Below are 187,175 nucleotides of genomic sequence, written 5' to 3'. Positions count from 1 at the left end.
TATAGTTATCCACAGTTGGCTCCTACCGGAACCAGCTCCAGCCCCTGGTCAATGTTCGACTGGCACCGCTGATCTCGATTGCACTGGCGCTAACAGTCAAGGCACTCTGGCAGCAGCGTGGTCTGGCTTCGATCCCCTGGCTCGATGAATCGCTTCATGTGGCAACCCAGTTCGTGGCGTTGTCTCAATCTAGGCGACGGTATTCATGGATTCAATGCGTTCTCACACAGCCTCGACTGACAGCGGCCATCCCGACCGGCGCGATCCAGCATTGCTGCCAGAATCTGTGCACAGACTGCGGCCCAACTGCGGCATCGCGATCTCATGAGAGAGAAAACGAGGACATGTCGTGGCACTCATCTAGCTGGCTTGGCAGGAGCGCGCGGACTTGGCGCTATGTCATCTGGCGCGGCTTCAAGGGAATCACGTCGGCACCGATGCGCAGCTTGTCTAGGTAGTCCGCCCAGCGCTGCATCATTTCCCGACGCGCGGGGAGATGTGCGGTGCGGTTGTACGCACGACCGTTGGCATCCTTGACCGTGTGGGCGAGCTGATGCTCGATGAAGTCCACGCGCTCGCCAAGCACCTCGTCCATGATGGTCCGCGCGGTGGCTCTGAAGCCATGGGCCGTGTGGACTTCGGCGCTGTACCCCATCCCGCGCAGAGCGGCATTGATCGTGTTCTCACTCATGGGGCGTTCACCCGTCCGTATGCTGGGAAAGACGTAGCGTCCGTGGCCTGTGATCGGGTGGAGGTTCCGCAGGATCTCTACCGCTTGGGCTGCGAGCGGCACGACGTGATCGACCTTCATTTTCATCTTCGGGCCGGCGATGCGCCACTCGGCCGCGTCCAGGTCGATCTCAGCCCATTCCGCGGTGCGCAACTCGCCAGGCCGAACAAACAGCAGAGGGGAAAGCTTCAGCGCGGCAACGGTAGTGGGGTGGCCGTTATAGACATGGATCGAGCGCATCAGGTCTCCGACTCGCTTGGGCTCGGTGATGGCGGCGAAGTGCTTGGTCGCTTTCGAGGCCAGAGCTTCGCTCAGATCGGCGGTTACGTCCCTCTCTGCCAGTCCTGACACCACTGCGAAGCGAAACACCTGCCCGCAAAGCTGCTTGACGCGATGGGCGGTATCGATAGCGCCGCGTGCTTCCAGCTTGCGGACAACTCGCTCCAGAATGTCGCGCGGACCGATGGTGGACATGGGCATCTTGCCGATGAAGGGGAACACATCCTTCTCGAGCCATGTCTTGACCTTGAGCTGCGTTCCACTCGCTCGTTTGGCCGCAGTCTTTCCCAGCCACTCGCGCGCAACCGCCTCGAACGTATTCGCCGCTGCGTCGGCTCGGGCTCTCTTTTCTTCGCGCTTGGCCGCGCTCGGGTCAGTCCCGTCTGCCAGCAGCTCGCGGGCGGCGGCGCGGCGATCCCGAGCTTTGGCCAGCGAGACCTCGGGGTAGGTTCCCAGCGCCAGCGTTTTCCGCTTGCCGGCGAAGGTGTAATCCATTCGCCAGTATTTCCCGGCAGTCTTCACCAACAGGTACATGCCGGCGCCGTCGGCATATTTGTCGCCGATAGCCTTCCCGGTGGGCTTCACCTGCCTAACAAACGTGTCCGTCAGTGCCATCTCTACTCCTTAACGGTATCTCGTCAGGGGGATTTCCGGGATACCGGCAAAAGTAACGGTATTTCTGGGAGATCGGATGCTACGCGGTGCATCGTCGCGAGGCAAAGAAAAACCCGCAACACCTTGAAGCGTGCGGGTTTCTGATGTTGGATGAGACGCCGTGATTCGGGTCCTTGGTGCCTTCGACAGGAATCGAACCTGTATCTGAGTCTTAGGAGGACCCCGTTCTATCCATTGAACTACGAAGACGGATTGAGGCGAGAGGAGAGGAGACCCCGCTGCGCGCCGCGATTTTATAGGCTTGGCGATGACAGGACGCGCAGGGCCCGCCAGCGCGGGCTAACCCGAATACGAAATCTGCGAAAAGTTGACCGCGATCAAGCAGGCGTGAATCAGTGGCGCGCACCATCGTGCCGGTCCGTATCTCTGCTCAGATCCAAGAACAAAAAAGAGCGAAACACTACACAGGAGACAACCTGATGAAGAAGATCGCTTCGCTCGTTCTGGGCCGTACGAAGGTCGTTGCCGCGGCCGTTCTGGCGCTGGCAGCCGCCACGCCCGCCCTCGCATGGGAACCCACCAAGCCGGTGGAGTTCGTGATTCCCGCCGGCACCGGCGGAGGCGCCGACCAGATGGGGCGCCTGCTGCAGGGCATCGTCATCAAATACAAGCTGATGAAAGAGCCTCTGATCGTCGTCAACAAGTCGGGCGGCGCGGGCGCCGAGGGCTTTCTGGCGGTGAAGGAGGCCAAGGGCGATCCGCACAAGATCGTCATCTCGCTGTCGAACCTGTTCACCACGCCGATGGCTACGGGCGTGCCTTTCAACTGGAAAGACATGACACCGGTCGCCATGCTGGCCCTCGACCAGTTCGTGCTGTGGACCAACGCGACCGAGCCCTACAAGAACGCCGGCGAGTACATCACCGCGGTGAAGACCGCGGGGCCGAGCAAGTTCAAGATGGCCGGCACGGGCTCGAAGCAGGAAGACCAGATCATCACGGTCGCGCTCGAGAAAGCGACCGGCACCAAGTTCATCTACGTGCCGTTCAAGGGTGGCGGCGAGGTGGCGGTGCAGCTGGTGGGCGGCCATGTGAATTCGACGGTGAACAACCCGATCGAGGCGGTGGCGCAGTGGCGTGCGGGCAAGCTGCGCGCGCTGTGCGTGTTCGACGACGAGCGCATGCCGTTCAAGGCCAAGGTCACGGACACGCAGTCGTGGAACGACATTCCCACCTGCAAGGAAGCGGGCGTGCCCACCAAGTACACGATGCTGCGCGGCATCTTCATGCCGCCCGGCGTGACGCCCGACCAGCTCGCGTTCTACAAGGACCTGCTGGTCAAGGTCGCCGCCACGCCGGAGTGGAAGGAGTACATGGAGAAGGGGGCCTTCAACCCGACCTTCATGACCGGCGACGCCTTTGCGAAATGGCTCACCGAGGCCGAGGCCACGCACCGCACGCTGATGGCTGACGCGGGCTTCCTCGCAAGCAACAAGTAGCCGACAGGTCGCGACGGCGGCACGCGCCGCGCGGCACCCACAGAGTGCCGGCGGCCCGACGGACGGCGTGCGCGCCGCATCCGTCCCTTCCTTCTTTCTCACACACAACCACGATGGGGGCTCCATGGAGCACGACGAAACATCCGAGGGCCCGGCGCGTTCGGGCATCTCCACCCACCTGGTCGAAGCGGTGGTGGCATTGGCGCTGCTGGTGATCGGCCTGGTGGTGGTCTTCGAGGCGCGCAAGCTGGGCGCGGGCTGGACCAGCGACGGCCCCGGCGCGGGCTACTTTCCGTTCTTCATCGGCGTGATCATCACGATCTCGGGCGCCGGCATCCTCTACCAGGCACTGCTCGGCAAGAGCCGCAACACCGCGGTCTTCGTCGATTCGGTGCAGCTCAAGCGCGTGCTGTCGGTGCTGGTGCCGGCCACGGTCTACGTGCTGGCGATCACCTTCCTCGGCATCTACCTGGCATCGGCGATCTACATCGCGCTGTTCATGGTGGTGCTGGGCAAGTACGCGTGGTTCAAGAGCGTGCTTGCCGCGCTGGCGGTCAACACGCTGTTTTTCTTCATGTTCGAGGTCTGGTTCAAGGTGCCGCTGTTCAAGGGCACTCTCGATCCGCTTCGATTCCTCGGCTACTGAACCTACTCACGGAGCACAAGCGAAATGGAAGAAATCAGTGCCCTGATGCAGGGCTTTTCAGTGATCCTCACGCCGATGAACATCGGCCTGATGTTCGTCGGCATCATTCTCGGCGTGTTGATCGGCGTGCTGCCCGGCCTTGGCGGCGCCAACGGCGTGGCGATCCTGCTGCCGCTCACCTTCACGATGTCGCCGACCTCGGCCATCATCATGCTGTCGTGCATCTACTGGGGGGCGCTGTTCGGCGGGGCCATCACCTCGATCCTGTTCAACATACCGGGCGAGCCGTGGTCGGTGGCCACCACCTTCGACGGCTATCCGATGGCGCAGAACGGGCAGGCTGGCGCGGCACTCACGACAGCCTTCACATCGTCGTTCGTGGGCGCCTTTCTCGCGGTGGTGATGATCACCTTCCTCGCGCCGCTGGTCGCCAAGTTCGCGCTCAAGTTCGGCTCGCCCGAATTCTTCGCGGTGTACTTGCTGACCTTCTGCAGCTTCGTCGGCATGGGCAAGGGCTCGCCCTTCAAGATCCTGGCGTCGATGGCGCTGGGCTTCGCACTCGCGAGCGTGGGCATGGACACCGTCACCGGCCAGCTGCGCCTGACCTTCGGCCAGCCCGAGCTGATGCGCGGCTTCGACTTCCTGATTGCGGTGATCGGCCTGTTCGGCATCGGCGAAATTCTGCTGTCGATGGAAGAGGGCCTGAAGTTCTCGGGCAAGAGCGCGAAGATCGATCCCAAGGTGGTGTGGCAAACGTGGAAGCAGCTGCCCAAATACTGGGTGACCTCCATCCGCAGCTCGCTCATCGGCATCTGGATGGGCATCACGCCCGGCGGCGCGACGCCGGCCTCGTTCATGAGCTATGGCCTTGCCAAGAAGATGTCGAAGAAGGGCGCCAAGTTCGGCACCGGCGAAATGGAAGGCGTGGTCGCACCCGAGACCGCCGCGCACGCCGCCGGCACCAGCGCACTGCTGCCCATGCTGGCGCTGGGCATTCCCGGCTCGCCAACCGCAGCGGTGCTGCTGGGCGGCCTGCTGATCTGGGGCCTGCAACCCGGGCCGCTGCTGTTCGTCGAGCAGAAAGACTTCGTCTGGGGCCTGATCGCCAGCATGTACCTCGGCAACATCGTCGGCCTGATCGTGGTGCTCAGCACCGTGCCGCTGTTCGCGTCGATCCTGCGTATTCCGTTCTCGATCATCGCGCCGGTGATCATCGTGATCTGCGCGATCGGCGCCTACACCGTGCACAACGCGATGCTCGACATCTGGTTCATGCTCGGCTTCGGCGTTATGGGCTATCTCTTCAAGAAGCTCGACTTTCCGCTCGCGCCGCTGGTGCTTGCGCTGGTGCTCGGCGACAAGGCCGAAGACTCCTTCCGCCAGGCCATGCTGGTGTCGCAGGGCGACGTGATGGTGATGTTCTCGAACCCGCTGGTCGGCGGCATCACCACGCTGGCGCTGGTGCTGCTGTTCTGGCCGCTGATCTCGAAGGCGCTGGCGCTGCTCAACAGAAAGCCGAAGAAGCCCGACGAGTTCGCGGTCGAACGGCCGGTGGACTGAAACACAACGAGGAGCCAAAGACATGCCTGTGATCGCACTGACCCAGGAGATGGGTTCCCTCGCGAAAGACGTTTCGCTGAAGCTCGCCGAAACGCTCGGCCTCGCCGTGATGCGACATGAAGTCATCGAGCACGTGGCAGACCGCATGCAGGTCTCCACGAGCCTGATCGGCCGGCTGCGCGGCGGCAAGGCCGGCCTGGTGGAGCGCCTGACCACCGACTCGCGCAGCGTGGCGCTCTACACGGCCGAGGAACTGTTCGCGTTGGCCGACCGTGGCAATGTGGTGCTGCGCGGCTGGGGTGCCACCTGCCTGCTGCGGCCGGTGCCGCACGTGGTGTGCGTGCGCATCACGCGCTCGCTGAAGAAGCGCGTCGAGTGGCTGATGGGCGACCTCGAAACCGACGACGCCGAATTTGCCGAAGCCGAGATCCGCCGCAGCGACCAGGCCCATGCCGCGCGCATGCACGCGCAGTTCGGCGTGACCTGGGGCGACCCGGTGCTCTACGACCTGGTGCTCAACACCGACCGCTTGTCGGTCGAGAGCTGCGTCGAGCAGATCCGCCTGATGGTGAACCGCCCCGAGTTCGCAGAAACGCCGGCGTCGCGTGCGCTGCTTGCCAACATGGCGCTGGAAGCGCGTGTGCGCGCCGCGCTGAAGGAGCATGAGGCCACGCGCGACATCAACGTGACGATCACTGCGAACCAGGGCGAGGTGATGCTGCGCGGCATCGTGCTCAACAGCGATGAGCGGGCGCAGGCCGAGGCGGTTGCTGCGGAGGTGTCAGGCGTCAGTGGTGTCCACAACCAGCTCAGGTTGATGGCCAGTACGAGGCGCTTTGCTTCGGCGAAGCAGACGTAGGTTTCTTTCGGGGGCGCGATCACGCCGACGGGGGACATTCGCGGAGGGGAGTACCCGGTGTCATTCGCACGCACCCCGAACAAACCCGAACGAACGAAAGAAGCTAAATCTTCCCGCGCTTCCTCAACCGACTAAGGGTTTCTGCTGAGAGATTCAGATACGAAGCCAGCTCCTTGCTCGGAATCCGGTCCTCGAGCTCCGGATGCTTTCGGATGAACCGATGCACGCGCCCCGCCGCATCGAGCAAATGCAGCGTGATCGTGTGCGCCATGATCTCGCTCATGCCCCGCATCACCAGGAACTCGAACAGTTCCTTCGTCTCCGCATGCCGGTTCAGAAAGGCGATCCATTCCTTCAGCGGAAGGCTCGCCACCCGCGCCTTCGTCACGCAGACGATGCCGTAAGGCGTGGGCGTGCCCAGCCGCAGCGCGGCATAGCTCGTTTCCATGTCGTTCTCGTCGGCGAAGCGAAGGATCATTTCCTTGCCCTCCGGGTTGCTCACCACCCGCTTGAGGATGCCGTCGAGGATGAAGTATTGCTCCATCTCCCGCACGCCCTGATGCAACAGGAATTCGCCCTTGTTGCCGTCCACGATGACGAGATGGGTTTCCAGTTCGGCGCGGTCGGCTTCGCTCAGGTCCTTGAGAAGGATGTTCTGCCGGAGCTGGGCACGAATGATGTTTTTCTCCGGGTGGTTTTCCAACAACGTCATGGTCACCGTCTTGCTCGATTTTTTCGCTGCCGGCGCCATTCATCGGGGCGCGCCGTTTTCGGGAAAGTTGACCGAGGTCAACGGCCGAAAGCTTGAGCCCGAATCATAGTCTTGGCTCGGGCCTTGGCCATTCACCCATGCAGAAGGAGAGACATGTCTTCAGTCAGAACAGAGAAAGAGGCAACCACCACGCTGGACGATGCCCTCAAGCCCGTGAAAACCCGCGATGCCGATGGCGAACAAGTGGTTCGCGCCATCAAGAGCTTGACGGAAGACGCGCCGGCCGCCGAGACCATCGACGGCTTCCATCTTGTCATCGATGCGCTCAAGCTCAACGACATCGACACCATCTTCGGCCTGCCCGGCATCCCGATCACCGACCTCACGCGCATGGCCCAGGCCGAAGGCCTGCGCGTCATCTCGTTCCGCCACGAGCAGCACGCCGGCAACGCCGCAGCAGCCGCAGGCTTCCTCACGCAGAAGCCCGGCATCTGCCTGACCGTGTCGGCCCCCGGTTTTCTCAACGGCCTCACCGCGCTGGCCAACGCCACCACCAACTGCTTTCCGATGATCCTCATCAGCGGCTCCAGCGAGCGCGAGATCGTCGACCTGCAGCAGGGCGACTACGAGGAAATGGACCAGCTCGCCATCGCCAAGCCGCTGTGCAAGGCCGCCTTCCGCGTGCTGCATGCTGAAGACATCGGCGTGGGCATTGCACGCGCCATCCGCGCTGCGCTGTCGGGCCGCCCGGGCGGTGTGTACCTCGACCTGCCCGCCAAGCTGTTCGCCCAGACCATGGACGCTGCTGCCGGCAAGAAGTCGCTCATCAAGGTGGTCGACCCCGCGCCGCGCCAGATCCCCGCGCCCGACGCCGTCAAGCGCGCGCTCGACCTGCTCAAGGGCGCAAAGCGCCCGCTGATCCTGCTCGGCAAAGGCGCCGCCTATGCACAGGCCGATGCCGACATCCGTGCATTCGTCGAGAAGACCGGCATTCCCTACCTGCCGATGTCGATGGCCAAGGGCCTGCTGCCCGACACCCATGTGCAGTCGGCCGCTGCCGCGCGCTCCTACGTGCTGCAGGAAGCCGACGTCGTGCTGCTGGTCGGCGCGCGCCTGAACTGGCTGCTCTCGCACGGCAAGGGCAAGACCTGGGCGCAGGAAAAGGGCGCCAAGCAATTCATCCAGATCGACATCGCGCCGACCGAGATCGACAGCAACGTCGCCATCGAAGCACCCGTGATCGGCGACATCGGCTCCTGCGTTGCCGCGCTGCTGGCCGGCATCGATGCCAAGTGGGCCAAGCCGCCGGCCGAGTGGACCGGCGCGATTGCCGAGCGCAAGGACAAGAACCTGTCGAAGATGGCCGTCACGCTGGCCGCGCGGCCCTCGCCGATGAACTTCCACGGCGCGCTCAGCGTGATCCGCGACCAGGTGAAGGCGCGGCCCGATGCCATCGTCGTCAACGAAGGCGCCAACACGCTCGACTTCGCGCGCAGCATCGTCGACATGTACGAGCCGCGCAAGCGCCTCGACGTGGGCACCTGGGGGATCATGGGCATCGGCATGGGCTTCTCGGTGGCCGCGGCCGTGGTCACCGGCAAGCCGGTGATCGCCATCGAGGGCGACAGCGCCTTCGGCTTCAGCGGCATGGAAGTGGAAACCATCTGCCGCTACAACCTGCCCATCTGCGTCATCGTCTTCAACAACAACGGCGTCTACCGCGGCACCGACGTGAACGCCAGCGGCACACCCGACGTGGCGCCCACCGTGTTCGTCAAGAACGCGCGCTACGACAAGCTGATGGAAGCCTTCGGCGGCGTCGGCGTGCATGCCACCACTGCCGATGAACTCCAGAAGGCCCTGGCCGAGGCCGTTGCCTCGGGCCGGCCGACCCTGATCAATGCCGTCATCGACGAGACCGCGGGCACTGAAAGCGGCCGCATCACGAGCCTGAACCCCAGCACGGCGAAGAAGAAGTAACCCGAGTTCCATCATTCAAGGAGATATCCAAATGAGCAGCAACAACAAACCACTCAGCGGCATCAAGATCATCGACTTCACGCACGTGCAAGCCGGTCCCGCCTGCACGCAGATGCTGGCCTGGTTCGGCGCCGACGTCATCAAGGTCGAGCGCCCCGGCGCCGGCGACGTCACGCGTTCGCAGCTGCGCGACATTCCCGATGTCGATGCGCTGTACTTCACCATGCTCAACAGCAACAAGCGCTCGCTGACGCTGGACACCAAGCAGCCCGAAGGCAAGGTCGTGCTGGAGAAGCTGATCCGCGAATCCGACGTGCTGGTCGAGAACTTCGGCCCAGGTGCGCTCGACCGCATGGGCTTCACCTGGGAACGCATCCAGGAACTCAACCCGAAGATGATCGTCGCCTCGGTCAAGGGCTTCAGCGACGGCCACCACTACGACGACCTGAAGGTGTACGAGAACGTCGCGCAGTGCGCAGGCGGTGCCGCATCGACCACCGGCTTCTGGGACGGCCCGCCCACCGTGAGCGCTGCCGCCCTTGGCGACAGCAACACCGGCATGCACCTGGCCATCGGCATCCTCACGGCCATCATCGGCCGCCAGCAGACCGGCAAGGGCCAGCGCGTGGCCTGCGCGATGCAGGACGCGGTGCTCAACCTGTGCCGCGTGAAGATGCGCGACCAGCTGCGCCTCGACAAACTTGGCTACCTGGAGGAATACCCGCAGTACCCGCACGGCACCTTCAGCGACGTGGTGCCGCGCGGCGGCAATGCCGGCGGCGGCGGCCAGCCGGGCTGGGTGCTCAAGTGCAAGGGCTGGGAGACCGACCCGAACGCCTACATCTACTTCACGGTGCAGGGCCATGCCTGGGCTCCGATCTGCGACGCCATCGGCAAGCCCGAGTGGAAGACCGACCCCGACTACACGACCCCGAAGGCACGCCAGCCGCACATCACCGACATCTTCGCGACCATCGAAGGCTGGCTGGCCGACAAGACCAAGTTCGAGGCGGTCGACATCCTGCGCAAGTTCGACATTCCCTGCGCGCCGGTGCTGACGATGAAGGAGCTGCTGCACGACCCGTCGCTGCGCGCCAGCGGCTCCATCGTCGAAGTGCCGCACAAGGAGCGCGGCAGCTACTTCACCGTGGGCAGCCCCATCAAGTTCTCGGACCTCAAGCCCGAGATCACCGGCTCGCCGCTCCTGGGCGAGCACACCGACGAAGTGCTGGCGGAGCTGGGCTACAGCAAGGACCAGATCTCCAACCTGCGCGAAGCCAAGGCTGTGTAGGCCGGGTTCGCTGCGGGGGGCTTCACCCCCTGCAGTGAACGACGACATGTAGACAGGTAGCGCCGGGAGGCACGTATGCAAACGAACCTGGATTTCAAGCAGCTCGTCGAAGGCGCCGGCGACGCGATCATGGTGTGCGATGCGGCAGGCGCGATCACGCTGTGGAACCGCGCCTCCGAGCGCATCTTCGGCTTCACCGAAGCCGAGGCGCTCGGCAAGTCGCTCGACCTGATCATTCCCCAGCGCCAACGCCAGCGGCACTGGGACGGCTACAACAAGACGATGGAAACCGGCGTCACCAAGTACGGCGCCGACCTGCTGCGCGTACCGGCGCTGCACAAGGACGGGCACACGCTGTCGATCGCCTTCACGGTGTCGATGCTGTTCTCCGCCGATCACGAGGTCACGGGCATCGTTGCCATCGTTCGCGACGAGACCGCCCGCTTTGCCGAGGAGCGCAAATTGCGCGCCCGTCTGGTAGAAGTCGAAGCCACGATGATCAAAGAAGGAGACAGTCAATGAGCAAAGCACTCGAGGGCGTTCGAATCCTCGATTTCACCCATGTGCAGTCCGGCCCCACCTGCACCCAACTGCTGGCCTGGTTCGGCGCCGACGTGATCAAGGTCGAGCGTGCAGGCGAAGGCGACGCAACGCGCGGCCAGCTGCGCGACATTCCCGGTGCGGACAGCCTCTACTTCACGATGCTGAACCACAACAAGCGCTCGATCACGCTGGACACCAAGAAGCCCAAGGGCAAGGAAGTTCTCGACAGCCTGATCAAGACCTGCGACGTGCTGGTCGAGAACTTCGCGCCTGGCGCACTCGACCGCATGGGCATTACCTGGGCTCACATCCAGAAGCTCAACCCGCGCATGATCGTGGCCTCGGTCAAGGGCTTTGGCCCCGGCAAGTACGAGCACTGCAAGGTTTATGAGAACGTGGCCCAGTGCGCCGGCGGCGCGGCATCGACCACCGGTTTCGAGGACGGCCCGCCGCTCGTGACCGGCGCGCAGATCGGCGACAGCGGCACCGGCCTGCACCTGGCGCTCGGCATCCTCGCCGCGCTGTTCCAGCGCAACAGCACCGGGCGTGGCCAGCAGGTGCTCGCGCCCATGCAGGACGCCGTGCTCAACCTGTGCCGCGTGAAGATGCGCGACCAGCAGCGCCTGGAGCGCACCGGCACCATGCACGAGTACCCGCAGTACCCCGACGGCAAGTTCGGCGATGCGGTGCCGCGCGCCGGCAATGCATCGGGCGGCGGCCAGCCCGGTTCCATTCTCAAGTGCAAGGGCTGGGAGACCGACCCCAACGCATACATCTACTTCATCACGCAGGCGGCCGTGTGGCCGGCGGTGTGCAAGGTCATCGGCGAAGAGGGCTGGATCAACGACGAGGCCTACGCCACGCCGGCCGCGCGCCTGCTGCACCTGAAGCCGATCTTCGCGCGCATCGAGCAATGGACCATGACCAAGACCAAGTTCGAGGCCATGGACATCCTCAACGAGTACGACATTCCCTGCGGGCCGATCCTCTCGATGAAGGAGATCGCCGCGGACGAATCGCTGCGCGAGACCGGCACCATCGTCGAGGTCGACCACCCGGTGCGCGGCAAGTACCTGACGGTGGGCAACCCCATCAAGATGTCCGACAGCCCGACGGTGGTGACGCGTTCGCCGCTGCTCGGCGAACACACCGAGGAAGTGCTGCGGCAGCTCGGCTACGGCGCGGACGAGCTGGAGACATTGCGGGCCGAACGCGTGATCTGAGGCACGGCGGGCGCAGACCCGCCCGCCTGCCATCGTGAGTTGAAAGAAAAAGCGCTGCCTGCGGGTGGCGCGGAAGGCCCTTGGGCGCGTGGATTCGGCGCCTTCCATGCATAACTCATGGCGAATGGTTTTTATAAATTCATTTAATTTTTATTTATTGTCCATCGACCCTACATTTTGAACTCGCCGGGATTTTTCATCCGATTCATCAATTCGGCATTCATTCAAGGAGAAGGTCATGGAAAACCATTCACCCATTCAGTACTGGCGCGACGAAATCGAGCGCAATGCCTATAACGCAGCATTCTTCGAATTGGGGCTGCGCTGGCATTGGGACGGCGAAACCTACGACCGCCTGATGGGCCTGAGCCAGAGCGCCAACGAGCGGATCGGCCACTACCTGAAGACCCATCAGCCGCATCTGCTGAAGGCTTACGACGCCGAATTCCTGGCCGAGGCAATCGAGCAGAAGAAGGAATTGCACAGAAAGCGGGAAATGGCTTCGTCGAGCTATTTCAATTGGGCGGAAAGCCACGGCGTCGAGCTCGGCGCCTGAAATTCCTTGCAAATAAACAGCCTGCTGCGACCATGAACATCCACGAATACCAGGGCAAGGACGTGTTGCGCCAATACGGCGTGGCGACACCCCGTGGATTCGTCTGCCGTTCGCCCGACGAGGCGGCAGACGCCGCCACCCGTCTCGGTGGCCGGGCCTGGGTGGTCAAGGCACAGATCCATGCGGGCGGCCGCGGCAAGGGCGGCGGCGTGAAGCCTGCATGGTCCGTCGCCGAAGTGCGGCGGCACGCGGACCAGATGCTCGGCATGACGCTGAAGACGCCGCAGACCGGCCCCGAAGGCCGCGTGGTGAAGCGGCTGCTGGTCGAGGAAAGCGTCGAGATCGACAAGGAGCTGTACCTCGGCTTCGTGGTCGACCGCAATTCACAGCGCGTGGCGCTGATGGCGTCGAGCGAAGGCGGCATGGACATCGAGGAGGTGGCCGCACGCACGCCCGAGAAGATCCACAAGCTTTTCATCGATCCGGACACCGGCCTGCGGATTGCCGATGCAGACGGCATCGCGCGCCGCATCGGCATTGCCGAGCGCTCGGTGGTGCAGGCGCGCGTGTTCATGCAGAACCTCTACCAGGCCTTCGATGGCAGCGACGCTTCGCTGGCCGAGATCAATCCGCTGGTGCTCACACGCGACGGCCGAGTGATTGCGCTTGACGCGAAGTTCGACTTCGACGCCAACGCGCTGTTCCGCCAGCCGGAGATTGCCGCGATGCGCGACTTCGACGAAGAAGATCCGGTGGAGGTCGAGGCCTCGAAGTTCGATCTTTCATACATCGCGCTCGACGGCGACATCGGCTGCCTGGTCAACGGCGCCGGCCTTGCGATGGCGACGATGGACGCAATCAAGCTCTACGGCGGCTCGCCCGCCAACTTCCTCGACGTGGGCGGCGGCGCAACGGCCGAGAAGGTGACCGAGGCCTTCAAGCTGATGCTGCGCAATCCGAAGCTCAAGGCAGTGCTCGTCAACATCTTCGGCGGCATCATGAAGTGCGACGTGATCGCGCACGGTGTGGTCACTGCAGCGCGCGAGACCGGCCTCACCGTGCCGCTGATCGTGCGCATGAAGGGCACCAACGAGGACCTGGGAAGGACCATCCTCGCGCAGTCCGGACTGTCGATCATCAACACAGACGACATGGCCGAGGCTGCACAGCGGGCCATTGGTGCGGCTCGGAACTGGGTGCGCTAGGTATGAAAGCCTGCTCCCTCATTCGCTGCGTCGTTTCGGGGCACGCTCACGCCGACGGGGTACCTTGCTCCGCGAATGTCCCCCGGCCTTCGGCCTCCTCCTTTATTTCGCTGCGCAAGGCACCCCATCGACGTGATCGTTCAGGGCACTGGTTGATCGGCCAGCACAACAGCCGCGTTCATGTGCGAATGGCACCGGGTGCTCCCCGCAGCGAAATAAAGGAGGAGCCGAAGGCGGGGGACATTCGCGGAGGGGAGTACCCGGTGTCATTCGCACCCACCCCGAACAAACGCACGCAGCACAAAACACGATGGAGCAAATGAAATGTCCATCCTGATCAACAAGCACACTCGCGTCATCACGCAGGGCATCACCGGCAAGACCGGCAGCTTCCACACGCAGGCCTGCCTCGAATACGGCAACGGCAAACACTGCTTCGTCGCAGGTGTGAATCCGCTGAAAGCAGGCGGCTCGCTGGCCGGCATCCCGATCTTCGGCACCGTGAAAGAGGCAAAGGCCGAGACAGGCGCCACCGTCTCCGTGATCTACGTGCCACCAGCCTTCGCAGCAGCGGCAATCGACGAGGCGGTCGATGCCGAACTCGACCTCGTCATCTGCATCACCGAAGGCATCCCGGTGCGCGACATGATCCGCACCCGCCACTGCATGCAGGGCCGCAAGACGTTGCTGCTCGGACCCAACTGCCCAGGGCTCATCACGCCCGGCGAAATCAAGATCGGCATCATGCCGGGCCACATCCATCAGCGCGGTCGCATCGGTGTCGTCTCGCGCTCGGGCACGCTGACCTACGAGGCCGCGAGCCAGCTCGCGAGCTTCGGCATCGGGCAGTCGACCGTGGTCGGCATCGGCGGCGACCCGGTCGGCGGACTGCGGCACATCGACGTGCTGAAGATGTTCAACGACGACCCGCGCACCGACGCCGTGATCATGGTCGGCGAGATCGGCGGCAATGCCGAAGAGGAGTGCGCGCGCTGGATTCGCGACCACATGCGCAAGCCCGTGGTCGGCTTCATCGCAGGCGCCAGCGCACCGCCCGGCAAGCGCATGGGCCATGCGGGCGCCATCATTTCCGGCGGCCGCGGCACCGCCGAGGAAAAGCTCGCGGTGATGAAGGAATGCGGCATCCACGTGACGCGCAATCCGGCCGAGATGGGAAAGCTGCTCGCCTCGCTCGTCATCCCCGACTACCTCCCGTTCGACTGACTGACGGTAGGCCGCTCCGAATTTCATCAATCCAGAAAGCAGATAACAACATGGAACAGCAGCAGAAGAAATGGGTCCGCTTCGAGTATGCCGGTGGCATCGGCTTCGGCACACTGGAAGGCGATGCCGTGCACGAGCGCCAGGGCGACATGTTCGGCAGCTCGGAGCTCACAGGCCGCGTGTTCGCACTGGCCGGGCTGCAACTGCTCACGCCGACCGAGCCGACCAAGGTCATTGCGCTGTGGAACAATTTCCACGCATTGGGCGCGAAGCTGAGCCTGCCGGTGCCGGCCGAGCCGCTGTACCTGCTGAAGACGCCCAATTCATATCTCGCCCCCGGCGCTCCCATCCGCAAGCCGCTGTGCGACGGCAAGGTGGTGTTCGAAGGCGAGCTCGGCATCGTGATCGGCAAGACCGCCACCGCCGTCTCCGAAGCCGATGCGCTCGACCACGTGTTTGGGTACACCTGCGCCAACGACGTGACGGTGGCCGACATCCTCAATCGCGACGCATCGTTCGCGCAATGGGTGCGCGCCAAGGGCTTCGACACCTTCTGCCCCATGGGCCCGGTCGTCGCCACCGGCCTCGACCCCGCAACACTCACCGTCACCACGCTGCTCAACGGCGAAGTGCGACAGAACTACCCGATCAGCGACATGCGCTTCTCGGTGCAGCAACTTGTGAGCCTCATCTCGCAGGACATGACGCTGCACCGCGGCGACGTGATCCTCTGCGGCACCTCGGTCGGCGTCGGCTCCATGAAGCCCGGCAGCCTCGTGGAGATCGAGATCGACGGCATCGGCAAGCTCAGCAACCGCTTCGGCTGACACATCGCCGAAGGGTCGCGCAACGAATTCAACTCTTGGGGATCGACATGAAGATTGCAATCATCGGCGCGGGCGCCATCGGCGGACTGGTCGGCGCGAAGCTCGCGCTGGCCGGCGAAGACGTGACGTTCATCGTGCGCGGCGCCAATCTCGATGCCATTGGCAAGAACGGCATCAAGCTGATCTCGGCCGAAGGCGAGGAGCAGGTGGCGCGCAACGTCAAGGCCACCGACCGCTATGACGAAGCCGGCCCGCAGGACATCGTCGTCCTCGCGATGAAGGCCCACCAGGTCGAGGCGGTGGCCAACGACGTGCCAAAGCTGTTCGGGCCCGAAACGGTGGTCGTGACGATGCAGAACGGCATTCCGTACTGGTACTTCCACCAGCACGGCGGCGCGCTCGCGGGTACGCCGGTGCGCAGCGTCGATCCCTCGGGGCTCGTTGCCACGAAGATCCCCGCGCAGCGCGTGATCGGCTGCGTGGTGTATCCGGCATCGGAGCTGATCGCGCCTGGCGTGGTCAAACACATCGAAGGCGACCGCTTCCCGGTCGGCGAGCTCGATGGCTCGACGAGCGAGCGCGTGAACCGTGTCTCTGCCTGCTTCACCGGCGCAGGCTTCAAGGCGCCCGTGCTCGACAACATCCGCGCCGAGATCTGGCTCAAGCTGTGGGGCAACCTGACCTTCAACCCGATCAGCAGCCTCTCGCATTCGACCCTGGTCGACATCTGCCAGTACCCGCCTTCGCGCGAACTTGCCGCCGCGATGATGCGCGAGGCCCAGGCCGTTGCGCACAAGCTCGGCATCGAGTTTCGCGTGACGCTCGAAAAGCGCATTGCGGGCGCGGAGAAGGTCGGCAAGCACAAGACCTCGATGCTGCAGGACGTGGAAGCAGGGCGCGCACCGGAGATCGACGCGCTGGTGGGCGCGGTGGTCGAGCTGGCCCGGCTCACCGAGACCCCGACGCCGCACATCGACACCGTCTACAGCCTGGTCAAGCTGCTCGCGCGCACCATGGAAGACCAGCGTGGCCGCGTCAAGCTCCATGAAATGACGACAGCATGAGACGCACACGCAGCGCAAAGATCGTCGCCACGCTCGGCCCGGCCACCACCGACGAGCCGGCCATCCGCGCGCTGTTCGAGCGTGGCGTGGACGTGTTCCGGCTCAACTTCAGCCACGGCACGCAGCACGACCACGCGCGGCGTCTGGAAACCATCCGCCGCCTCGAGAAGGAATTCAACCGGCCCATCGGCATCCTGCTCGACCTGCAGGGGCCGAAGCTGCGGCTGGGCACTTTCGAAGGCGGTCGCGCGCAGCTCGACGCGGGCGCGCGCTTCCGGCTCGACATGGACAAGACCAGCGGCAGTGCACGCCGCGCGCCGCTGCCGCATCCGGAAATCTTCGCCGCGCTGCAGGACGACACCGAGCTGCTGCTCGACGATGGCAAGCTGCGGCTGCGCGTGGACAGCCACGGCGCCGACTTCGCCGAGACAACGGTGCTGGTCGGAGGGCCGATCTCCGACCGCAAGGGCGTGAACGTGCCGAGCGTGCTGCTGCCGATCTCGCCGCTGACGCCGAAGGACCGCGACGACCTCGACTTCGGCCTGTCGATGGGCGTCGACTGGGTTGCGCTTTCTTTCGTGCAGCGGCCCGAGGACATCGAGGAGGCGCGCGCCATCATCGGCACGCGCGCCTGGATCATGGCCAAGCTGGAGAAGCCCGCAGCCATCGAGCATCTGGATGCGATCGTCGCGCTGTGCGATGGCCTGATGGTGGCGCGCGGCGACCTCGGCGTGGAACTGCCGCCCGAGCAGGTGCCCGAGCTGCAGCGCCTGATCGTGCGCGCCTGCCGAAAGGGCGGCAAGCCGGTGGTGGTGGCGACGCAGATGCTCGAATCGATGATTGCCTCGCCGGTGCCCACGCGCGCCGAGGTGTCAGACGTTGCAACCGCCATCTACGACGGCGTCGATGCGGTGATGCTCTCGGCCGAATCGGCCTCGGGCAAGTACCCGCTCGAAGCGGTCGCGATGATGGACCGCATCATCGTGCGCGTGGAGGCCGATCCTTCATACCGCGCGGGCATCGACGCCACGCACGATGCGGCGCTGTCGACCACGGCAGATGCTGTCTGCGCCTCGCTGCGCCAGGTGGCCGCGCTGCTCGCGCCGGCCGCCACCGTGACGTACACCTCCTCGGGCTTCACCAGCCTGCGCGCGGCGCGAGAGCGCCCGGCGGTACCGATATTGAGCCTCACGCCCGACACCGTCGCGGCGCGCCGCATGGCGATGGTCTGGGGCGTGCATGCGGTGCTGGTCGACGACGTGCACGACGTGGGCGAGATGATCGAATGCGCCTGCCGCACGGCACGTGCCGAGGGCTTCGCGAAGGCGGGCGACGACGTGGTGGTGGTCGCGGGCCTGCCCTTCGGGCAATCGGGCACGACGAACCTGTTGCACGTCGCGCGAATACCGGACTGAAGCGGACTGAGCGCGCGGCGCCAGCGCAGGTGTTGTCGCGCTGTACGATGCCGCTCGACTGCAGCCACCCTCTTTCCCGATGAAGCATGCGACCCTGCGCCAGTTGAAAGTCTTCGAGGCAGTGGCGCGGCTGCTGAGTTTTTCGCGCGCGGCCGAGGAGCTTCACCTCACGCAGCCCGCCGTCTCCACGCAGGTGCGCAAGCTCGAGGAGCACGCGGGCAATGCGTTGTTCGAGCAGTTCGGCAAGAAGATCTACCTCACGCCCGCGGGCACCGAGCTGCTGCAGATCAGCCGCGCGATCATCCAGCAGTTCGAAGCGGCCGAGAACGCGATGATGCAGTTCAAGGGCGTCTCGGGCGGCAAGCTCAACGTGGGCGTGATCAGCGCGGGCGACTACTTCTTTCCACGCCTGCTGGTCGAGTTCGCGAGCCGGCACCAGGGCGTGACGTTGAACTTCACGGTGCACAACCGGGCAGGGCTGCTGACCCACATCGCCGAGAACCTCACGGACCTCGCGATCATGGTGCGGCCGCCGACCGACCTGGACACCGTCAACCAGCCCTTCGCGCCGCACCCTTACGTGATCGTCGCGGCACCGAGCCATCCGCTGGTGGGTGTGAAGAAGATCCTGATGGCACGGCTGATGCGCGAGCCCTTCGTGGTGCGCGAGAAAGCATCGGACACCTGGCATTCGATGGAAGACGGCTTTGGCGGCGATCTGAGCGGCATCAACATCGCAATGGAGATCCGCAGCACCGAAACCATCAAGCAGGCGGTGATCGCGGGCATGGGCGTGAGCTTCGTGTCGGCCCACACGGTGAGCCAGGAGATGCGCGCGGGCAGTCTCTGCGTGCTCGACGTCGAAGGCTTTCCGCTGATGCTCAACTGGTACGTGGTGCACCGCCGAAGCAAGCGCCTGCCGCCGGTGGCGCAGGCCTTCAAGGACTTTCTGCTGAGCGACGGGCCGTCGCTGATATCGCAGATCGTGCCGTTCGGGAACCACAAAGAAAAAGAGCGCGGCGAGTAACTCGCGCGCGCCCTTTGTGGGGGGAGGGGTCCGGTGCGGCGGCTCAACGCTGCACGGCCGCCCTGCGGCGTTGCATCAGCGCGGCACGTGCGGCCTTGTAGAAGATCACGATGGGCATTGCGGCGAACAGTTCGCGCATTGCGTCGTTGGCGGTGGACGACGAGGCCGGGGTACGGAGGCTGCTGGAATTCAGTGTGGTGTGGCTCATTGAGGGCTCCAAAGGATTGAATCTAAAAGACCGAAGGGATTACCCTGAATTTTAGGGTTTACCCTAGACGAGAGCAAACGCCATTTTCGCGTTTCTTGACCTAGGTCAATTTTTTCGGAGGCAGACAGGTTCTTGCGTAGGCCTGCAACCCGTCTGCAGGAGCGCTTCCGGAGCACATGAGCGAGCGCGCAACGCGCATCGCAAATTCACGAAGCCCATCGCACTGGCCATCGAAAGTTCGCGCGAAGACTTCCGCGATTTTTTCTTCATCGCACCATGCCGCCGCAATGTCGCTGCAATGCCGTCGCATCGCGCGATGCACATCGCATGCAGCGCGATGCACGCACGCATCGCGGTGTGTTTCGAGCGGCATCGACACGCGCAAAGCGCGCGTGCAACGAGGCCTCGTGCTAGGGATATCACGGGGGTCCCACGAGGGCGCGATTCGTGTGAACTTGACTGAGGTCAAGAGTTTTTGAGTCGCTCAGTCCGACAGTCATTCACGCGCAGAAAACTGGTGATCCCAATGCCGTGTAGCGATGCCAAGGAAACCTTGTCGCCTTTCGATGCGCATCGATCGCTCGACTGATTGCTCTGTATTCGCAGCCTGTCGGATTTAAACGAAAACACCAAGGACAACTCCATGACTCGGCCCACCTCCACGACCGCGGGTTCCAACCCCGCGATGTATTCCCCGTCCGAAACCTATGGCGCGACCGCGACGCGATCCGAGGCTTACCGATGGGGGCAGTTGCTGATCGGTATCGTCTGCATGGCGATGATCGCCAACCTGCAGTACGGATGGACGCTCTTCGTCAATCCGATCGCAGACAAGCACGGCTGGAGCCGCGCCGCGATCCAGGTCGCGTTCACCATCTTCGTGCTCACCGAGACATGGCTCGTGCCCATCGAAGGCTACCTGGTCGACCGCTTCGGCCCGCGTCCCGTGGTGCTGGTGGGCGGCGTGCTGTGCGGCCTGGGCTGGGTGCTCAACTCGGTGGCCGACTCGCTGCCGCTGCTGTACATCGCGGCGGCCGTTGGCGGCATTGGCGCCGGTGCTGTCTACGGCACCTGCGTGGGCAATGCGCTCAAGTGGTTCCCCGATCGCCGGGGGCTTGCCGCGGGCATGACCGCAGCGGGCTTCGGTGCTGGCTCGGCCCTCACGATCATTCCGATCTCCGCGATGATCAAGTCGAGCGGCTACGAATCTGCGTTTCTGTATTTTGGGATCGGGCAGGGACTCATCGTGTTCCTGCTCGCATGGATGCTGACCCGCGCGCCAAGCCACTCCAAGGCGTCGAACAGCCGCAACGTGCAGCAGGCTGGCCGCGATTACGCGCCGTCCGAGGTGCTGCGCTCGCCCGTGTTCTGGGTGATGTACGCGATGTTCGTGATGGTGGCCGCCGGCGGCCTGATGGCCACGGCGCAGCTTGCGCCCATCGCCAAGGACTTCAAGATCATGGACGTGCCGGTCAACATCATGGGCCTGGTGCTGCCCGCGCTGACCTTCGCGCTCGCCATCGACCGCGTGCTCAACGGCCTCACGCGGCCCTTCTTCGGCTGGGTGTCCGACAAGATCGGCCGCGAGCAGACCATGTTCATCGCCTTCGCGATGGAGTCGGTCGGCATCCTGATGCTCTATCACTACGGCCAGAACCCGATCCTCTTCGTGATCCTGACCGGCATCGTGTTCTTCGCCTGGGGCGAGATCTACAGCCTGTTCCCGTCGACCTGCGCCGACACCTTCGGATCGAAGTACGCGGCGTCGAACGCAGGCATGCTCTACACCGCGAAGGGCACGGCCTCGCTGCTGGTGCCGCTGTCGAGCGTGCTCGCGGCCGCCACCGGCAGCTGGCAGGCGGTCTTCATCGTGGCCAGCGCGGTCAATGCGCTCGCGGCGCTGATGGCGTGGTTCGTGTTGCGGCCGATGCGCCGCAAGCACATCGAGGCGAGCCGCGTCGTCGAATAAATAGACCACCATCGGCTTTCCGTCAGCCGGTACCATCCGGCTTTCTTCCGCCCACGCAGCCCTGCCATGAAGATGGCAGGGCTTTTCGCCGATGCACAGGAGCCCGCAGTGACCATCTACCGACTTGACGCGCATGAACCGGTCATCGACGCCAGCGCCCGCGTGGCCGAGAGCGCCAGCGTGATCGGACAGGTCGTGCTCGCAGCCGGCAGCCGCGTCGGCGCGAATGCGGTGCTGCGCGGCGACAACGAGCCCATCACCATCGGCCGCGGCAGCCATGTGCAGGCGGGCGTGATGCTGCATGCCGACCCGGGCTATCCACTGACCATCGGCGACGACGTGACGGTGGAGCCGCACGTGATGCTCCATGGCTGCACCGTCGGCGACGGTGCCGTGGTCGGCGAGCACACCATCGCGCTCAACGGCTCGGTGGTTGGCCGTGCGTGCATCGTCGAATCCGGCTCGCTGCTGACCGAAGGCAAGGTCTTTCCCGACCGCTCGCGCATCGCGGGCAGGCCCGCGAAGGTCACGGGCGAGGTCGACGACGCCGAGGCCGAGGCGCTTCTGCTCAGGGTGCGCGGCAGCGCCGGTCCCTTCGCTCGCTAGGGCCTTTCCGCGCCCTCCCGAAACCCTGCCCGCCCGCAGGGTTTGTGCGCATTGGCACCGTGCTTGTTTCGGCGGAAATTGACTTGCGTCAAGGCCCCCGGCGCCCGATTCATCGACATTGATCCTCAAGCGGATGGCCGCGGGATTCACGTCGAATTTCATGACGTTGGTCCCGCGACAGAACCACGATGAAAACAGCTCCGCTTGCAAGCAGACAGCAATGCAGCAGCGGCGCCGGAAACGGACCAGATCGGACGGGATCATGAAACTACAACAAGCGCAGCAGGGGCACGAGGTACCGCATCCGGCCTCCGGCCCCACCGACAAGGAAGACGAACTCGTCGCCGTGCATCGCAGCCTGCTGCAGCATGCGGACGAACCAGGCGCGCTGCTGCCGATCCTGCACGACGTGCAGGACGCGCTGGGCTACATCCCCGCGCACACGGTGCCGGTGATTGCCGACGCGCTGAACCTCTCGCGTGCGGAGGTGCACGGTGTCGTCACCTACTACCACCACTTCCGTGCCGAGCCGGCTGGCCGGCACGTGATCCAGATCTGCCGCGCCGAGGCCTGCCAGGCCATGGGCGCCGACGCCTTGCTTGCCCACGCCGAGCTGCGCCTGGGATGCAATGCGCACGGCACCTCGAAGGATGGCGCCTTCACGCTGGAGCCCGCGTTCTGCCTCGGCCTGTGCGCCTCGTCGCCCGCGATGACGCTCGACGACCAGCCGCATGCGCGCATGACGGCCAAGAGCTTCGATGCATTGGTCGCGCAGACCAGCGGAGGCCGAGCATGAGCACCATCACCGTCTACGTGCCGCGAGATTCGGCCGCGCTCGCGGCAGGCGCGGATCGCGTGGCCCGATGCATCGCGAAGGAAGCTGCGGCGCGCGGCCTCATGCTCGAACTCGTGCGCAACGGTTCGCGCGGCATGTTCTGGCTCGAACCGCTGGTCGAAGTGAACACACCGAGCGGCCGCATCGCTTACGGACCGGTGACGCCCGACGACGTGGCCGGCCTGTTCGATGCCGGCTTCCTCACCGGCGGCAAGCACCTGCTGGCTCTAGGCCTGACCGAAGACATTCCCTACCTGAAGAAGCAGGAGCGCCTGACCTTCGCGCGCATGGGCATCACCGACCCGGTGTCGCTGACCGACTACCAGGCCTACGAAGGCTTCGCTGGCCTGCGCCGCGCGCTGGCCCTCGCACCCGAGGAAATCGTGCAGCAGGTGCTCGACTCGGGCCTGCGCGGTCGCGGCGGCGCGGCCTTTCCGGCCGGCATCAAGTGGAAGACGGTGCTGGGCACGGCGGCGGCGCAGAAGTACATCGTCTGCAATGCCGACGAGGGCGACTCGGGCACCTACTCCGACCGCATGACGATGGAGGGCGACCCCTTCATGCTGATCGAGGGCATGACCATCGCCGGCCTTGCCACCGGCGCGACGCAGGGCTACATCTACGTGCGCTCTGAATACCCGCACGCGATAGCGACGCTGAACGAGGCCATCCGCATTGCCGAAGCGGCGGGCTTTCTCGGCGACAACATCCTGCGTTCGGGCAAGCGCTTCTCGCTCGCGGTGCGCAAGGGCGCGGGCTCGTACGTGTGCGGCGAGGAAACGGCGCTGCTCGAAAGCCTCGAAGGCAAGCGCGGCATCGTGCGCGCCAAGCCGCCGCTGCCGGCCATCGAGGGGCTGTTCGGGCAGCCCACGCTGATCAACAACGTCATCACGCTGGCAAGCGTGCCGCTGATCCTGGCGCGCGGCGCGGCCTTCTACCGCGACTACGGCGTGGGCCGTTCGCGCGGCACGCTGCCGATGCAGCTGGCCGGCAACATCAAGTACGGCGGCCTGGTGGAGAAGGCCTTCGGCGTCACGCTGCGCGAGCTGCTGTACGACTACGGCGGCGGCTCCGCCTCGGGCCGGCCGATCAAGGCGGTGCAGGTGGGCGGGCCGCTGGGTGCCTACCTGCCCGAATCGCAATGGGACCTGCCGCTCGACTACGAGGCCTACGCGGCCGTCGGCGGCACGGTGGGCCATGGCGGCATCGTGGTGCACGACGACACGGCCGACCTGTCGAAGCTCGCGCGCTATGCCATGGAGTTCTGCGCGCTCGAGTCGTGCGGCAAGTGCACACCATGCCGCATCGGATCGACGCGCGGCGTCGAGGTCATCGACAAGATCCGCAACAACCAGAACCGTCCGCAGCAGGTGATCTTGCTGCGCGACCTGTGCAACACGATGGTCCACGGCTCGCTGTGCGCCATGGGCGGCATGACGCCGTTTCCGGTGCTCTCGGCACTCGACCACTTCCCGCAGGACTTCGGTCTCGTGGTTCCCGATCGCGAAGCTGCCTAGGCGGTTGCGGCGCAGCAGCAGGAGTAAGAAAGACATGTTGGACCATCTCAAGGAAACCGATTACGGCACCCCCAAGCGCGAATCCACGCGCGAGGTGACGCTGGAGATCGACGGCAACGAAGTGACGGTGCCCGCGGGCACTTCGCTGATGCGCGCGGCGGTGGATGCGGGCATCCAGGTGCCCAAGCTCTGCGCCACCGACAGCCTGGAGCCCTTCGGCTCCTGCCGGCTGTGCCTGGTCGAGATCGAGGGCCGCAAGGGCTTTCCAGCCTCTTGCACCACGCCCGCCGAAGCCGGCATGAAGGTGCGCACCCAGACGCCCAAGCTGCAGGACCTGCGCAAGGGGGTGATGGAGCTCTACATCTCCGACCATCCGCTGGACTGCCTCACCTGCTCGGCCAACGGCAATTGCGAGCTGCAGGACATGGCGGGCGTCACAGGCCTGCGCAACGTGCGCTACGGCTTCGACGGCGCCAACCACCTGAAGAGCGAGAAGGACGAGTCGAACCCGTACTTCAGCTACGACCCGTCGAAGTGCATCGTGTGCAATCGCTGCGTGCGTGCTTGCGAGGAAACGCAGGGCACCTTCGCGCTGACCATCAGCGGCCGCGGCTTCGAGTCGCGCGTGTCGCCGGGCCAGGACGAGGCCTTCATGGATTCGGAGTGCGTGAGCTGCGGTGCCTGCGTCGAAGCCTGCCCCACCGCCACCCTGCAGGAAAAGTCGGTGATCTGGCTCGGCCAGCCCGAGCACAGCGTGATCACCACCTGCGCCTACTGCGGCGTGGGCTGCGCCTTCAAGGCCGAGATGAAGGGCAATGAGGTCGTGCGCATGGTGCCGTGGAAAGACGGCAAGGCCAACGAGGGCCACTCCTGCGTCAAGGGCCGCTTCGCCTGGGGCTATGCGACGCACCAGGACCGCATGCTCAAGCCGATGATCCGCAAGAACATCACCGACCCGTGGCAGGAAGTGAGCTGGGACACCGCGCTCAACTACGCCGCGGGCGAGTTCAAGCGCCTGCAGGCCAAGTACGGCAAGGACTCGATCGGCGGCATCACCTCGTCGCGCTGCACCAACGAGGAAACCTACCTGGTCCAGAAGCTGGTGCGTGCCGCCTTCGGCAACAACAACGTCGACACCTGTGCACGCGTGTGCCACTCGCCCACGGGCTACGGCCTGAAGCAGACGCTGGGCGAATCGGCGGGTACGCAGACCTTTGCCTCGGTCGACAAGGCCGACGTCATCATGGTGATCGGCGCCAACCCGACCGATGGCCATCCGGTGTTCGCCTCGCGCATGAAGAAGCGGCTGCGCCAGGGCGCGAAGCTGATCGTGGTTGATCCGCGTCGCATCGACATCGTGAAGTCGCCGCACGTCAAGGCTTCGCACCACCTGCAGCTCAAGCCCGGCACCAACGTGGCCGTGGTGACGGCGCTGGCGCACGTCATCGTCACCGAAGGGCTTATGGCCGACGACTTCGTGGCCGAGCGCTGCGATACGGCTTCGTTCAAGGAGTGGAAGTCGTACGTCGAGCAGCCCGAGCAATCGCCCGAAGCCACCGAAAAGGCGACCGGCGTGCCGGCGGCCGAGCTGCGCGCCGCTGCGCGTCTGTTCGCCACGGCCGGCAACGGCGCCATCTACTACGGCCTGGGCGTGACCGAACACAGCCAGGGCTCGACGACGGTGATGGGCATCGCCAACCTCGCGATGGTCACCGGCAACGTCGGACGCGAAGGCGTGGGCGTCAACCCGCTGCGCGGCCAGAACAACGTGCAGGGTGCCTGCGACATGGGCTCGTTCCCGCACGAACTGCCGGGCTACCGCCATGTGTCGGACAGCACCACGCGCGCCTCGTTCGAGGCCGCCTGGGGCGTGCAGATCAACCCCGAGCCGGGCCTGCGCATTCCCAACATGTTCGACGCCGCCATCGGCGGCAGCTTCAAGGGCCTGTACTGCGAAGGCGAGGACATCGTGCAGTCCGACCCGAACACGCAGCACGTGGCGGCCGCGATGATGGGCATGGAGTGCGTGGTGGTGCAGGACATGTTCCTCAACGAAACCGCCAAGTACGCGCACGTGTTCCTGCCGGGCTCCTCGTTCCTCGAGAAGGACGGCACCTTCACCAATGCCGAGCGCCGCATCTCGCGCGTTCGCAAGGTGATGCCGCCCAAGGCCGGCTATGCCGACTGGGAAGTGACCGTGAAGCTCGCGCAGGCCCTCGGCTATCCGATGGACTACAAGAGCCCCGAAGAGATCATGGACGAGATCGCCGCGCTGACGCCGACCTTCCACGGCGTGAGCTACAAGCGCATCGACGAGCTCGGCAGCATCCAGTGGCCCTGCAACGACGAGGCGCCCGACGGCACGCCCACGATGCACATCGACCACTTCGTGCGCGGCAAGGGCAAGTTCATCGTCACGCAGTACGTGGCGACGGATGAGAAGGTCACGCGCAAGTTCCCGCTGCTGCTGACCACCGGGCGCATCCTCTCGCAGTACAACGTGGGCGCGCAGACGCGCCGCACCGACAACAACCAGTGGCACAGCGAAGACCGGCTGGAGATCCATCCGCACGATGCCGAGGAACGCGGCGTGAGCGACGGCGACTGGGTGGGCATCCAGAGCCGCGCGGGCGAGACGGTGCTGCGCGCCACGGTGTCCGAGCGCATGCAGCCGGGCGTGGTGTACACCACCTTCCACTTTCCCGAGTCGGGCGCCAACGTCATCACCACCGACAACTCCGACTGGGCCACCAACTGCCCCGAATACAAGGTCACAGCCGTGCAGGTGATGCCGGTGATGCAGCCTTCGGCCTGGCAGCAGGAGTACAGCCGCTTCAACCAGACGCAGCAGGACCTGCTTGCCGCCGCATCGGCGCAGCAAAGCGGCGAGACGGTACCGGCCAAGTGAGGCTGCTCGCCGCATGAACCTGGTCACCGACGCCGTTCAGTTCTGCGAAGGCGCGCAGCTGCTGCCCGTGCGCGGAGTGCGCGGCGGCCGGCCGTTCGACGTGCAGGACTGGGTGGCCGAGGAAGTGCCCGTGGCGCTCGAATACAACGGCATCTCGCACGCGGTGATGCTCGCGACGCCGCTCGACCTGGAAGACTTCGCGCTCGGCTTTTCGCTCAGCGAGGGCATCCTCGAAGCGGCGCACGAGCTTTATTCGGCGGAAGCCGAGCCGTCGGCGCTCGGCGTCACGGTGCATCTGCAGGTGTCGAGCGCGGCCTTTGCGCGCCTCAAGCAGCGCCGCCGCTCGATGGCCGGACGCACCGGCTGCGGCCTGTGCGGCACCGAAAGCCTGACGCAGGTTTCGCGCGAACTGCCGGTACTGAGCAGCGAGGGCGCCGCGCAGTTCGACCGCGAGGCCATTGGCCGTGCGATGTCGCAGCTGCCATCGCAGCAGACGCTGCAAGAGGCTACCGGTGCCGTGCACGCGGCCGCCTGGTGCTCGGCGGAAGGCGAAGTGATGTGGCTGCGCGAGGACGTGGGCCGCCACAACGCGCTCGACAAGCTGGTGGGCGCGCTCGCGGCCAACGACGTCGATGCTTCCACCGGCTTCATCGCAGTGACCAGCCGCGCGAGTTTCGAGATGGTGCAGAAGGCCGCGATGGCCGGCGCGCCGCTGCTCGCCGCGGTGTCGGCGCCGACCTCGTTCGCGGTGGCCACGGCGCAGCGCGCGGGCCTCACGCTGGTGGGCTTCGTGCGGCAGCAGGACCTGGGCGTCTACAGCCATCCGCAGCGGCTGCGCACGGCGGAACCGCACCGCGTGCGCTGACGCTTCATCAACAAACAAATCAATTTTTCGAAGGCCCCATGGAGCACGATCATTCGGCACAGCTGGTCAAGATGGCCAATCAGATCGGCACCTTCTTCCAGGCGCAATCGCCGAGCGATGCCGGCGCCGCCACGCAGGCGATTGCCGGGCACCTGAAGTCGTTCTGGGCGCCGAGCATGCGCATCCAGCTGATACGCGATTTCGACGCCGGCAAGACGCCGCTGCTGATGCCTATCGTGGCATCAGCGATTCGCGGCCATCGGGCGACGCTGCTGCCTGCTGCGCCATGAGCAGCGACTCGTAGTAGAGGCACAGCGGCATCGCGACGAACACCATGCCCGCGACGTAGATCACGAGGCTGGTGACCGGGAACTGCATCTCGTCCCAGTACGGTATGGAAGCCACCGCCGCGATGACGGCGATCAGCGTGATCACGCCGCGCAGCGTGCCGCGCATGAACGCGATGCGCGAGAGCCCCGGTGGGGCGTATATCCGAGGGCCTTGCGCAAAGCTCTGAAGGCCCTCGCCCTTGTCTCCATCTTTTTTCATCGTCGTCGCTCCTCGGTGAAGGCGAAGACGGTTCTTATCACGCGCGCAAGACGCGGGTCAAGACCGAAGTCCGGCTACCGCGGGACAACCCGCGCTCAGTCGTACTTCACGGTGTAGATCAGGTCGAGCCCGCTCGTCTGCCCCGCCTGCCCGCGCAGCGTGAGCCGCGTCGTCAGGTCGTAGAAGATGAAGATCGTGCCGAAGGTGCCGCCCAGGCTGCGTTCGTAGGTGAGGTAGAAATCTTTCGACAGCCGCTTGCCCAGCGTGACCGCCGACTCGCGCAGGTCGCCGCCGCTGCCCGGCCCCTTGAAGCCGAGTTCGTCCAGCCCGAAACGGCTGGCCAGGCTGCCGCCGCTGCCACTGCCGCCGATCTTGCCGAGCAGCGACAGCGCGGCCTGCTGCAGCAGCGCGGATTCGCCGCCGCTGGTGGCCGAAGCGCGGCCCAGGATCACCCATGACAGCGTTTCGGCATCGGACAGCGCGGGCTCCGAATACAGCTTTACGCGCGGCGATTGCGCGGTGCCGGTGATCTGCACGCCCGCGCGCTGCGACAGGTTCGGGCGAATCGCCAGGACGTCCAGCGCCGGGTTGTCGAACGGCCCGTTGAAGCGCGCCACACCGGTTTCCACGTCGAGCTGCTGGCCGTAGGCGCGGTACTGGCCTTTCACGGTCTTCACCTCGCCGGTGATGCGCGGCGGGGCATTCAGCCTCGTGCTGCGGATCTCCAGATCGCCTTCGAGCCGCGTGGTGATGCCGCGGCCCTGCACCGCGAAGTCGTCGCCAAGGTCGAAGTTGATGACGATATCCGGCGGCTTGGCGGTCTGCGGCTTGGCGGCCTGCGCGTCGGCCTGGGCGGATTCGCGCTGCGCCGTCTCGGTGGCCTCGCGGTCCTTGGCGGCGGAGCGCACGACGACGTCGCTGCCCAGGCTGGGCGCGGTCTCGTCGGGCAGGATGATGACGGCGCGGTCGGTCTTGAGCTTGCCGCGCACATTGAACTGGCCGTTGTCGAGCCGGGCCTGCACATCGCCCGAGAGCGTGACCTGCCGGTCGGTGCGCACCAGCACGCGCAACGCGCGCAACTGGCCCTGCAGGGCCATGCGGATGCCCGAGGCCGTTCCGCTGGCGGGGCCCCAGCTGAGGTCGCCGTTGGCCGAGAGCGTGCCGCCGTCGCTGCGGGCCTCGCTGGCCGAGGTGCTGCGGTTGCCGCTCTGGCCGGCGATGCGCGTGGAGCTGCCGGTGCCGCCCTTGAGCGTGAATTCGGTGATCTCGATGCGCTCGCCGCTGAGCGTGGCGCGCAGGCGGCCATCGCGCAGGTCCAGCCCTTCGACCGGTGCGCGCAGCGCGAGCTTGTCGGCGCCCAGCGTGCCGTTCCAGCGCGGCACGGCGCGGTTGCCCGACAGCGTGGCCCCGGCGTCGAGCGTGCCGGCAATGCGCCAGCCCGGCGGCGCGAGCATCGACCACACGCCGAGGTTCGGCAGCGCGGCCTTGATGGTGCCGCCCAGCGGTGCGTCGGGCGCCCACTGCCAGCCGCCGGCGCGCTGCTGCACGCGGGTGTTGATGTCGGCGTCGATCTTGCCGGCGCGTTCGCTGTCCCACGCGAGAACGGCGTGCACCGCGTCGCCTTCGGCATCGAGCCGCAGTTCGGCCTGGCGCAGGCCGGCCGGCGTGCTGGGCGCGTCGCCGTTCCCGGAGGAGGAGTTCATCGTGCGTTCGCTCGCAGTGCCCGTTCCGGTGCTGGTGATGCGCGTGACGAGCGCGGCCTCGCCGGCCTGCACGCGGATGTCGCCGCTCTGGCGCCCGATGCGGGCCTTGGCGCGCAGCGTGTCGCCGGCGTCGATGTCCCAGTCGCCGTTGAACATCAGGTCGCCGCTGATGCCGTATTCGCCCAGCGTGGTATTGGCGCCGAACGCGCCGGCCCAGGCCATCGGCAGGCCCTGCAGCTGGCCCTTCGACTGCACGCGGAACACGCGGTTGGGCGCCGCGCCGCTCTGGCTGAAGCGCAGCGGCTGCCAGTCGATGCGCACGGTGCCGGGCACCGGGCCGCGCAAGGTGGCCGCGGCGGCGGATGCTTCGACGTCGAGGCGGGGTGCGTTGCCGCTGGTGGTGCGGATGGTTGCGGTGACTTCGCGGCTCAGCTCCAGCACCCACGGGTCGCCGGGGCGGGCGCTGTCCTGTGCCTGCAGCTTCAGGCTGGCCAGCGCCGCGCGCCATTGGCCCGTGCCGGCGATGCCGCCGCTGGCGCGGGTGTCGATGTTGAACTTCTGCGTGCCGGTGGCGGCTTCGCCCTTCAGCGTGAGCGAGGCCTGCGCGAGGCTGCCTTCGAGATCGGCGCGCAGGTCGCGCAGTTGCACGGCGGTTGCCGTACCGCCAGGTGTGGCCGAGGGCAGGCTCAGGTCGAGCCGCGGCACGCCGAGCACGGCCTTGAGGCTGGGCTCGGCGCCGCGCTGCGCGGGCGCGTTGGCGTTCTGCAGCCGGCGCTGGATGGTCTGCCAGCCGCCTTGCCAGCTGGCGTCGAGCTTCGCCGAGCCCTTTGCGCTGGCGTTTGCGAACACGCCGGACAGTCCCGGCAGGCTTTGCACCCAGCGCTGCACGGTGTCGGCATCGTCGATGCTGACCTTGATGTCGCCACCACCCGCAGACGGCGCAATGCGGCCATCGACCTGCGCGCTGCCGCCCGGCAGCACGAGGTTGAGCTTGCCGCTTGCCGCCTGCTCGGCCACGCGCACCTGCAGCCGGCCGTCGACGCTGGCGCGCTGGGCTTCGATGCGCAGTGTGCGCAGGTCGAGCACCTGGTCTTTCCACTGTCCCTGGGCCAGCGCGCGGTCGAGCGCGAAGCCGGGCAGGGCCTTGCTGCCGGCGCCGCCCTCTGCGCGCAGCGCAGCGTCGAAGGTGACGGTGCTTTCCTTCTGTTCGGCCTTGATCTGGCCGCTGACGGGCGCACCCGAGAGTTCGGTGTACAGCGCGCCGGGCCGCACGCCGCGCACCGTGGCCTGCGCCTGCCACGGCGACGGCGCGGGGCTCCACTTGCCGGCCGCGTCGATGCGTCCGCCGCCCGCGCGCACGGTGGCTTCGGGAACGCTCCAGCTCGTGCCATCGAAGCCGACCTTGGCCTGCACCTGTTCGAGCGGCAGTTTCTCTTTGTCCCACGGGCCGGGCACGGCATTGCGGATGTCGGCCGAGGCCTTCCATGCGGCGGGGCCGGTGTCGGCGTCGGGCTGCAGTTCGACCGTGCCGGTGAGCTGCGTCTGGGGCGCGCCGGGCCACAGGCTCGACGCATCGACGTTGCGCAGGTCGGCCTTCGCGTCGATCACCGGCTGGGGCAGCCAGGGCGCGATCTGTGCCTGCAGGCTGGCTTCCATCGGCGCATCGGCGTTTTCTTCGGCCGGCTTCAGCTCGGCCGCTACCTGCAGCCGCGCGGCGGTGCCGGCGAGCGTGCCCTTCACGGTGGCGGTGGCGAGCACGTCAATGTTGTGGTCCTCGGCCAGCGGCGCCTTCACGCGGCCGTCGAGCGATGCATCAATCGCCATGGGCGCGGGGCCTTGCAGCTTCACGCGGGTGCTGTAGTGGCCGTCGGCGATGTCCACGCCCTTGACTTCCAGCACGTGCTCGGCGGCCTTGTAGCTGTAGCTGCCCGAGAGGTTGAGCGCCTGCAGCGCGGGCGGGCCGGCCCAGCGCACTTCGTCGATGCGGAAGGGCAGCTCGACCTCGATCGGCAGCGCGAGCTGTTCGAGCGGCTCGGTGGGCTTGTCGCTGGGCGGGCCGCGCTTTTCGATGAGCACCTGCTTCGCGTGCACCTCGCCCAGCTGCACCTTGCGTTGCAGCAGCGGCGCGAGCTGCCAGCCGATGGTGGCCTCGTTCACTTCGACGGCGATGCTCTCGCTCTGGTACTTGAGCCAGCCGATGTGGCCGCCGGTGCGCAGCGAGCCGCTCACGTCGCGGCTTTCGAGCGTCTGCCCGACCGGCAGCCGCTGCGCCGCCTGCGCGATCGCGAAGGCGAGCGAGGTGTTCGAGCCCAGCCACCACCACGCGCCCGCGACCAGCAGCACCACGGCGAGCAGCAGGCCGGCCACGGTCCAGGCCAGGGCGCGCATTGCCCGGCGCGCGCGCGAGCGGCGGGGGGCGAGGGGCGTTGGCGTGGGGTCTGCGTCGGTCTGCATCGAAAAAAATCAGAAGGTGAAGCCGAGGCGGAAGTGCAGGCGGAATTTCTTCGAGTCCACGCCGTAGGCCAGGTCGGCCTGCACCGGCCCCACGGGGCTGCGCCAGCGCGCGCCCACGCCCACGCCCACCTTGGGCTTGAGCTCGCCGGGTTTGTCGGCCACGGCGCCGGCATCGGCGAACACCACGCTCTCCCATTCGGTGAGCTTGCCGTTGTAGACGAAGGGGCGCTGCCACTCCACGCTGGCCACGCCGAGGTAGCGGCCCGCAACGGTCTGGCCGTCGGCGCGCACGGTGCCGATCTGCTTGTAGCTGTAGCCGCGCACGGTGGTGTCGCCGCCGGTCAGGAACATCAGCGTGGACGGGATCTGCGCGCTGTCTTTTGCCGAGACCGCGCCGGCCTCCACGCGCAGCTGCAGGCGGCTGCGGCGCGCGCGTGCTTCCTTGTCGTCAGCCGAGCCCAGCGGCAGCACGCCGAGCCAGCGCGCGTAGGTGCGCGTGAAGGGCGTCTGCTCGCCGGTGAGCGTGTAGCCCGCGGCCACCTCGAGCGCGAGGCCGAAGCCGCGCGAGGGCGACGCGTTGTCGTCGAAATAGCGGCCGGTCCAGCCCCAGTTGGCCGTCACGGCAGAGGCCGAGGGCGGTGCGTTGATGCCGCGGTTCTGCGCATAGTCGTACTGCAGGAAGTAGCTGCGGTCGATGTGGTCGCCCGACTTGCTGCGCCCGCCTCGCAGGCGTCCGCTGTCGACCACGTAGCTGCCCGATTGCTCGCTCTTCAGTTCGGCGCCCGAGAACCATTGCCAGCCCCGGTCGTCGGGAATCGCTTTCCACTCGGTGCCGAGCGACTTGATGTCGTTGTCGACCGACAGCCGCGAGACGGAGCGCCAGCCCAGCAGCGGAATCTGGTTGTGGATGTGGTCGATCGACAGGCGCGGCCCGTTGTCGGTGGTGAAGCCCACGCCCATCACCACCTTCTGCAGCGGTGCCTCGCGCAGCTGCGCGATCACGGGCGCGGCCAGCGGGTTGCCGCTCTCGGTATCGAGCGTGAGGAACACCGAGTCGTAGTAGCCGCTGCTGGCCAGGCGCTGCTGGGCATCGAGCAGCTTCTGCTGGTCGTAGTCGGTGCCGCTGGGCAGGCGCGCGATGCGGCGCGCGCCGTCGGGGTCGTAGCGCTGGATGCCGTGCAGCATGAGCGGACCGAACTTGTAGGCCGGGCCTGACTGGTAGGTGACGCTGAGGCGGACCTCGCTGCGGTCGGCGTCCACTTCGGCGCGGCTGATCTCGATGCTGCCGGTGGGAAAGCGCTTGGCCGTGAGGCTGCGCAGCGCGGTGGTCTTGGCATCGTCCCAGGCCTGCTGAGTGAAGGGCTGGCCGGCGCGCAGGGCCCAGTTGGTGCGGATCGAATCGCGCTGCGCCTCGGCGGTTGCGTCGTTTGCGATGGGGCCGCCGTAGCTGATCTGCACGTTGCTCACCTTGGTGCTCTCGCCGGGCGAGACGGTGATGACGATTTCGCGCGGGGCCTTGGTGCTTTCGGGTGTCTCGTTGAGTTCGAGCGTCAGCGTGGGCGAGAAGTAGCCCATGGTGCCGAGCAGCTCGCGTGCATTGGCTTCGGCGGCCACCATGAGGCGGGAGATTTCGGTGGCGCCGAGGTCGTCGAGCTCGCGGTAGCGCTGGATCTCGAGGTGCAGCTTGAGGTAGTCGCGCACGGCCTCGGGGCCGCGCACGTCGACGGTGAAGGCGTCGCGCTTGTCGGTTTTTTTCTTGTCGTCGTCCTTGCCGTTGTCAGTGGCGGCAGTGCTGTCGGCGGCACCGCTGCGCACGAGGCCGGCCGCGGGCTTGTTGTCTTCGGGCGCATCTTTCTTCGGCAGCAGGCTGCAGCCTTGCAAGAGCAGGACGCCGGAAAAAAGCAAAGCCGGCCACCATGCCGGCGAAGAAACTGAAACCACCCTGACCATGGGCGGATTCTGACAGCAAGATTCGCCGGTTCCTGAAGCGTCCGGATACAGATGGCTTCGTCCTACTTGGACAGCATGCGCATCGCGTCTTCGAGGCCTCGCAGGGTCAGGGGGTACATGCGGTTCGACATGAGCTGCTGCATCACCGCGATGCTCTGGCGGTACTGCCATACGCCTTGCGGCTCGGGGTTGATCCACGCGAACTTCGGAAAGGTGTGCGTCAGGCGCTGGATCCACTCGGCGCCGGCCTCTTCGTTGTTGTATTCGACGCTGCCGCCGGGCTGCAATATCTCATAGGGGCTCATCGTGGCGTCGCCGACGAAGATGAGCTTGTAGTCCTTGTTGTACTTGCGCAGGATGTCCCAGGTCGCGAACTTCTCGGAGAAGCGGCGCTTGTTGTTCTTCCACATGAAGTCGTACACGCAGTTGTGGAAGTAGAAGAATTCGAGGTGCTTGAACTCGGTCTTCACGGCCGAGAACAGCTCTTCCACGCGCTGGATGTGCTCGTCCATCGTGCCGCCCACGTCCATCAGCAGCAGCACCTTGACGTTGTTGTGGCGCTCGGGCCGCATCTTGATGTCGAGGTAGCCGGCATTGGCCGCGGTCGAGTGGATGGTGTCGTCGAGGTCCAGCTCTTCGTCGTGGCCTTCGCGCGCGAACTTGCGTAGCCGGCGCAGCGCGACCTTGATGTTGCGCGTGCCAAGCTCCTGCGTGTCGTCGTAGTCCTTGTAGGCGCGCTGGTCCCACACCTTCACTGCGCTCTTGTTCTTGCCCGCGCCGCCGATGCGGATGCCCTGCGGGTTGTAGCCGCCGTTGCCGAAGGGCGAGGTGCCGCCGGTGCCGATCCACTTGCTGCCGCCCTCGTGGCGCTCCTTCTGCTCCTCGAAGCGCTTCTTGAGCGTTTCCATGAGCTCGTCCCAGCCCATCTTCTCGATCTTGGCTTTTTCCTCGGCGGTGAACTCACGTTCGAGCGTCTTCTTGAGCCAGTCGAGCGGCACTTCCTTCGTGAAGTCGGTCAGCATCTCCACGCCCTTGAAGTAGGCGGCGAAGGCACGATCGAACTTGTCGTAGTGCTTCTCGTCCTTCACGAGCGCGGTGCGCGAGAGGTAGTAGAAGTCGTCGATGCCGTAGGCGCCGTCGGAGTTGGGCCCCACCACGTCGGCCTGCAGGGCTTCGAGCAGCGTGAGGTATTCCTTGACCGACACCGGCAGCTTGGCCGATCGCAGGGTGTAGAAGAAGTCGATGAGCATGGGCGCTCCTTGTGTTTCAGCCGCGCGGCTTGTCGAGCAGGTACAGCAGCTGGGCCTTCACTTCGGGCCATTCGCCCGCGCGCAGGCTGTACATGACGGTGTCTCGGATGGTGCCGTCACGGCGCATCACGTGGCCGCGGATCACGCCGTCTTTCTTCGCGCCCAGGCGCTCGATGGCGCGCTGCGAGGCGAAGTTGAAGTTGTCGGTGCGCCAGCCCACGGTGTTGCAGCCGAGTGCGTCGAAGGCATGCGTGAGCATCAGCAGCTTGCAGGTGGTGTTGACGTGCGTGCGCTGGCAGCGCGCGGCGTACCACGTGTAGCCGATCTCCACGCGCTTTACGCCCGGCAGGATGTCGTGGAAGCTGGTGCTGCCGAGCACGGTGCCGGTGGCCTCGTCGGTCACTGCGAAGGCGAAGCGGTCGGCGGTCTTCAGCGCGGTCTCGATGTAGGCGCGCGTGTCCTGCGGCTCGGGCACCGAGGTGACGCGCAGCTTCCACAGTTCGCCGTCGGCGGCTGCGGCGCGCAGGCCTTCTTCATGAGCCAGCGACAGCGGCACCAGCGCGATGCCGCGGGCCTTCAGCGTGACGGGTTCGACGAACGCCATTTCAGACTCTCTTGTGTTTTCAGCCTTTGGGATCGCCATACTTGCGCACGTACCAGGCGCGCGCCAGTTGCACCCCGCCACCGCCGCCCAGGCCGATCAGCAGGATCCCGAAGATTTCCTTGTTGCCGTAGCCGGCGGCGCCGAAGGCATCGAGGCCCAGCAGCAGCCCCAACCCGCGGCCGAGCAGCGCACCCAGCACGAACAGCACTGCCTGGGCAATGCCCAGCTTCATCAGCTGCCCCGTGGGATGCGGCGTCTGGCTCATGGACTCAGCGGTTGTTGCGTTGCATGAAGACGAGCTTCTCGAACAGCGTCACGTCCTGTTCGTTCTTGAGCAGCGCGCCCACCAGCGGCGGCACGGCGACCTTGTCGTCCTTGCTCTGCAGCGCTTCGAGCGGAATGTCTTCGGCCACCAGCAGCTTGAGCCAGTCGAGCAGCTCGGAGGTCGAGGGCTTCTTCTTCAGGCCGGGCAGGTTGCGCACGTCGTAGAAGGTCTTCATCGCGGCCGTGAGCAGCTCTTGCTTCAGGCCAGGGAAGTGCACGGCGACGATGTGCTTCATCGTCTCGGCATCGGGGAACTTGATGTAGTGGAAGAAGCAGCGGCGCAGGAAGGCGTCGGGCAGTTCCTTCTCGTTGTTCGAGGTGATGAACACCACGGGGCGGTGCTTGGCGCGGATGAGTTCGCGCGTCTCGTAGCAGTAGAACTCCATGCGGTCGATTTCGCGCAGCAGGTCGTTCGGGAATTCGATGTCGGCCTTGTCGATCTCGTCGATGAGCAATGCCACCGGCTGGTCGGCCGTGAAGGCCTGCCAGAGCACGCCCTTGATGATGTAGTTCTGGATGTCCTTGACGCGCTCGCCGCCGTCGACGTCTTTGAGCTGCGAGTCGCGCAGGCGGCTCACGGCGTCGTATTCATACAGGCCCTGCTGCGCCTTGGTGGTCGACTTGATGTGCCACTGCAGCAGCGGCAGGCCGAGCGACTGGGCCACTTCCTCGGCCAGCATGGTCTTGCCCGTGCCGGGCTCGCCCTTGACGAGCAGCGGGCGCTTGAGAGTGATGGCCGCATTGACCGCGAGCATCAGGTCCTGTGTGGCGACGTAATTGTCTGAGCCCTGGAATTTCATGAGTGAGATGAGTGAGACGGAGGCTGGGGTGGAGAAAAGAACACACTCGACACGCGTTGTGCAGCCTCAGGGTTGGCCTGCACAGGGTTCCAGGGGACCCCTGCATATAATCGAATGTTGATTCGAAAAACTGTACTCTCCACGAGATTGTGCGCGCAAAATGAACAAGTTGTTGACCACGATGTTTGCCCTTGCTGTCGCTTGCGTGACGGTCTCGGCTGAAGCCCAGCAAGTCACTGGCAAGGCCCAGGACGGAGCAAAGAAGGTTGCGATGTGCGTGGGCTGCCACGGCATCATTGGCTATCAGGCCAGCTTCCCGGAGATCCACAAGGTGCCGATGATCGCCGGCCAGAGCGCCACGTACATCACGGCCGCGCTCACCGCATACAAGGGCGGCGACCGCAAGCATCCCACCATGCGTGCCATTGCCGACACGCTCACCGACCAGGACATCGCCGACCTCGCTGCCTATTACAGCCAGTTGGGTCTGAAGGACGGCAGTGCACCGCCGGCCACGCTGGCCAAGGCCACGCCCTCGAACGTCGAGGCGCTCATCACCCGCAACGCCGACAACAACTGCACCAAGTGCCACGGCGCCAACTTCAACACGCCGAACGACGGCACCGTGCCCAAGCTGGCCGGCCAGCATGCCGACTACCTGTTCGTCGCGCTCAAGTCGTACCGCGTGAAGAACAACCCGCACCTCGGCCGCTCGAATGCGGTGATGGGCCAGCAGGTCGAAGACAAGAAGTTCACCAACGCCGAGCTCAAGACGCTGGCCAGCTACATCAGCTCGTTGCCCGGCGAACTGAAGACGGTGCCCGAATCGCGCATTCACCACGGCGCCGAATAAGCGCTTCGCTCATAACAAAAAAGCCCGCTGCGAGCGGGCTTTTTTGCGTCCGGGATTTCCCTGAGATCAGACGTCGAAGAAGGCAGTCTCGTCAGTGCCCTGCATGCGGATGTCGAAGCGATACGTCACTGCGCCGCCTTGCTCCACGCGCTCGGCGATCAGCGTGTGGCGGCGATCGGCTGGCACGCTCTGCAGCACTGCGTCTTTCGCGTTGGCTTCGGCTTCGTCGCTGAAGTACACGCGCGTGAACGCATGCAGCAGCAGGCCGCGCATCAGCACGATCACGTTGATGTGCGGCGCTTCGCCGGGCGATTCGGCGCCGGGCTTCACGGTGTGGAACACGAAGCGGTTGCCTTCGGCGGTGCCCGTGCCGACGCGGCCGAAGGCGCGAAAGCCCATGGCGCGCGCCTCGTCGGGCGTCTGCGGGTAGCGGCCTTCGCCGTCGGGCTGGCTGATCTCGACCAGCGCGTCGTTGATCGGGTTGCCGTCGCCGTCGATCACCCGGCCTTCGAGGCGGATGCGCTGGCCTGTGGCCTTGTCGAGCGCCAGCACGGCGTCGAAGGGCTGGTCGAAGTCGTAGCCGTACTGCGTGGCGGTGAGGCCGTAGGCGAAGTAGGGGCCCACGGTTTGCGAGGGGGTCTGGCCGAAGTCGGCTTCCTGTGCGGTCATCAACATGGTGTGTGTCTCCTGGCTCAGCGGTTCTCGAAAGGCGTTTCGTCTGCGCCGCGCAGCACGATGTCGAACTGGTAGCCCAGTGCGTAGCCCTCTTCGGTGATGTCGAGGCTGAAATCGGCGATGAGACGGTTGCGGTAGCGCTCGGGCGTGCCGGTGATCATCGGGTCGTACTGCATCAGTGGGTCGCCGGGGAAGTACATCTGCGTGACCAGGCGGCTCGCGAAGCTCTGGCCGAACAGCGACAGGTGGATGTGCTGCGGGCGCCATGCGTTCGGGTGATTGCCCCAGGGGTAGGCGCCGGGCTTGATGGTGAGAAAGCGGTAGCGGCCTTCGCTGTCGGTCAGGCAGCGGCCCGCGCCCAGGAAGTTCGGATCCAGCGGCGCGTCGTGCTGGTCGACCTTGTGCACGTAGCGGCCGGCGGCGTTGGCCTGCCACAGTTCGACCAGCGTGTTGGCCACCGGGCGGCGGCGCTCGTCGAGCACCTGGCCGGTGAGGATCATGCGTTCGCCCAGCGGTTCGCCGTTGCGGCGCGCGTTGCGCGTGAGGTCGTTGTCGAACTCGCCGATGCTGTCGTGGCCGTACACCGGCTGCTGCAGTTCGCCGAGCGAGGCCTTCAGCGGAATCAGCGGCTTCTGCGGGCCACGCTTCACGGTGGACTTGTAGCCGGGGTAGACATAACTGGGGTGGGCTTCCCAGTCGCGCGGGGTGAGGATGGGCGAGGGGCCCTTGGTCTTGGTCAACATGTACGTTGTCTCCTGTCGTGGGACGAATCCGGAAGCCGCCACTTTAGAAGCGGCATCCGATGATGTAAATTGAAGATTGCTCCGTTCTCAATAACCAGAAGGCATTGAAAGACTCCGCCGATCTTCGCCAGGACTTCGTGCGCAATGTGCAGTTGCGGCACCTGCGCTGCCTCGTTGCCGTAGCGCAGGAGCGCCACCTCGCGCGCGCGGCCGAACGGCTGGCGCTGAGCCAGCCGGCCGTGTCGAAGACGCTCTCCGAGCTGGAGGCGATTGTCGGCACGCGGTTGGTCGAGCGCAGCAAGGCCGGCCGGCGCGGCGTGCAGGGCCTCACGGCCGCCGGCGAGCAACTGCTCGCGCATGCGCTGCGCGTGCTCGAAGCGCTCGATGCCAGCGCGCAGGCCGTGGCGCCGGCGGCTGGCGGGCGCGTCGAGCGCTTGCGCATCGGCGCGCTGCCGAGCGTGGCGCCGGCCCTGCTGCCGATTGCGCTCGCACGGCTGCGCGACAGCCGGCCTTCGGTGCAGATCGTGGTGAAGAGCGCCGCCAACCCCACGCTGCTCGACGAGCTGCGCGCCGGCGAGCTCGACCTGGTGGTCGGCCGCATGAGCGATCCGCGCCTGATGGGCGGCCTGAGCTTCGAGCTGCTGTACACCGAGCCGCTGGTGTTCGCCGTGCGCGCGGGCCATCCGCTGGCGCTGAAGGCGGCGTCGGTGCAGGCGGTGCTGGCTTATCCGCTGGTGGTGTACGGCGAGGGCACGATCCCGCGCCACAACACCGAGAGCTTCCTGTCGGCGCGCGGCCTCGTGTTGCCGGCCAACGCATTGCAGACGCTCGACGTGGCGGTGGCGCGCGCGCTGGTGGCGGTGTCCGATGCGGTATGGATCACGCCGCTGGGCGCCGCGCGCGGCGAGCTGGCGGACGGTCGCCTCGTGCGGTTGCGCATCGAGACAGCTGGCACCGAAGAGCCGGTCGGGCTGCTGCAGCGCAGCGATGCCGAGCCTTCGGCGCTGCGCGGCGCCATGGCAGCGCTGCTGCGCGAGGCTGCGAAGCAGCAGGGCGCGGTGCCGCAGCGGCCCCGGAAAACCTCTCGCGGCTAACTGGCTAGTCTTTCGTGGCCCTGCGCTGTACGCAGGCCACGTAGCCCTCGCCATCCGGCGGCCGGCCCGCGCGCTGGCTCTCCCACATCATCTGGCCCAGGCAGTCCATCGCCTCGTGATGCGCATGCAGCAGCGAGCCGCGGCGCGCTGCCAGCAGCTCGACGGCCTGGCGGATGCCGCGCGGCTGGTCGATGGAGCACTGCTCGCTGATCGACAGATGCATCGACAGATGAAGGAACGGGTTCTCGCGCCCGTTCGATCCGTCGTACACCCGCGCCACCGCCGCGTCGGCATCGACAAGGTCCTCGTGGTACTCGGGGTGCTCGTCGATCCAGCCGGCCGCGATGGTCTCTAGCGCTTCCATCGGCAGGCCCTGCCGGTGCTTGGCGTACACGTCGCAGAAGAAGCGGCGCACGTCTTCCTGGGAGGGATTGAACATATATAGATAGAGCAGAAGAAAAAGAGGGATGGGAGCCGTGTGTGGGGGCCGTGTTTGCGAGCCGTTTCGCAGGCGGCTTCGGGAGCTTGGGATGTGTCGGATGTTCCGGGTACAGGGCGTTACATCGTTACGTAACGAATCGCCAAATGACCTTCTTACGAGCTGTTTCCATACCCCGGTGGAAACCCCCGCTTAAAGAAAAATCTCCATACAAATCAACAGGTTGCATTGCCATGGACCGCTTTGGCATGGGGCGCGAAAAAAGCGGCACGCTAGTTGCCCCTTAGTAGGCATCTTTTGTCACAGAGGCTGCCATGACCGCTCAACAAGCATCGACCAATTCGACCGAAGGACTTGCCGCCGCTGGCGTCGCTCCTGTGGTCATTGCCCAGGCCACCGTCACTCCGCTGGGCGCTCCTGCCTCGCTGAGCTCGGCGGCGCCCGCCGCAGCTGCTGGCCCGTCCAGCATCGGCACATTATCGAATGCCACGCCGGGTGTCGCAGTGATGCGCGACGGTGTCAGCATTCCCGTCGATGGCAATCAGACTCTGATGGCCGGCGACCGCGTGATCGTTCCGCAAGACGGCCACGCCAATGTTCTCTTCCCCGGATCGGCCACCAACAAGGCCCCGCTGGCCGGTGTGTTCACCGGCGGCACCGACGCCACCATCGGCTCGACCAAGCTGCCGGGCGGCCTCGAACAAGTGAATGTGGATGTCGCCTCGGGCGACCTGCAAGTGACCCCGCCGGACAGCGACGCAGATGCCGCTGCCCTGGCCGTGACCAAGAAGCTCGCTGCCGGCAGCGGCATCGGGCTGGGTGAATTCGCTCTCGGCGCCCTGGGCGCCGCAGCGCTTGGCGCCGCCCTCAGCGGCGGTGGCGGCGGCAGCGACAGCGTTGTTCCGCTGCTCGTCGGCTCGGGCAATCCGACCACGCCCACCACGCCGGGCGACTCCGACGCGGATGCCGACTCGGATGCAGATGCTGACGCCGACGCGGATGCGGACGGTGATGCAGATGCAGATGCCGATGCCGACGCCGATGCCGACGCCGACGCCGACGCCGATGCCGATGCCGATGCCGACGCCGACGCCGATGCCGATGCCGATGCTGACGCCGATGCCGATGCCGATGCCGATGCTGACGCCGATGCCGATGCCGATGCCGATGCCGATGCCGATGCCGATGCCGATGCTGACGCTGATGCCGATGCCGATGCCGATGCCGATGCTGACGCCGACGCCGACGCCGACGCCGACGCCGACGCCGACGCCGACGCCGACGCCGATGCGGACGCCGACGCTGATGCCGATGCCGACGCAGACGCAGACGCAGACGCAGACGCAGACGCAGACGCAGACCACCTCCTCGATCCAGGCGACGGCGCCGTCGGTCACGTCACCGACAGCCTCGGCAATGCGCTCGGCCTTGGCGACTCGCTCACGCCGGTCAACAACGTGGTCGACGGCCTGACCGACACGCTCGACGACGTGCTCGCTCCGGTGCTCGGTAGCGAGTTCACGCCGAACGATCCCAACCAGTTCGACCCTATCGACAACACTGTCGGCAGCGTGACCGGCCTGCTGGGCGACTCCCTGAGCCCCACGCTCGACAACCTGCTGGGCGAGGGCGCCACGACCGCCATCCTCGGCACGGTGCTGGGCCAGGTCGACTACCTGACCGACGCGCTGGACAACGGCCTGACCAACCTGATCGGTGACCACGGCATCATCAGCGGCCTGACCGACGCCCTCGGCCTCGGCGGCCTCACCGACCAGCTGGTGGGCGACGACGGCCTCCTGGGCGGCGTGCTCGGCAACGTGCTCGGCGACGGCAGCCTGGTGTCAGGCCTGCTGGCTGACGATGGCCTTGTCGGTGGCCTGCTCGGCGAAGACGGCCTTGTCGGCGGCTTGCTGGGCGAAGACGGCGCCGTGGGCGGCCTGCTCGGCAATGTGCTGGGCAGCGACGGCCTCGTGGGCGGCCTGCTCGGCGACGGCGCGGTGGGCAGCCTGACCGGCGGCCTGCTGGGTGACGAGGGCCTGCTGGGTGGCCTGCTCGGCGACGGCAGCGCACTGGGCGGTGTTCTGGGCGACGACGGCCTCGTGGGCGGTCTGCTCGGCGGCGACGGCGCCCTCTCGGGTCTGCTGGGCAGCAGCGGCCTCACCGGCGAGCTGCTGGGCCACGGTGGCCTGGTCGACAGCCTGCTCGGCCAGGACGGCGCGATCTCCGGCCTCATCTCCGACAGCCCGCTGGGCGGCCTGCTCGGTGGCGAAGGCGGTCTCCTGGGCGGCGCGCTCGACGGCCTGCTCGCTGACGACGGTCTGGTCGGCGGCTTGCTGGGTGACGATGGCCTCGTCGGCGGTCTGCTCGGCGGCGATGGACTCCTGGGCGGCGTGCTGGGCGGCGACGGCCTGCTGGGCGGTGTGCTCGGCGACGACGGCCTGCTCGGCGGCGTGCTGGGCGACGATGGTCTGGTGGGTGGCCTGCTCGGTGGCGATGGCCTTCTGGGTGGCGTGCTGGGCGATGACGGTCTGGTCGGCGGCCTGCTGGGCGGCGACGGCATCGTGGGCGGCCTGCTCGGTGACGACGGTCTGGTGGGTGGTCTACTGGGCGACGATGGCCTGCTGGGCGGCGTGCTCGGCGGCGACGGCCTCGCTGGCGGCCTGCTCGGGCCGGATGGCCTGGTTGGCGGCCTGCTTGGCGAAGACGGTCCGGTCGGTGGCCTGCTGGGTGATGACGGCCTGCTTGGCGGTCTGCTCGGCGATGTGCTGGGTGGCATCGGCGGTGGCGGCACCCCGGGCACCGGCGCGGCGCTGCTCGACCCGGCCGACGGCGTGCTCGGCAACCTGGCCGACGGCCTGAACACCGGCCTGCTGGGCGGGCTCGGCCTGGGCAACGTACTCGGGCCGGTTGTCGGCGTCGCGGACGGCCTGACCGACACGGTCGACGGCCTGCTGGGCCCGGTGCTCGGCACCAGCTTCACGGAGAACGACCCCAACGTGCTCGACCCGGTCGACGGCCTCGTTGGCCAGGTTGCGGGCGGTGCCTCCGGCCTGCTGAGCCCGCTGACAGATCAACTGCTCGGCGCGAACACGACGGCCGCGTTGCTGAACGGTGTCACGGCTCAAGTCGACTACCTGACGGACGGTGTGGCCAACCTGCTGGGGGGCGATGGCCTGCTCGGCGGGGTGCTGGGTGACGACGGCCTGCTTGGCGGCGTCCTCGGCGGCGACGGCGGCCTCCTTGGCGGCGTCCTCGGCGGCGACGGCGGCCTCCTTGGCGGCGTCCTCGGCGGCGACGGCGGCCTCCTTGGCGGCGTCCTGGGTGATGACGGCCTGCTGGGCGGTGTGCTCGGCGGCGACGGTGGTCTCCTCGGCGGTGTCCTGGGTGACGACGGCCTGCTGGGCGGTGTGCTCGGCGGCGATGGCGGCCTCCTTGGCGGTGTCCTGGGTGACGACGGTCTGCTGGGCGGTGTGCTCGGCGGCGACGGCGGCCTGCTCGGTGGCGTCCTGGGTGACGACGGCTTGCTGGGCGGCGTACTCGGCGGCGACGGCGGCCTCCTTGGCGGTGTCCTGGGTGACGATGGCCTGCTGGGCGGTGTGCTCGGCGGCGACGGTGGCCTCCTTGGCGGTGTCCTGGGTGACGACGGCCTGCTGGGCGGTGTGCTCGGCGGCGACGGTGGCCTCCTTGGCGGTGTCCTGGGTGACGACGGCCTGCTGGGCGGCGTACTCGGCGGCGACGGCGGCCTCCTTGGCGGTGTCCTGGGTGACGACGGTCTGCTGGGCGGCGTGCTCGGCGGCGACGGTGGTCTCCTCGGTGGTGTCCTGGGCGATGACGGTCTGCTGGGTGGTGTGCTCGGCGGCGACGGCGGTCTCCTCGGTGGCGTCTTGGGCGACGACGGCCTGCTGGGTGGCGTACTCGGCGGCGTGACCGGTGGCGACGGCGGCCTGCTCGGCGGCATCCTCGGTGACGACGGTCTGCTGGGTGGCGTACTCGGCGGCGTGACCGGTGGCGACGGCGGCCTGCTCGGCGGCATCCTCGGTGACGACGGTCTGCTGGGCGGCGTACTCGGCGGTGTGACCGGTGGCGACGGTGGCCTGCTCGGCGGCATCCTCGGTGACGACGGCTTGCTGGGTGGCGTACTCGGCGGTGTGACCGGTGGCGACGGTGGCCTGCTCGGCGGCATCCTCGGTGACGACGGCTTGCTGGGTGGCGTACTCGGCGGTGTGACCGGTGGCGACGGCGGCGTGCTCGGCGGCATCCTCGGTGACGACGGCCTGCTGGGCGGCGTACTCGGCGGTGTGACCGGTGGCGACACCGGTGGCCTGCTCGGCGGCATCCTCGGCGACGACGGCCTGGTGGGTGGCCTGCTTGGCGGCGTGACCGGTGGCGACGCCGGTGGCCTGCTCGGCGGTGTGCTCGGCAACGACGGCCTGGTAGGCGGTCTGCTCGGCAACGACGGCCTCGTCGGCAGCCTCCTGGGTCAGGACGGTCTGGTGGGTGGCCTGCTCGGCGGCCTGACCGGCACCGACAGCCCGGTGGCCAACATCCTGCAGCCGGTGACCTCGGTCGCCAGCGGCCTGACCGACACCGTGGCCCCGATCGTCTCGAACGCGACGAGCGCGGTGCACGACGTGACGGCTCCGGTGACCGACATCCTGGCCGGTGCCACGACGGCCACCGCTCCGGTGGCAGACGCCGTCAGCAGCGTGGTGAACGGTGTCGAACATGCAGTCACCCCGCTGGTGACCGATGTCGTGACCCCGATCACCAGCCTGGTCGAGCACGCCGCGTCGCCCGTGACGAACATCCTTCATGGTCTGCTGGGCTGATCACTAAAAGACAAAGAAGGAAGAGGGGCGAGGGAGCTAGTAGCTGCTGCAGCACCAGGGACAGGCCACCACCGGCCTGTCCCTCGAAAGGACCGATATGAAAAAGAATTTCCGCACACTGACCATCGTCGCCCTCGGCGCAGCCCTCGTGGGTTGCGCGGCCCCGAAAGCGGGCCGCGACGATGCAACGTACTACTACTCGAACAAGGCCGCCACCGCGGTGCCGAAGGTGGAGCCGGCACCGCCGCCGCCGCCGCAGAACGGACCGGTCGGCGTGCCGAAGATCGTCTACTTCGACTTCGACAAATACAACATCAGGCCGGGCGATCGCAACATCGTCGAGGCGCATGCGAGCTTCCTGCGCAACCGGCCGGCGAGCCGGGTCGTGATCGAAGGCCACACCGACCAGCGCGGCGGCCGCGAGTACAACCTCGCGCTGGGCCAGCGCCGTGCCGATTCGGTACAGCGCACGCTCACGCAGCTCGGCGTACCCGCCGAGCGCATCGAAGCCATCAGCTGGGGCCTGGAAAAACCAGCGTCGCTCGAAACCACCGAGGAGGGCTATCAGCTCAATCGCCGAGCCGAATTCAGCTACCGCTGAACCGGATCACCGCGATGACTTCGACGACGGCGGTTTCCGGCCCACGCACACGTCATCAAAGCGAGAGCAGATGACGGGCGCGGCCGGTCTCCCGCATTCGTCCGGAGCCGAATGATGTCCTTCCCAGACCAGCTCCACGCCTGCCACGAACGCCTGGTGTCGGTGTGCGCGGCGCTGCCTGCCCCGTACCCGGCGTTCACGCTGTTCTTCTCCGTGAGCGATGGCTCGCAGCGCGCACACGTCGTGCACGCGCGGGCCGCCGATTTCGAGACCGCCTGGCGCGAAGGCGCCGAGCATGCCGAGCGCTGGGTGCGCGAGCGCGGCATCGTGTCGCCGTGGCTGCGCATCGACTGGGTCGAGGGCGCGAGCCCGATGGACTGGGCCCAGTTCAAGACACAGCTCACCGCCGTCAAGCGCAACTACTTCCGCCTCGGCCTGGCCTTCGACAAAGACTTCGCGCTGGCCTTCACCGAGCAGGAGCTCAACGCCAACGCCATGCTGTGCGGCGATTCGACCATTCCGCATTCGGTGGTGAACGCGCGCAACTTCGAGGTCTACGGCCAGGCGCGTTTCCAGAGTTCGCCGCCGCTGGACATGCCCTCGGACCAGCCGGTCTACCTGCTCGCCACGGTGGGCGTGTTCTGCCAGCCCGACGGGGTGGTGCACAAGCTGGTGGGCACGGGGCTCGACGCGGGCCGCCGCCAGCTGCCGGCACTCAACCCGCAGTCGGTGCTCGACCTCGTGCGCAGCGGCTCGTCGTACCTGGCGCGCCAGGTGCAGAGCGACGGCCTCTTCGTGTACGGCTACTTTCCGTGCTTCGACCGCCGCATTCCGACCTACGACGCGATGCGCCATGCAAGCGCGCTCTACGCAATGATCGAAGCGTGGGAGCTCACGCGCGACGAAACGCTGCGCGCGGCCATCGACCGCTCGCTCGACCATCTCACGAGCTCGCTGATCCGCGACTACACGCTGGTGGACGGGCGCGCGGTGGCGTTCCTGGTAGACACCGGCGGCGAGATCAAGCTCGGCGGCAACGCGGCTTGCGTGCTCGCGCTGGTGAAGTACTGCGAGCTGACGGACACGCGCCGCTGGCTGCCGCTGCTGGAAAAGCTCGCGCTCGGCATCGCCTCGCTGCAAGACCCGTCCACCGGCCGCTTCAACCACGTGCTGCATGCGGCCGACCTCACGGTCAAGCAGGCCTCGCGCATCATTTACTACGACGGCGAAGCGGCCTACGGCCTCATGCGCCTGTATGCCCTCACGCGCGACCCGCAATGGCTGGCCGTGGTCGAGAAGGCGTTCGATCATTTCATCTCCAGCCAGCACTGGCAGGCGCACGACCACTGGCTCAGCTGCTGCGTGTACGAGCTCACGCACTGGAGCCCGCAGGAGAAGTACTTTCGCTTCGGCCTGCAGAACGTGGCGGGGTATCTGGACTTCGTGCTCGACCGGAAGACCACCTTCCCGACGCTGCTCGAACTCATGCTGGCCGCGCAGCAGATGCTCCAGCGGCTCGAGGGCATGCCCGCGATGCGGCACCTGCTCGACGAGCTCGACGTCGAGAAGTTCTACCGTGCGCTCGACTACCGCGCGCACTACCTGCTCAACGGCTTCTTCTGGCCCGAGATGGCGATGTACTTCCGCCGGCCTTCCACCGTCGTCGGCTCGTTCTTCATCCGCCATCACTCGTTCCGCGTGCGCATCGACGACGTCGAGCAGTACGTGTCGGGCTTCGTCGCCTATCACCGTTACCTGGTGGAGCGGCGCGCCTCGCCCGGAGCGGCCGGCACTGGCGGCGGCGGCAGCACCGGCGTGGGCGGCGCGCGCGACGACGGCGCCGTCTGGACCGCGAGCGAGATGGCACGCGTCACCGGCGGCGAATGGGTCGTCAAGCCCGAAGACGGCTGGCGCGCCACCGGCGTGGCGCAGCGCTCTTTCATGCGCAAGGGCCGCGTGGTGTTCGACCACCAGACGCGGCCGTCGAAGACACCACTGGCGGCCGTCACGCTCAAGGGCGTGCTGCAACCGGCCGCGGCCGTGCTGTGCACCGACCCCAAGCCGCACCTCGACAAGCGCGTGCCCGTGCTCAAGGTGTCGAACGTGCTGCAGGCCGTACTGGAGCTGGGCGACCATGCGCGCGCCGAGTTCACCGGCCGCGTGTGCGGCGTGCTCGGCAGCGGCGCGACGAACGGCGCGGCAAGCGGCACCGTTGCCGCCATGCTGGCCGGCGCGCTCACCGTGTGGGGCGAGGTCGGCCAGCCCGAGGGCAACGTCAGCCTGCCATCGGGCATCGCCTGGAACATGACCTGCATGCCGCGGCACGCGGCCTACTGGGTGCTGGAGATGGGCACCTCGCACATGCCGGCGTCGGCGCAGCTGGTGCGGCCTTCGCTGGTGGTGGTGACGGGGCTGTCGGCTGCGTCGCAGAAACACCGCGGCCCGTCGGAGGCCGCAGCGCGGCTCGACAGCCGGATCTTCCAGGCCATGGCCCCGGGCGACAGCGTGGTGCTCAACCGCGACATGCCCGAGTTCGCGACCTTTGCCGAAGCGGCGATGGCGCAGCAATTGCAGATCGTGACCTGCGGCGAGCACAAGGACGCCGATGTGCGCCTGCTCGCCTTCGACCACGGCGAAGTGCAGGCGATGGTGGCGGGCGAGCCCTTTCAGCTGCGGCTCAATGCGCCGGGGCGCCACATGGGCGCGAGCGCCATCGCCGCGCTCGCGGCCCTGCAGGCCATGCGCCTGCCGCTGGCGGCCGCGGTCGAGCCCTTCGCGCACTTCGAGCCGCCGGGCGGCCGTGGCGCACTGCACACCATTCACATCGGCGGCGGCAGCTTCAAGCTGATCGACGAGACCTACGACGCCAACCCGAGCTCGATGCGCGCGGCGCTGGAGCTGCTGTCGCAGGCGCCCTGCGAGCCGTCGCGCCGCGTGGCGATCCTCGGCGACATGCAGGAGCTCGGCCCCGCCGCGCAACGCCACCACCTCGACCTCGAAGCCGAGCTGCTGGCCTCCCAGCCCGACCGCGTGCTGCTGTGCGGCCCGCTGATGCGGGCACTGCACACGCGCATTCGCACCAAGGTGCGCTCGCACTGGTTCGTCGACGTGTCCGATCTGTCGACCGCGCTCGGCAGCCTGCTGCAGCCCGGCGACTGGGTGCTGGCGAAGAGTTCGGCGGGCGTCGGCCTGTCCCGGTTGGCCCGGGTTTTGAAAGCACTGCCATGAGATGGAACGTACTTGCGAATTCGCCCTTCGAACATGAGGCGCCGCTGCGTCGGCAGCCGTTGCGCCGCTGGTGGCTGGGCTGGCTGCAACTGCTGTGCGCATGGGTGCTTTGCATGCTGCTGTGCGCCAACATCGCATTGGTGTTCGCAGAGGGTTTGCCCCAATCAAACAGGGAGGCCAAAGCAGGGAGTCCGGCCGGTTGCGCGGTCAAGGGAAGCGCCGCGCAACCGGAGCCGGTTCATGGGAGGCGAAAGCTGTCGTGTTGATGTGCACGGCGAGTGAATTTTTGCCTTGTAACAGCCGGGTAACAGTTGATAATGACGCAGGCGTCATTGCACGACGGATCGGCTCTTTCCCATGATCAAGTTCCTCTTGCCCAGTCAATTGGTTGCCGACACGCCAGACGAACCTGGCGCCAGTCCCTATGCGGGCGCCTTGAACGCCGCATTCCGAGCGGCCTATCCGCTGGTGAAGAGCGCGGCATGGCGCTCGCTACCCATCAGCCTGTTCGGGCTGCTGCCTTCGATCTTCCTGCTGCAGGTGTATGACCGCGTGCTCTCGCGCAGCGGCACCTCGACGCTTGCCGCGCTGGTCAGCGGCATTCTGTTTTTCCTGTGCATCGAGTTCTGGCTGCGCACGCGCCGCTCGCGGCTGCTGCGCAATGCGGGCGCCATCATCGACCACGGTGTGTCGGGCGCGCTGCTGAACTCGATGCTGGGCCGCCCGCTGCGCGCGCTCGAAGCACGGCCTGCTTCTGTGTGGCACCTGTACTTTCGCGACGTGGCTTCGGTGCGCGGCACCGTCACCGGCGGGCTCGCGCAATCGATCTTCGACCTGCCGATGGCCATCTTCGCGCTCATCGTCATCGGCATCGTCGCGCTGCCGGTGTTGCCGGTGGTGGCGCTGTTCCTGGCCATCATGTCTTTCCTCGCGTGGTGGTGGGCCGACGAAGTGCGCTCCGGCCGCGTCGAGGAAGTGCAGCGCGGCCGTGGCCTTGAGCGCGTCACGGCCGAGATCTGCAACGCGCGCGAAACCCTCAAGGCCCAGGCCAACGACGCGCCGACCATCGAGATGTGGCGCAAGACCTACAACTCATGGCTCACCGAGAGCTTCAGCAAGAACGGCCAGATCGAAACCGCGCGCGACGGCACCACCGTGCTGCTCACCGTGTTCTCGGTGGTCGTGGTGACCGTGGGCGCGGTCTCGGTGATGGAGCAGTGGATGACGGTGGGCGGCCTCGTCGCATCGAACATGCTGGCGCTGAAGGCGCTGCAGCCGGTGGCGGGGCTGGTGTCGAACTGGCGCTCGCTGGCCACCGCGAAGGAAGCCGCCAAGCGGCTCGAAACCGTTCTGCGCGAACCGGTCGAGAAGCCGCCCACGGGCATGACGCTGCCGCAGCCGCTGGGCCGCATCACCCTGAAAGACGTGAGCTTCAGCTTCACCGAAACGGCGCAGCAGCCGGTGCTGGAAAACGTCGACCTCGACATCGGCCCGGGCGGGCTGCACGTGATCGTCGGGCGCAACGGCGCGGGCAAGTCCACGCTGGTGAAGCTGCTGTCGGGCCTGTACACGCCCACGCGCGGCATCGTCAGCATTGGCGAGTACGACCTCTCGCAGTTCGGCCGCGAAGAGCTGTCGCACTGGATCAGCTATCTCTCGCAGGAGGTCTACTGGTTCGGCGGCTCGCTCATCGACGTGATGCGCCGCACGGCCCCGGGCCAGAGCGACGAGCAGATCGTTGCGGCCTGCAAGCTCTCGGGCGCGCACGACTTCATCTCGCGGCTGCCCGACGGCTACCGCACCATGGTCGGCGAAGGCGGCACCGGCGTGTCGGTGGGCGAGCGGCGCAAGCTGGCGCTGGCCATGAGCTTTCTGCGCAAGCCCTCGGTGCTGGTGCTTGACGAGCCCAGCAACGACCTCGACTTCCAGAGCGAGCGCAACCTGCTCGCCACGCTGCTCGCGGTGGCCAAGGTGCGCACCGTGGTGGTGGTCACGCATTCGCTGCGCATCGTCTCCGCCGCCAGCGTGGTCTACCACGTCACGGGGCTGGGCAATGTGGAGCAGGGCACGGCTGCGCTGATGGTGCCTAAGCTGTTCGGCGTGAAGAAACCGCTGGTCGCGCTGGGCGATGCGGAAGACGGTGCAGCGGGGGCCACGGCCTCCCGCTCGATGGCGTGATGCGCGAATGACGAGTGACCGGGGACGCGACTTGAAATCAGATTTGCCGCAGATTCTTCAGGACGAGAACGACAAGCGCGCGGCCCAGACCTCGCCGCAGGGGCGGCGGCGCCAGTGGATCATCGGCGGCGCGATCGGCGTGCTGGCCCTGGTGGGCCTTGGCTTCCCGATGGAGACCGTGGTGGTCGCGCCCGGCCGCGTGATCCCTTCTGACCGCGTCAAGTCGATCCAGCATTTGGAAGGCGGCATCGTCAGCAACGTGCTGGTGAAGGAAGGCGACAAGGTCAAGCAGGGGCAGTCGCTGGTCGAGATCGACCTGGGCGGCAGCGGCCTCAACCTCGAAGAACTCACTGCCCGCTATGCCGCCACGCAGGCCACCCGCGTGCGCCTCATCGCCGAGAGCCGCGGCCAGCCGCTCAAGCGCGAATCTTTTGCCACCGACATCGATGAGGCCGTGTTCGAAGGCGAGACCGGCGCCTACCAGGCGCGCGCGCTCGAACAGCGCGGCGTGATGGCCGGCGCCGTGTCGGGCCTGGAGCAGGCGCGCAGCAAGCAGCTGGAGCAGCAGGCCAAGGTCAAGGGCTTGAGCGACCGGTTGGTGCTGGCGCAAAAGGAACTCGAAATTTCCGAACAACTGCTCAGCGAGAAGCTGGTCGGCCAGGTCGAGGTGCTGGAGAAGCGGCGCCAGGCCGAGAGCGCGCGCAGCGAACTCGCGGTGGCGCGCCAGGGCGTGATTTCAGCCAACGCGTCCATCACCGAGGCGCAGGCCAAGATGGCCGAGGCCGAAGGGCGCTTTCGCCGCCGCGCATCGGATGAACTGGCCACGGTCGAGCGCCAGTTCGCCAGCCTGAGTGAAGACCTGGCGCGTGCCCGCACCCAGCGTTCGCGCACGGTGGTGAAGGCGCCGTCGGACGGCATCGTCAAGGGCCTGCGCAACTCCAGCCCGGGCTGGGTGGTGAAGCCCGGCGAGTCGATTCTCGAAGTGGTGCCCGACGAGGACGAGATCATGGTCGAGGCGCGGCTCAATCCCAACGACCGCGGCTTCATCGAAGTGGGCCAGCAGGCGCGCGTGAAGATCACCGCCTACGACTACCTGCGCTACGGCGCGGTCGACGGCAAGGTCAAGCTGGTGGCGGCCGATGCCGACCGCGACCCGGCCATTTCCAGCGGTGCGCCGTACTACCGGCTGCTCATCAGCATGTCTCAGTCCCACGTGGGGCGCGACGAGAACCGCATTACCGCCGGCATGGAGTCCGAAGTGGACTTGCGTGTGGGCACCGACCCGTTCATCTGGTACATCCTGCGACCTGTGCTCAAGCTGCGGCGCGAAGCCTTCCGCGAACCATGAAGTACCGCAAACCGGTCGACCTGCGCCGCATGGGCTCCGGCGCTGTCTGCGCAGCGTTGTGCGCGAGCTTCGCGCTGCCGCCCGCTGCCTTTGCGCAGGAGCAACAACAACAGCAGCAGGAGGCAGGTGCCACGCTCATGCTCGCGCGCCGCCTGTCCCCGCCGTCGCTCGGCGCCGCGAGCTACACCCAGCAGGTGAAGCAGGCCCTGATAACGCTGTCGCAGGAATACCCGGAAGTGCAGACCGCGCAGGCGGCAGCCAACACCAGCAGCTACAGCGTGGATGCGGCCAAGCAGGCGCGCTACCCGCGCTTCAAGCTCGGCACTTCGTCCGGCAACTACAACAGCGGCGCGGAAAACGCCAAGACCCAAAGCTACACCGTGCTCACCGCCGAGGCGCGCATGAGCCTGATCGACGGCGGCGCCATGAGCGCCGCGCAGCGCGCCGCCGAAGCGGGCAACCAGGCGGACGACGAAGCCGTCATCACCACCTCGCAGAAGGTGGTGCTGGACGCGCTCACCGCCTACCTGCAGGTGCAGCGCTTCGACCTCAAGAAGCAGATCGCGCACAAGGCCACCGAAGTGGTGGCCGAAATCTCCAAGGCCGAGGCCCGCCGCGTGGCGCTGGGCGTGAGCGGTGACAACGACCTGAACATGGCGGCCTCGCGACGCGCGCTGGTGGCCGCGCGTGAGTCCGACTTCGAGGCGCAGCGCGACGAGGCGCTCGCCAAGTTCCGCAACTACTTCAAGTTCTCGCCCAATCCCGAGTCGCTGCCCGTGCTTGCAGCACCGACTCAATGGCGCATCGGCTCGCAGGAAGAGGCGCTGCGCCGTGCAGAGTCGCGCAGCACTGAAATTGCAGAGGCGCAGGGCCGCATCGACCGCGCCAAGGCGCTGGCCGACCAGCAGGACGCGAGCCTCTACCCGTCGCTCGACGCCGTGCTCGTGAAGAGCAAAGACCCGCGCGGCGTGTCGCCGCAAGACCCGACGCGCGCGGCCGTCGAACTCAACTGGAACTTCGGCAACGGCTTCGACCGGCAGCTGCGCCTGAAGTCGGCGCTGGCCGAAGTCGCCAACCAGGAGGCCAAGCTCGAAGGCGTGAAGCTCAACCTGTTCGAGCTCACGTCGGCATCGTGGTCGCGCACCGTCTCCGGCCGCGAGCGCGAGAAGCAACTGATGGAAGCCGTCAGCACCGCCGGCCAGGCCTTCCGTGGTCGCCGCCGCCTGATGGAGTTCGGCCGCGAGACCCTGCCCAAGGTGCTCGACGCGCAGCTCGACTACTACACGCTGCTGTTCGACTACGTCGATGGCGTGTTCGACCTGCGCATCTCCGAACTGCGCCTGGCGCGCACCACCGGCGAACTGCGCATCGACCCGGTGGGCACCAACGGCTGGATCGACCGCCTCTTCGGCGCGCCCAGCCGCCAGGTGCTGACGGAAGACGGCCTGCTGGCAAAGCTCTGTATCTCGAGCAACACGGCCTGCGCGAGCGAGCCTGTGGCCGAGCGCAGCGTGGACGCGGCTGGAGCGAACCCGCCGCTGCGCAGGACCCCGCGCCTTTCGACGCCCTGAGGCCGCTGTCGCCGGTCAGGCGTCTTCGGGGATGCCCGGCTCGCCGTCGAGGATCTGGTACTTGCGCATCTTCTCCCACAGCACCTTGCGGCTGATGCCCAGGTGCTGCGCGGTGTCCTGGCGCTTCCAGTCGTTGATCTCCAGCGCCGCGATGATGCGGTTGCGCTCGCTGCTGTTCCAGCCCTTGCGGTCGGCGCTGCCATCGAGCGAGCTGCCATTGCCGTTGCTGCTGCCGCCGCCCATGCCATTGCGGTCGGCGAAGATCGCCGGCGCGGGCGTGCCGCGCGTGAGCGCGATGGCGCGCTGGATCAGGTTCTGGTCCCAGGCGTGCAGTTGTCGCGCGATCACGCCCACGCGCTCCGCGAGATTGCGCAGCTGCCGCACGTTGCCCGGAAAGTAAGTCTCGGCCACCGCGTCGCTGAGCCAGTGCGGCGTTTCGCCGAGCGTTTCGAGCTCGTCGCCCAGCACGTTGGTCAGCAGCGCCTTGAAGATCGCGATCTTGTCGACCTCGCCGCGCTCTTCGAGACTGGGCACGTGCAGCTCGATCACAGCGAGCCGGTAGAACAGGTCGGCGCGAAACTCGCCGCTCGCCACCATCTCGCGCAGGTTGCGGTTGGTGGCGGCCACCAGCCGGAAGTCGACGCGCACCGGCGCCGTCGCGCCCAGCCGCGTGACCGCACTGTCTTCCAGCACGCGCAGCAGCTTCACTTGTTGGTAGCGCGGCAGGTCGCCGATTTCATCGAGGAACAGCGTGCCGCCCGTGGCCTGCTCGAAGTAGCCGCGATGCGCATGCACCGCGCCCGTGAAAGACCCCTTGGTGTGGCCGAAGAACAGCGACTCGAAAAGCCCGTCGGGAATCGCGCCGCAGTTCACCGCCACGAACGCGCCCTTGCTGTAGTGCTGGTGCCCCAGGTGCAGCTGCTGCGCGATGCGCTCCTTGCCCACGCCCGTTTCGCCGCGCACCAGCACGCTGTGGTCGCAGTCGGCAAAGGCGCCCACCTCGGCCAGCAGCGCCTTCATCGCTTCGGAGTGCGCCACCAGCACATCGGGCGGCTGCGGCGCAACCTCGCGCGCGCGCAACTGCCGCACCAGCTTCGCGACCATCGTGCGCAGCTCCGCGCAGGTGAAGTCGTACGGCAGCACGTGCAGATATTCGGGCGGATAAGTGCGCGAATCGCGCTCGCGCGAACCCGCCGCAACCCAGATCACCGGCATGCCCTGCAGCAGCTCGGTGGCATGCGCCAGCCCGCCGCTGTCGATGACCGTGACGCTGATGATCGCCACCGAGGGACGCAGCGCGGCACCGCGATCCTGCGGCGGAGGCGGCAGGCCATCGGCCCGGATCACCTCCACGTCGAAGCTCGCCATGCACCGCGCGATGCGGTCGAGGATGTCGGCTTTGCCTTCCCAGACAAAGAGGTCGAGTTCGTCGAAGTTGGAGGCGGGGGAATTCATCGGAGGGGGAGCGTCAATACACAAGCATGGGCAGGCCCTTGCAGTCGAGCGACTTCAGGTTCACGTCGATCTGGCCGAGGTTGATGCCTAGTACGTTTGTCAGGAGGGGGGTGAGGACCGAAGCGCCGATGGTGTCGAGCAGGGGTTTGAGCAGGCCGGTCAGGACGGAAAGCGCATTGGAGACGGCGACGCCGGCGCTATTGGTGGTGCTCGACAGGGTGGCTCTGATCATGTTTTTGCAGCCCGTTTCGCTGCCGCCCAGTCCGAGCAGGCCAGTGCATTGATTCAGCACGCCCGTCAGAAGATCCGTCACGCCGTTCAAGACGCCGGTCAGCAAGCCGCTCTGTCCCGCGTTCTGGCGAATGGTGTTGATGACGCTCGCGTACCGTTGACCCCAGCAGCCTGAGTTGCTCTGCGTGCATATGCTGGAGGTGTTGTCCCAGAGCTGACTCGTCAGGCTGTCCAGCTGCGCGCTGGTGGGCGTTCCAGCGGGCGGAGTCTGAGTGCCGAGGAGCACCTGCGTCAGCGCAGCCACAAGATCTGACACTAGCGTTCCCAGCTGCAGTTCGTTGACCGATGTCGTTCCGGTCTCTCCTTCGGCGAGGGTCAGTTGAGATAGAGGACCGGCCAGTGCATCAAGCTTCACGAAGTTATTCACCTTCAGCAAACCCAGCACGTTGACCAACTCCATCGAACTCAAACTTGTTTGGCAAACCTCCGACTTCGAGAAAAGATCCGTCGTTGCAATCTGCCCTACGCACACATTCGCGATGCTGCTGGTCACCTGGAACTTCGCGCGGTCCTTGCCGCTCACCGGATCCTGGAGCGCGGGCGTGCACATGTCGATCAGCGTGCCGATGCCCCTCACCGCGTCGACCACGATTGGCAAGTCGATCTTGATCAATGCACCGAGCAGGCCGCCCGTCGTCAGGTGGATGAAACTGCGGACCTGTGCGTTGTAAGCCTTGGCACCGATGCCGCCGATGGCCACGGACGGCGGTTCGATCACCGCCACCTTCGCCGTTGCCGTGACCAGCCCCAACAGATTGATGTTGAGCCCCGTATCGACGGCATGCTGCGAGGTCGCCACGCCGATCGAGGAGTAGAGCAGGTCCAGCGCGCCCACACCCACGTTCAACGCTCCGCTTCCGCTGCCGCCCGGCGAGACGATCTCCGCGAACAGGCCGCGGGGACCACCGGCGACGGAGCCTAGCTGCACCATGAGGTTGGTGATCCCGAGCTTGGCCTGGATGGCCTGGAGCAATGCGATGTTGCTGCTCAGCAGGCTGTTCTGGCCCGCCAGTGTCACGATGGCATTGAGCAGGTCGCCCAGCGCCACGGAGCGGCCCGCGAGCAGCGTGTTCAGTTCGCCGACGCCGATGTCGGCGGAGACCGGGATGCCCAATGCGGCCAGCAGCCCGCCCGGCGTGATCTTGGCCTGGGCGAGACCGTCGTAAGTCACCAGGGACGTGCCCGACAGGTCGAGCCCGATGCCCTTGAGCAGCCGCCCCAGCGTCGAGTCGCCGCTGACGGTGATGAGCTTGCTGCCCACGGAGAACTCGGCGAGCGGCGCGCTGAGTGCTGCCACGGCGCTGACGCTGATGAGCCGGTTGCCCGTGAAGAACGACAGCAGCGTGGGTGAAGCCTTCTGGAAGGCCACGCGCACTGCATTGGCCGGGCCCGTGACGGCGGGCGTCTGGAAGCTCGTGTCCTTGTCCCAGTAGCCGCACTGGACCTCGCCCGCGGCCAGCGTGAGGCCGGCGGGCATGTTGGCGGGCGCGCCGCCCGAGGCGCCGTTTGCGTTCAGCTGCGCTGCCGCGATCGCAACGGCGCAGCCGCCGCGGATCTGCTGTGCTCCAGCCAGGGCGGCAAGGTCCGCCGTCTTCTGGAACTCCCGCTTCATGAAGTACATGAAGCCGATCTCGGTGCCGATCAGCGTGATGACGATCAGGCTCAACGCGATGGCCGTGTTGATCAGGATCGACCCGCGGGATCGCGTGCGGCGAGAGGGGCTCCGGATTGCAGCGTTCATGTTGGCGGCGCGCCCTCAGGACGACCGAAGCGCGGCGGTCGTCCGGCTTCGCAGTTGGTCGGGCATCCACTGGCTGGTGTCAAGCAGTGGCATCGTGGGCAACAGCCGGTTCGCGCTGTATGGATAGCTCACGGTGACGACGTAGCGGATGTAGGCCCCGGGGCTGCTCGGGTCGCTGCGGCTCACGTCCACAGTGACGTTGGAGACGATCCAGCTGCGCCGGGTCGTCACGCTGGTGTTGGCCGACACCGGCACCACGAGCGAGTTGGCCAGCGAGTCGTACACGGCGTCCTTGACCCGCTGGTCGGCCGCCGTCGGCGCCGGCGTCAGCAGGCCAACGGCCCGTGCGCCTTCCTCGGATGCCCGCGTGACCGATTGCTGCGTGTAGAGCACCGCCCCGAAGGTCGCGAGCGCGTACAGCACGCTGAACAGCACAACGAAGATCAGCGCGAACTCGATGGCGGCCACGCCGCGCTGCCGGCCGCGCGTGGCTGCGCTCCTGTTGCCATCCGCGCGTCGGATGCTCATGGCGCTCTCCCATCGAGGAGCATGCTGGCCTTGCCGACGATCTGGTCGGGCATGGCGAAGCTCGGGAACGGCGGCAGCAGGAGTTGCAGGTTGCTGGCCGTGACGGTCACGACCATCTGGCAACGGGTGTCCCAGGTGGCGCCGCAGGTGGGGGCGGTGCAGTTGTTGGAGACCACCCCGCACACGGTGGCGCTGACGCTGCGCGTCACGACGGCCGGCATCCAGTTGCTGCTCAGCGTTGCTGTGGTCTGGGCCTGGGTGGCGCGTGCCGGCAGGGTGGGCTGATAGCGCAGCGCTGCGCGCGCGCCGTCCTCCGCCGCGTTCTGCAGCCCAAGGCGAAAGGCGAACAGCATGCCGTAGCTGATGATTCCGTAGAGCAGCGCGAAGAAAATCAGGAACACCATGGCGAACTCGACCGCGTACGCGCCACGCTGGGCGTGCGCTCGGGTGCGGGGATGTGGTGTTTTCATGGCGATGCGCGGGCTCTGCTGGAGGCGTGCTTATTTCGGCATGCCGCCGCCGCTACCGCCGCCGCCGCCCGAACCCGTTGTCGACTTGACGGTCGAGCCCATGCGCTCCGGGATCGGGAATTCGAAACTCTTCAGGTAGCGTTCGTAGCTGCGGTTCGCGACGTTGCCCGCAATGGGGCGCGGTGTGGTGGAGGCGATGTCGCCGCTGCGCTGCCATGCGAGCAGGCCCTGCGTGGCGTCGCCCACCTGCAGAGGCTCGTACACGAACTCTTCGGCCCCGGCCATTTCTTCCTGGGCCTGCAGCGCGGGCGTTGGCGTGGACGCCTGCTCCGGCGCTTTGGGCGGCACCGCCTGCTGCGCGAGTGCCATGGGAGCGGTGCTCATCAACGCGGCCGCGAGGCCGAATGCGGACAGTGCGGCGAGACGGTGGGCATGTGCTTTTCTCATGGAGTGCCTTGTGAGGTCGGATTCGGCGAAAGGGAGACTGCTGCATCCGCGGTGGACGGATTGCGCTGGCTGGCCGTGCGGATGCCGCCCGTGCCGGACCAGCGCGAGGCCTTGAGCATCAGAGGAGGCGGTTGCGTCAGGTCTTCGCGCGCGAGCTCGTTGGTGTTGGGAATCGGGCGCAGGGCGACGGGAGGCGGTGCGGAGATTGCCGCCGCGAGGGGCACCGTACCGCCAGCGCGCAGTTGCTGCGCCGCGTCTCGCACTGCCGCGCGGGCTGCGGCGGGCATGCGATTGGCCTCCATCAGCTTGTTCGCCTGCTCGCCCTGGTCGGTGACTTCGAGATAGAGCGCCAGGTTGGACTGGGCCTGGGTGCTGTCGGGGCGCAGTTGCAGGGCTTGCATCAGCGGCAGGCGGGCGTCGGCGATCTGTCCCGCGCGCAGGTTTGCGTAGCCCAGGTCGCTGAGCAGCAGGGCGTCGGTCGGCGTCAGGCGCTGGGCCTGCTTCAGCAGCTGCACGGCTTCCGCGTAGCTGCCGCGCGCGCCTGCCAGCAGGCCGAGGCCGCGGTAGCCGGCGCTTTCGAGCGGCGTGCCCAGCAGGCGCTTGTAGGCCTGCTCGCTCAATGCGGCCTGGCCGGTCTGGCGCAGGGCATCGGCGCGCATGCGCGTGGATTCGGGCGACACACCCCAACGCTGTTCGAGCGCGTCGATGTGCGCCAGCGACGCGAACCACAGGCCTTCCTTCTGCATCTGCTCGACGAGCTTGAGGTAGGTGGCCTTGGTGTCGACGGCGGCGCCGGCCTTGGTGTCGGCGGCAGCCTCGGCGGATGCGCGTTGTTGTGCGTCGGCGCTGGCGGCGTACTGGTCCTTGAGCGCGCCGCATCCGGTGACGGCCATGAGCGCGGCGGCCGCGGCAGTGCAGGCCAGCAGGCGACCGGCACGGCTCGCGTGCTTGGGAAGATCGAGTGTTCTCATTTGACGATGGCTCCCAGTGAACGGAATATCGCGATGAAGCCCGGCCCAGCAGTGACGATGACCAGCGCCGGCAGCAGCGTGGTCACCATGACGCCGGTCATCTTCACGGTGATCTTTCCGATGCGTTCCTTCATCTCCGAGCGGCGGCTTTCGCGCAGCCGGTCGCTGAACACGCGCAGCGGCTCCTGCACCGCGCCGCCGTGCCGGTCGACCTGCACCAGCAGCGAGACGAGGCCGCGCATGTTCTCGTTCTTGTGCAGCGTGGCAAGGCGATGCAGCGAATGCTCGCGGGTGCGGCCCTGGCTGTATTGCGCATTGGCAATGCCCAGCTCGTAGCCCAGCACGTGCAGCACATGCAGGAAATCGGTGGCCATGATCTGCAGGCTCTGGTCCAGGCTCAGGCCCACGCCCTGCAGCAGCCGCAGCAGGTCGATGAACAGTGGGAGCTCCTGGGCCGCGCGTTCGCGCCGGCCGGCGGCAATGCGGCCGAGCACCCACTTGGGCGCCATGAAGCCGATGGCGGCTGCCGCTGCGAGGACGATGGTGACGGTGCTCTGCGAGTGCCCGCTGCTCCAGAAGACGGATGCCAACAGTGGCAGCATGAAGGCGAGCGAGATCCGGCTGACCAGGAAGACCAGCTGAGCCCGCTTCGACTGAAAGCCGCACTGGTCGATGAGGTTGCGATCTTCGTCCGCCACCAGGGCCCGTCCGAGCCGCGAATTCAGCCAGTGGAACGGCAGCTCGATTTCGGCCTTGGGCGGCGCGTCCGGGTCCGTGTCGCTTTCGAGAGGGGACTTCGTATCGGGCGCGACGGCCGCCTGCCGGATCGCCCGGCCGATGACGTGGCCGCTGCGCGTGCGGCGCAGTTCGGCCGCAATGAGCGCGCCGGCGCCGATCATCAGGCCCAGTGCCAGCAGCGCGAGGCTGAGGATGGCCAGTTGATTGGATGTCAATGTCATGCCAGCCTCGCCAGCCGGTAGAGCAGCGCTGCACCCGTCAGCTGCAGGCCCAGCGCCGAGAAGATCAGGATGCGGCCCGTGCCGTCGTTCCACATCCCCATGAAATAGCTGGGATTGGTGAGGATCAGGAAGGCTCCCACGCCCACGGGCAGCAAGCCGAGGATCCAGGCCGACAGGCGCGTTTCAGAGGACATGGCGCTGAGCTCCTGCTCCGCCTGCTCGCGGTCGCGCATGAAGTTGCCCACGCGCTCCAGAAGCAGGTCGGCACGGCCGCCGTAGCGCACGCCCAGGCCCAGGATGGAGGCGAGCAGGTACATCTCCTCGATGCGCACGTTGGCTGCCGTCTGGTGCAGTGCGCGGTCGAGGTCCATGCCCGCGCGCACCAGGGCCGCTGAGCGCTCCAGATGACCGCGCAGTGGCGCCTGCGTGGTGGAAATTGCGAGCTGGAAAGCAGCCTGCGTGGAGTTGCCGATGGTGATCAGGCGCACCATCGCGTCGATGTAGCCGGGGAGCTGGTGGATCAGCTTGCGGCGGAACTTCTGCAGCTGCAGCCACAGCGCAAAGCTCGCTATCAGCAGCAGGAGAAACAGCACGCCCAGTGCACCGAGCCATCCGGCCAGGATGCCGACCAGCAGGCAGATGCCGGCGATGATGGCCAGGGCGAAAACGATGGTTCGCGGCTCGATCACGCCCACCATCCACCCCGGGATCGCGCGCTCGAGCAGGCTGGTGCGTATGGGGGTGTTGGATGCCGCCCCGCCGTCGAACCACGGGTCCGTGGTCAGGGTTGACGCGGAGCCTTCGCCGGGAAGGTCCCGCAGGGGCATCGGCACGACCGTGGTCGATGCCGCGGAGGCCGTGCTGGTGGCGAGGATCTGCTGGTTCAGATGCCGCTCGGTCGCCTGCCGCGCCTGCCGGCCTTTCGCCCATTGCCACAGCAGCAGCCCCGCAGCCGCCATCAGCAGCGCGATGCAGGCGACCGTGAGCAGGATCTCATGCACGGTTGTCTCCCCCATGCTGCGATGCACGCTGCAGCGACTGGCGGAAGCGCGTGATCTTCGGCGAGTGCGGCGCGATGCCCAGCGACACCCAGCGGTCGCGCTCCTCGCCGTCGGGCGAGGCGACCGGCTCGTAGCGGTACAGCTCCTGCATCGCCACCACGTTGTCGTTGACGCCCGTGACCTCGCTCAGCGAGATGATGCGACGCTGGCCGCTGGACAGCCGCCCGATCTGCACGATGAAGTCGATGGCGTTGGCGATCTGCCGGCGCAGGCTCACTTCGCTGCCCTGGTAGCCGGCGAAGCCCGCGAGCATCTCCAGGCGGTAAAGGCATTCACGCGGAGAGCTCGCGTGGATGGTGCCCATCGAACCTTCGTGGCCGGTGTTCATGGCCTGCATCATCTCGATCACTTCGGCGCCGCGCACTTCGCCCACGATGATCCGGTCGGGCCGCATGCGCAGGCTGTTGCGCAGCAGGTCGCGGATAGACACCACGCCCGTGCCGTCGAAGCCGCCGGGGCGGCTCTCGAGCCGCACCACGTGGCTGGTGCCGAGCGAGAGTTCGGCCGTGTCCTCGATGGTGATCACGCGCTCGCGCGCTGGTATGAAGCTGGCAAGCGCGTTCAGCAGCGAGGTCTTGCCAGAGCTGGTGCCGCCGCTCACGAGGATGTTGCAGCGCGCGCGCACCGCGATCTCCAGCAGCTGCGCCATGCCCGCGTCGAAGGTGCCGAGCTTGACCAGGTCGGCCGGCGTGAGCGGCTCCTTGCGGAACTTGCGGATCGACACCGACAGGCCGTCGATGGCCAGCGGCTCGATGATCACGTTGATGCGGCCGCCATCGGGCAGGCGCGCGTCGACCATCGGGTTCGACTCGTCGAGCCGTCGGCCCAGCGGCGCGAGGATGCGGCGCACGATGCGCATCACGTGCTCCGCATCGGCGAAGCGCACGGTCTCGCGCTCCAGCATGCCGTGGCGCGACACGTACACGTTCTGGTAGCCGTTGATCAGGATGTCTTCGACCGCCGGGTCGTTCAGCAGGTCTTCCAGCGGGCCGAAGCCCGCGAGCTCCTTCGTCAGCGCGTCGGAGATGAGCTGCATCTCGCGGTCGTTGATCGGCACGCGGCGCAGGCGCACGAAGCTGTCGACTTCCAGTTCGACGAACTGCTGGATCGAGGCGCGCGACCAGCGGCCGAACTCCGCGCCCAGCTCCTCGATGCGACTGAGCAGGTGGTCATGCGTCCAGCTCTTGATGTCCTGGAACTGCTGGGAGTTGATGAACGCCTGGTCGTCGTCGGCAAATTCGATATCGGTGGACATGGGCTCAACCTTCGTGTGAACTCTTCCAGAGGCCGGTAACTTGCGACATGAGCGCAACCCAGCGTGGATCCTTGGCCGGGGGTTGGCCCGTGGCAGACATGTATTCCTGGTGCAGGCTGCGGGCGAGTCCCGTCACGGCCTGCGCATAGGGGTCGCTGCGCGCGGTGCGCACCAGCATCTCGCCGCGGCTGGCTGCCGCGAGCAGTTGCGCGCTGCGCGCCGGCAGCACATGCCGCAGCGGAAGTTCGAGGCGCTCGGCGATGTCCTTGGCCGACAGGCCCACGTGGCCGTCGAACTTGTTGACCACCAGCGACAGGCGTTCGATCTCGACGCCGCGCGCGCGCAGCTCCTTGAGCATGTTGGCTGTGGACACGATGCCGCCGATGCTCTGGTCGCACACGACCCACGCCTGCTGCGCTTCGCGCACGGTCTGCGCCATGAAGTCGATGGTCGAGAAGCCGCCGAGGTCGGCGATCTGGAAATCGAAGAAGTCGGCCAGTCGCTTGATGAGTGCGACCGAGTCGGCATGCGAGATCTCGCGCACCTGCGCCAGGCTGGCGGGCAGCGGCAGCACGGCCACGCCGCTGGTGTGATGCGCGAGCGCGGTGTGCAGCAGCGTCTGGTCGAGCCGGCGCAGGTTGCGCACGCCGTCGACAAAGCTGAAGCCGCTTTGCGTGTCGAGGTAGAGCAGGCCGTCGCGCGCTGGCAGGCCCAAGTCGAGCAGTGCCACGCCATGCCGCGTGCTGCGGCCCGGCGGGCGCGCGGGTGCCTGCGTGAGTTGGTCGTTCAGCGTCAGTGCAAGGCTGGTGGCCAGCGTGGTCACGCCGAGGCCGGCGCGCGCGCCGAGCAGTGCCAGCGTGCTGCCGCGCGTGCCGCCCTGCAGGGTGCTGCGCCGCTCCAGCAGTGTGCGCAGCGTGGTCACTGCATCGGAGGGAGGCGCGGCAATGTCGATGAAGTCGTCCACGCCCGCGCGCAGGGCCGAAAGCATGGCGGCGGGCTCGGCCGACACGCCGGTGGCCAGCACGGGCAGCGTCGGCCAGTCGCGCTTGAGGCGCTGATGGAGCTGGTTGGCGGCCGCGGCCTGGTCGGGCGAGAAGTCGATGAAGACCGCCACCGGCCCCAGCAGGGCGATGCGCTCGTCGATCGACTTCGTTTCCGGGGGCAGGACCACCACGGAGCCGAGGGTGCCGAGCGCATCGGTCAGCCAGGTGATGTGGCTGCCGTTGCTCGACGCAAACAGGTAGGTCTCGGTGCCTGTTTCGGGGATGCTGTCGCGTGGTGCGTTCATGGTGCCAGCTTGCGATGCACTGTCCGGGTCATCGTGGTCGTCAGCGGGAGAAGCCGGGCACTGCCGTGTCGGCCGCCCCGCCGAGGAAATACGAGCGCCATACTGCGCCGTCGCGCTGTTCGGCGGTGCCTGGCAGATACGGCGTGAGGTCGGTGCCCCGCGCAATGGGCTTGACCAGATGCGGGGTGACCAGGATTACCAGTTCCTTCTCCTTCATCTGGTAGTTGTTCTTGCTGAAGAAGGTGCCAATGATCGGCAGGTCGCCCAGCAGCGGCACCTTGTCGGCGTTCGAGGTGGTGGTGCGGCTCACGAGGCCGCCGATGACGAAGCTCTCGCCGTCGCCCAGTTCCACCGTGGTGTCGGCGCGGCGCGTGGTGATCGCCGGCACGGCGACGCCGTTGATGCTCAGTGAGTTTGTGTAGTCGAGGTCGCTGGCTTCGGGAGCGACTTTCAGCACGATGCGTTCGTTCGACAGCACAGTGGGTGTCAGTGTGAGGCCGATGCCGAAGGGCTTGTATTCGATGCTGGTGGTGCCCAGGCCTTGCGGCACTGGAATCGGCAACTCGCCGCCAGCCAGGAAGCTCGCGCTCTGGCCCGACAGCGCCACCAACGTGGGCTCGGCGAGCACGCGGGCCATGCCGTTGCCTTCGAGGAAGCCCACGTTCAGGCCGATGCCGGCCTTGCTGAAGTTGAAAAGAAGATCGAAGGCCTGTGTCACCGGATTGCTGTATTCGCCGCTGATGCTCCCGTCGCTGGAGAAGGTTGCCTTTCCGAGAGACGAGGGCGTGAACACGCCGAAGCTGAAACCGTGCGAGTTTGCGCGAGTGCTGAAGATGTTCAGGCCGGCCTGCTTGAGCACACTGCGGTTGAATTCCACCACTTTCACTTCGACCTGCACGGTGCTGCTGCGCACGTTTACGACGGAACGATCGATCAGCTCGGCCTTGTCGCCGGTGCTGGCCAGCGCCGTGTCGCGCGCCTGCTGGTGAGTGGCCATGCTGTCCATGGCGCCGGTGAGTGTGGACGCGCGGCGGCGCACTTCGAGTGCGTAGGTCGTCGCGGCGGCATTGCCTTTTTCCCAGACCATCAGCGTGGTGCGCCCCGCGGCCTTGCCAGTCACGATCAGCCTTGCGGCCGGCGAGTTCGGCGTCTTGCGGGTGATGGTGACCGCGGCGACGGCCTCGTCGCCGATGGCCATCCGGTCGATGCCTTTGTCGATCAGCAGTTCCTGCTGCATGCCTGCGCCAACCACCAGCGAGCGCTGCTGCTGGAGTTGCGGCCGCGTTCCCTGCGCATCGGCGGCGGTCGATGCCAGCGGCCAGACGGCTTGCGCCATTGCGCACGCGGCGATGAGGGACGGGCGCAGCTGCTGCTGCAGCCAAACCTCCTTGGAACTGCGAGTGGCACGGGTCGACGGCTCGCGAGGCGTGTAATGCATTTGATTTTCCTGGGTGACCTGTGTCGGGTGGCGGCCGGCGTCGGGCTCAGTAGTTCACGGTTTCGCTGCGTTCGCCGCGAATGACTTCGACCTGGAGCCCGCCTCGCGCGGGTCCCGCGGTACGCGGGCTGCCTGGAACTGCGCGGACCTCCGTGGCTAGCGGCCGCACGGCGGGGCCTTTGCCGCCTGTGACGAGGTCGGCTGCGGTCAACCCGGCCTGTGCCCGATCCAGGCCTTCCAGCGGGCCACGGCGCGGCTCGCCGGTCCTGGCTTGTATAGGCTGCAGGGCCGTGGGCAATTCGGCGAAAAGCTTGGGATCGGGTTCCGACTTGTCCGCCGGGTTGCGCAGCGCCAGCATCAGGCGACCACTGGCGTCGCCGATGGTCAGCCGGTTCACGTCGTCGACGGGCACTGCAAGCACGGCCGTACGGGCCTGCTCGTTGCGCTGGGGTTGCTGCGCCTTGTCCGGCGACTTGGACGGCAGGCCGTCGACGGAGGCGTTGCCGAAGGCCAGCACACGCTTGCGCGCGAGCAGCAGGCGCGCCTGGCTGCGGTCCACGTCCTTGCCATCCGACTTGAGCGTGATGAAGACGTCGACGAAATCGCCGGGCTGGATCTTGTTGCCCACGCCCATGATCTCGTCTGCCTTGATCGCGACGGCGCGTTCGCCTTCGCCGATGCGAAGCGCCAGACCCGATACCAGCTGGTTTTCCATCACGGGCGTGCCTTCGGCGAGGTCCAGCACCGGTACACGGCCGGCGGCCACCGCGACGTCCTGGAACGCGCCGGCCGGGTTGATCGTGAGGCGCTCCACGCGCAGCGCGTCGGCGGGAATCGCCTCGCCCGCGGGCAGCGGCTTGGCCGCCACCACGACCGGATAGACCAGCACTTCTCTGGCCTTGGTGGGCGCGGCTGCCGGGCCCGTTGTCGCCGCGGCCGGGGCGGGAGCCTGCCGGCTCAGCATCCATGCGTAGCCTCCCAGCGCGATGGCCAGGAGCACGAGGACTGCGGCGAGGATTTTGGTGAGGTTGATCATTGGCGGCGGATGAAAGAGTGGGGGCGAGCGATCATGGGAATGGAGAGATGAATGGCCCTTAGTGACAGAGGCGGCGAACTGCTAACTCTGTCGCCCCCAGATCATCCAGACCGCTGTGGCCATGGCGAGGTAGGCCGCGTAGGGGACGATGCGCTTGCGCTTCAGGGACGCACCGCCATCGATATCGATCACCGCAGAGGAGCGGCCTTGCAGCATCAGCGCGAGCCGGGGAAACACGGGCCAGCGCTGCAGCGCGAGCCAGAGCGCGCTGTGGAGGCCGGCCAACAAGCTGGCGCCGACCCAGATCGGCAGCAGCGCGGGCAGGCCGACCCAGAGTCCGAGTGCGCCTGCGAATTTCACGTCGCCGGCTCCCATGAAGCCGATGGCGTAGATAAGCAGCAGGCAGCCGAAGCCGACGGCTGCGCCCGTGAGTGCGGTGAAAGCGTCGATCCCGAAAGGCTGCATACCCAGGGCGAGTGCGGCCAGGGCCACAGCGGCTCCGGCGAGCACGAGCCAGTTGGGTACGCGGCGTTGTCGGAAGTCATAGACAGCGACGAATAGCAGCCAGAGCAGACACGCCAATCGCATCACGGGTTCGAATGCTCAGGACGTCGGGACGGTGAGCTTGCCGGTGATGTAGGTGAAGACGCTCGCGAGCTTGGTGCCCAGGCCGCCGGAGCCCGAGAGCACGCCGACGATGGCGATGGAGATCAGCCCCGCGATGATTCCGTACTCGATGGCGGTTGCGCCTTCTTCGTCGCGCAGGAAACGGGTGATGGAGTTAAACATGATGTGACCTTTCAAGGATGACAACTAAAGACTGACGATTTTTGAAACGGGATTTCGAGAATCGAGAGGGGAAACCATGAAAAATGGGCCTGGCGACTAGCTCGTCACCAGAGCAGCCAGCTTGTCGGTGATGTATGAAAAGACGCCCGAAAGCTTGGTGCCAAGGCCACCGGTTCCGGAAAGAACACCGACGATTGCAATTGAAATAAGGCCCGCAATAATTCCGTATTCAATTGCGGTTGCGCCTTCTTCATCGTGCAGAAAGCGATTAATTGAGCTATGCATGATTTACCCTTTCAGGAAGTGTTAACAAAGGCTTGCAAGGTGGATGTTATACAGCGTAACTCCGTGTATCAACAAGGCAAACCCGCAAGACTTTCGCCCAGGTGTGCTAGCCAAAAGGAGTAAAGCAGGATGGCTGCAAGCCTCCTGCCAGCCCGAGCCAGGAAGAGACCTGGTCAGCTGGTGGACAGTTTGGAAGTGAATTTTTCCCTCTGTAGGGCGCGCGGCGCCTCCCATGAAGAGGGGATGCGACGTTACGTCGCCGGGAACGCGCGAAACGGGGGTGTTACGGGAACAAGTGCGTTACGTGTTACGTAGCACGAAGCCCCAAAGGGCCAGATGTAACAGTGAAAAAAGGCTAAACCCGTGAGCAAAAAGTCACGGGTTTGAGGGGGTGACCCCGTCGCCGAGAGGGATTCGACCGGGCCTCAGCCCAGGATTTCTTCGTGAAAGAGCTTCCAGTCGGTACCCTGGCGTAACCAGTACTGGCGCCGGGAACGTCCGCTCTTCTCGCCTTCGAACACTTCGCCGAAGGTAACAATCATGGTGTCGTCACCGTCCCGCCAGTGGAGGTACGACATGTCCTTGAATTGCACGCGCTTGCCCTGCGCGTATTTCACTTCTTCGTCGACAGCCGAAATTCCTTCAGTGGATTTCTTGCTGCTGCGCTGGAAATCGGGCAAATAGAATTTCTTCAATTGCGCTTCATTTCCATTGGCTCGCGCATCTTTCCAGCCATTGATCGCGCTTGTAATTGACTGGGTTTCTTTTTCGGCCTGCGGTTGTGAAATCCATTGCAGGCTGCGCGCGGTCACCACCGGGGTGGCGCCAATTTGCACTTTTCGCAAAAGCTGCTTCAGGTCAGGGTTTGCCATGACCACGCAGCCGTCGCTGGCCAGCGGCGCCCGGGCGAACTGCTGGGGCGGGGTGCCGTGCAGCCAGATGCCGCCGCCGGTCTTGCCGCGCCGCACGTCGTACGGGTTGGGGTAGTTGATGGGCAGGGCGCCCGCGCCGTAGAAGTCTTTCAGCGACTTCGGATCGAGGCTGCTGGTGATGTAGTACACGCCCAGCGGGGTGCGCGCGTCGCCCTCGGTGACCTTGTCGGTGCCCGACTTGCCGACCGAGATGTAGTAGTCGGCCGTGAGCTTCAGCCCCTTGTCCGAGTTCTCGAACAGGTACAGCCGCGAGCGCGAGGCGTCGACGGCAATGGCGTAGCGGCTGCGGGTCGAGAGCGTCAGGAACTGCGACGGCACGGTGTTGGCCGGCGGACGCTCGCGCAGGGCCTGCAGGCGGCGCTTCGATTCCTCGTGCAGCTCGGCCATGGCGGGGTTGCCGCGCATCTTCGCGATGCTGGCGGTGTCGGGCAGGGCATTCGACGGGGGCACTTGCGCCGCGAGCAGGTCGCCGTAGACGAGCTGCGCAAGCTGGAAGTTCGGATAGTCGCGCACCAGGTCGCGGGCCTTGGCCAGCGCAGGGCGGGCCTGGCCACGGCCGAACATTTCATAGACCGCGATCAGGCGGGCTTCGGCGTTGCTGGCTTCCTGGATGGAGGAGGCGGATGCCGACCTGCGTGTGGGCCTTGTTGCCGTCGCGGCAGCTGTTCGGGCCTCTGCAGCGGCCACGCCCTTCTTGCCCTTGGCGGAGGCAGACCGGCCGTTCGCACCGCGCGTGGCGGAACGGCTGCTGCTCGCAGCCTTGGCCTTGGTGCTGCCGCTGGCGGCTTTGGCGCTGCCCGCCTTGTGGGTGCTGTTCGACGCCAGCGCCGCACCGGGCGCCGCCAGCATCAGCGCCGATGCGGTCATCAGCGCTGCGAGCAGTTGTCCGCTGCGCAGACGAAACGGGGGATTCTGAAGCCGGCCGAGCCGGACGATGTCTGCCACTAGCCGCCGACGCTTTCCTTGCGAATGTGCCATTGATTGCCGGAGCGCTGCAGGTCCAGCGTCTTGCGGCTCGAAACGTTGAGGTTGTCCGCGCGATAGATCTGGCGGAACTTGGCCGTCGCGTTCTGTCCGTCGACCTTGATCGCGAGGTTCTCGATGTTCACGCTGATGCTCGACTTGCCGACGATGCGGGCGCGGCGGTCTTCTTCCCAGCTCTTGCGGCTCTGGCCGCCGGTGGGCGTGAAGTCGGGGCCGTAGGCCGCGAGGTAGCGGTCCATGTCCTGGCTGGCCCAGGCCGAAGCCCAGGCGCGCACGGCGGATTCGACTTCGGCATTGGAAGCGGTGCTGGCCGCGGGGGCCGGTGCAGGTGCTGGAGCCGGCGCCGCTTCGGGCGCCTTTGCCTCGGGCGCCTTGGGCGCGGCGGCCACCGGTGCGGGAGCGGCTGCAACCTTGACTGGCGGCGGCGGCGCAGCGGGGGCTGGCGCGGGAGCCGGCGCTTTTGCCGCCGGGACAGGTGCTGCCGAGGCCACCAGGGCTGTCGACTTGGCGCCCGGCGGTGTCGGCGTGAAGAGCGTGCGGATCACCGCCAGCTTGGGTTGCACGGCCGTGTTGTTCTGGTCGAGCTGCAGGGCCTTGCTGTAGGCCTGGCTGGCCAGCCGTGCATACACGTCGCCGAGGTTTTCCTGGGCGGTGGCGTAGCTGGGGTTGGTGCGAATGGCGCTTTCGAGCGCGCTGCGTGCCTTGTCGAACTGGTTCTGGCTCGCGTAGATCACCGCGAGGTTGTTGTACGGCTCGGGCAACTCGGGCGCGTCCAGCGTGAGTTGGGTGAAGGCGGCGATGGCCTCGTTGCGCTTGCCGGTGTCGAGCTGGATCACGCCCTTGAGAAAGCGCATCTGCGGGTCGCGCGGCTTGTCTTTGAGGAAGGCGTCGGCCTTCGTCAGGGCCTCGTCGAGCTTGCCGGCCTGCATGAGCTTGTCGACCTCCTCATGCTCGATGGCGGCCAGCGCCGGGAGCACGGCGCCGCAGGTTGCCGCGGCCAGGAACAGGGCGCGCACGGTGGGGGAGAAGCTGAAACGGGCGCGTGGCCGGGGGCTCTTGGGCATTGCGGACAAGACCTCGTAGGGGTGGGTGATGCGGCAGGGATTGTAAGTGGGGCACGTAACTCCCCGACACAGGGATAACGGTCTTTCGAGGCCTTTAGGCTTGCCCGCAACGTCCCGTGGCGCCCCGCGCCGACCGGCCCCGCAGTACAGTGCCGCCGTGGACCGCCTCCAAAGCATTGAAACTTTCGTTCGCGTCGCGCAGACCCAGAGCTTTGCGGAAGCGGCGCGGCAGCTGCGCGTGGCCAACTCGGTCGTCACCACGCGGGTCAAGCAGCTCGAAGAGTTCCTGGGCGCGCCGCTGTTCCACCGCAGCACGCGCGTGGTGCGGCTCAGCGACATGGGCCAGGCCTTTCTGCGCGACTGCACCGAGCTGGTGGGCCGCGCCAACGACATCGTCGACCAGATGCGCGATGCGCGCGGCACGCCCTCGGGCATCCTGCGCGTACATGCACTCACCGGCATGGTGCTGGGCCGCTTCGCCACGCTGCTGCGCGAGTTCCAGACGACCTACCCTGACATCCACCTCGAGCTGATCGTGAGCGACGCGGTGGCCGACCCCGTGAAGGCCGGCGTCGACTGCGCGCTGCAGATCTTTCCCGCGGCCTCGCAGGAGCTGGTGTCGCGGCCGCTCTTTCCGGTGCGGCGAGTGCTGTGCGCCACGCCGGCGTACCTCGAAGCGCACGGCACGCCCGCTGCGCCGCGCGACCTGCACCGGCACAAGCTGGGCCTCTACTCGGGCTACCCCACGCGCGACCGATGGACCTTTCACCACGAGGGCGAGCAGACCACCATCTACCTGAACGCCGCGCTGCTGACCAACAGCGTGCACCTGCTGCGCGAATATGCACTGGAGCATGCGGGCATCGTCTGCCTGCCCACGCTCGTGGCGGGCGACGCCATTGCGCGCGGCGAGTTGCGCGTGGTGCTGGCCGAGCACCAGCTGTCGTCGTTCTCGCTGAGCGCGGTTTATGCGGGCACCTCGCGCAATGCGCTGAAGCTACGCCTCTTCATCGAGCACATCGCCACCCGCTTCACGCGCGTGCCGCCGTGGGACGCCACGCTGATCGAGCGAGGCCTTATTCCTGCCGAGCTCATCGAGTTCAGCCGCTCCAGCGGATAGCGCCCGAACGGGGGTAAACCCCTGCGATTGTTCGGAAGCTCCGAATAATCCTCTTCCAAACTGGTCCCTACCGGTGCCGCCGCTTGACTCCTAGAGTTCACCCATCACTGGAGACAACAGGAGACAAGCCATGACAGCCACCACTGCGACCGCCTACAAGACCCGCTTCGGTTCACTCAAGCACTTCGAGAAGGGTCATGTCGAGCCCATCGACGACGACGTTCGCCACTACGCGTTCTCCAACTGCTTCGAGATCGCGAGCATCAGCAAACCCTACGAGAAGGTCGTGTTCGGCCAGAACCAGATCTACGTATTGGAGACGCTGCGCGCCGAAGGCACCTCGCCCTGGTACACCTGCGCGCACGACGAATTCGCGCTCGTGATGGACGGCGACGTCGAAGTGCACCTCGTGCAGCTCGACGACGGCCAGGCAGTGGCCGACAAGGAAAAGAACGGCGCCGTGCTCGTCAAGGGCGAGCCCAAGGGCAAGAAGATGGGCTGGATGAAGCTCTCGCGCGGCCATCAGGGCCTGCTGCCGAAGAACACCGCCTACCAGTTCCGCAGCGCCGGCGAGCCGGGCGTGATCGTCCTGCAGAGCTGCAAGGGCGATCTGTCGGTCGAGAAGTGGGCCGACATCTGCCAATCGCACTGAGTGCATTGACCGCACCCGAATCCAGGAGCCACACACCATGAACGCACCCGCAGAACTCGCCAAGGTGATCGCGTCGCAGCCCGACGCCACGCTCGGCTACAAGGACTTTTCGCTCGGCAGCTTCAGCTTCCGCCGCGACGAATACTTCGTGCACATCGGCTGGAAGACCCGCGACGGCCGCCCCATGAGCCACACCATGGACGCCGGCAGCTACCTGCGCGCACTGATGCGCGACGTGGCCTGGGGCTTCTTCTATGGCTGGGTCAACTTCGACGACGTGTTCGGCACCGTCAACCACTACGAGTCGGTCGACCTGTACGCCGGCAGCTTCAACGGCACCATGAAGGACGCGGGCATCGACCTGCTCGAGAACTTCCCGACCGCGCAGATCCGCGCCACCTTCGAGGCCATGCTCGACGACTGGACCAACGAGAGCTTCGACCCCTTCGCCGCGCCGCAGGAAACCGGCTCGCCCTACGGCCGCAAGAACGGCAACAACACCGCCAAGATCACGAGGGCGCGTGAACTTGCCAAGCGCTGCGTGGGCCTGAAGGGCGACCTCGACCTGCGCAGCGACGAACGCGGCGCTCCGGTGAACCGCGCCTTTGCCGACGTGCCGCAGGGCCAGCCCGAGCTGCACCCCGAGCCCGGCTTCGAGAACGATGTGCACGCCTTCAATCTCTTCGGCTTCCTGAGCCGCTCGCAGGTCACGTGGAACCCGAGCTTCACCTCGGTGGTGAAGCACAGCTACATGTGCCCGACGACCGAGGAGCACATCCTGCCGATCATCCACGGCAACGATCGTGTCGAGTGGTTCTTCCAGATGACCGACGAAATCCACTGGGACTGCGGCGACAAGAACACCGGCAGGCCCATGGCCCGCGTGATCATGAAGGCCGGCGACATGGCAGCCATGCCCGCCTACTGCCGCCACCAGGGCTTCAGCCCCAAGCGCTCGATGCTGCTGGTGTGGGAGAACGGTTCGCCGAGCCTGGTGTACGAAATCCAGAAGGGCGAGAGCCCGGAGATTCCGGTCGAGTTCTGACCGGCTTTTCTCTCCCTCCCGACGCCCTTCCATCCAACTCTCCCCAAGCGGGGAGGGAGAGGAAACTCATGCCTGCTCTTTCCATTCGCCACCAGCTCTTCATCGACGGCCGCTTCGTCGACGCCGAATCCGGCGAGACCCTCGCTACGCTGAACCCGCACGACAACTCGCCCATCGTTAATGTTGCGCTCGCCGGCAGGGCCGACGTCGACAAGGCCGTCGCCGCGGCGAAGCGTGCCTTCCCCAGATGGAGCCGCATGGCTGCCGCCGACCGTGGCCGCATCCTGCTGAAGCTCGCCGACCTCATCGAAGCCAACGGCGAAGAACTCGCGCGCCTCGAATCGCTCGACACCGGCCACCCGATCCGCGATTCGCGCCGGCTCGACGTGCCGCGCACGGCAGCGTGCTTCCGCTACTTCGGCGGCATGGCCGACAAGTTCCAGGGCGAGACCATTCCGGTGGAAGAGGGCTTTCTCAACTACACGCTGCGCGAGCCCGTCGGCATCGTCGGCCAGGTGGTGCCGTGGAACTTTCCGCTGATGTTCACCAGCTGGAAGATGGCGCCCGCGCTCGCGGCCGGCAACTGCATCGTGATGAAGCCGGCTGAAATCACGCCGCTGTCGTCGCTGCGCATCGCCGAGCTGATGGCCGAGGCCGGCCTGCCGCCCGGCGTGGTCAACATGCTGCCGGGGCTCGGCAGCGTGGCGGGCCAGTACATCGCCGAGCACCCGGAGATCGCCAAGATCGCGTTCACCGGCAGCACCGCCACGGGCCGGCGCATCGTGCAGGCCAGCGCGGGCAACCTGAAGAAGGTGCAGCTCGAACTCGGCGGCAAGGGGCCGAACATCGTCTTCGAAGACGCGAACCTGCAGGCTGCAGTCAACGGGAGCGCGTGGGCCATCTTCCACAACCAGGGGCAGGCCTGCATTGCGGGTTCGCGGCTGATGCTGCACGAGAAGATCGCCGATGCCTTCCTCGAGCAGTTCATTCCGCTTGCGAAGTCGATCCGCCTCGGCAACCCGCTCGACGAGGCGACGGAGATGGGGCCGCTCACCAGCGCGCAGCATCGCGAGCGCGTGCTGAGCTACGTGGAAGTGGCGCAAGGCGAGGGCGGCGAACTGCTGGCGGGCGGCAAGTCGCCAGGCGGCGATCTTGCGAAGGGTTGCTACGTCGAGCCCACCGTGATGCGCGCCAGGTCATACAAGGACCGCGTCGCGCAGGAAGAGGTGTTCGGCCCCTTCGTCACCGTGCTCACCTTCAAGAACGACGAAGAGGCGATGCAGATCGCCAACGGCACCGACTACGGCCTCGGCAGCGGCCTGTGGACCAACAACCTGCAGCGCGCCCACAAGGTCGCGCGCGACCTGCACGCCGGCATGGTCTGGATCAACAGCTACAAGCGCGTGAACCCCGGCTCGCCCTTCGGCGGCGTCGGCCAGAGCGGCTACGGCCGCGAGATGGGGTTCGATGCGATGCGCGAATACACGCAGGTCAAGAGCGTGTGGGTGAACGTCGACGCGCAGATACCGCCGCACTTCGCGCGCTGACCCCTGATCGGGCGGCACAAAAACACAAGAGACGGAGACAACCATGACATTCAATCGCAGACAGTTCACGCAGGCCACGGCCGCGCTGGTGGCTTCGGGCGCAACGCCACTGGTGTTCGCGGCCGACACGCTGAAGATCGGCTATGTGTCGCCGCAGACCGGTCCGCTCGCGCCCTTCGGCGAGGCAGACAAATGGGTCATCGACCAGATGAAGACCGCCTTCAAGGACGGCATCAGTGTCGGCGGCAAGAAATACGCGGTGCAGATCGTGCTGAAGGACAGCCAGTCGAACCCCAACCGCGCGGGCGAGGTGGCGAACGACCTGATTCTGAAAGACAAGGTCGCGCTGGTGCTCACCGCCGGCACGCCCGAAACCGCCAACCCCGTGAGTGATGCCTGTGAACTCAACGAGGTGCCCTGCATCTCCAGCGTGGTGCCGTGGCAGCCCTGGTTCTTCGGCCGCAAGGGCGACCCGGCGAAGGGCTTCAACTGGACGTATCACATGTTCTGGGGCCTCGAAGACGTCATCGCCAACTTCACCAACGGCTGGAAGACGCTCGCCACCAACAAGAAGGTGGGCGGCCTGTTCCCGAACGACGGCGACGGCAACGCCTGGGGCGACAAGGAACTGGGTTTCCCCAAGCCGCTCGCGCAGATGGGCTTCACGCTCACCGACCCTGGGCGCTTCCAGAACGGCACGCAAGATTTCAGCGCGCAGATCGCGGCCTTCAAGAAAGAGGGCGTCGAGATCGTCACCGGCGTGGTGATTCCGCCCGACGCCAAGACCTTCCTCACCCAGGCGCGGCAACAGGGCTTCAAGCCGAAGATCATCACGCTCGGCAAGGCACTGCTGTTCCCTGGCGCGATCGAGGCGCTGGGCGACCTGGGCGATGGCCTGTCGACCGAGGTGTGGTGGAGCCCATCGCATCCGTTCACGTCGAGCCTCACGCAGCAAAGCGCCAAGGCGTTGGCCGATGCCTACGAGGCAGGTGCGAAGAAGCAGTGGACGCAGCCCATCGGCTTTGCGCATGCGCTGTTCGAGGTGGCGGCGAATGCACTCGGGCGTGCCAAGTCGCTGAAGGCTTCGGACGTGCGCGACGCCGTGGCATCGACCTCGATCAACTCGGTGGTCGGCCCGGTGAAGTGGGGCGGCCAAGGGCCGTTCAAGAACGTCAGCAAGACACCGCTGGTGCTCGGCCAATGGGGCAAGGGCCAGAAGTACAAGGTGGAGCTGACCATCGTGAACAACGAGGCGGCGACGAACATTCCTGCCGGCGGCAAGCTGCGGCTGCTCTGACCGTCATGACGCTGCTGGCACTGCATGCCGTGAGCAAGTCCTACGGGGCGCTCAAGGTCACGGACGACATCACGCTGTCGGTGACCGAGGGCGAGACGCTGGGCATCCTCGGGCCGAACGGCGCGGGGAAGACCACGCTGTTCAACCTGATCTCGGGCGACGTGCGCGTCGATGCGGGGCGCGTCGAGTACGCGGACCGCGACGTGACGCGGCTGCGACCGCACCAGCGCTGTCACGCGGGCATCGGGCGCAGCTACCAGGTGCCGCAGCCCTTCGGCAACATGAGCGTGTTCGAGAACCTCGTCACGGCCGCCTGCTTCGGCGGGCAGCAGACCGAGCGCGAGGCGTGGCAGACGGCGCACGAGGTGCTGGAGCAGACGGGGCTGATGCCGCACGCGAACAAGCCTGCGGGTGGGCTGACCCTGCTCGATCGCAAGCGGCTGGAGCTGGCGCGCGCGCTGGCGACGCGGCCGCAGTTGCTGCTGCTCGACGAGATCGCGGGCGGGCTGACGGAGCCAGAGGCCGCGGTGCTGGTCGGGGAGCTCAAGCGCATCAAGGCGCGGGGCGTGACGATGATCTGGATCGAGCACGTGGTGCATGCGCTGCTGTCGCTGGCGGACCGCTTGTTCGTCATCAACTTCGGGCAGAAGCTGGCGGAAGGCGAGCCGCGCGCGGTGATGAACGACCCGGAGGTGCGGCGCGTGTACATGGGGATGGAGGCATGAGCGCGCTGCTTTCCACCCACGCCCTCAAGGCTTTCTACGGCGACGCCCAGGCCTTGTTCGGCATCGACTTCTCGCTGGCCCGTGGTGAGCTCGTGGCCATCATCGGTGCCAACGGCGCGGGCAAGTCGACCTTTCTCAAGAGCCTTACGGGCCTGGTGCGCGCGCCTCGCGAAGCGATCAGCTTCAAGGGTGAGCCCATCGGCGGGGTGCCTCCCGGCGACATCGTGCGCCGCGGCCTTGCCATGGTTCCCGAAGGCCGACGCTTGTTTCCCAGCCTCAGCGTCGAAGAGAACCTGCTCATGGGCGCCACCGCCGCGCGCAAGGGGCCGTGGAACCTTCAGCGCCTGTACGCGCTGTTTCCCATACTCGCCGAAAAGCGGCACCAGCCGGGCACTTCGCTGTCGGGCGGCCAGCAGCAGATGGTCGCGCTCGGCCGCGCGCTCATGAGCAACCCCGAGCTGCTGCTGTGCGACGAGTTGTCGCTCGGCCTCGCGCCCATCGTCATCCGAGAGATCTATGCCGCCATGCCCACGATCACCGGCGAGGGCATGACCGTCGTCATTGTCGAGCAGGACGTGACCATGGCGCGCCAGGTCTCTCAGCGCATCTACTGCTTCCAGGAAGGTCGCTTGTCGCTCGAAGGAAATTCCGCCGACCTCACGCGCGAACAGATCTCGCAGGCCTACTTCGGCATCGAGGCCGCCCATGCTTGAAACCATCGTCCAGGGCGTGCTGCTCGGCGGCCTCTACACGCTGTTCGCGCTGGGCCAGTCGCTGATGTTCGGCGTGATGCGGCTCACCAACACGGCGCAGGGCGACTTCATCATCCTCGGCGCGTTCGCGGTCATCGCGGGCGTGTCGCTGACGGGCGATGCCATGCCCTGGCTCGTGGCGCTCGCGGTGCTGCCGGTGGCCTTTGGGTTCGGCTATGCGCTGCAGCGCTACGTGCTCAACGGCACGCTCGGCAAGGATCCGCTGCCTTCGCTGGTCGTCACTTTCGGCCTGTCGATCGTCATTCAGAACCTGCTGCTCGAACTGTTCTCGGCCGATCCGCGTGCCATCGAGACCGGCGGGCTCAACACGCAGGGCATTGCGCTGGGCGATGCGATGTCGCTCGGCGTACTGCCTCTGGTTGTGCTGGCCATCGCGGTCGTTGCGACGGGCGCTCTACAGTGGCTCTTTGCGCGCACGGCGCTGGGCCGGTCGTTTCGCGCGGTGTCCGACGACCGCGAGATCGCGGAGCTCATGGGGCTGAACGCGAAGAAGGTCTACGCGCTTGCCACTGCGATCGCTTTCGTGCTGATCGCCATCGCGGGTGCGCTGCAGGGCATGCGAACAACCGTCTCGCCTTCCGACGGGCCGCTGCTGCTGCTCTTTGCCTTCGAGGCCGTGATCATCGGCGGCATGGGCTCCTTCTGGGGCACGCTGGCCGGCGCGATGATTCTCGGCATCACGCAGCAGATCGGCTTCAGGCTCGATCCGGGCTGGGGCATATGGTTCGGGCACATCGTGTTCCTCGTCGTGCTGGTGCTGCGCCCGCAGGGGCTCTTTCCGAAAACGCGTGGATGAACCGAATGACGAGCATGCCCCCACCCCTCATCGCCGTCGAGCGTGCCACCGCCGCGAGCCGCGTCGCACTCTTCGTCGGCATCGCCCTCGTGCTGGTTGCCGCCAGCCTCCCGTGGTGGGGCGAGTCGAGCTGGATGCGCGAGTTCGTCGAGATCGCCTGCTACTTCATCTTCGCAATGATGTGGAACCTGCTTGCCGGCTACGGCGGCATGGTGAGCATCGGGCAGCAGGCCTTCTTCGGCTTCGGCGGCTACGTGATGCTGATGCTCGGCAACTTCGCGGGCGTCAATCCGTTCATTGCGATACCGCTGGGGGCGCTGGCTGCGGGGCTCATCGCCATACCCGTGTCATTCGTCGCGTTCCGCCTGTCGGGCGGCTACTTCGCGATCGGCACATGGGTCATCGCGGAGGTGTTCCGCCTGAGCTTCGCCAACGTGTCGGCGGTGGGCGGCGGCTCGGGCACCACGCTCACCGCGCTGCGCGGCATCGAGAAGGCCACGCGCGAAAGCACCACCTACTGGATGGCGCTGGCCTGCGTGGTCGCGGCCATTGCGCTGGTGTACCTGTTCCTGCGCAGCAAGCGCGGCCTGGCGTTGCTGGCGATACGCGACAACGAAGTGGCGGCCGAGTCGCAAGGCATTCCGGTGGCGCGCATGAAGCTCGCGGTGTACGTGGTCGCGGCCTTCGGCGCGGGGCTCGCGGGGGCGCTGTACTTCGTGGGCAATTTGCGCATAAGCCCCGATGCGGCCTTCAGCGTCAACTGGACGGCTTTCGCCATCTTCATGGTGGTCATCGGCGGCATCGGCCGCATCGAGGGGCCGCTGGTGGGCGCGCTCATCTTCTGGGCGCTCAACAAGTTCCTGAGCGACTACGGCACCTGGTACCTGCTGGGCCTGGGCATGCTGGCGATCCTCGTCACGCTGTTCTTCAAGCAGGGGCTGTGGGGCTATGCGCAGCAGCGCTGGGGCTGGTCGCTTTTTCCGACGCAGAGGCGGTTGCTGGGGGCTTCGTCGCGAAGGTGAAGTGCTGTCGCGTCCGACGCGATAAAGGCCCTGTGCAAACCTCCTTCTGACTTGCGCAGCAGAGCATGATCCTGTAACGTTTGAAACAAAGTGGTGACATTTCACCGCTTCTTTTCATCGCTCTGGAGCCTCCCTTGACGATCACTAAACGCCGCTTGCTCGAAGGCGGCGCTGCAGCCGTTGCCACTTCGTTGTTCGCACCGGGCTCCTGGGCCCAACAACGCCCGGCAGCCGGTGCCGACGCCTGGCCGACCAAGCCCGTCCACATCCTCGTGGGCTTTCCCGCCGGCGCATCGCCCGACCTCGCGACTCGCGCCATTGCCGAACCGCTGTCGAAGATCCTGCGCCAGCCGGTGGTCGTCGAGAACAAGCCCGGCGCCAGCGGCAACACCGTGGCCGACCTGGTGGCCAAGGCCACCGACGATCACACCATCGGCGCGCTGATCAACGGCAACCTCACCATCGCCAAGCTGCTCAATCCGGCGCTGCCTTTCGACCCCGAGAAAGACTTTGCGCCCGTCGGCCTCATCGGCACCGCGCCGCTGGTGTTGGCGGTCTCGGGCAGCGCCACGGGCAAGACCGCGGCCGACCAACTGCTGTGGGTGCGCAACTTGGGCAGCGGCGGCAAGTACGGCACGCCGGGCGTAGGCACCGTGGGCCACCTGGGCATGGAACTAATCAAGAGTCGCGCGGCCATCACCGCGCAGCACAAGCCCTACACGGGCAACCCGCAGGTCATTGCGGGCCTGCTCGCCAACGAGATCCAGCTGGCGCTGCTGCCGCCCGGCCTCGCGTTGCCGCACATCAAGTCGGGAAAGATCAAGGCCATTGGCGTGACCTCGCCCGAGCGCAGCCCGCTGGCCAGCGAGCTGCCCACGATTCGCGATGCGGACGTGCGCGGCGCCGACCTCGAAATCTGGACCGCGCTGGCCGCGCCCGCCGGCATGAAGCCCGCGGCCGTCGCCAAGCTCAATGCAGCGCTGGTCGAAGTGATCAGCTCTCCCGACGTGAGCGAGGCGCTGCTGAAGACCGGCTGGCAGGCACAGCCCGGCTCACCTGACACGCTGGCCAAGCGCATGCGCGCCGACACCACGCGCCTGGGCGGCGTGATCATCATGAAGGGCATCCACTCGGAGAGCTGACCGAGGGGAGCCCCGGCTCTCCTTACGTCTTCGACGCGACGCGTTTGAACAGAGCCTGATCGAAGCGGATCGTGATGACCTCCGTGTCGTCCGGCTTGCCGGGAACGCGACCGTCTTCCGTCGGGAAGTTGGTGTCGATCGCAACGGCCAGGGTGTTGTCGTCCACCACCTCGACACTCTCGACCGAATCGAAGGGCATGCTGAACTTGCCGGCCACCACGCTGGCCAGCGGACCGCCGATGTCCGTCGGGTCGGAGATGTTCAGCAGGTCGACCAGCAGCGTCTTCTTCAGCACACCGTTGGCATCCTTCACGTCGAGGTCGACCATGTACAGGCGCTTGACCACTGCCTTCGAGCCGTACAGGCTGTCGCGCTCGATCAGAACGAACTTGTTGCCGCCCACGTTGGTCATGTCGCCGATCACGATCTGGTTGTCCTTGGCGGGACCGTCTTTCTTGTAGACCGGGTTCTTGCCGGTGTAGAGCATTGAGGCGGGGTCGAACTCGAAGAAGTTCAGGTAGCGCTCGTCGTCTGCCACCGGCCGCAACGAGGCCAGCGAGGGCGCTGCTTCGGGCACCGCGTAGAGGCGGCTGCCGTCGCCGTTGAAGGCCAGGCTCTCGAAGCCCCGGCTCGAGAGCGAGGTTGCGGTGGCGCCGTCGTTCATCACCAGCGGGTTGGACGGGCTGCGCAGGAACGGATGCGGCACCGGGTCGCCCATCAGCGTGCCGTTCTTGTCGAAGTGCAGGATGTAGGGACCGAACTCCTCGCCGACGAACCAGGTGCCGTCCTTGGCGCGGGCGATCGACTCGACGTCGAGGTCGAAGCCTGTCAGCAGCCGGCCGCTGACGATGCGCGCATCCACCGGCTTGCCGCTGTCGACCAGGTTGTTGCCGGACACCGTCTGGTAGTTGGCGTAGTCGGCGGTGATCTTCAGGTCGACGCCCTTGCCGTCCTTCAGGAAGCCGTTGGCGTCGTTGAAATTGACGTGGCTGTTCACCTTGATGGTGCCGGGCACCGTCGTGCCGTTGGCCGCGGTGCGGAAGTCGATGTTGACGTTGTAGAAGCCGACCACGAAGTCGCCGGAGTTGCCCTTGCTGCCGTAGCCGTTGTCGGGCATGGCGGTCCAGGTGCCGTCATCGTTCTTCAGCAGTGCCGAGAAGCCCGGCAGCGGCTGTCCGTCGACGAAGGGTGGCGTCACGCCGAGCGCGGCGGTAATGAACTGGCCAGTGGTCGGGCCGGGCCAGCGAAACGTGTCGGCCAGGGAGGCCCAGCCGGTCAGCTTGTGAGGCAATCCTGCCGAGTCGTCTTGTGACGGCTGGGGAGCAGGTGCTGGCGCGGGAGGCGGAGCGGGCGTTGCCGCTACCGGGGGAAAGGCAACACCGCCGCCGTCACTGCCGCCGCACGCGGCGAGAACAGCAGAGGAAACGACTGCCAGCATCAGGTGACGCGGCAAGTTGGACGAGGCGAAGCGAACGGACATGAATGGACCCTCCCATGGTTTTTAGTGCGAAGCGCAATCTAAAAAGCCGGTGTGACGTGTCCATGAATACCCATTCGGGTCAGAGCATGCGCGAGATCCGCTCCGCCGCTTCGCGCAGCGCGGGCAACATCGTCTCCTGCATTGCCTTCGCGCTGGTGCGGTTCGCTTGTCCGCTGATGTTGAGTGCGGCCACCATGCGCCCCTGCCGGTCGACGATGGGTGCGGCTACCGAGATCAGGCCTTCTTCGAGTTCCTGGTTCACCAGGCACCACTGCTGCTTGCGTGCCTGCGCCACCTTGGCCATGAGCGCGTCGATGTCGGTCACCGTGTGCTTCGTCAGCGCCTCGATGCTCGATGCTTCAAGGCGCGCGCGCACTTCGTCGTCATCGAGGTCCGCCAGCAGCAGCCGGCCGAGCGACGTGCAATAGGCCGGCAGGCGAGAGCCTACACCCAGGTTGATGTGCATGATCTTCTTCGTCGGCACTCGCAGCACGTAGACGATGTCCGTCGCGTCGAGCACGGCGGCCGAGCACGACTCCTGCACTTGCTGCACCAGCGCTTCCATCACCGGCTCGGCGCGGTTCCAGATCGGCATGGACGAGAGGTACGCAAACCCAAGGTCGAGGATGCGCGGCGTGAGCGTGAAGAGCTTGCCGTCGGTCACCACATAGCCCAGCGTCTGCAGCGTGAGCAGGATGCGGCGTGCCCCCGCGCGCGTCAGCCCGCTGCCGGCGGCCACCTCGCTGAGCGTCTGGTGCGGCGCATTGGCGCTGAACGAGCGGATCACCTGCAGCCCCCGCGCAAAAGACTGCACGTAGCTGTCGCCGGGTGCGGGTGTATCGGGTTGTGTGGGGTGGGTTGCCATGGTGCGCGATCCTCTCTAAAATTCATTATACGAACAAATGTTCTTTAGACGAACAAATCGGCGGTTCGCAGAATCGGTCGGCGTGTTCAGGCGGTTCGCTTCCTCGCTTTCTTTTCTTCACTCCCGGAGACAGGCTTCATGATCAACAAGATCGCGCGCTCGGTCGCCGATGCCCTGGCAGGCATCCCAGACGGCGCCACGGTTCTCATCGGCGGCTTCGGCACCGCCGGCATTCCCAACGAACTCATCGAGGGCCTCGTCGAACAGGGCGCCAAGGACCTCACCGTCGTCAACAACAACGCAGGCAACGGCGAGACCGGCCTCGCGGCGCTGCTCAAGGCCGGCCGCGTTCGCAAGATCATCTGCAGCTTCCCGCGCCAAGCCGACAGCCAGGTGTTCGACGGGCTCTATCGCAGTGGCAAGCTCGAGCTCGAGCTCGTGCCCCAGGGCAACCTCGCCGAGCGCATCCGTGCCGCGGGCGCAGGCATCGGCGCCTTCTTCTGCCCGACCGGCTACGGCACGCAGCTCGCCGGCAACCGCGAGACCCGCGAGATCGACGGCAAGCAGTACGTGCTCGAGTACCCCATCCACGGCGACGTGGCGCTCATCAAGGCCGAGCGCGGCGACCGCTGGGGCAACCTGGTCTACCGCAAGGCCGCGCGCAACTTCGGCCCGGTGATGGCCATGGCATCGAAGAAGACCATCGCCACCGTGCACGACATCGCAGAACTCGGCACCCTCGACCCCGAAACCATCGTCACCCCGGGCATCTTCGTGCACCAGGTGGTGCGCATCGAACGCGTCGCCACGCAGGCCGGCGGCTTCAAGAAGGCAGCTTGAGCTGCCGGGCCGCCCCAAAGCGAAAACCGTAGCGCGAAAGCGCGGAGGAATCTAATTCTCATGACTTACCAACGTCGCACCAAGGACCAATTGGCCGCCCGCGTGGCGCAGGACATCTTCGACGGCGCCGTCGTCAACCTCGGCATCGGCCAGCCCACGCTGGTGGCCAACCACCTGCCCAAGGGCCGCGAGGTCATCCTGCAGAGCGAAAACGGCATCCTCGGCATGGGCCCCGCGCCCGAGGCCGGCGAAGAAGACTACGACCTCATCAACGCCGGCAAGCAGCCCGTCACGCTGCTGCCGGGCGGCTCGTTCTTCCACCACTCCGACAGCTTCGCAATGATGCGCGGCGGCCACCTCGACATCTGCGTGCTCGGCGCGTTCCAGGTGTCTGCCACCGGCGACCTCGCCAACTGGCACACCGGCGAGAAAGACGCCATTCCCGCAGTCGGCGGCGCGATGGACCTCGCCATCGGCGCCAAGCAGACGTGGGTCATGATGGATCTGCTGACCAAGCAGGGCGTGAGCAAGCTGGTGAAGGAATGCACCTATCCACTGACCGGCATCGCCTGCGTCAAGCGCGTGTACTCCGACCTCGCCACGCTTGAATGCACGCCGCAGGGCCTGAAGCTGGTCGACCTCGTCGACGGCCTCAGCCGCGAAGAACTCGAAAAGCTCGTCGGACTCCCGATCGCAGCCTGATCTTTTTTCAAGCAATCAAAGAGAGACAGCTCATGACCAACCAAGCCTTCATCTGCGACGCCGTTCGCACTCCCTTCGGCCGCTACGGCGGTTCGCTCAGCAGCGTGCGCACCGACGACCTGGGCGCCGTGCCGCTCAAGGCGCTGATGGAACGCAACAAGAACGTTGATTGGCAGGCCGTGAGCGACGTGCTCTATGGCTGCGCCAACCAGGCTGGCGAAGACAACCGCAACGTCGCGCGCATGTCGGCGCTGCTGGCGGGCTTGCCGCTCGAAATCGGCGGCGGCACCATCAACCGGCTGTGCGGCTCGGGCCTTGACGCCGTGGGTACCGCAGCGCGCGCCATCCGCGCAGGCGAAGCCGGTTTGATGATCGCCGGCGGCGTGGAAAGCATGAGCCGCGCCCCCTTCGTCATGCCCAAGGCCGAGAGCGCCTTCAGCCGCAACAACGCCGTGTACGACACCACCATCGGCTGGCGCTTCGTCAACAAGCTCATGAAGGCACAGTACGGCGTCGACTCCATGCCCGAGACGGCCGAGAACGTGGCCACCGACTACAAGATCGAGCGAGAAGCGCAAGACCTGATGGCGCTGAACTCGCAGCTGCGTGCCGTGGCTTCGCAGAAGTCGGGCTTCTTCGACGCCGAGATCGTGCCCGTGAGCGTGCCGCAGAAGAAGGGCGACGCGATCATCGTCAACAAGGACGAGCATCCGCGTGAGACCAGCCTCGAATCGCTCGCCAAGCTCAAGGGCGTTGTACGCCCCGACGGCACGGTGACCGCAGGCAACGCCAGTGGCGTGAACGACGGTGCCTGCGCGCTGCTGCTGGCTGATGAAGCCAGTGCCGCCAAGCACGGCCTCACCCCCCGCGCCCGCGTGGTCGGCATGGCCACCGCCGGCGTCGCGCCGCGCGTGATGGGCATCGGCCCCGCGCCCGCCACGCAGAAGGTGCTGGCGCTCACCGGCCTCACCATCGACCAGATCGACGTCATCGAACTGAACGAAGCCTTTGCCGCGCAAGGCCTTGCCGTGCTGCGCCTGCTGGGCCTGAAGGACGACGACGCCCGCGTCAACATCAACGGCGGCGCCATTGCGCTGGGCCATCCGCTGGGCGCCAGCGGTGCGCGCCTGGCCACCACCGCAGTCAACCAGCTGCACAAGGGCGGCGGCCGCTACGCGCTGTGCACGATGTGCATCGGCGTGGGGCAGGGCATTGCGGTGATTCTCGAACGCGTCTGACCGCTGAACGAACACGCGACGACAAAAAGATAACCAGAGAAGCAAGAAGACAAGGCCATCGGAAGCCGCAGGCATAGCGGCCCGATGGCATTTTTTTAACCCAAGAGGACAGAGAGAAAAGGATCAGAGGATGAAGAACCACACGTCGAAGACAACGCGCCGCAGCGCCGGCCTGGCCGCGCTTGCGCTGGCAACCGCAGCCCTGCTGCCTGCAACGGCACCGGCGCAGCAGGCCTTTCCCAGCAAGCCCGTGCGCATCATCACGCCGTTTCCCGTGGGCGGCGGCCCCGACGGCGTGGCGCGCCTGGTGGCCGACAAGCTCTCGCGCGCCTGGGGCCAGCCGGTGGTGGTCGAGAACCGCCCGGGTGGCAACGGCTTCATCGCCATCGACGCCTTCAAGCGCGGCGCCAAGGACGGCCACGACATCATCGTGCTCGACAACGTGCACCTGGCCGCGTACCCCGCGCTGTTCAAGAAGCTGCCCTACGACTCGGCCAAGGACTTCGACGCGCTGCTGCCGCTGTTCAAGACCTACTTCTTCTTCACCGTTGCCACCAACAGCAAGTACAAGACCGTGGGCGACCTGATCGCCGACGCCAAGGCCAACCCCGGCAAGCTCGACTACGGTTCGTGGTCGGTCGGCAACCCGGTGCACCTGGGCTCCGAGCTCTTCGAGTCAGCCACAGGCACGCAGATGGAACACGTGATCTACAAGGAGACCACGCAGCTGTACACGTCTGTGGCAACCGGTGAGCTGGCATTTGCTTTGGGCAGCAGCGCCACCGCCGGCCCGCTGCAGCGCGCGAACAAGCTGCGCTTCCTGGCGGCTGCCGCGCCGCAACGCGTGGCCGCCTTCCCCGACGTGCCGACGGTGTCCGAGTCAGGTGGTCCGAAGGGCTTCGAGGTCATCGGCTGGAATGCGATCGCGGTGCCCAAGGGCCTGCCTGCATCGGTCACCGAGAAGATCAAGCGCGACATCGAGAAGGGCCTGGCCGAGCCCGACGTGCTGGAGAAGTTCAAGAGCTTCGGCTATGAGGCGTTCCCGACCACGCGGCCGCAGTTCGACGAGTTCGTGGCGAGCGAGACGAAGCGGTTCACCGACGTGATCCGCAAGGCGAACGTTTCGCTGGATTGATCGGGTTGCGCAGGCAGCCTGCGCCGATCTGACCGCCATGCGGCCCTCGCGAAAGCGCCGGGGCCGCTTTTGTTTGCGGCATCACTCGGCAACGCCTTGCCGACCGAGTGCCTGAATGTGACCCAGAAACGCCCGGAGCTGGGAGGGCCGCACCGGCTTCACGATGACCGGCAGCCCCGCCGCGCGCGCCGCATCCAGATAGTCACCTCCCACATCGCCGGTGACGATCAACGCGGGCAGTTCGGCCTCGTTCAGTGCTGACCGCAGATCCTCGATGGCCTGGATGCCGCTCACTTGCGGCCCCAGTCGCAAGTCCACCACCAGCGCGTGGGGCCTGAAGCCGGCGTGGAGCACGTCCAGTGCGCCCCCGACATCGCTTGCGGACCGGACGTCCATTCCCCATGAAGCGAGCAGCCCGTCAAGCGCCTGCAACGAGCTCGGGTCATCGTCGACCACCAGTATTCGCACCGCCAATGGGGTGGCCGATGACGATGCGGCGGGTCGCTCGACATCCTCCCTCTGTTCGCTCATGGTGGCATCGGCCAAGGGGAGATGAAGTTCGAACACGCTGCCTTGCCCCTGTACCGAGCGGGCAGTCACCCGAAGGTCCAGCAGTTCGCTCAGCCGCTTGACGGTGGCCAGCCCCAGGCCGTAGCCCAGCCGCCGGTCGCGCGCCGGATTGTCGACCTGGTAGAACTCCTCGAAAACGTGCGGCAGATGCTCGGAAGAAATGCCGATGCCCGTGTCCTCGATGGTCAGCTTCAACCGGTCGCCGTCGATTTTTTGGCTGCTGATGCGCACCTTTCCCTCGCGCGTGTAGCGGATGGCATTCGCCAGCAGGTTGGTGACCACCCTGGCCAGCAAGGCCCGGTCGCTGCGCACGGCCACATGGCCGGCGGAGATTTCGAAGCACAGCCCCTTCGCGATGGCCACCGCCTGGTGCGGCCGGCAGCAGTCGCCCAGCAGTTCGTCGATGGCAAAGGTCGACCACTGCGGGCTGAGCGATCCGGCGTCGGCGCGCGTGATGTCGAGCAGGTCGTCCACCACGTCGGTCATGCCGTCGGCGCAGGCCACCAACTGCTCCGACATCTCCTTCACGCGGTGCTCGGTGCTGACGGTGTGCACGGTCTGCGCCAGCAATGCCATCGCATTGAGCGGTTGCCGAAGATCGTGGTTGGCCGAGGCGAAGAAGCGCATGCGCGCGGCCACGGCCTCTTCGGCTGTTCGCCGGGCCGAGCTGCTGCGCTCGTTTTCGGCACTCAGAGCAATCACCAGTTCGGCATTGCGCCGGCGCTGCGCCTGGATCTCGTGAAGCGCTGAGGACAGCTCCCTGGCGCTGAGCAACGTGTAGACGCCGATGAGCGACACGATCGAGGCCATGGCCACGTGATAGCTGCCGCCGAACCAGATGTCGCGCAATACCAGCGGCCCAAGAATGAGCACCACATAGACGGTGGCCGCTCGGCCCATCGTGGAGAGCCGGATCGCTCCGCCCAGCGAGACCGTGACCATGGTGATGTGAAGAATGGCCTCGGCCTGCGCCGGCCCGTCGCTTTGCAGCAGCACGCACAGCACACCGAACGAGAAGGCCATGAGCTGGTTGGTGGCCATGATGGGCAGCACCATCGCCGGCAGGTTCGCGCGAAGCCCCGGCCGCAACGCCCAAGCCAGCCAGATGCCCATGCGCGCGGCGACGATGACGCAGTAGACGGCGAACCATGCCTTCACGCGCTGGCCGTCCACGCCGTCCTTGTATTCGAGGTAGCACAGAAACCCCGCGGCGGCGGCCAGGATCCACGCCCAGGGCGTGGAGCGGATCATCTGCTCCAGTTGCTGGAACTGAAGATCCGAGAAGGACAGGCGCGAGGCGATGAAGCCGCGTGCGCGCGGCGTTTGCGCGGGAGAAAAAGAGTCGGAAGTGGAGGGCTGCGGCCTCATCGCAAATTCAGCATCAGCCCCGCGCGCCGCGCCTGCACCAGCAGGTGGGTGCGGTTGCGCGCGTCCATGGTGTCGAGCAGGGCCGTGATGTGGAGCTTGACCGTGCGTTCCGCGATGTTCAGCTCGGCGGCGATCTGCTTGTTCTGCCGGCCTTGGGCGACCAGCAGCAGCACTTCGAGCTGCCGCGGCGTCAGGTTGGAAGCAGGCAGGCCGGCGCGCGGCTGCAGCACATCAAAAGCCTCGCCGCCCGCCGCCACTTCGTCCAGCGCGGCGGCGATGCGCGCCACCGACTGCGACTTTCCGATGAAGCCGGCCGCGCCTGCGGCACGTGCGCGCGCGGCGAGTGCCGGTTCTTCGTCGCCCGAGATCATCAGGCGGGACACGAGGGGGTGCCGGGCGCCGAACAGGCGCAGCCCTTCGAGGCCGTCCTCGCCGCCCAGGCGGTAGTCGATCAGCACGATGTCCGGCGGGCACTGCGAGGCGCGTTCCACGCCCTGCCCCAGCGACAGGGCGGTCTCCACCTCGAAGTCGGGCCGCGCGTGCGTCAGCGCATGCGCAAAGCCGACACCGAACAGCGGGTGATCGTCGACAAGCAGGAGTTTCATGGTGCCGTGATCCTCGGCGCGAGCCCGGCAGGCCACGCCATCTCCTCGTAGGGTGCCATTGTCCACACCGGTGGGTGTGGCGCGAGCCCGCGCCTCAGTTCTCAGTTGCAACGACCGGCGGCGCGCAGCAGCGCGTTGCAGGCAGGAGCGGGTGCTGGTGCGGTGCCGGTCGCCGGCCTGGCATTGGAACGACGCGCGGACGCGGGCGCATCGCTCTGGCGCATCTCCTGGCAGATGGCGTCGCTGACCACCCGGCCCACCACCGACACTGACCCTTCCACGTAGCAGTTGTACGTGCGGCCGCCGTCGGTCTTGGCCAGGAAGGTCGTTTGCACGCCGCTGTCGGCCCGGTTCGAGATGGTGAACGCAGAGGGCGGCAGGCCCAACGCACGCGAGGTGTTGGTGACGATGGCGTCGTCGGTCACGGCATGCGATGCGCACCCACCCACGAGGACGGTGGCAGCGAGAAGCACGAAGAAGAGGGAGGTGGGTGAAGGTGTCATGCAACGCCGGGAAGTTCAGGGATGCGAGCGAACCCGCACTGGAACCCCCAGCCTAGCCAAACACCGCCCTCCGGGAAACAGCACCATCGGGCAGGTGCCCGATGGTGCTATGGCCCGCGCCGAACCTCCTTCCTACGATCCGACCCTCTTGAACGAGCACAGAAGGCGCCGGGCCCCGGTGTCAGCTAACGAGGAATGGCAGTTATGACGAAGAAGAGCGCCTGCAGGCGATGGATGGCTTGTGTGTGGAGCCTGGCCCTGTTGACGGCCTGCGGGGGCGGCGGCGCAGGAGGGGCCGGTGGCGGCTTGCTTCCACCCATCGGCTTTCCGCCGCCCGTCGCGGTGACGCATCGGATGGACGTGAGCATCACCGGCGCCGGTCGTGTCGCGTCGCAGCCTGCGGGCATCGACTGCGCCGACAGCTGCGGCGCGGACTTCGCATCGGGCACGCAGGTCACGCTCACGGCCACGCCGGCGGCGGGGCAGGTGCTCGGCAGTTGGGGCGGCGCGTGCAGCAGCAATGCCGGCACCTGCACCGTGCGCGTGGACGCCGCGCTCACCGTCACGGCCGCGTTCGTCGCCGCACCGCCGGTGGTCGGCTGGGGCGATGCGGTCACGCTGTCCGCCGCCGGAGCCAGCTTGCCGAAGGTGGGGGTCGATGCGCAAGGGCGCGCGCTGGTCGTGTGGCGTCAACTCGAGGTCAATTCGCTGACGGACAGGCTGTGGGGCAGCCTCTACCAACCCGGCGGCGGCTGGAGCACGCCGCAGCGCCTCGAGGCCAACAACGGTGCGGTGCGCGACGTCCGTGTCGCCATCGACAAGCCGAGCGGCCGTGCCGTCGTGGTGTGGACGCAGTTGAGCTCGGTAACGGGCTATGACCTGTGGGCGCTGCAAGTCGATCCATCGACCGGCTGGGGCACGCCGGCGCTGCTGGAGACCGGCACCGGCACGGTCGGCTTCGCGAGCGCGGGCATCGACGCCAACGGCAATGCCGTCGCCGTGTGGTCGCAGATCGGTCCCGCCACCCGCTTCAGTATCTATGCCAACCGCTACACGCCGGCGGGTGGCTGGGGCACGGCCGCGCTGATCGAGACCGACGAGGTTGTGGGCACCGTGGACGGCGACCCGGCGGTCGTGGTGGCGGGCTCGGGCGAATCGTTGGCCGTGTGGAAGCGCTCCACCGGCAGCAGCGCCTCGCTCTGGACCAATCGCGCCGATGCGGGCGGCACCTGGGCCGCGGCGGCTGAACTCGTGCCGGACGCCGGCACCGCGCAGTCGATCGGCGCGCACGATCTGGCAATCGATGCCGGCGGCAATGCGCTGCTGGCCTGGGGCCAGGTCGACCTGCCCGGCGGCGGCAACCAATGGGAGGGTGCCGTGTGGTTCAAGCGGTTCTCGGGAGGCGCCTGGCAGGGCGACACCGCACGCGTGGGCGCGCCGTTCATGTCGACGCAGGCCTTGCTGAGCACACCCGTGCTGCGCATGAACGCGGCCGGTGCGGCCGTGGTGAGCTGGGGGCGGCTGGACAACGCGCTCATGGCCGCAACGGCGGCGCCGGGCGCGGCATTCGGTGCGGACACCGTGGTCCGGCCGGCAGCTTCACAGGCGCTGACGAGCCTGCCCGCGCTGGGCGTGGATGACGCGACGAATGCGCTGGCAGCGTGGACCCAGGCCAACGGCGCGGGGACCGGTGACCTCTATGCAGCCCGCCACACGCTGGCCGGAGCTTGGGGCGCGCAGGCGCTGCAGGAAAGCAGCGATGAAGCGGCCCAGACGCCCGACATCGGCATGAACGAACTGGGGAACGCGGTCCTGGCCTGGCAACAGTTTGACCCGGCTGCGGGAACGCGCATCTACATCCGCCAGTACGGTTCTGGCAGATAGGCCTCGCGCTGCTGTGTGCAGTCGCGGGCCGGGGCGGCGACTAAGCCCGCCGCCGCGCGGCCACGTGGAGCGTGCGCACGCGCGTCTCGTCTTGCGGCTGCGCAGGCGTCGATCTTCCCCACCCCTGCGGCAGCTCATGCAGCACGGTTTCCGCATCGAGCGAGCGAATGGCCACCGAGGTATCGGCCGGAATCCGCCCCTGCGCCACCATCGCCTCATAGCGCAAGGCGCACACCCGCAGGAACGACGCGAAGTTGCCGACTTCGCCGCGCGCAGCTACCAGCTCGTCGTAGAGCCGCTCGATGAGCTGCACCACGACCATGCCGTCGCGTTGCGCAATTTCTTCGAGCACCTGCCAGAACAGGTTCTCGAGCCGGATGCTGGTGACGACGCCGTGCAGCCGCACCGAGCGCGTGCGCGCGTCGTAGCTCTGTGGGTCTGCACTGATGAAGACTTCGCACATGGGCCGTCTCCTTGAGGGGCGTGGGGTGGTTGGGCGACGCACGCACTGTAGCGCCGCCCATCTGCCGAAGCGAGCCGGCGGCTCAGTGCTCCATGCGCGTGCCCAGCACCACCAGGAACTGCGAGAGCCATGCCGGGTGCGCCGGCCATGCAGGCGCGGTGACCAGGTTGCGATCGGTCACGGCTTGGTCGACCGGAATGCCCATGTACTCGGCGCCCGCCAGTTCCACCTCGACCTGGCAGGCCGGGTAGGCCGACACCTTTCGGCCCTTCAGCAGGCCCGTGGCCGCGAGCAACTGCGCGCCGTGGCACACCGCCGCCAGCGGCTTGTCGGTGGCCAGGAAGTGCCGCGCGATCTCGACCACGCGGCTGTGCATGCGCAGGTACTCGGGCGCGCGGCCACCGGGAATGACGAGGGCGTCGTAGGCCTCGGGGCGGACGTCGGCGAAGTTGGCGTTCAGCGTGAAGCGGTGGCCCGGCTTCTCGCTGTAGGTCTGGGCGCCCTCGAAGTCGTGGATGGCGGTGTGAATCCAGTCGCCGGCCTTCTTGTCCGGCGCCACGGCATGCACCGTGTGGCCCACGGCGAGCAGCGTCTGGAAGGGCACCATGGTTTCGTAGTCTTCGGCGTAGTCGCCGCAGAGCATCAGGATCTTGCGAGCCATCTCTTGTCTCCTTCGGATGAGGTTGGAATGCGGCTTGGCGCCGGGGCGCCTGCCGTCGCCGCATTATTCGAAGGGGGAGTGCCCAGCGGGTAGCAGCCGGCTGTGACTCCGCTGCACCGGTCTCAGATGAGCGTCGCGCGCACGCCTGGTTGAGGGAAGGCGCTGGTGCAGTTAACAGAAGTTCGCAAAGATTGCAGGGCGTGCCAAAGAGCTGTGCCGCGCCACAGGGTCGTCATTGACCTGCCTTTTCGCCTGAATAGTCTCGCTCAGGGTTTTCCCGCATCTCCGGGCCGACCTCATCCGGACAGACAGACAACTTACAGAAAAGGCCGAATCATGAAGACCACCCAACTCGCCCTCGCTGCTGCGCTCACCGTGCTTGCAGTCGCTTCCGCCAATGCCCAGCAACGCACTCGCGAAGCCGTCGAAGCCGAAGCCATCGCCGCCGCTCATGCGCCGGACCAGAACGTCACGCGCGGCTCGCGCGGTGCCGATCCGTTCAAGTCCGTGGCCGATCCCGAAGCCGTGTACAAGCAAGCCGTCGAAACCGCCAGCGCGCCCAACCAGAACGTGACGCGCGGCTCGCGTGGCGCCGATCCGTTCACGTCCAGCCGCGACCCGGCTCAGGTCTATCAGGAAGCCATGGCCACCGCTGCGGCGCCCGACCAGAACGTGACCGGCGGCTCGCGCGTCAACAGCCGGGTCATCTCGACCATGCAGAACCCCGTGCTGCAGTCGGCACAGGGCAAGTAAGCAAGCTCCGAAAGCGCCGCCGCCGCTACGCACTGCTCCGCGCGCGGCGCGCGGGCTCGGCCTGATGCAGATAGCCGGTGAAGGTGTCGGGCGGCGACGAGCCCGTGAGCCGGGTCAGGATGCGGCCGACTTCGCCCCGGTGATAGCCCGCATGGGTCGCTACGTGGGCCAGCATCTCCTCGCGCGACATCCGCCCCGGGGCTCCGTCGGTGAACGTGAACTCGATGCTTTCCTCGAGCTCCTGAGGGTTCAGGCGCGCGACGTAGTCGACGTACCAGCGATCGGTTTCCTTCACTGACTCGGCCAACGCTTGCAGCAGCGGCGGCTCTTGCGCACCCGTCGCGGTGTAGGCATGCGTCATGCGCTGGACATTCGCGACGAAGATGCGGTCGACGATGCAGGCGTGGTTGAAGACGCGAAGCGCCATGCGGTATTCGTCGGGCGGGCCTTGCCTGGCCAGGTCGGCCAAACCCGCGAGCAGCCCCTCGTCGGCCCAGGCCTTGTACTGGAACAGCGAAGTCAGAAGCGTCTGCGTACTCATCACAATCTCCCTTTGAACCATGAAATGCACGCCTCGCGTTTCATCGGATGGCCGCCAGCGTGCGGTCCTATTCTTGAGTGGAGCCTCGAACTTGGGTACTCGCATTCCTCCGCCGCGCAGGACCATGCGCAAAGCGCCGCGCCAGCAGCGTTCGCGCGTCACGGTGGACGTGATCGTCGAAGCCGCAACTCGCGTTCTGGCGCGCCGCGGATGGGCGCGATTCACAACCAACGGGATTGCGGCCGTCGCGGGCGTGAGCGTCGGCTCGCTCTACCAGTACTTTCCGAACAAGCTGGCGATTGCCGAAGCGATCCGCCAGCGTCATCTCGACGAGGTGCTCGTGGCGCTGTCCGGTTCCGGCGAAGGCGACAGCGAAGCCGTCGCACTCGACCAGCGGGTGGAGCGCTTTGTGGACGGCGTCATCGCCGCCCACTCGGTCGACGAGGCGCTGCACCGGGTTCTGCTCGACGAGGTGCCGCTCGTGGCGCGGTCGAGCTATGCGGAGTTCGAGGCGGAATACCAGCGACGCTATCGGGCGCTGATCGCCGCGAGCGCGAGCGGTGCCGCTGGTGACGACGAGACGGCCGCCCGCGTGCTCTCATCCGCCGTCGAAGGGGTCGTCCACGCGGCGGCGCATCGTGGCGATCTGGGCTTGCCCGCGCTCAGAAGCGAACTTGTCAGGTTGATCCTTGCCTACCTGCGCGACCGCCAGCAGGCAGCGTGAACGCTCAGGCGTAGGCCTTGGTCGAGCGCAATTGCAGCAAGGCCAGCATGCGCGCTTCCTCCGCATCCCGCAGGCTCTTGGCGGCCCGGCTGGCGGAGTACGACACGTAGAGCGTGTCGATCGCTTTCTCCCAGCACTGGGCCGTCTGGTAGATGCTGTCGGCACTTCCCGGCTTGGCCGGCACGGCGTATCCGGCCTTGCGAAGGATGTTGGCTTTGTGGTCGGTGCTGAGCATGACGTGGTCCCCCCAGTCGATGGTGTGAGGAGCACGATATCCGCGATGCAGCATGTGCGCTATTGGCCACACGACGTATCCATATGTAGGAAAAACCCGTCCTCAAGGGGCTTTGGTGGCCAGAAAATAGGCCATAAGGCTTAGTTCCCGTCTCTCGATTGCCACACAAGGGTGGCGGCAGTCAGGTCTTCCAGGGCACTGCCGACGGCCTTGAACACGGTACGTTCTCCGGCGGCCGAGCGACCCGGATGCTCCGCGCGGCACAGCGTGGCCAGCGTACCCCGGACCTCTTCCGCACGCAGCGTGCCGGCGGCCATCGCGTCGAGCAGATCGCCGGGTTTCTGCAGCGCCTCTTCCGTGTCCACGAAGGTTTGTGCGCCTGCAAAGCACTGCACGTCGGCCTCGCGCATCGCGGGTGTGAAGCTGCCGATCAGGTCCAGGTGTGAGCCCGGCGCCAGCCATTCGCCGCGCACCAGCGGCGCGGTGGCCAGCGTGGCGCAGCTCACGATGTCGGCCCGGCGCACGCCTGCTTCCAGGTCGGTGGTTGCCCGCGCGTTCCAGCCCTCGGCGCGCCACTGCGCGGCCAAAGCTTCGGCGCCTTCGGCCCGGTGGTTCCACACCCACAGTTCGTCGATGGGCCGCACGCTCGCGTGCGCGGCCGGCAGCATGCGAGCGATGCGGCCGGTGCCCAGCACCAGCAGCCGATGCGCGTCCTGCCGTGCCAGAAACGAGGCCCCAAGTGCCGACGCCGCGGCCGTGCGGCGTGCGGTGATCTCGTTGCCGTCCATCATCGCCAGCGGCACGCCGGTGTGCGCGTCGTACAGCACATAGGTCGCATGCAGCCCGGGCAGGCCGCGCGCGCTGTTGCCGGGAAAGATGTTGATGGTCTTGATGCCCAGGAAACCCGCGTCGCTCCACGCCGGCATGATGAGCACGGTGCCTTTGCTGCTGCCGTCGCTTCCCGCGGTCTCGATGGCGTGCACATGGCGCGGAGGCACCTGGGCTCCGGCCGCGAAGGCCGCGCGCAGCGCGGGCACCAGCCGCTCGAAGCTCAGCGGTGCGCGGGTGGCGGCTTCGTCGAAATGCTTCATGGCTGTCATCATTGCTGCAGCGGATGCTGCGCGGATTCGAAGAACGCGGTCAGCGCCTTGCGGTAGGCGGCGCCGTACCGCAGGGCCGTCATCGGTTCGAGGTGACTGGCGCCCGGCACTTCGATCAGCCGCTTGGGCTCGCGCGCATCGGCCAGCAGGCGCCTCGAATGCGTGGGCGAAATCACCTGGTCGGCCGTGCCATGGATCAGCAGCAGCGGAATGGGCGACACGGCCGCCACGTACTTCGACGCCGCGTACTCGTCGCTCACCAGCATGCCCGCACCCCACAGCTTGTCGTTGGCAATCGATGAGTAGGAATAGAAGGTCGACTCGATGGCCGCCGCCCTCACGCCCGCCCGGTTACCCGCACCGACCACCGCAATGGCATTGGTGCCGCCCAGGCTCTGCCCGAAGACGAACAGCCGCTGCGCATCGACATCGCTGCGCGAGCGCACGTAGTTCAGCGCGGCGTTGGAATCCTCGAACACGCCCTTGGGCTCCGGCTTGCCTTCGGACTGGCCGTAGCCGCGGTAGTCGAACACGAACACGTTGTAGTCCTGCTTCGGCAGCCAGGCCGCGAAGCGCCAGTGCGTGCTCATGTTCTGCGCGTTGCCATGGAAGTGCACCACCGTGCCCTTGGCTTCCTTCGGGTTCCGGCGGTTCTCCGCGGGCAGGAACCAGCCGCTCAGGCGCGTGCCGTCTGCGCTGGTGAATTGCACGCTCTCGTAGCGCAGGCCCAGAACGTCGGGCGTTTCATAGGCCACGCTGTCGGGGTAATAGAACATCGACTGCACGCAGCCCGTCAGCATGAGCGGCAGCGCGCACAGCGCCAGCTTCTTGCACCACCGGCGGACAGCGCTGTTCGTCATGTCTGCTTGCTGCCTGCGGTGGCCGCGCGGTTCTCCGCGAGCATGTTGCAGAAGAGGGCACCTTGCTCGATGGCGTCGTCCAGCGCGACGTGCGTGTGCGGCAGCTTGTCGAACCAGCGGCGCGGCATGGCGCGCTTGGTGCTGTCACGGTAGTCGAGCCTGAGCATCGCCATGGCGAACGACTTGACGTCGAGCGCCGAGTGGCTGAACGGACTCTCGCCCGCAAAGCGCATCAGGTACCAGTAGACAAAAAGAAAGTCGAAGCCCGCCGGGTAGGCGACGAACACCGGCCGCGCGGGCAGGCCCTTGAGCCAGCTCACGTAGTTCTTCATCGCGTGGGCTGGGTCCTGCAGATCGGTGCGGCATGCGGCCCAGGCCTCGGGCTGGGTCTTCCACCAGGCAGCGGTCTTGGGGTCGGCCTCGGCGCCGGGCAGGGTGTGCAGGTTGGCGCTGAAGGTGGAGACGAGTTGCTTGTCGGCCGTGTAGGCGGCCGAGCCGAAGCTGAGCATCGAGTTCGGGCCCGGGATGGGGCCGTCGGATTCGACGTCTGTACTTATGTAGATTTCTGACATGGGTTCAATCGATTTCGAGGATGGACCCGACCGAGCGCTGGAGTTCTTCTATCAGCTCGGGGTCCATGTATTTGTATTCATCGGGAATGTCGAGCACATGGATCGGCTTGCCTTCCAGCATCCGCGTGAACTCGGCCACCAGGCGTGACTTGTGTTTTTCTTCCATCACGAGGATCACGTTGGCCCATTCGATGTCGTCGACGGACACCTTGTGCCGCGCGTTCGGGCTCGTGCCGGCGGAGCGTGCGGAGATCAGCGGGTGCCGGCGCCAGAGTTGTTCCGCGGTCGGGCTGCGCCACTGGTTGCGGCTGCAGATGAAGAGGACGTTGCGCATGAGTCGGGTGGAGGCTTGGGGCAGCTGGAAGACATGCATGTCTTGCCAGCGTCCGGACGAGTTTTCGATCAGCGTGACTTCGGTGCAGGTCGCATGCACGGCGCCAGATGCGAGGAGGCGAATCTGCAGTTCGGCAGCTGCCGCATCCGCGTCGAGCGCGTTGCCGTGCGCCACCGTCAGATGCGGAATGACGCCTTGGTGTTCGCCGCCGTACGGCGGGAAATTAGGGAAGGCTTCCACGAGCGCTATCGTCATTTCGATGAAGGGCGCGGCCGGCTCCGGTGCGAGGTAGGCGGTTTCGGGGAAGCGCTCGACCTTGGCCAGGGAAAAGTCAAACGACAGCGTCTTGTTCAGAACCCGCTGCGCACGCTCCAGCACTTCGGGTGTGATCAGTGCAGGGTCCATGAAAGGCACGAGCACTGTGATGTGCACCGGCACGCCGAGTGCGACAGTCGCGTCGTAGCGGCAGCGCAGGTCCCCGACAAGAGCCTCGGCAGCGGGGACTTTCACGGCGAATGCGGAGATGGCCATCGCGGCGGAGGATAGCTCAGGCGTTGGCGATATGGCCCCATTCGAGGCCGTGCTTGACGAGGTACTTGCGCAGCCTGTCTGCATCGTTCACCACGCTGCGTTGCGCGCGCGAGGCCTGGAAGAGCTGGCGGCCCGCATCGGACAGGCTGCGCGATTGCCGGCAGACGCGCACCACCGCTTCGAGCTGCAGGCGGTCGAACAGGTCGAGCGCTGCTGCGCGCTCTTCGCCGAGTAGCGCATCGAGATCGACGTCGCCGCCCGCGACTGCCGACGGCCCCTGGTGCTTCCACAGCCACCGCAGCCGCGCAATCTCCGCCTCTACCAGTGCCACTGGAATGCGCCCGCCATCGGCCAGTGTCGCCAGCCGCGTCACGCTCGCCGACAGGTCGCGGAAGTTGCCGCTCCAGATCGCCTCGCCGCTCTGTGCAAAGCGCAGGTAGGCAGCGCGTGCCTCGGCGTTGAAGCGCACCACGCGATGGTTCTCCGTTGCGTGAATGGCCAGCAGGTGATCGACGTTGGGCTCGATGTCCTCGGGGCGCTGCGCGAGGCCCGGCAGGTCGTAGGTCCAGAGGTTGATCCGTGCGAACAGGTCTTCGCGGAATCGGCCTTCAGCTACGTCGCTGCGCAGGTCGCGGTTGGTGCCGGCGATGAGCTGGAAGTCGCTCTCCACTTCCTTGTCGGCGCCCACCGGGAAGAAGCGCTTCTCCTCGATCGCCTTCAACAGCATGGCTTGCTCGTCGAGCCCGAGCTCGCCGATCTCGTCGAGGAAGAGGGCGCCCTGGTGCGCAGTGCGCAGCAGGCCCGCGCGGTCGCTTGCCGCTCCGGTGAAGGAGCCCTTCTTGTGCCCGAACAGCGTGGACGCCGCCCCGTCCCCTCGCAGCGTCGCGCAGTTCACTTCCACGAATGGCCCCGTCATCTGGTGCCGCGCCTGCTTCAGCTCGAACATGCGCCGCGCCAGGAAGGACTTGCCAGCGCCCGTCGGCCCGATCAGCAGGATCGGCGCGCGCGATCGCACGGCCACGCGTTCGATTTCGTCGATCAGCGCATTGAAGCGCGCGTTGCGCGTGGCGATGCCGCTCTTCAGGAACGCGACCGCATCGCGCTGCTCCGCATCGAAGCGCCGCGCGATCACGTCGTAGCGCGACAGGTCGAGGTCGATCAGCGTGCACTTGCCGGCCTCGCCTTCGCGCTGCTTCCTGGGCGGCGAAGTCTGTGCCAGCACGCCGGGCACCACGCGCGATTCCGACAGCAGGAACATGCAGATCTGCGCAACGTGCGTGCCGGTGGTGATGTGCGTCCAGTACTGCTCGCGCTCGGTGTCGAAGCTGTAGGCGCGCGCCCAGTCGTACAGGCGCGTGTAGACCTCGCCGAAATCCCACGGGTCCGCAAGGTCGAGCGACACGAGGTTGACGGTGGTCTCGGGAGACACGGTGGCGATGTCGGCCTTCACCACTTCCGCCAGCGCCTTGTGCCGCAGCGTGTAGAGCAGCTCCATGCGCGAGACGACCATGTCCTCGTGCTGGGCGAGCGAGACGGTGGGACGCCACTTGTTCCAGCGGCCCGCGCCTTGGCCGGCATCGAGCTGGGTGCCGAGGAAGCCGATGACGACGATTGGCTTCATAGATATAAAGCTAGCTGAATTTATAAATAAATGTGAATTCTATCGAGCTTGATATCGCGAGCAATGGCGCTGAGAAAAGAATTTCTCTTTTCATATCAACGACTTGTTCAACGCCGGCCCGCAACGGTGCCAAGCTGGCACGCTGGCTGCAATAGATCACCCGTCAGGATGCAGTTCAACCGCTCGCAGGTGCCGCATGAAAGCGGCCCGGTGCAGCAAGCCAGGTCTGTCCTTGGGTTTGCCGTATGCCGCAGCTGAACTGGCTGGCAACTGGGCTTGTTCCAGTTCTGCTCATGGTTGAGCACCGTGTTGACCACATGGCGTTGCGGGTTCGATTCCCGCGAAAAACCCGGCGGTGCTTGCACCGCCATCTGATGGGGGCGAAAGCCCCTCCGCCCCGGTACACCGGAGCGATGGCGCAGGGCATGCAAATGCCTTGCGGCGCGCGACACCGTGCCAAGCGCAGGCGGCTTGCGCACCGCGTGTGTGGCAAGGAACTGCGTGCAGCCATCGACGGCGAGGGAAGTGACGGCGTTGCACATGCGACGACGGGAGGCACCTACCGAACCGCGCGACCGCTGCACGTCAGGCCTTGGCTACCGCAGTGCCCGCCGCCTGCCCTTTCGAGGGCCTGGATTGAGTGACTGAACGAAACGAATAACCGAACTGAACAACGAGTGGGAGTAGAAAAAATGCTGGGTTTCAACCGAATCACGATCAAGAAGAACGAACGCGCGCTGCTGCTGCGCAATGGCGATTTCGAGCAACTGCTCGGCGCGGGCAAGCACTGGGTGTTCTCGCGTTTCGACCGCATCGAACTGGAGCGCTTCGCGCTCGCCCAGCCGGCGTTCGAGCACGAGCTGGCCGATTACTTCCTGGCGCGCGAGCCCGAACTGGTCGAGCGTGAGTTTGTGCACGTGTCGCTTGGTGAGGCCGAAGTTGGCCTGCGCATGGAAGACGGCGTGCTGGTGCAGATCCTGCCGCCTGCCACGCGCAAGCTGTACTGGCGCGGTCTGCGTCAGCAGCGCGTCGACGTGATCGACGTGGCCGACGATGCGCGTCTGCCGGCTGAACTGGTTTCGAAGCTGCAGAGCGTGGCCCTGCGTCCGCGTGCGGTGGCTGGCCTCGACGGTGTGTTGCTGGTCCAGGTGCCCGAGTTCCATGTCGGCGTGTTGACGCTGCAGGGCCAGATGCAGGAGCTGCTGCCGCCGGGTAACCACGGTTTCTGGCGCTTCAACCGTCAAGTGGCCGTGTCCTGTGTGGACCTGCGTGCGCAGATTGCCGAAGTGAGCGGCCAGGAAATCCTGACCCGCGACAAAGTGGGCCTGCGCTTGAACATGTCGGCGGTCTGGCGCTTCGCCGATGTGCGGCAGGCAATGGCGCAGATGCCGAAGCCTGCCGAACATGTGTACCGCGAGCTGCAGTTCGGGCTGCGTGCAGCCGTCGGCGAGCAGACGCTCGACGCATTGCTGGAGAACAAGGCGGCCATCGACCAGACGGTGCTGGCGCAGGTGCGTGAGCGGCTGGAAGGTACCGGCATTGTGCTGGAGAGCGTAGGCGTGAAGGACATCATCCTGCCCGGCGAGATGAAGACCATCCTCGCCCAGGTGGTGGAGGCCGAGAAGTCGGCCCAGGCCAACGTGATCCGTCGCCGTGAGGAAACCGCGGCCACGCGCTCGCTGCTGAACACCGCCAAGGTGATGGAGGGCAACCCCGTCGCGTTGCGAATGAAGGAACTCGAAACGCTGGAACGGGTGGCCGAGCGGATCGACAAGATCTCCGTGATCGGCGGCTTGGACCAGGTGCTCAACGGGCTGGTGACGCTTCGGCCGAGCGGTTCCTGAGCGATAGGCAGAGAGAGATACGGGCACGCAGGCACAGAAGGGAGCGCCACTGCCAAAAATGTTGATATTGCCGGCAGCCTGGGTAAGACCAGGTACGGCGGGAAAGTCGGTTGACGAGCAAGGTTGAGGATGCAGGTGCTGGCTCCGATGACGGGTCTGTCACTGGCGCGCGTTTCCAATCGTCGACTGGGCCATCGGACTCAAGAACCATGGTCGCCGTATTGATGCGGGTTCGAATCCCGCCGTGTCCACCAGTTGGTCGTAAAGAATAGATAGATAGACAGACAGAGAGAAAAGAAATGGAACAGAACTACAACCTCCACGAAGTCGAAAACGGCGTGCCCGTGAAGATGTGGACCCGCGGCGTACCCGTGGAAGCCGAAGCGCAGAAGCAACTCGAGAACGCCGCGCGCCTGCCTATCGTGTTCAAGCACATCGCGGCCATGCCCGATGTGCACTACGGCATCGGTGCGACCGTGGGTTCGGTGATCCCGACCTTCAAGGCCATCATCCCGGCCGCGGTGGGCGTGGACATCGGTTGCGGAATGATGGCGTGCAAGACCACGCTGCATGCCAACGACCTGCCCGACAACCTGGGACCGCTGCGCGGCGCGATCGAGAAGGCCGTGCCACACGGCTCGAACCCCAAGCGCATGGGCCGCGACAAAGGCTCGTGGGAAACGCCGCCGAACGAAACCGACGTGGCGTGGGGTGCGCTGAAGGACGAGTTCGACGCAATCTGCGAAGACTACCCGCGCCTGAAGAACACCAACAACCACAAGCACCTGGGAACGCTGGGTACGGGCAACCACTTCATCGAGGTGTGCCTGGATGAAGCGGGTTCCGTGTGGTTCATGCTGCACTCGGGTTCGCGCGGCGTGGGTAACGCCATCGGTACGCACTTCATCGAGCTTGCCAAGAAAGACGCCGAGCTGCACCAGCGCAACCTGCCCGATCAGGACCTGGCGTACTTCGAAGAAGGCGCCCAGTATTTCGGCGACTACGTGCGTGCAGTGGGCTGGGCCCAGAAGTTCGCGCGTGCGAACCGCGAAGTGATGATGCAGCGCGTGGTCGCGGCCGTGCGCAAGGTCATCACCAAGCCCTTCGAGGCGCACGTGGAAGCGGTGAACTGCCACCACAACTACGTGAGCCGCGAAACGCACTTCGGTGAAGACGTGCTCATCACCCGCAAGGGTGCGGTGAGCGCAAAGGCCGGTGAGCTGGGGATCATCCCCGGCAGCATGGGCGCCAAGAGCTTCATCGTGCGCGGAAAGGGCAACCCCGAGAGCTTCATGAGCTGCAGCCACGGCGCCGGTCGAAAGATGAGCCGTACCAAGGCCAAGAAGCTCTACACGGTGGCCGACCAGATCGCCGCGACCGAAGGCGTCGAGTGCCGAAAAGATGCCGACGTGATCGACGAGATTCCGATGGCCTACAAGGACATCGACGCGGTGATGGATGCGCAGAAAGACCTGGTGGAGGTGGTTTACACGCTCAAGCAGGTTGTTTGCGTGAAAGGTTGAACGCGATGCTGTAGGAGGGGAAAGGGCCCGCGACAAGCGGGCCCGCCTTCGTAGCGTCGCATTACGAAGGTTCGAAGAAAAATGAAGAGCAACAAACAACGCCGCGCCGAGATCAAGGCGCATCGCCTCAATCGCGCTCTCGCACAGGCTGCACGCCTGCGCGCGCAGGATGTCCGGCCGCTGCGGACCGACGACGAATACTCGCCTGGACGGGAGCTGGCGGATCGGCTCGTTTTGCAGCTGCATAACAACACGTATGGAATGCTGCCTGCCTTCTACGTAGCGCGCCCTTTCACCTGCCGCGATTGCGGTGCCGAAGAGGTGTGGACCGCCAAGCAACAGAAGTGGTGGTACGAGGTAGTGCACGGCGCCATCGATAGCCGGGCGGTGCGTTGCCTTGCATGCCGCCGCGCGCGTCGCCAGTGCTTGCGGAACACCGGGCCGGGCGCGAACCTTCTGCGCGAGCAGACGGATCGCCTGCGTGCGTTGGGCGCAACGAAGCCGAATGCGCAAGCCGAGGCCGAAATCGAAGCGGCACTGCAAAGCAAGTGGTGGAGCCTGCGTGTCGTAGCGATTCAGACGCTCGGTCGTTGGGGAGGCGCGGAGAATCTCGCAAGGCTTCAAGCGCTCATGGCGGCCCGTCCGGAAGGCGGACGCCGATACTTTGGTTGGGAGCGGGTCGCTGCGGACGCCGCGAGAAGCGCACTGATGTACAGGGAGCGATCGACGTGATGATGAAATTGACTTTCCTGGGGACCTCCTCAGGCACCCCCACGCGCCACCGCAACGTCTCCGGCCTCGCCGTGCAGACGGTGCTCAACGCCGACTGGTTCCTGATCGACTGCGGCGAGGGCACGCAGCATCGCGTGCTGCAAACGCCGCTGTCTCTGAACGACCTGGTCGCCATCTGCATCACGCATGTGCACGGCGACCATTGCTACGGCCTGCCGGGATTGCTCGCGAGCGCGGGCATGGGCAAGCGCACGAAGCCGCTGAAGCTGATCGCGCCGCTGCCGGTGTGGGAGTGGTTCGAAGCCACGCGCGCACTGACCGACCTGCATCTGCCCTACGAGGTCGAGCACGTGGATCTCGAAGACCAGCCGCTGGTATACGAAGCGCCCGGCGTGCGCATCGACCGCCATGTGCTGCGGCACCGGGTGCCGAGCCACGCCTACCGCGTGCAGGTCGAGACTCGCCGCTCGCGGCTGAAGGCCGATGCGCTGCGTGCCATCGGCCTGCCGCCGGGCCCTGCATGGCGCGCGCTGCAGACCGGCGAAGACGTGCCCTTCAACGGCGAGGTACTTCGCAGTGCCGACTACGCGGACACGCAGGTGGGCACGGCAATCGCGGTGCTGGGCGGCGACAACGCCGAGCCCGCGCTGCTGCACGACGCCTGCAAGGGCGCGCAACTGCTGGTGCACGAAGCCACCTTCACGCAGGACGCACTCGACAAGGTCGGCCCCGGGCCGATGCACAGTTCCGCGCGCCTGTTGGCCGAGTTTGCGCAAACCGTCGAAGTGCCGAACCTGATCCTTACGCATTTCAGCGCGCGCCACCAGAACGAAGAGGGCATGGCAGCGCTGATGGCCGAGACGCAAACGCACTACCGCGGCCATGCGTTCCTGGCCAACGACCTGGACGTCTACGAACTCGACAGTGCCGGCCATGTGATCGTCACCCGAGACTGATGGAAGAGAAAGAAAAGAAGATTGTCATGAGCACCGAAGAAGAATTCCTGCGCTCCGCCCACCCGATCGAGCCCGCCATGCGCGCGCAGATCATGGAGGCCCTGCGCGACATCGAGGCGAAGCACGACGTGACTGTGCTCTTCGCCTGCGAATCCGGCAGCCGCGGCTGGGGCTTTGCCTCGCCCGACAGCGACTACGACGTGCGCTTCATCTACGTCAACCGCCTGCCGTGGTACCTCACGGTGACGCCGCGCCGCGACGTGATCGAGGTGCCGATCAGCGGCGACCTCGACATCAACGGCTGGGACCTGCGCAAGGCGCTAGGCCTGATGCGCGAGTCGAACCCGACGCTGCTCGAATGGCTGCGCTCGCCCATCGTGTACCGCGACGACGCGGTGGCGATGCCGCGTTTCCGCGCGCTGTCGGAGGCGGTGTTCTCCAACGCGCGCGGCTGGCATCACTACAGCTCGATGGCGAAGAAGAACTTCCGCGAGCACCTGCAGGCCGACGAAGTGCGCTACAAGAAATACCTCTACGTGCTGCGCCCGCTGTTGGCCGCGCGCTGGATCCGCTCGCAGCCCGGCGTGCCGCCGATGCGCTTCGCCGACCTGGCGCAGCGCACGCTCGACCCGGTGCGCGATGCGGCGCTGATCGACGAGATCAACGCGCTGCTCGAAGTGAAGATGCGCGCGGGCGAAGCCGCGACCAGCCCGCGCTGGCCCGGCATCCATGCGTTCATCGAATCCGAGCTGGCAGCCAATGCGGCGGAGCCGGTGACGCCGCTGCCGCAGGCCGAAGAGGCCGGTCTCGATGCATTCCTGCACGAGACGGTGCTGCGCTTCGAGAAGGCAAAGACGGAGGCCGCGCATGATTGAACTCGACGGTTCGCAAGGCGAGGGCGGCGGCCAGATCCTGCGCACCAGCCTCGCGCTGTCGGTGGTCACGGGCCAGCCGCTGACCATCGAGAAGATCCGCGCGGGCCGCGCCAAGCCGGGGCTGATGCGCCAGCACCTTGCGTGCGTGAACGCGGTTGCCGAAATCAGTGGCGCGCAGGTTGAAGGCGCGGAGCTGGGTTCGCAGTCGCTGCGCTTCCAGCCCGGCCCGGTGCGCGCGGGCGAGTACCGCTTCGCGATCGCCAGCGCGGGCAGCTGCATGCTGGTGCTGCAGACCGTGCTGCCACCGCTGCTGCTTGCTGGCGCGACCAGCCGTGTGCACTTGAGCGGCGGCACGCACAACCCGATGGCACCGCCGTTCCACTTCCTGGAGCGCGCCTTCGCGCCGCTGGTGCGCCGCCTGGGCGCGGACCTGCAACTGACGCTGCGCCGCTGCGGCTTCTATCCGGCCGGTGGCGGCGAGGTCGAGGCGACCATCGTGCCGGCGGCCGGCGCGCTGCAGCCCTTCGATCTGATGGCGCGCGGCGCGCACCAGTCGAACTACGCCGAATGCCTGGCGCCCGGCCTGCCGCGCCATGTGCCGACGCGTGAGCTCGACACGCTGGGCGGCGCGATGGGCTGGTCTGGCGAGCAGCTGCGCTTCGGTGCGGTGCGCCAGAACGAAGGCCCCGGCAATGCGCTGATGGCGACGCTGGCGTACGAGCACGTCACCGAGGTCTTCACGGCCTTCGGCGAGAAGTCGCTGAGCGCCGAGCAGGTGGCGCACGGGCTGGTGAAGGAGCTGCGCGCGTTCCAGAAGAGCGAGGCCGCGGTCGGCCCGCATCTTGCGGATCAGCTGGCGTTGCTGCTGGCGCTCGCGGCGTGGCAGAGCAAGAAGGCCTGCGCCTTTACCTGCAGCGAGGTGACGGAGCACACGCGCACCAACTGCGCGGTGATCGAGCGCTTCCTGCCGGTGCGCTTCGCGATCACCGAGAGCCGTCAGGCTTCGACTGTGCAGGTCTCGCCGGCCTAGCTCAGGCCAGCGGCGTTGCGTTGGCGTACAGGCGCAGCAGCATCGCGCGCAGCGTCTTCACTTCCGCCGCGCTGAAGTCCGAGGTGGCCACCGCCTCGTAGTGCTGCGCGAGCGGAATCAGCTCGCAGGTCAGCGCGAGGCCGCGCTCGGTGAGCGCGATGCGCACCGCGCGCTTGTCGGTGTCGCACTTCTCGCGCGCCACCAGTTCGTTCGCCGCCAGCCGGTCGACGATGCGCGACAGCGCCGACAGGTCGGTCGACGCGTGCATCGCCAGTTCCGACAGCGTTTGCCGCGGCGTGTGCTGCAGCGACGCACACACGCGCCATTCGCTGAGGCTGAGTCCGTAGGGCTTCAATGCCTTCGCAAAGGCATTGCCCATGCGCGCACCGGCGCGTGCCAGCAGGAAGGGAATGGCCTTCTCGAGGTCGTGATCTTGGGGCAGGGTTTTCATCTAGACATGCTTGAACAATCAAGTATATAGTCCGCCGCAATTACTTGAATAATCAAGCAAATACGGAGACGATCATGAGCCTGAAGCCATCCCGCAGAGCTGCCCTCGTATGCGCCATCGCACTGTCTTTCCTGGGAACGATGCCTCTGGCAACCGCTCAGGGAACGGCTGCCAAGTGGCCCCAGCAGGCGGTGCGCTTCGTGGTGCCGTTCCCCGCGGGGTCGGCGCCCGACGTGCTGATCCGCCATGTGGGCGCCAAGCTCGGCGAGAAGTGGGGACAAGGCGTGATCGTCGACAACAAGCCCGGCGGCAGCGGCGTGATCGGCATGAACGCGATCCTGGCTGCGCCTGCCGATGGCTACACCTTCGGCTTCGTGCAGGGCTCGGCCATCTCGGTGGCGCCGAGCACCATCAAGGGCGTGACCTACGACTTCAACCGCGACTACGTGCCGGTCACGCTCGCGGCCGTCGCGCCCTTCATGCTCGCGGTACCAGCCAATTCGCCCTACAAGACGCTCGCCGACTTCATCGCCGCCGCACGCGCCAAACCGCAGGGCATCGAGGTGGCAGACAACGGCCGCGGCACCGCGCCGCACCTGGCTTCGGCATTGCTTGGGCTGCAGTCGGGCGCGCAGTTTCTCGAAGTGCACTACCCGGGCGGTGCACAGGCCATGCAGGCCACGCTGGGCGGGCAGACCCAGATGATGGTCGAGACCTACAACGTGGTCGCCGGCAACGTGCAGGGCGGGCGCATGCGCGTGCTGGCCAGCATGGGCGACCGCGTCGAGGCCGGGCTGGAGCAGTTCCCGCTTGCGAGCAAGACAGTGCCCGGTGCGGTGGCGCACGGCTGGTTCGCCGTCATCGCGAAGAAGGGCGTCGATCCGCAGGTGCTCGCGAAGCTCAACAAGGACATGAACGAGGCGCTGCTGCTACCCGACGTGGTGGCCAAGTCGCGCGAGCTGGGCACCTACCCGCGCCCGGGCACCCCCGAACAGCTGGCGCGCTACATCGCCGACGACCGCAAGACCTGGCAGGACGTGCTGGACAAGCTCAACATCAAACCGGAGTGATTTCCCCATGAAGAACAAGATTGCGCTCGAAGAGCATTTCGCGATCGACCTGACGATCGCCGACTCGCAGGTGTATGCCCGCCCCGAGGTATGGCAGGGCCTGAAGAACAACCTGCTCGACTTCGAGCAGCAGCGCATCGAGCAGATGGACGAGTGGGGCACCGAGTTGTCGATCCTCTCGCTCAACTCGCCGGCGGTGCAGGCCATTCCCGATGCGAAACGCGCCGTCGAAGTCGCGCAGCGCGCCAACGACGTGCTGGCCGAGCAGACGAAGCGCCATCCCACGCGCTTCGGTGGGTTCGCGGCGTTGCCCATGCAAGACCCCGAGGCGGCCGCGCGCGAGCTGGAGCGCTGCGTGACGCAGCTGGGCTTCCACGGCTTCCTGGTCAACGGCTTCTCGCAGGTGGGCGATGAGAACACCGTCGTCTATTACGACGACCCGCGCTTCACCGATTTCTGGGCCGTCGCCGCCGCATTGAAGAAGCCTTTCTACATGCACCCGCGCGACCCGTTGCTGAGCCGCGAGCCCATCTACGAAGGAGCGCACTGGCTCACCGGCCCAACCTGGGCCTTCGCGGTGGAGACCGGCCTGCATGCGCTGCGCATCATGTCGAGCGGCCTGTTCGACCGGCACCCCGACCTGCAGATGATCCTCGGCCACTTCGGCGAGGGCATTCCCTTCAACATCTGGCGCGTCGACCACATCCTGCGCAAGGGCCGGCGCGGCATGCCCTGCGACAAGGAAATCGGCGACTACCTGCGCAGCAACGTGCACATCACGACCAGCGGCAACTTCCGCACGCCCACGCTGCTGTCGACGATGCTCGAAGTGGGGGCGGACCGCATCATGTATTCGGTCGACTACCCGTTCGAGAAGCATGAGGACGCGGCCCGCTGGTTCGACAAGTGCGAGATCAGCGAGAACGACCGCCAGAAGATCGGCCGCGACAACGCGCGCAAGCTGTTCGGATTGAAGTGACATGCGCACCGTGAAAGACACCCGCCCCGTGCTCGTGGCCGGCGGCGGCATCGGCGGGCTCGCCGCTGCGCTGGCGCTGGTGCGCGAGGGCTATCGCGTGAAGGTGATCGAGCAGGCCGGCCAGATCGGGGAGATCGGTGCCGGCATCCAGCTCAGCCCCAACGCCTTCGCGGCTTGCGACGCGTTGGGCGTGGGCGAGCATCTGCGCGCCAAGGCGGTCTACACCGAAGAGATGGTGATGTTCGACGCCATCGACGCGAAGCGCGTGGCGAGCATCTCGTTGTCCGATCGCTTTCGCGAGCGCTTCGGCAACCCCTATGCGGTGATCCACCGCGCCGACATCCATGGTGCGTTGCTCGAAGGCGTGAAGGCCACGACAGAAGGCATCGAGTTCCTCACCTCGACCAAGGTCGTGCACATCGAGCAGGACGATGCAGGCGTGACGCTGATCGATGCACAGGGCGGCCGTCACGAAGGCCAGGCCGTGATCGGCTGCGACGGCGTGCGCTCGGCGGTGCGCCAACAGTACGTGGGCGACAGCATCCGCGTATCGGGCCATGTGGTGTTTCGTGCCGTGATCGACACGGCCGACTTCCCCGAGGCGCTGCGCTTCACCGCGCCATGCATCTGGGTCGGGCCCAACTGCCACCTGGTGCACTACCCGTTGAAGGGCGGCGACAAGTTCAACATGGCGGTCACCTTCCACAGCGACCAGCCCGAGGAGTGGGGTTCGATGGACGGCGACCCGGCGGAGGTGCAGCGCTACTTCAGGGCCACCTGCGAGCAGGTGCAGCTGCTGCTGCGCATTCCGAAAGCGTGGAAGCGCTATTCCACAGCCGACCGCAACCCCATCGAGCAATGGACCTTCGGCCGCGCCACGCTGCTGGGCGATGCGGCGCACCCGATGGTGCAGTACCTGGCGCAGGGCGCGTGCATGGCCTGCGAGGACGCCGTGACGCTGGGCCTCGCGCTGCGCCGCGAAGAGGGCGACTGGCCGCGCGCGCTGGCTTTATACGAACGCTCCCGCGTTGCCCGCACCGCGCGTGTCGTGCTCTCGGCCCGCGAGATGGGCCGCATCTACCACGCCAAGGGCGTCGAGCGGCTGGTGCGCAACAGCATGTGGACGGGCAGGCCGCAGGAGCGCTTCTACGACGCGCTCGAATGGCTCTACGGCTGGACGGCCGCCAACTGCCTGGGCGACGAAAAGGCCGCGTGAAATTCAAGGAAACGACATGACGACAAACGAACCCTTTCGCGGCTGGACCGTGGCCGCCCGCGTGCTGATGGCGGTGATCTTCCTGGTCGCGGGTGTGCGCAAGCTCATGACCTATGGAGCGACGCTCGGCTACTTCGCCAAGCTCGGCATCCCGCTGGCCGACGTGGTGCTGCCGTTGACCATCGCGCTCGAGATCGGCGGCGGGCTGCTGCTGATCGTTGGCTGGCGCGTGCAATGGGTTGCCGGCGCGCTGGCCTTGTTCACGCTGGCCACTGCCTTCGCAGCGCATGCGTTCTGGGCCGCCGACGCGGCGCAGTTCAACGCGCAGCTCAACAATTTCCTGAAGAACGTGGCCATGGCCGGCGGTTTCCTGCTGCTCATCGTTCAGTCGGGCGCTGGCGAGAGGGCTGCTGGCAATCGGGGCTGAGCGGAAAACTCCTTTCCGTTCCTGTCGTTGAATGAGTAGGCGGCCCGGCGGGACACTCGCCCGGCGGGCCGCCGGCGTATCGTGATGCCCGGCATCGGTCGTTCATGAACACTCGAGAGACAGACAGGAAAAGCCATGACCACACCATCGTTCGTCTACACCAGCGTGCCCCAGCGGGTGGTGTTCGGCGCGGGCTCGCTGCAGCACCTGGCGCGCGAGATTGACCTGCTCGGCGCGCGCCGGGCCCTGGTGCTGTCCACGCCCGAGCAGCGCCCGCAGGCCGAGCGTGTGGCCGACATGCTCGGCGCGCACGCGGCCGGCGTGTTCGACCGTGCCGTGATGCACGTGCCCATCGAAACGGCGCGTGAGGCGCGGGAAGTGGCCGCCCGGCTGGGCGCGGATTGCGCCGTGGCCATCGGTGGCGGTTCCACCACCGGGCTGGGCAAGGCCATCGCGCTCGACTCGGGCCTGCCGATCCTCGCCATCCCTACAACCTACGCGGGCTCCGAGATGACGCCGATCTACGGCATCACCGAAGCCGGCATGAAGAAGACGGGCAAGGATTTCAAGGTGCTGCCGCGCACCGTCATCTACGACCCCGAGCTTTCGCTGGGCCTGCCCGTGGGCATGAGCGTGACCAGCGGCATCAACGCCATCGCGCATGCGGCCGAAGGGCTCTACGCGGTCGATTCGAATCCGATCATGGACCTGATGGCGCAGGAAGGCATTGCAGCACTGGGCCGCGCGTTGCCGGCGATCCGTGCCACGCCCAAGGATGCGAGTGCCCGCAGCGACGCGCTCTATGGCGCCTGGCTCTGCGGCACGGTGCTCGGCAATGTCGGCATGGCGCTGCACCACAAGCTGTGCCACACGCTGGGCGGCAGCTTCAACTTGCCGCATGCCGAGACCCACACCATCGTGCTGCCGCATGCGCTGGCCTACAACGCCGAAGCGGCGCCGCAGGCCATGGCGCGTATCGCGCAGGCGCTTGGGGGAAGCACTGCCGCGCAAGCCGTGTACGACCTTGCACGCGACAACGGTGCGCCGGTTGCGTTGCGCGACATCGGCATGAAGGAATCCGATCTCGACCTGGCCTGCGAGCATGCGCTGAAGAACCAGTACCCCAATCCGCGCCCTCTGGAGCGCGATGCGATTCGTGCCTTGTTGCAGAACGCGTGGGAAGGTGTGCGGCCCTGATTTGCGGCAGGGCCGCGTCGCCGCTTACAGGCCGGCCTGGCGTGTGAACGACACCGTCGGCTTGCTGTAGGCCGAAGGCACCTGGTCGCGGTAGAACGCGCGGCGGTCCAGGCTTTGCAGCGGGTCGTGAGCGGTGGCCACGGCCTGGTCGCGCACCGCATTGCGGTCGAGCGTGGAGTTGACGGCCACAGTGCCTTCAGCGGCGCTGTCGGAGTAGGGGTTGCCGGCGCGCGCGGCAGCCAAGGCTTCGGCCTGCACGTCCATGCGGCTGGCGGACGAGGTGATGGCGTGCACGCCTTCGTAGGTTTCAGCGTGCGCGCCTGCCGCGCCGAGCATGGCGAATGCGACGGCGGAGATGGCGATGAGTTGCTTGGTGTTCATGATGCGAGTCCCTTTGACTGTCAGTGTGGGCGGCGGACATTCGTCGTTGCCACGGGATGCAGTGTGAAACCGCATCGTGGTTGGCGCTGTGCGTTTGCGCACCGCTTTCGGCAACTACAGAGGAGCAGCGCTGTGCGGTGCGTAGAGCACCGCAAGAGGTTCGGAGCGTCCCCGCACGGTGAGCGTTTCGATCGCGCCCATGGCCTCCGCAACACCGGCCTGCTCGGCCGCGAACAGCGAGACGACGAGGCGCGATGCGGCCGTCTTCGAGTGGTCCTGCAGCCGGCTCGCGGTGTTGACCACTTCACCGATGGCCGTGAAGGTCGTGGTTTCCAGATAGCCCACTTCACCCACCGCCGCACGGCCCGCATGCAGGCCCATGCCGAACTCCAGCCGCTGGCCGAACTGCGCCTCGAAGCCTTCGCTCCATGCATCCATGCGCTGGCCGATCAACTCGGTCGCGTGCAGTGCCTGCCTGCAGGCGGTGGGGAGGTCGCAGTCGAGCCCGAAGATCGCCATCACGCTGTCGCCGATGAACTGGTTCGGCACGCCGCCGCTTTCGCGCACTGCCGCACCGACGGTGGCGAAGTAGCGGTCGAGCACATAGGCCAGGTCGAAGGGCCACTGCCGCTCCGACAGGCCCGACCAGCGCCGAAGGTCGACGAACAAGATCGCCACGTCGCGCTCGCGCCCGAAGCTGCCGACCGGCGCGGGCCGGCCTTCATTGGGCAGCGGCGCGAACAGCGGCGTGACCTCGACGTCGCCGCGCGGGCGCAGCTGGCAGGCCAGGCGCACGTCGGCCGGCGCGCGCACGCGTTCGAGCGTGCGCTGCTCGTCGCGGCCGGGTTCGCCGATGTGTTCGGCCGGGCCGGCCACGCGCACGCGGCAGGTCGAGCAGCGCGCCCGTCCGCCGCAGATCGACACATGAGCGATGCCGTGCGAGCGGCTCGCTTCCAGCACGCTCCAGCCGCGCGGCACCTGCACCGTGCGGCCGGGGTAGCGCAGCGTGACCGATGGTTGCCGCGACCAGCGCGCGAAGCTGTTGCGCCCCCAGCGCGCCCCCAGCAGCGCGACCAGCGCCAGCCCGTAGAACCACTTGATGTTGCCTTCGGCCGTATTCAGCGCCTTGCCTTGCTCGGGCGTGGGAAGCACGGTGGGCGGCAGGCCGCTCCACTGGAACTCGCGCCCCATGGAGACGAAGCCCATCGCCGCCGTCAGCGGCAGCACAACCGCAATGGCCAGCAGCAGGTAGGAAAAGCGTCGCCAGGCCGGCTGCGCCCGCAGTGCGAAATGCAGGCCCAGGCAGCCGTGGACCCAGGCCGCCAGCATCATCAGCAGCTGTGCGGCCGCGCCCTGCCAGTCCCACAGCCCCCAGACCACGCGCACATACGAGCCCTCGATGCCATAGGCCAGGTAGGCGCCGCGCATGGCAGTGAGGTGCGTGGCCAGCAGCAGCGGCAGCGCAAAGCCCAGCAGTACGCGCAGGCCTTCGAGCGGCGGCATGCGCAGGGTGCGGCGCTCCCACAGGGCGACCACGGCCAGCGCCAGATGGGTGGCGGCCGCGCCGTACAGCAGCACGGTGCCTGGCAGGCTGTGCCAGAACTTCTGCACGCCGCGCAGCACGGTCTCGGCCGCGGCAAAGGAATAGATGCCCAGCGAATGGTTCAGCAGATGCGCCGTGATGTAGGCCATCAGCACCAGCCCGCTCGCCCAGCGGAGATTGCGCCGTGTCGGCGGTCTCAGGGAAAAAGGGGGAGCGTGAGGGGAACGTCTGTCCATGAACGGGTTCGAAGCGGCACCCGAGCATAATCCGCGCGCCCCTACCTAGCCTGGCATGGCCAAACCTGAACTCACCCCCCGCTCCAGCCTCGCGCTGCGCCAGATCGCGCTGCTCGAAGGCCTTTCAGACCAGCGCCTGGACCTGCTGGCCCAGCAATGCCTGTGGCACAGCGTGGAAGCCGGCAAGCCTCTGCTGCTGCGCGCCGAGCAGCAGGGCGACCTGTTCCTGCTGGTCTCGGGCCGGGTGCGGGTGACGACCTATTCGGCCAACGGCCGGCAGGTGACTTTCCGCGATTCCGAAGCCGGCGAGCACTTCGGCGACATCGCCGCCATCGACGGTGGCCCGCGCTCCGCCGACGTGGTCACGCTCGAACCCAGCGTGGTCGCCAGCCTCGACCGCGCCGCCTTCATGGCCCTGCTGCACGATGAGCCGCTTGTGGCCCAGCGCGTGATGCTGCGGCTGGTGTCGCTGGTGCGGCAGTTGTCGGAGCGCGTCATCGACCTGAGCACCCTCGGCGTGCAGAACCGGCTGCATGCCGAACTGCTGCGCCTGGCCCGTATTGCCGGTATCGACGGCAACCAGGCCCGGCTGGAGCCGGCTCCCAAGCATGCGGCGCTGGCCAGCCAGATCAGCACCAACCGCGAGCAGGTCACCCGCGAGCTGAATGTGCTGGTGCGCGGCGGCGTGCTGCGCAAGGACGACAAGGCCCTGCTGGTGGCTGACGTCGCCCGCCTGGAGCTGATGGTCTCCCAAGTGCGGGGCGACGCCGGCTGAGCCGGAAGACGCTCAGTTCCAGCGACCCTTGACGCCGCCCACGCTGAAGCGGCCGGCACCCAGCAGCACCACCGTCAGCGCGCCGAACAGGTACAGGCCCTGCAGTTCCAGCGCCCAGCCGCCCTGCTTGGTCAGCGAGAACAGGTCGGCCATGTGCACCAGGCCGAAGGCCACCAGCATGTTGATGACCACCACGGCGGCGGCCGCGCGGGTGAAGACGCCCGCGATCATCAGCAGCGGCGCGACGATTTCGCCCACGTACACCAGGTAGGCCAGCCCACCCGGCAGCCCGGCCTTGGCCAGCATGCCGCCGATGAAGCCCACGCCGGCCGACAGCTTGAAGATGCCGTGCAGCAGCACCAGGAAGCCGATCGTCACGCGAATCAGCAGCTTGCCGGAATCGTCCAGCGCGGCGGGGGAGAGGGCGGAAAGCGGCGATGCGATCGGCGCACGCGGGGTGTTGGCGGCTGCGGCCTGGGTGTTCATGGCAGATCCTTGCTTGGTGGAAAACGGTGGTCCGCCGCGGAATGCGACGGTTGCGGTTCCAGTTTGCGAGGCCGCCGAAATGCGGGATGTGCGTTTACGCACATGTTTTGGCGAAAGGCCGTTTTGCCCGGTCAGTGGCTGCCGAAGTGGCCTGTCCACTTTCTTTCGTAGTCCATTTTTGCGAAATGCGCCGCCATGAAGTCGATGAAGCTGCGCACCTTCGCCGACAGGTGCTTGCGGCTCGGGTACGCCAGGTTGATCGTCAGGTGCGGCAGGTCCCAGTCGTCCAGCGTGGGCACCAGCCGGCCGGCCACGATGTCTTCGTAGACGATGTAGGTCGGCTGCACCAGGATCCCCATGCCGTCGAGCGCGGCGGCGCGCAGCACCTGGCCGTCGTTCGATTCGAGCAGACCCGTCACCGACACCGTGTGCGTCTCCCCGCCACGGCTGAAGCGCAGCTCGTTCGGGTTGTTGGCGTAGGTGTAGATCAGCAGCTTGTGCTGCTTCAGATCGTCCAGCGTCTTCGGAAAACCGTGCTGCGCGAAGTAGCGCGGCGACGCCGCCAGGATGCGCCGCGTTTCGCCGAGCCGGCGGATCGTGACGTTCGAATCGGGCTCGTACTCGCGCGTGCGTATCGCCACGTCGATGTTGTTGTCGATCAGGTCGAAGTAGCGGTTTGCGGCCTCCACGTGCACCGTTACGCCCGGATAGCGCTGCGTGTATTCGCGCAGCAGCGGCGCGATGTGATGGATCGAGAAAGAAAGCGAGGCCGTCACGCGCAGCGTGCCCGTCGGGTTGAGCGCGGTGGCGTTCACCGTCGATTCGGCGTCCGCCAGGTCGGCCAGGATGGTGCGGGCGCGGCCGCAGAACTCGCGGCCGGTGTCGGTGAGGTACAGGCGGCGCGTATTGCGCTCGACCAGCCGCGCGCCCAGCCTTTCTTCGAGCGCACTCAGGTGGCGGCTCGCGGCTGCGTTGGAGAGGCCCAGCGCCTCGGCCGCGCGGCTCAGGCTGCCGGCATCGGCGATCTGCACGAGCAGGGCGATTTCGGTCCAGCGGTCCATGGGGTGGTGTCTCCGGGCTTGTTTTTCAGGTCCGGACGATTTTGGCGCAGGGCAGGCTCGACCGTTCCGCTGGGCGGAAAAATCATTTGCGCCCTGGTGCTTTCGTGCAAACGGCGTGCGGCCTACAGTGCGCCGAGACAACATGGAGACAGCCACGATGCGTAACCTCAACCAGGACAACATCACCCAGGCCGTGCTCGCGCGCTTCGCCGATACCCCCAGCCCGCGCCTGCACGAGATCATGACCAGCCTGGTGCAGCACCTGCACGCCTTCGCCCGCGAGGTGAAGCTCACCGAGGACGAGTGGTTCCAGGGCATCCAGTACCTCACCGCCACCGGCCAGAAGTGCGACGACAAGCGGCAGGAGTTCATCCTGCTGTCCGACGTGCTGGGCCTGTCGATGCTCACCATTGCGATGAACAACGACAAGCCGGTCGGCTGCACCGAGGCCACCGTGTTCGGCCCCTTCTACTTCGAAGGCGCGCCCGAATACGAGCATGGCGACGACGTGGCCAACGGCGCTGTAGGCGCGCCCTGCGACGTGTTCGCCACGGTGTGCGGACTCGACGGCGAGCCGGTGGCCAATGCGGTGGTCGACGTGTGGCAGGCCGACGAAGGCGGCCACTACGACGTGCAGCACCAAGGGCTGGACCACGCAGAGAACCGCGGCCGCCTGCGCACTGCGGCCGATGGCTCGCTGCATTTCCGCAGCGTGCTGGCCGAGGCCTATCCGATCCCGGTCGATGGGCCCGTGGGCGACCTGCTGCGCGCGACCAAACGCCACCCATGGCGGCCCGCGCATCTGCATTTCAAGATCGAGGCGCCGGGCTACGAACGGCTCATCACCCACGTGTTCCGCGACGGCGACCAGTGGCTCGACTCCGATGCGGTGTTCGCGGTGCGCCAGTCGCTGGTCGCGCCATGGAAGAAGCAGGACAACGGCCGCTGGCGGCTGGACTTCGACTTCGTGCTCAACCCGTTGAAGCAGCCTGCCTGATCCAAACAAAAAACAATGAAGGAGACAACGCAAATGACAGACACCCTGCAGCAGGAGCTGCTGATCCGCCGGATGATCGAACGCTGGGCCGTGTGGCGCGACGCTGGCGACTGGGAGCGCTTCGCCACCGTTTGGCACCCCGATGGCGTGATGATGGCCACGTGGTTCCAGGGCCCGTACACCGAGTTCATCCGCGTCACGCAGGAGGGCTGGGCCAAGGGCGTGAGCATCCTGCACTTTCTGGGCGGCTCGGCCATCGAGGTGGCTGACGAGCGCGCCATCGCGCAGACCAAGATGACCATCTCGCAGCGCGGCATGGTCGAGGGCGTGCTGTGCGATGTGGTGTGCACCGGCCGCTTCTACGACTTCGTGGAAAAGCACGGCGGCGAATGGAAGCTGCTGCACCGCCAGCCGATCTACGAGAAGGACCGCATCGACCCGGTGGACCCTGCCGCCACGGTGAAGCTCGACGCTGCCGTGCTGGCCGACCTGCCCGAAGGCTATCGCCACCTTGCCTACATCCAGCAGCGCATCGGCTACACGGTGAAGCTGGACATGCCGATGCTCAAGGGGCCGGCGGTGGAGGCGCTGTACCAGCGCGGCGCGCGCTGGCTCGCTGGCGGCGCACTCGAGCGCTGAACGGCCATGGACACCACACTCGACCGCCGCAGCGTCATGGCTGCGGCGCTGGCGATGCTCGCCATGCCGAAACTCGCGCTTGCACAAGACTGGCCTTCGAAGCCGCTCAAGCTCGTCGTGCCGCAGCCACCCGGCGGCGGCTTCGACTTTGTCGGCCGGCTGCTTGGCGAGCGTCTGTCGCGCGCACTGGGCCAGCCCGTGATCGTCGACAACCGCTCGGGCTCCGGCACGGTGGTCGGCACCGACTTCGTCGCCAAGGCGCCGGCCGATGGCTACACGCTGCTGGTCGGCTCGGTGTCGAACCTCGCGCTCAACATGGGGCTGTACAAGAACCTGCCCTACGACTCGCTGCGCGACTTCGAGCCGCTGGGGCTGGCCGTGGCCTACAGCTACACGCTGATGGCGCGGAAAGACCTGCCGCAGGCCACGCTGAAAGACGTGGTGGCGTTTGCCAAAGCCAACCCGAAGAAGCTCAACTACGCATCGGCGGGCAACGGTTCTGGACAGCATGTGATCGCGGCGGCGCTGTGGCAGCAGGCCGGTGTGGAGCTGACGCACGTGCCGTATCGCGGTGCGCAGGCGGCTTACCAAGACTTGCTTGGCGGTCGGGTCGATCTGTTCTTCGACCTTTCGCCGACGGCGCGGCCGCAGGTGGTGGCTGGCAACGCGAAGGCGCTTGCGGTGTCGGGTGCATCGCGGCTGCCGACGCAGCCTGACGTTCCCACCATTGGCGAGACCGGTGTGGCGAAGCTGCAGCTTGAATCGTGGTTCGGTCTCTTTGCTCCGGCGAAGACACCGCCAGCGGTGCTGGAGCGACTGCGTGCCGAGCTTGCAAACGTCATCGCAATGCCTGAGGTGATGGATTCGTTCGTGAAGGCCGGTGGCAAGCCGCTCGCGCTGTCGCAGTCTGACACGCACGCGCTGGTGCGCAAGGACGTGGAGCGTTGGAGTCGCACGGTGCGTGAGCTGGGTATTCAGCCGGAGTAGATCGTTTTGGTTGCTCGGCTGTGTGTTGTGTTCGGGGTGCGTGCGAATGACACCGGGTACTCCCCTCCGCGAATGTCCCCCGCCTTCGGCTCCTCCTTTATTTCGCTGCGGGGAGCACCCGGTGCCATTCGCACATGGACGCGGCTGTCGTGCTGGCCGATCAACGACTGCGCTGAACGATCACGTCGATGGGGTGCCTTGCGCAGCGAAATAAAGGAGGAGGCCGAAGGCCGGGGGACATTCGCGGAGCAAGGTACCCCGTCGGCGTGAGCGCGCCCAATCTAAAGGCCTGCTACGCTAGCGAAGCCCGCCGCCCCGGTGGGCTTTTTTCTGCGCTTCTTCTGCCCATGGCCTTTCCCCTCATCACCGACCCGCATTTCTATGCGGTCGCTATTCCCGCCGTGCTGCTGCTCGGCATCAGCAAGAGCGGTTTCGGCGCGGGCTTCGGTTCGCTCGCGGTGCCGATGATGGCGTTGGCCGTCACGGTGCCGCAGGCAGCCGCCATCCTGATGCCGCTGTTGCTGCTGATGGACGTGCTGGGCCTGGCGGCGTTCCGGCGCGACTTCGACCGTTCGCTGCTCAAGTTTTTGATTCCGTTCGGGCTGCTGGGCACGGTGATCGGCACGCTGCTGTTTCGCATGCTGTCGGCGCACACGGTGGCGGGCATCGTCGGTGTGTTCACGTTGCTGTTTCTGGCGCAGCGCCTGCTGCTTCCGCCCAAGCCCAACGATCCGCTGCCTTCGCGCGGTGTGGGCGCGGTGCTGACCACGGTGTCGGGCTTCACCAGCTTCATCGCGCATGCGGGTGGGCCGCCCATCAATGCCTATGTGATTCCGCTGCGGCTCTCGCCGGTGGTCTTCACCGCAACGATGGCCTACTTCTTCTTCGTGGTGAATCTCAGCAAGTGGATTCCCTACGCGTGGCTCGGCCTGCTCGACTTTCGCACGCTGGCCACGTCGCTGGTGCTGATGCCGCTCGCGCCCCTCGGCGTGTGGGTCGGCATCCGCATCGCTCGTCGCATCGATGCGACGTGGTTCTATCGCTTCGTGTACCTGGGGATGTTGCTCACGGGCCTGAAGCTCGTCTATGACGGCTTCCTGGCCTGAGCGTGTCGGGCGAGGTCAGAGCTCGACGATGCTCTTGAAGCCACCGAAGATCATCCGCTTGGCATCGAAGGGCATGGTCTTCGGGTCCATTGCCGCGATGCGCGGGTCGGCCATGACCTTCGCGTTCACCGTGTCGCGGTGCTTGCGCGACTTGTAGACGATCCACGAGAAGGCCACGGTCTCGTCGGTCTTCAGCTTCACGCTTTGCGGAAACGAGGTCAGCTTGCCGGGCTTCACGTCGTCGGCGATGCACTCCACGTATTCGATCGCGCCGTATTCCATCCAGACCTTGCCGGCCTTGCGCGCCAGCTTGCGGTAAGCCTCGACGTTGGCGGTGGGAATGGCGACGATGAAGCCGTCTACATAACGAGCCATGGGTGTTCTCCTGAATAAAGAGTGGAACCGTTGAAGAAAGAAAACCGGCGGTTGCATGGCGTGTTGCCGCTCACGATGCCGCCGTCTCCCGGGGTGCTCCTTTTCCGTCAGCCTTTTCGTTGTTCTCCATTTGCCCAGGCATGACGGTGCGAAGCAGCAACGCCCCGATCAAACCCGCCGCCGCCGCGAACACGGCGCCGACGAGAAACGCAAGGTTGTAGCCACCGGTGAGGGCCAGCGGCATCTGCGCGCCGGCCGCTTCCATCGATGCGCTGCGCGCGGCCGCGGCGCTGGCCAGCACGGCCAGGCCCAGCGCGCCGCCCATCATGAAAGAGGTGTTGACCACGCCCGAGGCCAGGCCCGAATCGGACGGGCTCACCTCGCTCATGGCTGCCAGCAGCACCGGGTTGAAGGCCATGCCCGCGCCGAGGCCGAGCAGCATCATCCCGGGCAGCACGTCGGTCACGAAGCTGCCGTTGACCGGTGCGCGTGCGAACAGTGCCAGCCCGATGGCCGCGAGCCAGAGCCCGGCGGCCAGTGGCTTGCGAATGCCGAAGCGCATCACGATCTTGGCCGACAGGCCGAGCGAGAACACCGCCATGATCACGTTGGCCGGCAGGAAGGCCAGGCCGATCTGCATGGGCGTGTAGTTCAGCACCAGCTGCATGTACAGCGCCGAGATGAAGAACCACGCGAACATTGCCGCGGCCCACAGCACGCCGACCACGTTGGAGACCGACACGCTGCGCAGCTTGAACAGGCCCAGCGGCATCAGCGGATGCTGCACGCGCGACTCGATGCCGATGAAGATGGCCAGCAGCACCACGGCCGCGCCGAGCAGGCTCACCGTTTGCGTGGAGCCCCAGCCGGCCTCGTTGCCGTTGACCACGCCGTACACCGCGAGCATCAGCGACAGCGTGACGGTGATGGCGCCCGCAACGTCGAGCTTCTCGCCATGCGCATGGCCGCGCGCGCTGGGCAGCAGCGCCACGCACAGCGCGTATACCGCAACGCCGATGGGCAGGTTCACCAGGAAGATCCAGTGCCAGCTCAGCGTGCTCGTCAGCAGGCCGCCCAGCAGCACGCCGATGCTGCCGCCGCCCGCGCACACGAAGCCGTACACGCCCATGGCTTTTGCGCGGTCGGCCGGTTCGGTGAAGAGATTCATGATGAGCGAGAGCGACACGGCAGAGACCACTGCGCCGCCCAGGCCCTGCACCGCGCGCGCCGCCACCAGCAGGCCCTGCGAGGTCGAGACCCCGCAGGCCAGCGATGCCAGCGTGAACAGCACCAGGCCCGCGAGGAACACGCGGCGGTGGCCGTACAGGTCGCCGAGCCTGCCGCCCAGCAGCAGGAAACCGCCGAAGGTCAGCATGTAGGCGTTCACCACCCAGACCAGCGAGGTCTCGGTGAAGCCCAGGTCGGTACGGATCGAGGGCAGCGCCACATTCACGATGGTGGTGTCGAGCACGATCATCAGAACGCCGAGGCACAGCACCATCAATGCGAGCCAGCGCTTTCGGCTGTCGAGTTGGTTGGTCATGGGAAGTGCAATTCCTGTAGAGCGATGGGAGGAAGGGTCAGATCAGCGGCTTCCCGCCGTTGATCAGCCACGGCGTGCCGAAGCGGTCGGTCACCATGCCGAAGCCTTCGACCCAGAAGGTCTTCTCGAAGGGCATGGAGACCTTGCCGCCGTCGGCAAAGGCGTCGAACACGCGGCGCGCTTCGGCGACGGTATCGAGCGTCAGCGCGACGCCGAAGCCCTTCATGCCTTCGTACGGCTGGCCGGGCATGGAGTCGGAGGCCATGAGCATGCCGTCGCCGTAGGCCAGGGAGGCATGCATGATGCGTTTCTTCGCCTCGGGCGGGAACTGCTCGGTGTCGGGTGCTTCGCCGATGGTCATCATCATCTGCATGGTGCCGCCGAGCGTCTTCTCATAGAAGCGTATGGCCTCTGCTGCGTTGCCGTCGAACGTGAGGTAGGCGTGGATGGGGGACATGAGGTTTCCTTGTGGGGTTACTTTTCGGTGGCCGTCTTGAGATTGGCAAGGCCTGCTTCGAAGTCCTTGCCGATCATCTGGTCCATGTTGAAGAAGATGCCCATGAGCTTTGCAACGTAAGGGCTGGGGCCATGCATGGCCCAGGTGACCTGCGTCGCGTTGCCCTGGGGCTGCAGTGTGAATTCGGCCGTGTTGTGGCCTTCGAAGGGCTTGATGAAGTCGAGCTTGATCGCGACCTTCGACGAAGGCGTCGACTCCACGATCTCCATGCTCCCGGCGCCCGCCTTGTCGTTGCCCTCCCAGGCGTAGGTTGCGCCCTTGCCGCTCGCCGTGCCGCCGAAGGTGCGCTTCATGGCGGGGTCGAGCTTCTCGTAGGGCGACCATGCGCTCCAGCCGTGGAAGTCGTCGATCAGCGGAAAGATCTTGTCGGCCGGCGCGTCGATGCGCGCAGTGCGTTCCACGCGGAAGGTGTCGGGCCGGGTGGCGGCGAAGATCAGCAGTGCGGCGATCGCGAGCACGATGACGAGGGCGATTTTCTTGAGCATGTCGGGAGCTTTCTCGGGAGATGGATGGAGCGTGCGGGAATCAGGTGGGGTGCGCGACGACCAGCAGCCAGCCCACGCCGAAGCGGTCGGTCAGCATGCCGAAGTTCGAGGTGAAGAAGGTCGGTATCAGCGGCTGCATGACCTGGCCGCCTTCGGCGAGTGCGTTGAACCACTTGACGACTTCGGTGTCGGTGTTGGCGGTGAGCGCGAGCATGATGCCCTCGAACTTCGCCTGGCCCGAGCAGCGGCCATCGGAGGCCATCAGCTCGGTGTCGCCGATGCGGAACACCGCGTGCATCACCTTGTTTGCATCGGGTGTGCCGCCGGCACAGCCGGCTTCGGCGTTCTCTGAAGGGGCTCCTGCAGGCGCTTCGCTGTAGCGCATGAGCTGCACGACCTCGGCGCCTAGCGCCTTCTTGTAGAAGCCGAGCGCTTCGTCGCAGCGGCCTTCGAACGAGAGGTAAGACTGGACTTTCATGGCGATTCCTTTGGATTGGAGAGGTGACTCGGAGGCCCCCGGTGTCATGGGCCGCAAACAATCGGATTACTTTGTGTACACCGTCCACAAAGAATAACAGGGATAATGGACAGTGTCCACATGGAATTGCAATGAAGCTCAACAACGTCCCCGACAGCCTGCCGCCCGCCCGCAGCACTTATCGCCACGGCGACCTGCGCCGGGCGCTGCTGGACGCGGGCATTGAACTGGCGCGCGACGGCGGCCCCGGCGCGGTGGTGCTGCGCGAGGCCACGCGGCGCGCGGGCGTGGTGCCCAACGCGGCGTACCGGCACTTCGGCAGCCGGCAGGAGCTGTTGCTCGCGGTGCGCGAGGCGGCCTTGGCCGCGGCGGCGACCGCGATGGAAAAGGAGCTGGCGGTGCTGCCCTGCGACCAGCCGCCCGCAGACTTCGCGCGGGCGCAAGTGCGCGCCGTCGGCACCGCCTATCTGCGCTTCGCGCAGGCCGAGCCGGGTCTGTTCCGCACGGCCTTCGTGATCTCCGACGAGGGTAGCGGCGAACTCGGCCCGGGCAAGGCGGGGGCCGGTGGACTGGACCCGTTCCAGCTGCTGGGCAAGGCCATCGACCGGCTGGTGGACGCCGGCGTGCTCGACCCGGCGCGGCGCCCGAATGCCGAATACCTCGCGTGGAGCGCGGTGCACGGGCTGGCGCTGCTCATCATCGACGGGCCGCTGCGCGAGATGCCGGCCGAGGCTGCCCACAGCCTTGGTCAGCAATTGATCGATATGGTCGAGCGGGGCCTCTGAGCCCTCTTCAAAACGCTAGAAATAGATCTTCTGCAGCAACCGGATCAGCGTCTCGCGCTCCCGCGCGGTCAGCTTGGCGCTGGCGTCGGCTTCGAGCTGGATCACGGTCTGCTCGGCCTCGCGGACCAGCGCCTCGCCAGCCGCCGTGAGATGCAGGCCGACGGCGCGGCCGTCATGCGGGTGGGGGCGGCGTTCGATCAGGCCCCGGCTGTCCAGCGTGGCCACCAGGCTCACGAGGTTCGGCGGAAGAATGTCCAGCGCGTTGCACAGCTGCCGCGACGTGGCGCCCGGGTTGTGCGCCAGCAGCGACAGCACTGAAAAGTCGATCTGCTTCAGCCCGTAGGGCGCCATGCGCTCCGCGAAGAAGGCGCTGACGATCAGCCACGCTCGGCGCGCGTTGTAGCCGACCAGGGTTTCGAGCATGCGTGCGTCGAGCCGGTCCTGTTTGCCTTGCGGCACTACGGCCTGCTCGCCTTTCGCGGGGGCGGATTTCGGGGAGGGTGGCATGGCCCGAGCGTAACCGCGAGTGGATGCATGCGAGCGATTCGAGTGGCTAGTTGGCGACACCCGGGGGCGTCGCGGCATGATGGCTCAGGGCCACCGTCTCGCAGGCCCGCTTGACGATGCCCAGGCGCATTTCGAACTCGGGCAGCACCCAGCGGCGGAAGGCGGCCGCCGCCCGGGCCTTGTCAGCGTCCTGCGGCGCCACTGCCTCGATGCGCGCCCAGGCCCACGCCATCATCGCGAGCATCGTCACGCGCAGGTAGTCGTCGGCCACCTCGTAGGGCAACACGGGGTTGGCATGCGCCGCCATCGCGACGGTGGTGCCCAGGTAGCGCAACTGCGCCAGCCGGCGCTGCACGTCGGCATCGGCCTCGCGCGAGGCGTCGAGCGTGTCGCGCAGTTCGAGCAGCACGGCCGACATGCCCACGCCGCCGTCAGGCAACACCTTGCGCACCAGCAGGTCGATGGCCTGGATCTCGTTGGTGCCCTCGTAGATCATGGTCACGCGCGCGTCGCGCACGATCTGCTCGATGCCCCACTCGCGCACGTAGCCGTGGCCGCCGAACACCTGCAGGCATTCGCTCGCGCCGTGAAAGGCCTGGTGCGTGCACGCGGCCTTCAGCACCGGCGTGACGAACGAACACCAGCGCTGCGCTCGCTCGCGGGCCTTCGGGTCGGCGTCGTGCGCGGCGACGTCGAGCATCAGCGCACTGCGGTAGGCGAGGGTGCGCGCACCGTCGATCCAGGCGCGCTGCGTATCGAGAATGCGGCGCACGGCCGGGTGTTCGGCGATCAGGTCGGCCGGCTCGCTGCCGCGGCTGGCGGGCACGGGGCCGGGGGCTCGCATCTGGCGGCGCTCGGCGGCATAGGCGTCGGCCTTCTGCCAGGCGGCATCGAGCAGGCCGATGCCCTGCAGCGCCACGTGCAGGCGCGCCGAATTCATCATCACGAACATCGCGGCCAGGCCGCGGCCGGGCTCGCCGACCAGCCAGCCGGTGGCATCGTCGAAGCGCATCGTGCAGGTGGGGCTGCCGTGCAGGCCCATCTTTTCTTCTATGCGTTCGCAGTGCACCGCGTTGCGCGTGCCGTCGGGCAGCAGCTTGGGTACCAGCACCAGCGACAGGCCCTTGGGGCCGGCCGGCGCATCGGGCAGGCGACACAGCACGAGATGCACGATGTTCGGCGTCAGGTCGTGTTCGCCGCCGGAAATGAAGATCTTGCCGCCGTTCACCCGCAGGCTGCCGTCGGCCTGCCCCATCTGCGGTGTGGCGCGCGTGCGCACCTGACCCAGGTCGCTGCCCGCATGGGCTTCGGTGAGGCACATGGTGGCGAGCCACTCGCCGGTCGCGATCTTCTGCAGATAGCGCTGCTTCAGCTCCTCGCTGCCGTGGTGCTTGAGGCAGGCGTACGCGCCATGCAGCAGGCCGGGCGCCATCGTGAGGCCATGGTTGGCGGCGGCCAGCCATTCGTAGAGCACCGCTTCGAGCACCGCGGGCAGGCCCTGGCCGCCGTCTTCCGTCGCGGCCGACAGCGCAGGCCAGCCGCCGTCGACGAAGGCCTGGTACGCCTCGCGAAAGCCCGGCGGCGAGACGACTTCGCCGTCGACAAAGCGGCAGCCGATCTCGTCGCCGCCACGGTTGATGGGTGCCACCACCTCGCCGACGAAGCGGCCTGCCTCTTCGAGAACTTGCGATTGCAGGGCCTCGTCGACTTCGGCAAAGGGCGCGAGCGTGGCCAGGCAGGCAGGCGCGTCGAGCACGGCATTGAGCAGGAAGCTGACGTCTTCGGGGCGGGGCTGGTAGTCCATCGGGGGCTCGGTAACTCGGTATCAGGGCGTCGGGAGCTTGCACGCGAAGCTGCTCGCGCGCTCGGTGTCGCCGCCGGTGTAGGTTGCGACTTGCGGGTAGGGGCACAGCGGCCGCGTGCGTTGCGCCGACCAGTTGGCCGGCACCTCGGCGTTGGGCACCGCCGCGCCCGTGCCGCGCGCCGAGGCGGTGACCGATGCGGGCGCCTTGCCCTGCTCGACCCAGTCGACCAGCGCGCTCAGCATGTCGAACTGATCGGTGGCCGGGCCGCCCGCGCAGTGGTTCATGCCGGGCACCGGGAAGTAGCGTGCGAACGACGAGGCATCGCCGCCATTCGCGGCCTGCACACGGTCGTACCAAGCCTGCGTGTCGTCGGACGAGAACACCGGGTCGCTGGTGCCGTGGTAAACGATCATCCGGCCGCCGCGGTTGCGCAAGGCGCCCAGGTTGGCCGCGTCGGGCGGCGTCATGAACGACAGGGCCGATTCGCGGAACACGCCATCGGTGGCCGCGATGCGCGGTGCGTCGCGGTCCATGTCGAAGCCCAGCGCAAAGGGAAGGCCCTGCGGCCGGTCGGCCAGTGGCGGCGTGCTGAAGATGAAGCCCACGGCCCCCGCGTCGCGCGTCGGCGGGCTCGCGAACTTCCACTCACGCCAGTTGGCGCCGCTCACGCCCGCGTCGAACGGGAAGCTGCTGTAGATCGCCTGGCCCGCACTGTTGCGCGCGCCCTTGAACACGTCGGCGAGCGCCTTCTTCTGCGGCGCGCTGAGGCACATGCCGTCACGCGTACCCGCCGCGCAGGTGGGCACCGCCGTCTGGATGTCGAAGCGCGTCTTGCAGGCATTGACGTTCGACACGATGCCGTCGGCCAGGCCGTCGAGCGCGTCACAGCGCTGCAGCACCTTGTCGGCCACCAGCTTCAGCTCGGCCGGCGTGAACGCGCTCTGCAGGTCGGGCTGGCCGGCGGGTGTCTTCGCGCTGGCCACCGCCGCGTATTGCTGCGCGCCGTAGAGCTGCGCGACTGCCGCCTTCGGCAGGTTGAAGCCGGGGTCGCCCGCGAGGATGCCGTCGTACTGGTCGGCCGAGCGCACTGCAGCCACCATCGCGTGCCGCCCGCCGTTGGAGCAGCCACCGAAGTAGGAGCGGTCGGGTCCGCGGCCGTAGGCCTTGGCGATCAGGTTCTTGGCCATCGGCGTGAGCTGCGAAACGGCGTTGTAGCCGTAGTCGAGCCGCGCCTGCGGGTCGAGCCCGAAGCGCGGGCCCATCGAACCCGCATGGCCGGCGTCGGAACTGATGACGGCAAAGCCCATCTGCAGCGCGCTGCTGCGCGGGCCACCACCGCCGATGCCGCCGAGCGCCGGCACCACGACGCCGTCGAGCCCGCCGTTGGCCTGGTAGAAGAAGCGGCCGTTCCACGCAACGGGCAGCCGCATCTCGAAGCCGATGGCATAGCGCTGGTTGTCGACGGGGCTCGTGCGCTCGTTCATGTGGCCCTGCACGAGGCAGTGCGCGGGCGCGCTCATGGCCACGCCGCCGACCGTGACGGTGCCGGCCGGTACGTCAGTGACCGAGGTGTAGACCGTGCCCGGCAGCGCGGCGCGGGCGGCAAGGTCGGTGCAGGCCTGGAGCGTGCCGGGCCGCGCGGCTGCCAGCGGCGCGCGCGGTGCCGTATTCGGTGCCGCGGGCCGGCCCGCGCAGGCCGCGAGCAATGCGGCAACGCCGAGCGCGGTTGCGCACAGGCCGAGGTGGACGTGGCTCTGTCGGGTCATCAAGTTGTCTCCTTGCCGCGCATGCCGCGGCTTTCTTTTCTTCTCGTCAGGCGGCTTTTCTTGCCGCGCCCAGGTAGGTGTCGATCACGCGCGAATCGACCGCGAGTTCTTGCGCCTTGCCTTCCAGGCTCACGCTGCCCATCTCGAGCACGTAGCCGTGGTCTGCCACTTCGAGCGCGGCGCGCGCGTTCTGCTCCACCAGCAGGATCGTCACGCCCGTGGCGCGCAGCGCATCGACCGTGCGGAAGATCTCCTGCACCACCAGCGGCGCCAGGCCCAGGCTGGGTTCGTCGAGCATCAGCAGCGTGGGGCGCGACATCAGCGCGCGGCCCACTGCCAGCATCTGCCGCTCGCCGCCCGACAGCGTGCCGGCCAGTTGGGCGCGGCGCTCCTTCAGGCGCGGGAACAGCGTGTAGACCTCGTCGATGCGGTCGCGCCACTGCCTGTTGCGCAGCCGCACCTGGCGGAATGCGCCGAGCACGAGGTTGTCTTCCACCGGCATGGTGCCGAACAGCTCGCGCTTCTCGGGTACCAGCGCGATGCCGAGCATCACGCGCTCCTCGAGCGACAGCGCCGAGATCGGCTGGCCCTTGAACTCGATGACGCCCTTGGCGGGCAGCACGCCCATCAGCGCATTGAGCAGGGTGGACTTGCCAGCCCCGTTCGGGCCGATGACGGTGACGACGCTGCCCTGGTCGGCCTGCAGGTCAATGCCGTGCAGCACTTCGGCGCGGCCGTAGCCGGCGTGCAGGTCGCGGATGCGGAGCAAGGGGGTTGTCATTTCAGTGCTCCGTGCCCAGGTACGCGGCGCGCACCTTGTCGCTGTTCTGCACCTCGGCGGGCGTGCCCTCCATCAGGTGCGTGCCGAATTCCATCACCACGATGTGGTCGCAGATGTCCATCACCAGTCCCATGTCGTGCTCGACCAGCAGGATGCTCATGCCTTCGCCGCGCAGTTGCCGCAGCACCTTGCCCAGCGCTTCCTTTTCCTTGTGGCGCAGGCCGGCCGCGGGCTCGTCGAGCAGCAGGAGGGCCGGGTCGGCGCACAGTGCGCGTGCAATCTCAAGCAGGCGCTGCTGGCCCATCGCGAGGTTGCCCGCGAGTTCGTGCAGGTAGTCGCCCATGCCCACGCGCTGCAGTTGGCGCTCGGCCTCGCGGAACAGCGCGCGCTCTTCGGCGCGGTCGATGCGCAGCATGGCTGCAATGGCGCCCTTGCGCCCGCGCAGGTGCGCGCCCAGCGCCACGTTCTCCAGCACCGTCATGTCCGCCACCATCTTCACGTGCTGGAAGGTGCGCGACACGCCGCGCTGCGCGATCTGCCGTGCGCCGAGCCCGCCGATGGCCTCGCCGCGGAAGCGCACGGCACCGCCCGAGAGGCCGAGCACGCCGGTCACCAGGTTGAAGGTGGTCGACTTGCCCGCGCCGTTCGGCCCGATCAGGCCGACGATCTGGCCGGCGCGCGTCTGGAAGCTGATGTCGTTCACGGCCACCAGCCCGCCGAAGGTCTTGCGGATGGCCTGCACGTCGAGCACGACTTCGCCGGCTGCCGGCTTGGCGCGCGCGGGCAGGTCCTTCGCGCCTTGCCAGTCGACGCTGCGGCGAGGACGCGGCAGCCGCCGGTCGATGAATGCCCAGAGCCCTTCGGGCAGGTACTTGAGCACCAGCACGATCATGATGCCGAACACGATCAGCTCGTAGCTGCCGGCCGTGCCGATCAGCTTGGGCAGCAGCACCTGCAGCTGGTCTTCGAGCAGCTTGACCACGCCCGAGCCGGCGATGGCGCCCCACACATGGGCCGCGCCGCCGAGCACCGCCATGAACAGGTACTCGATGCCCATCTTCAGCCCGAAGGGCGAGGGGTTCACCGTGCGCTGGAAGTGAGCGAACAGCCAGCCCGAGATCGACGCGAGCATGGCCGCCAGCACGAAGATGCCGATCTTGAAGCGCAGCGTGTTCACGCCCATGGCCTCGGCCATCTGCGAGCCGCCCGCTAGCGAGCGGATGGCGCGGCCGCTGCGCGAGTCGAGCAGGCGGATCACCGCGAACGCGGCAAGCAGCGCGAAGATCCACACCACCGCATAGAACATGCGCTGCTGCCCGACCTCGAAGCCGAACACGGTGAGGCCCTTCACGCCCAGGATGCCGTCGTACTTGCCGAGTGCATCGAGGTTGCCCATGAGGTAGTACAGCGACAGCGCCCAAGCGATGGTGGCCAGCGGCAGGTAGTGGCCCGACATGCGCAGCGTGATGGCGCCGATGATCGCGGCGCTGGCTCCGGTAAGCGCCAGCCCGATGAAGAGCGTGACCCACGGCGACAAGCCAGTGTTCACCGTGAGGTAGGCGGTGGTGTACGCACCGATGCCCACGAAGGCCGCCTGCCCGAAGGAGGTGAGGCCGCCCACGCCGGTGAGCAATACCAGGCCGAGCACGGGCAGCGTGTAGATGCCGATGTAGTTGAGCTGGATGATCCAGAAGTCGGGCAGCGGCAACAGCGGCAGCGCGATCAGCACCAGGATCAGCGCGAGCGGGCCCCAGGTGCGCAGCGCGCTCTTGTCGGGTGCCGGTGCCGAAGGGGAAGGGTTCAGGAGCGCTTCCATCTCAATGCTCCTCGTCCGAATGGCCGCTGGTCAGCGAGCGCCACAGCAATACAGGCAGGATGATGGTGAACACGATCACTTCCTTGAACGAGCTGGCCCAGAACGAGCCGAAGGCCTCGATGACGCCCACAGCCAGTGCGCCAAGCAACGCCCCTGGATAGCTGGCGAGACCGCCGATCACACCAGCCACGAAGCCCTTCAGGCCGATGAGAAAACCGGAGTCGTAGAACACCGTGGTGGTCGGCCCGATCAGCAGGCCCGAGAGGGCACCGATCAGCGCCGCCATCGCGAAGGTGAGCTGCCCGGCCGCCTGCGTCGAGATGCCCATCAGCCGAGCGCCCAGCCGGTTCACCGCCGTGGCCCGCAGCGCCTTGCCATACAAGCTGCGCTCGAAGAACAGCCACAGCAGCACGATCAGCGCGGCCGATACGCCGAAGATGATCAGCGCCTGCCCGCTCACGTTGAGCGGCCCGAGCGCCATGCGTTCGTCCCAGAACGGCGGGTTGCGAAAACCCTCCGCGCCGAAGAACAGCAGACCCAGCCCGGTCATCGCAAAGTGCACGCCCACCGAGACGATCAGCAGCACCAGCGAACTCGCGCCAGCCAGCGACTGGTACGCCACGCGGTACACCAGCGGCCCGAAGGCCGTGACGATGAACACCGTGAGCAGGGCCTGCACGCCGATCGGCAGGTTGCGCGGACCAGCCCAGGCCGACACCGCGCAAATGATGGCGGGGAGGGCGAACGTGCGCAGCGCCGCCTTCAGCCCGCTCGCCGCGCTGCCGCTGTGGCGCCAGGTGGTGGCCAGGTCCATCAGCGCGGCGACACCGGCCAATATGAGCAGCAGCCACACCGTGCCCGGCGTCTTGCCGGTCTGGAAGATCGCCAGCGTCAGCGCGCCGTACGCCACGAATTCGCCCTGCGGGATGAAGATGACGCGGGTCACCGTGAAGACGAGCACGATGCCCATGCCCAGCAGGGCATAGATCGCGCCATTGGTGAGTCCGTCCAGCGTCAGGATGCTGGCGATTGAAAGATCCATGGCGTGCGGTCGTGGCGAAGGATTACTGTTCGACCTTGAAGGCGCCGTTCACCACCTTGAGCATCACGCCGGTCTCGGTCGTGTAGCCCCAGTGGTCCTGCGCCGTCCAGTTGAGCACGCCGTGCGCGAGCACCGTGCGGCCCATGCTTTCGAGCGCGTCGCGCAGCGCGGCGCGGAATTCCGGCGTGCCGGGCTTGGCCTTCTTGAGCGCGACCGGCACGGCCTTCTCGAGCACAGTGAGCGCATCGGCCGAATGGCCGGCGAACTGGTTGCGCGAGCCGGGGCCATAAACCTTTTCGTAGCCCTGCACGAAAGCGACCGCGGCGGCCTTCGACGGGTGGCTGTCGGGCAGTTGCTCCGCCACGGTGGCGGGGCCCGACACCACGAAGGTGCCTTCGGCGTCCTTGCCGGCGGTGCGCATCAGGTCTTGCGTGGCGGCGGCGTGCGTCTGGTAGACCTTGCCTTTGTAGCCGCGCTCCATCACTGCTTTTTGCGGCATGCCGGCGCCGCTGCCCGAGGCCACGATCAGGATCGCATCGGGGTTGGCGGACGTGAGCTTCAGTACCTGGCCGGTCACGCTGGTGTCGGCGCGCGCGAAGCGCTCGGTGGCGACGATCTTGATGCCGTTCTTCGCCGCTTCTGCGGTCAGCGCCTTCAGCCACAGCTCGCCGTAGGCGTCGGTGTAGCCGAGGAAGCCGACCGTCTTCACGTTCTGCTTCTTCATGTGCGCGACCACCGCGAAGGCCATCACGTCATTCGACTGCGGAAGGCGGAAGAACCACTTGTCCTTGCCCGGCGGCAGGCCGGCGGGTGCGGTGGAGATCTGCGGCGTGCCCGCTTCGGCTGTCACGTCGGCCATCGGGATGGCGACCGGCGTGGCGCTGGAGCCGACGATGACGTCGGCCTTGTCTTCGGTGACGAGGCGCTGCGCGTCCTTCACGCCGGTGGTCGGGTCGGTGGCATCGTCGAGCACGACGACCTTCAGCGTTTCGCCCGCGATGGTCTTGGGCCAGATCATGATGCCGTTCTTCACCGGAATACCCAGGCCCGAGGCGGGGCCCGTGAGCGGCTGCACCACGCCGATGGTGATGTCGGCATGGGCCATGCCGACCATGCCGGTGGCCATGAGCGCCAGCATGGCGGCGAGGGTGGTCTTCTTGAAGGTCATCGATGTCTCCTGATACGTTGTGAGGCGAGAACTTGGGAACGCGAAAAGGTGCGGCTCAGCGCGGCGCCATGCGCAGTGCGCCGTCGAGGCGGATCACCTCGCCGTTGAGGTGGCCGTTGGTGACGATGTGGCAGGCCAGCTCGGCGAACTCCGAGGGCTTGCCCAGGCGCGGCGGGAAGGGAATGGATGCTGCCAGCGAGTGCTGCACCGCCTCGGGCAGCTCCAGCAGCAGCGGCGTGGCGAACAGGCCAGGCGCCACGGTGCACACGCGAATGGCGTGCTGCGCAAGGTCGCGCGCCATCGGCAGCGTCATGCCGACCAGGCCGCCTTTGGAGGCGCTGTAGGCCTGCTGGCCCACCTGGCCGTCGAAGGCGGCGACCGAGGCGGTGAAGAGCATCACGCCTTTTTCGCCGTTGTCGAGCGCATCGAGCTTCGCGCAGCGCGCGGCGAAAAGGCGCGCCATGTTGTAGCCGCCGATCAGGTTGATGTTGACCACGCGCACGAAGTCTTCGAGCGGCGCGGGGTTGCCGTCCTTGCCGACGATGCGCTTGGCGCTGCCGATGCCGGCCACGTTCATCAGGATGCGCGCGGTGCCGTGCGCGGCCTCGGCCTTGTCGAGCGCGGCGTTCACGCTGTCGGTGTCGGTGATGTCGCAGACGCAGGCGACGCCGCCGATCTCCGCTGCGACTTTCTCTGCCAGCGCGGCATTGCGGTCGAGCACGGCGACCTTTGCGCCCAGGCGGGCGAGTTCGCGTGCGGTGGCTTCGCCGAGGCCCGATGCGCCGCCGGTGACGAGGGCGGCTTGTCCTTCGATCTTCATTCTTGTGTCTCCTGGATGGGTTAGCGGGGCTTGACGGTGAAGGGCAGGGTGCCGTCGTGCATTGCATCGGCCAGCGCGGCGCGGTGCTTGAGCACGGAGCGCTGGTTGATGGAGCCCTTGTCGGTCACTTCGCCTTTGTCGATGGACGGCGGCTCGGCCATCAGGTGCAGCCGTGCGATGCGGTTGGCACTGCCGGTGGCGCTCGCGGCCAGCGTGTCGGCGACCTGCTGGAAGTGCGCCTGCACCGGTGCGCTTTCGAGCACCTGCTGCATGGTGGCGTCGGGGGCCAGGCCGGCGAGCTGCCGCACCTTCTGCGTAGGGAAGATCAGCGCGCCGACTTCCTTCAGGTTGATGCCGGTCAGCACCGCGTCCTGCACGTATGGCGCGCCGGCCGCGATGATCTTCGCGCGCATGGGGCCCACGCTCACGAAGGTGCCGGTGGCGAGCTTGAAGTCTTCGGCGATGCGGCCGTCGAAGCGCAGGCCGCGGTGGATGTTGCCGTCGTCTATCCACTTCACGGCGTCGCCGGTGGAGAAGAAGCCTTCGTCGTCGAAGGCCTCGGCCGTGGCATCGGGCGCGCGCCAGTAGCCGGGCGTGATGTTGGGGCCGCGGTAGCGCACCTCGGTCTTGCCGTCGACGTCGATCAGCTTGAGCTCGATGCCGGGTGCGGGCAGGCCCACGTCGCCCGACTTCACGTCGGGGCCGGTCACGTAGAGCGCGAAGGGGCCCGACTCGGTCATGCCGAGGCCGGTGCCCATGACGATGCGCTCGCCGACTTCCGACTCCTGCGTCTTGTGCAGGCTGTCCCACACGGGCTGCGACAGCGCGGCGCCCGAGTAGAAGAACATCTTCACGCGCGACAGCAGGTTGCGGCGCAGCACCGCGTCGGTTTCCATGGCGTGCGCGATGGCCTCGAAGCCGGTGGGCACGTTGAAGTAGATGGTGGGCGCGATCTCGCGCAGGTTGCGCAGCGTCTCGGCCATGCCGCCGGGCGTGGGCTTGCCGTCGTCGACGTAGAGCGTGCCGCCGTTGTCCAGCACGATGCCCACGTTGTGGTTGCCGCCGAAGGTGTGGTTCCAGGGTAGCCAGTCGACCAGCACCGGCGGCTCTTCGCCCAGCGCTGGAATCGACTGGCGCAGTTGCTGCTGGTTGGCGCACCACATGCGGTGCGTGTTGATCACGGCCTTGGGCATCTTGGTGGAGCCCGAGGTGAAGAGGAACTTGGTGATGGTGTCGGCGCCGGTCGACTGCATGACCGCGTCGATGGCCGGCGTGGCGAGTGTCGAGGCCAGAGCGTCGAGCGAGGTAGTGGCGCGGCCTTCGAGCTGGCCTTCTGCAATGACGACTTCGGTTTCGGCGGGAACGACGGCTGCGATGGCGCGACCGTAGCGCGCGGCATCGGTGGCGAACACGAGGCCCGGCGTCAGCGTGTCGAACACGTGGCGCAGCTTCTCGAAGTCCTGGCTCACGAGCGAGTAGGGCGGCGACACGGGGCAGTAGGGCACGCCGGCGTAGAGGCAACCGAGTGCGAGCAGCGCGTGATCGATGCCGTTCTCGCTGAGGATGGCCACAGGGCGCTCGGCATTCAGGCCGCGGTTCAACAGGGCTTGTCCGATACCGCGGGCCTTCTGCAGCGCCTCCGCGTAGCTCACGCGGATCCAGTCGCCGGTGCTGCCGTCGGCCAGCCGTTCGCGGCGGGCGATGAAGGTGCGATCGGGTGTGGTCTCGGCCCAGTGCGCGAGGCGGTCGGTCATGCGCTCGCGGTAGGTTTCGAGCTGCGTCTCGGCGGTCAGGTACTGCGTGCCCGGTGCGCCGTCGCGCAGCACGGCGCGCGTCACGCCGAAGGCCAGGGGGCGGTATCGGATGGCGGTCATGTCTTGCTCACCTTCGCGCCCCGGCCTTCGAGGAAGTCGCGCACGCGTTCCTTGGCTTCGGGGGCGGCCTGTGCGATGCCGGCCATCAGCGCTTCGGTGAAGAAGCCGTGGTCGGCCGACTGCTCGGCGATGCGCGGCAGTGCGTGCATCAGCGCGTAGTTGGTCAGCGGCGCGTTGGTGGCGATGCGCTTGGCGAGTTCGAAGGCCTTGTCGAAGGCCGTGCCTTCGTCGACCAGGTACTGCGCGAAGTTGGCGCGCTCGCCGTCCTCGGCGTTGTAGACGCGGCCGGTCATCATCATGTCGGTCATGCGAGCCACGCCGATCAGCTTGGGAATGCGCACCGAGCCGCCGCCGCCCACGAAGATGCCGCGCGAGCCTTCGGGCAGTGCGTAGAAGGTGCTGCGATCGGCCACGCGGATGTGGCAGGCGCCGGCCAGTTCGAGCCCGCCGCCGACCACCGCGCCGTGCAGCGCCGCTACTACCGGCACCGGGCCATGCTGGATGAGATCGAGCGCCGCGTGCCACATGCGCGAGTGCTGCAGGCCCTGGCCGGCGTCGCGCTCTTTCAGCTCGCTCAGGTCGAGGCCGGCGCAGAAATGCGGGCCTTCGCCGTCGATCACCGCGGCGCGCACCGTGGAAGGCAGTTTCTCGAAGGTGTCGCGCAGCGCGAGGATCAGGCCGTCGGACAACGCGTTGCGCTTGGTGCCGCGCGTCAGGCGAACGATGGCGACTTCGTCGCGGAGCTCGATGTGAAGGTCTGGATTGGTCATGATGGTGTTCGGGGTTGCGTTGGATTATGGTTATGAGAAATAATCAATTCAAGGCATTTGGACCTGCCCGATGCTAGGGACTTACCCGTACTGGAGACAAACACATGGACCACCAGAACCTGATTGCGATCGACATCCACACCCACGCCGAGGTGAGCTGCTGGAACCCTTTCGACAACTACGGCGAGGAATACGACCGCGCCGCCGATAAGTACTTCGGCTCCAGCGGCCGGCCCACCATTGCGGAGAGCGTGGCGTACTACCGTGAAAGAAAGATCGGCCTGGTGATGTTCATGGTCGACGCCGAATCGAACATGGGCCGCCGCCGCATCCCGAACGAGGAAATCGCCGAGGCCGCGCAGAAGAACAGCGACATCATGATCGCCTTCGGCAGCGTCGATCCGCACAAGGGAAAGATGGGCGCACGCGAGGCGCGCCGGCTCATCGAGGAGCACGGCGTGAAGGGCTTCAAGTTTCACCCGACGGTGCAGGGCTACCACCCCTACGACAAGATGGCCTGGCCCATCTACGAAGTGATTGCCGAGTACGGCCTGCCGGCTATCTTCCACACCGGCCACAGCGGTATCGGCTCGGGCATGCGCTGCGGCGGCGGGCTGCGGCTCGAATACAGCAACCCGATGCACCTCGACGACGTGGCCATCGACTTCCCCGACATGCAGATCGTGATGGCGCACCCCAGCTTCCCCTGGCAGGACGAGGCGCTGAGCGTGGCCACGCACAAGCCGAACGTGTGGATCGACTTGTCGGGCTGGAGTCCCAAGTACTTTCCGAAGCAGCTGGTGCAGTACGCCAACACGCTGCTGAAAGATCGCATCCTGTTCGGCAGCGACTACCCGCTGATCACGCCCGACCGCTGGATGCGCGATTTCGAGGCGGCGGGGTTCAAGCCCGAGGTGATGCCGGGCATCCTGAAGGGCAATGCGGTCAGGCTGCTGAAGCTGGCGGCCTGACCGGCGGCGCGGTCGCTACGCGTCCGCTTCTTCCTTCGGCGCGGTTTCCTCGCCGTCCAGCCGGTCCCAGTCGCGCCCAGAGCGGCGCTGCCGCTCCTCGCGCTCGCGCGCCATCTGTTCTTCGAACTGCTGCCGGCCGGCCTTGTTGGCGGCGATCAGCTTGGCGCGGTCCTTGTAGTGAGGATAGATCTCGTCGCTGAGCTTGATGTTCCGGCGGCGAAAGCGCATCGTCGATTCGCGCGCTTCATGCGCCGGCCAGCCCAGCGCTTCGAGCGTCGCACGGGCACTGCGCAGCGACGATTCGAACACCTCGCGCTCGACCTCCGTCACGCCGCGGTCGCGCAGCTGGAACAGGTGCGTCACGTTGCGCGCCCGCGCGATGATGCGGGCCTGCGGAAAGTTCTCCTTCACGAGATCGACGATTTCGAGCGACTGCTCGATGTCGTCCACCGCCACCACGATGGCCTTGGCCGTGCCGGCGCCTGCGGTGCGCAGCAGGTCGAGCCGGGTGGCGTCGCCGTAGAACACGCGAAAGCCGAACTGGCGCAGGCCTTCGACGGTGTCGGCGTCGTGGTCGAGCACCGTCACGCGCAGGCCCTGCGACATCAGCATGCGCCCGACGATCTGGCCGTAGCGGCCGAAGCCGCAGATCAGCACCTTGGCGTCCTGCTGCTCCGAAATTTCTTCGAGCTGCGGGCCTTGGTTGCGGCTGTAGCGCGGCAGCACGAACTTGTCGAGCAGCACCAGCAGCAGCGGCGACAGCAGCATCGACAGCGCCACTGCGCCGATCAGCAGCGATGTGATCTCGGGCGGCAGCACATCGGGCCCCGCGGCCTGGAACACCACGAATGCGAACTCGCCGCCCTGCGCGAGCAACAGCGTGAACACGGGCCGCTCCTGGTAGGCGATGCCCATCGCCTTGGCGAGCGAATAGATCACCACCAGCTTGATGACCATGAAGCCGACCACCAGCATCGCCATGACCCACGGGCTCGCGATCAGCACGCCGAAGTTGATCGACATGCCCACGGCGATGAAGAACAGGCCCAGCAGCAGGCCCTTGAAGGGCTCGATGTCGGTTTCGAGCTCGCGCCGGTATTCGCTTTCTGCCAGCAGCACGCCGGCGAGAAAGGCGCCGAGCGCCATCGACAGGCCCACCAGCTGCATCAGCGCCGCGATGGCCACCACCAGCAAGAGGGCGGCGGCGGTGAAGATCTCGGGCGTGTCGCTGCGCGCGATCCAGCGCAGGATGGGGCGCAGCAGCAGCCGGCCGCCGAGGATGATGCCGCCGATCACGCCGAGGATCTTTGCGGCTTCCAGAGCCCGCTCCAGCCCGGTGATCGACTGTTCGGCCGCGGTGGCGCCGGCAAGCAGCGGCAGCAGCGCGAGGATGGGGATGGCCGCCACGTCCTGGAACAGCAGGATCGAGAAGCCGGCCTGCCCGCTGGGCGTCTTCAGCAGGTTGCGTTCGCCGAACACCTGCAGCGCGATGGCGGTGGACGACAGCGCCAGGCCCAGCGCGGCCACCAGCGCCACGCGCCATTCGGCGCCCACGGCCCAGCCCACGGCGAACAGCACCACGGCGCAGCTCAGCACCTGCGCGGCGCCCCAGCCGAAGATGGGTCGGCGCAGGCTCCACAGGCGCTTGGGTTCGAGTTCGAGGCCCACGAGAAACAGCATCAGCACTACGCCGAACTCGGCGAAATGCAGCACGTCCTCGACGCTGGACACGAGCCCCAGCCCCCAGGGGCCGATGGCGATGCCGGCCACGAGGTAGCCGATGATCGAGCCGAGGCCCAGGGCCTTCGAAAGCGGCACCACCAGCACGGCGGCGCCAAGATAGATAAGGCTGCTGGTCAGCCAGGCGGGTGCGTGTTCCATGCTCAGGCCGCCTTCTTGCCGTGGTTGTCTGCGGAGGCGTTCGCAAGGCCGTGGGTCACGGCGGCATGGAAGGCGCTGGCCGCCGCCTTGTCGAGCTCATCGACCTCGGCCGGCCGGTCGCTCTCGGGCACGGGGCAGGCCACGCAGGCGTCGATCTCCTCGATCTCGGGCCAGTCGGGGTAGCTGCCCAGGCGCTGGGCGAAGGTTTCGACATGCGACTTCACATCCGCCTCGCTGGCGCTGCGCGCGCCGTAGAAGATCAGCGGCGGCAGAAAGCGCATGCCGCACAGCGCGGCGGTCTGCTCGTAGGGCGGCAGGAAGGCGTCGAAGAAATAGCGGTGGTAGTTTTGCGGGTGGTAGCTCGCTTCGGGGCTGCCCGTGGTGGCGACCAGCCAGAGGTCCTTGCCCTGCAGGGCCGTGCCGCCGGGACCATAGGCCCAGCCGTAGCTGAGCACGTCGTCGACCCAGAGCTTCTGCAGCGCGGGCATCGAGTACCACTGGATCGGGTGCATCAGCACCACGAGGCTGGCCTGGGCGAGCCGGGCCTGCTCGGCCTCGACGTCGATGGCGAAGTCGGGGTAGCTGCCGTAAAGGTCGTTCACGTCGACGCCGGGCACGGCGCGCGCGGCGGCGAGCATGCGGCGGTTGACTCGGGAGTCGCGCCAGTGCGGGTGCGCCGCCAGCACGTAGATGCCGCTGGAATTGCCGCCGGAGCTGTCGGCGGGATTTCCCATGGATGTTGTTGTCGTCATCCCGCGAACATATCTCAGTCGGGGCCGATGCGTCGGGCAAAAACGCGCCAGCGACTACCATTCCAGCTGTCCCAGTTCTGGAGGAGAGCTTTATGCCGGTGGTTCTGGTCGCCAATCCCAAGGGTGGGGTCGGCAAGTCGACGATCGCGACGAATGTTGCGGGCTATTTCGCAAGCCGTGGTCATGCCGTGATGCTGGGCGACGTGGATCGCCAGCAGTCTTCGCGGCTCTGGCTGGGCCTGCGCCCGCCGCTGGCCCGGCCCATCGCCACCTGGGAGGCCACGGGCGAGAGCACGGTGGTGCGGCCGCCGCGCGGCACCACGCACGCGGTGCTCGACACGCCGGCCGGCCTGCACGGCTGGCGCTTCAAGGAGGTGCTGGCACTGGCCGACCGCGTGATCGTGCCGCTGCAGCCGAGCATCTTCGACATCTACGCGACACGCGATTTCCTCGACCGGCTGCAGGAGAACCGCCGCGCCGAGAAAACGAAGATCGGCCTCGTCGGCATGCGCGTGAACGCCCGCACGCTGGCGGCCGACCGGCTCCACGAGTTCATCGCCGGGCTCGGCATGCCGGTGATCGGCGAGCTGCGCGACACGCAAAACTACGTGCAGCTCGCGGCGCGCGGGCTCACGCTGTTCGACATCGCTCCCGGCCGTGTGCAGCGCGACCTGGAGCAGTGGCAGCCGATCTGCGAATGGCTCGACGCCTGAGCCGCCAGCCTGCTCCCGGTTTTCCCTGAGCCCGGTTGTCGCCCGCCCGACAGCCGTGCGGGCGCCCCAGACGCCAGAATGCCTCGCATGACAAAAAAGACATTCCAGACCCTTCAGGATCTCGCCGCCTGCGTCGGCCAGGAAGTCGCCGTGAGCGACTGGATCACCATCACGCAGGAGCAGGTCAACCAGTTCGCCGAGGCGACGGGCGACCACCAGTGGATCCATGTCGACATCGAGCGAGCCAAGGCCGGCCCCTTCGGCGGGCCGATTGCCCACGGTTTCCTGACGTTGTCGCTGCTGCCGCGCTTCTACGAGACGGCACTCGACGTGGTCGAGTCGCGCATGGGCGTGAACTACGGCTTGAACAAGGTGCGCTTCATGTCGCCGGTGCCGGTGGGCAAGCGTCTGCGGGCTCGCATGAAGCTGCTGACCTCCGAGGCGATTGCCAACGATGGCTTCCAGATGACCTGGGAAACCACCATCGAGCTCGAAGGCGCCGCCAAGCCGGCCTGCGTGGCCGAGTCGGTGGTGCGCCGCTACCGCTGAGAAAGCGGCAGCCTTCCCTCTTTCTTCTTACATCCGGCGGTCGGTCACTTCGCCGTAGGCCGCGGCGCCTTGGCGGGTGATGCTCCGCGCGTTGGCGCGCACCGCGTTGCGGTCGACGTTGCCGCTCCTGGCCTGCTGCACGCCGGTGCCGCCGTTGCTGATCTGCAGCGGCTGGCGCGCTTCGGCCTGCACTTGCGCGCGCGACAGCGTCGACTGGAAAGGCGCGGGCGGCAGCGGGTTCTGTTCACCCTGGAAGGCCTGGGCGCTGCTGGCGAGGGCGAGCGTGGCGAAGGCGGAAAAGGCAATCGACTTGATGGCATTCATGGCAAGACTCCTTGGGGCAAGGCGGTGGATGGACCAGATGCCGAGTCGCTTTTGCGGCCGGCATGTCTTCCATACGGCGCGTCTTGCCGATCGGATGTGCCCCTGATGTTCGAAGGGGCGACCGCTTCAGCCGAAGCCGTTTTGCCGCCAGGCCTCGAACACCGTCACGGCCACCGCATTCGAGAGGTTCAGGCTGCGCTGCCCTTCGCGCATCGGCAGTCGCAAGCGCTGCGGCTCGGCGAAGCTGTCGCGCACGGCGGGCGGCAGGCCGCTGGTCTCCGAGCCGAACACCAGCCAGTCGCCGGGCTGGAAGCGCACGTCGTGCACGGCCCGCGTGCCGCGCGTGGTGAGGGCGAACATGCGATCGGCGGCAGGCTGCTCGGCGGCGAGCAGGGCCTGCCAGTCGGCATGGCGCTTGACCTCGGCGTACTCGTGATAGTCGAGCCCGGCGCGGCGCAGCAGGCGGTCGTCCATCGAAAAGCCCAGCGGCTCGACCAGGTGCAGCGTGCAGCCGGTGTTGGCTGCGAGCCGGATCACGTTGCCGGTGTTCGGCGGGATTTCGGGGTGGACCAGGACGATATGGAACATGCGCCCATTGTCGGCGCGCCGCATCGAAGGCTCAGCGCGGCGGATCGGTCCGGGCCAGCACGACGGCGGTGATGTGGGCCGCACCGGCCAGCCGCAGCACCTCGGCGGCCGTGAACAGCGAGGCGCCGCTGGTCATCACGTCGTCGACCAGCACGAGGCGCCGGCCGCGCAGCTTTTCGGCGCGCAGCGGCTCCACCGCGAAGGCGCCGCGCAGGTTGCGTAATCGGTCGGCGCGCGAAAGGCCGCTCTGGGCGGGCGTCTCGCGGGTGCGCAGGAGCAGGGTGGCGTCAGTCTTGGAAGGTGCCAGCCGCCGTGCCAGCTCGTGCGCCTGGTTGAAGCCGCGTTCGCGTAGCCGGCCGGGCGCCAGCGGCATCGGCAGCACGGCGTCGCAGGCCTCCAGAGCCGGCTCTACCCAGGGCGCGCTGCGCAGCAGCGTGGCGAACGGCCCGGCCCAGCCTGCCTCGCCACGGAACTTGAAGGCTGCGATGGCGTCTGGCCACGGCCACGCGTAGGTGCAGGCCGCGAGGCAGGTGTCCAGCGGCGGCGGGTGCTTCACGCAATCGCCGCAGCGGCTCACGCCTTCGGGCACGGGCAGGGCGCAGCTGCCGCATCGCGCGGTGGGCGGTGCGAAGCGGGCCACGCAGGCATCGCACACCGGGCGCGAAGGCCAGGCGCGGCAGACCGCGCACTGGCTGGGCAGCCGCGCAAGCAGCGAAGTGAAGGCCCCGAGAGGCCTGAAAGGCAGGAAAGGCCACAGGGCCCGATGGCTGAGCATTGCCTCAATATACTCACGGCCCCATGGCCACCGACCCCTCACGACGACCGCCGACCATCGATGCCACGGCGGCGGCCCGCTGGCGCCGGCTTGCGCCTGCCGACGGCTCCCCCTGGCTGCACGAGGAAATCGGCCGCCGCATGGAAGACCGGCTGCAATGGATCAAGGCCCAGCCCCGCACCTGGGCCGACTGGGCGCCGCTGCGCAGCGGCCTCGAGGCGCACGAGCTCGTCGCTCGCCGCTACAAGGACGCCGCTTCTTTCGTGATCGAACCGGAGCCCGCGCTGGCTGCCGCAACCGGCCAGGCGCTGAGCGCGCCGTGGTGGAGCGCGCGCCGCTGGCAAGCCGGTAAGGCGCGCTTCGACGCACCGCCCGAAGACGGCGTCGACCTGCTCTGGGCCAACATGTCGCTGCACATGGCGGCCGACCCCGAAGCGCTTATTTCGCACTGGCACAAGCTGGTGGCGACCGACGGCTTTCTCATGTTCTCCTGCCTCGGGCCCGACACGGTGCGAGAGCTGCGCGCACTGCATGCCCGCCTCGGCTGGCCGGCCGCGGGCCATGAGTTCACCGACATGCACGACTGGGGTGACATGCTGGTGCACGCCGGCTTTGCCGAACCCGTGATGGACATGGAGCGCATCGTGCTGACCTGGGCCACGCCCGAGGCGGCGCTGGCCGAGCTGCGCACGCTGGGCCGCAACCTGCACCCGGCGCGCTTTGCGGCGCTGCGCGGCAAGGCCTGGCACCAGTCATTGAAGAAGGCGCTACCCGAGCTCGCGCCGGCCGAAGAAGGAGGCGGGCGCATCGCGCTGACCTTCGAGGTTATCTACGGCCATGCATTCAAGCCGGCGCCGCGCGTGTCGTTGTCGGCCGAAAGCGCGGTGTCGCTGCGCGAGATGCGCTCGATGCTGCAACGAGGTCGTCCGGGCGCTTGATCGCCCGTTCGATCGCCTGTTGATTGCTCGGCAAAAACGCTTGGCGCACGAGCCGTTTTTTGCCTACTAGTAGTGACCCGTAGGCGTCCCACAGGGCACTCGGGCGCAGATATCTACCCGCTACAATCCGCCGTTGCGTGAAACTCGCGGGTATTGTCCCGCGATCGAGGGGTGTCGAATCCTGTTTGTACGAGGGGTTTGGCGACCGTCGACGCACCGATTTGCTGAACTCGCCCGTGTCGAATTCCGTGTTTCGATTTGCCACCGTTTCAGGCCAGAGCATCCACTGGTTCCTGAAGCGAAATTGCTCGGTGACGCCGAGCCAGCTGGGCTGGCTCTACGCCTCGCTGTGCGTGGTATCGCTCGGCATCGGCACCCTGTTCTGGCTGCACGGTGCGCCGCTGGTACTGCCTTTCGCCTGGCTCGAACTGGCCGCTGTCGGATTTGCGTTCATGGTCTATGCACGGCATGCGACCGACGGCGAAAAGATCGCGCTGCAGGAAGGGCGGCTCGTCGTGGAGCTCGAGAACGGCGGGCACTACGAACGCACGGAATTTCTTCCGCACCAGGTGCGGATCGAACCCCAGACCGGCGATCGCTCGCTGATCGAGGTCTCGGGGCAGGGTCGATCGGTCAGGGTGGGGCGCTATGTACGCCCGGAGTTGCGTGCGGCGTTGGCCCGCGAGATTCGCATGGCGTTGCGTGGCGCCTGAGGGGGCTCGCGCAGTGCTGCACGGTTGGGTTTGTCGAAAAAATTGAAGAAACGTGAACACGATGAAGAGCATTTGGCGCAATAAGTACAGGCCGGCGAATCTGTTGCTGGCGGCCGGCGCGGCTTTCAGCAGCGCGGCGCACGCAGTCAACGATCTGCCCGGCGGCCCCTCGGTGCGCCAGTTGAATCTTCCGGTCGGCGTGACCAAGATCGCGCAGGAGCAGCATCTGCTCCACACGATCATGATGATCCTGTGCACGGTCATCTTCGTCGCCGTGTTCGCGGTCATGTTCTATTCGATCTGGAAGCACCGCAAGTCGGTCGGCCACAAGGCGGCCAACTTCCATGAATCGGTGGTGGTCGAGGTCATCTGGACCATCGTGCCCTTCCTCATCGTGATCGTGATGGCGCTGCCTGCCACCAAGGTGCTGGTGGCCCAGAAGGACACCACCAACGCCGACCTCACGATCAAGACCACGGGCTACCAGTGGAAGTGGGGCTACGACTACCTGAACGGCGAAGGCGAGGGCCTAGCCTTCATCTCCACGCTCGACAGCTCGCAGCGCGCCATGTCCGACGCAGGCGCCAAGGGCGCGATGCCCGACGACTACCTGCTCAAGGTCGACAACCCGCTGGTGGTGCCGGTCAACAAGAAGATCCGCATCATCACCACCGCGAACGACGTGATCCACGCCTTCGCCGTGCCGCAGCTGGGCCTCAAGCAGGACGCGATCCCCGGCTTCGTGCGCGACACCTGGTTCCGCGCCGAGACCGTGGGCGACTACTACGGCCAGTGCCAGGAACTGTGCGGCAAGGAACACGCCTACATGCCCATCCACGTGAAGGTGGTCTCGTCCGCCGACTACACGACCTGGGTGGCAGCTAAGCGCAAGGAAGCCGCCGCCAAGCTCGACGACCCGACCAAGGTCTGGGCGCTGCCCGACATGCTGGTGCGCGGCGAGAAGGTCTACGCCGCCAACTGCGCCGCCTGCCACCAGGCCAACGGCAAGGGCGCTGGCCCGATCAAGCCGCTTGACGGCTCCCCGAAGGTGACCGACGCCGATCACAAGATCCAGCTGACGGTGCTGCTCACCGGACAGAACAACGGCGCGATGCCCTCCTGGAAGCAGCTGAGCGATACCGACCTCGCGGCAGTGGCCACGTACACCAAGAACAGCTGGTCGAACAAGACGGGCCAGCTGGTGCAGCCGGCCGAAGTGCTGGCCCTGCGCGCCAAGTGATGCGGCAGCAGCGCCCCGCGACGAAGAAATTGCAAGGAACAACGAAATGAGTGCAGTCCTCGACCCCCACGGTCACGCAGTCCCCGGCGACCACGCACACGACGAGCATCACGATCACCACGCGCCCACCGGCTGGCGCCGCTGGGTGTTCGCGACCAACCACAAGGACATCGGCACGCTCTACCTGCTGTTCAGCTTCACGATGCTGATGGTGGGCGGCGTGCTCGCGCTGCTGATCCGCGCCGAGCTGTTCCAGCCCGGCCTGCAGCTGGTGAACCCCGAGCTGTTCAACCAGTTCACCACCATGCACGGCCTGATCATGGTGTTCGGCGCCATCATGCCGGCCTTCGTGGGCTTCGCGAACTGGATGATTCCGCTGCAGGTGGGCGCCTCCGACATGGCGTTCGCGCGCATGAACAACTTCAGCTTCTGGCTGCTGATCCCGGCGGCGCTGATGCTGGTGGGCTCGTTCTTCATGCCCGGCGGCGCACCCGCTGCCGGCTGGACGCTGTACGCGCCGCTCACGCTGCAGATGGGCCCCTCGATGGACGCCGGCATCTTCGCGATGCACATCATGGGCGCCTCGTCGATCATGGGTTCGATCAACATCATCGTCACCATCCTCAACATGCGTGCCCCCGGCATGACGCTGATGAAGATGCCGATGTTCTGCTGGACCTGGCTCATCACCGCCTACCTGCTGATCGCCGTGATGCCCGTGCTCGCCGGCGCCATCACGATGACGCTGACCGACCGCCACTTCGGCACCAGCTTCTTCAACCCCGCAGGCGGCGGCGACCCGGTGATGTACCAGCACATCTTCTGGTTCTTCGGCCACCCCGAGGTCTACATCATGATCTTGCCGGCCTTCGGCATCATCAGCCAGGTGGTGCCGGCCTTTGCCCGCAAGCGCCTGTTCGGCTATGCCTCGATGGTGTACGCCACCTCGTCGATTGCCATCCTGTCGTTCATCGTGTGGGCGCACCACATGTTCACGACCGGCATGCCGCTCACCGGCCAGCTGTTCTTCATGTACGCGACCATGCTGATCGCGGTGCCTACGGCCGTGAAGATCTTCAACTGGATCGCGACCATGTGGCAGGGCTCGATGACCTTCGAGACGCCCATGCTCTTCGCGGTCGGCTTCATCTTCGTGTTCACGATGGGCGGCTTCACCGGCCTGATCCTGGCCGTTGCGCCCATCGACACGCAGCTGCAGGACACCTACTACGTGGTGGCCCACTTCCACTACGTGCTGGTGGCCGGCTCGCTGTTCGCCATGTTCTCGGGCTTCTACTACTGGGTGCCCAAGTGGACCGGCGTGATGTACAACGAAACGCGCGGCAAGGTGCACTTCTGGTGGTCGCTGATCTCGTTCAACGTGACCTTCTTCCCGATGCACTTCCTGGGCCTGGCCGGCATGCCGCGACGCTATGCCGACTACCCGATGCAGTTTGCTGACTTCAACGCGGTGGCTTCGGTCGGTGCCTTCTTCTTCGGCTTCGCTCAGGTCTACTTCTTCCTCTTCATCGTGCTGCCCACCATGCGCGGCAAGGGCGAGAAGGCCACGCAAAAGCCGTGGGAAGGCGCCGAAGGCCTCGAATGGGAAGTGCCTTCGCCGGCACCGTTCCACACCTTCGAGAATCCGCCCAAGCTCGACGCGACCGCCACCAAGGTGATCGGCTGATCACCCGGTGACTGAATCGAAAGCACGATGACACCCGAACAGAAAAGGAACAACCGTCGCATGGGGCTCACGCTGGCTTCCATCGCGGTGGTGTTCTTCATCGGCTTCATCGTTCGCATGGTCTGGTTCAGCGGCCGCTGAACCGCCACCCACGCAACGAACGGGAGCACACGCATGAGCCTCGGTCCACGCATCCGCCGCGCCAATGTCCGCATGGTCGGCAAGCTGGCCGTCGTGGCCTGCGGCATGTTCGCGTTCGGCTATGCGCTGGTGCCGATGTACCGCGCCATCTGCGAGATGACCGGCATCAACATCCTCGCGCTCTCCGAACTCGAGGTGCCGGGCGGTGCCAGCGGCGGCAAGAACGTGCGCGTGCCCGACAACACGCAGGTCGACATGACTCGCACCATCACGGTCGAGTTCGACTCCAACGTGCGCGGCGGCCTCTGGGACTTCAAGCCCGCGGAGCGGACCATCCAGGTGCACCCGGGCCAGCTCAACACGGTGATGTACGAGTTCCAGAACGTGCAGAACCGCCGCATGGCGGCGCAGGCCATTCCGAGCTACGCGCCGCAGCAGGCCGCGCCGTACTTCAACAAGCTCGAGTGCTTCTGCTTCAACCAGTACACGCTCGATCCGGGCGAGAAGAAGCAGTGGCCGGTCGCGTTCGTGATCGACCCCAAGATTTCCAAAGACGTGAAGACCATCACGCTGTCGTACACCTTCTTCGAAGTGGGCGGCAAGACACCCGCGGCACCGGTGGCCGCTGGTGTGAATCCTGCGCCGGTGGCCGCCGTTTCGAACACCGCCAATGAGCCGCGCTCGTGACCGATCCGCAGAACCAGCCGGGGCCCCGGCCGAAGGCTTCGCTGTGGGACACAGTGAAGGCGGTGGGCTGGTCGTTCTTCGGCGTGCGCAAGAACAGCGCCTACCAGGAAGACCTGGGCAAGCTGAACCCGCTGCACATCATCGCGGTGGCGTTCGTGGCCGTGATCGTCTTCGTGGTCGCGCTGGTGCTGCTGGTGCGCCATGTGGTCGCATCGGCCGCAGCCTGACTGACGAAAAAGCATTCCGCGACAGCAAGCAGAATCCATTGAATCGAGAGAAGAAAGAAAGCCAGGAGCTGATATGAGTTCAACCACCCACGGCACCACGCCCTACTACTTCGTGCCCGGACCGTCGGCCTATCCGGTCTCGGCCGCGATCGGCCTGTTCTTCGTGATCCTGGGCGCCGCGCAATGGATCAATGGCCACGAGTGGGGCGCGTGGTCCCTGCTGGCGGGCATGGTGATCTGGCTCGGCACGCTGTTCGTGTGGTTCCGCACCGCCATCGGCGAAAGCGAGAGCGGCCAGTACGGTCACAAGGTCGACCTCTCGTTCCGCTGGAGCATGAGCTGGTTCATCTTCTCGGAAGTGATGTTCTTCGGCGCGTTCTTTACCGCGCTGTGGTGGGCCCGCACCCATTCGCTGCCCGCGCTCGGCAGCCTGGACAATGCGATCCTCTGGCCCGACTTCAAGGCTGTGTGGCCCAGCGTCGCCGCAGGCGCGACCGCTTCGCCGGCCGGCATCGTCGAGCCCTTCCAGACCGTCGGCCCGTTCTGGCTGCCCACGATCAACACCGCGCTGCTGCTGAGCTCGGGCGTGACGCTCACCATTGCCCACCATGCGCTGCGTGCCGGCCACCGTGCACAGACGATCCGCTTCATGTGGCTCACCGTGCTGCTCGGCATGATCTTCCTGGGCGTGCAGGGCTATGAGTACCACCACCTGTACACCGAACTGAACCTCAAGCTCAGCTCGGGCACCTACGGTTCGACTTTCTTCATGCTGACGGGCTTCCACGGCCTGCACGTGTTCATCGGCATGCTGATGCTGCTGTTCATCACGCTGCGCCTGCGCAAAGGCCACTTCACGCCGGAGCGCCATTTCGGCTTCGAAGGCGCGGCCTGGTACTGGCACTTCGTGGACGTGGTCTGGCTCGGCCTCTACATGCTGGTCTATTGGCTTTGAGCGAAGAACCTCGCGGCATTCCACGAAAAAGGCGCCGTAAGGCGCCTTTTTCATGGTTCTCGTGGAACGAGCACCATCTACTTGCCGAGCGGGAGTCCGGTGGGCTGGATGTAGCCGAGTTTCCAGGCGAGCAGCATGCAGAGGAACAAAAACACCGACAGGCCGATCCGAAAGGTGAGCGCTCGCGCCATGCCGCCGCTCTTGGCGCGCCCGTTGCGCCCGTCCTTCAGCATGAAGTACAGGGCGAACGCGAGGCTCGCGAAGATGCCCAGGAACACCAGGGCGACGAAATATTTCATGACCCGCATTATCGGCCGCACGCCCCGTTCTCTCCAGTGACCCCTGAACCCTTGTATTCCGAAGACCGGCGCCGCCCGGGCCGTTTCTGGCTGATCACCATCGCCGCCGTGCTGACCGTGGCGGCCACCGTTTCGCTAGGCCGCTGGCAGCTCTCGCGCGCCGCGCAGAAGGAAGCGCTGCAGGCCGACATCGACGCCCAGAAGCTCAAGCCGGCGCTGACCCAGGCCGAATTCCTGGCGCTGGAGAAAGCCTCCGACTCGCTGCACCGTCCGGTGCGCCTGCGCGGGCTCTGGCTGCCAACGCAGACCGTGTACCTCGACAACCGCCAGATGCACGGCACGCCCGGCTTCTACGTGCTGACACCCTTCGCCCTCGAAGGCACCGAGCAGGCGGTGATGGTGCAGCGCGGCTGGATCCAGCGCAATTTCGTCGATCGCACGCAGCTGGGCGCGGTCGAGACGCCAGCCGGCATCGTCGAGGTCACGGGCCTGATCGAGCCGCCGCCGAGCCATCTGCTGGAACTGGGAACGTCCGCACCGACGCCCGTGCCCGCCGCCTCTGCGCCCGCCACGGCAGCCTCCGCGCCGGCCGCCCCGGCACCGGCTGCCGAAGGGTATTCGCCCATCCGGCAAAATCTCGACCTGGAGGCCTTCCGTGCCGAGACCAAACTGCCGCTGCGCACCGACGTGTCGCTGCAGCAGAGCGGACCGGCTTCCGAGGGCCTGCAGCGCGACTGGCCGGCCCCGGCGCTGGGCCTGGAGAGGCACTACGGTTACGCATTCCAGTGGTTCGGCCTGTCGGCCCTCGTCGTCATCCTCTATGTCTGGTTCCAATTCATCACACCCTTCCGCCGCTCAAGGCGCCGCGCACGCGATGGCCGCTTCTGACGAGCCGCTGGGCCTGACGGTGCATTCGATGCCGTCGCCCAACCAGGCGCTCGACGGTGCGGAGGGCCGGCGCACGGTCGTCGGGCGCTGGAAGATGATCGCCGTGATGCTGATGTGCGCGGCGCCGGTCATTGCCTCGTACTTCACCTACTACGTGATCCGGCCCGAAGGCCGCAGCGTCTATGGCGAGCTGATCGATCCGCAGCACGAGCTGCCGAAGCTGATCGCCACCGACCGCAACGGCGCTCCGGTCGACTTCGCCACGCTCAAGGGCCAATGGCTGCTGGTGGCCGTGGCCGATGCCGCCTGCGACGCGCTGTGCGAGCAGCAGCTCTACTTGCAGCGGCAACTGCGCGAAAGCCTGGGCCGCGAGAAAGACCGCATGGACCGCGTCTGGCTCGTGAGCGACGCCGCTCCCGTGCCTGAGCGCCTGAACAACGGCCTGCACGGTGCCACCGTGCTGCGCGTGCCGGCCGACCAGCTGGCCAAGTGGCTCGCGCCCGTGTCGGGTCGCTCGCTGGCCGAACACCTGTACGTGGTCGACCCGATGGGCAACTGGATGATGCGTTTCCCCGCCCGCATGGACGCCGCCGGCGCCGGCCGCGCCAAGCGCGACCTAGACCGCCTGCTGCGCGCCTCGGCGTCGTGGGACGAACCGGGCCGCTGAGACCTCGCATGGACACGAGCTCGCTCTACGATCTGACGCCCATCGCCTGGCTCATGGCCGCCGGCGTGCTGATCGCGCTCGGCCCGCTGGTGTGGGTGTGGCGCCGCAACGCGGGCGCAGGCCCGGCGCGGCGGCTGCATGCGCTGACTGTGCTCACGCTGTTCCTCACTTTCGATCTCACGCTGTTCGGCGCCTTCACGCGGCTCACCGATTCGGGCCTGGGCTGCCCCGACTGGCCTGGCTGCTACGGTAATGCCAGCCCGGCCGGCGCGCGCCACGAGATCGCGATGGCGCAGAGCGCCCAGCCGACTGGCCCCGTCACGCACAGCAAGGCCTGGGTCGAGATGATTCACCGCTACCTGGCAACGGGTGTCGGCGTGCTGATCCTCGTGCTGGCCCTGGCGACCTGGCTGGTGCGCTGGTGGCCTTCCATCGGGCCCAAGGCCGGCAACGCGCCGCAGCCTCCACCTGCCATCGCGCAAGTTGTGCTGAATCCTTGGTGGCCGACGGCGACGCTCGTTGGCGTGAGCTTGCAAGGCGCATTCGGCGCGCTCACCGTCACCTGGAAATTGTTCCCGGCCATCGTCACCACGCATTTGATGGGCGCCATCGTGCTGCTGGCGCTACTGTGCATCCAAGCGGTGCGCTACCAGCAGAGCGCGGCGCAGCGACTGCCCACGCCCGTGTCGCCCGCACTGCGCAACGGCCTCATCGCGACTACTGTGCTGCTCGTGCTGCAGATCGCGCTCGGCGGCTGGGTCAGCACCAACTATGCGGTGCTGGCCTGCACGCAGTTTCCGACCTGCCAGGACAGCTGGTGGCCAGCCATGAATTTCGCGCAGGGCTTCGAAATCTGGCGCCACCTCGGCGTGACCGGCGAAGGCCAGCCGCTCGATTTTTCCGCGCTCACCGCGATTCACTACGCGCATCGGCTGATGGCCTATGCCGTGTTCGTCGCGCTCGGCGTGCTGGCATGGCGCCTGCGCCGCATCGAGACACTCCGCCCGCAGGCGCGATGGCTCGCGGGCCTGGCGCTGCTTCAGCTGGCCACGGGCCTTGGCAACGTGCTGCTCGGCTGGCCGTTGGCCGCGGCCGTGCTTCATACCGGCGGCGCCGCAGCGCTGGCCGTGGTGCTCACCTGGGCCCTGTGCGAGAGCCGGCGCGACCTGGCAACGCAGACTGCGCGCGCCAGTGACAATGCACCAGGTCACAACAACAACCAAAGGAAGGCCGCCGCGTGAGCACCCCGATCCCCGTTCAGCAAACCAGTACCGCGAATGTGCTGCGCCAGTTCTACGCGCTGACCAAGCCGCGCGTGGTGCAGCTGATCGTGTTCTGCGCGTTGATCGGCATGGTGCTGGCCGTGCCCGGCCTGCCTTCGTGGGCCGATGTGCAGCGCGCCGTGCTGGCCTGCATCGGCATCTGGCTGGTGGCGGGTGCAGCGGCGGCGTTCAACTGCCTGGTCGAGAAGGGCATCGACGCCAAGATGAAGCGCACCGCCTGGCGCCCCACGGCGCGCGGGCAGCTCAGCGATCTGCAGGCGCTGATTTTCTCGGCGCTGCTGTGCGCTGCCGGCTCGGTGCTGCTGTGGTTCACGGTCAATCCGCTCACCATGTGGCTGACCTTTGCCACCTTCGTCGGCTACGCGGTGATCTACACCGTGATCCTCAAGCCGTTGACGCCGCAGAACATCGTGATCGGCGGTGCGTCGGGCGCGATGCCGCCGGTGCTGGGCTGGGCCGCGATGACGGGCGACGTGGGGCCCGAGGCGCTGATTCTTTTCCTCATCATCTTCCTGTGGACGCCGCCGCACTTCTGGGCGCTGGCGCTCTACCGCGTGGAGGACTACCGCAAGGCCGGCCTTCCGATGCTGCCCGTCACGCACGGCAACGAGTTCACGCGGCTGCAGGTGCTGCTCTATACCTTCATCTTGTTCGCGGCCTGCCTGATGCCCTTCATCTACGGCATGAGCGGCTGGCTGTACCTGGCGGTTGCCGTTGCCGTGAGCATCGGCTTCACCGGCTATGCGTTCGCGCTGTGGCGCAACTACTCCGACACGCTGGCGCGCAAGACCTTCCGCTTTTCGCTGATCCACCTGAGCGTGCTGTTCCTGGCGCTGCTCGTCGATCACTACATTCACTGACCACGTTTCCATGAACAAGCGCAACGCTCTTCGACTGATTGCCGCGGGCGCCGGCTGGGTGGGCGTGACCGCCACCCTCGGCCTGGGCCTCTCGGCCTGCAGCGAGACCAAGCAAAGCTTCACTGCGGTCGACATCACCGGTGCCGACTACGCCAAGGACTTCTCGCTGAAGGACGCGGACGGCAAGGTCCGCACCATGGCCGACTTCAAGGGCAAGGTGGTCGTGCTGTTCTTCGGCTATGCGCAATGCCCCGACGTCTGTCCGACCACGATGACCGAGATGGCGCAGGTCAAGCAGCAACTCGGCAAGGACGGCGACAAGCTGCAGGTGCTGTTCGTCACGGTCGACCCCGCGCGGGACACGGCCGAGGTGCTCAAGGCCTACATGGGCGCGTTCGACCCGAGCTTCGTCGCGCTGATCCCGACGGCCGACGAGCTGGTCGCGCTCGCGAAGGACTACAAGGTCTACTACAAGAAGGTCGACGGCAAGACGCCGACCAGCTATTCGATGGACCACTCGGCCGCCAGCTACGTCTACGACACGCAGGGGCGGCTGCGGCTCTATGCGCGCTACGGCGCCGGCGTGCCGTCGATGGTGTCCGACCTGAAGACGCTGCTGGCTTCCTGAGAAGGGCTCCGGGCACATGGACGCCGGCTCGGTCGAGCACCTGAAAGGGCGCAAGGGGGCCTTCCGTATCGCGCTGATCCCACCCGAGGTGCTGGGCGCCCTCAACGACGGGCTGCTCGAAACCGTCAACCTCAACGAATTCATGGCGCTGGAGCTGCCCCGGCTGGCGCGCAGCGTGGCGGGGCACATCGGTCTCGATGCGCAGAGCGAACGGCTGGCAGACACGATCGCGATGCTGAGCGCCTTCAAGCCGATGCAGCGGCACGGGCACATCGCGCGTGCGCTCTACGACCTGACGGCGCTGCATGGCGAGCGCGATGCCGTCGCCCACCGGCTGGCCACGCACGCGAGCGACGTGGCCCGCTGCTGGGCCGCGCAGTGGGTCACGCTCTCGGGCCTGCCGCTGCCGGCGCAGTTGGAGGCGGTGCGCCGCTTCGCCGCCGACTCGCATTTCGGCGTGCGGGAAATCGCATGGATGGCGGTGCGCGACGCGGTCATCGAGTCGCTCGACGAAGCGTTCGCACTGCTGCAGCCGTGGGTGCTTGACGCTGACCCCAACATCCGCCGCTTTGCCAGCGAGCTCACGCGTCCGCGCGGCGTGTGGTGCGCGCAGATCGATGCGCTGAAGACCGAGCCGTGGCGCGCGCTGCCGCTGATCGAACCACTGCGCGCCGACCCCAGCCGCTATGTGCAGAACTCGGTGGCGAACTGGCTCAACGACGCGAGCAAGAGCCAGGGCGAGTGGGTCGACAAGCTCTGCGCGCGGTGGGTGGCGGAGTCGGACACGGCTGAAACCCGCTACATCGCCAAGCGGGCGATGCGGACGCTTTCCAAATGAAAAAAGCCCGGGATACCGGGCTTTTTCCTTGGAGGGCGACTGGCTTACGCGTAGTCCGCAAGCGCCTTCTTCATTTTCTTCATCGCCGCGACTTCAATCTGGCGGATGCGCTCGGCGCTCACGCCGTACACAGCGGCCAGGTCGTGCAGCGTCATGCCGCCCGAGCCGTCGTCGTTCACCTTGAGCCAGCGCTCTTCCACGATGCGGCGGCTGCGGTCGTCCAGCGCTTCGAGCGCCGTGGCAATGCCGTCGCTCGACAGGCGGTCGCGTTGCTGCGATTCGAGCAGGGCAGTCGGTTCCTGCGTGGCGTCGGCCAGGTAGGCGATCGGGCCGAAGGTTTCGTCGCCGTCGTCGGACGGGCCCGGGTCGAGCATGACGTCGCCGCCCGACAGGCGGGTTTCCATCTCGAGCACTTCTTCAGGCTTGACGTTGAGCCGGGTCGCCATTTGCGACACCTCGTCGGGGCTCAGCGTTTCGCGGTGCGTGCCGTTGTCGGCCGCAGCCGAGTCGGCCTTGAAGCCCTGCTTCATCGAGCGCAGGTTGAAGAACAGCTTGCGCTGGGCCTTGGTCGTCGCGACCTTGACCATGCGCCAGTTCTTCAGGATGTACTCGTGGATCTCGGCCTTGATCCAGTGCATGGCGTAGCTCACGAGCCGCACGCCCTGGTCGGGGTCGAAACGCTTCACGGCCTTCATCAGGCCGACGTTGCCTTCCTGGATCAGGTCGCCGTGCGGCAGCCCGTAGCCCAGGTATTGGCGGGAAATGGAAACGACGAGGCGCAGGTGCGACAGCACGAGCGCGCCAGCGGATTCGAGATCGTTCTGGTCGCGCAGCTTGCGTGCGAAGCCCTGCTCTTCTTCGAGCGTGAGCATCGGCAGGCGGTTGGCGGCCGAAATGTAGGCATCCAGGTTGCCCAGCGGCGGAACCATCGACCATGGATTGGCGACGGCCAGCTGGTTGGCAGAGACTCCAGACAGCGTTGTCATCAGGGGAAACTCCTTTGTGTGGGCCATATTAGCACTCGGTTAGAGGGAGTGCTAAACCAAGGGTTCCCTTGAATTTCTATCGCCGGAATAGCCGGTGGCTACCAGCGCACGCCCAGCTTTAGGAAAAGCTTGGACAGCACGAACAGAGGGCCGACCCACAGATATTGGATGTCTTCAAAGAACGAAGGCTTCTTGCCCTCGATCTTGTGGCCCACGAACTGAAAGATCCAGGCCACCACAAAGATAGCGGCTGAAATCGGCAATACAAGTCCGCCCATCGCATGCACCAGCGCCAGGGCCAGGGCGGTCAGCGCGAGCATGGTCAGCAGGAAGGCCGGGGCGCGCAGCAGGGCGTAGTAGACGAGGCTGGCGGCCACGAAACCGTAGGCTACCCAGGGATGGAGCGCGAACAGCAGCCCGACGATGCTCAGCATGATGGCCGGGATGGCCACGAAATGGATCAGCTCGTTGGTCGGATTGCGGTGGCTCTCTTCGTAGCGGGCGAGCAGGCGGTCGACCTTGCGATCGCTCGATTCCAGGGGGGCGGCGGCGGTATGCGTCATGACAAGTCTCCGTGAGCGCCGTTCGGTGCGGCGAGACTTTCGATGGTGCCCACAGAGAAGCCCGATGGCAAGCGCACATGCGATGCGAAATTGCTATCAAAAAAGTAGCATAAAGCACTACAGCCACGGCGGCTGCCATGACTTTATGCACTGTCACCAGAAGGTTACATCGCTAAGATCGGCGCGTGGCATCCTTCGACTCCCCACCCGCACCTCTGTCACCGGCCGCGGAGACTGGCGCGCCCACCCGCACGCCCAGGGCGATCCTAGTTGTGGACGACCACGACCTGCTGCGCCTGGGCGTCTGCGCGCTGGTCCAGGCACAGGCCACCCCGTCCGGCGCGAACATCGAAGTCTTCGAGGCCGGCAACGTTGCGGACGCGCTCGCGCTGTACGAAACCCACCAGGCTTCCATCGGCCTCGTGCTGCTCGATCTGGCCCTGCCCGACACGCACGGCCTGAGCGGCGTGGCCGAGTTCCGGCTGCGCTTTCCTGCCGCGCGGATCGTGGTGCTCTCGGGCACTGGCAACAGCACGCTGGCGCAGGGCGTGCTCGCGCTGGGCGCCGCCGCCTTCCTGCCGAAGTCGGCCGACCTGAAGGAAGTGGTGAGCTTCATCCGCGCCTGCGGCCTGCTCGATCCCGGCGCGGCGGAGGTGCCGCCACCGGCCGTGCCCAAATCGCTCACCGGCTATGCCGAGTTCGCCCACGCCAGCGCCTGGCAGGAACTCACGCCGCGGCAGATGCAGGTGCTGCAATGGGTGCTCGAAGGCAAGGCGAACAAGGAAATCGCGCAGCTCGCGAACCTGAGCGAAGGCACGGTGAAGAACCATGTCTCGACCATCCTGCTGCTGTTCGGCATGCGCTCGCGCGCCCAGTTGATCAGCACCCTGCATTGAGCGTGCAGCCCGACGCGTCGAACGACCCCTCCGCCGACCACGCACTCGGCCAGCGGGTGCTGCGGGAGCACGTTGCCTCGGTCTACAGCACCTACGGTGTCTCGACGCTGACGCACATGGCCTTCGTGGTGGTGTTCGGCAGCATCATCTATTCGCAGCTGAAGGACCCGAGCCTGCTGTTCTGGCTGGCCGGGCTGCTGATGGCCGACATCTACGTGTTCTTCACGCCGCGCTGGAATCCGTCCCGGCCCGTGCGTGAAAGCGCGTACTGGGCGCGCAAGATTTCGCGCATGGTCACGCTGGTGAGCATGGTCACGGCGGTGGTGCCCTGGCTCATCGTGCCGCACGACAACCTGCCCATGACTTCGCTGCTGATGGCTGTGATCGTCGGCAGCTGCGCGCGGGCGGCGCAGTCGCTCTGGCCGCTGAAGCCGGCGCTCTTCGGCTACACGATGCCGATGTCGCTGGGCATGATCACCGCGCTGGCGTGGCAGGGCGACGGGCTGCACCTGTTCCTGGCGGCAGCCGGCGCGGCCTACCTGCTGCTGACGCTGCACGCGGGCGTCGGCCAGCACAAGCTGCTGACCGCGTCGCTCATGCTGCGCTTCGAGAACGAGGCGCTCGCCGCGCGGCTCGGCGAGCAGATTGCCGCCACCGAGCGCGCGAGCGAAGAAAAAACCCGCTTCCTGGGCACCGCCAGCCACGACCTGCGCCAGCCGCTGCATGCCATCGCGCTGTTCGGCGCCGCGCTGGAGAATGAACTGCGCGACCGCCCCGAGGGCCGCAACGCCGAGCGCCTGATGCGCGCGGTGAACGCGCTGGGCGCCTCGCTCGACACCATGCTCGACGTGTCGCGCCTCGACGCCGGCGTGATCACACCCGCGCCGCAGCCGGTGCAGCTCGACGCGCTGTTCCTGCCCCTCAACCACACCTTCGCGGCGCGCGCCGAGCAGAAGCAACTGCAGCTGCGCGTGCGCGCCAGCGGCCTGTGGGTGCACAGCGACCCGCAGCTGCTGCACCGCATGCTGTCCAACCTGATCGACAACGCCCTCAAGTACACGGCCCGCGGCGGCGTGACGGTGATGGCGCGCGAGCGCGGCGACGCGGTGTGGATCGAGGTGCGCGACAGCGGCATCGGCATTGCGCCGGAGCAGTCGGGCCGGATCTTCGAGGAGTTCTATCAGATCAACAATCCGGGCCGCGACCGCTCGCGGGGGCTCGGCATCGGGCTGTCGATCGTGCAGCGGCTATCGCGGCTGCTCGGGCATCCGGTGCAGATGCATTCGCGGCTGGGGCGGGGTACGCACTTTCGCGTGGTGGTGCCGGCAGTCAGTGCGGCGGCGCGCGAGCTGATCGGGGCGCTGGCGCCGGCCGCCACGGCCGACGCTGCCACCGGGCAGCGCCGCGGTCCGGCGCCAGTGTTGCCCGGGCGCGTGCTGCTGCTCGACGACGAACTGGAAATCCGCGAAGCCATGATGGGCCTGCTGCGCTCCCACGCAATCGACGCCCATGCGGTGGCGGACGAGGCCGGCGCTGCCGCTGCCCTGCGGCAGGCGAGCGGCGAAGGCCGCCCCTTCGACCTGTTGCTGTGCGACTACCGGCTGGCCGACGGCGCCGACGGGCTCGATGCGGGCCTGCGGCTCAGCCAGGGCCAGGGCGTGACGACGCCGCTGCTGCTCATCACCGGCGAGACCTCGCCCGACCGGCTGCAGCGGGTTCGCGAGTCGCAGGTGCCGGTGCTGTTCAAGCCGGTCGTGGCCGATTCGCTGCTGCAGGCGATGGCCGAAGTTGCCGTTGCCAGATAAGCCCATGACTTTCGGCACTGGCGAGCCTTCGCTGCACGCACTACCTTCGCTGCATTGCGTTCCCGCAAGAGAAGGAAAAGGGGAGAGGGAGAAAAAGCGAAGCGGTCCCGGCGCAAGCCGGGGCCGTTTTTTTTATCCGAGCAGCGCCTGCGCGAATTCGCGGGCGTTGAAGGTTTCGAGGTCTTCGAGTTTCTCGCCCACGCCGATGAAATAGACCGGAATCGGCCGTTCGCGCGCAATGGCGCACAGCACGCCGCCCTTGGCCGTGCCGTCGAGCTTGGTCACGATCAGGCCGGTGAGGCCCAGCGTCTCGTCGAAGGCCTTGACCTGCGCGAGCGCGTTCTGGCCGGTGTTGCCGTCGATCACCAGCAGCACCTCGTGCGGCGCCGTGGCGTCGGCCTTGGTGACGACGCGCTTGATCTTCTTCAGCTCGTCCATCAGGTGCAACTGCGTCGGCAGGCGGCCGGCCGTGTCGACCAGCACCACGTCCTTGCCGCGCGCCTTGCCGGCGTTCACCGCGTCGAAACTCACGGCCGACGGATCGCCGCCCTCGTTGCTCACGATCTCGACCGTGTTGCGGTCGGCCCAGACCAGCAGCTGCTCGCGTGCCGCGGCGCGGAAGGTGTCGGCCGCGGCCAGCAGCACCGAGGCGCCTTCGGTGGCCAGGTGCTTGGTGAGCTTGCCTATGGAGGTGGTCTTGCCCGCGCCGTTGACGCCGGCCACCATGATGACGGTGGGCGTGAACTGGCCGATCACCAGCGGCTTCTCGAGCGGCTTGAGCAGGTCGGCCACGGCCTCGGCCAGCAAAACCTTGACCTGCGCTGCGTCGGTGGCCATCTGGCGCTTGACGCGGCCGCGAAGGTCGTCAAGCAGGTATTCGGTCGCCTTGACGCCGGTGTCGGCCATCAGCAGGGCGGATTCGAGTTCTTCGTAAAGCGCGTCGTCGATCTGCGCGTTGACGAAGACGGCCTGGATGCCGGTGCCGGTCTTGCGCAGGCCGGTCTTGAGCTTGTCGAACCAGCCCTTGCGCTCAGTGGCGACGGCGATTTCGGCGGCGGGTGCAGGAACCGGCGCGGGAGCTGGGGTCGGAACAGGCGGTGGAACGAATACGCGGGCTGGCGCGGGTGCCGCTACTGGAGTTGCGACAGGCGCTGGCGCCGGGGAGGGCGCTGGTGCTGGCGGCGCAGCAGGAGCCGGCGTTTCTTCGGCCGCCGGCTTCGAGCCGAACCAGCTCGAAGGCGAGAACACCGAGCGCGCCGGCGCGGCTTCGGGGGCAGGCGCCGGTGCGGCCGGCGGGGTGGGCGCCGGCGTATCGGGGGTTTCGGCAGGCGGTTTTTTCTTGAAGAAACTGAACATCAGGAGCTTTTTACAATCCGACCCATTCTATGAAACACCTCCCGCCACGCCGTGCTGCGTCTGGTGCGGTGCTGGCGATGGCGCTTCTGGCGCCATGGGCCATGCCTGCGCAGGCCCAGACTACCCAACCTTCCGCCGCCGCAGCCGCGGCGCCCGGCCCCCAGCAATTCACGCTTGCCAACGGCATGACGCTGATCGTCCAGCCCGACCGGCGCTCGCCCACGGCGGTGCAGATGGTCTGGGTCCGCGTCGGCTCCATCGACGAAGTCGACGGCACCTCCGGTGTGGCACATGCGCTCGAACACATGATGTTCAAGGGCACCAAGGACATCAAGCCCGGCGAGTTCTCGCGCCGCGTGGCGGCCCTCGGCGGCCAGGAAAACGCCTTCACCACCCGCGACTACACCGGCTACTACCAGCAGATTCCGGCCGGCAGCCTCGAACAGGTGATGAAGCTTGAATCGGACCGCTTCGCCAACAACCAGTGGCCTGACGACGAGTTCAAGCGCGAGATCGAGGTGGTCAAGGAAGAACGCCGCCTGCGCACCGAAGACCAGCCGCGCGCGCTGCTCGGCGAACAGCAGAACGCCGCCGTCTTCACCGCCTCGCCCTACCACCGCCCCGTGGTCGGCTGGATGAGCGATCTCGACGCGATGACGCCCGAGGACGCACGCGCCTTCTTCAAGCGCTGGTACGTTCCCGCCAACGCCGTGCTCGTGGTGGCCGGCGATGTCGACGTGGCCCAGGTGCGCGCCATGGCCGAGAAGTACTACGGCCGCATCCCGTCGAGTGCCGTGCCTGCGCGCAAGCCGCGCACCGAGCCGACGCAGCGCGGCATCCGCCGCATCGAACTGAAGGCGCCGGCCGAGCAGGCGTATGTGTCGCTGGCCTTCCGCGTGCCGCAGCTCGCCAGCATCGACGACGCGAACAGCGACGCCTGGGCGCTGGTGGTGCTGTCCGCCGTGCTCGACGGCTATGCCGGCGCGCGGCTCGACCGCGCACTCACCCAGGGGCCCGATCGCGTCGCCGATTCGGCCGGTGCCTATTCAGGCTTCATGGGCCGCGGCCCGCAGCTCTTCGTGCTCGACGGCGTACCAGCCGCCGGCAAGAGCGCCGAGGTGGTCGAGGCCGCGCTGCGCGCCCAACTGGCGCGCGTCGCCAAAGACGGCGTGGGCGAAGCCGAACTGGCCCGCGTCAAGACCCAGTGGGTGGCGAGCGAAACCTACAAGCGCGACTCGGTGATGGCGCAGGCGCGCGAACTCGGCAGCAACTGGATCCAGGGCCTGCCGCTCGACGCCAGCGAGCGCATCGTCGCCCGGCTGCAATCCGTCACGGCCGCCCAGGTGCAGGCCGTGGCCGCCAAGTACTTCGGTGACGACCAGCTCACGGTCGCCACGCTGCGCCCCCTGCCGCCCGAAGCGAAGCCCCGTGGCCGTGGCTTCGCGGCGCCCGCAGGCGAAATGCGCTGAAAGACAGGTCCCGTTCCATGAAAACTCTCAAGAAGATCGCCCAGTGCGCCCTGCTCGCGGGCGTCACCGCCATCGTGGGCATCACCAGCGCGCAGGCTGCGCTGCCCATCCAGCAGTGGACGCTGGCCAATGGCGCAAAAATCTACCTCGTGTCGACCAACGCGCTGCCGATCGTCGACGTGCAGATCGACTTCGACGCCGGCAGCCGCCGCGACCCCGCACCACAGGCTGGCCTGGCCAGCACCACCGCGACCATGGTCGAGAAGGGCGTACGCGCCGGCAAGAGCGGCGAACCGGCGCTCGACCAGAACGCCCTGGGCGAAGCCTGGGCCGATCTGGGCGCCAGCTTCGACGTGAGCGCCGGCACCGATCGCACCAGCTATTCGCTGCGCACGCTGTCCGATCCGGCGTTGCTGAACAAGGCGGTGGCGTTGGCATCGCGCGAGATCGGCGAGCCGGCATTTCCCGACGACGTGTGGCTGCGCGAGCGCGAACGCATCAACGCGGCCATCAAGGAAGCCAACACCAAGCCCGCGACCGTTGCGGGCCGCGCCTTCGCGCAAGCCGTCTACGGCGTGCACCCCTACGGCCAGGAGGTGACAGAAGAAACGCTCGCGCGCATCGACACCGCCGCCATGCGCCAGCGCTACCAGCAGCTGATCGTGCCGTGCCGCGCCAAGCTCAGCATCGTGGGCGCCGTGACGCGCGCCGAGGCCGAGACGATCGCGACCACGCTGCTGTCGCGCCTGCCCGGCCCCGAGGCCTGCACGCCGCTGCCTGCCGTTGCACCAGTGGCCGCGCTGACAACGCCCAAGGACGAGCGCATTTCCTTCGACTCGGCACAGGCCCACGTCTTCATCGGCCAGCCCGGCTATCCGCGCAAGGACCCGGACCACTTCGCGCTCACGCTCGGCAACTACGTGCTCGGCGGCGGCGGGTTCGTCTCGCGCCTGATGAACGAGGTGCGCGAGAAGCGCGGCCTGACCTACAGCATCTACAGCGGCTTCGCGCCGGGGCTCGAGGCGGGCGCCTTCCGCGTCGGCTTCCAGACCCGGCCCGACCAGGCCGAAGAGGCGGTGAAGATGTCGCGCGAAGTGCTCGCGAAGTTCGTGGCCGAAGGCCCGACCGCCAGCGAACTGAAGGCCGCGAAGGACAACCTGATCGGCGGCTTTCCGCTGCTGCTGGACAGCAACCGCAAGCTGATCGGCAACGTTGCCAACATCGCCTGGCACGACCTGCCGCTGGACTACCTCGACACCTGGACCGCGCGCATGAACGCGGTTACGGCGGCCGACGTCAAGGCGGCCTTCCAGCGCAAGCTGCAGCCCGAGCGCATGGTGACGGTGGTGGTGGGCGGCAAGGAAGCCAAGACGACCGCCAAGGCGCAGCCCTGACCGGCGGTCACACCACCAGGGCGTGCGGGCCGCTGCTGGCGGCAGCCCGCACCGCCGCCCCAAGCCGTTCGAGCAGCCGCGGCGCCGCCCGCGCCTGCTGCCAGTAGAGCGGCACCGGCAGCGTCGAGCCGGGCACCAGTTCAACCAGCCTGCCGTCTTTGATTGCACCGGCCACCATGCTGGCCGGGTGCATGCCCCAGCCCATGCCCGCGCACGCCGCCTCGACGAATGCGTTGGGCGAGGGAATCCAGTGCCGCGGCGTCTCGACATTGCGGTGGCAGATGCGCCGCACCCAGCGCGTCTGCAGCCGGTCCTTGCGGTCGAACACCAGGCTCGGGGCGTCCGCCAGCGTGCGGGCACCCACGCCCTTGGAGAAGTGTTCACGCACGAATGTGGGGCTCGCGGCCGCCACGTAGTGCATCGTGCCCAGCGCCTCGCTGTTGCACCCCGCCACCGGTTGCGCCAGCGCGGTGACCGCCGCGAACACCGCGCCGCTGCGCAGCCGTTCGGCCGTATGGTCCTGGTCGTCCACCGTGAGGTCGAGCAGCGCAGCCTGTTCCTGCGTGGCGAAGGCTGCGGCGGCGGCCACGAACCAGGTTGCGAGGCTGTCTGCGTTGACGGCCACCCGCACCGTGACGCGCTCGCCACCCGCTTCGTCGCCGCCCATGCCGAGGGCGGGCAGGGCCTCGCGCAGCTCGTGCTCCAGCATGCCCACGCGCTCGACGTGCCGGCACAGTTGCAGCCCAGCCTCCGTTGCGACGCAGGGCTGGCCGCGCACCAGCAGCGCGCCGCCGGTGCGCTCTTCGAGCTGCCTGATGCGCTGCGACACCGCAGAGGGCGTGACGTGCAGCGCGCGGGCGGCGCGTTCGAAGCTGCCCTCGCGTACGACGGCGGCAAGGGCGTTCAGGGCGGCGTAGTCGAGCATGGTGATGAAGTAAAACTGAATCAGATTAAGAAAGTTTAGTTTGAATTAATCCTGCGCGGGCGGCATCCTCGAAGCATGCAAGCCGTACACGTCACCACTGCCTTCGCCAACGGGCTCTTCATGAGCCTGGTCCTCATCGTCGCCATCGGCGCGCAGAACGCCTATGTGCTGCGCCAGGGATTGCGCCGGGAACACGTGGGCGCGGTGGTGCTGTTCTGCGCGGCCAGCGACGCGGTGCTGATCGGCGCCGGTGTCGCCGGCATGGCACAGGCACTGCAGGGGAGGCCGATGCTGGCCACCGTGCTCGCGGGGCTCGGTGCGGCCTTTCTCTGCGGCTACGGGCTCAAGGCGCTGTGGCGCTCGCGGCAGCCCGCCGCGCTGCAGACCACGGCGCAGGGCGTTTCGCTGTCGCGCGTGGCCGTGGTGGCGCAGGCGGCCGGCTTCACGCTGCTGAATCCGCACGTCTACCTCGACACGGTGCTGCTCGTGGGCAGCGCGGGCGCGCAGTACGCGGGGCTGCTCAAAGTCTGGTTCGTGGCGGGCGCCGCCACGGCGAGCGCGCTGTGGTTCACCTCGCTGGGCTTCGGCGCGCGGCTGCTCGCACCGGTGTTCGCGCGGCCGCGCGCCTGGCAGATGCTCGATGCGCTCATTGGCGGCACCATGCTTCTGCTGGCCGCCATGCTGGCACAGCGAGCGCTTGCAGGGCTCTGAAAGCGGGCATGCGGGCGGCGTTAAGCTCGCCGCATGCCCCAGAAAGCCGCCCCCGCCTCCCGTCCCGCCGCACCCAAGCCCAAGCGCCCGTCGAAGCCCAGCGAGGTGCGCATCATCGGCGGCGAATGGAAGCGCACCCGCCTCGCCGTGGCCGACAAGCCCGGCCTGCGCCCCACACCCGACCGCGTACGCGAAACCCTGTTCAACTGGCTCGCGAGCCTGGCCGGCGCCGGTGGCGGCGAACTGCCGGGATGGCAGTGCGTCGACGCCTTCGCGGGCACTGGCGCGCTCGGCTTCGAGGCCGCCTCGCGCGGCGCGGCGAACGTGCTGCTGTGCGAGCAGGACGCCGCGCTCGTCGCGCAGCTCCAGGCCGCCAAGACCAAGCTGAGCGCCGAGGCTGTGCGCATCGAGCGCGGCAACGGCGTCACCGCGCTCGAACGCGCGCCGGCCGGCAGCCTCGATGCCGTGTTCCTCGACCCGCCCTTCGACAGCACAGCCCTCTACGAACCGGCCCTGCGCGCCGCCGCGCGCGCGCTGCGTGCGGGCGGCTCGGTGTACCTCGAAGCGCCGCGCCGTTGGAGCGACGAAGAACTGGCCGCCTTCGGCCTCGTCGGCTTCCGTTACCTGAAGGCCGGCGCCGTGCACGCCCACCTGTTGCGGCTGGCTGCCGAGGGGACTGCATAATCCGCCGAACAAGCCGCACCGGCAGCATGAGGAAGAAGCAACCATGGCCAGCAACGTCATCGCGGTTTACCCCGGCACATTCGACCCCATCACCCTCGGCCACGAGGACGTGGTGCGCCGTGCCACCCAGCTCTTCTCCAAGGTGATCGTCGCCGTCGCGGCGGGCCACCACAAGAAGGCGCTGTTCACGCTGTCAGAGCGCATGGACATGGCCCGCGAGGCCGTCAAGCCTTACAGCGACCAGGTCACCGTCGAGAGCTTCTCGGGCCTGCTGCGCGACTTCGTCGTCGCGCGTGGCGGCAAGGCCATGGTGCGCGGCCTGCGCGCCGTGACCGACTTCGACTACGAGTTCCAGCTCGCGGGCATGAACCGCTCGCTGATGCCCGATGTCGAGACCGTGTTCCTGACCCCCAGCGACAAGTACCAGTTCATCTCCAGCACCTTCGTGCGCGAGATCGCCATGCTCGGCGGCGAGGTCCACAAGTTCGTCTCTCCCAACGTGGAGCAGCAGCTGGCGGCCAAAGTCCGCAGCCTCGGCCGTGAATAAGCCGCGATGAGCGGCACCCCGCCGCCCCGGCTGCATCTTCTGGGCGATGCAGCGCTGCTCTGCGAGCTGCCCGCGCCGGCCACGCTGGCGCAGCAGCAGCGCATCTGGGCCCTTGCGGAGCGCGCCCGCCAGTGGCCCGGCGTCGGCGAAACGCTGCCGGGTATGAACAACCTCACGCTCACTTTCGATCCGACCGCGATCGACCTCGACGCGCTCACTGCGTACGTTCTCGAAGCATGGCCGAAGCTGCCGACTGGTGGCGTGGCGGGCCGGCTGGTCGAGATTCCGGTAGCCTACGGCGGCGAGCACGGGCCGGACCTGGCCGATGTCGCCGCCCACACCGGCCTCACGCCGGCCGAGGTGGTGCGGCGCCACAGCGCCGGTGAATACATCGTCTACCTGCTGGGCTTCCTGCCGGGCTTCGCCTTCATGGGCGGCCTGCCGCCCGAACTCGCCACGCCCCGCCGCGCCGAGCCGCGCACGGCGGTGCCCGCGCGCTCGGTCGGCATCGGAGGCGAGCAGACCGGCATCTACCCGCTGGTGTCGCCGGGCGGCTGGCAGCTGATCGGCCGCACCTCGCTCGAGCTGTTCGACCCCACGGCCGAATCGCCGACGCTCTTGCGTCCCGGTGACCGCGTGCGCTTCGTCGCAGAGAGCGTGCAGACATGATCGTCATCCGCAAACCCGGCGTGCTCGCGTCGGTGCAGGACCTGGGCCGGCACGGCCATCGGCAGCTCGGCATCTGCCCGGGCGGCGCGCTCGACGTGCTGGCGCTCACGTTGGCCAACCGGCTCGTGGGCAACGCCGATGGCGCGGCGGGCCTCGAACTCACGATGGGCGGCTGCGAGCTGCAGTTCGAAGCCGACACGCGCATCGCCCTCACCGGCGACGACTTCAGTGCCAGCCTCGACGGCGTGCCGCTGTGGCCCTGCTGGAGCGTGCCGGTCGTGGCCGGCCAGACGCTCAGGCTCGCGGGCGCCAATGCACCCGGCGTGAAGAAGGTCGGCCTGCGCAGCTGGCTGGCGGTGGCGGGCGGCATCGACGTGCCGCAGATCCTCGGCTCGCGCAGCACCGACCTCAAGGCCGGCTTCGGTGGGCACGAAGGCCGTGCGCTGCGCAAGGGCGACCGGCTGCCGACGGGTACTTCGCCGCTGAACGCAGCGCAGCGCGAACGCCGAGCCTTCGGCCTGCGCGGTCCCGATTGGGGCCCCAACGAAGACGACGGCGCCATCGCCCTGCGCGTGCTGCCTGGCCCCGAGTTCGAACTGTTCACGCTGGCCGCGCGCGAGCAACTGTGGGGCGAGCGCTGGCGCATCACGCCGCAGAGCAACCGCATGGGCAGCCGGCTCGCGGGCGCCGAGCTCAAGCGCAAGCGCGGCGGCGACATGCTCTCGTCGGGCGTGATCCCCGGCACGATCCAGGTGCCGCCCTCGGGCCAGCCGATCATCCTGATGGGCGACGCGCAGACCACCGGCGGCTATCCGCGCATCGGCGTGGTCATTCGCGCCGATCTCTGGAAGCTTGCGCAGGCGCCGCTCAACGGCAGGCTGCGCCTCGTGCAGGTCGACCAGCCGCAGGCGCTGGCCGCATGGGCCGACCAGCAGCGCTACCTGTCGCAGGTGGCGCAAGGGCTGGCTGCTGCAGGCTGGCCGAGCCCGGCATAGACTCCGCGGAACTCGCGGAAAAGGAAGCCCCACCATGCAAATCGACCTCAATGCCGACCTCGGCGAAGGCGCCGGCAGCGACGAAGCCCTGCTCGCACTCGTCAGCTCCGCCAACATCGCTTGCGGCTGGCACGCGGGCGACGCCAAGACCATGCAGCAGTGCGTGCGCTGGGCGATACAGAACGGCGTGGCCATCGGCGCGCATCCCAGCTTTCCGGACCGCGAGAACTTCGGCCGCAGCACCATGCACCTGCCGCCCGACGAGATCGTGGCCAACGTGCTCTACCAGGTGGGCGCGCTGGCGGCCATCGTGAAGGCCGAGGGCGGCAAGCTCTCGCACGTGAAGGCGCATGGCCAGCTCTACAACCAGGCCGTGAAGGAGCCCGAGCTGGCGGACGCGCTGTGCGAGGCGGTGCGCCGCTTCGACCCTTCGCTCAAGTTCTTCGGCCTAGCGGGCAGCAACATGATCGACGCGGCCCGTCGGGCCGGCCTCGCGCCGGTCGAAGAGGTGTTCGCCGACCGCGGCTACATGCCCGACGGCAGCCTCGTGCCGCGCAGCCAGCCTGGCGCGCTGATCGAGAGCGAAGAGCAGTCGATCGCGCAAACGCTCTCGCTGGTGCGCGACCACCGTGTGACCGCCATCGACGGCAGCGTCGTGCCCGTCAATGCGCAGACCGTGTGCCTGCATGGCGACGGCGCCCACGCACTGGCCTTTGCGCGCCGCATCCGCGAGCGGCTGCAGCAGGAAGGCATTGCCGTCCAGGCGATGGCCTGACGGACGGCCTGAACACACACGGGTCGTGCCGTGGCAGCAAAGCCCATCAACGTCCTGCTGACCGGGTTCGATGCTTTCGAGCAGGAGGCGATCAATCCGTCATGGGAAGCGGTGCACGCGCTCGATGGCTGGAAGAGCGGCCGCGCGACAGTGCATGCACGCCAGGTGCCCTGCGTCTTCGGCGATGCCATCGACGTGCTCGTCCGCGCGATGGACGAGCTCCAGCCGCAGCTGGTGCTGTGCATCGGCCAGGCCGGCGGGCGTGCGGAGTTCACGCCGGAGCGCATCGCCATCAACATCGACGATGCCCGCACGGCCGACAACAAGGGCCGCGAGCCCATCGACGTGCCCGTGGTGCCGGGGGCTCCCGCCGCGTACTTCTCGACGCTGCCGATCAAGGCCATGGTGCGTGACCTGCGCGCGGCCGGCGTGCCGGCCTCGGTGTCGAACAGCGCGGGCACCTTCGTCTGCAACCACATCTTCTACGGCCTGATGCACCGCATCGCGACGCATCCGGTGCCGGGGCAACGCGGCGGCTTCATCCATATTCCCTACCTGCCGGAGCAGGCAGCGCGCTTTCCGGGTGCGCCGAGCATGTCGCTTGAAACGATGGTCAAGGCCTTGCGCATTGCCGTGACCACCGCGCTCGCGGTGAAGCACGACGTTGCCGAAACCGGCGGCCAACTGCACTGAGGCGGCCAGCCGGCGCGTTCAGGCGGTAGTCGGGAAGTGCTTCGCCAGCCAGCCGTTGAGTGCCGCGTTGACGAGCTCGGGCTTTTCCATCGTCAGCATGTGGCCGCATTCGGGCACCCACACGACTTGCGCCTGGGGCAGCAGCGCCGCCATCTCGCTCGTGCATTCGGGCGGCGCGAGCCGGTCTTCGTCGCCGCACACCAGCAGCACCGGCGCGCGCAGCGACGCGAGGTGCAGCCGCGCATCGGGCCGCCGCATCACCGCGCGGTTCTGGCGGATGAGCTGCTCTGCGCCCGCGCCCAGCACGATGTCGAGGTAGCGCTGCACCATCACCGGGTCGGCCGCCTGCGTGGGGTGAAAGGCGAAGTAGACGTTCGGCTCGATCACGTCGCGCACTTCGCCGCGCTCGAAGTATTCGATGGCGCCCTCGCGCAGCGTGAACATGTCGGGCGTCTCGGGCCGTGCGCTGGTGCCGAGCAGCGCGAGCCCGGCAATGCGCCCGGGCGCCTGGCGGGCCGCCTCCATGGCGACCATGCCGCCCATCGAGGCGCCGCACAGAATCAGCGACCCCTCGTTGTCGCGCAGCACGGCTGCGGCCATGCCCTCGATGGTGTCGTTGTGCCGCTGGACGTCGCTCACGCGGGCGCCGAAGGCGGAGGGAAGGGCGGGCAATTGGGCTTCCCAGATGCGCTCGTCGCAAGCGAGGCCGGGTAGCAGGATGAGATTGGGCATGGAGACGGATTTTGCGCGAATGCGGCAGCCAGCGTCGCGGCATGGCGCATGGCATAGGCTTCCTGGCCAGCAGCCATCCGGAAGCGACCTCGGCATACTTTTGAGACCCATGCCGAGGACTCTCAATGAACCTGGTTGAACGCGTGCAGTCCATCCTGCTCAAGCCCAAGGCCACCTGGCCCGAGATCGACGCGGAGCCGGCCGACGCTGCCTCGCTCTACAAGAACTACGTGATGATCCTCGCGCTGATCCCGGCGGTGGCGAGCTTCATCGGCCTGTCGCTGATCGGCATCGGCGCCTTCGGTGTGAGCTTTCGCGTGCCGATCGTCTCGGGGCTCGCGAACATGGTCGTGGGCTACGTGCTGTCGCTGGTGATGGTGTTCGTGCTCGCACTCATCATCGACGCAATGGCGCCGACCTTCGAGGGCACCAGGAGCCAGATCGGCGCGCTCAAGCTGTCGGCCTATGCCAGCACCGCAGCCTTTGTAGGCGGCATCTTCAGCCTGCTGCCTTCGCTGTCGGTTCTCGGCGCGCTGGCAGCACTGTACGGCGTGTACCTGCTCTACACCGGCCTGCCGGTGCTCATGAAGTGCCCGCCCGACAAGGCCATTGCGTACACCGCCGTGGTGGTGGTCTGCGCCATCGTCGGCGGCTTCATCATCGCGTGGGTGCTGGCGCTGCTCACGCCGTCGCCGGTGCGGATCTAGGCTCGGTGGCGGTCGAGCAACAGCTTGCGGGCCACAAAAGCCCGAGCGTCACGCGCACGGTGGAAAATGGGCGTCAATGCCAACGCCCAAGCCCGACACCACCACCGACCTGATCCTCATCCGCCACGGCGAAACCGCCTGGAACCGCGAATTGCGCTTTCAGGGGCACGCCGATGTTCCGCTCAATGACATCGGCCATGAGCAAGCCCGCCGCCTCGGCCTGCGGCTGGCCGGCGAGACGGTGGTGCAACACATCATCAGCAGCGACCTCATGCGGGCGCAGCAGACCGCAGCGCCCGCGGCGTCGCAGCTGTCGCTGCCGGTGGTCACTTCTGCGGGGCTGCGCGAGCAGTTCTTCGGCGTGGTCGAGGGCATGCGCTCCGACGAAATCCAGAGCCTGCATCCGCGCGCCTGGGAAGAGTGGCTGGAGTTTCGCGAAGACCACGCCATGCCCGAAGGCGAGACGGCGCGCGAATTCCACACGCGCGTCATCGCGGCGCTGGGCAGCATCGCCGCCGCGCACAAGGGGCAGCACCTGATCGTCGTCACCCACGGCGGCGTGCTCGACATGGTGTGGCGCACTGCAAGGGGCCTGAGCCTGAGCGGGCCGCGCCAGAGCGACATTCCCAACGCGGGCTTCAACCGCATCCGCATCGCCGACGCGGCCCGGCCCGACGACATCGAGATCGTCGAATGGGCCGACACGCGACACCTGGCCGACCTGCCGCCGCAGCCGACCTACGACCAGACGCGGCACCTGAAGAACAAGGATTGAGGAAGGGCCCTCGGCCTCAGCCGCAGCTGCCCGCCTTCGGCGTGCGCAGCAGCGGCTGGCCGGCGCCAACGCCCGTGGGCTTGCCGCCGTCGACGGCGAGCTGCCCGTTCACCAGCACCGTGCTCACGCCTTCCGACAGCAGCGTCGGCTGCGTGTAGGTGGCTTTCGCCGCATAGCGCGCCGGATCGAACACCACCACGTCGGCGTAGTAGCCCGGGCGCAGGTGCCCGCGCTGCTTCAGCCCCAGCGTGTCGGCCGTGAGTGACGAGCTGCTGCGGATGAACTGCGCCAGCGAGATCGTGTGCTCCTTCACCACGTACTGGTCGTACTTGCGCGCGAAGGTGCCGTAGGCGCGCGGATGGCCCAGCGACGAGTCGGACGAGGTCATGACCCACGGTCGCTTCATGAAGGCGCGCACGTCGTCGTCGCTCTGGTTGAACGAGGCGATCATCAGGTCGCCGTCGCGCAGCACCGCGATGGCGGCTTCCACCGGATCGGCGTTCGATGCCTTGGCCACGTCGGCCAGCGTCTTGCCCACGTACTTCGTGCTGCCGGCCGAGAACAGGATGGCCTCGGGGCCGCCGCGCAGCCGCAGGTTCTCGCGCATGTCCTTGCGCAGGCGCTCCTGCTGCGAGGCGTCGTCGAAGCGCTGCAGCGTCGCCGCACGGCCGCCCTCGTTGGCCCAGGGCGGCAGCAGCGCGGCCGAGAAGCGCGTGCTCGACGCGGTCCACGGATAGTGGTCGGCCGTGATGTCCAGCCCGCCCGCGCGTTCCTTCTCGATGCGCTTGATGATGTCGCCGCTCTGGCCCTGCACGTCGACGCCCAGCGCCTTGATGTGCGCCACATGCACCGGCAGCTTCGCCTCGTGGCCGATGCGGATCGCCTCGTCGATGGAGCCCTTGAGGCCGATGTTGTACATGGACTCGTCGCGGATGTGGCTGTCGTACAGCCCGCCGTGCCGCGCCGCCACCTTCGCGAGCTCGATGACCTCCTCGGTTTTCGAGAAGTTCTGCGGCGTGTAGAAGAGCCCGGTCGAAAGGCCAAGCGCGCCTTCGCACATGCCCTGGCTCACGCGCTTTTTCATCGCCTCGAGCTGCTCGGGCGTCGGTGCCCGGTTGGCTTCGCCCAGCTCGCTCATGCGCACCGGGCCGAAGCCCACGTACATGGCCACGTTGGTGCCCACCGGCGCGGCACGCAGCTTCTGCGCCTGCGCCGCGATGTCGAAGCCGCCGAAGCCGTCGTTGCCGATTACCGCGGTGGTCACGCCCTGCGTGATGAACGGGATGTTCAGCCGCTTCTTCGGATCGTTCGAGTGCAGGTCGGCATCCGCATGCGTGTGGGCGTCGATGAAGCCCGGCGCCACCACCATGCCCGTGGCGTCGATGACGCGCCTTGCCGTGAACTGCGCTGGCGCCGCCTTGCCCGCGAACACGATGCGGTCGCCCGCGATGCCGACATCGCCCACCACCGGCGTGTCGGAGTCGCCCGTGTAGACGGTGCCGCCGCGCAGCAGCAGGTCGAGCGCGACGGGCGTTCCCTCGGCGGCATGCAGGGTGGGTGCGAAGGGTGCGAGGGCCGAGAGAACGGCCAGCGTGACGAGAGACTTGCGCATGGGCGATGGGGCCTTGAAGGCTTCTTGTCGATAGGGAGCGGCCAGTTTAGGAGCCGCCTCCGGGTCATCGCCAATTCCTTTTGCACCATGCCCCATGACCTGAAGGCATGGGCTGCCGGGCGGTGCTCGCAGATGCGCTCAGGCGTGCGTCGCAAGCTGCCCGAGGCCGAGGCGCTCGTACACCGCCGCCGTCTGCCGGCGCAGGCGCAGCGACTCGGGCTGGCCATTGAGCTGTTGCTGGAGGATGCCCTGGGCAGCGGACAGCGAAGCCTCCGTGCCGCTGCGCACCAGCGCATCGAGATACACCTGCTCGAACAGGTCGCGCTGCGCGTGGCTGCCGCCGATCTCGATCATGCGCGGCAGGGCAGTGCCGAGCCCTTCGATGGCTGCCGCGAGATCGCCGCGCGCATGCGCCACCAGTCCATGCGCGGCCGGCACGCACACGCGCTGCCATGCCGCGCGCGTCGATGCCGGCGCGTTCGGCGCGAAGGCCACTATGTTGCACAGCAGAACCTCCGCCTCGGGGTGCCCGGCGCGCGCCAGGCCGTAGAGGTACTGCAGGTCGAGAAAGGGCAGCACGTGGTCGGCCTGGCGCTGCCGCAGGTAGCCGGCCACGTCCTCCCAGCGCCTGCCCACGTCGATGCCCGCGAGCTCCAGCCGTGCGAGCAGCGAGACGGCGCCGATCTGGTCCTGCGAGTAGTCCTTCACCACGCCCCAGGCACGCTCGTCGTACACCGCGAGCGCTTCGGCATCGCGACCCAGGTCGATGAGGAACAGCGCCATGTGCCACCAGTTGTGCGTGACCATGAACGAGTTGAGGCCGGTCCAGGTGTCGCTCACGCTCTGCATGAACGCCAGCCCTTCGGCGAGCCGGCCCTCGGTGAGCATCACGTGCGCCAGCGCATGGTGCGCCCACGGCTCCTTGCGGCACATGGCGATGGCGCGGCGTGCGCTCGCCTCGGCCTCGCGCATCAGGTGGCACTGCTCGTAGCCGAAGGCCGCCATGCCGTGCACGTAGGGCACGTCGGCCGCGTGCGGCAGCACCGCCAGCGCGAGCTTGAGCATGCCGGGGCAGTCGCCGGTGTTGAAGCAGTGGTACTGGCCGAGCTTGACCGACACCAGGTCGCGCGGATGTTCGCGGGCCTGCTCGGCATGCAGTGCGATCGCGCGGGCGATGTCGCCCTCGGCCCAGGCCTCGACGGCCGCGATGTAGCGCTGCTCGCGCGGCGTCGCGCGTGCGGCGCCGGCGCGGGCCTTGTCGAGAAATGGCCGGGCGTTGGCCACGGCCTCGCGCGATTCGGCGAACAGGTGCAGCGTGGCGCAGTAGGCCTGCACGATGGGGCTCGCATCGGTGCCGGCCACGGCGATCAGGTTGACGGCGCGAGCCTCTGTCGAGATGAACCCCATGACGAAGTCGTCGACCAGCGGCAGGCTGGTGGGGTCGTCGAGGGTGAGCGGGTTGCCGAGGCTGTCGGCGAGCGGTTTTCCGGAGGGCATGGCGGCATGGTGCCATGCCCCCGGAGATGCTTCAACGACTCAGACGCCGGCCTGCTGGTGGCGGTACTCCTGCGTCTTGCCGCCGTAGCCGTAGGCCGCGCCGCGCGCGTCGATCACGTGGATGTAAGACACCTCGTGCAAGTCCGGCCGGATCTTCGCCATGGCCGCGTGCACCTCGCGCAGGTAGCGCGCCTTCTCGGCCTTGGTGTTGGTCTCGTCGGTGATGCTGATGTCGAGGTGGAAGGCCGACTTGCCCAGCGAGGCCAGCGTCTGGCCGCCTATGAACCAGGCGTCGGCGGCGATGTACTGCACAGTGATGGCGATCACCGGCAATTGCTTGCCGAGCACGCTCTGGGTGAGCTCGGCGACCGTGTCGACGGTCTTGCGGGTGAGGGCGGCGTCGGGTTGGCCGGAGAGGTGGACGACGATGTGGGGCATGGTGGACTCCTGGGTGAATGAGTGGTCGATGGGGTGATTGTGGGAACTCCCTATCAATCGGAAAAGCGGGAAGATATGATGGATTCCATCGGATTAACGGATGGGTGAGTCATGCAAGGCTTTGATCTGGAGCAGCTGCGCACGCTGGCGGCGGTCGTCGACGCAGGCAGCCTGACGGCCGCCGCGCCGCGCGTCTTTCTTTCGCAGTCGTCGGTCAGCGAGCAGATCCGCAAGCTGGAAGAGCGGGCCGGGCAGTCGCTGCTCACCCGCAGCAAGGCGGGCGTTTCACCCACCGAGGCGGGCGTGCGGCTGCTGGGCTATGCGCGGCGCATCCTGTCGCTGAGCGACGAGGCGTTTCGTGACCTGCATGGCGAGACGCTGCAGGGCGAGCTGCGCCTCGCCGTCACCGACTACTTCCGGCCCGGGGACCTGACGCGCCTGCTGGGGCGGCTCGGCGAGAGTTATCCGCAAGTGCGGCTGCACGTCACCATCCTGAAGAGCGACGATCTGCGCGCTGCATATGCGCGGGGAGATTTCGATGTGGGAGTGGCGATGAACATCGCCGGCGTTTCCGCCGCGCAACCCCGGGCGTCGGTGATCCGGCGCGAATCGCTGGTGTGGCTGGGCGCGGCGGGCATGCGGCTCGTGCGTGGCGAGCCGGTGCGGCTGCTGGCCTTGCCGGACACCTGTTCGCTGCACCAGTTCACCGTGGCGCTGCTGCGGCGCCGGCGGGTGCCCTACGCGCTGGCGCACGTGGCCTCGGGCGTGGCGGGGCTGCAATCGGCGCTGGCCGCCGGGCTGGGCGTGGCCTGCCTCAACGAATCGGCCATCAGCGATGGCGTGGCGCGGCTGGCCACCCCCCACGGGCTGCCGGCGCTGCCGCGTGTCGCCTTCGAGTTCTTGCCCGGTCGCAGGGGAGAAACGGCGTTCGTGACCCGGGCCCGGGAGCTGCTGGCTACCCATCTGGTGTGAGTCCGGCCCGGGGTGGCGCGGGATTTGCGTCACGTCTGCCATGGATGCGCCACCTCCCACAACCCCACCGGAATGGCTGCGCCATTCCCGTTTCGATGACGCGCAGGCGATCTTTTCGGGCACCTTGTTCGTTGCCATTGCCATGATGCTGTTCGGCCAGGCGGGCTTGCTCACGGGCGGCACGGCCGGCGTCGCGTTTCTGTTGCACTACGCAACTGGCGTGAGCTTTGGAAAGCTGTTCTTCCTGGTCAACCTGCCGTTCTACTGGTTCGCATGGCGCCATATGGGGCGGGCGTTCACGATCAAGACTTTCTCGGCCATTGCGTTGCTCTCGCTGATGACCGACTGGGCGCCGCGCTACCTGTCGATCGATTCACTGCACCCGGCTTTTGCGGCCGTGCTCGGTGGCTTGCTGCTGGGCACTGGCTGTCTGTTCCTCGCCCGCCACCGCGCGAGCCTGGGTGGTGCGACGGTGTTGACGCTGTACCTGCAGGAAAAGCGCGGGTGGCCGGCTGGCAAGGTGCAGATCGGGATCGATTGCACGGTTGTATTGCTCGCGTTGTTCGTGATTCCGCCGCAGCGTGTGGGGTGGTCGGTGCTGGCCGCTGTGGTGATGGGGCTCTTTCTCTGGATCAACCACAAGCCTGGGAGGTATGCGGCGACTTGAGCTTGCTGTTCTCCGGGGTGCGCGCGAATGGCACCGGGTACTCCCCTCCGCGAATGTCTCCCGTCGGCGTGATCGCTCCCCGAACAACACCAGAGTCAAGGCGCAACGGGCCAGGGCCGCTGAGGCTCCCGAATCTGCTCGAACGCACGCGAAACGCGCAGCACTCCGAGATCGTCGAAGCGCTGCCCCGCAATCTGAAGACCAATCGGCAATCCACCCGCCGAGTACCCGCAGTTGACCGACGCCGCCGGCTGCTCCGACATGTTGAACGGCACAGTGAACCCGATGTGCTCCAGCGGCCTCAAGGGATCGTTCGTGGGCGAAGGCGCCTCCGCCGCTGCGGGCATGTTCGGCGACACCGGCGAGATCACGTAGTCGAAGCGCGCGCAGGCGCTCATCGCCGCCACGCGCGTCGCATGGAACTGGCTGAAGCTGCGGAACACGTGCTCGCCGCTGAACTCCGCCGCGCTCTCGGCCCATTCACGGATGTAGGGCAGCACCTTCGAGCGCTGGTCGGCTCGCAGGCCCTTCATGTCCACCAGCGAGCGCATGCGCCACAGATGGTCCATGCCGTCGAGCATTGCCTGCGACATGAAAGGCTGCATCGGTTCGATGATGGCACCGGCCTTCTCCAGCAGGCGTGCCGCGTGTTCGACCGCTGCCTGGATTTCAGGTTCCACGGCCAGTCCGCAGCCCGCGTCGAGCAGCAGGCCGATGCGCAAGCCGCGCAGATGGTCGGGTGATACGTCGAAGCCGGCCCAGTCGATGTCCTGCGGCGGCAGGTTCATGCTGTCGCGCGCATCGGGCTTCGACAGCGCCTGCATCAGCAGAGCCGCGTCGCCAACGGTACGCGTCATCGGCCCTGCGGCACGGCCCATGTACGGCGGATCGATGGGGATGCGCCCCAGGCTCGGCTTGAGCGTGAAGATGCCGCACCAGCTCGCGGGCAAGCGCAGCGAGCCGCCGATGTCGGTGCCCAGATGCAGCGGGCCATAGCCGGCGGCGGCCGCAGCACCTGCACCCGCACTGGAGCCGCCCGGCGTCAGGCGCAGGTCCCACGGATTGCGCGCCAGCGTGTGAAAGCTCGACAGGCCCGAAGACAACATGCCGTAGTCCGGCATCGTCGTCTTGCTCACGATCACCGCGCCCGCTTCTTTCAAGCGTGCGGCCGGTGGCGCATCGGCAGCCGCGGGCTTCAGGTCGACGGCGGCGGTGCCGGCCGGCATCGGATCACCGCGCGTCGCGATGTTTTCCTTGATGGTGGCCGGCACGCCGTCGAGCGGGCCGAGTGCATCGCCGCGCTGCCAGCGCGCTTCCGAAGCGCGCGCCTGCTCGAGCGCGGCCTCGGGCCTGAAGAGCCAGGTGGCCTGCAGGTGCGGCTCCCAGCGCTCGATCTGCGCGATCACGGCCTGCGTGACCTCCACCGGCGAGAGCTTGCGGTCGCGGTAGGCCGCGGCAAGCTCCTGTGCGGACAGGTCGTTCAACCCCACGACAGCGCCGACAGGTCGTTCACGAAGATCGGGTTGTCCTTCCAGATGCCCTTGACGTTCTTCTTTGCGACGGTCGGGAACTGCGGCTGGTACAGGAAACCGTTGGCAGCGTCGGTGGCCAGCAGTTTCTGCGCGTCGCCGAGCAGCTTGTTGCGCTCGGTGGCGCTGGCCGTGGACTTGATCTTGTCGAACAGCGTGTTGAAGGCCTTCGACTGGTAGCCCCAGTAGTAGTCCGACTTGGCGTAGTTGCCGAGGTCGAAGGGCTCCACGTGCGAGACGATCGACAGGTCGTAGTCCTTGTTGCCGTAGGTGCCGCTGAGCCATTGGGCCCATTCCACGTTCTGCACCTTCACGACGATGCCGATCTTGGCGAGCTGGGCCACGATCACCTCGCCGCCCTGGCGGGCATACGGCGGCGGCGGCAGCGTCATGGTGAGTTCGAGCGGCGTCTTCACGCCGGCTTCGGCCAGCAGCTTCTTGGCCTTCTCGATGTCGAAGGGGTTGATGCCGGTGGTGTCGACATAGCCCGCAGCACCCGGCACGTAGTGGCTGCCGATGGGCACGCCGAAGCCGTCGGCCGCGCCTTCGATCACGGCCTTGCGGTCGATGGCGGCAAGAATGGCACGGCGCACGCGCACGTCGTCGAGTGGCTTCTTCTTGTTGTTGATCGAGAGAATCGTCTTGGCGCGCGAGCCCGCCAGGATCACCTGGAACTGCGGGTTCGCCTTGAACTGCGGCACCACGCGCGTGCCGATGCGCGCAAACACGTCGACGTCGCCCGAGAGCATGGCAGCGGCCTGCGCAGCGGTGTCGGAGATGAAGCGGAACGTGACCTTGCTGATCTTCGCGGTGGCGGGGCTGCGAAAGCCTTCCCACTTGCTCAGCGTGATCGACGAGCCCTTGGCCCAGCTGTCGAGCTTGTAGGGGCCGGTGCCGACCGGCTTGGTGGCGTTGCCATCGGCGCTCTTGGGCTCGACGATCACGGCCGTGGCCTGGCCCAGCACGAAGGGCAGGTCGGGGTCGATCTCCTTGTTGATGATGACGACGGTGTAGTCGTCCACCACCTGGGTCGCGAGGTTGGCGAAGGTGCGCTTGTCCTTGTTGGTGCTCTTCTCGCCGCCTGCGCGGTCGAACGAGAACTTCACGGTGGCCGCGTTGAAGGGCTCGCCGTTCTGGTACTTCACGCCGCGCCGCAGCTTGAAGGTGTAGGTCTTCAGGTCGGGCGAGATTTCCCAGCTCTCGGCCAGCAGCGGCGTGACGCTGCCGTCGGCATTGATCTTGGTGAGCGTCTCGAGGATGTTGTAGTGCACCACCTCGGCGATGGCGGCGGCGGCGCCGGTGGTCGGGTCGAGCCCCGGCGGTTCGAGCGCCATGCCGATCACGATGGCGTCCTTCCGGCCCTGCGCCATGCCGGCGAGCGGGGTGGCCAGCGCAACGGTGGCGCCAGCGGTGGTGAGAAGGGTGCGACGGTTCAACATACGTGTGATCTCCGGATAGACAACAAGCCAGGTTCGAATGACGACTGCTCCGGCGTGCGCCATGCCCCGAAGGGAGGCGCGACGCCGCGAAAGACACGACACGCAGCACGAAAGATGCCACGTGCGCAGCCGGTCATTCTCTCGCAGGGGGCGAGCCGGTGCGCGGCCCGCGGGGCGGTTTTTCCTCGGGACGTTCCCGTAGGCGATAGAGCCGGGTCAGCCCCAGGACAGGGCCGCGATGTCGTTCACGAAGATCGGCGTGTCCTTCCACAGCCCGCGCAGGTTGCGCGCCGCCACGGTAATGAACTGCGGCTGGTACAGGAAGACGTTGGCCGCGTCTTCCGCCAGCAGCCGCTGCGCGTCGCCCAGGTAGCGCAGGCGGTCGGAGGTGCGCGCGGCGTTGCGCGCCTTGTCGAAGACCTCGTTGAACCTGGCCGACTGGTAGCCCCAGTAGTACTCGGGCTTGGTGTAGTTCACCAGGTCGAAGGGCTCGACGTGCAGGATCAGCGAGAGGTCGTAGTTCTTGTTGCCGTAGGTGCCGCTGATCCATTGCGCCCATTCGACGTTCTGGATCTTCGCGACGATGCCCACCTTGGCGAGCTGCGCGGCGATCAGCTCGCCGCCCTGGCGTGCATAGGGCGGGGGCGGCAGCACGAGCTCGAGTTCGAGCGGCGTCTTCACGCCGGCTTCGGCCAGCAGCTGCCTGGCCTTCTCGACGTTGTAGGGGTTGATGCCGGTGGTGTCGATGTATCCCGGCGCGCCCGGCACGTAGTGGCTGCCGATGGGCACGCCCCGGCCGTCGACGGCGGCTTCGATCACCGCCTTGCGGTCGATGGCCGCGGAAATCGCGCGGCGCACGCGCACGTCGTCCAGCGGCTTGCGCTTGTTGTTGATGGCCAGGATGGTCTTGCCGCGCGAGGCGTTGAACACCACCTGGAAGCGCTTGTCGTTCTGGAACTGCGGCAGGCTGCGCGACACCGAGGCATGCGGAAACAGGTCGATGTCGCCCGAGAGCAGCGCGGTGGTCTGCGCGGCCGGCTCGGATATGAAGCGGAAGCTGGCCTTGCGGATCTGCACCGTGTCGGCATTGCGCCAGCCGTCCCACTTGGCGAGCACGATGCCCGAGCCCTTGGACCAGCTGTCGAGCCTGTAGGGCCCGGTGCCGACCGGCTTGGTGGCGTTGGTCTCTACGGTCTTGGGCTCGACCTGGATTGCCGAGGCCTGACCCAGCAGGAACAGCAGGTCGGGCTCGATCTCCTTCGTGATGAGCACCACCGTGTGCTCGTCGACCGCCTGCGTCGCGATGTTGGTGAAGGTGCGCTTGTCCTTGTTGGTGCTGTTGGCCGCGGCCGCGCGGTCGAACGAGAACTTGACGCTCTGCGCGTTGAAGGGTTCGCCGTTCTGGAACTTCACGCCACGCTTGAGCTTGAAGGTGACGGTCTTCAGGTCGGGCGACACCTCCCAGCTGTCGGCCAGCAGCGGCGTGACGCTGCCGTCGGAGTTGATCTTGGTGAGGGTTTCGAAGACGGTGTAGAGCACCACCTCGGCGATCTCGGCGCCGGCCTTGGCCGTGGGGTCGAGGCCCGTAGGCTCCAGCGTGAGGCCGAGCACCAGCGAATCTTTTTTTCTCTGCGCCAGCGCGATGGTCGGCAGGGCCAGCGGTGTCAGGGCTGCGGCGCCGGTGGCGAGCAGGGTGCGTCGTTTGAGCATGAAGCGGTGTCCTCGGAACAGGGGGCAAGCATCATCCGCGAGAGCAGGGCGCCAGCGCAACCAGATGCTTATGACCCACTCATCCTAGAGACTGCGGGCGACGCTTCGGTGTCAGGCCGGCAGCAGCGTGCCGCCCGTGGGCGTGCGCGGCACTGCATCGAGCAGCGTGCGCGTGTACTCGTGCTGGGCGTGATGGAAGAGCTCGGCGGGCGGACCCTGCTCGACGATCTTGCCTTTCCACACCACACAGACCTCGTCACACAGGTGGTTGACCACCGCGAGGTCGTGGCTGATGAGCAGGTAGCTGATGCCGAACTGCTGCTGCAGGTCCTGCATGAGGTTGAGCACCTGGGCCTGCACGGATACGTCGAGCGCACTCACCGGCTCGTCGGCGACGATGAGCTTGGGGCGCGTGATGAGGGCGCGTGCGATGGCGATGCGCTGGCGCTGTCCACCCGAGAACTCGTGCGGGTACTTGTCCATGTCGGTGGTGCGCAGGCCGACCGCTGCCAATGCTTCGGAAGCGCGTTCGCGCTGCACGGCGCGGCTGGTTTCGGCCAGCGCTTCGAGCGGTTCGGCGACGATGCGCGCCACGGTCTGGCGTGGGTCGAGCGAGCCGTAGGGGTCCTGGAACACCATCTGGAAATCGCGCCGCGCGGTGCGCAGCTCGGCCTTGGGCAGCGCATGCAGATCGCGACCTTCGAGGCGCACGCTGCCCGAGGTGGGCGTGTCGAGCGCCATCACGAGGCGAGCGATGGTCGACTTGCCCGAGCCCGATTCACCGACGATGCCCACGCTCTTGCCGGCCTGCACTTCGAAGCTCACGCCGTTGAGCGCCTTCACGGTGGGTGGCGGGCCGAAGAGCTTTTCGCGCGGCAGCGCGTAGTGGCGTACGAGATCGGTGACCTGCAGCAGCGGTGGAGTGGTGGCCGTGCTCATGGTGCGATGGCCCCTTCCGTGGCGATCTCTTCGAGCCGGATGCAACGCACCGCGTGATCCTGCGGCAGCATCGTGGCTGGCGGCCGGGTGGTCTTGCAGGCCTCGACGGTGTAGCTGCACCGGCCCGCGAAGGGGCAGCCCTTCGGCAGGTCGACCAGCTCGGGCACGCTGCCCTTGATGGTGGCCAGCCGCAGGCCGCGCGGTGCCCCGATGGCGGGGCGTGCGGCAAACAGGCCCTGCGTGTAGGGATGGGCGCGGCGCGCGAACACCGCCTCCGTCGGGCCACTCTCGACCACGCTGCCGCCGTACATCACCAGCATCTTCGAGACCGTCTGCGCGATCACGCCGAGGTCGTGCGAGATCAGGATCAGCGCCATGCCGCGCTCGGCCACGAGGCTCTGGATCAGTTCGAGGATCTGCTTCTGGATGGTGACGTCGAGCGCCGTCGTCGGTTCGTCGGCAATCAGCAGGTCGGGCCCGCAGGCGAGCGCCATCGCGATGCCGATGCGCTGGCGCTGGCCGCCGGAGAACTGGTGCGGATAGGCGTCGAGGCGCGAGGCTGCATCGGGAATGCCCACGCGGTCGAGCAGCGCGAGCACTTCCTTGCGAGCGTCGGCCTTCGAGAGACCGCGGTGCAGCCGCAGCGGTTCACCGACCTGGCGCGCGATGGTGTGCACCGGGTTCAGCGCCGCCATCGGCTCCTGGAAGATCATGCCGATGCGGTTGCCTCGGATCTGGCACATGGCTTTCTCGTCGCGGCCGATGAGCTCGGTGTCGTCGAAACGGATGCTGCCCGTGACCTTCGCGGTCGAGGGCAGCAGGCCCATCAGCGACATCACGGTGATCGACTTGCCGCAGCCCGATTCACCAACGATGCCCAGCGTTTCGCCGCGCTCCAGCGTGAAGCCGATGCCGCGCACAGCCTCGGCGGGGCCGCGCTGCGTCTGCAGTTCGATGTGCAGGTCTTTGACTTCGAGCAGGGGCATCTTGCTTACCTTGCGCGTGCCAGTCGCGGATCGAGCAGGTCGCGCAAGCCGTCGCCGAGCAGGTTCAGGCCCAGCACCGCGAGTGCGATGGCCATGCCGGGGAACACCGCGAGCAGGGGCGACTGGAACATCATCGTCTGCGCCTCGCTGAGCATGCGGCCCCACGAGGGTTGCGGCGGCTGCGTGCCCAGGCCCAGGTAGGAGAGAGCGGCTTCGGCCAGGATGGCGATGGCGAAGCGGATCGTGATCTGCACGATCAGCACGGCCGAGATGTTGGGCAGCACGTGCTGCATCGTGATCGCGAACGGGCCCTTGCCGCAGGCGCGTGCGGCGGCGACGTACTCGCGCGACCAGATCGCGTTGGCAGAAGCGCGCGTGATGCGCGCGAAGGTCGGGATGTTGTAGATGCCGATCGCGATGATCGCGTTGACGATGCCCGCGCCGAACACCGCCGTCATCATGATGGCGGAGAGGATCGCAGGGAAGGCGAGCGAGAAGTCGGTGAGCCGCATGATGGCTTCCTCGACCCAGCCGCGCTTCGCCGCCGCCAGCAGGCCCAGCGCGGTGCCGACCACGAGGCCGATGCCGACCGCGATCACGCCCACGAGAATTGATGCACGCGCGCCGACCAGCAGCAGCGAGGCCACATCGCGCCCGTAGGTGTCGGTGCCCAGCCAGTGCGCGCCAGTCGGCGGCTTCAGCTTGTTGGCCATGTCCATGTCGTAGGGCGACCAGGGTGTCCAGACCAGCGAAACGGCAGCGGCAAGCAGCAGGAGCAGCGTCAGCGCGCCGCCCAGCACGAAGCTGCGGTGATGCAATGCGCGGCGCCAGAAGCCGGGGACCTTGAGCGCAGCAGCGCTCGGAGCTGTGATCGCGTTCATATGTCGCTGGCCTTGATGCGCGGGTCGATCACGGCATACAGCACGTCGACCACGAAGTTCACGATGACCACCATGGCCGCCAGCAGCATCACGCAGTTGCGCACCACGATCAGGTCGCG

General features: G+C 67.0%; 181 protein-coding genes, 1 tRNA gene and 1 pseudogene. 96 read left to right on the top strand and 87 right to left on the bottom strand.

The window, feature by feature from the left end; all coding sequences use genetic code 11:
- Window positions 1–394: 394 nt before the first annotated feature.
- Both BMW87_RS26015 and BMW87_RS26010 read right to left on the bottom strand, forming a co-directional pair.
- Window positions 395–1,624 (bottom strand): tyrosine-type recombinase/integrase, encoded by a 1,230-nt coding sequence (locus BMW87_RS26015; RefSeq protein WP_093079779.1) that lies wholly within the window; start codon window positions 1,622–1,624, stop codon window positions 395–397.
- Between the two features lie 174 nt (window positions 1,625–1,798).
- Window positions 1,799–1,873, bottom strand: a tRNA-Arg gene (locus tag BMW87_RS26010).
- A gap of 230 nt (window positions 1,874–2,103) precedes the next feature.
- On the opposite strand from BMW87_RS26010, the gene BMW87_RS26005 reads away from it, so the two are divergent.
- From BMW87_RS26005 to BMW87_RS25990, 4 genes are all read left to right on the top strand, one after another.
- On the top strand, window positions 2,104–3,123 hold the full coding sequence (locus BMW87_RS26005) for a Bug family tripartite tricarboxylate transporter substrate binding protein (RefSeq protein WP_093057507.1): 1,020 nt from the start codon (window positions 2,104–2,106) through the stop codon (window positions 3,121–3,123).
- Window positions 3,124–3,247: 124 nt separating this feature from the next.
- Window positions 3,248–3,769, top strand: a complete 522-nt coding sequence (locus tag BMW87_RS26000) for a tripartite tricarboxylate transporter TctB family protein (protein ID WP_093079777.1) — start codon at window positions 3,248–3,250, stop codon at window positions 3,767–3,769.
- A 24-nt stretch (window positions 3,770–3,793) separates the two neighbouring features.
- Window positions 3,794–5,329 carry a tripartite tricarboxylate transporter permease gene (locus tag BMW87_RS25995; protein WP_093057509.1) on the top strand — a complete coding sequence of 512 codons (1,536 nt, stop codon included), beginning with the start codon at window positions 3,794–3,796 and terminating at the stop codon, window positions 5,327–5,329.
- A gap of 22 nt (window positions 5,330–5,351) precedes the next feature.
- Window positions 5,352–6,188, top strand: a complete 837-nt coding sequence (locus BMW87_RS25990; protein WP_093079774.1) for a cytidylate kinase family protein — start codon at window positions 5,352–5,354, stop codon at window positions 6,186–6,188.
- Between the two features lie 103 nt (window positions 6,189–6,291).
- On the opposite strand, the gene BMW87_RS25985 is transcribed toward BMW87_RS25990, so the two are convergent.
- Window positions 6,292–6,900, bottom strand: a complete 609-nt coding sequence (locus tag BMW87_RS25985) for a Crp/Fnr family transcriptional regulator (protein WP_093057638.1) — start codon at window positions 6,898–6,900, stop codon at window positions 6,292–6,294.
- Window positions 6,901–7,053: 153 nt separating this feature from the next.
- Here BMW87_RS25985 and oxc point away from each other — a divergent pair, with 153 nt between their 5' ends.
- From oxc to BMW87_RS25930, 11 genes are all read left to right on the top strand, one after another.
- Window positions 7,054–8,880 carry an oxalyl-CoA decarboxylase gene (gene oxc / locus BMW87_RS25980; protein WP_093079773.1) on the top strand — a complete coding sequence of 609 codons (1,827 nt, stop codon included), beginning with the start codon at window positions 7,054–7,056 and terminating at the stop codon, window positions 8,878–8,880.
- 31 nt (window positions 8,881–8,911) lie between these two features.
- Window positions 8,912–10,171 (top strand): formyl-CoA transferase, encoded by a 1,260-nt coding sequence (frc, locus tag BMW87_RS25975; RefSeq protein ID WP_093079770.1) that lies wholly within the window; start codon window positions 8,912–8,914, stop codon window positions 10,169–10,171.
- 75 nt (window positions 10,172–10,246) lie between these two features.
- Complete coding sequence (locus BMW87_RS25970; protein ID WP_093079768.1) at window positions 10,247–10,693, top strand: PAS domain-containing protein; 447 nt, start codon at window positions 10,247–10,249, stop codon at window positions 10,691–10,693.
- Window positions 10,690–11,937, top strand: coding sequence for a formyl-CoA transferase (gene frc / locus BMW87_RS25965; RefSeq protein ID WP_093057514.1), 1,248 nt, complete (start codon window positions 10,690–10,692; stop codon window positions 11,935–11,937). The genes BMW87_RS25970 and frc (BMW87_RS25965) overlap by 4 nt, the downstream gene beginning before the upstream one ends.
- A gap of 238 nt (window positions 11,938–12,175) precedes the next feature.
- Window positions 12,176–12,493, top strand: coding sequence for an HAD family hydrolase (locus tag BMW87_RS25960; RefSeq protein WP_093057515.1), 318 nt, complete (start codon window positions 12,176–12,178; stop codon window positions 12,491–12,493).
- A 32-nt stretch (window positions 12,494–12,525) separates the two neighbouring features.
- The gene (gene sucC / locus BMW87_RS25955; protein ID WP_093079765.1) at window positions 12,526–13,698 is read left to right on the top strand and encodes an ADP-forming succinate--CoA ligase subunit beta; all 1,173 of its coding nucleotides are present in this window, start codon (window positions 12,526–12,528) and stop codon (window positions 13,696–13,698) included.
- Between the two features lie 324 nt (window positions 13,699–14,022).
- Window positions 14,023–14,922, top strand: a complete 900-nt coding sequence (sucD, locus tag BMW87_RS25950) for a succinate--CoA ligase subunit alpha (RefSeq protein ID WP_093079763.1) — start codon at window positions 14,023–14,025, stop codon at window positions 14,920–14,922.
- Window positions 14,923–14,972: 50 nt separating this feature from the next.
- Window positions 14,973–15,749 carry a fumarylacetoacetate hydrolase family protein gene (locus tag BMW87_RS25945; RefSeq protein WP_093079760.1) on the top strand — a complete coding sequence of 259 codons (777 nt, stop codon included), beginning with the start codon at window positions 14,973–14,975 and terminating at the stop codon, window positions 15,747–15,749.
- A 47-nt stretch (window positions 15,750–15,796) separates the two neighbouring features.
- Complete coding sequence (locus tag BMW87_RS25940) at window positions 15,797–16,813, top strand: 2-dehydropantoate 2-reductase (RefSeq protein WP_093079790.1); 1,017 nt, start codon at window positions 15,797–15,799, stop codon at window positions 16,811–16,813.
- Complete coding sequence (gene pyk / locus BMW87_RS25935) at window positions 16,810–18,228, top strand: pyruvate kinase (protein WP_093079758.1); 1,419 nt, start codon at window positions 16,810–16,812, stop codon at window positions 18,226–18,228. Before BMW87_RS25940 ends, pyk begins: the two co-directional genes overlap by 4 nt.
- A 79-nt stretch (window positions 18,229–18,307) precedes the next feature.
- Window positions 18,308–19,255 carry a LysR family transcriptional regulator gene (locus BMW87_RS25930; protein ID WP_093079755.1) on the top strand — a complete coding sequence of 316 codons (948 nt, stop codon included), beginning with the start codon at window positions 18,308–18,310 and terminating at the stop codon, window positions 19,253–19,255.
- A 43-nt stretch (window positions 19,256–19,298) separates the two neighbouring features.
- On the opposite strand, the gene BMW87_RS35190 is transcribed toward BMW87_RS25930, so the two are convergent.
- Window positions 19,299–19,463: a hypothetical protein gene (locus BMW87_RS35190; protein WP_176928890.1), complete on the bottom strand. Its 165-nt coding sequence runs from the start codon at window positions 19,461–19,463 to the stop codon at window positions 19,299–19,301.
- Between the two features lie 685 nt (window positions 19,464–20,148).
- Between BMW87_RS35190 and oxlT the strand changes: the two genes are divergently transcribed.
- The 7 genes from oxlT (at window position 20,149) to BMW87_RS25895 (ending at window position 28,453) form a co-directional block, all read left to right on the top strand.
- Entirely contained in the window at window positions 20,149–21,432 is a 1,284-nt protein-coding gene (gene oxlT, locus BMW87_RS25925) for an oxalate/formate MFS antiporter (protein ID WP_371258857.1), read from the top strand.
- Window positions 21,433–21,498: 66 nt separating this feature from the next.
- Window positions 21,499–22,038, top strand: a complete 540-nt coding sequence (locus tag BMW87_RS25920) for a gamma carbonic anhydrase family protein (RefSeq protein ID WP_256216915.1) — start codon at window positions 21,499–21,501, stop codon at window positions 22,036–22,038.
- A 262-nt stretch (window positions 22,039–22,300) separates the two neighbouring features.
- Window positions 22,301–22,834, top strand: a complete 534-nt coding sequence (locus BMW87_RS25915; RefSeq protein ID WP_218132242.1) for a formate dehydrogenase subunit gamma — start codon at window positions 22,301–22,303, stop codon at window positions 22,832–22,834.
- Window positions 22,831–24,390 carry a formate dehydrogenase beta subunit gene (locus tag BMW87_RS25910; RefSeq protein ID WP_093079750.1) on the top strand — a complete coding sequence of 520 codons (1,560 nt, stop codon included), beginning with the start codon at window positions 22,831–22,833 and terminating at the stop codon, window positions 24,388–24,390. The genes BMW87_RS25915 and BMW87_RS25910 overlap by 4 nt, the downstream gene beginning before the upstream one ends.
- Before the next feature lie 34 nt (window positions 24,391–24,424).
- Window positions 24,425–27,298 (top strand): formate dehydrogenase subunit alpha, encoded by a 2,874-nt coding sequence (gene fdhF / locus BMW87_RS25905; protein ID WP_093079747.1) that lies wholly within the window; start codon window positions 24,425–24,427, stop codon window positions 27,296–27,298.
- Between the two features lie 13 nt (window positions 27,299–27,311).
- Window positions 27,312–28,163 (top strand): formate dehydrogenase accessory sulfurtransferase FdhD, encoded by an 852-nt coding sequence (fdhD, locus tag BMW87_RS25900; RefSeq protein WP_093079745.1) that lies wholly within the window; start codon window positions 27,312–27,314, stop codon window positions 28,161–28,163.
- Between the two features lie 38 nt (window positions 28,164–28,201).
- On the top strand, window positions 28,202–28,453 hold the full coding sequence (locus BMW87_RS25895; protein WP_093057526.1) for a formate dehydrogenase subunit delta: 252 nt from the start codon (window positions 28,202–28,204) through the stop codon (window positions 28,451–28,453).
- Here BMW87_RS25895 and BMW87_RS25890 read toward each other — a convergent pair.
- The 7 genes from BMW87_RS25890 to BMW87_RS25860 form a co-directional block, all read right to left on the bottom strand.
- Window positions 28,395–28,712 (bottom strand): hypothetical protein, encoded by a 318-nt coding sequence (locus BMW87_RS25890; RefSeq protein ID WP_093079742.1) that lies wholly within the window; start codon window positions 28,710–28,712, stop codon window positions 28,395–28,397. The two genes, BMW87_RS25895 and BMW87_RS25890, sit on opposite strands and share 59 nt — an antisense overlap.
- Window positions 28,713–28,807: 95 nt before the next feature.
- Window positions 28,808–32,869 carry a translocation/assembly module TamB domain-containing protein gene (locus BMW87_RS25885; protein WP_093079740.1) on the bottom strand — a complete coding sequence of 1,354 codons (4,062 nt, stop codon included), beginning with the start codon at window positions 32,867–32,869 and terminating at the stop codon, window positions 28,808–28,810.
- 9 nt (window positions 32,870–32,878) lie between these two features.
- Window positions 32,879–34,819, bottom strand: coding sequence for an autotransporter assembly complex protein TamA (locus BMW87_RS25880; RefSeq protein WP_093079738.1), 1,941 nt, complete (start codon window positions 34,817–34,819; stop codon window positions 32,879–32,881).
- A gap of 62 nt (window positions 34,820–34,881) precedes the next feature.
- Window positions 34,882–36,069, bottom strand: coding sequence for a vWA domain-containing protein (locus BMW87_RS25875; RefSeq protein ID WP_093057530.1), 1,188 nt, complete (start codon window positions 36,067–36,069; stop codon window positions 34,882–34,884).
- Between the two features lie 16 nt (window positions 36,070–36,085).
- A complete protein-coding gene (locus tag BMW87_RS25870) occupies window positions 36,086–36,673 on the bottom strand; it encodes a GNAT family N-acetyltransferase (protein WP_093079735.1) in 588 nt (195 codons plus the stop codon).
- Between the two features lie 19 nt (window positions 36,674–36,692).
- A complete protein-coding gene (locus BMW87_RS25865) occupies window positions 36,693–36,938 on the bottom strand; it encodes a hypothetical protein (protein WP_093057533.1) in 246 nt (81 codons plus the stop codon).
- Between the two features lie 4 nt (window positions 36,939–36,942).
- The gene (locus BMW87_RS25860) at window positions 36,943–37,797 is read right to left on the bottom strand and encodes an AAA family ATPase (protein WP_093057534.1); all 855 of its coding nucleotides are present in this window, start codon (window positions 37,795–37,797) and stop codon (window positions 36,943–36,945) included.
- 160 nt (window positions 37,798–37,957) lie between these two features.
- Here BMW87_RS25860 and BMW87_RS25855 point away from each other — a divergent pair, with 160 nt between their 5' ends.
- Window positions 37,958–38,650, top strand: a complete 693-nt coding sequence (locus tag BMW87_RS25855) for a c-type cytochrome (RefSeq protein ID WP_093057535.1) — start codon at window positions 37,958–37,960, stop codon at window positions 38,648–38,650.
- 66 nt (window positions 38,651–38,716) lie between these two features.
- On the opposite strand, the gene pcaG is transcribed toward BMW87_RS25855, so the two are convergent.
- Both pcaG and pcaH read right to left on the bottom strand, forming a co-directional pair.
- Window positions 38,717–39,325, bottom strand: a complete 609-nt coding sequence (gene pcaG / locus BMW87_RS25850) for a protocatechuate 3,4-dioxygenase subunit alpha (protein ID WP_093079733.1) — start codon at window positions 39,323–39,325, stop codon at window positions 38,717–38,719.
- Between the two features lie 17 nt (window positions 39,326–39,342).
- On the bottom strand, window positions 39,343–40,068 hold the full coding sequence (gene pcaH / locus BMW87_RS25845) for a protocatechuate 3,4-dioxygenase subunit beta (RefSeq protein ID WP_093057537.1): 726 nt from the start codon (window positions 40,066–40,068) through the stop codon (window positions 39,343–39,345).
- 104 nt (window positions 40,069–40,172) lie between these two features.
- On the opposite strand from pcaH, the gene BMW87_RS25840 reads away from it, so the two are divergent.
- Complete coding sequence (locus tag BMW87_RS25840; protein WP_093079730.1) at window positions 40,173–41,162, top strand: LysR substrate-binding domain-containing protein; 990 nt, start codon at window positions 40,173–40,175, stop codon at window positions 41,160–41,162.
- A gap of 4 nt (window positions 41,163–41,166) precedes the next feature.
- Here the strand turns inward: BMW87_RS25840 and BMW87_RS25835 are convergent, their stop codons facing one another.
- A complete protein-coding gene (locus tag BMW87_RS25835) occupies window positions 41,167–41,601 on the bottom strand; it encodes a DUF1841 family protein (RefSeq protein WP_093057539.1) in 435 nt (144 codons plus the stop codon).
- Window positions 41,602–41,915: 314 nt separating this feature from the next.
- Between BMW87_RS25835 and BMW87_RS35185 the strand changes: the two genes are divergently transcribed.
- From BMW87_RS35185 to BMW87_RS25800, 6 genes are all read left to right on the top strand, one after another.
- A complete protein-coding gene (locus tag BMW87_RS35185; RefSeq protein ID WP_256216914.1) occupies window positions 41,916–46,433 on the top strand; it encodes a hypothetical protein in 4,518 nt (1,505 codons plus the stop codon).
- 97 nt (window positions 46,434–46,530) lie between these two features.
- Entirely contained in the window at window positions 46,531–47,034 is a 504-nt protein-coding gene (gene pal, locus BMW87_RS25825; protein WP_093057541.1) for a peptidoglycan-associated lipoprotein Pal, read from the top strand.
- A 111-nt stretch (window positions 47,035–47,145) separates the two neighbouring features.
- Window positions 47,146–50,262 (top strand): glutamate ligase domain-containing protein, encoded by a 3,117-nt coding sequence (locus tag BMW87_RS25820; RefSeq protein ID WP_093079725.1) that lies wholly within the window; start codon window positions 47,146–47,148, stop codon window positions 50,260–50,262.
- A 357-nt stretch (window positions 50,263–50,619) separates the two neighbouring features.
- Window positions 50,620–52,440 (top strand): peptidase domain-containing ABC transporter, encoded by a 1,821-nt coding sequence (locus BMW87_RS25810; protein ID WP_093057544.1) that lies wholly within the window; start codon window positions 50,620–50,622, stop codon window positions 52,438–52,440.
- A gap of 31 nt (window positions 52,441–52,471) precedes the next feature.
- Window positions 52,472–53,788, top strand: a complete 1,317-nt coding sequence (locus BMW87_RS25805; RefSeq protein WP_093079720.1) for an HlyD family type I secretion periplasmic adaptor subunit — start codon at window positions 52,472–52,474, stop codon at window positions 53,786–53,788.
- Window positions 53,785–55,359: a TolC family protein gene (locus BMW87_RS25800; protein ID WP_093079718.1), complete on the top strand. Its 1,575-nt coding sequence runs from the start codon at window positions 53,785–53,787 to the stop codon at window positions 55,357–55,359. Before BMW87_RS25805 ends, BMW87_RS25800 begins: the two co-directional genes overlap by 4 nt.
- A 15-nt stretch (window positions 55,360–55,374) precedes the next feature.
- Here BMW87_RS25800 and BMW87_RS25795 read toward each other — a convergent pair whose 3' ends face one another.
- The 17 genes from BMW87_RS25795 to BMW87_RS25715 form a co-directional block, all read right to left on the bottom strand.
- Window positions 55,375–56,814: a sigma 54-interacting transcriptional regulator gene (locus BMW87_RS25795; RefSeq protein ID WP_093079715.1), complete on the bottom strand. Its 1,440-nt coding sequence runs from the start codon at window positions 56,812–56,814 to the stop codon at window positions 55,375–55,377.
- 13 nt (window positions 56,815–56,827) lie between these two features.
- On the bottom strand, window positions 56,828–58,846 hold the full coding sequence (locus BMW87_RS25790; protein ID WP_093079713.1) for a TadG family pilus assembly protein: 2,019 nt from the start codon (window positions 58,844–58,846) through the stop codon (window positions 56,828–56,830).
- A 15-nt stretch (window positions 58,847–58,861) separates the two neighbouring features.
- Window positions 58,862–59,374, bottom strand: a complete 513-nt coding sequence (locus tag BMW87_RS25785; protein WP_093079710.1) for a TadE/TadG family type IV pilus assembly protein — start codon at window positions 59,372–59,374, stop codon at window positions 58,862–58,864.
- Window positions 59,371–59,844, bottom strand: a complete 474-nt coding sequence (locus tag BMW87_RS25780; protein ID WP_093079707.1) for a TadE/TadG family type IV pilus assembly protein — start codon at window positions 59,842–59,844, stop codon at window positions 59,371–59,373. The genes BMW87_RS25785 and BMW87_RS25780 overlap by 4 nt, the downstream gene beginning before the upstream one ends.
- Window positions 59,845–59,874: 30 nt before the next feature.
- The gene (locus BMW87_RS25775) at window positions 59,875–60,291 is read right to left on the bottom strand and encodes a DUF3613 domain-containing protein (protein WP_093079705.1); all 417 of its coding nucleotides are present in this window, start codon (window positions 60,289–60,291) and stop codon (window positions 59,875–59,877) included.
- On the bottom strand, window positions 60,288–61,262 hold the full coding sequence (locus BMW87_RS25770) for a tetratricopeptide repeat protein (protein WP_093079702.1): 975 nt from the start codon (window positions 61,260–61,262) through the stop codon (window positions 60,288–60,290). Before BMW87_RS25770 ends, BMW87_RS25775 begins: the two co-directional genes overlap by 4 nt.
- On the bottom strand, window positions 61,259–62,221 hold the full coding sequence (locus BMW87_RS25765; protein ID WP_093079700.1) for a type II secretion system F family protein: 963 nt from the start codon (window positions 62,219–62,221) through the stop codon (window positions 61,259–61,261). The genes BMW87_RS25770 and BMW87_RS25765 overlap by 4 nt, the downstream gene beginning before the upstream one ends.
- The gene (locus BMW87_RS25760; protein ID WP_256216912.1) at window positions 62,218–63,222 is read right to left on the bottom strand and encodes a type II secretion system F family protein; all 1,005 of its coding nucleotides are present in this window, start codon (window positions 63,220–63,222) and stop codon (window positions 62,218–62,220) included. Before BMW87_RS25760 ends, BMW87_RS25765 begins: the two co-directional genes overlap by 4 nt.
- Window positions 63,215–64,537: a TadA family conjugal transfer-associated ATPase gene (locus tag BMW87_RS25755; protein WP_093079695.1), complete on the bottom strand. Its 1,323-nt coding sequence runs from the start codon at window positions 64,535–64,537 to the stop codon at window positions 63,215–63,217. The genes BMW87_RS25760 and BMW87_RS25755 overlap by 8 nt, the downstream gene beginning before the upstream one ends.
- Before the next feature lie 4 nt (window positions 64,538–64,541).
- A complete protein-coding gene (locus BMW87_RS25750; protein ID WP_093079692.1) occupies window positions 64,542–65,825 on the bottom strand; it encodes a CpaE/TadZ family protein in 1,284 nt (427 codons plus the stop codon).
- Between the two features lie 40 nt (window positions 65,826–65,865).
- The gene (locus tag BMW87_RS25745; protein ID WP_093079690.1) at window positions 65,866–67,263 is read right to left on the bottom strand and encodes a type II and III secretion system protein family protein; all 1,398 of its coding nucleotides are present in this window, start codon (window positions 67,261–67,263) and stop codon (window positions 65,866–65,868) included.
- A 46-nt stretch (window positions 67,264–67,309) separates the two neighbouring features.
- Window positions 67,310–68,299 (bottom strand): Flp pilus assembly protein CpaB, encoded by a 990-nt coding sequence (gene cpaB, locus BMW87_RS25740; RefSeq protein WP_093079687.1) that lies wholly within the window; start codon window positions 68,297–68,299, stop codon window positions 67,310–67,312.
- An 81-nt stretch (window positions 68,300–68,380) separates the two neighbouring features.
- Window positions 68,381–68,887 carry an A24 family peptidase gene (locus tag BMW87_RS25735; RefSeq protein ID WP_093079685.1) on the bottom strand — a complete coding sequence of 169 codons (507 nt, stop codon included), beginning with the start codon at window positions 68,885–68,887 and terminating at the stop codon, window positions 68,381–68,383.
- Window positions 68,888–68,902: 15 nt separating this feature from the next.
- The gene (locus BMW87_RS25730) at window positions 68,903–69,088 is read right to left on the bottom strand and encodes a Flp family type IVb pilin (RefSeq protein ID WP_093079682.1); all 186 of its coding nucleotides are present in this window, start codon (window positions 69,086–69,088) and stop codon (window positions 68,903–68,905) included.
- 96 nt (window positions 69,089–69,184) lie between these two features.
- Window positions 69,185–69,373, bottom strand: coding sequence for a Flp family type IVb pilin (locus tag BMW87_RS25725; protein WP_093079679.1), 189 nt, complete (start codon window positions 69,371–69,373; stop codon window positions 69,185–69,187).
- Window positions 69,374–69,798: 425 nt separating this feature from the next.
- A complete protein-coding gene (locus tag BMW87_RS25720; RefSeq protein WP_093079677.1) occupies window positions 69,799–71,283 on the bottom strand; it encodes a L,D-transpeptidase family protein in 1,485 nt (494 codons plus the stop codon).
- On the bottom strand, window positions 71,250–72,353 hold the full coding sequence (locus BMW87_RS25715) for a nuclear transport factor 2 family protein (protein WP_093079674.1): 1,104 nt from the start codon (window positions 72,351–72,353) through the stop codon (window positions 71,250–71,252). The genes BMW87_RS25720 and BMW87_RS25715 overlap by 34 nt, the downstream gene beginning before the upstream one ends.
- Window positions 72,354–72,510: 157 nt before the next feature.
- Here BMW87_RS25715 and BMW87_RS25710 point away from each other — a divergent pair, with 157 nt between their 5' ends.
- The 10 genes from BMW87_RS25710 (at window position 72,511) to BMW87_RS25665 (ending at window position 82,472) form a co-directional block, all read left to right on the top strand.
- Entirely contained in the window at window positions 72,511–73,473 is a 963-nt protein-coding gene (locus BMW87_RS25710) for a LysR family transcriptional regulator (RefSeq protein ID WP_093057559.1), read from the top strand.
- A 130-nt stretch (window positions 73,474–73,603) separates the two neighbouring features.
- The gene (locus BMW87_RS25705) at window positions 73,604–74,125 is read left to right on the top strand and encodes a cupin domain-containing protein (RefSeq protein WP_093057560.1); all 522 of its coding nucleotides are present in this window, start codon (window positions 73,604–73,606) and stop codon (window positions 74,123–74,125) included.
- 37 nt (window positions 74,126–74,162) lie between these two features.
- Complete coding sequence (locus BMW87_RS25700) at window positions 74,163–75,170, top strand: hydroxyquinol 1,2-dioxygenase (protein WP_093057561.1); 1,008 nt, start codon at window positions 74,163–74,165, stop codon at window positions 75,168–75,170.
- A gap of 83 nt (window positions 75,171–75,253) precedes the next feature.
- Complete coding sequence (locus tag BMW87_RS25695; RefSeq protein WP_093079785.1) at window positions 75,254–76,717, top strand: aldehyde dehydrogenase family protein; 1,464 nt, start codon at window positions 75,254–75,256, stop codon at window positions 76,715–76,717.
- A 43-nt stretch (window positions 76,718–76,760) separates the two neighbouring features.
- Window positions 76,761–78,014, top strand: coding sequence for an ABC transporter substrate-binding protein (locus tag BMW87_RS25690; protein WP_093079672.1), 1,254 nt, complete (start codon window positions 76,761–76,763; stop codon window positions 78,012–78,014).
- Between the two features lie 5 nt (window positions 78,015–78,019).
- The gene (locus BMW87_RS25685) at window positions 78,020–78,739 is read left to right on the top strand and encodes an ABC transporter ATP-binding protein (protein ID WP_093079669.1); all 720 of its coding nucleotides are present in this window, start codon (window positions 78,020–78,022) and stop codon (window positions 78,737–78,739) included.
- Window positions 78,736–79,452, top strand: coding sequence for an ABC transporter ATP-binding protein (locus BMW87_RS25680; RefSeq protein ID WP_093079667.1), 717 nt, complete (start codon window positions 78,736–78,738; stop codon window positions 79,450–79,452). The genes BMW87_RS25685 and BMW87_RS25680 overlap by 4 nt, the downstream gene beginning before the upstream one ends.
- Complete coding sequence (locus BMW87_RS25675) at window positions 79,445–80,308, top strand: branched-chain amino acid ABC transporter permease (RefSeq protein WP_093079664.1); 864 nt, start codon at window positions 79,445–79,447, stop codon at window positions 80,306–80,308. The genes BMW87_RS25680 and BMW87_RS25675 overlap by 8 nt, the downstream gene beginning before the upstream one ends.
- A gap of 14 nt (window positions 80,309–80,322) precedes the next feature.
- The gene (locus BMW87_RS25670) at window positions 80,323–81,330 is read left to right on the top strand and encodes a branched-chain amino acid ABC transporter permease (RefSeq protein ID WP_256216910.1); all 1,008 of its coding nucleotides are present in this window, start codon (window positions 80,323–80,325) and stop codon (window positions 81,328–81,330) included.
- Between the two features lie 134 nt (window positions 81,331–81,464).
- The gene (locus BMW87_RS25665) at window positions 81,465–82,472 is read left to right on the top strand and encodes a Bug family tripartite tricarboxylate transporter substrate binding protein (protein WP_093079659.1); all 1,008 of its coding nucleotides are present in this window, start codon (window positions 81,465–81,467) and stop codon (window positions 82,470–82,472) included.
- Between the two features lie 22 nt (window positions 82,473–82,494).
- Here the strand turns inward: BMW87_RS25665 and BMW87_RS25660 are convergent, their stop codons facing one another.
- Together BMW87_RS25660 and BMW87_RS25655 are read right to left on the bottom strand one after the other, a co-directional pair.
- Complete coding sequence (locus tag BMW87_RS25660; protein WP_093079657.1) at window positions 82,495–83,952, bottom strand: esterase-like activity of phytase family protein; 1,458 nt, start codon at window positions 83,950–83,952, stop codon at window positions 82,495–82,497.
- A 79-nt stretch (window positions 83,953–84,031) separates the two neighbouring features.
- Entirely contained in the window at window positions 84,032–84,817 is a 786-nt protein-coding gene (locus tag BMW87_RS25655; protein WP_093079655.1) for an IclR family transcriptional regulator domain-containing protein, read from the bottom strand.
- Window positions 84,818–84,955: 138 nt separating this feature from the next.
- On the opposite strand from BMW87_RS25655, the gene BMW87_RS25650 reads away from it, so the two are divergent.
- From BMW87_RS25650 to BMW87_RS25635, 4 genes are all read left to right on the top strand, one after another.
- Window positions 84,956–85,657 (top strand): 3-oxoacid CoA-transferase subunit A, encoded by a 702-nt coding sequence (locus tag BMW87_RS25650; protein ID WP_093057570.1) that lies wholly within the window; start codon window positions 84,956–84,958, stop codon window positions 85,655–85,657.
- A 60-nt stretch (window positions 85,658–85,717) separates the two neighbouring features.
- Window positions 85,718–86,359: a 3-oxoacid CoA-transferase subunit B gene (locus BMW87_RS25645; protein ID WP_093057571.1), complete on the top strand. Its 642-nt coding sequence runs from the start codon at window positions 85,718–85,720 to the stop codon at window positions 86,357–86,359.
- Window positions 86,360–86,391: 32 nt separating this feature from the next.
- A complete protein-coding gene (gene pcaF, locus BMW87_RS25640) occupies window positions 86,392–87,597 on the top strand; it encodes a 3-oxoadipyl-CoA thiolase (protein ID WP_093057572.1) in 1,206 nt (401 codons plus the stop codon).
- A gap of 130 nt (window positions 87,598–87,727) precedes the next feature.
- Window positions 87,728–88,732 carry a Bug family tripartite tricarboxylate transporter substrate binding protein gene (locus BMW87_RS25635; RefSeq protein ID WP_093079652.1) on the top strand — a complete coding sequence of 335 codons (1,005 nt, stop codon included), beginning with the start codon at window positions 87,728–87,730 and terminating at the stop codon, window positions 88,730–88,732.
- 81 nt (window positions 88,733–88,813) lie between these two features.
- On the opposite strand, the gene BMW87_RS25630 is transcribed toward BMW87_RS25635, so the two are convergent.
- From BMW87_RS25630 to BMW87_RS25620, 3 genes are all read right to left on the bottom strand, one after another.
- Entirely contained in the window at window positions 88,814–90,670 is a 1,857-nt protein-coding gene (locus tag BMW87_RS25630) for an ATP-binding response regulator (protein WP_093079649.1), read from the bottom strand.
- Window positions 90,667–91,275, bottom strand: coding sequence for a response regulator transcription factor (locus BMW87_RS25625; protein WP_093079647.1), 609 nt, complete (start codon window positions 91,273–91,275; stop codon window positions 90,667–90,669). The genes BMW87_RS25630 and BMW87_RS25625 overlap by 4 nt, the downstream gene beginning before the upstream one ends.
- Before the next feature lie 101 nt (window positions 91,276–91,376).
- The gene (locus tag BMW87_RS25620) at window positions 91,377–91,778 is read right to left on the bottom strand and encodes a hypothetical protein (RefSeq protein WP_093079644.1); all 402 of its coding nucleotides are present in this window, start codon (window positions 91,776–91,778) and stop codon (window positions 91,377–91,379) included.
- 204 nt (window positions 91,779–91,982) lie between these two features.
- Here BMW87_RS25620 and BMW87_RS25615 point away from each other — a divergent pair, with 204 nt between their 5' ends.
- A complete protein-coding gene (locus tag BMW87_RS25615) occupies window positions 91,983–93,662 on the top strand; it encodes an InlB B-repeat-containing protein (protein ID WP_143062614.1) in 1,680 nt (559 codons plus the stop codon).
- A gap of 40 nt (window positions 93,663–93,702) precedes the next feature.
- Here BMW87_RS25615 and BMW87_RS25610 read toward each other — a convergent pair whose 3' ends face one another.
- Window positions 93,703–94,125 carry a ribbon-helix-helix domain-containing protein gene (locus BMW87_RS25610; RefSeq protein ID WP_256216909.1) on the bottom strand — a complete coding sequence of 141 codons (423 nt, stop codon included), beginning with the start codon at window positions 94,123–94,125 and terminating at the stop codon, window positions 93,703–93,705.
- 82 nt (window positions 94,126–94,207) lie between these two features.
- Window positions 94,208–94,786, bottom strand: coding sequence for a DJ-1/PfpI family protein (locus BMW87_RS25605; protein WP_093079639.1), 579 nt, complete (start codon window positions 94,784–94,786; stop codon window positions 94,208–94,210).
- 336 nt (window positions 94,787–95,122) lie between these two features.
- Here BMW87_RS25605 and BMW87_RS25600 point away from each other — a divergent pair, with 336 nt between their 5' ends.
- Window positions 95,123–95,539 (top strand): hypothetical protein, encoded by a 417-nt coding sequence (locus BMW87_RS25600; RefSeq protein ID WP_093057575.1) that lies wholly within the window; start codon window positions 95,123–95,125, stop codon window positions 95,537–95,539.
- Window positions 95,540–95,564: 25 nt separating this feature from the next.
- Here the strand turns inward: BMW87_RS25600 and BMW87_RS25595 are convergent, their stop codons facing one another.
- On the bottom strand, window positions 95,565–96,080 hold the full coding sequence (locus BMW87_RS25595; protein WP_093079636.1) for a DinB family protein: 516 nt from the start codon (window positions 96,078–96,080) through the stop codon (window positions 95,565–95,567).
- 124 nt (window positions 96,081–96,204) lie between these two features.
- Here BMW87_RS25595 and BMW87_RS25590 point away from each other — a divergent pair, with 124 nt between their 5' ends.
- On the top strand, window positions 96,205–96,804 hold the full coding sequence (locus BMW87_RS25590) for a TetR/AcrR family transcriptional regulator (protein WP_093079634.1): 600 nt from the start codon (window positions 96,205–96,207) through the stop codon (window positions 96,802–96,804).
- 4 nt (window positions 96,805–96,808) lie between these two features.
- Here BMW87_RS25590 and BMW87_RS25585 read toward each other — a convergent pair whose 3' ends face one another.
- From BMW87_RS25585 to BMW87_RS34800, 7 genes are all read right to left on the bottom strand, one after another.
- Window positions 96,809–97,039: a hypothetical protein gene (locus BMW87_RS25585; protein ID WP_093079631.1), complete on the bottom strand. Its 231-nt coding sequence runs from the start codon at window positions 97,037–97,039 to the stop codon at window positions 96,809–96,811.
- Window positions 97,040–97,179: 140 nt separating this feature from the next.
- Window positions 97,180–98,130 carry a bifunctional Delta(1)-pyrroline-2-carboxylate/Delta(1)-piperideine-2-carboxylate reductase gene (locus BMW87_RS25580; RefSeq protein ID WP_093079629.1) on the bottom strand — a complete coding sequence of 317 codons (951 nt, stop codon included), beginning with the start codon at window positions 98,128–98,130 and terminating at the stop codon, window positions 97,180–97,182.
- Between the two features lie 8 nt (window positions 98,131–98,138).
- Entirely contained in the window at window positions 98,139–98,999 is an 861-nt protein-coding gene (locus BMW87_RS25575) for an alpha/beta hydrolase (RefSeq protein WP_093079626.1), read from the bottom strand.
- On the bottom strand, window positions 98,996–99,571 hold the full coding sequence (locus BMW87_RS25570; protein WP_093079623.1) for a 3'-5' exonuclease family protein: 576 nt from the start codon (window positions 99,569–99,571) through the stop codon (window positions 98,996–98,998). The genes BMW87_RS25575 and BMW87_RS25570 overlap by 4 nt, the downstream gene beginning before the upstream one ends.
- A gap of 4 nt (window positions 99,572–99,575) precedes the next feature.
- The gene (locus tag BMW87_RS35760) at window positions 99,576–100,436 is read right to left on the bottom strand and encodes a 2'-5' RNA ligase family protein (RefSeq protein WP_093079621.1); all 861 of its coding nucleotides are present in this window, start codon (window positions 100,434–100,436) and stop codon (window positions 99,576–99,578) included.
- 16 nt (window positions 100,437–100,452) lie between these two features.
- Window positions 100,453–102,057, bottom strand: a complete 1,605-nt coding sequence (gene rtcR / locus BMW87_RS25560; RefSeq protein WP_093079618.1) for an RNA repair transcriptional activator RtcR — start codon at window positions 102,055–102,057, stop codon at window positions 100,453–100,455.
- A gap of 107 nt (window positions 102,058–102,164) precedes the next feature.
- A complete protein-coding gene (locus tag BMW87_RS34800) occupies window positions 102,165–102,599 on the bottom strand; it encodes a hypothetical protein (RefSeq protein WP_143062613.1) in 435 nt (144 codons plus the stop codon).
- Between the two features lie 150 nt (window positions 102,600–102,749).
- Between BMW87_RS34800 and BMW87_RS25555 the strand changes: the two genes are divergently transcribed.
- From BMW87_RS25555 to rtcA, 6 genes are all read left to right on the top strand, one after another.
- Entirely contained in the window at window positions 102,750–103,901 is a 1,152-nt protein-coding gene (locus BMW87_RS25555; protein ID WP_093079616.1) for a slipin family protein, read from the top strand.
- 299 nt (window positions 103,902–104,200) lie between these two features.
- Window positions 104,201–105,424 (top strand): RtcB family protein, encoded by a 1,224-nt coding sequence (locus BMW87_RS25550; RefSeq protein ID WP_093079613.1) that lies wholly within the window; start codon window positions 104,201–104,203, stop codon window positions 105,422–105,424.
- 81 nt (window positions 105,425–105,505) lie between these two features.
- The gene (locus BMW87_RS25545; protein WP_093079611.1) at window positions 105,506–106,156 is read left to right on the top strand and encodes a zinc-ribbon domain containing protein; all 651 of its coding nucleotides are present in this window, start codon (window positions 105,506–105,508) and stop codon (window positions 106,154–106,156) included.
- 2 nt (window positions 106,157–106,158) lie between these two features.
- Window positions 106,159–107,112, top strand: coding sequence for a ribonuclease Z (locus tag BMW87_RS25540; protein ID WP_256216908.1), 954 nt, complete (start codon window positions 106,159–106,161; stop codon window positions 107,110–107,112).
- Window positions 107,113–107,138: 26 nt separating this feature from the next.
- A complete protein-coding gene (locus BMW87_RS25535; RefSeq protein WP_093079782.1) occupies window positions 107,139–107,987 on the top strand; it encodes a nucleotidyltransferase domain-containing protein in 849 nt (282 codons plus the stop codon).
- Complete coding sequence (gene rtcA / locus BMW87_RS25530; protein ID WP_093079606.1) at window positions 107,980–109,017, top strand: RNA 3'-terminal phosphate cyclase; 1,038 nt, start codon at window positions 107,980–107,982, stop codon at window positions 109,015–109,017. The genes BMW87_RS25535 and rtcA overlap by 8 nt, the downstream gene beginning before the upstream one ends.
- 1 nt (window position 109,018) lies before the next feature.
- On the opposite strand, the gene BMW87_RS25525 is transcribed toward rtcA, so the two are convergent.
- Window positions 109,019–109,468 (bottom strand): MarR family winged helix-turn-helix transcriptional regulator, encoded by a 450-nt coding sequence (locus tag BMW87_RS25525; RefSeq protein ID WP_093079603.1) that lies wholly within the window; start codon window positions 109,466–109,468, stop codon window positions 109,019–109,021.
- Window positions 109,469–109,542: 74 nt separating this feature from the next.
- Between BMW87_RS25525 and BMW87_RS25520 the strand changes: the two genes are divergently transcribed.
- The 5 genes from BMW87_RS25520 to BMW87_RS25500 all read left to right on the top strand — a co-directional run bounded on the left by BMW87_RS25520 (window position 109,543) and on the right by BMW87_RS25500 (window position 114,357).
- Window positions 109,543–110,538: a Bug family tripartite tricarboxylate transporter substrate binding protein gene (locus tag BMW87_RS25520; RefSeq protein WP_093079601.1), complete on the top strand. Its 996-nt coding sequence runs from the start codon at window positions 109,543–109,545 to the stop codon at window positions 110,536–110,538.
- A 7-nt stretch (window positions 110,539–110,545) separates the two neighbouring features.
- Complete coding sequence (locus BMW87_RS25515; RefSeq protein WP_093079598.1) at window positions 110,546–111,517, top strand: amidohydrolase family protein; 972 nt, start codon at window positions 110,546–110,548, stop codon at window positions 111,515–111,517.
- Between the two features lies 1 nt (window position 111,518).
- A complete protein-coding gene (locus BMW87_RS25510; RefSeq protein WP_093079596.1) occupies window positions 111,519–112,733 on the top strand; it encodes a 3-hydroxybenzoate 6-monooxygenase in 1,215 nt (404 codons plus the stop codon).
- Between the two features lie 16 nt (window positions 112,734–112,749).
- Complete coding sequence (locus BMW87_RS25505; RefSeq protein WP_093079593.1) at window positions 112,750–113,160, top strand: DoxX family protein; 411 nt, start codon at window positions 112,750–112,752, stop codon at window positions 113,158–113,160.
- A 135-nt stretch (window positions 113,161–113,295) separates the two neighbouring features.
- Window positions 113,296–114,357, top strand: a complete 1,062-nt coding sequence (locus BMW87_RS25500; RefSeq protein WP_093057593.1) for a maleylacetate reductase — start codon at window positions 113,296–113,298, stop codon at window positions 114,355–114,357.
- 24 nt (window positions 114,358–114,381) lie between these two features.
- Here the strand turns inward: BMW87_RS25500 and BMW87_RS25495 are convergent, their stop codons facing one another.
- The gene (locus BMW87_RS25495) at window positions 114,382–114,738 is read right to left on the bottom strand and encodes an alpha/beta hydrolase (protein WP_093079591.1); all 357 of its coding nucleotides are present in this window, start codon (window positions 114,736–114,738) and stop codon (window positions 114,382–114,384) included.
- 114 nt (window positions 114,739–114,852) lie between these two features.
- Window positions 114,853–116,517, bottom strand: a complete 1,665-nt coding sequence (locus BMW87_RS25490; RefSeq protein WP_093079588.1) for an adenylate/guanylate cyclase domain-containing protein — start codon at window positions 116,515–116,517, stop codon at window positions 114,853–114,855.
- A 55-nt stretch (window positions 116,518–116,572) separates the two neighbouring features.
- Between BMW87_RS25490 and BMW87_RS25485 the strand changes: the two genes are divergently transcribed.
- Window positions 116,573–117,292, top strand: a complete 720-nt coding sequence (locus BMW87_RS25485; protein ID WP_093079586.1) for a Crp/Fnr family transcriptional regulator — start codon at window positions 116,573–116,575, stop codon at window positions 117,290–117,292.
- 12 nt (window positions 117,293–117,304) lie between these two features.
- On the opposite strand, the gene BMW87_RS25480 is transcribed toward BMW87_RS25485, so the two are convergent.
- Window positions 117,305–117,778 (bottom strand): DoxX family protein, encoded by a 474-nt coding sequence (locus BMW87_RS25480; RefSeq protein WP_093079583.1) that lies wholly within the window; start codon window positions 117,776–117,778, stop codon window positions 117,305–117,307.
- Window positions 117,779–117,909: 131 nt separating this feature from the next.
- Window positions 117,910–118,839 (bottom strand): LysR family transcriptional regulator, encoded by a 930-nt coding sequence (locus BMW87_RS25475; RefSeq protein WP_093079581.1) that lies wholly within the window; start codon window positions 118,837–118,839, stop codon window positions 117,910–117,912.
- A 157-nt stretch (window positions 118,840–118,996) separates the two neighbouring features.
- On the opposite strand from BMW87_RS25475, the gene BMW87_RS25470 reads away from it, so the two are divergent.
- The 4 genes from BMW87_RS25470 (at window position 118,997) to BMW87_RS25455 (ending at window position 122,568) form a co-directional block, all read left to right on the top strand.
- A complete protein-coding gene (locus BMW87_RS25470; protein ID WP_093079578.1) occupies window positions 118,997–119,836 on the top strand; it encodes an intradiol ring-cleavage dioxygenase in 840 nt (279 codons plus the stop codon).
- 33 nt (window positions 119,837–119,869) lie between these two features.
- Entirely contained in the window at window positions 119,870–120,475 is a 606-nt protein-coding gene (locus BMW87_RS25465) for a nuclear transport factor 2 family protein (protein WP_093079576.1), read from the top strand.
- A gap of 6 nt (window positions 120,476–120,481) precedes the next feature.
- Entirely contained in the window at window positions 120,482–121,462 is a 981-nt protein-coding gene (locus tag BMW87_RS25460) for a Bug family tripartite tricarboxylate transporter substrate binding protein (protein WP_093079573.1), read from the top strand.
- A 347-nt stretch (window positions 121,463–121,809) separates the two neighbouring features.
- Window positions 121,810–122,568 carry a sulfite exporter TauE/SafE family protein gene (locus BMW87_RS25455; RefSeq protein ID WP_093079571.1) on the top strand — a complete coding sequence of 253 codons (759 nt, stop codon included), beginning with the start codon at window positions 121,810–121,812 and terminating at the stop codon, window positions 122,566–122,568.
- Window positions 122,569–122,583: 15 nt separating this feature from the next.
- Here the strand turns inward: BMW87_RS25455 and BMW87_RS25450 are convergent, their stop codons facing one another.
- From BMW87_RS25450 to BMW87_RS25430, 5 genes are all read right to left on the bottom strand, one after another.
- On the bottom strand, window positions 122,584–122,943 hold the full coding sequence (locus BMW87_RS25450) for a DUF1428 domain-containing protein (protein WP_093057602.1): 360 nt from the start codon (window positions 122,941–122,943) through the stop codon (window positions 122,584–122,586).
- Window positions 122,944–123,013: 70 nt separating this feature from the next.
- Window positions 123,014–124,486: a DHA2 family efflux MFS transporter permease subunit gene (locus BMW87_RS25445; RefSeq protein ID WP_093079568.1), complete on the bottom strand. Its 1,473-nt coding sequence runs from the start codon at window positions 124,484–124,486 to the stop codon at window positions 123,014–123,016.
- Window positions 124,487–124,523: 37 nt separating this feature from the next.
- Complete coding sequence (locus tag BMW87_RS25440) at window positions 124,524–124,943, bottom strand: VOC family protein (protein WP_093079565.1); 420 nt, start codon at window positions 124,941–124,943, stop codon at window positions 124,524–124,526.
- A gap of 17 nt (window positions 124,944–124,960) precedes the next feature.
- A complete protein-coding gene (locus BMW87_RS25435; RefSeq protein ID WP_093079563.1) occupies window positions 124,961–125,488 on the bottom strand; it encodes an SRPBCC family protein in 528 nt (175 codons plus the stop codon).
- 40 nt (window positions 125,489–125,528) lie between these two features.
- A complete protein-coding gene (locus BMW87_RS25430; RefSeq protein WP_093079560.1) occupies window positions 125,529–125,966 on the bottom strand; it encodes a VOC family protein in 438 nt (145 codons plus the stop codon).
- Window positions 125,967–126,097: 131 nt separating this feature from the next.
- Here BMW87_RS25430 and BMW87_RS25425 point away from each other — a divergent pair, with 131 nt between their 5' ends.
- Window positions 126,098–126,751: a TetR/AcrR family transcriptional regulator gene (locus tag BMW87_RS25425; RefSeq protein ID WP_093057607.1), complete on the top strand. Its 654-nt coding sequence runs from the start codon at window positions 126,098–126,100 to the stop codon at window positions 126,749–126,751.
- Window positions 126,752–126,766: 15 nt separating this feature from the next.
- Here BMW87_RS25425 and BMW87_RS25420 read toward each other — a convergent pair whose 3' ends face one another.
- From BMW87_RS25420 to BMW87_RS25375, 10 genes are read right to left on the bottom strand one after another with little or no spacing between them, the layout of a single operon-like run.
- Window positions 126,767–127,258: a MarR family winged helix-turn-helix transcriptional regulator gene (locus tag BMW87_RS25420; RefSeq protein ID WP_093079558.1), complete on the bottom strand. Its 492-nt coding sequence runs from the start codon at window positions 127,256–127,258 to the stop codon at window positions 126,767–126,769.
- Between the two features lie 46 nt (window positions 127,259–127,304).
- Window positions 127,305–129,062 carry an acyl-CoA dehydrogenase family protein gene (locus BMW87_RS25415; protein WP_093079555.1) on the bottom strand — a complete coding sequence of 586 codons (1,758 nt, stop codon included), beginning with the start codon at window positions 129,060–129,062 and terminating at the stop codon, window positions 127,305–127,307.
- Between the two features lie 21 nt (window positions 129,063–129,083).
- On the bottom strand, window positions 129,084–130,829 hold the full coding sequence (locus BMW87_RS25410) for a tannase/feruloyl esterase family alpha/beta hydrolase (protein ID WP_093079552.1): 1,746 nt from the start codon (window positions 130,827–130,829) through the stop codon (window positions 129,084–129,086).
- Between the two features lie 46 nt (window positions 130,830–130,875).
- Window positions 130,876–131,610 (bottom strand): ABC transporter ATP-binding protein, encoded by a 735-nt coding sequence (locus tag BMW87_RS25405; RefSeq protein WP_093057611.1) that lies wholly within the window; start codon window positions 131,608–131,610, stop codon window positions 130,876–130,878.
- Window position 131,611: 1 nt separating this feature from the next.
- The gene (locus tag BMW87_RS25400; RefSeq protein ID WP_093079550.1) at window positions 131,612–133,426 is read right to left on the bottom strand and encodes a branched-chain amino acid ABC transporter ATP-binding protein/permease; all 1,815 of its coding nucleotides are present in this window, start codon (window positions 133,424–133,426) and stop codon (window positions 131,612–131,614) included.
- A gap of 1 nt (window position 133,427) precedes the next feature.
- Entirely contained in the window at window positions 133,428–134,468 is a 1,041-nt protein-coding gene (locus BMW87_RS25395) for a branched-chain amino acid ABC transporter permease (protein ID WP_093079547.1), read from the bottom strand.
- A gap of 22 nt (window positions 134,469–134,490) precedes the next feature.
- Entirely contained in the window at window positions 134,491–135,636 is a 1,146-nt protein-coding gene (locus tag BMW87_RS25390) for an ABC transporter substrate-binding protein (RefSeq protein ID WP_093079544.1), read from the bottom strand.
- Between the two features lie 55 nt (window positions 135,637–135,691).
- Window positions 135,692–136,456 carry an SDR family NAD(P)-dependent oxidoreductase gene (locus BMW87_RS25385; RefSeq protein ID WP_093057615.1) on the bottom strand — a complete coding sequence of 255 codons (765 nt, stop codon included), beginning with the start codon at window positions 136,454–136,456 and terminating at the stop codon, window positions 135,692–135,694.
- A 20-nt stretch (window positions 136,457–136,476) separates the two neighbouring features.
- Window positions 136,477–138,330 (bottom strand): feruloyl-CoA synthase, encoded by a 1,854-nt coding sequence (locus BMW87_RS25380; protein WP_093079542.1) that lies wholly within the window; start codon window positions 138,328–138,330, stop codon window positions 136,477–136,479.
- Window positions 138,327–139,100, bottom strand: a complete 774-nt coding sequence (locus tag BMW87_RS25375) for a crotonase/enoyl-CoA hydratase family protein (protein WP_093079539.1) — start codon at window positions 139,098–139,100, stop codon at window positions 138,327–138,329. The genes BMW87_RS25380 and BMW87_RS25375 overlap by 4 nt, the downstream gene beginning before the upstream one ends.
- 104 nt (window positions 139,101–139,204) lie before the next feature.
- On the opposite strand from BMW87_RS25375, the gene BMW87_RS25370 reads away from it, so the two are divergent.
- Window positions 139,205–140,071, top strand: coding sequence for an amidohydrolase family protein (locus tag BMW87_RS25370; RefSeq protein WP_093079537.1), 867 nt, complete (start codon window positions 139,205–139,207; stop codon window positions 140,069–140,071).
- A gap of 15 nt (window positions 140,072–140,086) precedes the next feature.
- Here the strand turns inward: BMW87_RS25370 and kefC are convergent, their stop codons facing one another.
- Window positions 140,087–141,952: a glutathione-regulated potassium-efflux system protein KefC gene (gene kefC / locus BMW87_RS25365; RefSeq protein ID WP_093057619.1), complete on the bottom strand. Its 1,866-nt coding sequence runs from the start codon at window positions 141,950–141,952 to the stop codon at window positions 140,087–140,089.
- A 2-nt stretch (window positions 141,953–141,954) separates the two neighbouring features.
- Window positions 141,955–142,704, bottom strand: coding sequence for a glutathione-regulated potassium-efflux system oxidoreductase KefF (locus BMW87_RS25360; RefSeq protein ID WP_093079534.1), 750 nt, complete (start codon window positions 142,702–142,704; stop codon window positions 141,955–141,957).
- A gap of 92 nt (window positions 142,705–142,796) precedes the next feature.
- On the opposite strand from BMW87_RS25360, the gene BMW87_RS25355 reads away from it, so the two are divergent.
- Together BMW87_RS25355 and BMW87_RS25350 are read left to right on the top strand one after the other, a co-directional pair.
- The gene (locus tag BMW87_RS25355) at window positions 142,797–143,417 is read left to right on the top strand and encodes a ParA family protein (protein WP_093079532.1); all 621 of its coding nucleotides are present in this window, start codon (window positions 142,797–142,799) and stop codon (window positions 143,415–143,417) included.
- A 78-nt stretch (window positions 143,418–143,495) separates the two neighbouring features.
- Window positions 143,496–143,966, top strand: a complete 471-nt coding sequence (locus BMW87_RS25350; protein ID WP_093057622.1) for a MaoC family dehydratase — start codon at window positions 143,496–143,498, stop codon at window positions 143,964–143,966.
- 27 nt (window positions 143,967–143,993) lie between these two features.
- Here the strand turns inward: BMW87_RS25350 and BMW87_RS25345 are convergent, their stop codons facing one another.
- From BMW87_RS25345 to BMW87_RS25335, 3 genes are all read right to left on the bottom strand, one after another.
- Window positions 143,994–144,290 carry a DUF4148 domain-containing protein gene (locus BMW87_RS25345; RefSeq protein WP_093057623.1) on the bottom strand — a complete coding sequence of 99 codons (297 nt, stop codon included), beginning with the start codon at window positions 144,288–144,290 and terminating at the stop codon, window positions 143,994–143,996.
- 126 nt (window positions 144,291–144,416) lie between these two features.
- Complete coding sequence (gene trmL / locus BMW87_RS25340) at window positions 144,417–144,878, bottom strand: tRNA (uridine(34)/cytosine(34)/5-carboxymethylaminomethyluridine(34)-2'-O)-methyltransferase TrmL (protein ID WP_093057648.1); 462 nt, start codon at window positions 144,876–144,878, stop codon at window positions 144,417–144,419.
- Between the two features lie 31 nt (window positions 144,879–144,909).
- Entirely contained in the window at window positions 144,910–145,653 is a 744-nt protein-coding gene (locus BMW87_RS25335; protein ID WP_093079530.1) for a ComF family protein, read from the bottom strand.
- Between the two features lie 23 nt (window positions 145,654–145,676).
- Between BMW87_RS25335 and BMW87_RS25330 the strand changes: the two genes are divergently transcribed.
- From BMW87_RS25330 to BMW87_RS25300, 8 genes are all read left to right on the top strand, one after another.
- Complete coding sequence (locus BMW87_RS25330; protein ID WP_093079528.1) at window positions 145,677–146,591, top strand: class I SAM-dependent methyltransferase; 915 nt, start codon at window positions 145,677–145,679, stop codon at window positions 146,589–146,591.
- A gap of 236 nt (window positions 146,592–146,827) precedes the next feature.
- The gene (locus tag BMW87_RS25325; protein WP_093057649.1) at window positions 146,828–147,304 is read left to right on the top strand and encodes a DUF2244 domain-containing protein; all 477 of its coding nucleotides are present in this window, start codon (window positions 146,828–146,830) and stop codon (window positions 147,302–147,304) included.
- A gap of 61 nt (window positions 147,305–147,365) precedes the next feature.
- Window positions 147,366–148,544, top strand: coding sequence for a cytochrome c oxidase subunit II (gene coxB, locus BMW87_RS25320; RefSeq protein WP_093079525.1), 1,179 nt, complete (start codon window positions 147,366–147,368; stop codon window positions 148,542–148,544).
- Between the two features lie 46 nt (window positions 148,545–148,590).
- The gene (ctaD, locus tag BMW87_RS25315; RefSeq protein ID WP_093057627.1) at window positions 148,591–150,231 is read left to right on the top strand and encodes a cytochrome c oxidase subunit I; all 1,641 of its coding nucleotides are present in this window, start codon (window positions 148,591–148,593) and stop codon (window positions 150,229–150,231) included.
- Between the two features lie 27 nt (window positions 150,232–150,258).
- Window positions 150,259–150,372 (top strand): cytochrome oxidase small assembly protein, encoded by a 114-nt coding sequence (locus BMW87_RS35375; RefSeq protein ID WP_019656111.1) that lies wholly within the window; start codon window positions 150,259–150,261, stop codon window positions 150,370–150,372.
- Between the two features lie 33 nt (window positions 150,373–150,405).
- Window positions 150,406–151,059, top strand: a complete 654-nt coding sequence (locus tag BMW87_RS25310; protein ID WP_093079523.1) for a cytochrome c oxidase assembly protein — start codon at window positions 150,406–150,408, stop codon at window positions 151,057–151,059.
- Window positions 151,056–151,286: a DUF2970 domain-containing protein gene (locus BMW87_RS25305; protein ID WP_093079520.1), complete on the top strand. Its 231-nt coding sequence runs from the start codon at window positions 151,056–151,058 to the stop codon at window positions 151,284–151,286. The genes BMW87_RS25310 and BMW87_RS25305 overlap by 4 nt, the downstream gene beginning before the upstream one ends.
- A 73-nt stretch (window positions 151,287–151,359) precedes the next feature.
- A complete protein-coding gene (locus BMW87_RS25300) occupies window positions 151,360–152,241 on the top strand; it encodes a cytochrome c oxidase subunit 3 (protein WP_093057630.1) in 882 nt (293 codons plus the stop codon).
- A 77-nt stretch (window positions 152,242–152,318) separates the two neighbouring features.
- Here the strand turns inward: BMW87_RS25300 and BMW87_RS25295 are convergent, their stop codons facing one another.
- Window positions 152,319–152,549 carry a twin transmembrane helix small protein gene (locus BMW87_RS25295; protein WP_093057631.1) on the bottom strand — a complete coding sequence of 77 codons (231 nt, stop codon included), beginning with the start codon at window positions 152,547–152,549 and terminating at the stop codon, window positions 152,319–152,321.
- A gap of 27 nt (window positions 152,550–152,576) precedes the next feature.
- Between BMW87_RS25295 and BMW87_RS25290 the strand changes: the two genes are divergently transcribed.
- From BMW87_RS25290 to BMW87_RS25265, 6 genes are read left to right on the top strand one after another with little or no spacing between them, the layout of a single operon-like run.
- The gene (locus BMW87_RS25290) at window positions 152,577–153,428 is read left to right on the top strand and encodes an SURF1 family protein (protein WP_093079518.1); all 852 of its coding nucleotides are present in this window, start codon (window positions 152,577–152,579) and stop codon (window positions 153,426–153,428) included.
- Complete coding sequence (locus tag BMW87_RS25285; protein ID WP_093079515.1) at window positions 153,415–154,095, top strand: hypothetical protein; 681 nt, start codon at window positions 153,415–153,417, stop codon at window positions 154,093–154,095. The genes BMW87_RS25290 and BMW87_RS25285 overlap by 14 nt, the downstream gene beginning before the upstream one ends.
- 8 nt (window positions 154,096–154,103) lie before the next feature.
- Window positions 154,104–155,336 carry a COX15/CtaA family protein gene (locus BMW87_RS25280; protein ID WP_093079513.1) on the top strand — a complete coding sequence of 411 codons (1,233 nt, stop codon included), beginning with the start codon at window positions 154,104–154,106 and terminating at the stop codon, window positions 155,334–155,336.
- On the top strand, window positions 155,333–156,238 hold the full coding sequence (cyoE, locus tag BMW87_RS25275; RefSeq protein ID WP_093057635.1) for a heme o synthase: 906 nt from the start codon (window positions 155,333–155,335) through the stop codon (window positions 156,236–156,238). Before BMW87_RS25280 ends, cyoE begins: the two co-directional genes overlap by 4 nt.
- A gap of 10 nt (window positions 156,239–156,248) precedes the next feature.
- Window positions 156,249–156,866 (top strand): SCO family protein, encoded by a 618-nt coding sequence (locus tag BMW87_RS25270; RefSeq protein WP_093057636.1) that lies wholly within the window; start codon window positions 156,249–156,251, stop codon window positions 156,864–156,866.
- 16 nt (window positions 156,867–156,882) lie between these two features.
- Window positions 156,883–157,704, top strand: a complete 822-nt coding sequence (locus tag BMW87_RS25265; protein WP_093057637.1) for a DNA alkylation repair protein — start codon at window positions 156,883–156,885, stop codon at window positions 157,702–157,704.
- Between the two features lie 44 nt (window positions 157,705–157,748).
- Here BMW87_RS25265 and rpoH read toward each other — a convergent pair whose 3' ends face one another.
- Together rpoH and BMW87_RS25255 are read right to left on the bottom strand one after the other, a co-directional pair.
- Window positions 157,749–158,690 carry an RNA polymerase sigma factor RpoH gene (gene rpoH / locus BMW87_RS25260; RefSeq protein ID WP_093079510.1) on the bottom strand — a complete coding sequence of 314 codons (942 nt, stop codon included), beginning with the start codon at window positions 158,688–158,690 and terminating at the stop codon, window positions 157,749–157,751.
- 98 nt (window positions 158,691–158,788) lie between these two features.
- A complete protein-coding gene (locus tag BMW87_RS25255; RefSeq protein WP_093079508.1) occupies window positions 158,789–159,253 on the bottom strand; it encodes an Mpo1 family 2-hydroxy fatty acid dioxygenase in 465 nt (154 codons plus the stop codon).
- A gap of 185 nt (window positions 159,254–159,438) precedes the next feature.
- Between BMW87_RS25255 and BMW87_RS25250 the strand changes: the two genes are divergently transcribed.
- The gene (locus tag BMW87_RS25250; RefSeq protein ID WP_093059928.1) at window positions 159,439–160,149 is read left to right on the top strand and encodes a response regulator transcription factor; all 711 of its coding nucleotides are present in this window, start codon (window positions 159,439–159,441) and stop codon (window positions 160,147–160,149) included.
- A gap of 2 nt (window positions 160,150–160,151) precedes the next feature.
- Window positions 160,152–161,954, top strand: a complete 1,803-nt coding sequence (locus BMW87_RS25245; protein WP_256216916.1) for an ATP-binding response regulator — start codon at window positions 160,152–160,154, stop codon at window positions 161,952–161,954.
- A gap of 132 nt (window positions 161,955–162,086) precedes the next feature.
- Here the strand turns inward: BMW87_RS25245 and ftsY are convergent, their stop codons facing one another.
- A complete protein-coding gene (gene ftsY / locus BMW87_RS25240; protein WP_093079503.1) occupies window positions 162,087–163,310 on the bottom strand; it encodes a signal recognition particle-docking protein FtsY in 1,224 nt (407 codons plus the stop codon).
- A gap of 77 nt (window positions 163,311–163,387) precedes the next feature.
- Between ftsY and BMW87_RS25235 the strand changes: the two genes are divergently transcribed.
- On the top strand, window positions 163,388–164,779 hold the full coding sequence (locus tag BMW87_RS25235) for a M16 family metallopeptidase (RefSeq protein ID WP_371258856.1): 1,392 nt from the start codon (window positions 163,388–163,390) through the stop codon (window positions 164,777–164,779).
- Between the two features lie 17 nt (window positions 164,780–164,796).
- A complete protein-coding gene (locus tag BMW87_RS25230; protein ID WP_093079499.1) occupies window positions 164,797–166,173 on the top strand; it encodes a M16 family metallopeptidase in 1,377 nt (458 codons plus the stop codon).
- 7 nt (window positions 166,174–166,180) lie between these two features.
- On the opposite strand, the gene BMW87_RS25225 is transcribed toward BMW87_RS25230, so the two are convergent.
- The gene (locus BMW87_RS25225) at window positions 166,181–167,098 is read right to left on the bottom strand and encodes a LysR family transcriptional regulator ArgP (protein WP_093079496.1); all 918 of its coding nucleotides are present in this window, start codon (window positions 167,096–167,098) and stop codon (window positions 166,181–166,183) included.
- A gap of 75 nt (window positions 167,099–167,173) precedes the next feature.
- On the opposite strand from BMW87_RS25225, the gene BMW87_RS25220 reads away from it, so the two are divergent.
- The 7 genes from BMW87_RS25220 to pcp are packed head-to-tail and all read left to right on the top strand — an operon-like array spanning window position 167,174 to window position 172,172.
- The gene (locus BMW87_RS25220; RefSeq protein WP_093059916.1) at window positions 167,174–167,809 is read left to right on the top strand and encodes a LysE/ArgO family amino acid transporter; all 636 of its coding nucleotides are present in this window, start codon (window positions 167,174–167,176) and stop codon (window positions 167,807–167,809) included.
- 33 nt (window positions 167,810–167,842) lie between these two features.
- The gene (locus BMW87_RS25215; protein ID WP_093079494.1) at window positions 167,843–168,493 is read left to right on the top strand and encodes an RsmD family RNA methyltransferase; all 651 of its coding nucleotides are present in this window, start codon (window positions 167,843–167,845) and stop codon (window positions 168,491–168,493) included.
- Window positions 168,494–168,536: 43 nt separating this feature from the next.
- Entirely contained in the window at window positions 168,537–169,040 is a 504-nt protein-coding gene (gene coaD / locus BMW87_RS25210) for a pantetheine-phosphate adenylyltransferase (RefSeq protein WP_081269908.1), read from the top strand.
- A gap of 6 nt (window positions 169,041–169,046) precedes the next feature.
- Window positions 169,047–169,709, top strand: coding sequence for a 5-oxoprolinase subunit PxpB (gene pxpB / locus BMW87_RS25205; protein ID WP_093079491.1), 663 nt, complete (start codon window positions 169,047–169,049; stop codon window positions 169,707–169,709).
- Window positions 169,706–170,704, top strand: coding sequence for a 5-oxoprolinase subunit C family protein (locus BMW87_RS25200; protein WP_093079489.1), 999 nt, complete (start codon window positions 169,706–169,708; stop codon window positions 170,702–170,704). Before pxpB ends, BMW87_RS25200 begins: the two co-directional genes overlap by 4 nt.
- 34 nt (window positions 170,705–170,738) lie before the next feature.
- Window positions 170,739–171,479 (top strand): 5-oxoprolinase subunit PxpA, encoded by a 741-nt coding sequence (pxpA, locus tag BMW87_RS25195; RefSeq protein ID WP_093059908.1) that lies wholly within the window; start codon window positions 170,739–170,741, stop codon window positions 171,477–171,479.
- 30 nt (window positions 171,480–171,509) lie between these two features.
- The gene (pcp, locus tag BMW87_RS25190; RefSeq protein ID WP_093079486.1) at window positions 171,510–172,172 is read left to right on the top strand and encodes a pyroglutamyl-peptidase I; all 663 of its coding nucleotides are present in this window, start codon (window positions 171,510–171,512) and stop codon (window positions 172,170–172,172) included.
- Window positions 172,173–172,190: 18 nt separating this feature from the next.
- Here pcp and BMW87_RS25185 read toward each other — a convergent pair whose 3' ends face one another.
- On the bottom strand, window positions 172,191–172,904 hold the full coding sequence (locus BMW87_RS25185; protein WP_093079484.1) for an alpha/beta fold hydrolase: 714 nt from the start codon (window positions 172,902–172,904) through the stop codon (window positions 172,191–172,193).
- Between the two features lie 125 nt (window positions 172,905–173,029).
- Here BMW87_RS25185 and BMW87_RS25180 point away from each other — a divergent pair, with 125 nt between their 5' ends.
- On the top strand, window positions 173,030–173,611 hold the full coding sequence (locus BMW87_RS25180; RefSeq protein WP_093079481.1) for a Yip1 family protein: 582 nt from the start codon (window positions 173,030–173,032) through the stop codon (window positions 173,609–173,611).
- A 76-nt stretch (window positions 173,612–173,687) separates the two neighbouring features.
- Window positions 173,688–174,386, top strand: coding sequence for a histidine phosphatase family protein (locus tag BMW87_RS25175; RefSeq protein ID WP_093079479.1), 699 nt, complete (start codon window positions 173,688–173,690; stop codon window positions 174,384–174,386).
- Between the two features lie 16 nt (window positions 174,387–174,402).
- On the opposite strand, the gene BMW87_RS25170 is transcribed toward BMW87_RS25175, so the two are convergent.
- The 3 genes from BMW87_RS25170 to BMW87_RS25160 form a co-directional block, all read right to left on the bottom strand.
- The gene (locus BMW87_RS25170; protein ID WP_093079476.1) at window positions 174,403–175,998 is read right to left on the bottom strand and encodes an N-acyl-D-amino-acid deacylase family protein; all 1,596 of its coding nucleotides are present in this window, start codon (window positions 175,996–175,998) and stop codon (window positions 174,403–174,405) included.
- Between the two features lie 138 nt (window positions 175,999–176,136).
- Window positions 176,137–177,495 (bottom strand): tetratricopeptide repeat protein, encoded by a 1,359-nt coding sequence (locus BMW87_RS25165; RefSeq protein WP_093079474.1) that lies wholly within the window; start codon window positions 177,493–177,495, stop codon window positions 176,137–176,139.
- Between the two features lie 39 nt (window positions 177,496–177,534).
- Window positions 177,535–177,933, bottom strand: a complete 399-nt coding sequence (locus BMW87_RS25160) for a tautomerase family protein (RefSeq protein ID WP_093059894.1) — start codon at window positions 177,931–177,933, stop codon at window positions 177,535–177,537.
- Window positions 177,934–178,044: 111 nt separating this feature from the next.
- Between BMW87_RS25160 and BMW87_RS25155 the strand changes: the two genes are divergently transcribed.
- A complete protein-coding gene (locus BMW87_RS25155) occupies window positions 178,045–178,905 on the top strand; it encodes a LysR family transcriptional regulator (protein WP_093059892.1) in 861 nt (286 codons plus the stop codon).
- A gap of 40 nt (window positions 178,906–178,945) precedes the next feature.
- Window positions 178,946–179,572 carry a YitT family protein gene (locus BMW87_RS25150; protein WP_093059890.1) on the top strand — a complete coding sequence of 209 codons (627 nt, stop codon included), beginning with the start codon at window positions 178,946–178,948 and terminating at the stop codon, window positions 179,570–179,572.
- Window positions 179,573–179,667: 95 nt separating this feature from the next.
- Here BMW87_RS25150 and BMW87_RS25145 read toward each other — a convergent pair whose 3' ends face one another.
- The 7 genes and pseudogenes from BMW87_RS25145 to BMW87_RS34795 form a co-directional block, all read right to left on the bottom strand.
- A complete protein-coding gene (locus BMW87_RS25145; protein WP_093079471.1) occupies window positions 179,668–181,062 on the bottom strand; it encodes an amidase in 1,395 nt (464 codons plus the stop codon).
- The gene (locus tag BMW87_RS25140) at window positions 181,053–182,540 is read right to left on the bottom strand and encodes an ABC transporter substrate-binding protein (protein ID WP_093079469.1); all 1,488 of its coding nucleotides are present in this window, start codon (window positions 182,538–182,540) and stop codon (window positions 181,053–181,055) included. The genes BMW87_RS25145 and BMW87_RS25140 overlap by 10 nt, the downstream gene beginning before the upstream one ends.
- A 216-nt stretch (window positions 182,541–182,756) precedes the next feature.
- Entirely contained in the window at window positions 182,757–184,250 is a 1,494-nt protein-coding gene (locus BMW87_RS25135; protein WP_093059884.1) for an ABC transporter substrate-binding protein, read from the bottom strand.
- A 111-nt stretch (window positions 184,251–184,361) separates the two neighbouring features.
- On the bottom strand, window positions 184,362–185,189 hold the full coding sequence (locus BMW87_RS25130) for an ATP-binding cassette domain-containing protein (RefSeq protein WP_093059882.1): 828 nt from the start codon (window positions 185,187–185,189) through the stop codon (window positions 184,362–184,364).
- Window positions 185,186–186,175: an ABC transporter ATP-binding protein gene (locus tag BMW87_RS25125; RefSeq protein ID WP_093079466.1), complete on the bottom strand. Its 990-nt coding sequence runs from the start codon at window positions 186,173–186,175 to the stop codon at window positions 185,186–185,188. Before BMW87_RS25125 ends, BMW87_RS25130 begins: the two co-directional genes overlap by 4 nt.
- Before the next feature lie 5 nt (window positions 186,176–186,180).
- Window positions 186,181–187,056, bottom strand: coding sequence for an ABC transporter permease (locus tag BMW87_RS25120; RefSeq protein WP_093079464.1), 876 nt, complete (start codon window positions 187,054–187,056; stop codon window positions 186,181–186,183).
- A pseudogene (locus BMW87_RS34795) lies at window positions 187,053–187,175 on the bottom strand (ABC transporter permease); the annotation flags it as partial. The gene BMW87_RS25120 and the pseudogene BMW87_RS34795, both read right to left, overlap by 4 nt.

Source organism: Variovorax sp. OV084, from assembly GCF_900111625.1.
Taxonomy (GTDB): domain Bacteria; phylum Pseudomonadota; class Gammaproteobacteria; order Burkholderiales; family Burkholderiaceae_C; genus Variovorax.
This window is presented reverse-complemented; position numbering and strand designations above follow the sequence as displayed.

Coding starts and splice junctions, on each gene's coding strand:
- BMW87_RS26015 (WP_093079779.1), bottom strand. CDS start 1,624: ATGGCACTGACGGACACGTTTGTTAGGCAGGTGAAGCCCACCGGGAAG.
- BMW87_RS26005 (WP_093057507.1), top strand. CDS start 2,104: ATGAAGAAGATCGCTTCGCTCGTTCTGGGCCGTACGAAGGTCGTTGCC.
- BMW87_RS26000 (WP_093079777.1), top strand. CDS start 3,248: ATGGAGCACGACGAAACATCCGAGGGCCCGGCGCGTTCGGGCATCTCC.
- BMW87_RS25995 (WP_093057509.1), top strand. CDS start 3,794: ATGGAAGAAATCAGTGCCCTGATGCAGGGCTTTTCAGTGATCCTCACG.
- BMW87_RS25990 (WP_093079774.1), top strand. CDS start 5,352: ATGCCTGTGATCGCACTGACCCAGGAGATGGGTTCCCTCGCGAAAGAC.
- BMW87_RS25985 (WP_093057638.1), bottom strand. CDS start 6,900: ATGACGTTGTTGGAAAACCACCCGGAGAAAAACATCATTCGTGCCCAG.
- oxc (WP_093079773.1), top strand. CDS start 7,054: ATGTCTTCAGTCAGAACAGAGAAAGAGGCAACCACCACGCTGGACGAT.
- frc (WP_093079770.1), top strand. CDS start 8,912: ATGAGCAGCAACAACAAACCACTCAGCGGCATCAAGATCATCGACTTC.
- BMW87_RS25970 (WP_093079768.1), top strand. CDS start 10,247: ATGCAAACGAACCTGGATTTCAAGCAGCTCGTCGAAGGCGCCGGCGAC.
- frc (WP_093057514.1), top strand. CDS start 10,690: ATGAGCAAAGCACTCGAGGGCGTTCGAATCCTCGATTTCACCCATGTG.
- BMW87_RS25960 (WP_093057515.1), top strand. CDS start 12,176: ATGGAAAACCATTCACCCATTCAGTACTGGCGCGACGAAATCGAGCGC.
- sucC (WP_093079765.1), top strand. CDS start 12,526: ATGAACATCCACGAATACCAGGGCAAGGACGTGTTGCGCCAATACGGC.
- sucD (WP_093079763.1), top strand. CDS start 14,023: ATGTCCATCCTGATCAACAAGCACACTCGCGTCATCACGCAGGGCATC.
- BMW87_RS25945 (WP_093079760.1), top strand. CDS start 14,973: ATGGAACAGCAGCAGAAGAAATGGGTCCGCTTCGAGTATGCCGGTGGC.
- BMW87_RS25940 (WP_093079790.1), top strand. CDS start 15,797: ATGAAGATTGCAATCATCGGCGCGGGCGCCATCGGCGGACTGGTCGGC.
- pyk (WP_093079758.1), top strand. CDS start 16,810: ATGAGACGCACACGCAGCGCAAAGATCGTCGCCACGCTCGGCCCGGCC.
- BMW87_RS25930 (WP_093079755.1), top strand. CDS start 18,308: ATGAAGCATGCGACCCTGCGCCAGTTGAAAGTCTTCGAGGCAGTGGCG.
- BMW87_RS35190 (WP_176928890.1), bottom strand. CDS start 19,463: ATGAGCCACACCACACTGAATTCCAGCAGCCTCCGTACCCCGGCCTCG.
- oxlT (WP_371258857.1), top strand. CDS start 20,149: ATGTATTCCCCGTCCGAAACCTATGGCGCGACCGCGACGCGATCCGAG.
- BMW87_RS25920 (WP_256216915.1), top strand. CDS start 21,499: ATGAAGATGGCAGGGCTTTTCGCCGATGCACAGGAGCCCGCAGTGACC.
- BMW87_RS25915 (WP_218132242.1), top strand. CDS start 22,301: ATGAAACTACAACAAGCGCAGCAGGGGCACGAGGTACCGCATCCGGCC.
- BMW87_RS25910 (WP_093079750.1), top strand. CDS start 22,831: ATGAGCACCATCACCGTCTACGTGCCGCGAGATTCGGCCGCGCTCGCG.
- fdhF (WP_093079747.1), top strand. CDS start 24,425: ATGTTGGACCATCTCAAGGAAACCGATTACGGCACCCCCAAGCGCGAA.
- fdhD (WP_093079745.1), top strand. CDS start 27,312: ATGAACCTGGTCACCGACGCCGTTCAGTTCTGCGAAGGCGCGCAGCTG.
- BMW87_RS25895 (WP_093057526.1), top strand. CDS start 28,202: ATGGAGCACGATCATTCGGCACAGCTGGTCAAGATGGCCAATCAGATC.
- BMW87_RS25890 (WP_093079742.1), bottom strand. CDS start 28,712: ATGAAAAAAGATGGAGACAAGGGCGAGGGCCTTCAGAGCTTTGCGCAA.
- BMW87_RS25885 (WP_093079740.1), bottom strand. CDS start 32,869: ATGCAGACCGACGCAGACCCCACGCCAACGCCCCTCGCCCCCCGCCGC.
- BMW87_RS25880 (WP_093079738.1), bottom strand. CDS start 34,819: ATGGTCAGGGTGGTTTCAGTTTCTTCGCCGGCATGGTGGCCGGCTTTG.
- BMW87_RS25875 (WP_093057530.1), bottom strand. CDS start 36,069: ATGCTCATCGACTTCTTCTACACCCTGCGATCGGCCAAGCTGCCGGTG.
- BMW87_RS25870 (WP_093079735.1), bottom strand. CDS start 36,673: ATGGCGTTCGTCGAACCCGTCACGCTGAAGGCCCGCGGCATCGCGCTG.
- BMW87_RS25865 (WP_093057533.1), bottom strand. CDS start 36,938: ATGAGCCAGACGCCGCATCCCACGGGGCAGCTGATGAAGCTGGGCATT.
- BMW87_RS25860 (WP_093057534.1), bottom strand. CDS start 37,797: ATGAAATTCCAGGGCTCAGACAATTACGTCGCCACACAGGACCTGATG.
- BMW87_RS25855 (WP_093057535.1), top strand. CDS start 37,958: ATGAACAAGTTGTTGACCACGATGTTTGCCCTTGCTGTCGCTTGCGTG.
- pcaG (WP_093079733.1), bottom strand. CDS start 39,325: ATGTTGATGACCGCACAGGAAGCCGACTTCGGCCAGACCCCCTCGCAA.
- pcaH (WP_093057537.1), bottom strand. CDS start 40,068: ATGTTGACCAAGACCAAGGGCCCCTCGCCCATCCTCACCCCGCGCGAC.
- BMW87_RS25835 (WP_093057539.1), bottom strand. CDS start 41,601: ATGTTCAATCCCTCCCAGGAAGACGTGCGCCGCTTCTTCTGCGACGTG.
- BMW87_RS35185 (WP_256216914.1), top strand. CDS start 41,916: ATGACCGCTCAACAAGCATCGACCAATTCGACCGAAGGACTTGCCGCC.
- pal (WP_093057541.1), top strand. CDS start 46,531: ATGAAAAAGAATTTCCGCACACTGACCATCGTCGCCCTCGGCGCAGCC.
- BMW87_RS25820 (WP_093079725.1), top strand. CDS start 47,146: ATGATGTCCTTCCCAGACCAGCTCCACGCCTGCCACGAACGCCTGGTG.
- BMW87_RS25810 (WP_093057544.1), top strand. CDS start 50,620: ATGATCAAGTTCCTCTTGCCCAGTCAATTGGTTGCCGACACGCCAGAC.
- BMW87_RS25800 (WP_093079718.1), top strand. CDS start 53,785: ATGAAGTACCGCAAACCGGTCGACCTGCGCCGCATGGGCTCCGGCGCT.
- BMW87_RS25795 (WP_093079715.1), bottom strand. CDS start 56,814: ATGAATTCCCCCGCCTCCAACTTCGACGAACTCGACCTCTTTGTCTGG.
- BMW87_RS25790 (WP_093079713.1), bottom strand. CDS start 58,846: ATGAACGCTGCAATCCGGAGCCCCTCTCGCCGCACGCGATCCCGCGGG.
- BMW87_RS25785 (WP_093079710.1), bottom strand. CDS start 59,374: ATGAGCATCCGACGCGCGGATGGCAACAGGAGCGCAGCCACGCGCGGC.
- BMW87_RS25780 (WP_093079707.1), bottom strand. CDS start 59,844: ATGAAAACACCACATCCCCGCACCCGAGCGCACGCCCAGCGTGGCGCG.
- BMW87_RS25775 (WP_093079705.1), bottom strand. CDS start 60,291: ATGAGAAAAGCACATGCCCACCGTCTCGCCGCACTGTCCGCATTCGGC.
- BMW87_RS25770 (WP_093079702.1), bottom strand. CDS start 61,262: ATGAGAACACTCGATCTTCCCAAGCACGCGAGCCGTGCCGGTCGCCTG.
- BMW87_RS25765 (WP_093079700.1), bottom strand. CDS start 62,221: ATGACATTGACATCCAATCAACTGGCCATCCTCAGCCTCGCGCTGCTG.
- BMW87_RS25755 (WP_093079695.1), bottom strand. CDS start 64,537: ATGTCCACCGATATCGAATTTGCCGACGACGACCAGGCGTTCATCAAC.
- BMW87_RS25750 (WP_093079692.1), bottom strand. CDS start 65,825: ATGAACGCACCACGCGACAGCATCCCCGAAACAGGCACCGAGACCTAC.
- BMW87_RS25745 (WP_093079690.1), bottom strand. CDS start 67,263: ATGCATTACACGCCTCGCGAGCCGTCGACCCGTGCCACTCGCAGTTCC.
- cpaB (WP_093079687.1), bottom strand. CDS start 68,299: ATGATCAACCTCACCAAAATCCTCGCCGCAGTCCTCGTGCTCCTGGCC.
- BMW87_RS25735 (WP_093079685.1), bottom strand. CDS start 68,887: ATGCGATTGGCGTGTCTGCTCTGGCTGCTATTCGTCGCTGTCTATGAC.
- BMW87_RS25730 (WP_093079682.1), bottom strand. CDS start 69,088: ATGTTTAACTCCATCACCCGTTTCCTGCGCGACGAAGAAGGCGCAACC.
- BMW87_RS25725 (WP_093079679.1), bottom strand. CDS start 69,373: ATGCATAGCTCAATTAATCGCTTTCTGCACGATGAAGAAGGCGCAACC.
- BMW87_RS25720 (WP_093079677.1), bottom strand. CDS start 71,283: ATGGCACATTCGCAAGGAAAGCGTCGGCGGCTAGTGGCAGACATCGTC.
- BMW87_RS25715 (WP_093079674.1), bottom strand. CDS start 72,353: ATGCCCAAGAGCCCCCGGCCACGCGCCCGTTTCAGCTTCTCCCCCACC.
- BMW87_RS25705 (WP_093057560.1), top strand. CDS start 73,604: ATGACAGCCACCACTGCGACCGCCTACAAGACCCGCTTCGGTTCACTC.
- BMW87_RS25700 (WP_093057561.1), top strand. CDS start 74,163: ATGAACGCACCCGCAGAACTCGCCAAGGTGATCGCGTCGCAGCCCGAC.
- BMW87_RS25690 (WP_093079672.1), top strand. CDS start 76,761: ATGACATTCAATCGCAGACAGTTCACGCAGGCCACGGCCGCGCTGGTG.
- BMW87_RS25685 (WP_093079669.1), top strand. CDS start 78,020: ATGACGCTGCTGGCACTGCATGCCGTGAGCAAGTCCTACGGGGCGCTC.
- BMW87_RS25680 (WP_093079667.1), top strand. CDS start 78,736: ATGAGCGCGCTGCTTTCCACCCACGCCCTCAAGGCTTTCTACGGCGAC.
- BMW87_RS25675 (WP_093079664.1), top strand. CDS start 79,445: ATGCTTGAAACCATCGTCCAGGGCGTGCTGCTCGGCGGCCTCTACACG.
- BMW87_RS25670 (WP_256216910.1), top strand. CDS start 80,323: ATGCCCCCACCCCTCATCGCCGTCGAGCGTGCCACCGCCGCGAGCCGC.
- BMW87_RS25660 (WP_093079657.1), bottom strand. CDS start 83,952: ATGTCCGTTCGCTTCGCCTCGTCCAACTTGCCGCGTCACCTGATGCTG.
- BMW87_RS25655 (WP_093079655.1), bottom strand. CDS start 84,817: ATGGCAACCCACCCCACACAACCCGATACACCCGCACCCGGCGACAGC.
- BMW87_RS25650 (WP_093057570.1), top strand. CDS start 84,956: ATGATCAACAAGATCGCGCGCTCGGTCGCCGATGCCCTGGCAGGCATC.
- BMW87_RS25645 (WP_093057571.1), top strand. CDS start 85,718: ATGACTTACCAACGTCGCACCAAGGACCAATTGGCCGCCCGCGTGGCG.
- pcaF (WP_093057572.1), top strand. CDS start 86,392: ATGACCAACCAAGCCTTCATCTGCGACGCCGTTCGCACTCCCTTCGGC.
- BMW87_RS25635 (WP_093079652.1), top strand. CDS start 87,728: ATGAAGAACCACACGTCGAAGACAACGCGCCGCAGCGCCGGCCTGGCC.
- BMW87_RS25630 (WP_093079649.1), bottom strand. CDS start 90,670: ATGAGGCCGCAGCCCTCCACTTCCGACTCTTTTTCTCCCGCGCAAACG.
- BMW87_RS25625 (WP_093079647.1), bottom strand. CDS start 91,275: ATGAAACTCCTGCTTGTCGACGATCACCCGCTGTTCGGTGTCGGCTTT.
- BMW87_RS25620 (WP_093079644.1), bottom strand. CDS start 91,778: ATGACACCTTCACCCACCTCCCTCTTCTTCGTGCTTCTCGCTGCCACC.
- BMW87_RS25615 (WP_143062614.1), top strand. CDS start 91,983: ATGACGAAGAAGAGCGCCTGCAGGCGATGGATGGCTTGTGTGTGGAGC.
- BMW87_RS25610 (WP_256216909.1), bottom strand. CDS start 94,125: ATGTGCGAAGTCTTCATCAGTGCAGACCCACAGAGCTACGACGCGCGC.
- BMW87_RS25605 (WP_093079639.1), bottom strand. CDS start 94,786: ATGGCTCGCAAGATCCTGATGCTCTGCGGCGACTACGCCGAAGACTAC.
- BMW87_RS25600 (WP_093057575.1), top strand. CDS start 95,123: ATGAAGACCACCCAACTCGCCCTCGCTGCTGCGCTCACCGTGCTTGCA.
- BMW87_RS25595 (WP_093079636.1), bottom strand. CDS start 96,080: ATGAGTACGCAGACGCTTCTGACTTCGCTGTTCCAGTACAAGGCCTGG.
- BMW87_RS25590 (WP_093079634.1), top strand. CDS start 96,205: ATGCGCAAAGCGCCGCGCCAGCAGCGTTCGCGCGTCACGGTGGACGTG.
- BMW87_RS25585 (WP_093079631.1), bottom strand. CDS start 97,039: ATGCTCAGCACCGACCACAAAGCCAACATCCTTCGCAAGGCCGGATAC.
- BMW87_RS25580 (WP_093079629.1), bottom strand. CDS start 98,130: ATGAAGCATTTCGACGAAGCCGCCACCCGCGCACCGCTGAGCTTCGAG.
- BMW87_RS25575 (WP_093079626.1), bottom strand. CDS start 98,999: ATGACGAACAGCGCTGTCCGCCGGTGGTGCAAGAAGCTGGCGCTGTGC.
- BMW87_RS25570 (WP_093079623.1), bottom strand. CDS start 99,571: ATGTCAGAAATCTACATAAGTACAGACGTCGAATCCGACGGCCCCATC.
- BMW87_RS35760 (WP_093079621.1), bottom strand. CDS start 100,436: ATGGCCATCTCCGCATTCGCCGTGAAAGTCCCCGCTGCCGAGGCTCTT.
- rtcR (WP_093079618.1), bottom strand. CDS start 102,057: ATGAAGCCAATCGTCGTCATCGGCTTCCTCGGCACCCAGCTCGATGCC.
- BMW87_RS34800 (WP_143062613.1), bottom strand. CDS start 102,599: ATGTGCAACGCCGTCACTTCCCTCGCCGTCGATGGCTGCACGCAGTTC.
- BMW87_RS25555 (WP_093079616.1), top strand. CDS start 102,750: ATGCTGGGTTTCAACCGAATCACGATCAAGAAGAACGAACGCGCGCTG.
- BMW87_RS25550 (WP_093079613.1), top strand. CDS start 104,201: ATGGAACAGAACTACAACCTCCACGAAGTCGAAAACGGCGTGCCCGTG.
- BMW87_RS25545 (WP_093079611.1), top strand. CDS start 105,506: ATGAAGAGCAACAAACAACGCCGCGCCGAGATCAAGGCGCATCGCCTC.
- BMW87_RS25540 (WP_256216908.1), top strand. CDS start 106,159: ATGAAATTGACTTTCCTGGGGACCTCCTCAGGCACCCCCACGCGCCAC.
- BMW87_RS25535 (WP_093079782.1), top strand. CDS start 107,139: ATGAGCACCGAAGAAGAATTCCTGCGCTCCGCCCACCCGATCGAGCCC.
- rtcA (WP_093079606.1), top strand. CDS start 107,980: ATGATTGAACTCGACGGTTCGCAAGGCGAGGGCGGCGGCCAGATCCTG.
- BMW87_RS25525 (WP_093079603.1), bottom strand. CDS start 109,468: ATGAAAACCCTGCCCCAAGATCACGACCTCGAGAAGGCCATTCCCTTC.
- BMW87_RS25520 (WP_093079601.1), top strand. CDS start 109,543: ATGAGCCTGAAGCCATCCCGCAGAGCTGCCCTCGTATGCGCCATCGCA.
- BMW87_RS25515 (WP_093079598.1), top strand. CDS start 110,546: ATGAAGAACAAGATTGCGCTCGAAGAGCATTTCGCGATCGACCTGACG.
- BMW87_RS25510 (WP_093079596.1), top strand. CDS start 111,519: ATGCGCACCGTGAAAGACACCCGCCCCGTGCTCGTGGCCGGCGGCGGC.
- BMW87_RS25505 (WP_093079593.1), top strand. CDS start 112,750: ATGACGACAAACGAACCCTTTCGCGGCTGGACCGTGGCCGCCCGCGTG.
- BMW87_RS25500 (WP_093057593.1), top strand. CDS start 113,296: ATGACCACACCATCGTTCGTCTACACCAGCGTGCCCCAGCGGGTGGTG.
- BMW87_RS25495 (WP_093079591.1), bottom strand. CDS start 114,738: ATGAACACCAAGCAACTCATCGCCATCTCCGCCGTCGCATTCGCCATG.
- BMW87_RS25490 (WP_093079588.1), bottom strand. CDS start 116,517: ATGGACAGACGTTCCCCTCACGCTCCCCCTTTTTCCCTGAGACCGCCG.
- BMW87_RS25485 (WP_093079586.1), top strand. CDS start 116,573: ATGGCCAAACCTGAACTCACCCCCCGCTCCAGCCTCGCGCTGCGCCAG.
- BMW87_RS25480 (WP_093079583.1), bottom strand. CDS start 117,778: ATGAACACCCAGGCCGCAGCCGCCAACACCCCGCGTGCGCCGATCGCA.
- BMW87_RS25475 (WP_093079581.1), bottom strand. CDS start 118,839: ATGGACCGCTGGACCGAAATCGCCCTGCTCGTGCAGATCGCCGATGCC.
- BMW87_RS25470 (WP_093079578.1), top strand. CDS start 118,997: ATGCGTAACCTCAACCAGGACAACATCACCCAGGCCGTGCTCGCGCGC.
- BMW87_RS25465 (WP_093079576.1), top strand. CDS start 119,870: ATGACAGACACCCTGCAGCAGGAGCTGCTGATCCGCCGGATGATCGAA.
- BMW87_RS25460 (WP_093079573.1), top strand. CDS start 120,482: ATGGACACCACACTCGACCGCCGCAGCGTCATGGCTGCGGCGCTGGCG.
- BMW87_RS25455 (WP_093079571.1), top strand. CDS start 121,810: ATGGCCTTTCCCCTCATCACCGACCCGCATTTCTATGCGGTCGCTATT.
- BMW87_RS25450 (WP_093057602.1), bottom strand. CDS start 122,943: ATGGCTCGTTATGTAGACGGCTTCATCGTCGCCATTCCCACCGCCAAC.
- BMW87_RS25445 (WP_093079568.1), bottom strand. CDS start 124,486: ATGACCAACCAACTCGACAGCCGAAAGCGCTGGCTCGCATTGATGGTG.
- BMW87_RS25440 (WP_093079565.1), bottom strand. CDS start 124,943: ATGTCCCCCATCCACGCCTACCTCACGTTCGACGGCAACGCAGCAGAG.
- BMW87_RS25435 (WP_093079563.1), bottom strand. CDS start 125,488: ATGCTCAAGAAAATCGCCCTCGTCATCGTGCTCGCGATCGCCGCACTG.
- BMW87_RS25430 (WP_093079560.1), bottom strand. CDS start 125,966: ATGAAAGTCCAGTCTTACCTCTCGTTCGAAGGCCGCTGCGACGAAGCG.
- BMW87_RS25425 (WP_093057607.1), top strand. CDS start 126,098: ATGAAGCTCAACAACGTCCCCGACAGCCTGCCGCCCGCCCGCAGCACT.
- BMW87_RS25420 (WP_093079558.1), bottom strand. CDS start 127,258: ATGCCACCCTCCCCGAAATCCGCCCCCGCGAAAGGCGAGCAGGCCGTA.
- BMW87_RS25415 (WP_093079555.1), bottom strand. CDS start 129,062: ATGGACTACCAGCCCCGCCCCGAAGACGTCAGCTTCCTGCTCAATGCC.
- BMW87_RS25410 (WP_093079552.1), bottom strand. CDS start 130,829: ATGACCCGACAGAGCCACGTCCACCTCGGCCTGTGCGCAACCGCGCTC.
- BMW87_RS25405 (WP_093057611.1), bottom strand. CDS start 131,610: ATGACAACCCCCTTGCTCCGCATCCGCGACCTGCACGCCGGCTACGGC.
- BMW87_RS25400 (WP_093079550.1), bottom strand. CDS start 133,426: ATGGAAGCGCTCCTGAACCCTTCCCCTTCGGCACCGGCACCCGACAAG.
- BMW87_RS25395 (WP_093079547.1), bottom strand. CDS start 134,468: ATGGATCTTTCAATCGCCAGCATCCTGACGCTGGACGGACTCACCAAT.
- BMW87_RS25390 (WP_093079544.1), bottom strand. CDS start 135,636: ATGACCTTCAAGAAGACCACCCTCGCCGCCATGCTGGCGCTCATGGCC.
- BMW87_RS25385 (WP_093057615.1), bottom strand. CDS start 136,456: ATGAAGATCGAAGGACAAGCCGCCCTCGTCACCGGCGGCGCATCGGGC.
- BMW87_RS25380 (WP_093079542.1), bottom strand. CDS start 138,330: ATGACCGCCATCCGATACCGCCCCCTGGCCTTCGGCGTGACGCGCGCC.
- BMW87_RS25375 (WP_093079539.1), bottom strand. CDS start 139,100: ATGACCAATCCAGACCTTCACATCGAGCTCCGCGACGAAGTCGCCATC.
- BMW87_RS25370 (WP_093079537.1), top strand. CDS start 139,205: ATGGACCACCAGAACCTGATTGCGATCGACATCCACACCCACGCCGAG.
- kefC (WP_093057619.1), bottom strand. CDS start 141,952: ATGGAACACGCACCCGCCTGGCTGACCAGCAGCCTTATCTATCTTGGC.
- BMW87_RS25360 (WP_093079534.1), bottom strand. CDS start 142,704: ATGACGACAACAACATCCATGGGAAATCCCGCCGACAGCTCCGGCGGC.
- BMW87_RS25355 (WP_093079532.1), top strand. CDS start 142,797: ATGCCGGTGGTTCTGGTCGCCAATCCCAAGGGTGGGGTCGGCAAGTCG.
- BMW87_RS25350 (WP_093057622.1), top strand. CDS start 143,496: ATGCCTCGCATGACAAAAAAGACATTCCAGACCCTTCAGGATCTCGCC.
- BMW87_RS25345 (WP_093057623.1), bottom strand. CDS start 144,290: ATGAATGCCATCAAGTCGATTGCCTTTTCCGCCTTCGCCACGCTCGCC.
- trmL (WP_093057648.1), bottom strand. CDS start 144,878: ATGTTCCATATCGTCCTGGTCCACCCCGAAATCCCGCCGAACACCGGC.
- BMW87_RS25335 (WP_093079530.1), bottom strand. CDS start 145,653: ATGCTCAGCCATCGGGCCCTGTGGCCTTTCCTGCCTTTCAGGCCTCTC.
- BMW87_RS25330 (WP_093079528.1), top strand. CDS start 145,677: ATGGCCACCGACCCCTCACGACGACCGCCGACCATCGATGCCACGGCG.
- coxB (WP_093079525.1), top strand. CDS start 147,366: ATGAAGAGCATTTGGCGCAATAAGTACAGGCCGGCGAATCTGTTGCTG.
- ctaD (WP_093057627.1), top strand. CDS start 148,591: ATGAGTGCAGTCCTCGACCCCCACGGTCACGCAGTCCCCGGCGACCAC.
- BMW87_RS35375 (WP_019656111.1), top strand. CDS start 150,259: ATGACACCCGAACAGAAAAGGAACAACCGTCGCATGGGGCTCACGCTG.
- BMW87_RS25310 (WP_093079523.1), top strand. CDS start 150,406: ATGAGCCTCGGTCCACGCATCCGCCGCGCCAATGTCCGCATGGTCGGC.
- BMW87_RS25300 (WP_093057630.1), top strand. CDS start 151,360: ATGAGTTCAACCACCCACGGCACCACGCCCTACTACTTCGTGCCCGGA.
- BMW87_RS25295 (WP_093057631.1), bottom strand. CDS start 152,549: ATGCGGGTCATGAAATATTTCGTCGCCCTGGTGTTCCTGGGCATCTTC.
- BMW87_RS25285 (WP_093079515.1), top strand. CDS start 153,415: ATGGCCGCTTCTGACGAGCCGCTGGGCCTGACGGTGCATTCGATGCCG.
- BMW87_RS25280 (WP_093079513.1), top strand. CDS start 154,104: ATGGACACGAGCTCGCTCTACGATCTGACGCCCATCGCCTGGCTCATG.
- BMW87_RS25270 (WP_093057636.1), top strand. CDS start 156,249: ATGAACAAGCGCAACGCTCTTCGACTGATTGCCGCGGGCGCCGGCTGG.
- BMW87_RS25265 (WP_093057637.1), top strand. CDS start 156,883: ATGGACGCCGGCTCGGTCGAGCACCTGAAAGGGCGCAAGGGGGCCTTC.
- rpoH (WP_093079510.1), bottom strand. CDS start 158,690: ATGACAACGCTGTCTGGAGTCTCTGCCAACCAGCTGGCCGTCGCCAAT.
- BMW87_RS25255 (WP_093079508.1), bottom strand. CDS start 159,253: ATGACGCATACCGCCGCCGCCCCCCTGGAATCGAGCGATCGCAAGGTC.
- ftsY (WP_093079503.1), bottom strand. CDS start 163,310: ATGTTCAGTTTCTTCAAGAAAAAACCGCCTGCCGAAACCCCCGATACG.
- BMW87_RS25235 (WP_371258856.1), top strand. CDS start 163,388: ATGGCGCTTCTGGCGCCATGGGCCATGCCTGCGCAGGCCCAGACTACC.
- BMW87_RS25230 (WP_093079499.1), top strand. CDS start 164,797: ATGAAAACTCTCAAGAAGATCGCCCAGTGCGCCCTGCTCGCGGGCGTC.
- BMW87_RS25225 (WP_093079496.1), bottom strand. CDS start 167,098: ATGCTCGACTACGCCGCCCTGAACGCCCTTGCCGCCGTCGTACGCGAG.
- BMW87_RS25220 (WP_093059916.1), top strand. CDS start 167,174: ATGCAAGCCGTACACGTCACCACTGCCTTCGCCAACGGGCTCTTCATG.
- BMW87_RS25215 (WP_093079494.1), top strand. CDS start 167,843: ATGCCCCAGAAAGCCGCCCCCGCCTCCCGTCCCGCCGCACCCAAGCCC.
- coaD (WP_081269908.1), top strand. CDS start 168,537: ATGGCCAGCAACGTCATCGCGGTTTACCCCGGCACATTCGACCCCATC.
- pxpB (WP_093079491.1), top strand. CDS start 169,047: ATGAGCGGCACCCCGCCGCCCCGGCTGCATCTTCTGGGCGATGCAGCG.
- BMW87_RS25200 (WP_093079489.1), top strand. CDS start 169,706: ATGATCGTCATCCGCAAACCCGGCGTGCTCGCGTCGGTGCAGGACCTG.
- pxpA (WP_093059908.1), top strand. CDS start 170,739: ATGCAAATCGACCTCAATGCCGACCTCGGCGAAGGCGCCGGCAGCGAC.
- BMW87_RS25185 (WP_093079484.1), bottom strand. CDS start 172,904: ATGCCCAATCTCATCCTGCTACCCGGCCTCGCTTGCGACGAGCGCATC.
- BMW87_RS25180 (WP_093079481.1), top strand. CDS start 173,030: ATGAACCTGGTTGAACGCGTGCAGTCCATCCTGCTCAAGCCCAAGGCC.
- BMW87_RS25175 (WP_093079479.1), top strand. CDS start 173,688: ATGCCAACGCCCAAGCCCGACACCACCACCGACCTGATCCTCATCCGC.
- BMW87_RS25170 (WP_093079476.1), bottom strand. CDS start 175,998: ATGCGCAAGTCTCTCGTCACGCTGGCCGTTCTCTCGGCCCTCGCACCC.
- BMW87_RS25165 (WP_093079474.1), bottom strand. CDS start 177,495: ATGCCCTCCGGAAAACCGCTCGCCGACAGCCTCGGCAACCCGCTCACC.
- BMW87_RS25160 (WP_093059894.1), bottom strand. CDS start 177,933: ATGCCCCACATCGTCGTCCACCTCTCCGGCCAACCCGACGCCGCCCTC.
- BMW87_RS25155 (WP_093059892.1), top strand. CDS start 178,045: ATGCAAGGCTTTGATCTGGAGCAGCTGCGCACGCTGGCGGCGGTCGTC.
- BMW87_RS25150 (WP_093059890.1), top strand. CDS start 178,946: ATGGATGCGCCACCTCCCACAACCCCACCGGAATGGCTGCGCCATTCC.
- BMW87_RS25140 (WP_093079469.1), bottom strand. CDS start 182,540: ATGTTGAACCGTCGCACCCTTCTCACCACCGCTGGCGCCACCGTTGCG.
- BMW87_RS25135 (WP_093059884.1), bottom strand. CDS start 184,250: ATGCTCAAACGACGCACCCTGCTCGCCACCGGCGCCGCAGCCCTGACA.
- BMW87_RS25130 (WP_093059882.1), bottom strand. CDS start 185,189: ATGAGCACGGCCACCACTCCACCGCTGCTGCAGGTCACCGATCTCGTA.
- BMW87_RS25125 (WP_093079466.1), bottom strand. CDS start 186,175: ATGCCCCTGCTCGAAGTCAAAGACCTGCACATCGAACTGCAGACGCAG.
- BMW87_RS25120 (WP_093079464.1), bottom strand. CDS start 187,056: ATGAACGCGATCACAGCTCCGAGCGCTGCTGCGCTCAAGGTCCCCGGC.